This is a genomic window from Desulfobacula sp., assembly GCF_030145145.1.
Classification (GTDB): Bacteria; Desulfobacterota; Desulfobacteria; order Desulfobacterales; family Desulfobacteraceae; genus Desulfobacula.
Window position 1 is genome coordinate 1 of record NZ_JAQYWD010000002.1, and the last position, 193210, is coordinate 193210.

144 protein-coding genes and 1 pseudogene are annotated in these 193210 nt (G+C 46.8%); 53 read left to right on the forward strand and 92 right to left on the reverse strand.

The features are described 5' to 3' along the window. Positions 1-266: hypothetical protein (locus Q1Q15_RS01065; RefSeq protein ID WP_300455410.1), on the forward strand; the 266-nt coding region annotated here is incomplete at its 5' end. Between the two features lie 613 nt (positions 267-879). On the opposite strand, the gene Q1Q15_RS01070 is transcribed toward Q1Q15_RS01065, so the two are convergent. The 5 genes from Q1Q15_RS01070 to Q1Q15_RS01090 form a co-directional block, all read right to left on the reverse strand. Further along, positions 880-5232: a DUF1566 domain-containing protein gene (locus Q1Q15_RS01070; protein ID WP_300455412.1), complete on the reverse strand. Its 4353-nt coding sequence runs from the start codon at positions 5230-5232 to the stop codon at positions 880-882. Positions 5233-5697: 465 nt separating this feature from the next. Next, positions 5698-6219 carry a hypothetical protein gene (locus tag Q1Q15_RS01075; RefSeq protein WP_300455414.1) on the reverse strand — a complete coding sequence of 174 codons (522 nt, stop codon included), beginning with the start codon at positions 6217-6219 and terminating at the stop codon, positions 5698-5700. A gap of 286 nt (positions 6220-6505) precedes the next feature. Next, positions 6506-6940, reverse strand: coding sequence for a site-specific integrase (locus tag Q1Q15_RS01080; RefSeq protein ID WP_300455416.1), 435 nt, complete (start codon positions 6938-6940; stop codon positions 6506-6508). A gap of 211 nt (positions 6941-7151) precedes the next feature. Then, a complete protein-coding gene (locus Q1Q15_RS01085) occupies positions 7152-7409 on the reverse strand; it encodes a hypothetical protein (protein ID WP_300455417.1) in 258 nt (85 codons plus the stop codon). A 319-nt stretch (positions 7410-7728) separates the two neighbouring features. Then, the gene (locus Q1Q15_RS01090; RefSeq protein ID WP_300455419.1) at positions 7729-12537 is read right to left on the reverse strand and encodes a CARDB domain-containing protein; all 4809 of its coding nucleotides are present in this window, start codon (positions 12535-12537) and stop codon (positions 7729-7731) included. A gap of 639 nt (positions 12538-13176) precedes the next feature. Between Q1Q15_RS01090 and Q1Q15_RS01095 the strand changes: the two genes are divergently transcribed. The 6 genes from Q1Q15_RS01095 (at position 13177) to Q1Q15_RS01120 (ending at position 15634) form a co-directional block, all read left to right on the forward strand. Further along, positions 13177-13320 (forward strand): hypothetical protein, encoded by a 144-nt coding sequence (locus Q1Q15_RS01095; RefSeq protein ID WP_300455421.1) that lies wholly within the window; start codon positions 13177-13179, stop codon positions 13318-13320. 84 nt (positions 13321-13404) lie between these two features. Beyond that, positions 13405-13548: a hypothetical protein gene (locus Q1Q15_RS01100; protein WP_300455424.1), complete on the forward strand. Its 144-nt coding sequence runs from the start codon at positions 13405-13407 to the stop codon at positions 13546-13548. Positions 13549-13631: 83 nt separating this feature from the next. Further along, positions 13632-13838, forward strand: a complete 207-nt coding sequence (locus tag Q1Q15_RS01105; protein WP_300455427.1) for a hypothetical protein — start codon at positions 13632-13634, stop codon at positions 13836-13838. A gap of 553 nt (positions 13839-14391) precedes the next feature. Beyond that, a complete protein-coding gene (locus Q1Q15_RS01110; protein ID WP_300455430.1) occupies positions 14392-14697 on the forward strand; it encodes a hypothetical protein in 306 nt (101 codons plus the stop codon). A gap of 25 nt (positions 14698-14722) precedes the next feature. Then, on the forward strand, positions 14723-15232 hold the full coding sequence (locus Q1Q15_RS01115) for a TrmH family RNA methyltransferase (protein WP_300455433.1): 510 nt from the start codon (positions 14723-14725) through the stop codon (positions 15230-15232). A gap of 3 nt (positions 15233-15235) precedes the next feature. Then, positions 15236-15634 carry an ACT domain-containing protein gene (locus Q1Q15_RS01120; protein WP_300455436.1) on the forward strand — a complete coding sequence of 133 codons (399 nt, stop codon included), beginning with the start codon at positions 15236-15238 and terminating at the stop codon, positions 15632-15634. 110 nt (positions 15635-15744) lie between these two features. Here Q1Q15_RS01120 and Q1Q15_RS01125 read toward each other — a convergent pair whose 3' ends face one another. After that, positions 15745-15960 (reverse strand): hypothetical protein, encoded by a 216-nt coding sequence (locus Q1Q15_RS01125; protein WP_300455438.1) that lies wholly within the window; start codon positions 15958-15960, stop codon positions 15745-15747. A 657-nt stretch (positions 15961-16617) separates the two neighbouring features. Here Q1Q15_RS01125 and Q1Q15_RS01130 point away from each other — a divergent pair. The 8 genes from Q1Q15_RS01130 to Q1Q15_RS01165 all read left to right on the forward strand — a co-directional run bounded on the left by Q1Q15_RS01130 (position 16618) and on the right by Q1Q15_RS01165 (position 23707). Further along, a complete protein-coding gene (locus tag Q1Q15_RS01130) occupies positions 16618-17103 on the forward strand; it encodes an N-acetyltransferase (protein ID WP_300455440.1) in 486 nt (161 codons plus the stop codon). 364 nt (positions 17104-17467) lie between these two features. After that, entirely contained in the window at positions 17468-18469 is a 1002-nt protein-coding gene (dctP, locus tag Q1Q15_RS01135; protein WP_300455443.1) for a TRAP transporter substrate-binding protein DctP, read from the forward strand. A gap of 234 nt (positions 18470-18703) precedes the next feature. Continuing rightward, positions 18704-19210 (forward strand): TRAP transporter small permease, encoded by a 507-nt coding sequence (locus Q1Q15_RS01140; protein WP_300455446.1) that lies wholly within the window; start codon positions 18704-18706, stop codon positions 19208-19210. A 49-nt stretch (positions 19211-19259) separates the two neighbouring features. Continuing rightward, complete coding sequence (locus Q1Q15_RS01145; RefSeq protein ID WP_300455448.1) at positions 19260-20570, forward strand: TRAP transporter large permease; 1311 nt, start codon at positions 19260-19262, stop codon at positions 20568-20570. 161 nt (positions 20571-20731) lie between these two features. After that, the gene (locus Q1Q15_RS01150; RefSeq protein ID WP_300455450.1) at positions 20732-21292 is read left to right on the forward strand and encodes a 2-oxoacid:acceptor oxidoreductase family protein; all 561 of its coding nucleotides are present in this window, start codon (positions 20732-20734) and stop codon (positions 21290-21292) included. Beyond that, positions 21280-21594, forward strand: a complete 315-nt coding sequence (locus Q1Q15_RS01155; protein ID WP_300455451.1) for a 4Fe-4S binding protein — start codon at positions 21280-21282, stop codon at positions 21592-21594. Before Q1Q15_RS01150 ends, Q1Q15_RS01155 begins: the two co-directional genes overlap by 13 nt. Next, positions 21575-22768, forward strand: coding sequence for a pyruvate synthase subunit PorA (locus tag Q1Q15_RS01160; protein ID WP_300455453.1), 1194 nt, complete (start codon positions 21575-21577; stop codon positions 22766-22768). The genes Q1Q15_RS01155 and Q1Q15_RS01160 overlap by 20 nt, the downstream gene beginning before the upstream one ends. Positions 22769-22786: 18 nt before the next feature. Continuing rightward, positions 22787-23707, forward strand: coding sequence for a thiamine pyrophosphate-dependent enzyme (locus tag Q1Q15_RS01165; protein WP_300455454.1), 921 nt, complete (start codon positions 22787-22789; stop codon positions 23705-23707). Between the two features lie 117 nt (positions 23708-23824). Here Q1Q15_RS01165 and Q1Q15_RS01170 read toward each other — a convergent pair whose 3' ends face one another. From Q1Q15_RS01170 to Q1Q15_RS01180, 3 genes are all read right to left on the reverse strand, one after another. Next, entirely contained in the window at positions 23825-24502 is a 678-nt protein-coding gene (locus tag Q1Q15_RS01170) for a GntR family transcriptional regulator (protein ID WP_300455457.1), read from the reverse strand. A 225-nt stretch (positions 24503-24727) separates the two neighbouring features. Next, on the reverse strand, positions 24728-25579 hold the full coding sequence (gene dapF / locus Q1Q15_RS01175) for a diaminopimelate epimerase (RefSeq protein ID WP_300455459.1): 852 nt from the start codon (positions 25577-25579) through the stop codon (positions 24728-24730). A gap of 23 nt (positions 25580-25602) precedes the next feature. Further along, positions 25603-26724: a ribonuclease D gene (locus Q1Q15_RS01180; RefSeq protein WP_300455462.1), complete on the reverse strand. Its 1122-nt coding sequence runs from the start codon at positions 26722-26724 to the stop codon at positions 25603-25605. Positions 26725-26809: 85 nt separating this feature from the next. On the opposite strand from Q1Q15_RS01180, the gene thrS reads away from it, so the two are divergent. The 3 genes from thrS to Q1Q15_RS25420 all read left to right on the forward strand — a co-directional run bounded on the left by thrS (position 26810) and on the right by Q1Q15_RS25420 (position 31246). Further along, entirely contained in the window at positions 26810-28723 is a 1914-nt protein-coding gene (thrS, locus tag Q1Q15_RS01185; RefSeq protein WP_300455464.1) for a threonine--tRNA ligase, read from the forward strand. Continuing rightward, positions 28707-29138 carry a VanZ family protein gene (locus tag Q1Q15_RS01190; RefSeq protein WP_300455466.1) on the forward strand — a complete coding sequence of 144 codons (432 nt, stop codon included), beginning with the start codon at positions 28707-28709 and terminating at the stop codon, positions 29136-29138. Before thrS ends, Q1Q15_RS01190 begins: the two co-directional genes overlap by 17 nt. Positions 29139-30688: 1550 nt before the next feature. Next, complete coding sequence (locus Q1Q15_RS25420; RefSeq protein ID WP_363320848.1) at positions 30689-31246, forward strand: LOG family protein; 558 nt, start codon at positions 30689-30691, stop codon at positions 31244-31246. Between the two features lie 52 nt (positions 31247-31298). On the opposite strand, the gene Q1Q15_RS01200 is transcribed toward Q1Q15_RS25420, so the two are convergent. After that, a complete protein-coding gene (locus Q1Q15_RS01200; protein ID WP_300455471.1) occupies positions 31299-32102 on the reverse strand; it encodes an alpha/beta hydrolase-fold protein in 804 nt (267 codons plus the stop codon). Positions 32103-32466: 364 nt separating this feature from the next. Here Q1Q15_RS01200 and Q1Q15_RS01205 point away from each other — a divergent pair, with 364 nt between their 5' ends. Continuing rightward, the gene (locus tag Q1Q15_RS01205; protein ID WP_300455474.1) at positions 32467-34167 is read left to right on the forward strand and encodes a PP2C family protein-serine/threonine phosphatase; all 1701 of its coding nucleotides are present in this window, start codon (positions 32467-32469) and stop codon (positions 34165-34167) included. A 153-nt stretch (positions 34168-34320) separates the two neighbouring features. Here Q1Q15_RS01205 and Q1Q15_RS01210 read toward each other — a convergent pair whose 3' ends face one another. Beyond that, on the reverse strand, positions 34321-35586 hold the full coding sequence (locus tag Q1Q15_RS01210; RefSeq protein ID WP_300455477.1) for an FAD-dependent oxidoreductase: 1266 nt from the start codon (positions 35584-35586) through the stop codon (positions 34321-34323). Positions 35587-35666: 80 nt separating this feature from the next. Further along, the gene (locus Q1Q15_RS01215) at positions 35667-36161 is read right to left on the reverse strand and encodes a 4Fe-4S dicluster domain-containing protein (RefSeq protein WP_300455480.1); all 495 of its coding nucleotides are present in this window, start codon (positions 36159-36161) and stop codon (positions 35667-35669) included. Between the two features lie 431 nt (positions 36162-36592). Here Q1Q15_RS01215 and Q1Q15_RS01220 point away from each other — a divergent pair, with 431 nt between their 5' ends. Then, positions 36593-37537 (forward strand): MBL fold metallo-hydrolase, encoded by a 945-nt coding sequence (locus tag Q1Q15_RS01220; protein WP_300455483.1) that lies wholly within the window; start codon positions 36593-36595, stop codon positions 37535-37537. 14 nt (positions 37538-37551) lie between these two features. Here Q1Q15_RS01220 and Q1Q15_RS01225 read toward each other — a convergent pair whose 3' ends face one another. Next, the gene (locus Q1Q15_RS01225; protein ID WP_300455486.1) at positions 37552-38211 is read right to left on the reverse strand and encodes a hypothetical protein; all 660 of its coding nucleotides are present in this window, start codon (positions 38209-38211) and stop codon (positions 37552-37554) included. Positions 38212-38714: 503 nt separating this feature from the next. On the opposite strand from Q1Q15_RS01225, the gene Q1Q15_RS01230 reads away from it, so the two are divergent. From Q1Q15_RS01230 to Q1Q15_RS01290, 13 genes are all read left to right on the forward strand, one after another. Beyond that, positions 38715-39575, forward strand: coding sequence for a DMT family transporter (locus tag Q1Q15_RS01230; protein ID WP_300455489.1), 861 nt, complete (start codon positions 38715-38717; stop codon positions 39573-39575). Between the two features lie 149 nt (positions 39576-39724). After that, positions 39725-41011 (forward strand): paraquat-inducible protein A, encoded by a 1287-nt coding sequence (locus tag Q1Q15_RS01235; RefSeq protein WP_300455492.1) that lies wholly within the window; start codon positions 39725-39727, stop codon positions 41009-41011. Beyond that, entirely contained in the window at positions 41008-42705 is a 1698-nt protein-coding gene (locus Q1Q15_RS01240) for an MlaD family protein (protein WP_300455495.1), read from the forward strand. Before Q1Q15_RS01235 ends, Q1Q15_RS01240 begins: the two co-directional genes overlap by 4 nt. Then, positions 42705-43352: a PqiC family protein gene (locus Q1Q15_RS01245; RefSeq protein ID WP_300455498.1), complete on the forward strand. Its 648-nt coding sequence runs from the start codon at positions 42705-42707 to the stop codon at positions 43350-43352. Before Q1Q15_RS01240 ends, Q1Q15_RS01245 begins: the two co-directional genes overlap by 1 nt. Beyond that, the gene (locus Q1Q15_RS01250) at positions 43349-44293 is read left to right on the forward strand and encodes an outer membrane lipoprotein-sorting protein (RefSeq protein ID WP_300455501.1); all 945 of its coding nucleotides are present in this window, start codon (positions 43349-43351) and stop codon (positions 44291-44293) included. Before Q1Q15_RS01245 ends, Q1Q15_RS01250 begins: the two co-directional genes overlap by 4 nt. 2 nt (positions 44294-44295) lie before the next feature. Continuing rightward, positions 44296-47049: an MMPL family transporter gene (locus Q1Q15_RS01255; RefSeq protein ID WP_300455504.1), complete on the forward strand. Its 2754-nt coding sequence runs from the start codon at positions 44296-44298 to the stop codon at positions 47047-47049. A gap of 1 nt (position 47050) precedes the next feature. Beyond that, positions 47051-48631, forward strand: a complete 1581-nt coding sequence (locus tag Q1Q15_RS01260; protein WP_300455507.1) for a GAF domain-containing sensor histidine kinase — start codon at positions 47051-47053, stop codon at positions 48629-48631. A gap of 116 nt (positions 48632-48747) precedes the next feature. Then, entirely contained in the window at positions 48748-51792 is a 3045-nt protein-coding gene (locus Q1Q15_RS01265) for a hypothetical protein (protein ID WP_300455510.1), read from the forward strand. A gap of 5 nt (positions 51793-51797) precedes the next feature. After that, positions 51798-52487, forward strand: coding sequence for a ferritin family protein (locus Q1Q15_RS01270; protein ID WP_300455513.1), 690 nt, complete (start codon positions 51798-51800; stop codon positions 52485-52487). Next, the gene (locus Q1Q15_RS01275; RefSeq protein ID WP_300455516.1) at positions 52484-55075 is read left to right on the forward strand and encodes an amino acid permease; all 2592 of its coding nucleotides are present in this window, start codon (positions 52484-52486) and stop codon (positions 55073-55075) included. Before Q1Q15_RS01270 ends, Q1Q15_RS01275 begins: the two co-directional genes overlap by 4 nt. A gap of 106 nt (positions 55076-55181) precedes the next feature. Continuing rightward, complete coding sequence (locus Q1Q15_RS01280; protein ID WP_300455519.1) at positions 55182-55835, forward strand: lysoplasmalogenase; 654 nt, start codon at positions 55182-55184, stop codon at positions 55833-55835. 101 nt (positions 55836-55936) lie between these two features. Next, complete coding sequence (locus tag Q1Q15_RS01285) at positions 55937-56416, forward strand: PaaI family thioesterase (RefSeq protein ID WP_300455522.1); 480 nt, start codon at positions 55937-55939, stop codon at positions 56414-56416. 28 nt (positions 56417-56444) lie between these two features. Next, entirely contained in the window at positions 56445-56798 is a 354-nt protein-coding gene (locus Q1Q15_RS01290; RefSeq protein WP_300455524.1) for a cytoplasmic protein, read from the forward strand. A 233-nt stretch (positions 56799-57031) separates the two neighbouring features. On the opposite strand, the gene Q1Q15_RS01295 is transcribed toward Q1Q15_RS01290, so the two are convergent. Beyond that, positions 57032-57514: an adenosine-specific kinase gene (locus Q1Q15_RS01295; protein ID WP_300455526.1), complete on the reverse strand. Its 483-nt coding sequence runs from the start codon at positions 57512-57514 to the stop codon at positions 57032-57034. 237 nt (positions 57515-57751) lie between these two features. Between Q1Q15_RS01295 and Q1Q15_RS01300 the strand changes: the two genes are divergently transcribed. Together Q1Q15_RS01300 and Q1Q15_RS01305 are read left to right on the forward strand one after the other, a co-directional pair. Next, entirely contained in the window at positions 57752-58402 is a 651-nt protein-coding gene (locus tag Q1Q15_RS01300) for a lysophospholipid acyltransferase family protein (RefSeq protein ID WP_300455530.1), read from the forward strand. Positions 58403-58800: 398 nt separating this feature from the next. Next, entirely contained in the window at positions 58801-60549 is a 1749-nt protein-coding gene (locus Q1Q15_RS01305) for a DEAD/DEAH box helicase (RefSeq protein ID WP_300455532.1), read from the forward strand. 227 nt (positions 60550-60776) lie between these two features. On the opposite strand, the gene Q1Q15_RS01310 is transcribed toward Q1Q15_RS01305, so the two are convergent. From Q1Q15_RS01310 to Q1Q15_RS01345, 8 genes are all read right to left on the reverse strand, one after another. After that, entirely contained in the window at positions 60777-61337 is a 561-nt protein-coding gene (locus tag Q1Q15_RS01310; RefSeq protein ID WP_300455535.1) for a lipid-binding SYLF domain-containing protein, read from the reverse strand. A gap of 167 nt (positions 61338-61504) precedes the next feature. Next, on the reverse strand, positions 61505-62266 hold the full coding sequence (locus Q1Q15_RS01315) for a hypothetical protein (protein ID WP_300455538.1): 762 nt from the start codon (positions 62264-62266) through the stop codon (positions 61505-61507). A gap of 171 nt (positions 62267-62437) precedes the next feature. Then, on the reverse strand, positions 62438-63277 hold the full coding sequence (locus tag Q1Q15_RS01320; protein WP_300455541.1) for a hypothetical protein: 840 nt from the start codon (positions 63275-63277) through the stop codon (positions 62438-62440). A gap of 108 nt (positions 63278-63385) precedes the next feature. Further along, positions 63386-64585: an OmpA family protein gene (locus Q1Q15_RS01325; RefSeq protein WP_300455544.1), complete on the reverse strand. Its 1200-nt coding sequence runs from the start codon at positions 64583-64585 to the stop codon at positions 63386-63388. 222 nt (positions 64586-64807) lie between these two features. Further along, positions 64808-64933, reverse strand: a complete 126-nt coding sequence (locus Q1Q15_RS01330) for a hypothetical protein (RefSeq protein ID WP_300455547.1) — start codon at positions 64931-64933, stop codon at positions 64808-64810. Between the two features lie 51 nt (positions 64934-64984). Then, complete coding sequence (locus Q1Q15_RS01335) at positions 64985-66049, reverse strand: AI-2E family transporter (RefSeq protein ID WP_300455550.1); 1065 nt, start codon at positions 66047-66049, stop codon at positions 64985-64987. A gap of 114 nt (positions 66050-66163) precedes the next feature. Next, a complete protein-coding gene (locus tag Q1Q15_RS01340; RefSeq protein ID WP_300455553.1) occupies positions 66164-66472 on the reverse strand; it encodes a hypothetical protein in 309 nt (102 codons plus the stop codon). A 65-nt stretch (positions 66473-66537) separates the two neighbouring features. Continuing rightward, positions 66538-67419 (reverse strand): YihY/virulence factor BrkB family protein, encoded by an 882-nt coding sequence (locus Q1Q15_RS01345; protein WP_300455556.1) that lies wholly within the window; start codon positions 67417-67419, stop codon positions 66538-66540. Here Q1Q15_RS01345 and Q1Q15_RS01350 point away from each other — a divergent pair. Continuing rightward, positions 67399-67797, forward strand: a complete 399-nt coding sequence (locus Q1Q15_RS01350; RefSeq protein ID WP_300455558.1) for a hypothetical protein — start codon at positions 67399-67401, stop codon at positions 67795-67797. The genes Q1Q15_RS01345 and Q1Q15_RS01350 overlap by 21 nt on opposite strands. Positions 67798-67989: 192 nt before the next feature. Here the strand turns inward: Q1Q15_RS01350 and Q1Q15_RS01355 are convergent, their stop codons facing one another. From Q1Q15_RS01355 to Q1Q15_RS01415, 13 genes are all read right to left on the reverse strand, one after another. Then, positions 67990-68796, reverse strand: a complete 807-nt coding sequence (locus Q1Q15_RS01355) for a VOC family protein (protein WP_300455560.1) — start codon at positions 68794-68796, stop codon at positions 67990-67992. 225 nt (positions 68797-69021) lie between these two features. Beyond that, positions 69022-70530, reverse strand: a complete 1509-nt coding sequence (locus Q1Q15_RS01360; protein WP_300455563.1) for a DUF1254 domain-containing protein — start codon at positions 70528-70530, stop codon at positions 69022-69024. Between the two features lie 70 nt (positions 70531-70600). Next, positions 70601-72145 carry a DUF1254 domain-containing protein gene (locus Q1Q15_RS01365; protein ID WP_300455566.1) on the reverse strand — a complete coding sequence of 515 codons (1545 nt, stop codon included), beginning with the start codon at positions 72143-72145 and terminating at the stop codon, positions 70601-70603. Between the two features lie 71 nt (positions 72146-72216). After that, positions 72217-73776, reverse strand: a complete 1560-nt coding sequence (locus Q1Q15_RS01370) for a DUF1254 domain-containing protein (protein ID WP_300455569.1) — start codon at positions 73774-73776, stop codon at positions 72217-72219. Positions 73777-73958: 182 nt separating this feature from the next. Further along, on the reverse strand, positions 73959-75503 hold the full coding sequence (locus tag Q1Q15_RS01375; RefSeq protein ID WP_300455572.1) for a DUF1254 domain-containing protein: 1545 nt from the start codon (positions 75501-75503) through the stop codon (positions 73959-73961). Positions 75504-75671: 168 nt separating this feature from the next. Beyond that, a complete protein-coding gene (locus Q1Q15_RS01380; RefSeq protein WP_300455575.1) occupies positions 75672-77225 on the reverse strand; it encodes a DUF1254 domain-containing protein in 1554 nt (517 codons plus the stop codon). 235 nt (positions 77226-77460) lie between these two features. Then, entirely contained in the window at positions 77461-78816 is a 1356-nt protein-coding gene (locus Q1Q15_RS01385; protein ID WP_300455578.1) for a carbohydrate porin, read from the reverse strand. A 229-nt stretch (positions 78817-79045) separates the two neighbouring features. Beyond that, positions 79046-80581: a DUF1254 domain-containing protein gene (locus Q1Q15_RS01390; RefSeq protein WP_300455581.1), complete on the reverse strand. Its 1536-nt coding sequence runs from the start codon at positions 80579-80581 to the stop codon at positions 79046-79048. Positions 80582-80681: 100 nt separating this feature from the next. Then, entirely contained in the window at positions 80682-82208 is a 1527-nt protein-coding gene (locus Q1Q15_RS01395) for a DUF1254 domain-containing protein (protein ID WP_300455584.1), read from the reverse strand. Between the two features lie 197 nt (positions 82209-82405). Beyond that, on the reverse strand, positions 82406-83929 hold the full coding sequence (locus Q1Q15_RS01400) for an arylsulfatase (RefSeq protein WP_300455587.1): 1524 nt from the start codon (positions 83927-83929) through the stop codon (positions 82406-82408). Between the two features lie 77 nt (positions 83930-84006). Then, positions 84007-85521 (reverse strand): arylsulfatase, encoded by a 1515-nt coding sequence (locus Q1Q15_RS01405; protein ID WP_300455590.1) that lies wholly within the window; start codon positions 85519-85521, stop codon positions 84007-84009. Positions 85522-85640: 119 nt separating this feature from the next. After that, the gene (locus Q1Q15_RS01410) at positions 85641-87146 is read right to left on the reverse strand and encodes a sulfatase-like hydrolase/transferase (protein ID WP_300455593.1); all 1506 of its coding nucleotides are present in this window, start codon (positions 87144-87146) and stop codon (positions 85641-85643) included. A gap of 194 nt (positions 87147-87340) precedes the next feature. Continuing rightward, the gene (locus Q1Q15_RS01415; RefSeq protein WP_300455595.1) at positions 87341-87946 is read right to left on the reverse strand and encodes a sulfatase-like hydrolase/transferase; all 606 of its coding nucleotides are present in this window, start codon (positions 87944-87946) and stop codon (positions 87341-87343) included. 63 nt (positions 87947-88009) lie between these two features. Here Q1Q15_RS01415 and Q1Q15_RS01420 point away from each other — a divergent pair, with 63 nt between their 5' ends. Next, positions 88010-89044 carry an IS630 family transposase gene (locus Q1Q15_RS01420; protein ID WP_300455598.1) on the forward strand — a complete coding sequence of 345 codons (1035 nt, stop codon included), beginning with the start codon at positions 88010-88012 and terminating at the stop codon, positions 89042-89044. On the opposite strand, the gene Q1Q15_RS01425 is transcribed toward Q1Q15_RS01420, so the two are convergent. From Q1Q15_RS01425 to Q1Q15_RS01500, 17 genes are all read right to left on the reverse strand, one after another. Further along, entirely contained in the window at positions 89032-89970 is a 939-nt protein-coding gene (locus Q1Q15_RS01425) for a sulfatase-like hydrolase/transferase (protein ID WP_300455601.1), read from the reverse strand. The genes Q1Q15_RS01420 and Q1Q15_RS01425 overlap by 13 nt on opposite strands. Then, positions 89954-90730, reverse strand: coding sequence for a trigger factor (locus tag Q1Q15_RS01430; protein ID WP_300455604.1), 777 nt, complete (start codon positions 90728-90730; stop codon positions 89954-89956). Before Q1Q15_RS01430 ends, Q1Q15_RS01425 begins: the two co-directional genes overlap by 17 nt. Then, positions 90727-92037: an anaerobic sulfatase maturase gene (locus Q1Q15_RS01435; RefSeq protein WP_300455607.1), complete on the reverse strand. Its 1311-nt coding sequence runs from the start codon at positions 92035-92037 to the stop codon at positions 90727-90729. Before Q1Q15_RS01435 ends, Q1Q15_RS01430 begins: the two co-directional genes overlap by 4 nt. A 77-nt stretch (positions 92038-92114) precedes the next feature. Beyond that, entirely contained in the window at positions 92115-92570 is a 456-nt protein-coding gene (locus Q1Q15_RS01440; RefSeq protein ID WP_300455610.1) for a hypothetical protein, read from the reverse strand. A 250-nt stretch (positions 92571-92820) separates the two neighbouring features. Continuing rightward, positions 92821-94356, reverse strand: coding sequence for a DUF1254 domain-containing protein (locus Q1Q15_RS01445; protein WP_300455613.1), 1536 nt, complete (start codon positions 94354-94356; stop codon positions 92821-92823). 66 nt (positions 94357-94422) lie between these two features. Next, positions 94423-95934 (reverse strand): DUF1254 domain-containing protein, encoded by a 1512-nt coding sequence (locus Q1Q15_RS01450; protein WP_300455616.1) that lies wholly within the window; start codon positions 95932-95934, stop codon positions 94423-94425. Further along, on the reverse strand, positions 95924-96256 hold the full coding sequence (locus Q1Q15_RS01455) for a hypothetical protein (RefSeq protein ID WP_300455619.1): 333 nt from the start codon (positions 96254-96256) through the stop codon (positions 95924-95926). Before Q1Q15_RS01455 ends, Q1Q15_RS01450 begins: the two co-directional genes overlap by 11 nt. A gap of 171 nt (positions 96257-96427) precedes the next feature. Then, entirely contained in the window at positions 96428-96694 is a 267-nt protein-coding gene (locus tag Q1Q15_RS25425; protein ID WP_363320845.1) for a LuxR C-terminal-related transcriptional regulator, read from the reverse strand. Further along, positions 96609-98762, reverse strand: a complete 2154-nt coding sequence (locus Q1Q15_RS01460; protein ID WP_300455622.1) for a hypothetical protein — start codon at positions 98760-98762, stop codon at positions 96609-96611. Before Q1Q15_RS01460 ends, Q1Q15_RS25425 begins: the two co-directional genes overlap by 86 nt. Before the next feature lie 1102 nt (positions 98763-99864). Beyond that, positions 99865-100446: a mobile mystery protein B gene (locus Q1Q15_RS01465; protein WP_300455625.1), complete on the reverse strand. Its 582-nt coding sequence runs from the start codon at positions 100444-100446 to the stop codon at positions 99865-99867. Beyond that, positions 100446-100922, reverse strand: coding sequence for a mobile mystery protein A (locus tag Q1Q15_RS01470; RefSeq protein WP_300455627.1), 477 nt, complete (start codon positions 100920-100922; stop codon positions 100446-100448). The genes Q1Q15_RS01465 and Q1Q15_RS01470 overlap by 1 nt, the downstream gene beginning before the upstream one ends. 343 nt (positions 100923-101265) lie before the next feature. Further along, entirely contained in the window at positions 101266-101643 is a 378-nt protein-coding gene (locus Q1Q15_RS01475; protein ID WP_300455630.1) for a DUF1214 domain-containing protein, read from the reverse strand. A gap of 68 nt (positions 101644-101711) precedes the next feature. After that, the gene (locus Q1Q15_RS01480) at positions 101712-103271 is read right to left on the reverse strand and encodes a DUF1254 domain-containing protein (RefSeq protein WP_300455633.1); all 1560 of its coding nucleotides are present in this window, start codon (positions 103269-103271) and stop codon (positions 101712-101714) included. Positions 103272-103304: 33 nt separating this feature from the next. Next, complete coding sequence (locus Q1Q15_RS01485; RefSeq protein ID WP_300455636.1) at positions 103305-103559, reverse strand: hypothetical protein; 255 nt, start codon at positions 103557-103559, stop codon at positions 103305-103307. Between the two features lie 130 nt (positions 103560-103689). Next, complete coding sequence (locus tag Q1Q15_RS01490; RefSeq protein ID WP_300455639.1) at positions 103690-104313, reverse strand: LuxR C-terminal-related transcriptional regulator; 624 nt, start codon at positions 104311-104313, stop codon at positions 103690-103692. 29 nt (positions 104314-104342) lie between these two features. Continuing rightward, on the reverse strand, positions 104343-105203 hold the full coding sequence (locus Q1Q15_RS01495; RefSeq protein WP_300455642.1) for a hypothetical protein: 861 nt from the start codon (positions 105201-105203) through the stop codon (positions 104343-104345). Positions 105204-105302: 99 nt separating this feature from the next. After that, positions 105303-106418, reverse strand: a complete 1116-nt coding sequence (locus tag Q1Q15_RS01500) for an AI-2E family transporter (protein WP_300455645.1) — start codon at positions 106416-106418, stop codon at positions 105303-105305. 715 nt (positions 106419-107133) lie between these two features. Here Q1Q15_RS01500 and Q1Q15_RS01505 point away from each other — a divergent pair. The 3 genes from Q1Q15_RS01505 to Q1Q15_RS01515 all read left to right on the forward strand — a co-directional run bounded on the left by Q1Q15_RS01505 (position 107134) and on the right by Q1Q15_RS01515 (position 111113). Then, positions 107134-107385: a type II toxin-antitoxin system prevent-host-death family antitoxin gene (locus tag Q1Q15_RS01505; protein WP_300455648.1), complete on the forward strand. Its 252-nt coding sequence runs from the start codon at positions 107134-107136 to the stop codon at positions 107383-107385. Further along, positions 107382-107636, forward strand: coding sequence for a Txe/YoeB family addiction module toxin (locus Q1Q15_RS01510; protein WP_300455651.1), 255 nt, complete (start codon positions 107382-107384; stop codon positions 107634-107636). The genes Q1Q15_RS01505 and Q1Q15_RS01510 overlap by 4 nt, the downstream gene beginning before the upstream one ends. 465 nt (positions 107637-108101) lie before the next feature. Beyond that, positions 108102-111113, forward strand: coding sequence for a PAS domain S-box protein (locus Q1Q15_RS01515; protein ID WP_300455654.1), 3012 nt, complete (start codon positions 108102-108104; stop codon positions 111111-111113). Here Q1Q15_RS01515 and Q1Q15_RS01520 read toward each other — a convergent pair. From Q1Q15_RS01520 to Q1Q15_RS01600, 17 genes are all read right to left on the reverse strand, one after another. Beyond that, positions 111106-113412, reverse strand: coding sequence for a mechanosensitive ion channel family protein (locus Q1Q15_RS01520; protein ID WP_300455657.1), 2307 nt, complete (start codon positions 113410-113412; stop codon positions 111106-111108). The genes Q1Q15_RS01515 and Q1Q15_RS01520 overlap by 8 nt on opposite strands. Positions 113413-113432: 20 nt before the next feature. Then, positions 113433-115697, reverse strand: coding sequence for a patatin-like phospholipase family protein (locus Q1Q15_RS01525; RefSeq protein WP_300455660.1), 2265 nt, complete (start codon positions 115695-115697; stop codon positions 113433-113435). Positions 115698-115700: 3 nt separating this feature from the next. Next, entirely contained in the window at positions 115701-115934 is a 234-nt protein-coding gene (locus Q1Q15_RS01530) for a hypothetical protein (RefSeq protein ID WP_300455663.1), read from the reverse strand. Continuing rightward, positions 115927-117387: an alpha/beta fold hydrolase gene (locus Q1Q15_RS01535; protein WP_300455666.1), complete on the reverse strand. Its 1461-nt coding sequence runs from the start codon at positions 117385-117387 to the stop codon at positions 115927-115929. Before Q1Q15_RS01535 ends, Q1Q15_RS01530 begins: the two co-directional genes overlap by 8 nt. Beyond that, positions 117387-117797 carry a hypothetical protein gene (locus Q1Q15_RS01540; protein ID WP_300455669.1) on the reverse strand — a complete coding sequence of 137 codons (411 nt, stop codon included), beginning with the start codon at positions 117795-117797 and terminating at the stop codon, positions 117387-117389. Before Q1Q15_RS01540 ends, Q1Q15_RS01535 begins: the two co-directional genes overlap by 1 nt. 52 nt (positions 117798-117849) lie before the next feature. After that, on the reverse strand, positions 117850-118323 hold the full coding sequence (locus Q1Q15_RS01545; RefSeq protein WP_300455671.1) for a YMGG-like glycine zipper-containing protein: 474 nt from the start codon (positions 118321-118323) through the stop codon (positions 117850-117852). 60 nt (positions 118324-118383) lie between these two features. Further along, positions 118384-119196, reverse strand: a complete 813-nt coding sequence (locus Q1Q15_RS01550; RefSeq protein WP_300455673.1) for a VacJ family lipoprotein — start codon at positions 119194-119196, stop codon at positions 118384-118386. 18 nt (positions 119197-119214) lie between these two features. Continuing rightward, positions 119215-120495, reverse strand: coding sequence for a hypothetical protein (locus Q1Q15_RS01555; protein ID WP_300455675.1), 1281 nt, complete (start codon positions 120493-120495; stop codon positions 119215-119217). 229 nt (positions 120496-120724) lie between these two features. Then, a complete protein-coding gene (locus tag Q1Q15_RS01560; protein ID WP_300455677.1) occupies positions 120725-121675 on the reverse strand; it encodes a hypothetical protein in 951 nt (316 codons plus the stop codon). A 61-nt stretch (positions 121676-121736) separates the two neighbouring features. After that, positions 121737-122000, reverse strand: a complete 264-nt coding sequence (locus tag Q1Q15_RS01565) for a hypothetical protein (protein ID WP_300455679.1) — start codon at positions 121998-122000, stop codon at positions 121737-121739. A gap of 258 nt (positions 122001-122258) precedes the next feature. After that, a complete protein-coding gene (locus Q1Q15_RS01570) occupies positions 122259-125087 on the reverse strand; it encodes an AsmA family protein (RefSeq protein WP_300455681.1) in 2829 nt (942 codons plus the stop codon). Further along, complete coding sequence (locus Q1Q15_RS01575; protein WP_300455683.1) at positions 125084-127513, reverse strand: mechanosensitive ion channel domain-containing protein; 2430 nt, start codon at positions 127511-127513, stop codon at positions 125084-125086. Before Q1Q15_RS01575 ends, Q1Q15_RS01570 begins: the two co-directional genes overlap by 4 nt. 42 nt (positions 127514-127555) lie before the next feature. Continuing rightward, positions 127556-128110, reverse strand: coding sequence for a lipid-binding SYLF domain-containing protein (locus tag Q1Q15_RS01580; RefSeq protein WP_300455685.1), 555 nt, complete (start codon positions 128108-128110; stop codon positions 127556-127558). 17 nt (positions 128111-128127) lie between these two features. Next, positions 128128-128613, reverse strand: coding sequence for a hypothetical protein (locus tag Q1Q15_RS01585; RefSeq protein ID WP_300455688.1), 486 nt, complete (start codon positions 128611-128613; stop codon positions 128128-128130). Between the two features lie 217 nt (positions 128614-128830). Next, positions 128831-129109: a hypothetical protein gene (locus Q1Q15_RS01590; RefSeq protein ID WP_300455691.1), complete on the reverse strand. Its 279-nt coding sequence runs from the start codon at positions 129107-129109 to the stop codon at positions 128831-128833. Continuing rightward, positions 129106-129915, reverse strand: a complete 810-nt coding sequence (locus Q1Q15_RS01595) for a DUF2092 domain-containing protein (protein WP_300455694.1) — start codon at positions 129913-129915, stop codon at positions 129106-129108. Before Q1Q15_RS01595 ends, Q1Q15_RS01590 begins: the two co-directional genes overlap by 4 nt. A 473-nt stretch (positions 129916-130388) precedes the next feature. Continuing rightward, the gene (locus Q1Q15_RS01600) at positions 130389-133577 is read right to left on the reverse strand and encodes a response regulator (protein WP_300455697.1); all 3189 of its coding nucleotides are present in this window, start codon (positions 133575-133577) and stop codon (positions 130389-130391) included. Between the two features lie 52 nt (positions 133578-133629). On the opposite strand from Q1Q15_RS01600, the gene Q1Q15_RS01605 reads away from it, so the two are divergent. Then, entirely contained in the window at positions 133630-133953 is a 324-nt protein-coding gene (locus Q1Q15_RS01605) for a hypothetical protein (RefSeq protein ID WP_300455701.1), read from the forward strand. A gap of 405 nt (positions 133954-134358) precedes the next feature. Here Q1Q15_RS01605 and Q1Q15_RS01610 read toward each other — a convergent pair whose 3' ends face one another. Continuing rightward, complete coding sequence (locus Q1Q15_RS01610) at positions 134359-134490, reverse strand: hypothetical protein (protein WP_300455704.1); 132 nt, start codon at positions 134488-134490, stop codon at positions 134359-134361. A gap of 1 nt (position 134491) precedes the next feature. Further along, positions 134492-135673 carry a response regulator gene (locus Q1Q15_RS01615; protein ID WP_300455707.1) on the reverse strand — a complete coding sequence of 394 codons (1182 nt, stop codon included), beginning with the start codon at positions 135671-135673 and terminating at the stop codon, positions 134492-134494. Positions 135674-136632: 959 nt separating this feature from the next. On the opposite strand from Q1Q15_RS01615, the gene Q1Q15_RS01620 reads away from it, so the two are divergent. The 4 genes from Q1Q15_RS01620 to Q1Q15_RS01635 all read left to right on the forward strand — a co-directional run bounded on the left by Q1Q15_RS01620 (position 136633) and on the right by Q1Q15_RS01635 (position 142370). Next, positions 136633-140568: a hybrid sensor histidine kinase/response regulator gene (locus Q1Q15_RS01620; RefSeq protein ID WP_300455709.1), complete on the forward strand. Its 3936-nt coding sequence runs from the start codon at positions 136633-136635 to the stop codon at positions 140566-140568. 19 nt (positions 140569-140587) lie between these two features. After that, positions 140588-140746 (forward strand): hypothetical protein, encoded by a 159-nt coding sequence (locus Q1Q15_RS01625; protein WP_300455712.1) that lies wholly within the window; start codon positions 140588-140590, stop codon positions 140744-140746. A 563-nt stretch (positions 140747-141309) separates the two neighbouring features. After that, the gene (locus Q1Q15_RS01630) at positions 141310-141651 is read left to right on the forward strand and encodes a hypothetical protein (RefSeq protein WP_300455715.1); all 342 of its coding nucleotides are present in this window, start codon (positions 141310-141312) and stop codon (positions 141649-141651) included. A gap of 290 nt (positions 141652-141941) precedes the next feature. After that, the gene (locus Q1Q15_RS01635) at positions 141942-142370 is read left to right on the forward strand and encodes an addiction module antidote protein (protein ID WP_300455718.1); all 429 of its coding nucleotides are present in this window, start codon (positions 141942-141944) and stop codon (positions 142368-142370) included. A gap of 915 nt (positions 142371-143285) precedes the next feature. Here the strand turns inward: Q1Q15_RS01635 and Q1Q15_RS01640 are convergent. Then, positions 143286-155048: a type I polyketide synthase gene (locus Q1Q15_RS01640; protein WP_300455720.1), complete on the reverse strand. Its 11763-nt coding sequence runs from the start codon at positions 155046-155048 to the stop codon at positions 143286-143288. A gap of 247 nt (positions 155049-155295) precedes the next feature. On the opposite strand from Q1Q15_RS01640, the gene Q1Q15_RS01645 reads away from it, so the two are divergent. Further along, on the forward strand, positions 155296-156780 hold the full coding sequence (locus Q1Q15_RS01645) for a sigma 54-interacting transcriptional regulator (RefSeq protein ID WP_300455723.1): 1485 nt from the start codon (positions 155296-155298) through the stop codon (positions 156778-156780). Positions 156781-156788: 8 nt separating this feature from the next. Next, complete coding sequence (locus Q1Q15_RS01650) at positions 156789-157676, forward strand: acyltransferase (RefSeq protein WP_300455726.1); 888 nt, start codon at positions 156789-156791, stop codon at positions 157674-157676. 15 nt (positions 157677-157691) lie between these two features. Here Q1Q15_RS01650 and Q1Q15_RS01655 read toward each other — a convergent pair whose 3' ends face one another. From Q1Q15_RS01655 to Q1Q15_RS01675, 5 genes are all read right to left on the reverse strand, one after another. Further along, positions 157692-159647: a FapA family protein gene (locus Q1Q15_RS01655; RefSeq protein ID WP_300455729.1), complete on the reverse strand. Its 1956-nt coding sequence runs from the start codon at positions 159645-159647 to the stop codon at positions 157692-157694. Between the two features lie 24 nt (positions 159648-159671). Further along, the gene (gene ispH, locus Q1Q15_RS01660) at positions 159672-161384 is read right to left on the reverse strand and encodes a 4-hydroxy-3-methylbut-2-enyl diphosphate reductase (RefSeq protein ID WP_300455732.1); all 1713 of its coding nucleotides are present in this window, start codon (positions 161382-161384) and stop codon (positions 159672-159674) included. Then, positions 161381-162250: a ParB/RepB/Spo0J family partition protein gene (locus Q1Q15_RS01665; RefSeq protein ID WP_300455735.1), complete on the reverse strand. Its 870-nt coding sequence runs from the start codon at positions 162248-162250 to the stop codon at positions 161381-161383. The genes ispH and Q1Q15_RS01665 overlap by 4 nt, the downstream gene beginning before the upstream one ends. Continuing rightward, a complete protein-coding gene (locus Q1Q15_RS01670; protein ID WP_300455737.1) occupies positions 162247-163005 on the reverse strand; it encodes an AAA family ATPase in 759 nt (252 codons plus the stop codon). Before Q1Q15_RS01670 ends, Q1Q15_RS01665 begins: the two co-directional genes overlap by 4 nt. A 157-nt stretch (positions 163006-163162) precedes the next feature. Then, complete coding sequence (locus Q1Q15_RS01675; protein ID WP_300455740.1) at positions 163163-164482, reverse strand: (Fe-S)-binding protein; 1320 nt, start codon at positions 164480-164482, stop codon at positions 163163-163165. A gap of 349 nt (positions 164483-164831) precedes the next feature. Here Q1Q15_RS01675 and hrpA point away from each other — a divergent pair, with 349 nt between their 5' ends. Next, a complete protein-coding gene (gene hrpA, locus Q1Q15_RS01680; RefSeq protein ID WP_300455743.1) occupies positions 164832-168869 on the forward strand; it encodes an ATP-dependent RNA helicase HrpA in 4038 nt (1345 codons plus the stop codon). Here hrpA and Q1Q15_RS01685 read toward each other — a convergent pair. Then, entirely contained in the window at positions 168843-170264 is a 1422-nt protein-coding gene (locus Q1Q15_RS01685; RefSeq protein ID WP_300455746.1) for an ATP-binding cassette domain-containing protein, read from the reverse strand. The two genes, hrpA and Q1Q15_RS01685, sit on opposite strands and share 27 nt — an antisense overlap. Before the next feature lie 54 nt (positions 170265-170318). Continuing rightward, positions 170319-171278, reverse strand: coding sequence for a 3',5'-cyclic-nucleotide phosphodiesterase (locus Q1Q15_RS01690; protein ID WP_300455749.1), 960 nt, complete (start codon positions 171276-171278; stop codon positions 170319-170321). Between the two features lie 395 nt (positions 171279-171673). Here Q1Q15_RS01690 and Q1Q15_RS01695 point away from each other — a divergent pair, with 395 nt between their 5' ends. Together Q1Q15_RS01695 and Q1Q15_RS01700 are read left to right on the forward strand one after the other, a co-directional pair. Continuing rightward, complete coding sequence (locus Q1Q15_RS01695; protein ID WP_300455752.1) at positions 171674-172138, forward strand: DUF1456 family protein; 465 nt, start codon at positions 171674-171676, stop codon at positions 172136-172138. Positions 172139-172301: 163 nt separating this feature from the next. Then, positions 172302-172589, forward strand: coding sequence for a hypothetical protein (locus tag Q1Q15_RS01700; protein WP_300455755.1), 288 nt, complete (start codon positions 172302-172304; stop codon positions 172587-172589). A gap of 29 nt (positions 172590-172618) precedes the next feature. Here the strand turns inward: Q1Q15_RS01700 and Q1Q15_RS01705 are convergent, their stop codons facing one another. From Q1Q15_RS01705 to Q1Q15_RS01755, 11 genes and pseudogenes are all read right to left on the reverse strand, one after another. Next, entirely contained in the window at positions 172619-172810 is a 192-nt protein-coding gene (locus Q1Q15_RS01705) for a hypothetical protein (RefSeq protein WP_300455758.1), read from the reverse strand. Positions 172811-173013: 203 nt separating this feature from the next. Continuing rightward, positions 173014-173859, reverse strand: coding sequence for a sodium:proton exchanger (locus Q1Q15_RS01710; protein ID WP_300455761.1), 846 nt, complete (start codon positions 173857-173859; stop codon positions 173014-173016). Between the two features lie 206 nt (positions 173860-174065). Continuing rightward, a pseudogene (locus Q1Q15_RS01715) lies at positions 174066-174278 on the reverse strand (YkvA family protein); the annotation flags it as partial. A gap of 204 nt (positions 174279-174482) precedes the next feature. After that, the gene (locus tag Q1Q15_RS01720) at positions 174483-174932 is read right to left on the reverse strand and encodes a response regulator (protein WP_300455764.1); all 450 of its coding nucleotides are present in this window, start codon (positions 174930-174932) and stop codon (positions 174483-174485) included. Positions 174933-174993: 61 nt separating this feature from the next. Further along, entirely contained in the window at positions 174994-176709 is a 1716-nt protein-coding gene (locus tag Q1Q15_RS01725; protein ID WP_300455767.1) for a PAS domain-containing sensor histidine kinase, read from the reverse strand. Positions 176710-176960: 251 nt separating this feature from the next. Beyond that, positions 176961-179324 (reverse strand): histone deacetylase, encoded by a 2364-nt coding sequence (locus Q1Q15_RS01730; RefSeq protein ID WP_300455769.1) that lies wholly within the window; start codon positions 179322-179324, stop codon positions 176961-176963. 52 nt (positions 179325-179376) lie between these two features. Next, positions 179377-181059 (reverse strand): sensor histidine kinase, encoded by a 1683-nt coding sequence (locus tag Q1Q15_RS01735; protein ID WP_300455771.1) that lies wholly within the window; start codon positions 181057-181059, stop codon positions 179377-179379. Positions 181060-181184: 125 nt separating this feature from the next. Beyond that, complete coding sequence (locus Q1Q15_RS01740) at positions 181185-181664, reverse strand: hypothetical protein (RefSeq protein WP_300455773.1); 480 nt, start codon at positions 181662-181664, stop codon at positions 181185-181187. 177 nt (positions 181665-181841) lie between these two features. Further along, positions 181842-182882: a sulfite exporter TauE/SafE family protein gene (locus Q1Q15_RS01745; RefSeq protein WP_300455776.1), complete on the reverse strand. Its 1041-nt coding sequence runs from the start codon at positions 182880-182882 to the stop codon at positions 181842-181844. 370 nt (positions 182883-183252) lie between these two features. Next, the gene (locus tag Q1Q15_RS01750) at positions 183253-184659 is read right to left on the reverse strand and encodes a sigma-54 dependent transcriptional regulator (protein WP_300455779.1); all 1407 of its coding nucleotides are present in this window, start codon (positions 184657-184659) and stop codon (positions 183253-183255) included. 9 nt (positions 184660-184668) lie between these two features. Then, positions 184669-186846: an ATP-binding protein gene (locus Q1Q15_RS01755; RefSeq protein ID WP_300455781.1), complete on the reverse strand. Its 2178-nt coding sequence runs from the start codon at positions 186844-186846 to the stop codon at positions 184669-184671. 340 nt (positions 186847-187186) lie between these two features. On the opposite strand from Q1Q15_RS01755, the gene Q1Q15_RS01760 reads away from it, so the two are divergent. Together Q1Q15_RS01760 and Q1Q15_RS01765 are read left to right on the forward strand one after the other, a co-directional pair. Beyond that, on the forward strand, positions 187187-187885 hold the full coding sequence (locus Q1Q15_RS01760) for a cytochrome c biogenesis protein CcdA (protein WP_300455783.1): 699 nt from the start codon (positions 187187-187189) through the stop codon (positions 187883-187885). A gap of 19 nt (positions 187886-187904) precedes the next feature. After that, positions 187905-189086 (forward strand): MFS transporter, encoded by a 1182-nt coding sequence (locus Q1Q15_RS01765; protein ID WP_300455785.1) that lies wholly within the window; start codon positions 187905-187907, stop codon positions 189084-189086. A gap of 25 nt (positions 189087-189111) precedes the next feature. Here the strand turns inward: Q1Q15_RS01765 and Q1Q15_RS01770 are convergent, their stop codons facing one another. Next, positions 189112-190020, reverse strand: coding sequence for a PHP domain-containing protein (locus Q1Q15_RS01770; protein ID WP_300455788.1), 909 nt, complete (start codon positions 190018-190020; stop codon positions 189112-189114). Positions 190021-190201: 181 nt separating this feature from the next. Between Q1Q15_RS01770 and Q1Q15_RS01775 the strand changes: the two genes are divergently transcribed. After that, the gene (locus Q1Q15_RS01775) at positions 190202-192172 is read left to right on the forward strand and encodes a phosphoenolpyruvate carboxykinase (GTP) (RefSeq protein ID WP_300455791.1); all 1971 of its coding nucleotides are present in this window, start codon (positions 190202-190204) and stop codon (positions 192170-192172) included. A gap of 106 nt (positions 192173-192278) precedes the next feature. Here Q1Q15_RS01775 and Q1Q15_RS01780 read toward each other — a convergent pair whose 3' ends face one another. After that, entirely contained in the window at positions 192279-192986 is a 708-nt protein-coding gene (locus Q1Q15_RS01780) for an FKBP-type peptidyl-prolyl cis-trans isomerase (protein WP_300455794.1), read from the reverse strand. Between the last annotated feature and the right edge of the window lie 224 nt (positions 192987-193210).

Consider the following 193210-nt stretch of genomic DNA (forward strand, 5'->3'; position numbering starts at 1 on the left):
GCTGGTTGAGCTTGATGGATGTGAAATTCGTACAGCCCAGATTATACATATTAAGGGTGAAACACGAACAACACCGGTATATAATAACCCAAAAAAGACAAAAAAAAATAAAGTGGCGTGATGTTAGATTAGGCTTTGTACGGCCATTAGATTCAAAATTCAAAATTTTTGCCGGGAAAATGGGTTCATATAAAAGTGTTGTCGACCAGATGTATAGTGCTGCTGTTTTAGCTGGTATGTCACCAAAGACTGATATGGTGGGATGAATTTTGGGATCATCGAACTGAGCAGATACTGGCTGCTTGATTACTACAACAGGGATGATTTACACCCATTTTCCCCTAACATAAAGAAATGAAAATGTCTCGTGTTTTTTGATTTTTATCAACTATTACAACAGTCTTGATCTATACCCCTTTTTATGGGGTCATCAGTTTTGGAATAACAGGTTTGATTTTCCAATAGTATCCAGCTTACAATAAGCAAATCCAAAGAAAATAAATTTTGAAAAATTCCTGGAGAAGAAAAAAACTGGCAACCTAATTATTAACAGTCCTCAGTTTTTCTGAGTCGCAGTCCCATACCACATATTGTGGGTGGGACAAATTATTATTTGCTACCAGTGGGTAATCTTATTACATTGAACACTTTCCAACCCCCGATTAACAATATTGGTTTGTGGTATGCCCAGCAAAGGGAAATTTATTATAGAGAGTAGAATTTGAAAGAATGGGTTTGATTAAGATTGTCAGAAATTAAAGTTGAATTTTAACTTTGAACATTTGCTGCTTGCTCCAACATGTTGTTACCTATTGAGATTTATAAGTCAAAAACCAAGGTGTTACTCCAAGCATAAACCATGCCCCAAGCGCGATGAAACTATGGCATTTCCCTGATATTGGATAATATCTGCAAGTCATAGATTATATTTTCAGGTCCAATAACACCATCCATGTTCACATCTGTCTTCGTATACACGGTTGCTTCAGACGGCACTGTGGACAAGAGCTGAATGCCAAGGCGTACATCCTTCTGCGATATCTGGGAGTCAAAATTGATATCACCTTTCAGATCAAGATATGTCTGGAAAAAAACTTGTGTGGTTAATCCTCCTTCATTTCCCTGTTGGTCATAGCCCAAGACAGATACATATGCACGACCGCCTTCAGGGGAAAACTTGAGCCAATTAGAATATTCCACATCAGCATACAGATTCAATGAAAAACTATTTTCCCCAATGAAGACTTTATACCCTTTTGTATCAATATCGACTGCAGGGTTCCATTTTAATATTATATTGTTGTTTTCTCTTATCAGAAAAGGGGTACCTGAGATTCTCGGTCCGGCGGTATCTGTTATCGAGACATCATAGACTGGGGTGCAAGTCTCATTACCGGACATATCAAATGCTTTTATTTGATAGCTGATACCAAGATCGGTTACATATTCTGATGGAACTGTCCCGGTATAGGCTGCCGCATCCTGAGAATAGATCATTGGAAGAATCGTGAAGGCAGAATCAATCTGTGCTGGCTTGTAATATATAAAGACATTTGAAATCCCTGTGTCATTGATGATACTTGCATGAATGTGCAACCCTGATTCCGTGTCTGCCTGGGTGACGGGGGTATGAATAATTTCTGGTTTGATATCATTTGTGGAGAATTGAAAATCAAAGGCATCTGTATTGCCTACAAAATCACCGACAGAAAAATGGACATGGTGTTCTCCATTTATCAGCGCTTGGGTTATGTCACATGTAAACAGACCGGATGTGATGTCAAAGTGGTTTTCATAATTGTCTTTGTCTATCCATTCAACATTATCAATGGTAAGCAAAACAGTATCCGGGTCAATGCCACTGAGCGTATCTGAAAGCAAAAAAGACAGCTTGGGGGTCGCAGTTCGGTTGGACAATTTAAAATCCCTTGCTACTGGAGGCGATTCATCAATCGCAAGGACATACTGCCCCGGCATGTCAATATTTGCGGTTATTGTCCGGGCGTTCGTGTTTATATCTCCGCCAATCAGATCATAGTAACCGGTTTGGCCATTCCATCTAAATATTTTTAATTTGGTTCGATCATTGACCTGAAAACCTGCTTCGATCAACATCGCATCATAATATTCAATTGACAGTTCAAGGGGATTTGAAAACTGACTGACTGGTTGATCATGATTGTCTTTAACATTAATGATATAAACATGGCCCAGGGTTGAGGCAAGGAATTCGTCATTGTCCGAAAGAACGTTTCTGGAGACTGTTTTTATGGCTGAAATCCGGTATGTTTTTCTGAATGGATTAATGGAAGACAGATACACTGTAGTCCCTGTGACGAATTGATCTGCTTCCCCTTTAATAGTGGCAGCAGTTTCACCGATATTTTTGGCTGTTTCAACCACGATAGCCGTTCCCGCTTCAACAACAATACCAATGGTATCAAGAAATTCTTTTATCGGAACAGATAAGGCATTGGCATATTCTTCAAGAACCGAGTTGATACCCCGGACATAATCTGTAATGAAATTATCTTTTTTATAGATCTCCAGAAGGATAGGGCTGCCGGCATTCGGAAGTACAATACCTCGGTTTGCCTGGTATTCAAGCTCAGACAGGATATCCAGTTTGAGATTAAGGCCCAGTTTTAATCCAAGACTGAGAGAAATATCAAAGGGAATGGACACAAGGTTTGTTTCTTTTTTAATGTTTTCGCAGCGGACAACCCTTGTATCAATATTCCTCATAGCATTCTGGATCTGCGTATAAACCTTGGGATTGAAATGAACGCTGCCGTTATTGAGGATGTTTCTAATGGTATCAGATTTTCTCGAAATTTCATCCAACACGTTCTCGGTGTCTGCAATATATTCCAGGTAATCTTCTTGAACGGGTGTGTTGAGCCCAAAGAGCGCAGCATTTCCGCCTTCCCGATCCGTAAGACAGCGATATTTAAAACTCTTATTTTGATCTGGTAATACAGTAAATTCAATCCGTTGTTCACCCTCCAGTAATTTAATATCAGGGTTAAACGCTGCAATATCAAATTCAAAGGAAGGGAACAGTATCCCTTCTGTAGCCTGGTCGTGCGTTTGATTAAATCCTGCGTGAAAGGTTAAAAGGTCAATATTATAAATTATTTTCTGAGTCGAGGCAAATCTGCCATCAAAACCTTGCTGCACATCTTTTTCAAACACATAATCGCCATCAATTAACGACGTCTTTACTTCCACTGAGCCTCCCGATGATTCATTCCTGCTTTTCGGCTCCAGGGGATTTGCAATGGTTGCGGTTAAGCCCACGGAACCACCCCCACCCATTGAAAATGTATGACCGATACCAGATTCGTACTGATCCACATCTGAGACCTGCTGGATCAACATGTATAATAACCTATCCAGCATGATATGATGATTGGGATTGGCTGCAACCATATTTTCGAAAAATGCAACAGCCGATACAAAAAGTTGTTGATTGTATGTTTCATTGTCCTGATTATAAAAATCCGGAAAATCATAGTACACAGCCTTGGCTTCTGATATTTCTCCGTTAAACTCGGGTCCTATGTTAACCTGGGGGCTGGTTTTATCCTTCCAGGCATCCCCGAATAATCCGGCAGAGGCGTTAAGGCCAAGTTCTTCACCTATTCTGTTTTCAACGGTGAGGTCGGTTTGGCTACCCGTCGTATCAAGGGAAATGACCGTTGATATATTCACCCCACCATATATGGATGCCTCGGCTGTTTTCAATTCCACCGGACCCAATTCGAATCCCGGCCCACCGAAACCCTTTTCAAGTCCGATTCCAAACAGGACTTTATGGCGTTCTGAAAATTTTCTGGTTTCCACTATCACGCTGAATTCAGATAAATTTTGAACTGGAAAATCAAGGTCTTCTCCAATATTATCCGTGACAATTAATTCAAATTTAGTGTCGCTGGTCACACCGGTGGTGATTATCCTGATAAACCCGTTCTGATCCGTTACAGAATCATAAACCCTTTCTGATCCTCTGAATCTATAATAAAGTCTTTTCCGGGAAACCGGTGTATTATCCGTTTTTAAAATCCGGTACCATCGCACGGCCCTGCCACCAGTCATGACGGTTGATGGGATGCTCTCGTTTTCAGGATACCAGGGGAAAAATGAACACTCTTCTGTCAAATCCTCAAAAACTTCAGCCCGACCACCGCGAACGGCGCGAACCTGGCCCAATTGAAATTTCCCCATCGTTTTGACGATTCCAAAAAATGGATCCACACTCCAGGCTCCGTTAGTACCAAGTGGCACGGTGGTTGATGTCCATTCCTCAAAATCCCAGACAGGATAAAAAACACGATCTACCACAGGGGTTGTTGAATAATCAGCCACCAGGGACTGCAGCTCATTTCTATTGGGCATCCGCCAGTCATCATACCCGGCAAAAGAAAGATTTTCACAATAATCAATCGCCGTGTCCCAATTGATAAAGCCCGCATGACTTTTTTGTTTTTGCCACATCAGGCCGGTGCTGGTGTCGGTTGCCGTACCGTCCTCATTGTCAATAAATGTGGGCCCATTTGTTTTTGGGCCCCGCACGGCACGCACATAAATACTGTGGCCCTTATTGTTGGTGGCAGAATAACCGGTAGTCTCGCCTAAGCGAAAATGCACATTCCAGGCTCGGTCTGACACACTATGCGGGGACGAGGTGGTATCAGACCAGTAAAGGGCCGATTGCGTGTTTGGAAAAAATGCGGTGTTAATCACCGGATCAAATTTATCATTATTCACAATACCGGAAAGTTCACCGATCATTGGCATCCGCCAGTCATTGAACCCTCCAAAATTTATAGCGTTCAGGATATTGATATAATCAGCGGTGTCTGTATTGTCCCCACAGGTTCCGGACCCGTCACTTCTGTCACACCAGGTGTATGTATTGTCAGCATCATTGGGATTATTGTAGTTGGTCACATTATCTTTATCCTGCTTTACCTCCCAGATCAGCCCAGTCACATTATCTCGAGTCATGACCCAGCCATCAAATACCGTGGTGGTATCCTGCAGTTCAATTCCGCCGTGCCCAAGCTTGGTATAAGACTGGGGCAGGTTATTATAATCTGAATCTTCACCAAACTGGTCAGTATAGGAAATCATCTGCCCTGTATCAGGCCATCTTTCAAACGCGTGAAGAACAAACGGAAGCATAAAAAGAAAATTGAAGACTAAAACGAATCGGACTATGTTTTTCATACAAATGATCCTTTAATTAGTACTCAATTGATTTGGTTTTTAATCATAATTTTCTCTTTCAGTAGAATTCAAAATAGCGTTTATCACGTAATTCATCCCTTGTTGTGCAAGTATGATGAATCGTGGTGCTGACCGGCACAACAACCGCGAACAATTTTGAAGAACAATTAAATTATTGATTGTCTGTATATTTTTCAATATATTTAGCAAAAAACATACCATATAAACTTGAGGGATATGCGGTTAGATTAATATAAAATATAGAATTCAAGAATTTGTATCAATAAATTTTATAACTGTAAAGGCATTTCAATCTATCAACTTTTGTGGAGATATAATTTAATTAGGAAGGAGCTACCGGAATGTTCTTTATTGGAGACTAAGATAAATTTGTTGTTTCATCGATGAAACGCTTTTTCTGACATGCCAAATCGTCTTTGCCCGGCTGTTAACAGCACTGACTTGTTAGATTTTCATTGGAGTTGATGCCACTTGCAAGTAAAAGCCTTCTCTGTTCTCTTCCAGACTGTAATTAACAATAAATCGGTTGTCGGTTGAGAAATAGTTCTGCTTTCGTTCATACATCATATCAAATATGCTATGGAATTCTGAGCTAAGTATTTGATCACCCTTTGCCATATCATCTAAGGCTGGACTTATTGTTTCCAAACCTTTTTGCTTTGCTAATAAAGATGCATTCCATAAAGTGATCAACATCCTAATTGCTTTCTCTTCATCAACAGTCCCGTCAGCTGCATCTATCAGTGGTTCTGCGAATTCAAGAACAACTTCGGACAGTTTTCTTGCTGAAGCAGAGAAGTAATCTTTATTCTTGGGTTTCAGTAACCATTTTTGTTGACTGTATCGCTTACTGGCTTCTTTACACTCTGATTTTTTACAGAACTTTTGTCTTTTTAAATTGCAGGGATCCGGCTTGAATAAATCATTACAATTTTTGCACCTGCATCTTCGTATTTTTCTTTTCATAGACCTGGTACCTCCTCCGGTCTATTATCGGCTTAAACGAAAAGGAGGGCGGGGTATTATTTTTCAAATAAGGGGCGGGGTCTGCGGGATCAGGCGGGGTAAACTCGCAACAAAAAAAACTCGTTGCATAATTGGAGATATTCAGAAACAGTGTTCAAAGCCTTTATCTCAAAAAAGCAAACCCCAAGAAAACACCTTGGGGTTATGACAAATCCTTTTTACCAACCGGATGCATTGTTCATAAGATTGTGCAACATTTCAGCGGTTGGATGCAGATATCTGGAGCTTATTGTTTTTTGCGTGTCGCCCAATAAACGGGCAACATGGTCAAGATCCATCCTAAAATTATAGCGCAAATTAGTTGCCACATAATGACGAATAATGTATGAGGCCCCCGCCCATCACCTTTTGTTTTAAGGCCAAGATCTTTAAGCATGCTGTCAATAATTTTGTAAATCATGTTTTTTCCCGGGAAGACCTTTTTAAATGAATCTTTCTCAGGATTAGGAAAAGATGTTTCCAGATGCTTGCCTAAATAAATGGCTGTTTCAGGAGTGAAAAAAACTGGTCTTGGTGTAGTTTTTGACCAAGATAAAAGAATGGCTTTTTCTTTGAGTTTTATATCACAAACACAGATATTGGCAATTTCATTGATTCTTGCCCCGGTTTCACACATTAATCGAACAAGCAGATGATTCCGGATATGATTGATCTTAAACATAAAAGTTTTGTAATGGTTAAATACGACTGAGTCGTATGAGCTGACACTTTTTTGTGCTGAAGGAACTCACCAAAACTGTCCATATAATTTAATAGAAATTCAGGAAATAAGAAGAATATTAAAAAGGGAAAGGCAGACCCATTTTTCTATGGGGATTTATACCCTTTTGTGTAATTTTACCCAGTATTTATATCAACCTTCCTATTCTGTATCATTCTTCGGGTTCATCAGGAAGTCGTTTTAAATTCTTCAAATATCTATCCAGATTAAATTCCTTCTGATGTTTCATAATATCAAAAACCTCAACACAGATAGCTTGAGCAATAAGTAACTTTGAATCGTCTTCCGAGATTCCTTCAGCAATCAACCGATCTAATGTTTCCTTTGTTTCTGGAGGATCATTATCAGCCAGTTGATTCTCTAACGTTTCCAAAAATGCTGCTTTCAGATGTGGGTTATAATCTTCCATATTCCCCCTATTTTGTATCCTGGGTAATTACCGATAATTTTAAGAATAGATAGCTAATGATTATAAGATTTCATCCAAGGTGTCAAATTATGTTCAGAATGGATGATTATATATTAAAAAACACTGTGGGGTAATGCTCCAAATGAAACTTATCAGAAAATAAAGTTTAATGCTGTGCTGACCGGCACCAGTATTGCTGTGCAGACCTACTGTGATTTTTCGAACTTCAACCCGCATCTGCATGACATCGTTTCGGATGGTTGTTCCCTTGATGATGGCAATTTCAGTCTTTTATCATGGTAAGCCCCCGCTACCTCTACTACCTCAGGTTTGAGGATTTCTGCTGGACATATATGGTGTCCCGGGCATCAATTTTTTCGGTATTGTCCACATCAGCATCTGAATAGACGGTTTGGCTTTTGCCTGAAAGAAGATGAAGGGACAAAATGGCGTCATCCATATCCACATCCCCGTCTCCATCCATGTCTCCTGGTTCGATCCGTTGCCCCCCGTAAAGGGGAATCTCGGTTATCATAGGCAGATCCGGGACTGGATTTGAAACGCTCAGGAATGCCGACTGGATACCCAGGGCCACCGGTGTAAAGCTGACATCCATGGTGCAGGTTTCTGCGTTGAGAAGCGTTTTGCCGGAACAGGCATCATTGAGTAGGTCGAACTCCTCTTTGTTGGCTCCGCTTATGGTCACTGTGCCAAGGGTGATCTGTGTGTTGACCGGGTTGGTAAAGACAAACTGCTGCACAACCGAGGTTGTGCCAAGGGGTATGTCCTCAAAATCATGAACAGTGGGGGATACGCCCAGCGGCTGGAAAAGGGTTGAGGCCTCATTGTTTGTTTCATCAGATTCTATGATCAGATTGTTGGGATCCACCTGAATGCTGATATCGTTCTGCCAACCTGCAAACGTGGTTCCGATGAGGAGGGTGTGGGTTATTTCCGCCTGCCGCAGGGGTAATAATCCAGGTATGGTGATGGTACCAAGCTCCTGGCCTCCGGCTTGAAAGGCGATGGGGATGTTGTTTACGGGTATGGCGGCATTGTTGCGGATAACGGCAATCAGGTCTAAAGAGCCGTCAGACTGATTGTCGATTTTTATTTGGACGGCTTCAATATCGGGTTTGATCACGGCAAAAGATGCCTGGTTGTTGGTGGAATCGGTCTCCACAAGGGTAGATGCCGGCGCTGCCACTGCAAAAACCATGGTACTGTCAAAGGGATCGGGAAGGGTCCATTCCTGCCGGGCCGTTCCAATGGTGCCGGCTTTCAGTGTGGCGGGAAGAACATCGGCCTGACCGATCAAGGTGCCGCCCTGGGACGGATCCCCATGATAAAAGGTCACTGTATTGTTGTTCAGGGGCAGATCTCCCTTGTTTTCGATGCGGGCTTCAAGGGTGACAAGGGCTCCGGGAGCGGGAACACCGTCCTGAACAGACAGGTTCTCGCTTGAAACTGCAAGGTCTGTGGCAAGGGTATAGGTTAAATGATACAGATCTGAGGGGATAAAGCCGGCTGTGGCACCAGCCGTATTCTCTTTGGTAAAGACCAGGTGAAAGGTGCCATCTCCGGCAAACTGGCCATTGACAAACCGCTCCATTTCAGAATCACGGCTGATACGAAGGTCCTGGCTCCACACATCCTGGCCTGGGTCGTAAACCGCATAAAAGGTGTCTGTTCCCTGTTCATCCAGGCCCTGCCAGAAGACCAGCAGACGGTTGTCCTTGTCCCGGGCAAGTTTCATGTCCGTAAACGCTGCAGCCGTGGCATCGGCCCGGATAAGGTCATGGGTGCCTGTGGCAAGGTCGGTCAACCGCACCAGGGAGCCTGCTTTAACCCAGACCAGCTCGATCCTGCCATCGGTCCGGTATATGGCCTGGGGGCTGACATCTGCCTCCTGGTCATTGGTCAGACGCAGGGGATCTGTCCAGGAGCTGCCGTCATAGGTCAGATAGAAGATCTCTTCGTCCTCAGCCGTTGCCATGTTGCCATCCATCTCCTTCATATAGGCTAAAAACGCCTTTGTGCCATCATAATAGGCCAGAGAAAACTTGAAACTGTCTTCAAACTGTGCTGGAATGGATTTGACAGCGCCAAAGCCGCCCTGGTTCCATAATGCATACTGGATCGAGGTGGGATTTGTCACATCACCGATGATATCATTGCCCTGGTTGCTCTGCCACATCAGCATGAGGCTGCCGTCTGATCCGGTCGTGAGCACCGGACTGTGGTCGAGCCAGGCATTGTCCGTAAGCTGTGCCGGTGCACTCCAGGTTTTGGCAGAAGGATCATAAACCGCATAAACGATTTCCATGGCCTTTGCCATGTCATCGATCTGGGTGCCGGTAAAACCGATTTCCTTGATCCGTTCCCAGACACAGACGAGGTTGCCCTGGCCGTCAAAGGCAATTGCCGGGGCAAATTCAGCCCGGGTGTCGTTGATGATGGGCGCAGGGATACTGAACCCTGAGCCGCTGTTGTAGGAAAAATAGATCTCAGTGGCCTGGAGAGTGGGGTCGGCCGGATCAAAATATACAAAGGCAATGGCCGTATGACCCCCATGGGTTGCCACCACGGGCTCGGAGTAGGGATAGATATTGGTGATCAGTTTGGCAGGATCACCGATCTGACCGGCCGTTGTCCGAACTTCCAGGGAGCTTCTGGACCCGCTGGCGCTTGCTGTAAAACTGCTGTAGGGCGGATGATTTAGAAAATTCCGGGAGATTGGCTGGAAATCGGCCAGGGACAGAACAGCCCTGTCTGTAACGCTTGCCGGGGTGGTGTCACTGGGGTAAACAAATGAATGGTCTGCTGTTAATTCCTTTGAAAACAGCCATATGGCCAGGGCCATTTTAGCGGACAGTTCTGCTTCGATTTTTTTCATATACCCCGGGTTTGCCGGGAACTGCCAATAGGCCTTGTTGGTCCCGCCGCCGGAAAGCTCAGCCTTTATTTTACTGGCCCCCATGGACAATCCCAGTTCAATACCGTTGCTGATAATGCCTTCCGACTGCTTAAATCCGATTTTCCCGGTGGTGTTGACCAGTTCAAGATCAATATCATACCCTGATTTGATCTTTCCTTCGATCTTGGCCAGGCTGTTAAACCATGCAATGACCTTACCCACGCCAAACCCCAGGTTGACGGCATTTTCCAGGGCCGGTATCAGGGTAACGGGTCCCACCTCTTTTTTCACGGTGCCTTCCAGGCCCAAGATCAGGCTTGAGCCCTTCCACTCCAGCCCTTTTCCCTGCTCATACTGCAGTTTGCCCTTGCCGCCAAGCTTTCCCTGCAACTCCTGCCCGGCAGCCTCAAATCCCGTTGTCCCACCGCTGATAACGCTGCCGGACCCGTCTGTTTTGGCTTCAATCTCTAAAAATGCCTGGGTGGGCGGTATCCCGAAATTTTTGCCCCCCACAAGGGGAAACAGGCTCCACAGATTCCAGAACGAGCCTAAGGTTTCCGGATTGATCTGAATCGCCACAGGCTTTTCCGGCCACTGCTTTTTCAAATTATAGGTGATCAAATTGTCTTCGATTTTTAGATCGCCGAATTTACCGAATGCGGCTGACCATGCCGGCAGAGGAATCACAATGGGATGAAGCCGTTCCGTTTTCGACCGGATGCCGGTCTTGGAAACGGCTATGATCTGTAGGTTGTTTGTCAGGTATCGAAGCCCTGCATTAAAGTCCAGTCCCATGTTGAAACTTTTGGTGATCTCGCTGCCGGCTGCTGCAACCTCAGACACCTTGCCGTTCACAGCAAACTTGACAACACCCGGGGTCTCACCGTTCCAGTTCACCAGGACCTTGTATTCATTGGTCAGGGGCACCCCTTCCAGGAAAAAATTGCCGTACTTTGACTCCACGGCCGTGATGGCCGGACGGGCGCCAGCCTTTATCAAGGATGCATTCAGCCGTTTATACTGGATGTTTTTCAGGTTCACTGTTCCGGACCGGCTGTAATATCCAGTTTTGCCCACGGTGATCTTGTATGCAGCATCACCAGGAAGTGTAAACTTGTAAAATCCCTTACTGTCCGAAGTGGTGGATCCCCCTCCCTCGGCTGAAATAACCGCACCGGATATGGGATCATTGGTCTGACGGTCGGTCACTCTTCCCCTCACCTCTTTTTGAACCTGGGCATTTTGGGAATCAATTTCAGGGTAGGGATTGGGTTCAGGGATTTCCAGGGATTCGCAATTGCCATAGACGGTTTTAACATATCGAATCCGTTCCTGATCAAAGGGTCCCAGAGAATCCGGATCAATATAATTGGTGCCCAGATTCAATTTCTCCCAGTCACCGCATCTTTGGTTATTGGTATATCGGCCCTCCTCAAGCCTGAGGCCCGAATATGCGCCGTACATCCAGTCCGTGTAGGATATGTATGGTCCGTGCATGGCCCCGTAACGCCACTGGACAATTTCCAGCAGAAGCCCTTCAACCGGGGTCCAACCCAGATCATAGGGGTCTGTTCCATCGGTCCAAATTTTTTGCGTGCCGTGAATCAGGCCATTCTGATAGGGCGTTTCCCTTATCAGCGTACCGCTTTGAGTCCACTGCCGTTTATAATTGTTTTTAATTCCTTTCCAATACTCGGTCTGGGTTTCCAAAATCCCGTTTGAATGATATGTTCGGCTGATGCCATCTTCTACCCCATACACCCAGTTATCTTCGCTTTGTTTTATGCCGTCCGGATAATAGCGAAGCCGTTTTCCATGCAGCATGTAACTGCCACCAGGGGATGATCCATTATAGTAGGCAATAACCGTTACATGATCATATGCGGGATAATCCCCCCACTCGGTTACTTTAATCGTGTAGGTCCCCTCTTCCTTTACTGCCTCCTCAAGCTTCCGCAGTTTATGATCTGTGCTGGAATATGACCAGTCTGTCCAGGAGACAAGCTCACCATGGGAATAGATTTCTTCAGACTTTTTATACCAGGTTTGGGAACTTGAAATCAGGTAGTATGTGATATCAGAGCCATGTTTAACCTCTACGTTCTGGTCATCCAGATAGTACTCATATGTCTGTTTGACATCATACCAGGGTGGATAAGGCTCCACCGTCTTTGTCAATACATCCTGGGCAGCAGCAAAACCCGTTGCCATAAAAATCCAAATGAACACGCAAATAATCTGGACAGAATATCGAGACCGCATACAATCACCCTTTAGTTTTTTTATTCCCCAAAGTAAAAGGAAGTTACCCCATGCTTTAAAAAATTCTATTCTGTAGCCCCATATCAATATCTCTGAAGCCTGTAAAGGCATTTCAAACAATTCAACTTTGGTAAAAATATAATTTAATTAGGAAGAATATGCCAAAAGGTTCTTTATTGGAGTTATAGAGCTGAATATAAAAACAGGTTTTTATTAAACAAAAAAAATACACGGTCCCATTCTGATGTGGGGCGGACTATTATTAATAGTCCGGGGGGTTTTTTGAATCTTGTAAAGCCATGACTGTAGCCAGAAGTAAACTCTTTGGCCTTACCTCTATGGTATAGAGGGTGTTCAAAAATCTTGTCAAGATTTGAACTGGTGTTGATGCTCTATCTTATGGCAGTTATGGTAACGCTATCATAGAGTCCAGGCACTTTGTGCTGATCTGGGTTCTCTCGTATAATTTAATGACAGTTATTGTATATCATTAAATACTTATTAGCCCTCTATTGACATTTTGTTTTGCATGACTAACTTTTTGTTAAATGAAATACAAAGTTAATCCAAATACGAAGAGGTGCCAAAATGACAAATCCTATAATTGAAAATTATATAGAAAGTGACAATGAGAGAACTCAGGAACATGTAGACACCCGGCAGAATAATTTTGAATGTGAGAATCCTGATGAACGTCTGGGATGTGATCTCGGAATCGATGTCGCAGGATGAGTTACAGTTCTAAATTAGAAGGCAGAGTCTTGGAGAGAAAGAGTTTTAGAAAAAAATTGATATAAAAAATATAGAGGTGACAAAATGACTGAAAATAGAATTGAGAGTTACGTTGAAAGTGACGAAGAAAGTAATGAAGGACATGTGGACACCCGAAACAGCAACTTTGAATGTGAGAATCCCGACACACACTTGGGGTGTGATCCTGGAATTGATGTGGCTGGATAACATACAGTTCGGATGAAAATTTAAAGCAGAGCCTCTTTGAGGTTCTGCCATTTTTTATAAGTGTTTAAAATAAGGAGACCGTCATGAAAGCAACCGAATGTGTCCCTCAGAAGATATCCAAATTTATGCTGGGTTCATTCCTGCTGGCTGCAGCCTCAGGCCTAATTATTATAGGGATCACCCTGCTACCTGTTTTCGGATTTATACTGGCAGTACCTGTCATAGCACTGGCAATTTATGTTTTCCGGCTTCATTTAAGTGACCAGTGTGAGATTGATTTTCCAGAATAATAACATTTTCGCTAAAAGATAGAATAACGGGGTTTTTGAAAAAATGTTTCAAGAACCCTGTTGTTTATAAGTAAATTGCTTGATGCAGTTTAGGCTCTCCATATTGAAAATAGGACAGGTTTCACATATTGTGGTTGTAGGTTTTGCGAAAAATTCCCGGATTCACAGGGAAAGTCTGGGGAAGTCGTTTCCCCGAAAAAAAGGACCTGACGGACAAGTAGTCCTCGCGGCCAAAATTTCAGGCTGGCAAAATCAAAGCCATTCATGTAAAAGTTGCTGAAACCCCTCATGATGATATTTGTAGGGAAAAGGAAAATAGTCTTGATTAAACAAAGGGACTTGTAATAGCGCATAGGTGGATTGAGTCGGTTCTAATCCTTGGGGCCATCTGGGGAAATGATACTGGATGGTGGTGGTCAGATCGGCGAGAAAGAGATTCTTGACACCGGTTGGGGCAAAAGATTTATCTTTCTGCTTGCAATCAGAGCATCTGTCAGGATAATTTGGCCTTACATTTCCTCTCATTAAACCAGTCCGAAAGAAAGAGGCGGCCATGGAATATAAATTTTGGAGCAAAATGGGGGTCTTTCAGGCAGAGCAAAAAAAAGGCTTCTTAGAACAGATAGAGAACGCTTTAAAAAAAGATGTTAAAGGGGGGAAACTACTTCCTTTTGCAAGACAATATCCAGCTGCGTTGATCCGATTGGACGAAGGGCGTTTGATCGGAGATCCTAAATACAAAGGATCATTATTTGATGCACAATCCGGTTTCATCGTCATGTTTTCTATCCATGAGGACCTAAGTTTGACAATCTCAACAACTATTTCAATAAAACCACAGCCGAACCTCCCTGATTGATTTCTTGATATTGTTATAGTCGAATATGAAAACCAAATTCTGTACAATTCTGAACGCCCTTAAGAGCCCTCAAAATGTTGGCATGATTTTGAGAAGTCATGTGGCTTATGGTGGCTCAGAACTGATATTCACTGGTATAGATCATCCATGGAAGTTTAAAAAAGGGAGCCAGGCCTTTTCCAGAAAATTAGAAAATCAGTGCAACATTCTTCACATACCTGATCAGTATGACGTCTTGGGATGGTGCGGAGAAAACAACTATACGTCTATCGCAATTGAGATTGCGGAAAATACATGTTTTCTGGATGAATTTTCATTCCCAAATTATTCAGCTATCATTGTCGGAAATGAAGAGCACGGTCTTGATGATAAATTCATGGAAAAGTGTGACCATACTGTAACGATAAAACAAATTGGCCGGGTTGGAAGTTTGAACGTTGCTGTTTCAGCTTCGACAGCAATGTATGAGTTCAACCGTAATACCACTCGTATGAATGAAATAGTGGGGACTGAATATCAAACAAGGAAAATATAAAATATGGCAGGAATAGTTGAACTAGATGAGTTGCTAAAATCCATGTCACCAGAAATTCAAAGCGGTGAATATGTATTCTGCTCCGTTGATGGGGACTACGCAGACTATGCCCATCTATATCCCCTGGCCACCTTCATGGAATCAGAAGGATTAACCATAGTAGTGCCGGTCGAAGCCGCAGAAAAAGCCCAACTTGCCTATGAAAGTAGATTTAAGCAAATTACATTGACTGTTCATTCGAACCTGGATGCGGTCGGTTTGACGGCAGCTGTTGCAACAAAACTGGCATCTTACGGCATCAGTGCCAACGTGGTGGCTGCCTATTATCATGATCATATATTTGTGCCGGCAGAAAAAGCGGAGGAAGCTGTTTCGGCGCTACGGGGGTTCAGTGCGGGATAATTTGTAAAAGCCCCGGCCTTTGATTCTCGGTGACAGACTTTGTTTGGACACGGTGGACGATGGTTTTTGCAAAACTTTTCAGCCATGCAACTTCACCCGGGCTCGGGCTTTTACTTTCGATCTTTTATGAATTTCAGGACCAGCAACATCAAAGGGAACAGGTGAAACAGCAAATCAAAAATATCAATGGGTCTGGTGAGGGTACCATTTGTCAGCATAATGATTTTTTCAATCACATGTGACATTGGCCTCATCGGAACTGCCAGCATCATGATGGTAAAAACGATCAGTATCGAGTATGGTATTTTATCCAAGAATTTAAGCATAAAATGACGGTATCATGTATTGTTGTTATTTCAAACCGTAGGAGCATTGATCATGGAAAATTCATTTGGACCTGAATATGCATCTCGCAACGGTTTCAAGAATAAATTACTTTAAGTCCTTGGTCGTCCGAACATGATATACCTATGCTGTTTTTGAGATTTTTTTGCAGGGTTGAATTTTTTAGGCATTGTGCACCTTCAGGCAAAGTAGATATTCAGCCGATATTGCATCAATTTCGATTTTCAAAATCGATCATATTTTTGGGCGATAGCCACAAGGGAAATGAGTAATGCCAGGCTCAGTACTAATGTTATTTATGTTGCGAGTCAACCCCGGGCTTGAAAGCGAGCACTATTGGCAAGAGTCATCGGTCTTCTAAAAAGTATTTTACCTTATGTCCTGACCAACCAATCCACAAAAGGCTACCACTGACATCCCGGCTAAAAAAGCCTATTCCTTTAATTTCAAAGAAACACAGCCTTTTTGTTATGCTTCCAGGCAAAGACACGTTTTTACAACTTGTGATTCTCACGATGGCATTATATAATATCCTATTTACACGTCTGGTCATGGAATAGTGATAAAAAGCAACATAAAAAAACCTGACCCCGTCCATTAAAGCTGAAGATCGAAAGTTGAGGAGTGGTGATACCCCCATGAAAATACGCAAACTCACAACTGAAAACTATCCAAAAGTTTCCGCATTGCTGCAGCAGGCATTCCCCGACAGCCGTTATGAAGTCCAATTGGTTGAAAGTTTCCACAAGAACGGCACACCCGTGCATGAATGGGTGTGTCTCCATACCAACAGGGTCATCGCCTATATTGCTTTTTCAAATGCCTATGACGGCCCAGACGTCTGCGGTCTGCATTTGGCACCGCTGGCCGTTACACCGGCATTCCAGAACCAGGGGATCGGCTCGGAGTTACTCCGCTTTGCCCTGAGGCAGACGGCCATCAAAGAAAACACCCTTTTCGTTTTAGGGAATCCCGAATTTTATCAAAAATTTGGGTTTGTTCCTTGTGCCGGACCCATTTGCCCCTTTGATAAAAACAATGCCCATTTTCTGAGTCTGGGCAATACCCCATCCCGCAAGTTTACGGTGGGGTATGAACCCGAATTCAGCAAGGGGAAAAAGTAATTCCCTTCGGCAGAAAACAGTTAAAGAAAGCCGAGGCCTTATACCTCACCACCCAAAAAAGCATATGGAACCAATGACGATTCTTCAATGAGCAATGCCTTGAGCAATCATATTTCGGTCACGACGATATATCATCCATCGCTGAAAACGCTTCCAGTAAAAAAAAATTTGACAGAAATATAAACTATCGGTACATTGGGGTACCGTATGCACATATTGAAATATAAACGTCACTTTGTTTAAAATTTAAATGGTCACTTATTACAAAGGAGGTGTTGCATTAGAAATCGATAGCATCAAGCCCTATGGATAAGAAGCATGTTCGATTCATAACAATCAGCTATATACAACAAAAGGAAAATACATGATGAAAAGAAAATTCACCAGAAAACTGATCTCACTAGTCTCATTTTTTATTTGTTTTAGCCTTGCCGGTCAAGCATATGCTGAAAAATATGTCATAAAAGCGATCAGTGCCTGGCCGTCAAATGCCGCTGAAGTGGCATCAGATTATCTTCCATTTATAGAAGCGGCAAATAAATATCTATCAGAAAAATATCCGGGCGAGTTAAAAATACAATATTTAGGCGGCCCCGAAGTCATTCCCTCAAGAGACCAGCCTGAGGCAATCAGATTGGGAACCGCTGATATGATGTTCGGTACTGCGGCTTATTATGCTGGCATTGCACCTGCAGCCAATGCCGGAAAACTGTCTCACTTGAACTCCGTTGAAGAAAAAAACATAGGTGCGGACGCTATCTTCGATAAAATTCACCGGGACAAGCTCAATGCTGCCTATCTGGGCAGACTGGGCAGCGAAGTTCAGTTCCAGTTATACACGGTTAAACGTGTTGAAAACATGGAAGATTTAAAAGGGCTTAGAATCCGGACTTCTGCGATGTATATCGATTTTATCAAAGCACTGGGAGGGGTTCCCATTCAAATCAAACCGGGCGATGTCTACCAGGCCCTGGAAAGAAAAGTGGTAGATGGATTCATGTGGCCCCTTTACAGTATCAGACCCTGGGGCTGGCAAGAAGTCGCCAAATATGTTGTCGGACCTTCTTTTTACAAAGTCTGTCATCCGATACTGGTCAATACCAAAAAATGGGCCGGCCTTCCGGAGCACTTACAATCGGCTGTAATGGAAGTATTGACGAAACAAGCGGCCATTGTTGATGCTCAATCCGTTGAAAACATGAAAAATGAACCCGGAATTCTTGAAAAGGCCGGCCTGGAAGTGATCAGGTTTTCCCCTGAAGATGAGAAAAAATATCTAGAAATGGCCTATAGTGAAGGATGGAAAGGTCAGTTGAACATGGAATCCGAGTTTACCGCTCAATTACAAAAGCTGTTGACAAAATAAGGAACTCCCCTGATGCCGGCTGTTTTCCAGGCGGCATCAGTACACCCTTTTTATTTTTTTACAGACTCGACTTTCGGTCTTCAGCGTTAATGGACAGGGTCCGTCTTTTTTTATGACGCTTTTTATCCCTATTTCATGACCAGACGGGTAAACAATCCCATAAAAAAAGCCTGACCCCAAGCATAAATGGCCAACCCCGAAAGTTGCGTTACATGGCCATGATCGAGGATTAAAATGAAAACGGAAAAACATTCGGCAGGCAAAAATCCATTTGACAAATTATTGGATGGTATGGCGTTTCTGGCAGGCATAATGATGCTGTTTATCACCCTAATGGTAACATATGCGGCAGTGTTAAGGTATATGCAGGTTAGACCACCTCTCTGGGTACTTCAATACACAGAATATGGGCTGTTGTGGATTACTTTTCTGGGTGCTGCCTGGCTTCAACGAATGGATGGCCATATCCGGATAGACACGGTGATCACAAACCTCCCTCAAACGATTCGATCGAAACTGGAAATTATAAACACCATCATGGGGTGCCTGGTTACGTTGACTATCTTTTATTTTTCGTTCCGTCATACGATTGACCTGTTTCAGCGCAATATCATGGAAATCAGCGCCACCAATGTTTCAAAATACTTGATTTTCTGTATCATTCCATTCGGCAGTCTGGTTCTATTCCTTCAGTTCATACGGGATACCTGGCATAAAATCAGCCAGGAAATGACAAAATAAAAACACGATTTAAAATTTAATGGATTATTTAATAAAGAGATAAAATTATATGGAAACCTGGAGTGTTCTTTTACTATTGATTGGCGGACTTTTGATCTTTCTATCCATGGGATTTCCAATCGCTTTTTCATTTTTCCTGATCAATATTATCGGCGCATATGTTGTCATGGGAGGAATAAATGGGGTGAACCTTGCTGTCCAGCAGATTTATTCTTCTCTGGTAAGCTTTTCAATCGCGCCTGTCCCGCTGTTTTTGTTTATGGGGGAATTGTTATTGCATTCCGGTTTGGCCAAGAACACGCTAAACGTAATAGACAAGTGGATCGGCAGACTCCCCGGCCGACTGAGCCTATCCGTGATCACAGGCGGAACATTGTTCTCAACCCTGAGCGGGTCAACCATTGCCAACACGGCCATGCTGGGGGAAATCATGGTGCCGGAGATGAAATTACGGGGATATAAAGACCCCATGATATTGGGTCCTATCACTGGCGTTGGTGGTCTGGCCATGCTCATACCCCCCAGCTCCCTGGCCATCGTATATGCCAGTCTGGCGCAAATTTCCGTTGGAAAAGTATTGATGGCCGGTGCTTTACCGGGACTGGTGCTGGCGATACTCTATTGCACATACGTAATCGGTCGATGTCGGATATGGCCTGAGATTGCACCTGTTTATGATATAGGGCATATTCCCCTGTCTGAAAAGATAGGGGATTTTATAAAATATCTGCTGCCCCTATGCTTGATATTCGTCCTGGTTCTCGGTGTTATTTTTTTAGGCGTGGCTACCCCCACAGAAGCGTCTGCCACAGGTGTGGTCGGAACCATCCTGTTAACCATGTTCTATGGCAAATTTAACCTGTCACTATTAAAAAAATCCTTGGCCGGTACCCTGCATGTGACCGTGATGGTTTTTATGATTATCGCTGCATCTAAGACATATAGTGCCATCCTGGCGTATTCCGGCATCACCACCCATCTGGTCGGCATTGTCTCAAATATCGAAATGAATCGATATATTGTGCTGATCATTATGATGTTGATCGTCTTATTATTAGGTACCTTTATGGAACAGGTCTCCATGATGATGATCACTATTCCGATCTATATGCCCGTCATTGCCGTGCTTGGATTTGATCCCATATGGTTCGCTATTCTGATGCTGTTAAACCTTGAAATGGCCATGTCCACGCCTCCTTTCGGTATTCTTTTGTTTGTCATGAAAGGCGTGGCGCCCGAGGGTACAAAGATGAACTCGATTATCGCTGCAGCACTCCCCTTTCTCATCTGTGATTTAATCCTGATGATTATATTGATTGTTTTCCCAAAAATTGTGACGCTGGTGCCGTCTCTTATGTAGCCTGAAGTCTGTTTTCAATTTCACCCGTATCTTGAAAACGTCCGATATGAATGCACCCGGTCAACGTCATATTGGACTCAATTATTTTTTTTAACCTATCGTGACAAAAAATATTTTTTTAAATGGATGGTCAATTCCCTGATAATCTGGAAGGAGAATACATGTCTGCAAAGGAAATAAGATTACATGGCCGTGGCGGCCAGGGCGCTGTGATGGCGGCAAAGATGCTCGCGTCGGCTTTCGCCATTGAGGGGAAGGCGGTGGCAACCTTTCCAATGTATGGATTTGAGCGACGCGGTATGCCGGTCATTGCATTTACCCGTTTCGACACTGAACAGATTCTGGAAAAGACCCAGATCTACACGCCGGATTTGCTCATGGTCATCGACCCCACCCTGCTCAGTCTGCCAACCCTGTTTGATGGGTTAAAGCCGGGGGGGGTATTGATTCTCAACCGTGACAAACCCCTGGCGGACCATCCCAGTGAAAACTTAGAGAAAGTAGGTGTGGTCAATGCCACCCATATTGCCTTGTGTGAAATTGGCAGGGACATCCCCAACACCTGCCTGCTCGGCGCACTGGTCAAAACCACGGGCTGGCTGAATCTGACGTCGCTCTTGACCGCACTGGGAGAATATTTAGACGGTTCAATGCTTGAAAAAAACATTCGGAATGCCACCCGAGGATACAATGAGACGGAGGTACAAACATGGGATTTATAAAAGAAAATGAAAAATGTCTTTGTGAAACCGAAGCCTGCTGGTCATATTCAGACAAGCTGCTGCTATGCCTGGATACAAGCAGCTGGCGGACGCAGCGGCCGGTTGTCGACTATGAAACGTGCAATTGTTGCGGCCTTTGCTTTGTCTTTTGTCCGCCGCAATGCATCACTGAAGATGGTGAGAAATTCACACCCAACCTCGACTTTTGCAAAGGATGCGGTGTGTGTGCCAAAGAATGCCCCAAAGGGGCCATCAAAATGATCTCTGAAGGAGAATATGCAGATGAATGCCCTAGCAGATAAACACGTAAAAGTGATAACCGGAAATGCTGCAGCAGCTCACGGAGCAAGGTTATGCCGACCGGATGTGGTGGCTGCGTACCCGATTACCCCCCAGTCTGAAGTGGTCGAACAGCTGGCAAAGTGGCACGCAGACGGGAGTATTGATTGTGAATATGTAACCGTTGAAGGTGAAAATTCAGCTCAAAATGTCGTTTGCGGTGCTTCCATGGCCGGCAGCCGTGCCTACACGGCAACATCCTCTTATGGACTGGTCTACATGTACGATGCCATGCTCAACACCGCCGGTTACCGTGCACCCGTGGTAATGGTAAATGTCAACCGGGAACCACCGGGGATTCATGCGGTCTGCTCCGGTCAGCAGGACATGATTTGTGTTCGCGATTCAGGATGGGTGCAACTGATTGCCGAAAATTGTCAGGAGATTCTGGACCTCTCGATTCAGGCCTTCCGACTGGCCGAGGACCATGGCATTCAATTGCCCGTGATCCTCAATTATGACGGTTACTACCTCTCTTACCTTGCTGAAGCCGTAAACATTCCCTCGGTTGCTGAGGTGGACGACTATCTGTCCATACTTAAAACCCAGCCGAAAAGGCCCACATTGATTCCCGGGCAAGGCATTGGCTGCGGCAGTCACGGTATTGGCCCAGGCTTTGTTGAGGCGCGTAAAAAACACATGGATGCCCTGGACCGGGTTTATCAAATGGTTGATGATATTGACGCGGAATTTGATCAGGCTTTTGGTCGCGGCTATGGTGGACAGCTCGAGGCGTACCGGTGTGAAGATGCAGATATCATTCTGGTGACGTCCGGCAGTGCCGTGGGAACCGCCCGCACCGTTGTAAATGCCAGGAGGGAAGCCGGAATAAAAGTGGGCCTGGTGAAAATCCGGCTGTTTAGACCATGGCCCATCCAGCGGCTGGCCCGGGTACTCAAAGGTAAAAAAGCCATTGGCATTCTGGACCGGAGTCTTTGTTTCGGCTGGGGATGTGGTCCGCTCCACATGGAGACAAAAGCCATCATACCGACCATCGGTGAGTTTATACCCATGTTGGGGTTCATCGATGGACTGGCCAATATGGACATTACCAAAGAGCATATCGACAAGATGATTGATGATATTTATAGTGCATCCAAAGGAAACTCCTATCAGGAAGTCACCTGGTTGCCATAGCATGAGTGAGGGTAGAAAATGGCTGCAAAGATAAAAAAACTGCCGAAAGTGTGTGATTATTTCCAAAACGAGGACCAATTTTCCAGTGGCGTGGCGTATTGTGCCGGGTGTACCCTTGAGCTGCATGCAAGGATGGTCTCTAAAATAATGGGCAAAGAGACCGTCATTGTCGGTACACCATCTTGTTCAGCGCCGGTTCTCAACGGTCAGAACGCAGCGGCCTGGCATAAGATGGGTCATTACGCCTGTACCATGACCGGTGTGGCATCCAGTGCAACAGGATTGACCCGGGCCTACCAGAAAGCCGGCACCGATGCCACGGTGGTCTGTTTTACCGGAGATGGGTGTGCCCAGGATATTGGTTTTCAGACCCTGAGCGGTGCGGCTGAGCGTAATGAGAAAATGGTCTACATTTGTTATGACAATGAAGGATACATGAACACCGGTATCCAGCGCAGCAGTGCAACACCCTATAGTGTTGCGACCAGCACGACACCGGTTGGAAAAGCCCGAAAAGGGAAAGAAACAGGATCAAAGAACTTACCGCTCATAATGAGTCTGCATGACATTCCCTACGTGGCCACAGCCACGTTGAGTCATTTGGAAGACTATGCCAAAAAACTGACCAAAGCCAAGGAAAAATCCAAAGAAGGATTTGCCTATGTGCATGTTTTCTGTCCTTGCCTGGTGGGATGGAAGATCCCCATGGACAGCTCCATTCAGGTATGCCGAGCTGCGGTACGCACCAATTTTTTTCCCCTTTGGGAATGTGAAGACGGTAAATACAAAATAACAAAAGAAATCAACAAACCAAAGCCCATTGCTGATTTAACCCAATTAATGGGGAAATACAACCATATGGATGAACAGATGCTGGCGAATTTTCAACAAATTGTAGACAGACGGTTTAACGTCTTACAAACATTATGCAGTATATAACCCCTTGTCACCTGGCCGGGCGTCTCTTGTTATGCCCACCAGGGCATGGGGGTGAGTAAAAAATAGACAAGGACGTCCGGATGGATCCAGGGAGGACCTATCTGACAGCTGCGCTGATCACGGATGATTGAAAACTTTATTCATGATATCGAGTTTGACCCACTCAAGATGGTTACGAACAGCCACCGCTGCTGCTTGCTTGTTTTTTGATTTTATACTCTCTAAAATAACCTGGTGCCCTTCAATCGCTCTAATGGCTGTTTCAGCATTGTACAAGGTCTTCATACGATACCGAAGCATATACCCCCGGAGCAGCTGACAGAATTCAAACAGTCGTTTATTTCCGCTTGCACGGTTTAAAATTTCGTGAAACTTTAAATCATCATCGACAAACCTCTCAGGATTTCCATTTGACACGCCTGCTCTTGCCTTGTTTAAATTTTCTTCCAGGGCTTTGAGTTCTTTGGGCGTTATGCGGTCAATCGCCCACTGGGCAGCAAGGGTCTCATTTACGATTCGGATTTCACACAATTCCTCTATTTCATCTTTATCCAAGGTTAATACCCGATACCCCACTCGTGGAATCACTTCGAGAAGGCCTTCTCTCTCGAGCATATGAAGGGCTTCCCGGACCGGCGTGCGGGATGTATTGATTTCCCGGGCAATTCGAGCCTCTACAATTCTTTCTCCAGGTGCAATTTGCCCGCTGAGGACGCTATTCCGGACAGTGGTACACACTTTTTCTCGAATTGAGACGGGTTGGGGAAGATTGATGTTAATTTTCTTTCTTGGCATGGACGTTATCCTAAAACAGGCATCAAATTAATTAAGCGTTTGATTGAATATCCTTTTTATTTCCACTAAGTGCATACGGTACCCCAATGTATCTATCCCGTTTCTTTATGTCAAATCTTTTTTCCGGGTTAAATACGCCTTTGGATGTGTCAAGCGAACCATTGGTCAGGTTACATTATTTCTTCAAGGACAGTTTATTGTGTACTCAACTTTCGGTCTTCAGCGTTACATCCTGATCCGGCCCTCAAATACCAGGGTGGCCGGACCGGTCTTAAAAACATGGCGGGTTTCTTTGTCCCAGTGGATATCCAGATCGCCGCCATCCAAGTGAACAACGGCGGTATCCCGGGCCCTGCCCGTCAGGTGGGCCGCGACAAGAGCGGCACAGGCCCCGGTGCCGCAAGCCAGGGTGGGACCGGCACCCCTTTCCCAGACCTTCATTTTTAATTCCCTGTCATTTACCACTTCAATAAATTCAACATTGGTCTTTTCAGGAAATCGTTCATGGGTTTCAATGGAGGGACCGATCCGTTGGATATCCACTTTTTCAACATCCGCCACAAATATAACGGCATGGGGATTTCCCATGAATAGGGCTGTAATGCAATAGGTCTCGTCCCCCACCACCAGATTTTCTTCAACAGCCTGCTCATTCGGGCTTTCAAAAGGAATATCCCGGCAGGCGAGAAGCGGTTCGCCCATATCCACCCGTACGGACACAACCCGGCCCTGATCATCCACCATCACCTCGGGAATGACGGTTCCCGCAGTTGTATCCACCCTTAGCTTTTTTTGGGAAATGATCTTTTTTTCATACAAAATTTTGGCAAAACACCGCATGCCGTTGCCGCACATCTGGGCCTTGGATCCATCGGAATTATAGATCCTGAATTTAATATCATGGTCCATGGCATCCAGTATCAGGATAATCCCGTCTGCCCCAATGCCGAAATGCCTTGAGCAAAGCCTTTTTGCCAATGCAGGATAGGGTTCATGCCGCCCGATGTCACCATTTCTGTCGTCCAGAACAATAAAATCATTGCCCAGACCTTCCATTTTAACAAAATCAAGTTCCATATGCTTCTGTCTCCTGAATTGCCCTATCCAAGGGTTGAAATAATCGTGTCACCCATTGCTTCCACCTGCCAGTGTCTCACCGGCTCAATGGTTAAAAGATCTTCCAGGGTGGCCGGATTTTTAAATGCGATCAAGCCCATCACCGCGTTATTCAATAAAAACCCCGGTTCAATCCCCATGGATTGGCTGAGCCGCTCTCTCATTTTTTTCAGCCGGTCGATCCGATCCTGAACACGGTTGTCTTTCCGGGGTCTCCGGGTTTTCGGATATGCGGGCAAGGCCTTATGGTCCAGTTTCATGGCCCTGACAACAGCATCCACACATAGGTGTCCATACATGCCAGCCTGTTTTTTACTCAAGGCCCGCATCCCAACTATCTGATCGATGGTCACGGGTTTTTCGCAGGCCATGGTCATCAAAGAAGGGTTGGATATGATTTTAAACAGGGGTTGATCTTTTTTTTCAGCAATGGAAAGCCGCATCAGCAATAGATTTTCAAGGACGGCCAGGCTCCTGTTATCAATTTTGCCCGCACCTTTAAACTTTTTAAACAGGGGCAAGGCATGATTATTTTCATACCGGACCTTTGCCTGTATTTCAAACTCTTCTCTGGCCCAGGAGAGACGTCCTTTTTCTGCAAGCCGCCCTTGGATAATCTTCTGCAGCTCTACCAGATGGGCCACATCCCCCACGGAATATTCAATCATCTCCGGTTTGAGCGGCCGTCTTGCCCAATCGACTTTCTGAAATTTTTTATCGACATCCACGTTAAAATTTCTTTTTAACAGGGCGGCAAGTCCCCGTTCTTTAATCCCCAGGAACCGGCAGGCAATTTCCGTATCAAACAAATTGTTCACCTGTACCTGATAATCCCTGTCAAGACTTCTGACATCAAAATCAGCCCCGTGAAACACCTTGATCACCGCTTTATTTTCAAGCACCCTTAAAAAGGAAGATGCCTCCTTTATCTTAAACGGATCAATTAAAAAAGCTTCCTTTGCCGACGCAATCTGGATCAGACAAATTTTTTCCTTAAAACAATGCATGGAATCCGCTTCCAGATCCACTGCAATTGTTTTTTCCTTTAACAGATCATCACAGACTTTTTTAAGTTCTGTTTCTGATTCAATAAACTTGTAATTCAAAATATTTTCCCTTGATTGTTTACCCTACTTCTTCTAAAATTCATGTTTTACATTTAACAGAAAACAAAACACAATGGAAAACAAGATGATTAACATAACATTTCCAGACAATAGTATAAAGAGCTTTGAAAATATACCCACAGGAATGGATATTGCCAAAAGTATTTCAGAAGGATTTGCCAGAAATTGTGTGGCAATGAAAATCAATGACCTGCTTCTGGATTTAAGTGGACAGATCAAAGAAGATACGGCCATCAGCTTTATTACGGCCAATGACGAAGAAGGGCTCGATATCCTGAGGCACTCTTCCGCCCATGTCATGGCTGAAGCCGTGTTAAACATTTATGCGGATGCCCGACTGACCATTGGGCCGGTTGTGGAAGACGGATTTTATTATGACATCGACATGGCTCCGATATCAACAGATGACCTGGGTACCATTGAAGCTGAAATGAAAAAAATTATCAAGGCCAAAAACACGTTCCAACGGAAAGTGGTGTCAAAAGAAGAGGCCCTGGATATATTTAAAGACAACCCCTTTAAACTCGAAATCATCAATGAACTTGACGAAACCCAGGAAATCTCCCTGTACCAGAATGGCAAATTCATTGACCTTTGCCGCGGTCCCCACATCCCCCACACCGGCATGATCAAGGGATTCAAACTGTTGAAAATCTCCGGTGCCTATTGGAGAGCAGACCAGACAAGGGAGCAGCTCCAGCGGCTTTACGGCATTTCGTTTTTTGACAAAAAAAAACTCAACCAGTACATCCACATGATTGAAGAAGCCCGAAAACGGGATCACAGGAAGCTGGGCACCCGCCTGGACCTCTACTCTTTTCATGACGAAGCCGCGGGCATGCCCTTTTTTCATGCAAAGGGCATGGACATATGGAATGCCCTCCTGGACTACTGGCGGGAGGAACACAAGACTGCCGGGTATGTGGAGACGAAAACCCCTGTCATGCTCAACCGGAAACTCTGGGAACAAAGCGGTCACTGGGAAAATTACCGGGAAAACATGTACACATCGGTCATTGACGATGAAGAATATGCCATCAAGCCCATGAACTGCCCCGGCGGTATGCTGCTGTACAAAACAAAATCATACTCCTACCGGGATCTGCCCTTAAGAGCCGGTGAAGTCGGCCTGGTTCACCGGCATGAACTTTCCGGTGCCCTGTCAGGTCTGTTCCGGGTCCGGGCCTTTCACCAGGATGATGCCCATATTTTCATGACACCGGATCAAATCGACAATGAAGTCCTGGGGGTACTGAAACTGGCCCAGAGAATCTACAGCCGGTTCGGCCTGAAATTTCACCTGGAACTCTCCACCCGGCCCAAGAAATCCATTGGCTCTGATGACCAATGGAAAGAAGCTACAAACGGCCTGAAAGCCGCCCTGGAACTCTACGGTCAGGCCTATGCCATCAATGAAGGCGATGGCGCATTTTACGGCCCCAAAATTGACATCCATATCAAGGATGCCCTGGGAAGAACCTGGCAATGCGGCACGGTTCAATTGGACATGGCCCTGCCGGAAAGGTTTGATTTGACCTACAAAGGCCAGGACAATGAAAAGCACCGGCCCATCATGATCCACCGCGTCATTTACGGTTCTCTGGAAAGATTTTTCGGTATCCTGGTGGAACATTTTGCCGGCAAGTTCCCCTTATGGCTGGCACCGGTTCAGGCGATCCTGCTGCCCATCAACCAGGATTTGACGAACTATGCGGAAACCGTCAAAACCGAACTTGAGACCTTTCAAATCCGTTGCGAGGTGGACAAGCGAAGCGAGACCCTGAAGAAGAAAATCAGGGATGCCCAGCTCAATTACATCCCGTTGATCATCACCATAGGGGACAAAGAAAAGGAAACCCAGACCCTTTCTGTCAGGACCCTTGATGGAAAGGTCAGAATGGGTATCTCTACGTTTGATTTCATCGCACCGGTATCGAATCATATTAAAGAGAGACTCCTGGATGAGGCCATTTTCTAAGCACCTGCGCCTGATCTTTTTTTACAGACTGCCGGTAATCGCCTTGTGTGCCTTGATTTACTGGCAGTCTTCTTCTCCCGGCATGATCTCCGGGTCTCTGTTCCCCCATGCGGACAAAGTGCTTCATTTTGGTGCCTATGCCGTTCTGGCCGTTCTTTTTGCCAGAAGTTTGAAACAGGAGAAACCCTTCTGGTCCCCCTTAACACTCAAACTCATTGTCATTTTTTTTGCCGCATTGTACGGATTATCCGATGAGATCCACCAGGCCTTTGTTCCATCAAGAGAAATGTCTGGCTATGATTTCCTTGCGGATTGCGCCGGAAGCCTGGCCGGCTGCCTCGTTTATCTGCATTTTTTCCCCGTAAAAAGCAATACTGCTTTTTCATCTAAAGAAGGAGAGGGGTTTTCCTCATGACAATTGCACAGATCATCAGTTCCGATGGCTATATTCACTCGATCCGGGGGGAAGAAAACAACACCGATATCGTGAAAGCGCAATTTTATTTTCCCCATGTATCGGACTATATCCAGGGCGCCATCCGGGAAAAGAAACCCTTTATCTTTTCTGCCAGAAGCGGAAATGCCCAGATCGGTATTAAAATGGATCGCATTTCCCCTGATGAAGCGCCTGTTTTAGATGGGGCCAGGGTCTTCCTTGAAGGCCAAATCCAAAATTTAAATCCATTGCTGGACAATGCCTTGGATTTATTTCAAAAAGGGGATGAAATCGGGAGGATCGCCATTTTAGATCCCGAACTCAGGGTCAACGATGTCCGCCATTATTTACACAAAAGACTGTTCGTGGGCAGAAAGGTGGCCAAAGGGTATTATGACGGATTTGAGATCCATGAAGAAACAGACCCTTATTCAGGTAAAACCTGTGACTATATATCGGTTGAGCTGGAGCCCTACCAATACGTATTTGAACCGGAAGCCATGAATCTATCCAGCATCAATTCGGTCATTAAAAAGGGGCGCAGCGCCTTAAGCAAGATCCGGTCAAGAATCCAGATAGACCTGAAAAAAAAACACCTGAAGAAAAAAGCGCTTTTTATTGGTGCGATTAAAATTTCCTTAGGTGATATTATTGGTGTTGTGGATACGATTGTGGAACCTGAAGGCACCAACATCGACCATCTGCCGGCCAGGATACTGGATCCGTTCCGAACCTTTCGCGACCGGCAGGTGGAATTGTATAATTTTGGAGACCAGGACATTTCACTGGCAAAAATCAAGGTGAGAATCCGGTTTTATCGGACGAATAATCCATTAACCGTTCCCTTGGAAAAAACAAAGATAAAGAACGGATACCGCCTTTATGATTTATTAACCACCTCTGAAATCCACACCCTGTTTCAATCCATTGAAAAAGAGTCACTGGGAATGATTTTGAATAAAGGAAATTTTATCCAGATTCCCCGGGCCATCGACTCAACAGGAGAAGCACAGCTCGAAATCATTAAACATTGTATTTTCGAAAGTACGTTCCGCAAGCCCCGACACCCCCGTTCGGCAGACATGGAATGCGGGTATCAAAAGACGCTGGAAAAGCTGTCCGCTTTAGGCGGTGTAAACAGCCGGATTTTTATTGGGCATGATTTCCCCTCCCCTGAAGTCATTGATGCCTTGAGAAGAAGCGGCCTGCGAACTTTTTTGATTGCCACCCATACGCCGTCGTTCGAAGATGATTACGTTAAAAAAATGATCGCCCTGACCCATACACAGCGATCGGGATGCGAATTTTTAAGATATGATTCCGGAATCGATAAACTCTACACGTTTTACCATGGCAGTTTTATGGAACCGGATGATAAAAGCCGCTTTGATAAGGTTCGGTACTGGTTTGCTTTTTACGGTTCCCATACCAAGGATGCCGACAACCGGTTAACCATTGACCTGCTCAAACGGCTTGCCGCAGCATTTGGAAATGAAATGGGCATCGTTCATGGCGGCGGGCCCGGCCTGATGAAGGAATCCAACGACATTGCCAGACAATATAATATTATGAGCATTGGGGTGGCCATTGATCTGGAAGGAGAACACCAGCAGTCGCTGACCACCTGTGACGGCTTGATCAAATACAAGGAAGGCCTTCGCCTGGCCAGGCAGGACCATATTCAAAAACTGAGCAATTTGCCGATTATCAATACCGGTGGATATGGGAGTGCTGAAGAATTGTTTATTTCCATCACCTCCATGAAACTGCATGAAAATCCGTTAACCCCTGTCATTCTTCTGGATCCCAATGGATTATGGGAACATGCCCGACAACAGATCATCAAAATTTCCCAAAAAAATTATGGCCCCGTATTTACCCCCCACCTGATTAAATCCTGCCGGAATGCCCAGGAAGCCATGGATGAACTGTCACTGTTTTTAACCCATCCCGACATGTGGTATAAAAACAACAACATTCCCCGAAAAAACATTGAGCAAGCCCGGCAGAAATCCATACGAATCCGCAAGAAACTGCTGCGCCAAGATGTCATTGAGGTATTTGACACACCCATGGTTCCATTTTAAGGGAATCTTCAAACCGGTGACACCCGCCTGATCCCGTTTGGTGATGCCGGCATCACATGTCCGTGCCGGATCCGTATGATACCGGCTCTCTTATCCATCTCAACAGCCTGGTACCTGCCTTTTCAAGCATGCATTGCACATCATGATCACAACCGGTTTTGATAAAACACGCATCGGCTATGGGAATTTTTAAACCGTCCATGTGGTGGCGGAAGCCATCATTAAAGCTTGCCAAAACCCCTGTCAATATAAAAAAATCAACCCTGCCGCGAACCTTGTCCGCATTTTTTTGTGCCAGTTCATAAACACTGTTCGCATTGAAATACGGCTCGTTTTCATGAAAATTATCACAAAAAATATCACTGCGAAACTGCTTGAAGGTTTTTAACGTATGAATGGCGCCATCCATGCTGATGCACATGCCAAAATATTCCGGCAGCTTCATGGCATATCGTATCGCACCGTAGCCCCCCATGGAAAATCCGGCAATAATTCGCTTCTCCCGGTCGGGTATCACTGGATAGGTCTTTTCAATATAGGGGATCAACTCCTTGATCAGGTTGGTTTCAGCCGGTTTTTTACCATCGATGCTGTCCATCCACATGGAATTGGTATACCCGTCGGGCGTCACGATGATCATGGGATCGGCCCTGCCTTTCTCAACGGCTTTTTCCATGTACCCTGCCACAGTGGCAATATTGGCAGTATAGTCCTCATTCAGGCCGTGAAGATAATACATCACAGGAAATTTTCGCCCAGGCGCCTGATGATATTCCCGGGGCAGATAGAGGCCAAACCAAATCTCTTTATGGGTCAATGGGCCCCGAATGGCCGTAAATTCAATATGTCCGTTCATAAAAAACGCCTTCCCCCTCTAAATATACAAATCAGATCCTTACCAGTGCCACCCCCTTTTAGTACCCCTTAAAACCAAATTCAAGTCTTTTAACCTGCTTTTTATATGGAAATGCGACTGCAGAGCCCCCGACGGGCGATGGGATCGGCCCGTCGGGGGCGGCATAATACCATTTTCGTTATTCGTTGTGCCCGCCAGGGCATGGCCGTTATTTAAAACAGCCATCAAATTGACGACCGTATATACGGAGAATACCATTGCGGTTGCGGCAAAAACCCGATACAAAGAAAAGGAGAATCATCCCAAATGTTTCATGACAGCTTCACCCCTGGTGAACATGTATTTGATGTTACAGTGGAGGACCATGATAAAAGCCGAAAAGTCCATGGATATTGAGTGGGTAAGGGTCGGGACCTACCTGAACAGGATGCCCGGTTTCGTCAGCATCCTGGCTAATTTTTGCGGGGCATTGTCTGCCACCCTTTATTTTACGTTTTTTGATCGGATTTCCGTTGTCAATGTCAACTTTCAAAAGGACTTTCTGATTCCGGTGATTAATTTTGTTTTTCTGATTTTTATCGGATCCGTTGTCTTCAGAAGATGGTTCCGGCCGCTTAAAAAATTCATCCAGCTCAAATCAACTGGTCAGCCTTCAGATCCAGGTCTTTTTGAAACGGCCCAGAAAAAAATTCTAAACCTGCCATATACAGCTGCAATGGCGTCATTGTTCAACTGGGGACTGGCAGCCATTGTTATGAGCAGCGTGGTGGTCTTCCAGGATGGATTTCCGGAACTGACAATGGAACTGTGGTTGACTGTTTTCCGGGTATTTGCAGGGATTATTTTCTGTGGCATTGCCACCTGTGCCATGGTTTTTTTTCTTATGGAAAATTTGTGTCAAAAAGTTATCCCTAATTTTTTCCCCGCGGGTGATCTTGTCAGCATAAAAGGGGTATTCCGGCTGAATTTGCGGAGGAGGATAATGGTAACCTTTGTTTTTGCCTCTTTTATCCCCATGACAGACCTTGCGCTGCTGTCATATTCAAAGGCAAAAGAAATGACGGGAACAGACCCTGAAACCGTTCTTTCCAGCCTGGGACTGTTAATCCTATTTGTCTTGTTTGTGGACCTTTCCCTGGCGTTTATCCTTTCACATCTGCTGTCACGGATCATTGTCAAACCGGTAACGGAAATGAAGAATGCCATGGAACTGGTTGAAAAAGGAAATTTAACCACATCCGTAACCGTATCTGATAACAATGAACTGGGCATACTGGCCCATCATTTTAATCAAATGACAGAGGGCTTAAGGGATCGATACCAGATAAGGCAATCCCTTTCCCTGGCACGGGATGTCCAGCAGGATTTACTGCCGGGAGCAGCCCCTGAAATTGAAGGGTTGGATATTGCCGGTAAGATTGTATACAGTGATGAAACCGGGGGCGATTATTATGATTATATTTATCCAAACAACCCAAAGGATAAAAAAATCGGCATTGTTATCGGCGATGTGTCTGAACATGGCATTTCATCCGCCCTTCTGATGGCATCAACCCGGGCGTTTATACGCCAGCGGGTTGCGCTTCCGGGAAGTCTTGCCCGTGTGGTGACGGACGTGAATTTTCAGTTCAGCAGGGATGTTGAAAACTCAGGACGGTTTATGACCCTTTTTTTCTTGTCCGTAGCGTATGGAAAAAATACCCTGGAATGGGTTCGTGCCGGCCATGAACCCGCCATCTTCTATGACCCATTGACCCATTCCTTTGAAACGTTACAGGGAAAAGGCATCGCACTGGGGATTGACGGGGCTTTTGAGTACAAAAAATATAAAAAAACCGGTTTTGATGCCGGTCAGATGGTTGTCCTGGTGACCGATGGATTATGGGAGGCAAAAAACAAGAACGGAGCGATGTTTGGGAAAATGCGGATCCAGCAAATCATTGAACACAACAAAGAGAAACGGGCAGAAGAGATACTGGACCGTCTGATGAACAGCGTTGAAGCGTTTACCGGCAACAAAATCCCTGAAGATGATATCACCCTGGTCATTGTGAAAAGAAAATAATGCCGGTGACAGGCGATGGATGACACGGCCGTATCAAATAACCCCGCGCCACAATGTCACTGAATATCACAAAACGCAACCCGGTGGTTCCGTTACAAAAAGAACCACCGGGTTGCGCCGTGTGATATGGTAGAAGTTTCTATATCCACCCGATTAAGCGCCAAATCCGAATATATGACCCAGTCGCATCTGGGAAAATTTACCTGGATTTTTTGTTTTGGAAATACTGTTCCATTTGCTCCGGATCAGTTTGATATCATCCTTTCGCCACATGGCCGATATCAACAATCCAATGGTATCGGCATATTTGCCGATGGCCTGTCCACCGATCACCTTGCCGTCCAGCAAAATCACCCGCAAATAATCTGCCCCGTTTTCCTTTTCAATAACCTCGGACTCCCCTAAAAGGCATTCGGTTCCCCGGATGGTTTTGCCAAATGTAGCCGCATGGGTCTTGAAAAAGTGGGCCCGGGCAAAGGCATGGGCACCCAGGTATTGGGTCTTTTCGCCCAAAATATTTTTGGCAACAATCTGTCCCTGTTCAATGGCGTTGTGTTTCAGCTGAAACATGGCGGCCTCACCCGTGCATGCATCAACGGTTTCAACACAGTCACCGCAGGCATATATATCCGGAACACTGGTTTCCATCTTCTGGTTGACCTGGATGCCGCGACCGGTTTCAATGCCGGCGGTCCTGGCCAGGGCCGTTCCGGGAACCACCCCGGTGGCCACCACAACCGTGTCGCATTCAATCTCTTGTTTATCGGTTACAACACTGGTCACCACATCGGTCCCTTTAATCCGGAGAACCTTTTCACTGGTGCAAACATGAATGCCATATCCTTCCATGGCCGCTGCAAGCTTTTTGCCGGCAGGCTCGTCAAACAGGGTCGGCAAAATCCAGTCGAACAATTCGATGATATAAACCTCGTACCCTTTTTTCTTTAATGCTTCTGCCGCTTCGATCCCAATGGCTCCGGAACCGATAACCACAGCACAGCTTCCCGTGTGCGAACGAAGTTTTTCAGTTTCAATCAACTGCTTGCAGCTGAAGATCCCCTTTTTATCTATCCCCTCAATAGGCGGAATAAACAGATCTCCACCGTGGGCCAACACCAGTTTATCGTAGTCGATTTCCAGTCCTTTATCTGTGGTAACACGCTTTGCCTCAGGGTCAATGGAAACAACTTTGTTATCAAAAACAAGCGTGATATTATGCTGTTCATAGTCTTCCATTTTTTTCCTGAAAACATTCTTTTTTTCAACCTCACCACCAAGGAAATACGGCAGCGAGCAAGGATCATATTCCGGAACGCCCTCAGCAGAAATAATACAGATTTCGTGTTCCTGATTCTGTTGGCTCAGTGTAAAAGCCACTTGATTGCCGGCAATTCCATTCCCAATAATTAAAACTTTCATGGCACCTGCTTATTTACATGTTAAAATGGTTCTGGGTTGTCTGTCTTTGTTCCACTGCCAAAATGATCCAGCAGCCGTCATCAGGCATGCATCCGTTTATACCGCCCTGCCTGGTTCCTGGCGGTTTCTATTGTCAGCGAATCTTTATCGCTCAGTGTTAATGCCCCTTCCTGACAGGCGATGACGCACCATGGACCCGCTTTATCCTCTGCACACATATCACAGGTCAGGGTCTGGCCCGTTTCAGGATGGACTTCCGGACTGCCCACCGGACAGATATAAACACAGGCGTGGCAACCGATACAGAGCGACACATTCGTTACAACCGATCCGTTTGATATCCGCATCCTGGCATTTACAGGGCAGACTTTAATGCAGGGTGCGTTTTCACATGCCATGCAGACTTCAGGGACATTCACTTCCTGGGGTTTGTATTGGTGGATTTTAATTCTGGAAAGATGGGGATTGAGCATGCCATGGATTCCATGGTGTTTTATTGCGCATGCCATCGTGCACAGATGGCATGCAGTGCATTTTGTTGGATCGATCCTTAATTGCTCGCGTTTTGTTTTCATATGGTAACTTTCCTCATAGAATAAAATCAATTCAGTGTTTTTGCATCATCCTGACCCATTTTTGCTCATTTTGGATCAATTTTAAAATTCATTATACAGAACTTAAATTGTCTTATTGTATACCCTCCATTTTTCATTTCGTCAAGCCAAAATTTTGTATAACATTCTTTTTTTTACCGATACACAATAAATTAAGCTATTATCACTATTCTATCGCATTACCAAGAAATTCACTATAGTGAACATTTGAAGCCAAAATAATTTCCCCACCCCGATCCCCTGCCGGAACAAGAAAAAACCGTTAAAACAGTTCCCGTCAACGTTCACAAAACCACCGCCTAGGCGGTTTCAAACAATTGGCGTGGTTCAGGCATCCGTTAAAAATGACCAATACATTTGACCCCGGCCGGAAAACCGACTAAGGTATCAAAATGATCATTAAAGAAACAGGAAAAATCAGTGATGGCCTCTACGTTATCGGTTCCCCGGCCGCACCGGTCTATCTTTTAGACGGCCCTGCACCGGTTATTTTTGATGGCGGGTTCACTGCCCTTTCCCTTCAGTATGAAACCGGGATCAAGGCCGTTTTGGGAACCCGCAAGCCTGAATATCTTTTTTTAACCCACTCCCACTTCGATCACGTCGGCGCTGTCAGCCATTTTAAGGCCATCTGGCCCGGGCTTCGAATCGGCGGGTCTGGAAGTTGCCGGGAAATCCTGTCAAAACAAAGCGCCATTCAATTGATAAAAAGATTAAGCTGTGAAGGCACCAGAAATTTTAAACGGATGAATGTCCATCCCCTTGATGAGACACCATTTAAACCCTTTGATTTTGATATCCTGATCACACCGGACCAGACAATCAAACTGTCTGACAACCTCACGGTAATGGCTGTTCATACACCCGGCCATACCTGGGATTTTATGAGTTATTGGGTGCCTGAAAAAAAAATCCTTATCGCCTCAGAAGCAGTGGCCATCTATGAGAATGATGGATACATACAACCCGAATTTTTAGTGGATTTCGATGCCTATCGCGACTCCTTAAAAAAAATTCAAACCCTGGATGCGACAGTCCTGTGCGCCGGCCACCATGCCGTTTTTACGAACAGCGATGTCATGGACCATATAACGGCTTCCCTTGAGGCTGCGCATACGTATCTTATGACCACAGAAAGGTTCCTTGTCCAGGAAAAAGGAGATATTGATCAAACGGTTTTCAGGGTCAAGGCTGCAGAATGGGATAACCGGTCCTGGCCGAAACAGCCTGAATCTGCCTACCTTTTAAACACCCGGCAACGGGTGAAAACAATATGGAAACGGATGAAGATAAACCCAGAAAAAGATATCACTGCAGATATCCATATCCGTGAATGACCCCCCTGGCAGGGCTAAAAATCCCATGAAAAAAGAAGGTTAATGGCCCCGGCATTCAATCCGGTATCGCCATCATCTCCCGTTTTAAACGGGTCGGAAAGATGTTCCACCGAATACCCCAGCCGTATATCCGGCCCATTTTTTCCATTTTCCCGGAAACTGTAATGGAACCCCAGGCTGCAGGTAACAATCGAATAAAAATTGGCACCAGACAAATCCGGCATGTTTCCCGAGTCAAACAGATAGGCAACCCCGCTGCCCAGCTTAAAATAGAGATATTTGTTATGGATATCCAATAACAATCGCCACTCCAGGGTATCGGTTTCATTAAAATTATCGGTTTTTATATACCCTGGCCCCAGTAAGGTTTCCAGGGATAGCCAGGGTTTGAGGTTTTTTCCTAAAAAATAACTGATATTATACCACTCGTATTCGTCCGCCGGATCCGGCCCGATATTGGTCCAGTTACTGCGCCCATAGAATCCGGTGATCCCCTGGTAATCCACCCATTCACAGGCTCGACAGGAACCGCAATCAATCAATACCATTCCCAATAGGATAACACCCAAAAGGGCAGAGGCTGCTGTCACTTTTTTTCGGATGGAAGTCTCCGGCCCCGGATCATTTTGGGAACCGTCTGCTGGCGGATAAACCGTTTTGAGCATCAAATACATGAAGTTGTTTCTCCATTAAAATTAAAGTTATCATACCCTTATACCCTTGCCCATAATATGGTTCAAGATTTTATAACTCAACTTTCGGAATTGGCCATTTCTGCCTGGGGTCAGGCTTTCTTTATGGCACTTTTTACCCGTATAGTCATGAAATAATGACAAAAAGTGCCATAAAGAAAGCCTGACCCCGTCCATTAAAGCTGAAGACCGAAAGTTGAGTTTTATAATTAATAAAATCGGTTAAAAAATACAAGGCGAATCAAAAAAACCCCCGCCATTTTCATCATCAAACTCACCTATGGCTGGAGAATGGTGAGGCTGGGGTTATTGACACTCTGGCCGGCCTGGGTCCGTAAGGGAAAAAGATCCTTCCCAGGATATGAATCCAATGATTGACAAAACAGCATGGATAATACTACTGTAACCCCCAAACAGTCTCAATAACACAACGTTCGGTCTTTCGCTTTGAAACTTGAGCTCAAAAAGATGAAAAGGGATGACACATGATTTCCTGGTATTTTTCCGCTTTAGCTGCCCTGGTGTTGATGGGAATTCAGCGTTTCTTTTATAAGGTTGCAGCAGAAAAAAAATATCCCACCGAATGGGTCACCTTTTCATTTATGGCCACTGTCACGGTGTTGAGCGCCGGGCTCTACTTTTACCAGCAGCGCCAGGAACCCGATATCGCTTACCTGTTGGCCGTATCCTTTGTCAACAGTGCCGCTTTTCTTGTGGCCACCGTGTCCCACATCGAAGCGCTCAAATATATCCCTGCAAACATTGCCTACAGCATCATCCGGCTAAACGTGGTCCTGGTGGCTGTTTTTTCCATTTTCTATTTCAAGGAACACATTTCCCTGTTCCAGGGGCTGGGACTGGTGGCGGCGGTTGCCGCCATGATCGCACTGACAACACAGATGGGAGCGGACACCACAAAACCAAAACAGCGGCGGCGGGGAACCGTGTTTATCTTACTGGCATTGCTGGGGGGGGCTACGGCAAGCGTTTCATCCAAATTTGCAGCCATGCACGGGGACAATCTGGCATTTATGGCCCTGTCCTATCTCATGGGAATGATCGGGTCTCTGGGCATCACCAGAGCCTTGTCCTATGATACGGCAAAGGAGAACCGGCTGCCGGCACTGGGCCTTGGCATTGTCATGGGCGGATTTAATTTTGCGGGATTTTATGCGTTTTTGTATGCCCTGGAACGGGGTCCCCTGTCGCTCATTGCCTCCATTGTGGGAATGCATTTCGTAATCGCCATTGTCCTGTCTGCCATTATTTACCGTGAAAAAATAAAACCGGTTGGATTCCTGGGAATTCTTCTGACGATCATGTCCATTATTTTGATTCGACTTTGATGACCCCATCCATTAAAGCTGAAGACCGAAAGTTGAGTAATTTTATTAAACCCTATTTTATATTTGAAGTCATGACAACCTTATGTTAATCAAAGCCTTAAGTAGAGTATCGTTTGCACCATACAAGATAAAAAATAATAATTGTTGAAATGACAATAAAAGACAATAAAAAATATTCCAGTCCATCTCACCTTGTGGAAGGCGGGTGTATTGCCTGCCATGACTGCGATTTTCTGCACCGTGTCATCCGTGTTCCCGGTGGTGGGAAAGCCCTTTGCAGTCGATGTGGTGCAGTTCTGTACCGCCATATTCCCCGTACCATTGAAAAGGCACTGGCATTGAACCTGGCCGCGCTCATGCTCCTCATCATGACCAATGTATTTCCCTTCATGTCCCTGAAACTGAGTGGCCGCATTGAAGAAACCCTTTTTATCTCAGGGGTTTTTGCACTTTACCGTCAGGGCATGGGCGAAGTGGCTGTTCTGGTGTTTCTGACAAGCATACTCTTTCCCTTCATGACCATCGCAGGGATGCTCTATCTTCTTTTTCCCATGACATTCGGATACCGGCCCTGGAAAACAGGCCGGGTTTATCGCATGGTCAAGGCCGTAACCCCCTGGAGCCTTACCGCAGTCTTTATGCTGGGGGTTCTGATTGCGTTTGTCAAATTGCTCGATCTTGCCACCATCATTCCAGGCATATCCCTGTATTCATTCCTGGGGCTCATGGTGGTTTTGACAGCGGCCCAGGCCAATCTGGATACGTGTGTGGTCTGGCCGCCAATGCAGTTTGCCCCTGGGGGAAAAAAATCCGGCGCCACTGCAGCAGAACAGGGCCTGATCGCCTGTCATACCTGTGCGCTTCTCGTTCCGGAAACCCACCTCAGCGGTTACGGGCAGAACGACTGTCCCCGGTGCGGGACCCCGCTGCACAGCCGTAAAATCAACAGCCTTAACCGAACCTGGGCCCTTATCGCTGCCGCGTCCCTGTTGTTTATCCCGGCCAACATCTACCCGGTGATGACGGTCATTCAGTTGGGCCGGGAATATCCGAATACCATTCTCAGCGGCGTGATTCATCTGATTGAAGGGGGGATGTGGATACTGGCCTTTATCATTTTTTTTGCCAGCATCATGGTCCCGGTCCTGAAACTGATCGTGTTGTCCTTTCTGTTGATTACCGTTAAAAAGAAATCCTTGTGGCGTTCCCGGGATCGAACCCTTCTCTTTCGTGTCACTGAAATCGTGGGTGCATGGTCCATGGTAGACATTTATGTTGTTGCCATTTTGACCGGATTGGTGAACTTCGGCACCCTGTCGACCATCCAGCCCGGTATAGGCGTTGCCTTTTTCGGCGCTGTGGTGGTCATGACACTTTTCGCAGCCCATAGCTTCGACCCCAGACTGATCTGGGATAATATGAAAGGGGTGAAATGAAGGAGTTGCATACAGAACCCGTCACACCGGCGACAGCACCGGTACCGGTTATTAAAAACAGGTCCTGGCCTTCTGTGGTGTGGTTGATCCCCTTGATCACTGCTCTTATCGGGGGGTGGCTCATCGTCAAGACAATTTCGGAAAAGGGCCCCCAAATCGAAATCACCTTTAAAACCGCCGAAGGAATCGAGGCCGGCAAGACCAAAATCAAGTACAAGGAAATTGAAATTGGCATGGTGGAATCGGTGCATTTCAGCAAAGATTTTTCCCATATCATTCTCAAGGCCGACATGGAAAAGGGGTCAGCCCCATTCCTTCGGCGGGGGACCCATTTCTGGGTGGTCAAGCCCCGCCTCAGCCTGCGGGGAGCAACCGGCCTGAACACCCTGCTGTCAGGGAGTTATATTGAAATCGAACCGGGTCAAGGGGCATTTCAGAAACACTTTGAAGGGCTTGATAAGCCACCCGTGGTCAAGGCAGATGTGGATGGAACAAAAATCATGATCCTTGCCGAGAAACTCAATTCCATCGACACAGGGTCTCCCATCTACTATCAGGGAATTCTGGCCGGTGAGATCCTCGGGTGGGAACTGGGGAACGATCGAAAAAGTATTTTCATCCATGCCTTTGTCAAGGCGCCCTATAACCGGCTTGTCAAAAGTAACACCCGTTTCTGGAATATCAGTGGAATGGATGTCTCCATCGGATCAGAGGGCATCAGTGTGCGAACGGAATCCCTCCAATCTCTTCTCTATGGCGGCATTGCGTTTGAGACCCCGGATACGCTGGAACAGGTGAAAGAAAACGTGGACGGGTTGGTGTTCACCCTCCATGACGATTACCAGAGCATCCAGGAAGAGTCGTTTATTAAAAAAATTACGTTTATTCTCTTCTTTGAGGGCTCTGTCCGGGGGCTTAGCGTCGGCGCACCGGTGGAGTTCAAAGGGATCAAGATCGGTATGGTAAAGGACGTTCGCCTGGAATTCAACGGGGACGATGCCTCCTTCAGGATTCCTGTTCTCATCGAGATAGAACCCGGGCGGGTCATCTCACAAAATGAAGGGGACAACGCAACGTTGTTTCAGACCTTAAACCTTCTGGTGGACCGGGGTCTGCGCGCCAGGTTGCAGACCGGCAGTTTACTGACCGGACAATTGTATGTTGATCTGGGCATGCATCCAGACACACCCGTCCGGATGGTAAATGCAGGCACACCCTACCCGGAATTGCCCACCATTCCGGCCAATCTGGAACAAATGACCACATCCGTGAAAAATATCCTTGCCAGGATGGAAAAGTTAAACATCGATAAAATTGGTTCAGAGCTCTTAAAGACCCTTCAAGGGGCAAATCAACTGATCAACAAACCCGAACTGGCCGACGCGGTGGAGGATTTCCAGGCATCATTGCAGTTGTTAAAAAATGTCCTTCATAAATTGGATCAACACGTGGAGCCGCTTACGATGAATTTGGAAACTGCCATTGGGGCCGGCCATGAAGCCCTTCAAAAAGCACAGGTCACATTGGGCCTGGTGGATGAAGTGCTCAAACCCGGATCTCCGCTTCAGTTCAGGTTTATTGAATTGACGTCGGAACTGGCTGAGATGGCCCGTTCCATACGTACCCTGGTGGATATGTTCGAACGCCATCCCAACGCCATTCTTTTCGGCAAGACTGTTCCAGGAGGAAAATAATGCGACAGCCATTTTTAAACCGCCAACGGGTTCTGGTTTTTGCCCTGATGCTTACGGGGAGCCTCTTATCCGGTTGTATCAAGGCCACCCCCATCCCCACCCGGTTCTATGTCCTGACCCCCATTGACCATGGGGGAAGCCTTGTCAGCAAAACAGAACAAAAAAAGCCCTTGTCCGTGGAAATTACGTCCCTTCGCCTACCCCAGTACCTGGAAAAGCCCCAGATCGTCACCCGGAGCAGCGAGAACCGCCTGGAACTGGCGGAATACCATCAGTGGGGGGGAAATCTCCGAAAAAATATGATTCGGGTTCTCGCCCAAAACCTTTCCCTGCTTCTGGCCACCTCTGATATCTCCATGGCCCCTTTTCGACCCCCGACCCCCCCCAATGTGGGTGTTGAACTGGAAGTGATGCAATTTGAAAGAAATGCCGGTGGCCAGGTGCGGCTTTCCGTTCAATGGCGTTTGCTAGATGGTAAAGACAACCAAACCCTGAAGATCCAAATGACAGATATTGTAAGCCCTGTGGTCCATACTGTAACGAATTTCGAGGACACGGTTTCTGTCATGAGCACCCTTTTGGGTGAATTAAGCCACATCATCAGCACTGAAATCTTACACCTTGCTGCCCAGGGTCCGGCCCCATGAAAGGGGCAGAATACAAATCCAGGACAGGGACAACGGTATTCAACAGACTGTTGACCCTGATGCTGTGTTTCTTTTCACTGGCTTCAGCCCCCTGCCTGGCAGACATCGGGACGGATAAGGCAATGACCGGCAGGGGTATCATGGATGAGGTTTTCAACCGCCACGAACTGTTTCCCTACGCCTACGAAGAACAGACCATTATTTTGACAGACAATGCGGATTACCAGGATGTCAGGAAGGTTCGACGCTTCTCAAGGATAGAACGAGACAACACCCTCAAATATCTGTTGATCTTTGATTACCCGGCCGAGATCCGGGGGGTTGCGTTGCGCGTGATTCGTCAACACAAGGGGCCTGTAACCTGCGGGATTTATCTGCCCGCTGTTGGAGAAGAGTTCAATGCCAACGAAGGATATGGCCGAGGCAGCCATGTGTTGGGAACTGATTTTGCCTTAGAAGATCTGACGGAATTATTATCAGATTTTCAGTATGTCCGGATGCCGGATCAAACCATGGCCAAAATTGTCTATTTTGTTGTTGACGCCTTTCCCCGGAAGGATACCATCAAACTCAACAAGGTCAGCTATAAGCACCGCCACTTTATTCGACAAGACAATTTTTTCATTATCCGCACCGATTATTTCGACTACCACGGGCATTTTTTCAAACGCCTGACCCGACATGATCTAAAAAATGTGAGCGGAAATATGTGGCGCGCCAATATGATCCTCATGGACAACCAGAGGGAGCAGCACAAAACCTTGATAAAAATCGACCGACGAATTTTTTCCCAGGATTATGTGCCTCCGGAAATATTCACCACGGCCTGGCTCCAGGCGAACAAACACATCCAGGGCACAACAGATCATCTTTCCCGGGAAATATTGAGATTTTCCAGGGAATATCAAGGGAATACAACCGATGACACAATAGGGGATTGATCATGTTTTTCCGATTTTTCATGCTGGGTGCGAATCACCGCTTTATCACGTTTCTATTTCTGGTGCTCATCACTGTTCTTACGGGGTTAGGTCTGCCCCGTCTCCAGGTGAACACCAGCTTTCAAAACCTGATACCGGATACACATCCGGACAAACCAATCTATGACCGCATTGCCCTGGAATTCGGTTCAGACAACCACACCATCGTATACGTAAGGGATGAAAATCTCTGGTCTGAAGAAAAAGTGGCCGCCCTGGGCGAACTGCATCACGCCCTTGAGGGACTCGATTTTGTCAATCAGGTGGAAGACCTGTTCACGTTACGGAGTATCCGGGGGTCTGAGGGGAAAATCAATTCACGGGTCATTTTGACCCAGACCCCCAAAGATCAGGCCGCCATTGATCAGGCCCGGGCGGATGCACTGTATAATCCCCTCATTGTTGGTAACATCCTCTCCCGGGACGGGACAGTGACAGCATTGCTGGTTTCCCTGCACCAAAACGACATCGATAAACGATCCGACCGTCAGATAAACCAGGCACTGGAACAGGCCATCACTCCCGCCCGGAACGTTTTCCAGGCGGTTTTTCAAGTGGGTCCACCCCGGATACACGCGGAGCTCAAAGCCATTCTCCTGGATGATCTCAAGCTACTGGCACCCTTGTCGGCAATGGTCCTGGTCGTTGCGATTCTCTTCTTCCTTCGCAGTGGACTTGCCGCACTGGTGCCGCTGCTTACGTCAGGCCTGAGCATCCTTTGGACGTTCGGGATGATGGGATGGACAAACATTCCCCTTAACATTCTAAGCGCCATGTTACCCTCCCTCATCGTGGTCATCGGATCAACCGAGGACACCCACATGATATCCGCTTATTTTCAGGGGGTCTCCCAGGCGGATAAGAACCACCGCAGATTTGCCACCCAGTTTATGATGAAACATCTTGGTGTACCGATTCTGCTTACCGTCCTCACCACTGCTCTGGGATTTGCGAGCAACACCTTCAGCAGCATGCGGATTATTCAAACCTTTGCCGTGGCATCAACGTTTGCCATACTGGCAAACGGTGTGATAACGTTCCTGTTTGTCCCCATGAGCCTGTCCCTTATAGGCCCCACCCGCACCCGGATTTTCCGGAACAAGGATCAGGTGGTCGGTCTGCCGGGGATGTTCGTTCGATTGTTCGGGTTTAGCAAACGCTGCTTCCCCCGGTCTATTTTACTCGCAACGGCAATCCTTTGCGCTTTTTTTGTTTACCAATGCGCCAAGCTGTACGTCACCAATGACCCCTTGTCCTATTTCCAGAAGGACCAGCCCCTGGTTCAGGACACCCAGCGAATCCACAGGGACCTCGCCGGCATGAAGACCTTTTTTATCACCCTGGCATCTGACAAGGAAAAGGCCTTTCAAGAGCCCAGGAACCTTGAACGGCTGGTCACCATCCAGACCTTTCTGAAAAAACAGGAAATCTTCGATGGCAGTATCTCCCTGGCCGATCATCTGTCCCTTGTCAACCGTGAATTTCACAGGGGTGACCCCACCTACTTCAAAATTCCAGACCGGCGTAACCTGGTGGCCCAATACCTGATGTTTTTTCACCGCCGGGACCTGGAAAGATACGTGAGCCATGATTTTCGCCGGGCAACCATTGTCGTTCGTCACAATGTCAGCGATTCCAGCATTCTGAATCAATATATCCGTGAACTCAAGGAAGTGGTGGCAACCGCTGCCGGGGAACAAATGACGGCATACGTTGTCGGTGAAAACCTGATGATCAACGCGGCCGCCGAAAATCTCATGATTGCCCAGGTCAAATCCCTGGGCATTCTGCTCTGCGTTATTTTCTTGATCACTTCCATCATGTTTACCTCTTTCAAAGGCGGAATCATTTCCCTTATCCCCAACCTGATCCCGATTATTCTCATGTTCGGCACAATGGGGCTTTTAAAAATCCCCCTGAATCCGGGAACTGCCATGGTAGCGGTTATTGCCATTGGCATTGCGGTTGACGGGACCCTCCACCTGTTCTTCCGCTACAATGAATTGTGCCGGCGGACCTCGGATTACGAAGGGGCAGTGTATACCGCGGTTCAAGAAGAGGCCACCCCCATGGTCACCACCAGCCTGTCTCTGGCATTGGGATTCGGTATCCTTCTTTTTTCCAATTTCACTATCATAGCCCAGTTTGGTGCCTTATCAGCTGCCACCATGCTTTTTTCTCTCTTTGCCAACCTGTTGATCACCCCCCTCATCATGTCACGGGTTCGTCTGGTGGGGATTTATCAGATCTTAACGTTGAAGCTGCACAAGGCGATCCTTGAAACGAGCCCGCTGTTTCAGGGCATGACCAACTACCAGATCCGTAAGGCGATTCTGATATCTGAATTGAACGAATTCGAACCGGGGGAGGTGCTGATCCAGCAGGGGACTGTCGGCCGGAGCATGTATCTTATCCTGTCCGGCAAGGTTGATGTCGTCAGGCAGACAGAGGGCATAAAAAAAAGCGTTGCAACCCTGACCCCAGGCCAGGTGTTTGGAGAAATCGGTTACATCAAAGAAATCCAGCGAACGGCCGATGTCCGGGCATTGACCCATGTGGAGATGCTGAGATTCGATTACCGGAAACTTGAAAAAGACCTGAAATTTTTCCCCTACATCGTGGCCAAGCTCAACTTTAATATCAGCTGCATCCTGGGAGAACGACTGGCCGATGCGTATGATGTGATGGACAAACACCCCCCCCTATTGGATAAATAAAATGGCTGAAAAACTCACCTATAAAGAATTGGTGCAACGGGTTGAGGCATTGGAACAACAACTCTTTGTCCTCAATCAAAAAGAAGTCTCCTTAAGGGAATCAGAAAGAAAAATCGCCAAGAACAATGAGGCCATCCTCAGGATCAGTATGGCCCTGCCGGAATATCCCGACCTGGAGGATCTCCTGGACTATATCAGCAGTGAGATCAAACGGCTGTTAGATGCCCAGGGTGCCCTTGTCATATTATTGGATGAAGAAAAAAAAACATTCTTTTTTCTAGGGGCCGCCTATGATGATACGGCCACAAAAAAGCGGGTAAAAAGAATCCGGTTTCCCATCAAAGACCTGGCCTCGGGCAATGTGATCAAGACGGGTGAACCGATTATCGTGAATGACAGCTCCAGGGATGTGGATCTATACCCGGAAAGGGACAAGAAATTCGGGTTTCATTTCCGAAACTACGTGTTGGTGCCGTTAAAAAGCAGTGATCGCATGATAGGGGTTTTGGCAGCCTTTAATAAAACCAGGGGAGGCTTTGAACAATCCGATGTTGAATTGTTGGGAATGATCGCAGGAACAGTCTCTCTTTCCATTGAAAACGCCCGTTTCTCTGAAGAGTTAAAAACAGCCTACAGAGAATTGACAAGTCTGGATCGGGCAAAAGACAAGGCCATCAATCATCTGTCCCATGAATTGAAAACCCCCGTCTCTATCTTCAGTGGGACATTGAGTGTCCTGGCAAAAAAACTGGAAGCCCTGCCTGAAAAAACCTGGAAACAGAGCATGAACAGAGCCCAACGGAATTTAGGCCGTGTTCGGCAAATTCAGGACGAAGTCAATGACATCATACAGGGAAAACAAGACAAAACCTATCATTTTTTTTCCTTTATCGTGGATCAATGTTCCGACCTGCTGTCCACCATCATTGAAGATGAAATGGGGGAGACCCCGGTGATTGAAATTGTCAGGAACCGCATCAAAGAGATATTCGACACCCGGGAGATGGTTCCGGAGAAAATCCTTCTGGATGACTATGTCAAAGAAAGACTTGAGACGCTGGCACCCTTGTTTATTCACCGTCAGGTGGAAATCAATCCCCATCTTCACTCGACCCTTTCCCTGTATATCCCAAAGGACCCGTTGCAAAAAATCGTTGACGGGTTAATCCGGAACGCCGTTGAAAACACCCCTGACCATGGGAAGATAGACGTCATCGTCCGGAACCATGAGGAAGAGGGGGTGGAACTGGTGGTGATGGATTATGGTGTCGGCATCACACCCGACCATCAAAAAAGAATTTTTGAAGGCTTTTTCACAACCCAGGACACAGCAAACTATTCGTCCAAAAACCCTTTTGATTTTAATGCCGGGGGCAGAGGGGCAGACCTGCTGCGCATGAAAATATTTTCAGAAAGGTATCATTTTAAAATCCATATGACCTCTAGCCGGTGCCGATTTATCCCGGATAAAAAGGACCTCTGCCCGGGGGATATCCATGCATGCCCCTTCTGTAAAAACAAAGAAGCGTGTCATCATTCAGGCGGGTCCAGTTTTTCATTGATTTTCCCGGCCATCAGTTGAATAGATCCCATTGGCGTGGTATAGGATAACCTTTGCCGGAATCATTAGTTTAAAGGACTCAACTTTCGGACGTTCGCCTAAATGACCAACTCCGAAACTTGAGTTAAAGGACGCTCTTGAACAGGTTTAAGCTAAAATATTTGTTTTTTGACAAACGGGACCATGACCTGATCCGGATTGTCAATTCTGTTTACGATGCCAAAAAAACCCTGGGCTATACACGAAAACTGTATTATCCCTTTTTCCATCCCCTGGGGATAAAAGAACTGGCTGAATCCAAAGGCCTTCGGACAGCCTATGCCATTGTCAATCTGCTTGAATCAATGGAACGGGGGGAAATACAAAATCGCCTCCAGGCGCTCCAGGCCTTAAAAGATGAAATCCTCAACACGGCTGATGGGCCCATGCCTAAAAATACGGCCAGGATTCTTCTCCAGATCATGAAAGAACTGGTCAGGGCAAAAGGAGAGTATTCGCTTCAGCTTCAACTGGCGCATAATTTCCGTATGGCAGCCTTTGGTAAACCCAGGGTGATCAGAAAACTGCTGAAGCACTATCATCTGCTGGAAATGCCCGAAGAATGGAATCAGATCACCTTTGACGACCATGTTCACGATGTCAATACCTCGGGCCGGAAATCCCCCACACATCTTATCATGGATGCATGGATAAAGGGGATCCGGCGGTTAAGGGTGATCTATTATCATTGTATTGAGCCCCGGTTTGCAGCTGAACTGATCGAAGCCGCCAGGATCATGGAAATTGACCTTCGAATCGGCATTGAATTCTGGGCCAGATTCCGGGATCGGTTCATCTCCTTGATCTGGGTATCCCGGGGGCTGCCGGATGCTGAAGCGTTCCTGTGTTTCCTTGCTGATCCCACTGTGGGAACCTTTATGGAACAGGGAAAGGCTGTTCTCAAATTTCAGGAAAAATATGTATTGCGCCTCCTGGCGATTTTCAATGGACAGTATCTGGATGATATATGCCAAACCCTGGATATTGAAATGAAACGGCTCTGTCCTGAAGCATTTTTACGGTTTGCATCTCCTGGATTACCTTCTGTCCCGCACCTTGGCGAATATATCCATGGTTTAGCCGTCAAGGCAATGAAACATCGAATTGAACAACTGAATCAGACATTCAGCGTTGCTGATGCTACGGAACAGCAGAGAATAACAACTCTGGTTGAAAAAATGGATCAGTTTAGTACAAAGGATGTGATTGATCAATATTTAAGCCCCTCACAATATCCTGAGATACCGCATCCTTTTGCGATCAATGATGATCCCGATGTTCCTGACAGACTCAAATTGAATTTTAAAGACCTGCTTTTAAAAATTGAGCAGCTGCATTGCGATTTCAGGATTACGCTTAAACTGACCAACCTGAAACCCGAAGATGTTCTTGAAATTCTTTATGAGGGAAACGGGTTGATCACCCGGCTTGAAATTATCAATTTAAAAGAGTTTATTTCCGGAGAAACCCGCCTTATTTTTTCCGTCAACGCGCTTCAGGAAGCCGTTAATGTCGGAAGTTTATTAAAATTAAAACGGGTGGTCCGGCACATCATTTTATCCGTAGAACAGTCCGGATATGCAGACAAACCGGATCGGTTGAAAAAACTGGTGAATATCCTCCACGATATTGATGCCCTGAAAAACATGTACACGGTCCAGCCGCTCAAATCAAGGATAGGGAGTGATTCCACCGGGAAATCACACCAGGCGTATGGCATGGGGTTTGGTATTATCAACACCCTGTCCTATGGGGCCATCAAAGAAATCAAGAAAAATATCAGTGACCGGTTAATCCTTCCTGTTAATATGAATGTGAGTCAGCGGATCACCACCTTTTCAGAAAATGATATAAAACCGGTCTTCAGATACCTCATGAAAGCGTTAAGATGGTTGCCCGGCATTGACCTGCTCACGCCGGTAAAAAAGAAGGAATGGGTGTTTGAGTCCTTTTTCCTGAACATGAAAAGAAAGGGCAATATTGTTACGCTGGGGGGAACCCAGAAGGAAGGCAGAAATAATCTGGGACTTGAAATGCCGGATGCCCAGAAAAACCGTACGGCAAATTCATGGAAAAATCTCAATACAAAACTGAAAAACTGCATCAAAATATTCATCGGGTTTGTCCCGGCATTTATCTGTTTTTCCCTCACCAAAGACTGGTGGTTTCTGGCCTATTTTGGTGCCTTTATCTGGTTTGGCATCACTGGTTTCAGGGTCATTTTAGAGTCGGTTCTCGGGGGCGGCGGTATCAAGAGATCCTCCCTGCTCAAATGGAATGATTATATCAGTTGGGAACGATTGACAGACGCGTTATTATATACCGGCTTTTCTGTGCCGCTCCTGGATTATGTGATTAAAACCCTTCTCCTGGATAAAACCCTTGGCATCAATATGACGACCAGCCCCCTGACCCTGTATTCGGTCATGGCCCTTGCCAACGGGATTTATCTATCCTCTCACAATGCCTTTCGAGGTCTCCCCAAAGGGATGATAACGGGTAATTTTTTCCGGAGTATCCTCTCCATTCCGGTTGCCATTCTTTTCAACACCTTGATTGGCGGGATATTAAGTTTTTTCAATATTCCAGGGATTGATGCGGTGCTTCAAAAATGGGCGGCCATCATTTCAAAAGCTGCTTCCGATACCGTGGCAGGACTCATTGAGGGCACCGTAGACCGGTTCCATAATCTGGATCTTCGAAAAAGAGATATCCGAAAGAAACTTTCAGATCTGTTTAAAATCTACACCCGGCTGGAACTTCTTTTTCCTGAAACCGAAGAACTCAAGATTCTTGAAAACCCCAAACTCCTTTTTAGAAACAGGAACTCTGAAGTAAAAGATCTGGCTGTGATGCTCATTATCAATTCCCTTGACCTGTTCTATTTCTGGATGTACCTGCCAAGGGCAAGAATGACCATGCTGGACATGGTATCTCGACTGACGCCGGAAGAAAAAACCATTTTCCTGCAATCCCAGAAAATGCTAAAACAGGAACAGCATATCAGCAGGCTGTTTGTGAACGGGATTCTCGGGAAAAATTTTTCCCGGCCCTTATCTTTTTACCTGACCACCTATCAAGCCTATTTATCCGGTATCGAAAAAATACATCAGATGAACACTCCCTATTCAAAGGAGGGATAGAAATAATGATATCAAGAAGACAACTCTTATATTATTCTGCTTTGATGTCTTTGGGGTCTCTTGTAAAACCCCTTAATGGATTTGTAACTGCAGATAAACGAAAGACAGCGTCTCAATTCCCATTGACGCTGGCAATACTTAAGACCGCCTACGGCTCAGAACTGACAGCCGCTCATCATTATAACGGGTACTGCCAAAAAGCCCTTGCCCAGACCTATCCGAATATTGCCTATCTTTTTTCTGCCTTATCTGTTTCTGAAAAAATCCATGCTGACAACTTCCACACATTAATCCTGTCATTAGGGTCAGCCGTAGAAGCCGAAAACAGTCCCGTTTCCATCAGTGACACCAAGGCAAATCTGAATATGGCCGCAACAAAAGAACTGGAAAAAATAACCAAATTTTATCCGGACATTTTGAAAGACCTGTCCTCTGAATCACATGATCAAGCCGTAATCAATTGCATGTATTCCTGGAAATCCCATCAGCAGCACAAGCAAATGATACTGGATATCAAAAAATATTCCGGGATATTTTTCAATCCCCTGGCCAAAAAGATTGAAAGCATGAATCCCGAGTATTATGTGTGCAACATTTGTGGTGCAACAAGGGATGAAGAGCCAAAAAACCCTTGTGACATCTGTAATCGTCCCTTGTATCATTACCAGAAACTTGAAAGGCCCCGTATGCTATGAACACCCCATTTCAGCCTCCGGAGACCGGCATCACAGAACAGGAAAGTGGCGACACGGTAAACAGCGGGAAGCTGGGCACTTTTGCCGGCGTTTTTACCCCCAGTGTGCTTACGATTCTGGGCATTATTTTATTTCTGCGCCTGGGATATGTGGTGGGCAGTGCCGGCCTGGCTCAGGCACTGATCATCATTGCCCTGGCCAATACCATTTCAATACTGACCAGCATCAGCCTGTCTGCCGTGGCCACGAATCTCAAGGTCAAAGGGGGGGGGGACTATTACCTGATTTCCCGGACCCTGGGGATGGAATTCGGGGGATCCATCGGCCTTGTGCTGTTCCTGGCTCAATCTGTTTCTATTGCTTTTTATTGCATTGGGTTTGCCGAAGCAGTGGCGGCTTTTTCTCCGGAGTCCACGGCACTGACCACCCGCTTGATTGCATTGGGTGCGGTTTCCTTCCTGTTTGTGTTTGCCTGGCTGGGCTCAGACTGGGCCACCAAATTTCAATTTATTGTCATGGCCCTGCTGGTGGCCGCCCTGGCATCGTTCTGCTGGGGTGGTTTCATTCACTGGGACTCCGCATTGCTGTCAGCGAACTGGATCAATGACGAAAACTCGGTTCCTTTCTGGATTCTGTTTGCTATTTTCTTTCCAGCCGTTACCGGATTCACCCAGGGGGTCAGCATGTCCGGGGATCTGGCAGATCCGGGCAAAAGTCTTCCCCGGGGGACCTTTCTTGCCGTAGGGGTTTCCATCATCGTCTATTTTGCCTCCGCCCTGATCTTTTCCGCTGCCCTGCCCAATGCGGAACTTGCCGCCAATTATGGCGCCATGAAGTCTGTTGCCAGATTTGGGTTTCTCATTGATGCCGGTGTCGTGGCCGCCACCCTGTCGTCGGCCATGGCCTCTTTTATGGGCGCCCCGCGAATTCTCCAGTCTCTTTCCGCTGACCGGGTATTCTCTTTGCTGAATCCGTTTGCCAAAGGATATGGTCCTTCCAACAATCCAAGGCGCGGTGTTTTGCTTTCTGCGGCCATTGCCGTTGCCGTCATTGCCCTGGGTCAACTGAATCTGGTGGCCCGGGTGGTATCCATGTTTTTTCTGATCTCCTATGGATTACTCAATTATGCGACTTTTTTCGAAGCCCGAACTGCCAGCCCGTCGTTTCGACCCCGGTTTAAATGGTTTTCCCCCCACTTGAGCCTGGCCGGATGCCTGATTTGCGCCGCTGTCATGCTGGCCATTGATCCCCGGAGCGGGGCCGCCGCCATTGCCGTGTTATTTGCCATCCATCAATACCTCAAACGCACGGCCGGACCCGCCCGATGGGCGGACAGCTCCCGGGCCTATCACCTGCAGCAGGCGAGGAACCATCTGCTGACGGCAGACAAGGACCCGGCCCACGACAGGGATTGGCGACCCCGTCTCTTGATTTTCGATCATGGGAAGAACCGGCGTGACGCGTTGCTCACCTTTTCTTCATGGATTGAAGGCGGTTCAGGATTCGCCATTGCCCTGCAAGTGGCTGAAGGGAAAGGACCCATGGCCAGAAAACAGGGCAAAGAGATGCAAAAAGAACTGGCATCATTTATCATGGACAGGGAATTGCCGATTTACCCCCTCACCGTATGCGCCCCGGATTTTTCCGATGCATTGGGTGTCCTGATCCAGGGCACGGGCTTTGGCCCCATCATGCCGAATACCGCAGTTCTCAACTGGTTCGGAACCCCTGGTGATACCATTCCCAGCAGTAACCGGTACCAGTATATTCAGCATTTAAGGACGATATTTCGATTTGGGTGTAATATTGTTGTGCTGCATACAGACACGGATACCTGGAACCGCGTCCAGCAGCCTTCAAGTGAAGACCGCCACATCGATGTCTGGTGGCAAAACGATGCCACCAGCCGGCTGATGCTGCTCTTTGCCTATTTAATGACCCGGAAAGACCCGTGGCAAGAGGCCACCATTCGTGTTCTGACCCAGGGAACCGGGGACAATCTTGAGGATGAAAAAAAGACCTTGAGCTCCCTTCTTGAAGATGTGCGTATTGAAGCCGAGGCCATTATCGTTCCGTCGTTTGAACCGAAAATTGTTGCAGAAAATTCTAAAACCGCCGGCATCGTCTTTTTGCCGTTCACACTCAAAGCCAACCAATTAATGGGCCCTTCGGGAAAATCATTTGATCTTGCCTTCCCCCGATTACCTGTCTGCGCGCTGGTCCTCGCTGCCGAGGACATTGACCTGGATTCCGAACCCGAAGAAGGGGCAACCGCTATGATCGCAGCAGCTTCAGATGCCCTGGAAGCTGCCAGGAAAAAAGCAGAACGCGCTGAACAAGACGTCGCCACGGCCCGGGAAACAGTCGAAACCCTCCATCAAAAGCTTGCCAGACTTGAGAAGGGAGTGTCCAAGGCAATCCCGTTAGACACGCATAAAGAATTACAGCAACGAGTGGACACGGCAGAAGCAGATGCACAAAAAGCCTTTCGCCGGGCCGCCAAAGCCAAAGCAAAAGTAGAAGATGCTGAAAAAACAGCTGAAGCGGTTATCGACACGACGGAATCGAAGAAACCACCAGAAGTATAGTCCTTTTTCCATAAGAAGCGGGAAAATGAACCTCTTTGATAATTGTTTTTAAAATTTGTTTCAAGCAGGTATTATACCTTAATGAATGATAGGTGCCGGAGATAACATGATTGTTTTAATTTTATGTATGGCTGTTTTTTTCCTGACAGGCCTTATTCTGGCTGAAAAAAAAGAGAGCACTCTGGGAAAGCTGATCACCAAACTCCCTTTGTCCATTCTTTTTGTACTTGCCGCAATGATCTGTCAAAGACCGGATCCTGCTTACTATCGGCTTATTTTATCCGGCCTCTTAATGAGCCTGCTGGGGGATGTGCTGCTGGTGTTTTACCGGAGAGATCTGTTTCTGGCAGGCCTGGCTGCCTTTCTAATGGGACATATATTCTTTGCTTTGGCCCTGTTCAACCTGGGTAGAACCCCCTCCCCGGGATGGGGATTTCTGTGCAGTGTGATCACCATTGCCGGCCTGGGGGTGTTTGTATGGTTAAGGCCCCACCTGGGCACCATGAAAGGCCCGGTAATCGCCTATTTACTGGTCATTTCCTGCATGCTGGCGGGTGCGGGAAAGGTGCTGTTTGAACCGGCAGTGCCAAAACTGGGTAGAGGAATTATATTTGCCGGTGCCCTGCTGTTTTATTTCTCTGATGTGTTTGTGGCCCGGGATCGGTTAGTGGAAAAAGCCTTTGTCAATCGCCTGCTGGGCCTGCCAATCTATTATGCGGCCCAGTTTCTGCTGGCATTTTCCGTGGGGCTTGTGGGATAGTTGAGTTATTTATTGCAAAAACCTGGAAATCCAAAGATAATAGAATTCCTGCTCATTGAGCAGATGGCGAAACAACTTTTCAAAGGAGTAATATAGCAAAGATGACACAAAAAGCATTCCAGGATTATTATCCGGATGAATTCAGTCATTGTTACGGTTGCGGCAGACTGAATGAAAAGGGATTACAGATAAAAAGCTATTGGGAGGGAGAAGAGGCCGTGGCAAGATTCCTTCCGGGCGACCACCACACGGCCACTCCCGGCTTTGTATATGGCGGGATGATCGCGTCTTTGATCGACTGCCACAGCACCGGGACTGCGTCGGCCGCAGCGTATCGGAAAGAAGGACGGACCATGGATACCGATCCCCTTCGGTTTGTTACGGCCGCCTTGAAAGTGGACTATCTTGCGCCAACCCCGTTGGGGGTGGAACTTGAACTCCGCAGCAAAGTGATGGAAATCAAAGAAAAAAAAGTCGTGATTGAAACCAGGGTACTGGCAGACAATAAAACCTGTGCAACAGGGAATGTTGTGGCGGTCCGGATGCCGGAAACCATGATGACCAAAACAACCCAGCGCTGATTTAAGCCTAATATTAAGGAACATCAAAATGAACCAACAGAAAACAGCCATTTTTGCATTCCGGGGTGATCCCATGTGCTTTATCCACGTCCTTCTCAACGGGATTGACCTCTTTGAACGGGGCCAGGAAGGATTGATCATCCTGGAAGGGGAAGCCGTCACATTGATTCCCGAAATGGCCAAACCGGGACATGCCCTTTCAACCCTTTACCAGAAGGCAAAAAGCCTTGGTATAGTGCATGCCGCATGCAAGGCATGCGCCATCAAACTCAAAGTCGACAAAGAGATTGAAAAAGAAGGCATTCCATTCCTCGGTGACATGTCCGGTCATCCATCCATGGGAAGCTTTATGGAAAAGGGGTATCAAATCATCACGTTCTGATGCCTGGGGATCAATTTACATGGGGTCAGGCTTTTTTTATGGTGCTTTTATCGGGCTTGGTCCTAACTTCGCCCACTTGTCGTAATTGATGGTTCGATGGGGTCAGGCTTGTGTTATTGGAGGCTGAATCTTTTATCAGGCTCCATGCTTTTGATAACAGACTGTAATAGCAACGAAATTCAGCAAAAGCGTCAATAAGGCAAGCCTGACCCCATGCATACGAAAGTTAAGTTCTATAATTTATATCCGATCATTCGCAAAAAGCCTTTTCTTTTTTCAATATCGGCCTCGGTCTCAATACCCTTTGGCGAGAATCCGTCAATCACCCCGAGGATGCCCCTTCCCTGGTCTGTCTGGGCCACGATAACCTGTACCGGATTTGCTGTTGCACAGTGGATACTGGTCACCTCCGGCACCATTTTAATGGTGTTGAGGATATTAATGGGGAACATGTCTTTCATAAAAACGATAAAGGAATGGCCGGCAGCAAGTTCAAAGGCATTCTTTTTTGCCAGTTCGATCATGTCTTCATCTGTTCCACTGTATCGGACCAGACATTCTATGGATGCCTCACAGAATGCCACACCAAATTTTGCATTGGGCACGGTACAGATGATGGCCTCATAAATATCTTCAATGGTTTTGATAAAATGAGAATGGCCCAGAATAAAATTCAAGGCATCGGGATTTTCAATGGATATGGTTTTCAGTTCCATATTGACCTCCAAACGTTATATTAGGATATAGTTACATGAGATCAGGCTTTCTTTATGGCACTTTTTACCTGTCGGGTCATGAAATAATGATAAAAAGCATGGAGCCTGACCCCATCTATTAAAGCGAATGACCGAAAGTTGAGTTACTATAATCATACTTCAGATCGAAAAACAAGTTGCGTTATCCGGAGAACCTGCTAAATTGCTCGGAATTACAATGTTTTTAAGCGAGTCGTCATGTTTAAACGATTAAAGTTCCTTATTTATACCCGACCCTTTATTTTTTTTGCCTATTATCTTGTCCGGATTTACAGCCTGACCTTCCGCCTGCAGGTGATCAATGAAGAAAAATGGCAGGACCAGTTTAAACAGGGCAGGCCAATCCTTCTTTGTGCCTGGCACCAGCAGTTTTTCTCTGTGATCCGGCACTTCAAAACCTACTCAACATTCAATCCCGGCATCATGATCAGTCAAAGCCGTGATGGTGATCTGATTTCCGGTGTAGCCAGAAGAACCGGGTGGCATACCCCCCGGGGCTCCTCCTCAAGGGGAGGGAAAAACGCAATGAATGCCATGATCGAGCATTTGACAACCTACCGCCTGGGTGTCCATATCCTTGATGGCCCCAGAGGCCCCATGGGAAAGGTCAAAGCCGGGGTCATTAAAATGGCCCAGGCGACAGATGCCCTGGTGGTGCCGTTCTATATCCGGGCGGAACAGGCCTGGATGTTTAATTCCTGGGACAGATTTTTGCTTCCCAAACCCTTTTCAAAGGTCTTTTTAACCTTTGGAGATGCACTGCATTTTTCCCCGGACAACACCCTTAACGGGTTTGAAGAACAGCGACAGCTTCTGGAAACAACCATGCTGCCCGGTCTTATCCGTTAACCCACATCTCGGCCTGCCGACACAACGAATAACGAAAATGGTATTATGCCGCCCCCGAAGGGCGATCGGATCGGCCCCGGACCGTCGGCGGCCCATTTGCCCTACCGGTCTAAAGCGCAGGAACTGCGGGCAGGTGTGTCCTCAAACAGCCTGCGCTTCTTAACGCCCGGCAGGGCAAATGGGCTGATCGCCTTTGGGTCCGAACGGGCCGATCCGATCGCCCTTCGGGGGCTCTGCTGTCGCATTTTCATATAAAAAGAATCAAGCCAAGGCCGACAATGGCCTGGATAACATTAAAAAAACTATTTCTTGCATATTCAATTGATTTCATGTAATATTTAAATCTTTTGATTCCCATGGTCGGTAATTCCGGCCTTTTATTATTTTTAAGGAACCTTATGTCCCAGAAAAATCTACCCCTGACCGGGTTTGACGAAATGAACCTGACCCCACCTGTATTCGCAGTATTACAGGATGTGGGCTACACCACCCCCACACCGATCCAGGCCTTGACCATTCCTCATCTGATCCAAAACAAAGATGTCCTGGGCCAGGCCCGGACCGGCACCGGCAAGACCGCTGCCTTTGCACTCCCCCTGCTGTCCCGGATTGACCTTGCCAATAAACGGCCCCAGGTATTGGTGCTGACGCCCACCCGGGAACTGGCCATCCAGGTGGCGGATTCCTTTAAGACCTATGGCGCCAGGATGAAAGGGCTGAATGTATTGTCCGTCTATGGAGGCCAGAGTTATGGCATCCAGCTGAACCAGCTCAGGCGGGGCGTCCATGTCGTAGTGGGGACTCCCGGTCGACTCATGGATCATATGCGAAAAAAGACCGTGTCGTTTGAAAATCTTTTTTGTGTGATCCTGGATGAAGCTGATGAAATGCTTCACATGGGTTTTATTGATGATGTGGAATGGATTCTGGACAGAACGCCGGATACGTCACAAACGGCCCTTTTTTCAGCCACCATGCCCATGCCCATCCGAAAGATTGCTAAAAAATACCTGACAACCCCCGAAGAAATCCTTGTCCAATCCGATGCCACAGAGCTTCGCACCATCAAACAGCAATACTGGATGGTCAACGGCACTAAAAAAGCCCAGGCCCTGACCCGGTTTCTGGAAGCGACCGTTTTTGACGGGGTGATCGTGTTTGTTAAGACCAAAACCGAAACCCTTGAAGTGGCGAAAGTCCTTGAGGACAAAGGATTCAAAGCAGAGGCCCTGAACGGGGACCTTGCCCAAAATGCCAGAGAACGGACGGTCAACCGGCTGAAAAACAGCCATATCGATATCCTGGTGGCCACGGATGTGGCGGCGCGGGGCCTGGATGTAGACCGAATCTCCCATGTGATCAATTATGACATGCCCCCCAAGGTAGATCCCTATGTCCACAGAATCGGCAGAACCGGCAGGGCCGGTCGCACCGGCGAGGCCATCCTGTTCGTGGCCCGGAATGAGCGATGGATGCTGAGGGTTATTGAAAAGGCCACACGACAGAAACTCCAGGAAATCTTCCTGCCCTCCAACACGGCCATCAATAAAAAGCGAGTGGCCGACTTTAAACAGGCCATCACCCAGACCCTGGATTCAGAAGACCTGAGTGCTTTCGAAGAATTAATTGAGGGATATGCCCGGGAACACGACATCCCGGTGACCCAGGTGGCGGCTGCCCTTGCAAAATTATCCCACGGGAATACCCCCTTCTTTTTGCCGGCGGATAAGAATAAAAAAATCGCAAATGCCAAACCCATAAAAGAAAAGCAACTGAATAGAAAGCCCATGCCAGATAAAACGCATCTGTCTGAAAAAACCAGTGGGACTGGCAATATTGCCAAAAGAAAACCACCCAAACCGATGAAAACCCCTTCCTCGCCCAAAAAGGTGGGTGCTCCTCCCCTGGAAACCGGCATGGAACGGTATCGCATTGAGGTGGGCCGGAACCACGGGGTCCAGGCAGGCAATATTGTGGGGGCCATTTCAAATGAAGCCGGCCTTGACAGCAAACACATCGGCAACATTGACATTAATCAGGAATTTTCCTTTGTGGATCTCCCCTTTGGCATGCCCAACGAAATCTTCAAGCTGCTGAAAAAAACCTGGGTGCGGTCCCAGCAGATGGCAATTTCAAAGTGTGCCTGAAAAGAATCAACACCCGTTATCTCCAAATCCATGGGGTATGAATCGGGCCATATAAAATAAATTGGATCGCGTCTTTTTGAGACGGATCCAATTCAAACAGTCCGGTCCTCTGTCCTGGGAAAGTGGCTCCATAGAAGGGGTTCCAGCTCCTGGGCAAAGCCGGGTAGTGTCAGCCCCAGGCATAAAAACGCAATGAGAAATACCCCACAAATGGTTTTCAACAGTTATTATTCCGGATGGATTTGGGTGATTTTTGATCCTTGTACCCCAAGACCTGCCATCAACCCCTTCTGGTCAAAAAAGAAAACATAAATGTCATCTTTGGCCGTGGTGGTAGTCAGTGACCGGGCCAGGCCCTCATCCACAACAACAATGCTCGGACCGACACCGATCTCCCACCCAGAGCTGTTTTTAAGATACGCAAGGGCATCGTCCGTCATGAAAAACATGGCATATCCAAAGGATTGTGCGCCGGCCTGAAGCCCGTATGATGCTGCAACCGTATTATAATACCCCATTGTTTTGTTGCCTGCCCGAAGGGCTCCCTGACCATATTGAGCCCCAACAAGCAGACCGGCTTTGATCACATTTGGGAAAACCAGCATCCCTTTTGCCACCCTGGAAAGCTCCTTTGCCGCTGGAGATCCTTCATAAAGCTTTGCAATGGCTACATCGACTTCGCTGTCAATCACAGCAGCTGTTTCTGCAAATGCAACCCCCGTGGTAAAAAAAAGTGCTGCAATGGTAAGGATTGCGGCCAGAAAGCAAGTTGATTTTGATTTTTTCATTTTAATATCTCCTATTCTTGTTTCTTTGTATGAAAGTAGTGCGTTATGAGTTTTGAGTTGTGAGAAGTTATACCTCCCACAATACTCATACCTCACCTCTCATAACTTTCATGTTTTGTTGTGTCCGTCAGGACATGTGGGTTTATATAAAATAAAGGCCAGAATGATTACCAATTGTAAAGAATGGCCAGTCCAAAATATTGCTCATCAATGTCATAAAGATACCAGTCAGCGTTGCCGCGACTTTCTTCTTCAAATTCATTTGCCGCATATTTATAAAAAAGGGTGCTTGACCAGCCTTTATAAAATCGCCAGGTCACTCCGGTTTTAACGGTGTAACATCCTTCCGATCCGCCATATCCTGCATTAAGACTGGTATTCCAGGACCAGTTGGTATAAATCGGTACATCAAGAGAAAGACCGATAACGCCGTCTGTCCAATTATTATCAAGTTCTCTGCCTTGCTCGAAGGCACCAACATGAAGCGTTCTTTTCAACTCATGTTTGGTGTAACGCACCCCGCCCAGCAAATTGAGATTTAATCCGTTATTTTTATAGATGGGATATTCCGCTGTTAACTCAAATACCGTGACGTCAAAATCGACATGCCCCCAGATATTTGGATTATTTGTAAAGGCATCCCCTTCAAGATTGAGTTGAGCGAAGGAAAGTTGAAACATCCATTTGCCATCGGTGGCATAACTGCTAAATCCGAAGGCAGAGTCGATCAGATCAGACATGTCACTGGCATCCTCATCAAGATTTAGATCAACCGGACCACCTGCAAGCGTCGAATCCAATCCTATATCTCCTTCAATGGCCATCAAGGTCGGCCCCGTGCCCAATCCAAAATTCCATCCAGCATAAGCTGATGTGCTGATGGCACAAATAACGATAATCGTGATAAACCATAGATGTTTTACCTTCATTTTTCTCTCTCCTTTAAAATTTATTATCCCTTTTGTTGTGAAATTCTATACCCCGCGATCAGGTCGAACCGGCTGAATCGGTAGCCGACATCGCTGTAAACATTTACCGGGATGAAGCCCAGCGATTTCGTGCTGTTGAATATCTTTGGGCCAGTTACCCAGCCCGTATGTTTACCAGATGATCTTGTAGCCTGCCTCCATAGATCCATCTGTCGGCCGGTCTGAGCCAATGCCAATGGATGGACGCAGATAGACGCTGTGTCCTTTTGTGCCAAAGTAATTGTCAAGCATGGTTCCGACTTCGACATCGATCAGTATGAACTCAGTGTCGTTCTCATAGTCAATGACTGCCTGGGGATCAATCAGCGCCCACCTCTGTTTATCCTTTGATGTTTTTAGAATGAAAATGTCCATCAAACCCTGGTGAATATTACTTCGGCCATCATCCTCATCTACACTGAACTTATGTTGGTATGCTGGTGCGACCAGGTCAAACATGCCGCCAAAAGGCTTGAAGAAAACAGCAAATACCTGTGGGCCCAGTGAAGTTGCACCAAGGCCCAGGGCATCCTCGGATGCAGTATCAAAAAAGAATTCCATACCAAATGCTATGGCCATCTTATTGGCCATATTCAAATATGGCACTGTTAAAAATCGGATATCTGAATCTCCAAAACCAGAATCATCCAGATCATCCACACCATCGTTATTAATATCCGCTTCAAGTGCTACGCCCCGAATTCTGGCTCTAAACTGCCATTTCCCATCCAAAATAGGTGCTCTAAACTCCATTGTGGTGATGTTTTGATACCCGTCACCATCCGTGTTTAACCACTGATATTCATTGTAAATCCTTAAATCATAGGTAAAGTTAATGGGATTGGTCCCTGTCTTGTCTGATTTCATTGCATCTTGAGAGTTCTCTTCAGCATGGGCCTGAAAAGAAAAGATGATCAGACATGCCACCATTATCATTCCCAGTAAAAGCGGAAAATATTTGTTTGATTTCATGTGATGTTTCCTTTTTTAATTAGGGCAGGGAGCAAAGAAATTTTAAAATGCTCCCTGCCCTTAGGTTTTATCTGATTTAAGAAAAAGATTTCTTTTCCCAATCCCCTGTTATGGTTGAATTTCAACTCTTCTGTTTAAAGAGCGGCCCGATTCCGAATCATTGAGTGAAACAGGTCTTGTAAATCCAAACCCTTCAGTTGCAAGCCTGTCTGCGGCAATACCTTTTCCTACAAAGTAATCTTTAACCGCATTGGCCCTGTCAAGGGAAAGACCCATATTGTACTCGGAACTGCCGACATTGTCTGTATGGCCCTGGAGGGTAATATTCATTGAAGGATTCTTTTCAAGGACTGTGACAGCTTCGTTAAGCATTGGATAGGCTGCGGATTTAATATCTGATTTATCAAAATCAAAAAGAGCCGTATTACTGAATGCCCAGCAGCCGACAGTATTGACACTGGCACCTTCTGGTGTGTCTGGACATTGATCGCTCTTATCGTAAACACCGTCGTTATCACTGTCTTTTTCTGTAATTACCACCGGAGCAGCCTTAACCACAGGTGCTGGTTCGACAACCGGGGCAGGTTTTTCTGCAACAAAAACTTTTTCAACAAAAGCTGCCATGCCGGCACTGGTTAACAATTCACCGGCAGTTGAGTCAAATCCGCATTCTCCGATTTTTGCAAGCTCTTTTGCCCCGGCTACTACACTCTCAGGAGCGTCACCGACAAGAATGGGATAAAAACAGATAGAGGAACCATAGGCAGCGTTTAATACTTTTGCAGATGCCAATGGATCTCCTGGCAGATCAAGACCGTCACTGATGATAATAACGGCAGTCTCACCGGAAAGGTCCTTTAAATCAGTTCCTGCTGCCCCAAATGCTCTATACAGAGGACTGGTTCCGCCCGGTCTGGAGATTTTTCCAAAATTATCTTTCAGATTGTCAGAATTATATTTTTCCATTCCGTAAAAAAGCTGGGTATTCTTTTTTGATACACCTGGGTCGTGACCAAAGGATCTTACCCCTGCGACCTGTCCCAATTCAGGAACAGTTTCATTCAGTCGCAGTACCAGTTCCTGTGCAATTTTAAATTTGGATATTCCATAATACTCTTCATCCATGGAACTTGATGCATCAAAGATAATCAGGAAATTATCTACTTTTGATGAATACATGTCAGAATTATATTGTTTTGCTGAGAATGTAGGAATTGGTTTTACCTGTTTCTCAAACAATGAACATCCGGCAAGAAAACTGAATGCGATTACCAAAACCAAACTTTTAACCCCAAAGTTCTTAATCATTTTTTCTCCTTTTTTTTCGGCGAGACGAGTTCTAACCCACCCCGCCAGTGTGGTTAAAATTTTTACTTTCATAGCCGTTTCCTTTTTATTTGAGGTTAATGTGTTTGTTGTCTCCAAGTTATCGTTTCATTATGTTGTAGAAGGTCTGGGGCAAAAATAAAATCCCCCGAACAGGGGGAAAAATCATCCCCCACAATGGGGGATATTCATAATTAAAACAATCTATATAGTCAGGACCATCACCTGTAAAAAGTTGATCTCCAGGCGGATGCCGAGCACCACGGCATCGTCGTCGCTGTCCACATCTTTGCCGCTATATGTTTCTATCTGTGAGAGTACCGGATTCATGCGGACGTCATCCTGCTCACCTGAACGTGCCTCTGTAGACACTTGGTCCAACTATAGCCAATCGGCAAAGACGGTGCTGTAAATTGTCAGAACTGCCATAAATAATGCGGCCAGAATCGGTCCGAGCACCAATCCTGATGCGCCAAACAATGCTAACCCACCGAGCGTACTGAGCAGGATCAAAAGATCGGGCATTTGGGCATCTCGCCCAACAAGGACCGGCCTGAGAAAATTGTCTGCGGTACTGACAACCACTGCACACCAAATAAACAGACCTATCCCGGCAATTGAATTACCGATAATAAAAAGGTATAAAACAGCAGGAATCCAGACCAGCATTGCACCAATTCCGGGCAAGACGGAAAGAATTGCCATAACAGCACCCCAGAATACTGAGGCGCCAACACCCGCTACAGCGAAACCAATACTGCCAAGCATTCCCTGAATAATGCCAATAATGAGCGTACCTTTGACTGTGGCACGACTTACTGACAGGCCGACTTCTATCATTTTTTGCTTGTCGAGTTTCGTCAGGGGAACGTAGCTCAGAATCTTGTTCATCAGTGTTGGTCCTTTGATAAGAAAAAAATACATGGCATATAACATGACGAATAAGTTCAGAAAAAATACAGCAGCGCCTTCCGAAACCCTTGCCAGGTTCGAAGCAAAAATCATCCCGGTTTTCCCCGCTATTTCAGCAACCTTAGCTGAAATTTCCTCCGTATAGGGCGCTAGTTTATCAACAAAGGGTAGCCAGTCCGGCAATGTGGGATTATTTATGGTGGCGCTATCAACGTGCTTTTCGATCCAGGGCCTTACCATTTCCGTCACCCCGGTAGCTTGCTCAGCAACGAGGCCAAGCAGAAAAAGTAATGGCACGATAATGACCATGAGTGAAACAAGCAGTGTCAATATCGACGCCAATGCATTACGTCCGCCAGAAACCCTTTGAAACCAAAGGTACAAAGGATAAAGAATGCCACTGAAAACTGCGGCAAGCAGCAATGCCTCAAGAAAGCCGCCAATTAGAGCGATGAACCCCAGGCCGTAAGTGATGACCATTACCAGCACAAAACTTTTTTGAAATCGTTCTTTGTATGTAATTTGATCTTTCATCTATTTTCACCCCGGTATGAGACAATTATCTCAAATTATCGACAACGTCAGCAATAGCAAATACATCCTTTGCAACTGCTGACGTTGCAAATTTTCATAACAAAAACGTATGGTTTACTTTTTATCTTTGGTGAAATGTTTTTCCGCGCTCTCAAAGGCCATTTTCATGACGTCAATAGAGCTTTCCACCCCTGCTTTCACCTCTTCCCATGCGCCTTCAGAGCTTTGTTCAAACGCTTCTAATTTGACTTTTGCCTCATTTAATTCTTTGTCGAGTTTCTCGACATGGGGTTTTATTTTATCTTCTGTCTCTTTCATACCGAGGTGCATCTGCACCTTGGCCTCATCCATTTTTGTCTGCCAGGTTGCCAGCTCTTTTTCCAACTGTTCTTTAATCGTCTGTTTTTTAGCTTGTTCGCTCATAATAGTCTCCTTTTTGTTTTAAAATTCTTATTTCCTCTAATCAGCAAAACGCCATTACTGCCCGCTCAGTTAATTGCCACCTCATCGCTCACCATTTTTGCACGGACAAATGTAAACGTTGCGCCAAACAGAAAAATGGCTGATGCATAATATATCCAAAGCATCACCAGCAAGACATTGCCTGCAGCTTGATAAAGGTTGGCAACCGTGCGGCCGCCCAGGAAATACCCGATCAGGTATTCACCTGCTGCTACCAAAATAGCTGTCACCAGGGCACCTAACCAAATATCCTGCCATTGCAGCTTCGTGTTGGGTAAATATCTGAAAAGCAATGCAAACAATAAGGTGGTGAGAGCCAATTCAACAAAAAATGAATTAAAAAAAACCATATATATTGATATTCCACCAAGCCATATCACCGAATAATTACCGAACTTGGCGATCATCGTCTGCAGTCCCACCGAAACGAGCAAAAGAAATGAGAAGGCGATCATCAAACACAAACAGATACTTCGATCACGAAGCATCAGACCAATTCCGAAACCTTTCGCCTCAGCCGGCTGCACCTCAAAGATTCGATTCAGGCTGATTTCCACCGAGACCATTACCGTAGTGGCTGTGAATAGCAGCAACGCGATCCCCATTGCACTCGCCCACCAACTAGGCTCATGAATATTTATCTGTTCAGCCGTCGCTATCATTTGCTGTGCTCCCCCTCGGCCTACCAGGTCACCGATCTCAAGCGAGATCGCCTCACGCACCACAACTTCCTTATTAAAACGAGCCGCAATCCAAAGAATAATGAGTAACATCGATGGTAAAGAGAAAATCATATAAAAAGCAAGCGCCGCCGCCTGTGTCAGGACATCTTCCTTGAAAAATTTTACAATCGTTTTTCCTAGAACCTGCTTATAAAAATATAACCTATGGTGAATGCGCATCTTCATCAAATGGGACCTCTGACCATCACGGGTTTTAACCCGCCTCTTTATTTCTTTGTCGTGGGCAATTTACTTGACCAACTCATCGTTGGCATACAATTTTGCATCTCCACCTTTAGAGAGACCGCCACCATCATAATCAAATACCAGTTTCAGCGTGACCGGCCCGGCAGGCAACTTGCTTTCTGCCTGAATTGTGTAGCGTTCAAGGCCAAGGAAATGGCGGGGCGAGTTTTAACCGGCCCCGCCGATTTTATCAGAAAACTATTTTTCTCCATAGATCGCCTTTTTATCGGCGACGCCGGGACGGTCTCGGTCTCGGGCTCGGTCTCGGTCTGCTGGGAAGCTGTGACGGGCGGCCCATACTCGGCGGCCTGGGCTTAATGTGCCCGGGCTGAACAGGCCTGCGATCATAGTCGTGATGGACATGTACGTCTCTTCCCCAGTGAGGATAAGGGTCATGGTAACTCTGGTAATAGACATGACCGCCGCCCGAACTGGCACAACCACCTAAAAACAGCCCCGCGATGACAAACATAACTCCGGATATGACATTCATTGGTTTTCCCATGATGATTACTCCGCCGCCGTTGTTTTTGGCGACCATCGCTCGATAATTACTAACGCGCCTGACGGATCAGACAGCAATGACAGTCGATTGCCGTCGGCAGTTTGTCTGGGCTCAACCAAGATCTTCCCCCCCAGATTTTTTGCCTTCACGGCAATCTCATCGGTATCGGCGACCCGTACCACCGGCACCCAGCGCATCTCAAGTTTATCGTTCGCCGAGTAACGGATACCTGCCCGCCATTGCCCATCTTTCATCAGGATCAGATAGTCGGTTTTTTCACCGACAAAATGGTAGCCGGCAAGTTTTTGGTAAAACGCAATTGAGGCATCGACGTCATTGGACCAAAGTTCGTGCCAAAGCCACGACCCGATGACCGGTTCTTTATCCTCCGGATCCCCGCCCGAGGCGTGCAGCAACAGCAGCTGCGCACCCTGGGGATCTCTTACCAGAGCGGCCCGGCCGCGATTGCGCATGTCCATGGGTCCTTTAAGAACGATCCCCCCCTCTCTGTCGAACAGGGAAACCGCTTTGTCCACATCGGCAACCGAAAGCGTACAAAGCCAACGAGCCGCGCTTTTTACCTCGGAAACATCTTTAATTTGAGCCATGCCGCCAATGCTGAGGCCATTATTTTTGATCACCGTGTAGTCGCCAAGCTGCTCGAACGTCCAGCCGAAAAGGTGGCCATAGAAATCCTTAGCCACCGGAACATCATCGGTGAGCAGATCATTCCAGACGAATTTTCCCGAAAAATGTACCCCCGTGGGGGTATCGGTGACAGGGGTCAACGCTAACCCGGAAGTTTTGTTCATCCCCGCGCAACCCGTGAGCACAAATTGGATCAAAAAAAATATCACCGCAGCGTATAGCCCGTATCGAGGCAAATGGCTTCGCGGTCTGGGGGATGGTCGCGTCCTTATTCGTGCATTTAGATCCATCGTCGTCACCATTTCCTATGTTCTATTCTCCTTATTGAAATTCCCATAGGAGGCAGAACCTTTGGCGTTCCACCTCCTGCGGGAAAAAGATCCAGTCAATTACTTCACCAGCTCAATCTCACTTATTTTCCATTTCTGATCGTACCAAACCTGAGTTGGGCCATAAATTCTCCAAAGCACATGCCAGCTTCTTCCTGGTATGGTTTGTAACCAGTTCACCTTGCCTTCGGGTTTTTCAGGGCTGAAATAAATATCAAATGAACCGTCAGCATTTTGAATGACGGCTTTGTCCTTACTGGTTACGCCCGGGAAAGCCTGGTCGGTCTGCAATAGCGAACGGGTCTGCATATCATAGATGGTTACATCCCAAAAATTAGCTGCAGGAACGTCTGGCAGGATGTGCAGTTTATAGGTTTTGCTGCCATCAAATCGTCGACCTTGGGAATCACGAAGTCCTTCCAGATATTGAGAACCCGCACCTACCGGAGGTTTCACCATAGCTGGTGTAATTCCTGTGGCATAAAAATGGAACCGCTCACGCTCATTAATTAATCGAACACCATTACGCATAAATTCATGGCTCCCACCGGCAAAACCAGGTTCCCATGTTTTACTTCCGGGATATGCGGCAAAACTTTTATCACGGGCATTCCACTGTATAACTCTCTGTGTGGCATTACCCACATTTGCGGCATCATCAAGGATTTTTTTCATGCGTGCATCAGGCGCAAAAGGTTTTCCCTTTTCAATTCCAATTGAAGCAAGCATCCCTAATATTTCCGGACTAAAAGCCGAATTAGGCTCTTCCTGAACCACTTTATTAACTTCTGCAAAAAATTCACCGTTCGAAGCATGAAGGGTATTGATAAACTTGCCATTCAGGTCCACCCAATTAACCTCTTTTGGAGCATCTCCCAAAGGATAGAGGCGAAAATGATCCTTCATGTTTTTAACAATCGGTTCAGCTTTGAAATCGGTCATAAAACCACGTATTGCCAGCCAATGGCCATAGGTTTTGGATTGTTTAACAATGTATCCCTCGGGGATATCACCCTTGTAATCCGGTGGTAAAAGAAGATACTTACCGCCCTTACCTTTATCATCTCCTGCATTACCAAAATCACATAGATATCTGAACCAGAAATCATCAACAATTCCAAGCACATTGGGTGGTGTTTCCATCACCATGGGGCCATCTTTCAAATCGACCCACATAAAACCATAAATCACAGTCGTATTCCCTGTAAGAAGAAGCCCTCTTGGATCCAGGCGGCCATTCCAATAGATCATGGTTTCATTATCAGGACCAAAATCCCGAATACCTTTACGGAACCCTGACAGCGAAGCCGCAGGTGTCGTCATAATCATGACTTCAACGGCTCGGATAAAATCAAGATTGTCCCAAACCTTTTGGGCTGTTTCTTCCGTAGGAAAGCCGTCATTAAATTTCAGCGTGCCAATGCTTGTTTCCATCGTGTCCGGTGTAATGACATTCGCCGGAATCTTGGTGGTCATTTTGTATTTGGGTGGTGCAGCCCATGCCGCAGTTGTCAAGCTTGCCACCATCAGTCCTGTAATGGCCATGATGGCTAATGATTTTATTATCATGATTTTTTCTCCTTTTGTTTTCAGCGAGAAGAGTTCTAACCCTTCCAGCAGAGTATTTAACGCTTAAAATTTATTTCAACAATTCAAGATCATTCAAGACCCAGGTTTTGTTGATATATCCTTCCGTTGGGCCATAGAAGCGGAACACCAGGAAGAAACCCTTTTCAGGATTTGTAGGAACCCAGTTCTTTTCTTTTCCAGCAGGTGCTTTAGGACCGAAATAAACATCTACAGATCCATCAGCATTAACTACAGGCTTTTCACGACTGCCTATCGAAACGTTCTTGTTTTTCCCGGGATCCAGCAGGCTGCGGGTCGTGGGATTGTAAGCCGTTACCGCCCAGAAATTTTTAACTGGCGGTTTGGCTCCAACACGTAATTTATACGTTTTGCTACCATCAAGATACGCACCTTTATTATCACGAATGGAAGTAAGATATGCAGTACCCGCACCCGGCGTGGTAGAGATCAGGGCAGGAGAAACTACAATAGCGGCGTAATGCCACAAAGTGCGTGCATCAATATCTGCCACAGCATTACGTTCAAAAGTCGTATTGTGCAGGAACATTTTTTCCCAATGCCGTTTCGGCCAGTATCGGATCTCAGGATCGCGCGAGGCAAACACTATAGCGCGTGACATGGCTGCGCCCTGCTTAGCTCCCTGATCCAGAATACGCTTCATGCGCTCATCCGGATTAAATGGCTTTCCTTGAATAATGCCCAATGTCGCCAGGCGGCCCAACTGTTCAGCGCCAAATAATTCCTTGGGTTCGTATTGAATAATTTCATTCAGCATTTCAAACGCAGAACCATCTTCCGCAGCCAAGGAATTGAGACCGGTACCGGCAGTGTTATAGTAATTCGCCTGACGGGGGCCGGTTGCAAGTGGGTAGACTTTCAAGTTTTCTTTAAACCATTGGGTTGCCTCATCGCCTACACCAACATCACCCCAGGCGCGGAACATTGACCAAATTCGGTAGCTCGGTGACTTGACCACAAAATAGCCATCAGGCGTTTTGCCATCAAAACCGGGAGGCAGAAACAGGAACTTGCCGCCTTTACCCTTATCGGGCCCGACCACACCAATATCGGTCAGGAATTTAAAGGCTGCATCATTCACAGTGCCTAGCATACCCGGCGGTGCTTCTACCACTGTGGGGCCGTCTACCTTCAGGTCGAGTGAAGCAACCGCGTATACCGTGCTGTTGTTACCCGTCAGGTAAAGCTCAGTGGGTGTCAGCCCGGGGCTTGGGTGCACGCCTATATCGGATGAGGTTTTAAATCCGAAATCCCGGATCTGACCCTTGATGATGCCGTGCACAGACAGGGCGGGCATAAAGTCCATATAGGCTTGCGTGGCACGCTGCAAGTCCATCTCATGGTAAATCTTTTGAGTCGTTTCTTCGGTGGGATAGGCCTCGAGATCAAACTTCAAAGTGCCGAAATTCGTCTTGATCGTATCCGGCGCAGGTTTGAAATCTTTGTTGGTTTGTTTCTTGCCGGCATTGTTAAACAGGTTTTGCGTCTGCGCTGCCGTCTCAGCGTGAACCGGTACCGTAAGACTGGTTGCCATTAGTCCGGCAATGGCAAGCATCAATAATGATTTCATTTTCATGAATACGTCTCCAGTTTTGTTTTGGCGAGGCGAGTTCTAACCCGCCCCGCCGCCTATTTATCTTGAACGTATTATTTCACTAACTCCAGCTCGCTGGGGCGCCAGGTCTTGTCCAGCCAGGGCTCTAGTGGGCCGTACATACGTAATAGAATGAACCAACTCTTTCCTGGAATAGTCTGAATCCAGTTGCTCTCCTTGCCTGCCGGTGCTTTTGGAGCAAAGTAGATATCATAGGAACCATCTTTGTTGGCTTTGACCTCTCCGCTTAAACTATTTAGCCCGGCAAAGGGTTGATCGCTCTGAAGCATGCTGCGCGTCTGGGGATCATAAATTGTCACTGACCAATTGTCTTTTACCGGAACATTGGGCGGCAGGTTGAGTTTGTAGGTTTTTGCGCCATCCAAAGGCTGGTGTTTCGAATCTAACCCGGCAATACCGTAGTCCGAACCAACACCCGGTTTAATCCCTGCCATAGCCGGAGTGACGCAGACAGCGTTGTAATGCATCCAAAGTCGAGCATCTATGCGACGGATTCCATCTTTTAAGAAGAAGGCATCTTTTTCGGGAAACGCCATGACCCACTCACTGTCTGTCTCTGGATAGAAATAATGTCCGGGATCACGGGGATACACGGTATTGGCGCGTGCGTAGGCATTACCGATATCAACGGCTTCGGTGAGCAATTTTTCCATACGCGCATCCGGATTAAAGGGTTTGCCTTTAATGATTCCAAAAGTGGCAATCATTCCACGCATCTCAGGGTCGATAAAATCAATGGGTTCTTTTTGGATGATTTCATTGAGCCGTTCAAAATAGGTAAAATCATTGGGCGGAATCGTATTGTAATATACACCCGACATGTTTTTGAACTGCATCTTCGGCGGATTGTCTTTTTTTGCCAGCGGATAGACTTTCAGGTTGTTCTTGACGTTATCGGCAGCCTTTTTGACATCAGCTGGGTCGGTCACATTCCTGACATAACCGCGCATGAAGTTCCACACCACATAGCTCGTGGATTTAACGACAAAATACCCATCTGGAACATCCCCTTCATAACCAGGAGGCAGCACCAGGTATTTTCCGCCCTTGCCCTTATCGGGACCAGCTGCGCCCATATCGCTGAGATAGCGCATATTGCCATCATCAAGAATGCCCAGTTGATCCGGCGGAACTTCAATTACAGTTGGGCCGTCTTTTTCAAGGTCGAGAAAGCTCCAGTTATAGAGCGATGTGTTGTTATAGGTCAGCACCTGCGACTTTGAATCTCCCATCTGCTCCCAAAGCACAACCTGATGAGCGTCCCCCATACCCACGTCTTTACTGCCCTGGCGCAGGCTGTAGGTGGACACCGCCGGCATCATAGATATATAGATTTGCACAGCCCGGGCACGATCTACATAATCGTACACGGCATCTCTTGTCTTAAGCGTTGGGATCCCATCAAAGAATTCCAGAGTCCCTATGGCCGATTCAACCGTTGCTGGTGTGGTGATGTTTTCCGGAAGCGGTGTCGTCATTTTCATTTCAGGCTGTTGGGTGATCATTTTCGGTGATGCGGCCCATGCTGCCGTTGTCAGGCTGGTTGCCATTACTCCGGCAAGAAGCAAGCTAGCGAATTGCTTTCTTTTCATAATCATCTCCTATCAATTCTCTATGTTGTTTTCGGGCAGACCGTCATGCAGACGGCCTGCCCCAAAAGATTAACTAAGGATCGGTTCCAAAATTAGGTGAACTTTTGTTTTCAGAAACCCCAGTCTTTTAAGGGGTTTTGAAAACAATTTAAATCACTTTATTTTGTAACGATTCCTAATAACTATTGAACCAACTCCAATTCACTAGGTCGCCAGGTTTGATCTAACCATGATTGCAATGGACCATACATTCGTAATGCAACGAACCAACTTTTACCCGGAATAGTTTGCAACCAATTACTTTCCAGTCCCTGCAGTGGCTTTGGAGAAAAATACACATCAATTGAACCATCAGCATTCTTTTTCATTCCTTTCTTATAACTATCCAAAGTCGGAAACTGCTGGTCGGTCTGCAATTGACAACGGGTCTGGGTATCATACATGGTTAAAGCCCAGAAATCTTTCACCGGAATATTTGCAGGCATGTTCAGTTTATAGGTTTTGGAGCCATCTAGTGCCTGACCCTTGGAATCAACCATACCCATTGAATAGTCGGATCCTTTTCCAGCCGATTTGCTCGACATGGCAGGAGACACACATATATAGCCGAAATGATAAAACACGCGGCCATCGAGAACACGAGCACCCTCATCCATATAAACAGTGCTACCACCAATAATTGGTTGACACCAACCACTGTCTTTGCCATAGGTATAGAGACCTGGATTACGTGGCGAGAAACTTATGGCACGTGCTGCTGTATTACCTATGGCCGCTGCATCTACCAGAATATCAGTCATTCTTTCATCCGTAGGAAAGTCTTTGCCCTTAACAATACCAATGGAAGCCAATTGGCCAGTGATCTCAGCACCAAGAAAGCCTGCCGGTTCTTCCTGAAGAATAGCATGAACATTTTGGAAAAAAGAAAAATCATTCGGAAGAACGGTTTGGATCTCTTTACCCGTGCCATTGATAAATTCCATTTTTGCCGGATTATCCTTTTTAGCAAGTGGATACACTTTCAGATTGTCCCTGATATTCTTTGAAGCTGCTTCAATACCCTTATCAAGGTAACCCCGCATAAATAGCCAGGCTCCATAGGTCTTTGACTGAACAACATGAAAACCCGGAGGTACAGTACCTTTATAATCTGGTGGCAATATCAGGAAGCGGCCTCCTCGCCCCTGGTCCGGACCTGCCATACCTAAATCCGTCATATAAAGGAAGGCCATGTCATCTAATATACCCAGCATACGAGGAGGTAGGTCAACTACCAATGGACCGTCCTTTAAGTCTAACCAACCCATAGCATACATGGTAGAAGTATTTGCTGTTAACCACAGCGCTTTTGAATCCAGTAAGTTATCATATATCACTATCTTATTGTATGCATCGATACCAAATTCTTTCATCCCTTCGCGTATTGAATACATCGACATGGCCGGAATGCAGTTAAGGAAAGACTCCACAGCACGTGAACGATCGAGATAATCATAAACATTATTAACCGATGCTTCATCAGGAACCCCATCAAAGAATTTCATAGTTCCAATGGTGGTCTCCAATTTATCCGGAGCCATGATGCTTGCCGGAATAGGACTTGTCATTTTCATGACAGGCTCTTGCGTGATCATTTTTATTTTTTCTGCTTGGGCTAGGTCAACAGATGTAAAAATAGCCATCACCATTAAACACAGCGCTGATGTTAATAATTTGTTCGTTTTCATTTTCTTCTCCTTTTTCTCTTAAAGGACAGGTGAAATATTCACCTGCCCCAAAATATTAACTAAGGATCGGCTCCAAAATTAGGTGAACTTTTGTTTTCAGAAACCCCAGTCTTTTAAGGGGTTTTGAAAACAATTTAGATCACTTTATTTTGTAACGATTCCTAATAACTATTGAACCAACTCCACATTATTTGGAATCCACGTCTTGTCATTGAACGCGTTAAGTGGGCCGTAGTAGCGCATGTAGACAAAGAATCCCTGGTTTGGAACAACTTCTACCCAGTTTTGTTTTGCAATACCTTTTGGCTGCTTAACGGAAAAATAAATATCGATAGAACCATCTTTATTTACAACAGGAGCCGGTGTTTGCTGACTACTAATACTTGGATAAGGCTGAGTTTGAACTACAGCGCGAGTATATGTATCGTAAACGGTCACTGACCAGAAAAGCTTTACCGGAACCTTGGGGGGTACATTGAGTTTGTATGTTTTATTGCCGTCAAAGAAATTACCGTCTTTATCTTTGTATGTGGTTTGATACCTTGAGCCAAGACCTTCAGGCATCTGCGCTGCCATAGCCGGCGTAATCCCATCAGCGGTAAAATGAAACGTCGTACGCGCCTCAAGATTTATATAATCGTCCTGATAAAAAGTTGAGTTATTGGTGATATAGGGACTTTCCCATTCTCTACCGGGATACACTTTCGCGTTTTCGACTCGCGAATTAAACGCAATTACGCGGGACATGGCCACGCCTTCTTTAGCAGCCTGGTCCAGAATCTTCTTCATGCGGGCGTCGGGGTTGAACGGTTTGCCTTTGATGATGCCAATGGACGCCAGACGACCCAGCTTCTCTTTGCCAAAGGCTTCGGCCGGCTCGTAGTTGATGATGTCATGCATCCATTCGAACGCGCTGGCATCTTCGGGAACCAAGGTATTGATCGGCAACCCTGACACATTGGTAAACTTGCCTTTGCTCGGTCCGGTTTTCAATGGATAGACCTTGGCGTTCTTGCGAAAGAATTCCATGGCTTTTTCACCGGTTCCGACCACTGCCGCGTTGGCGCGAACAAAGGAAAAGAGACGATAGGTGGGCGATTTAAAGACAAAATAGCCCTCCGGCACATCGCCTTTGTAACCCGGAGGAAGAATCAGGTATTTTCCTCCCTTACCTTTGTCCATGCCGGTGGGGCCGATATCGAAAGCAAACAGGAAGTTTGCGTCGTCTACAGGTCCCATCAATCCGGCGGGCGCCTCAAAAACCGTAGGGCCATCCACTTTAAGGTCAAACACGATCATGGCATAGATACTCTCCGTATTACCGGTCAGCCACATTGCCTTGGAATCCAGGCGGTCGGCAGTCACCGAGATATCCGAGCTGTTCTTTGCCCCGTAATCCCGTGCCGTTCCGATCATCATTCCGCGCATGGACAGGGCGGGATACATATCGAGGTACAACTGCGTTGCACGCTGCAGATCAAGCTCGCCGTAAACCTTTTGCACCGTTTTCTCAGTCGGGTAGCCACCGGGGAATTCCAGCTTCCCGAACCGGGTCTCCATCTTATCGGGTGCCGGTTTGAAATCCTTTGCAGATTGTGGGGCTTGAGCGCCCGCCTGCGCAAAAATGCTCTTTCCCTGCTCTGCTTGAACCGGAACAGCCAAAACTGCCGTCAGCAAACCTGCCATAGCCAGTGTAATGAATGCTGTCACTTTCATCATCATTTCTCCTCCTGTATTTTTATTTGAGTTTAATATGTTTATTGCCCCAAGTTTATTGTTTAATAATGTTGTAGGAGATCTGAAACAAAAAAAAAATCCCCCGAACAGGGGGAAAATTGATCCCCCACAGTGGGGGATATTTTTTTTTGCCATCGGGTTTGACATCTTCTATGACAGTCTATAGGTGCTATCCGGCCCTTGACCCGGTCGCCACGGTTTGTTGACATGGGGGTTCGGTTTAGAAACGAATTTGCAGGCAAGCCCCCAGGATCGTCGCCGTGTCTATGTCCGGCAGGGCCGAGTCTGCCACTTGCGCGTCCAGATTCAAGTGCAGCGCCGGGGTGAGTTCGATGTTGTAGAAGAGTTCCACCACACTGGACGTATCGTCAATTCCGAGGGCATTTAAAAAACGAGCAGATTGAAAACTATTGTAACTGAAACCGAGCCCCATGCTGTCATTGTCACGTCCGGGGATCAGCCCTTTGGCATTGACACCGGCGCTGATGATATAGTCGAATGGGTTGGTATCCTTGTCGGCAAACTGGACACGGAAAAAGACACCCACACCCTGCAAATCCTGGCGTCCATTGGTGCTGTCGACAGGTTGTGAGGCGTCCCCTTCCACCCACAGGTATTGCCAGAAATCGGCAGAAAAAAACCAGGTGGAATCCTTGGTGCTGGGTGTCAGCTGTCCTTGATCAATGTTGATACGACCGTTTATTTCATTGAAGTTACCATCCCAGCCATACCCGTACATGAGGCCGAAACCACCGGGCAGACTGCTGATCTGGTATTGATTTGAGAGTGAAAGCAAGCCGAACATGGCGTCGTCGAAGTTGTCGAAGCCGGAGCTGTTCGAAGTATCTGTGCTCGTAGCAACCATGCCGGTGATCGTCATATTCGGATTGGGCATATACAGTGCGACACCCCCAAGAATGCTGTAGGGAATGATGAGCGCTGGAGACACGGGCATGTTCAGATTCATGTTCCACCACTGGCTTCTGCCGCGACCACCGGCAAACTCGTTGGCGGAGTCATAGGTGTCATACTTACCGAAGCCCAGGGCAAACGTATCGCTGAGAAACTGGGTGTAATTGATCACGGGGAGCCAGAGGCCAACATCGTCATCCAAGGTCGAAGTCGTGGGATGTGTCGCATCCGTATTGACCGGGATAAGGGAACCGCTGATGCTGTTGACCGAGTCCCCGTAGCGCGACACGGCGCGGATCTGTAGCAGGCCGCCGGGAATAAGGCCCATGCGGTCAAAATCCACATTGATGTTATAGTCTATCGTACCACCATATTCGGAGTCGGTGTCTATCCCTCCGTCCGTGACAGCCTGGAAATACTGATTGTAATCAAGATTAAAGGTAACGCCTTTTTTGGCCCATTCGGTCCGTTTGCCGCCGAAATCACCCAGCAGGTAAGACCGTTTGGCAAAATCACCGGAATAGTCAGGCAGCGGCAGGATGCCGCTGCTCTTTGCCTGGGCTTCGTCTGCCAGTGCAGACGGTACTGTGAAGAGCAGTGCGCTCACCACAAGGAACAGTACCACTACTGCGTTTTTTGCGAGTGTAAATCTATTGGTTAACATTGTTTAGACTCTCCTTTTTCATTACGCCCTCTGTCCTCAGCAAGTCTGCAAGCCGAGCCGAAGGAATCTCCGGCGCGGCTTGCACGGCTCGGGTTGCTATAATGTTTATTTCCACTAAATACCCCAGTACGCTTTCGGCAAGGAACATCTCCTTCAATTGAATCGTTCTTGATCGAAAGATCCGATCACGGAACAGGCATTTAGGTCAATTTTTTATCCCGAACCGGGGTTACTTAACTAGTTTAAAATCACCTGGTTTCCATATTTTGTCGAACCATTCTTGTTCTGGACCGTATAAGCGTAAAAGTACGTTAAAGCCTTTGTTAGGAACAGTTTGTACCCAGTTTTTTTCTTGTCCTTTAGGGGCTTCAGGTCCGAAGAAAATAGTGACACTGCCATCTTCAGACTTTTTCATGCCTGCTAATTTAGAGTCTACGCCGCCTGTTTTCTGATCCGTTTCTAAAATAGAGCGTGTTTGGTTGTCGTAAACCATGAATGACCAAAAATCACGGGCAGGAACAGGCCCTGGTAATGTAACGCTATAATTCATACCACCATCAAGCATTTTACCGCTTTCATCCATTGAGCCAATTTCATAAACTGATCCTTTACCTACAGTAGGCTTGACCATAAAGGGGGTAACGCCGGTTGCAAAAAGGTGGAAGCCAACACGATCATCTATTAGTCTAGCGCCAGTTTTAGACAAAAATTGATAGCTGCCACTTGAAAGCGGTGAAAACCATTTACGATCAGGATAAAAATAAACATCTGGGTTACGAGGTTTAAACATTACCCCCTTGTAAGCTGCATTGCCTAAGCTTGCTGCTTCAGTCAATATTTTTTGCATACGTGCATCGGGTTTAAATTCTTTACCTTTTTCAATACCAATTGCTTTTGCTAAACCTAATAGCTCTGGGTCACCCGAATTTGCAGGCTCATACTGAATCACTTCATTAAGTTCGTCATATATTGATGAGTCTGTTGAATGAAGCGTACTGTATTTTTTACCTGATATATTCATAAATTCAACTGGTTGTGGGTTATCAGCTTCTGCAAGTGGGTAAATTTTAATCCCCTTTTTAAATTTAGATAAGGTTTCTTCAAGTGATTCATTAGGCAACTGGAATGGGCGTGTTAGCATCCACTGACGGTATGTATTGGTTTTTAATACAATATAACCTTTTGGAATTTTCCCTTTGTAATCTTTACCTGCAACAAGATATTTTCCGCCTTTACCACCGTCTTGGGCGTTACCTAAACCAATATCACCCACATACAAAAAATAGGCATTGTCTAAAATTGAAATTACCGGTGAACCTACTTCAATCACAACAGGTCCATTTTTTACATTGATTTCTGCATGAGCATAAGGAGTAGTTGTATTAGGTGTTAACCACAATGACCTTGCGTCGATTAATTGCTCAGTAAGGGCAACAGTTTTATTGGGTATAACGCCTATATCACGATGACCTTTTAACATGGCATGCATGGCTACTGTTGGTACAGCTGATCCAAATAACTCAAAAGCTCTAGCAGTATCCATAAAGTCATTCGCTTTAATGAACGTTTCATCCGTTGGAAAACCGTCTTTATAAGTTAATTCACCTGCGTATTTTGTCATGACTGAATCTGGGGTTAACAAATTAGCGCTAATGTCCGCTTTGTATTTAGGGACATATTCATTGGCTTTAGCAGCAGTTGAGCTACAACTCATCAGTGCCAGAGTTAAACTCGCTGCAATAAGACTTTTACTTACGTTAATCATAATTAGATCCTTTTTAATTTTAATTTAATTGGGCGCCTGATCTTGTCAAACCAGGTCTGCTCAGGCCCCTATGCTTATTAATTTGTAATACGTGGCGATCCTACTTGATCAGGACGACATCATCCGGCTTCCAACTCTTGTCGTTGTAGGCCTTGAGCGGTCCATAGATCCTGAAAACCGGGAACCAGCCTTTGCCGGGGACGGTCTCGAGCCAGAACTTCTCTTTGCCTTTCGGTGGTTTCGGACCAAAGTAAATGTCGATGGACCCATCCGGGTTGGTCCCCGGCAGAGCCTGGCTGCCAATCGACGGGAACTCTTTACTGGTCTGCAACTGCGAACGGGTTGCGGGCTCGTAAATGGTCACCGACCAGAAGTCTTTGACCGGCACATTGGGCGGTATGTGCAGCTTGTAGTTCTTGCTGCCATCGAGGTACTTGCCATCGGCGTCTTTATAGACGAAAAGATACTTCGAACCCACGCCTTCCGGCATCACTGCGGCCATGGCAGGGGTATTTACGATGCACCCGTAGTGATAGAGCGAGCGTGCATCAAGGTTTCGGTACCCTCTCTTCACGAAGGCCGCGCTGCCGCCAATGAACACGGTTTCCCACCGCCGATCCGGGTAGACCTTGGCTTCAGGGTCGCGGGAGTCGAACGCATTTGTCCGCCCCATGGCTGCAGCGAGTTTGGCGGCCTGTTCAAGGATGCGCTGCATGCGCGCATCCGGATTGAAGGGTTTTCCTTTTTCGATGCCCAGTGCGGCCAGGCGTCCCAGTAGTTCCTTGTTGATGAAATCTACTGGTTCGTGCTCGATGATTTCGTGGAGCCATTGGAACGCTTCGATACCTTCCGGTGCCAGACTGTTGAGCGGCAGGCCGGTGACGTTGGTATAGCGCCCCTTCCGGCCGGGTTGGTCGAGAGGATAGACTTTAAGCTGCCTGTAGTAATTCATGGCCTTGTCGCCCTCACCAGGGTTGGCACGCATCAATCCCCACAGCCGGTAAGAGGTCGATCTCACCACGAGATATCCTTCAGGGACGGTTCCGTCGTAGCCGGGAGGCAGTAGCAGGTACTTGCCGCCCTTCCCCTTGTCTGGGCCGGTCGCACCGAAATCGACGACAAACCGGAAGTAGGCATCATCCAGAGGGCCCATCACCCCGGGCGGCACCTCGATCACCAATGGTCCGTCCTTTTTCAGGTCGATCGTGAGCATCGCGTAGATACTGTCAACGTTGCCCGTCAACCACAGCGGCTCGGAGTTCATCCGGTCAGCAAAGACCAACACTTCCGACGAACTGCGCGCGCCGTAGTCACGCACCTGAGCCTTCAGGATTCCGTGCATCGAAAGCGCCGGGATTAAGTCATAATAGGCCTGCGTGGCTCGCTGCAGATCCATTTGGTCCCAGACCCTCTGCGCAGTCTCCTTGGTGGGGTAACCACCGCCGGTAAATTTCAACGTGCCGAAATCGGTCTTGATCTGTGCCGGCGCCGGTTTGAAGTCCTTGGACGTTTGTTTCGCTTCAGCGGCGCCCAGCTCGAAGATGGTCTTATCCTTGGCCATGGCTGGATTTACAAGAGCCAGAACTGATCCGAGCAATACCACCATACTAAGTAATTTCTTCTTCATATCTTTTCTCCTTCTGTCCTCCTTGGTCGAACTCACATTACGCATCCGGTGAATACCAGATCGGGCTCTTATAAGCCCGTTCCAGCCCCATCGCCTTGAGGATGTTTAACATTATCAAGACTCCAAAATCTTTTTTAGTCATGGATGCTGCGCCAAGGATAATCCCTGGCGCAGCATACAATGCTTTTTTGCCCCCGTTACTTCGCAAATTTTGTCATGCTGAAGGCCGGAGGATTAGGATACTTCTTCAGTGACTTCTGGTATTCGCCCACAATCTTCATATACGGTCCGAGCACAAAGGCAGAGACTGCAGTCTGGTTCCATTGTTCCCGTGGATCACGGGCAATGTTGTAGACAGAAGGATACCCCATCCCCTCGGCACGATAGCCGCCCACGCCCATCAGGGACGGGTTGCCAGCAGATGCAATGAATTGCTTTGGATAAATACGCCACTGCTTCCAGCGCACTGCAGCAACCTCGCCTTCCATGAACGTGATCAGGCTTTCGCGCGCTGACTGCTTATTTTTACCTAGGAAGAAATCACCCTGATCGACGCCATCAATGGCACGGTCAGTGGGTACTTTGGCCCCGATAATGTTGGCCAATGTAGGGTAGAAATCGTGGATAGCTACCATCTCGTTGCTCTTTGCCGGTTTGATCTTACCCGGCCATTTGATCATGCCCGGAACGCGCAGTGAACCCTCAAGTGCATCGCCAACCTCTCCACGGAACGGTCCGGCTGAACTGCCCAAGAAATCGTTGTTAGACCCCTGGGTTGTAGCTGGCCCATTGTCGGAAAGCCATATGACGATGGTGTTGTCTTCAATGCCGGCCTCCTTTATGGCGTCAAGCACCTGTCCTGTACGGTAGTCAAGTTCCATCACAGCATCACCAAAAAGCCCGGCACTCGATTTCCCCTCAAAGTCGGGATGAGGCAAGGCCGGATAATGCACATGAGACCATCCCACATAAAGAAAGAATGGTTCCTTTTCTTTTGCCTGTTCTTTGATGTACTTCACGGAGGCTTGCGCTATGTCACCTTCGATATGACGCCTGTATTCAAGATCGTAGGGACGGACCTTTTTCAACACATCCTTCCCGGGTTCTGATTCCCAGATAGCGGTTTGCGATTTGGCAATTGCTTCTTCCGAAAAACCGCTTCTACGCATACCATCCGGATACAATACACCGTCGGTGGTTTGTAAAATCCCAACATGCCATTCATCAAAGCCCTGGTGAATGGGCAGACTTTGCTTTTCTTCACCCAGATGCCATTTACCCGTCATGGCAGTGGCGTAGCCTTTTGATTTGAACAGTTCGGCAAGCGTCACCTCACTATCCTGAAGTGTGCTAGGTGTACCGGCAATAATAATACTTCCCAATCCTGCACGTTGAGAATATCTGCCTGTCAGCAAAGCAGCACGGGACGGTGTACAGCCCTGCTCCACGAAAAACTGAGTGAGCATCATCCCTTCGCTTGCCAGCTGGTCGATGCGCGGCGTCGGCATGCCCCGAAGTTCACCACCGCTGCCGTAGCAGCCTAAGTCACCGTATCCCATGTTGTCTGACAGCATCAGCACGACGTTGGGCTTATCGGCCTTTTTAGAAGCGGCCGCCGCGTCCTGTGGTGTTGCAGCAACGGCAATGGTTACCCCCGCAAGTACGCAGCCTAACGCTGCCCACTTACGCGCCTTTCTTGCAAGATTAGATTTCTGCTTCATATTTACCTTCTTTTTAAAATGTTTATTTCCGTTAAATACCCAAGTACACTCTCGGCAAGGAGCATATCCTTCAGGCGCTATTTCTTTGCCGGCATATACGGATCAGGCGTTCCCGCCTTGATGGGTGGTTCTTCGGCGAGCGACTTCTTATGCTCTACCAGAATCGGCCCAAGCCCCCAACGTGACCAAAATCTACCTGCCAATTCTCCAGTCGTTGGATATAGTTCTTTAGGGTCATCATAGAGGTTGTAAAAGTGAGGGAACGGGAACACGTTCAGTTTCCCATTACCCAGACCTCCTTCAAACTCCATGAACAGCATCTTATAGTTATTCCACTTCACGCCGTGAATAGCTTCACCGACATAGATCACAAAGCCGTCTCGACCGGACTGTTCTTGTTTCCCCAGGAAGAAATCCGTCATGTCCTTACTGTCGATGACACGATCTGTCGGCACCTTACCGCCAGTAATGTTTGCCAATGTAGCGTACAAATCAAACTGGTGAACGATCTCGTTGGAGACCTTGCCTGCCGGAACTTTTCCAGGCCAGCGCACAATAAACGGCACCCGTAAGGACCCTTCCTTACCTGTGAAATAGGAACCACTCCATGGGCCACTCCATCCCTGGTGATCGGGGGTCATCTCACCGCCGTTATCCGAGGTAAAAATGAAAATAGTATTGTCGGCAATACCCAACTCATCCACCTTATCCAGTAATTCACCGGTATAGGCATCGATCTGCATGAGCACATCGCCCCATTTGCCATTGCCACTCTTGCCTTTAAACTCCTTACTCGGCAACACCGGCATATGCGTCTGGGTGTAGGGCAGATACACGAAGAACGGTTTGCCGGCTTTGGCCTGGCGTGTCATGAAGTCTTTGGCATGGTCGGTGGCTTCACGGTCGATCTCGAGTCTTGCCGGCACATCGTAGACCTTCACCACCTTTGCTGGTGAGCCTTTTCTGGCCGAATAAACATGCTCTTGCTTGATCATCGGATTTTTGCCGGTCTCCTCCGCTAATTTCCGATACTTCTGGAACCCTTCATCCGCTACCCAAAGGCTCTCGTCGGTCGAATTGGGGATGCCATACCACTCATCGAAACCCTGATTGGTGGGATAGCGTCCTTCCGCCTGGCCGAGATGCCACTTGCCGAACATGGCGGTGGCATAACCCACATCGCCCAACATCTCAGGCATGGTGTATTCCCACTGGGTCAAACCATAATCCGCGGTTTCGAGCGGTACAGAACCGTTCCCCGTGCGTATGGCATAGCGGCCTGTCATCAGCGCCGCACGACTGGGCGTGCACTGCGCCTCGACATTGTAATTCAACAACCGCATCCCTTCACTGGCCAACTTGTCGATGCGCGGCGTGGCACCACCCCGGAGAATACCTCCGCCGTAAACACCCAGTTCGCCGTAGCCGAAGTTGTCCATGTTGATCAGTACGATGTTGGGTTTGTCGGCTGTTTTAGAAGCTGCCGCCGCGTCCTGTGGTGTTGCAGCAACGGCAAGGGTTACTCCCGCAAGTACGCAGCCCACAGCGGCCCACTTGCACGCCTTTTTTGCAAAATTTGATTTGTTCTTCATGATTTTCTCCATTGTTAAATGTTCAAATCTGTAAGCCGCACCAACATCATGCCTTCGGCAAAGCCGGAGGCATGATGTTATCCAGGCGCCTGCTTTAACAATCTATATCCCGAGGTTCATCAGGGATTCAGGCTCGCCGAGCCTGGATTTGGATATTTCTCCAGTGTTTTCTTGTATTCCCCGATTGCCTTCATGTAATGAGGGAAGATCCACCCACCCAATGCCAACATGTTATTTTCTTCGCGGGGATCTTGCTCAATGTTGAAGGTGGCAGGCAGGCTGTTTCCCTCTATCCTGCCGCCGCCAGTTCCTGGCATTGACGGATTTCCTGGGCCGCTCACAAACTGATTGGGATACAAGCGGAACTGACGCCAGCGGACCGCAACAATCTCGTCCCCGATAAAGGTGAGAAAAGCCTCGCGATTGGAGTTATCCTGCTTGCCGAGGAGGAAGTCCGTCTGATCGATGCCATCGATGGGACGATCTTTCGGAACCTCTGCACCAATGATATTTGCAAAGGTTGGAAAGAAGTCGTGAATCGCGAACATACCATTATTTTTCCCCACCGGGATTTTGCCCGGCCACTTGATCATGCCCGGTGTCCGTATCGAACCTTCTCGTCCATCACCCAACTCGCCGCTGTACATACCGTTGGAACCACCGCGGAACTCGGCCGGTCCGCCGAGAGGTGTTGCACCGTTGTCAGAGATATAGATCACGATGGTGTTGTCTTCGATGCCGGACTTCTGGATTGCATCCAGGATTTCGCCCACCGCGTGATCGTGTTGCAGCAGCGCATCTGCGTAGGGTCCGTTTTCCGACTTACCAGAGAACTCTGGTGAGGTCACATTCGGATAGTGCGTCTGGGTCAAACCGACTAAAAGAAAAAAGGGCTCTTTGGTCGCGGCATGTGTATTGATAATTTTCACTGACGCCTTGGCAATATCATCCTCGACAATATGTTTGTATTCAACATCGTATTCTCGGACTCTCTTCAATCCATCTTTTGTCGTGCCATCCCAGATTCCGGGTGCCTTTTTTTGGATGGTTTCCTCAGAGAAACCGAGGCGTTCCATTTGCGGTCGGTACAAGGTCGAATCGCTGGTTTCGATGACCCCCACCCGATACTCGTCAAAACCCTGTCGTACTGGCCAGCTTTGCTCCTCCGAGCCCAGATGCCATTTTCCAACGTATCCCGTCGCATAGCCCACGCTCTTGAAAATTTCGGCCATGGTAATTTCCTCAGCCTGCAGGGTATTGGGCGTACCTCCGATAATGATCGTGCCCAAACCGCAACGTGGTGAATAGCGCCCGGTCAACAGACCCGCGCGTGACGGCGTGCAGCCCGGTTCCACCAGAAACTGGGTAAAGGTCATACCTTTGGCCCCAATGCTATCGATATTCGGTGTAGCAGCTCCCCGGATCGCTCCGCCCTGAAAGGCGCCGATATCCCCGTAGCCGACGTTGTCAGACAGCATCAACACGACGTTGGGTTTTTCGGCCTTTTTAGAAGCGGCCGCCGCGTCCTGTGGTGTTGCAGCAACGGCAAGGGTTACCCCCGCAAGCACGCAACCGACAGCGGCCCACTTGCACGCCTTTCTTGCAAAATTAGATTTGTTCTTCATAATTTTCTCCTTTTGGGTTTATTTCCATTAAATACCCCAGTGCACTTTCGGCAATGAGCATCTCCTTCAGGCGCTGCAGCCCATCGCTTTGAGGATGTTTGACATTATTAAGACTCCAATTTTTTTTTAGTCATGTATACTGCGCCAAGGATAATTCCTGGCGCAGCACGCAATGTTTTTTTGCCCCCGTTTGTTTATTCAAAGTTCGTTAGAGAAACTCCCTTTGGATTCGGGTATTTCTTCAATGATTTATAATACTCCCCAATGGCTTTCATATAAAATCTAAATGTCCAAGCTTTGGTAGCAATTAAATTATCTTCTTCTCGTGGATCGTTCTCTATATTATAAATAGAAGGCATACTGTTCATCTCCATACGACCCCCTGCAACGCCAGGTCGGGCAGGATTTCCTCCAGACATTACAAAATCATTTGGGTAAATACGGAATTGTTTCCAACGAAATGCTGCTACTTCATTTTCAATAAAAGTGATGAAAGATTCGCGATTAGATTTTTCTTGTTTTCCCATAAAGAAATCGCTTTGATCAACACCATCATAAGCACGGTCTGTAGGTAATTTTACACCAATTATACTTGCTATCGTAGGTAAAAAATCATGGATAGCCACCATACCATTGTTTTTCCCCGGAGCAATTTTTCCAGGCCATTTAATCATACCTGGTACACGGATAGAACCTTCTCTTCCATCTCCAAGTTCTCCACTGAAAGGTCCGTTATTTCCTCCACGATATTCCGGTGGCCCAGCTACTGGTGTAGAACCATTGTCAGAAATCCAGATCACAATGGTATTAACCCGGCAATAAAATACTCGCAATTTATTTCTTAATGTGATATACTCTTCTTCATGGAAAAACGTGACGCAAGAAAACTAAGTACACAGGCCCAGCAGGAACTCCGGGAGATGGCAATCCGTCTCAAGGAATCAGGAAAAACATACAAAGTGATTGCTGAGATTGTTCATGTCCAGCCAACAACGATCTGCGCATGGTATAAAGCTTATCAAAGAGGCGGCAAAAAGGCCGTCAAAATTAAAAAACGGGGCAGACCTTCCGGTACCTGTAGGACGTTAACCGCCGCCCAGGAACATGAAATCCAAAAGGCAATCGTTGACAAATGCCCTGATCAATTAAAATTTCCCTTTGCACTATGGACGCGTATTGCCGTTCAGCAACTCATAAAGGAACTTTTTTCAATTAAAATGCCCATCCGGACAGTGGGTGAATACTTAAAGCGATGGAATTACACCCCGCAAAAACCCTTACGCAAAGCTTATAAACAAAATCCAAAGGCCGTATCAGCTTGGTTGAACGAAGAATATCCGGCCATTGCAATAAAATCCAAAAAAGAAAAGGCTGAGATTCACTGGGGTGATGAGACAGGTCTTTGTAATGACAGCTATCATGGAAGAAGCTACGCCCCTCGAGGGGAAACGCCAGCTATTAAAATACATCCAAGATGTCAGCGTGTAAATTTAATCTCAACAGTGACCAACCAGGGCAAGGTTCGGTTTATGATCTACAAAGACAAAATGAATTCCCAAACATTGATTCGATTTATGAAGCGGCTTATCAAAGACTCTGAACGAAAGATACTGTTAATATTGGATAATCTGAGGGTTCATCACAGCCACATGGTTAAGGACTGGTTAGAAGATCATAAAACCGAAATAGAGATTTTCTTTTTGCCATCCTATTCCCCGGAACTGAACCCGGATGAGTATCTAAATTGTGATTTAAAAATCGGTGTTCATAGCAAAGTTCCTGCCAGGACAAAAGAACAATTAGCAAAGAAGACCTTGTCCCATTTGCGGAAGTTGCAAAAGATGCCCCGGAGGGTGAAAAATTACTTCAAGCATAAGAAAATTTCCTATGCCGCTTGATTATTGTATTTAATTGCCGGAGTAATATTTTCCTCAATACCAGCATTTTTAATAGCATTCAGCACCTGGCCTGTGCAATGGTCTAGTTCCATAATGGAATCACCATAAGCGCCAACTCTCGACTTCCCGGTAAATTCCGGTGCTGTCAGGTTTGGGTAATGCGAGTGTGTCCAACCTACCATCATAAAAAATGGCTTTTTGGCCTTTGCCTGACGCTTGATGAATTCGACAGAAGCATCGGCAATGTCTCCTTCCACCTGATGACGGTATTCTACTGTATATTCTCTTACTGCTGTCAAGTTTCCAGTGGCATCTGATTCAAAAATACGAGGCACCACGCTTTCAATAAATTCTTCTGACATCCCCGTACGTTCCATGCTTTCTCTATAAAGCGTACCATCCGATGTTTCAATGACACCTACATGATATTCGTCAAATCCCTGACGGGTTGGCCAACTTTGTTCTTCCATACCTAAATGCCATTTCCCGGTATAAGCAGTTGCATAATCTTTTTCTTTAAACAATTCGGCTATAGTAACCTCTTCTGCAGTAAGTGTATTAGGAGTACCACCGATAATAACTGTATTCAGACCAACACGTGTCGAATAGCGTCCTGTTAATAATCCTGCCCGTGATGGGGTACAAGCAGGCTCCACGAAAAATTGGGTTAACTGCATGCCTTCGCTTGCAAGTTTGTCGATGTTGGGAGTAGGCATCCCACGTACTTCACCTCCGCCAAAAGCACCAATATCACCCCAACCTACATTGTCAGACAGCATCAGCACGACGTTGGGCTTGTCCGCTTTTTGCGTGGCTGCCGCCGCGTCCTGTGGTGTTGCAGCAACGGCAAGGGTTACCCCCGCAAGTACGCAACCGACAGCAGCCCACTTGCACGCCTTTCTTGCAAAATTAGATTTGTTCTTCATAATTTTCTCCTTTTGGGTTTATTTCCATTAAATACCCCAGTGCACTTTCGGCAATGAGCATCTCCTTCAGGCGCTGCAGCCCATCGCCTTGGGCCAGCTCCGCCTCCAATTCTTTGATTGTGGCACCAAATTCTTCAGCTTTTTCGGCAATACGGTTGTCCACATCCCTCTGGTCCACTTCGATGCCTTCCTGCTTCGCGATCTGCTTGAGGATCAGCATCAGCCGAATCCGGTCGTGTGCTGCATGCCAGGCAGTGCTTTCGAGGTCGACACCTTCTTCACCATCGACGGCAAGCTCATCCTTCACGAATCCGTCCGGTATATCAAAACTTACCCGTTCCAGAAGTTTGAGGGAAATTTGATCACGGGGATCCTTATCCGACTCGCCGTTGAGAAGTGTATTCAAATCAGGCAGGTCAAACTCGGGCATTGGGTAAAACCGAACCATGGCGCTGAAGTCCCTGCCTTTGTTGCACTCGATCTTTTCGACTTCGGCCTGACCCAGGACCTGAATCCCTGCCTCCTTCACAGCCTCTCGGCCAAACCGCTGGGCAACCTGCCGGGTCAGCTGCTCGCTGATCTCTTTTTCAAACCGTTTTTCAATCACACGCTGCGGCACCTTCCCCGGCCGAAAACCAGGAAGTTGTGCCCTTCGATAGCCCGCCAGAATATCTTTATAATCATCAGCCAGTTCCGACCAGTCGGCACTGATCGCAAGGCAATGAAGGCCGTCATCGCTTGTATGCTGCTGCCACTTCATCGCTGTTTCTCCGGCTGCCAATGGTCCGCGGCCAGGGTATGGACATCCTTGGCCACTGTTTCCCCCAGACCGCGCACAATCCGTTGCACGGGCTGGTCGATGTGAGAAAAAAAATGTTTCCAGCCGCTGCACAGATAATTCAAGCCGGGCTCGCCCCCGGGGGTTTTAATGAAACGGTCCTTTGGGCACCCCCCGAAACAGGCAAACTCGTATTCACAGGTGCGGCAGTATTTCGGCAGCAACCCCTCTTTCATTTTTCCGAATCGCTCCTGCTGTTCGGAAAACGCCATCTGGGAAAGCGGTCTATCCTGAATGTTGCCGACCCGGTACTCCGGGTACACAAAATGGTCACAGGCATAAACCGAGCCGTCGCGCTCAAGGGCAAGCCCTTTGCCGCACATGGGGCTCTGGAAGCAGAGCGGCGAGGTGTGGCCCATCCAGGTCTCCACGGCCGCCTCAAAATAGTTCACATAGATGCTGCCAAGATCCTTCTTGAGCCATTCGTCAAAGACGCGACAGAGGAAATTACCCCAGTCATCCGGATCAACACACCACGCTTCCACGGCCGATCCCTGGGAACCCGGTTTTGCCCGGGGCGAGCCCAGCATGGGCATGGAATCCAAGCCCCATCTTAACGGGGCTGTCTGCTGGAAACCGAGCGGCTCGACAATGGGGATAAACTGCATTCTCTTTGAACCCACTTTGTCCCTCAGAAACCGGTACACGTCGACCGGAGATTTTGCAGTGACCCGATTGACGCAGCTCAAGGTTGCAAAATTGACCTTGTGCTTTTTCAGCAGTTTTACTGAACGCATGACGCGGTCAAAGCTGCCCTGGCCTGATTTATCCTTGCGGTAGCGGTCATGCAGATGTTTGGGCCCGTCAATGGAAAGCCCGACCAGGAAGTTGTTCTCATGGAGAAACTCGCACCAGGCATCATCCAGGAGCATTCCGTTGGTCTGCAGATCGTTCTCACAGCGGACATGGGCCGGGCAGTATGTCTTCTCCAATGCCACAACTTTTTTGAAAAAATCGAGCCCGAGCAGGGTCGGCTCTCCTCCCTGCCAGGAAAAAACCACTTCCTTATAATTGTGGGATTCAAAATACTGCCGGATGAACGATTCAAGTATCTCATCGGTCATTTTCCAATTTTCAGGTTTTCCCAGCAGTTCCTGCTTGGAGAGATAATAACAATAGTCGCAATCCAGGTTGCAAAGCGCACCCGTTGGTTTCACCATCACGTGCATGCGCTGTACAGGCTGACCACGAAACAAATGACTGACCTGCATTTTTGAGTTCTCTATCATATCAATAATTTCCATTCGTTGAGACTGCAATTGGTTTATTTTTCACTCTTGAAATCTTGTTTTCTCCCATCGTTATGTTAATTCTGACCTTTGGGTATTCTTAAGAATCTGATGCTGTAGCGTTCCTTTGTCACAGCCAGAAAATAGGTTCCGTCCAATACATCTTTTTGCTCTGCGTACACCAGGGTATATGTTGATCCCGGATAATTGGTATCACGCAGTTCGACAAAGAGCTGAAGACGATCCTCCTCAATGGTCCACTTTGCGACAGACACATTAATCTTTTTGGGATTATAATAGGATGCCTTTAAGCTCCCGTCGGGTTTGACATCTTTTATGACAAGTTTATATCCGCCATCCGATCGAACCCAATTTCCTTCAAGATGCAGGGCTTGGGCAAATCCACTGTTCTGTTTGACATCCTGCGCTGATTCAGCAAAAACACTATCAACCCATCCGAATAAGGAAATAACACAAGCCAACACACTGAGAAATATAGATACAATAATTGATTTTCTTTTTAGATTTTTCATCATTTCTCCTTTATGATCACCAGCGGACCGTTGAATAACTTCATGACACCAAAAGCTGGCAGCTCTATTTTTTGTTTATAGTATCGGTTTTTGCTGAAAAAAAAATCCCCCATGGAGAGGGAAAGTTATCCCCCGTTGTGGGGGATGTTGTCGAATACGATAGGGTTTTTGATGTAAAGGCTTAATACTCTGACACGCAAGTGCTTCCGGAAACATCTGTAATTTAGCAGATGTTTCCGGGCCATTTAATTTATTTCATCAACTCAAAATCATTCAGTGTCCATGTCTTTTCTATGTATCCTTTGAGGGGACCATAAAAACGGAAGACCACAAAGAAGCCTTTCTTGGGATCGGTTTTTATGAAATTTTTCTCCATCCCCTTGGGTGCTTTTTGGCCGAAGTAAATATCCACGGAACCATCCGGGTTGGTATCCACCCCTCGGGTACTGCTGACGGTGATGTTGCCACCGGAATCCAGCAGACTGCGGCTCATGGGATCATAAGCAGTGACCGCCCAGAAGCGTTTGACCGGAGGATTGGCCGGCACGGTGAGTCGATAGGTATTGTCCCCGAGAAGGTAGTCGCCCTCCTTGTCACGGAAACTGGTCAGGTAGGCAGTGCCCACGCCGGCAGTTGTAGAAAGAAGGTTCGGCGATACACAAATGGCCTGGTAATGCCAGAGGGTACGGGCATCAATGTCGCTATGGCCGTTGTTAACAAATTCAGTATTGCGAACGAACATCTTTTCCCAGTGTCGGTTGGACCAGTAGTTGATCTCCTTATCACGGGAAGCATAAACAATGGCCCGGGACATGGCAACGCCCTGCTTGGCTGCCTGGTCGAGTATTCCGGTCATACGGGCATCTGGATTGAAAGGCTTGCCTTTTTCAAGGCCCAGGGATGCCAGACGACCCAGTTGCTCGGCGCTGAACAACTCTGCTGGTTCATACTGAATGATCTCATTGAGCATGGTAAAGGCGGATGCATCTTCCGGAAAAAGTGTGTTAGCGCCCATACCGGAACCATTGACGACCGTGGTGTCCCGGGGACCGCTTTCCAGCGGATAAACTTTTAGCCGTTCCTTGAACCAGTTCACTGCCTGGTCGCCGTTGCCGACTTCGCCGAAGCCACGCATCATGGCCCAGATCCGGTAACCAGCGGAATGAATCACGAAGTAGCCCTGGGGGACCTTGCCTTTGTACCCTGGGGGCAGAAACAGGTACTTGCCGCCTTTACCCTTGTCAGGTCCGGTGGGACCGAAGTCGGTGAGGTATTTGAAAACAGCATCATTGGCATTTCCATACATGCCGGCTGGAATCTCCATGACGGTGGCCCCGTCAACCTTCAGGTCAAGGGTGGCAAAAGCGTAGACCGTCACGTCATTACCGGTCAGGTAATTTTCACTCGGCTTCATGAAGTCGGCCATCACTGCGAAATCGGAACTGGATTTGAACTTGAAGTCACGAACCTGGGATTTTACAATGCCATAGAGCGAGAGCGATGGCAGGAAATCCATGTAGGCCTGGGTGGCCCGCTGAAGATCCAGCTCATCGTAGATCCGCTGGGTTGAGGCCTCGTCGGGAAAAGCGCCGCCTTCAAACTTCAGTGTGCCAAAGTTTGTCTTAATCTTGTCAGGGGCCGGTTTAAAATCTTTGGCAGTTTGTTTCTGACCTGCGGCCTTGAACAGGTTTCTCGTTTCTGCTTCGGACTCAGCATACACGGGTGCTGCCATGCTGACTGTCAAAAGTCCTGTCATGATCAGATTAATGAGTAATTTTGTTTTCATTTTCATATTTTCCTTTTATCTATTCGATTTTCTCAAAGTCGTTCATCTACACTTCTTGCTCAATAGCTACTCGACCAATTCAATCTCACTCGGTCGCCAGGTCTTGTCAAACCAGGCCTGTTCTGGGCCGTATAGGCGGAACAGCATGTGCCAGCCCATGCCGGGAACGGTCTGAACCCAGTTACTCTTTTTGCCCTTTGGTGCTTTGGGACCAAAGTAAACGTCGTATGAACCGTCGGCATTTTTCTGCACTTTCCCTTCAGCACTGGTGATTTCAGGGAAGCGCTGGTCGGTCTGCAACATGGAACGTGTCTGCACGTTGTAGAGCGTAAACGCCCAGAATTGGTTTGCCGGCACGTTGGGAGGCAGGTGCACCTTGTACGTCTTGCTTCCGTCAAGCCGACGCCCCTTTGAATCACGCATCCCTGCGATATACTGTGTTCCGCTGCCTACCTTTGGTGTGACCATGGCCGGGGTGATGCCGGTGGCATACATATGGAACCTGGTACGGGCATCCAGCAGGCGTGCGCCATTTCGGGTAAACGTATGACTTCCTCCGATCCAGGGGTGTTCCCATCCACTGCCGGGATAGACCTTTGCTTCAGCATCACGGTTCCGATACAGCACAACCCGGGCCGCTGCCGAACCGACATCTGCCGCTTCTTTTAAAATTTTCTGCATTCGGGCATCGGGATTGAACGGCTTGCCTTTTTCGATGCCGATGGAGGCCAGCATGCCGAGAATTTCAGGACTTTGGGATTCGCTCGGCTCTTCCTGAACCACCTTGTTAATTTCATCGAAGTAGCTGACATCCGAAGCATGGATGGTATTCAGGAATTTCATCGAAATGTCGTGATACTTCACCTTCGAAGCGCTGTCTGATTTGCCCAGCGGGTATAGCTTAAAGTGATCTTTAATGCTTTGTAATCCGGGAGCCGCGTCCCCATCTTGAAGGAACCCGCGAATCAGCAGCCAGTTTCCATACGTCTGGGATTGGGTTACATGATATCCGTCCGGAGCCTCGCCTTTATAGCCTGGAGGCAGAATCACGTATTTCCCGCCTTTGCCCTTGTCAGGGCCGGCCAGTCCGAAGTCCGTTACATAGCGGAACCAGAAATCATCAATCAGACCCAGCACATTCGGCGGCGCTTCCATGACCATCGGTCCTTCTTTCAAATCCAGCCAGAGAAACAGATAGATCACCGTGGTATTTGGTGTCAGCAACTGCACCTTGGAGTCCATACGCGGCCAGATGATCGCAGTCTGGTTGTCCGGCCCATATTGTCTGATCCCGTTACGAAACCCGGTAAGTGAGCCTGCCGGTGTGGTCATCATGACACTTTCAACGGCACGCTGAAAATCAAGCTGATCGTAGATCTTCTGCGCAGTCTCTTCAGTTGGGAAACCATCCTCAAAGGTTAAGGTACCCAATCGGGTTTCCACCTTGTCCGCAATCGTGATCGATGCGGGGATTTTGGTGGTCATTTTCATTTTTGGTGGGGCCGCAGACAGGGATCCCGCAAGGATCAGGACCATGCATAGAACAAGTGCACTTGATATAAACTGTTTAGGTTTCATTTTTATCCTCCATTTTTTTAGGGTTTGCTCTTTGTGATTCTTTATGATTTAAATCTGCTTCACTCTTTTCAGAAATATTCTCAATCAGCAGAATCGGAAAGTGCATCTCAGCCAGGCCATTCAGCACTCCCATCAGTTCGGATTGATCCATGAGGCGCCCGGTCAGGCATGTGACCACAGATTGATCCGTTCTCCTCCGGTACGTTATCCGCATGCCGGCAAAGCAGTCGGACCAGCTTTCCTCCAGCAGTCCCTCGATTTCCATTCGATAGAATGCCTGGGACCACGGCCGTAAATATTGTCCGTCTTTTGTATCCGGCATTGCTTAGTACCTTTTTTTATTTTGAGAGATAATTTCAGTCCGTATTCGACTTTAGTATATTTACAATGGGGGCAATACGCATCCATCCAAATGGCGTAAAAATGGCGAATACAGATCTTTTTTTCGGAAATAATAAGGTCGGTGAAAGGTTTCCAGGGATGGGTGTCTACCTCATTTTAAAGGTAAAATCCCTAATTTGGTGGCCTTTAGCACGGCTTCCCTACGTTTGAAGACCTGGAGTTTCTGGTAGATGCTTCTCAGGTGGGATTTCACCGTTACCGAAGATATAGATAAATGTTCGGCAATTTCCTTGTTTTGCAGGCGTTGGGAGAGCAATTCCAGTACATCGAGCTCACGATGGGTCAGTGGCTCCACCAGCGGTTGTGATGGCGGGGACTTCCAGCCACATAAACAGCCCGGCCGGTGCGGTATTTTCATCGGCGATCCGTGCCCATTCGAGTGCCGCTGTCACATCCTTGCGCAACAATGCGACTCGCGCCCGGCAGGAATGGGCGATACCCATATATTGAGCATCGCCAAGATCCATGGCAAATGTTTCCAGCAGGGTCAGGGATAGGGATGCTGCATCATGCTGTTTAAGGAGTTGCTGTGTCAGTGCCAGCCCGGCAATGGAATCGACTGCTGCACGGGCATGCATAATATATCGCTGTTGCACTACCCAGGTGAAGGACTCCAACGCCGGCGCCAGCTCATTTGCCTGAAAGTGGGTGCAAGCCCTCATATAAGCGCTCCAGGTATCGGTGTAAATGATATTGCTGTGGGCAGCGACCCTGTGCAGCCGCTTTGCCTCCACCCGGCCGCGAAGCAGATCACCTGAAAGATAGTATACAAAGTAGAGCCCAGCCACCAGGCGCGAAAGATAGATGCCTTCCAGGTTCCCTGTTTCACTAATGCGGGCATCCAGACCATTGATTGCCTTTTCAGTGTTTCCTTCCATACACAGGGCAAGGTGGTACTGCAGCTCCAGCAGCCCCCTCACCAGACCCTGCTGCTCTGGCAGGTGTATCCGCGCTCCCTCGAAACACTTGAGGCTCAAGGACCCTTCTCCCGACCAGTAGTGGAGTTCCCCCTGCAACAGGGACAATTCTCCCAACAGGGAAGGATCGGTACTTTCCGGGTTCACAAGGGAGGTTACCTTTTCAACGATCAGGGCAAGCCGTTCAAACTGAAACCGCTCGTAGGCACTCCATGCATCTGCCAGCAGAAGAGCAGGTCTGGTCTCACGAACCGCTTTTGGAATCATCCTAAACCCTTTTTCCAGGACATACCACTTGTCATCGTTCAGCAGATTTCCCCGGTATTTCTCCACGAGATCTGCGGCTTTCTCGTCATGTCCGCCCCGTATCGCATATACCAGCGCTTCCTCCAGAAGTCCCTGGGACTCGAACCAGTCGCCAGCCCGGCCATGGAGCTCAGCTATCTTCTCACTAATCCTATCTCCATGGAATTGCCGTTGCAGAAGTTGTTGAAACAGATGGTGGTACCTGAACCACTGATTTTCGGTATCCAGGGGAATAACAAAGAGGTTGTTTTTCTGCAGCCAGCCAATCACTTCTCTGCCATCCATGCCGACCTCGGCCAATAAATGATCTCCCTTGCACAGGGCATCGCACAAGGGAGCGCAGAATCGATCAAGAATTGAAATGGCCATTAAGAACCGTCCTAGACCGGCCGGCTGTTGATCCAGCACCTCACTGACAAGGTAATCAACCACGTAACGAGTGGTGCCCTTTAGGTCCAGCAGTTTTTGTCCGGGATTCTCCTGCCCTTGGATCGCCAGGACCGCCAGGTGCAGCCCGGTCACCCAGCCTTCGGTCTTTTTGGCCAGTGCCTTGGTAATCTCTTTTTCAATTTTATATTCTGTCGCAGCCTGTAAATATCGAACGATCTCATCCTCAGAGAATCGCAAATCCCGCATTCGCAGTTCGGTGAGCATTCCCCTGGCGCGCAGGGATGAAATGGGTAAAACCGGATCTCTTCGGCCGACCAGAACCAACTGCATTGATGGCGGTGGATGGTGTATTAACAGACCGATAAACGCATTGACCGCTTTATTCGTTATATGATGGATATCATCCAGCACAACAATAAATTCCTGATCGATCTGCTCTATTTCATTGACCAGGGTCGTTGATAGAAGGGTCTCCGGAGGCAGATTCCGCACATTAATCAGGGCCATGGTTTCCTTGACAGCATGGGGAAACATCGTCTGTATTGCGGCGAGAAGATAGGCAAGGAACTGGTGCAGATCATCATCATTTTTGTCCAGGGACAACCATGCATTTTGTTTTCCGCACCCTTCGAGCCAGTAACTGACCACCGTACTTTTTCCATACCCCGCCGGTGCTGAAACCAATACCAGGGGCCGGTCAGGGTGTTTACCCAGGCGCTCCAGCAGTTCAAGCCGGGGCACATGATTGACGGGTATCGGAGGCCGGTAAAGTTTAGTGCGTAGCAGTGGTATATTTGAAGATTCAGTTTCCATATCTCAACACCAGGCTCACTGATTTGTGCCTGCTCTTGCCCAGTCGCTCCAACAACTTTGACCGATGCGCAATTGGGGGCCGATGCAGTTTGGTGCGAAGTAAAATTATGTTGCCTGATTCAGAAACCATGCTTTGACTCTTAATTATTCTAAAAAAAGGTTAACCTTTTGGCTTTATTTTGTGTTTATATTATAGGTTTTTGGGTAAAAAAAAATCCCCCATGGAGAGGGAAAGTTATCCCCCGTTGTGGGGGATAAAATGAATAGAATCAAAAACCCTCTCGAACACGGAAGGCCTGATTAAATGTTTTGGTCTTTAGCGTCGATGGTGTGAGAGACGGTGTGGGAGCATAGAACGCTGCCAGATTAATTCTTTAAAAAGCCCTGATCATTATCATAATGGTCAGGGCTTTTTGCGTTGGTGGGGACTTGTTCAGACCCTTGTCAGATTTGGGTGCTTATTAATATACCCAGGAGGGGTCAGACTTGCGTTATTGACGCTTTTGCTGAATTTCTTTGCTATTACAGTCTGTTATCAAAAGCATGGCGCCTGATAAAAGATTCAGCCTCCAATAACACAAGCCTGACCCCGTCGAACCATCAATTACGACAAGTGGGCGAAATTAGGACCAAGCCCCTTTTGAGGAAATAGGTATCCTTGTCAGCGTATCCCATGACCCATTCACTGTCTGTATCTTTGTATATGCGTGCGCCGGGATCACGCGGATAAACCTTCAGGTTATTCTTTATGTTTGCAGCGGCATCCTCGACATTGGTTCTTATGTAACCCCGCATGAAATTCCATACTGCGGTGGTCCCCAAAAAACGAACAATGTGCTAAGTGTAAATTTACAAGGTAAATATGCCATGGCTATGGTAGTTTTACAAGGGTGTTTTGTCCGTGTCGGTCACATAAATCTCATCCAGTAGCATTTGAGCAAGATTACAAAAAAAATGAAATGGAAATTAACCAACGTTTTTTAAAATTGGGAAAATACTAATTTTCATGATCAATAACTGTAGCTATAGACAGGGATTTATTCTTTAACAAGAATAAACCTTAACGTTGCATAAAAATTTTGATAATGGATTGTCTTGATGATTAGGATCTAACAAATTCAAGCAACAGAGAATAATCATGCTCATCTGCCATTTTTAAAGCTGTAATATATTCTTCTCTGGTTTTATTGTGATTAGCAAGACTCTCTCCACCCCAGGAGAAAACTTCTGTGGCGAATAATTTTTCAAGAATTAAATCTGCCATAAGTCGTGCATGTCTACCATTTCCGTTTGAAAATGGATGTATGAAGACTAACCTGTGATGAAATCTGGCTGCGAATTCATCTGGAGGATAAGTATTATACTCTATCCACGCATGAGAATCATCACACAAGGTTTGTAATTCCACTTCAATTTGAATATGTGGGATTCCCAGATTTTTTTTGGATTTTCTAAATTTACCTGCCCATTTCCAGACATTAGAAAACATTTGTTTGTGAAGTTTACAAATAAATTTGATATTTAAAATGTCATTCGTTCTTAAATTGTCACTCCAAATGATCGCTTGGTTGATATTTTCCATTTCTAAAAAATCGAGTTCACCACGGGTTGTAATATGTGTCGGCAAAAGCCCTTTGAGTTCGTCATAATCGAGAGGGGTAGCACCGTCAGCATGGTCAATCATTATTTATCCTTCTCCCACAACAGAGAAGGGGAATCAATTATTTCTTCCACCATATTATTAAACGCTTTTTTAGCATTTTTAGATGAAAGTCCTTGAGCTTCTAAATTCATAGTGTGCATAAGCCTGTTCATACGTTTTTGAGAAATAATTGAGGCTTGTTTTCTGACAGTATCGTCTAAGCTTGTTCGAGGTACAAACCCATAAACAAAAACACAATCAAGCTTATCTGCAACTCGATTCATAGTTTTAAGGGTAAGGCTTCCAGTAATCTCATCCTGTTCTATTCGAGGGATTCTAGATTTGCTGACTCCAAGCCGGTCAGCAAATTGTCGCATATTCATTCCCAAAGCATCACGGATGGCACGAATCCATCCATTCATCGGCCTGTTTACCGAGGCGATAGTTGAAAACCGATTCAAGGTGTCATCCAATTGTTCTCGAATTATTTTTTTTTGTTTTTTTCTCATTTCGTTCATAATTATATATGCATTTAGCAAACCTTAGTACACATATATATAATCAAAATGAAGTTGTCAAGCTATATATATATGTACGGAATATTTTGATTATTATACATATATATGCATGCTATATAATTTCTTTGGTTTTCTGATACCACGGAATTAATAGCAGTGTTTCGCCAGGGATGAGTCTACCGCCGAAATCACCCAGCAGGTAGGAACGTTTGGCAAAATCACCGGAATAGTCAGGCAGCGGCAGGATGCCTCCGGCAAAGCCGGAGGCATGATGTTATCCAGGCGCCTGTTTTAAAAATCTATAACCCGATGTTCGTCACATCTCCTTTATTAATTGTAAGAATTATTTTGCTTTTTCAACATCAGGTATTACCCAACTTCTATCCATAAATGCTTTTTTTGGAGAATACAAACGTAGCATAGCAAAGAATGCTCTTCCCGGTTCTGTAGGTATCCAGTTTTTCTTCTTGTATGCATATTGCCATTGTGCAAAAGACATCAATGGAATAGACCAGATGTAAGCCTGACAAGCTCGTTGGAAATCCATTTCGTTAAATAATTTGGCGATGGTTCTATCCGTAGGATATCCATTTTCAAAAGAGTGAGTGAATTCAAGATCACCAATGCGTGTGTTCACTTGCTCTTGGGCTTGCATTGGAATAGCAATTCCACTAATAAACAAGCCTGTAAATAAAATAATCAGTAATTTTTGCAGTTTCATTCTTCTTCTCCATTTTTTTTGACGAGGCCAATTCTGACCGGCCTCTCCGTATATTTGTTTTTATCTAATTACTTCACCAACTCCAGTTCACTCGGACGCCAGGTCTGGTCCAGCCAGGGCTCAAGCGGGCCGTAGAGGCGCAAGATGATGAACCAGCTTTTTCCGGGGATCGTCTGAATCCAGTTCTTTTCCCATCCTTTTGGCGCTTCCGCAGCGAAGTAGATGTCAATGGATCCGTCTTTATTTTTCTTAGGGCCTTCGCCATAGCTGTCAATGCTGGCAAACTGCTGGTCGGTCTGTAGCATGGAACGGGTTTGTGTGTCATAAATAGTAACTGACCAGTTATCTTTTACCGGAACATTTGGAGGCAAATGTAATTTGTAAGTTTTTGAACCATCCAAAGGATTGTGATCGCCATCCATATCGGCAATACCATAATCAGAACCCAAACCTGGTTTGGTAACTGCCATAGAAGGCGTTACACAAATGGCATTGTAATGCAACCATAAACGGGCATCGTAACGACGTGCTCCATCTTTATTAAAGTAAGTATCCTTATCGGCATAGCCCATCACCCATTCGCTGTCGGTGTCTTTGTAAATGTAAGCCCCTGGGTCGCGAGGCCAAGTTGTGTTCGCACGTGAATATGCATTCCCAAGTTTTACGGCCTCGGTAAGAATACGACGCATACGTTGATCTGGGTTAAACACTTTCCCTTTTACAATACCTAGAGAAGCAATTAAACCCCTTGTTTCCGGATTAAGAAAATCCAAAGGCTCTTCCTGGATAATTTCATCAAGACTTTCATAGAAACTAAAATCGTTTGGCGGTATGGTGTTGTAGCCTTCCACACCTGACATGTTTCTGAATTCCATTTTTGGTGGATTGTCTTTCATTGCCAAAGGATATACCTTTAGACTATTCTTTATATTTTCAGCAGCATCTTTTACACTTGTTCTTACATAACCTCGCATAAAATTCCACACTGTATAGGTTTTTGAATGATATACATGATAACCTTCAGGAATATCTCCTTTATAACCTGGAGGTAGTAAAAGGTACTTTCCACCTTTCCCTTTATCCGGACCAGCCATACCGATATCACCAACCCAACGCATATACATATCATCCCACATGCCCAGTACGTCGGCCGGCACCTCGATCACAGTCGGGCCGTCCTTCTTCAGGTCGAAGAAGCCAAGCGTATAAAGCGCAGTGCCATTAGGCGTTAACCAACGGGTTTTCGAGTCCATTAATTCTTCCCATATGAGAATTTGATTCGATGTTTCTGCTCCAAATTCGTGTTGCGCCCTACGTAAGCTAAACATCGAAACAGCTGGAATCATATTCACATAAACCTGCACTGCACGGGCCTGATCCATATAGTCGAATATTTTTTCTTTGGTGTCGCCCACAGGAACACCGTCAAAAAATTCCAGCGTGCCGATCGTCGTCTCCACTTTATCCGGCGTGGCGATCTGATTCGGAGTGTCGGTGGTCATTTTATAGGTCGGAAGTTTTACCTCCGCATGTGCGGTCAATACTCCGGTACCGGCCAGCATCGCGACTGCGAGGCATGTGGTCAAGAGACCGGCCACGGACAGGGATTTCAATGTTTTTTGCTTCATGATATGACTCCTTTCTATAATAAAAATTAATTTTCAGTCGATACACTCAACTGATAAAATCGACAGCTGCATTTCTGACAAACTGTTCAACACACCCATCAGTTCAGATTGGTCCGCGATACGACCTGACAGGCATGTGACGGTTGACAGATCTTTCTTCCCTTTGGACGTAATCTGCATGCCATAAAAAATTTCAGCACACCCCTCTGGCACCAAACCCTGGATGTGGATCCGATAATGGGCAGGTGACCAGGGACGAAGGGATTTTCTTTTTGTTGTTCTTTGCATGGTTGTTTTAAAACTATCCATAATAATAAATGTTGATAATTCTAATTGTTGATCAAGGATATCGCTTTGTGACAGAAAAGGCATCATCCCAAAAGGATGATAAATGGACGATGGCAAATAAGCGGTTGCTTTATCGTTTGACCAGCAGGCCTGACTGTTCAGCCCTTAAGACTGCTTGACGGCGATTGCGGACAACCAGTTTTTCATATATGTGCCGCAGATGCGTTTTGACCGTGGCCATTGAAACACAGAGATTTTCGGCAATTTCCTTGTTCTGCAGGCGTTCAGCCAAAAGTTCTAACACATCAAGTTCACGGTTGGTAAGCGATTCAAAGGAAATCGTGTTGAGTTTGGATACTGGAGAATGGATCGGGTTTTTGGGGTCAATGTTAAGATTCTGGAAGACTTCAAGAAGGGTGTTGACATAGTCTATCTGGACGTTTTGCTGCTTTAAGCGGATTAAAAGATCGCCCATAACAGGAACCAGTTCAATAAATGGACGTACCCACCCGCCGGGAGCGGCAAGATCCAATGCTTTTTTCAAGGATTTGTCTGCATCATTGAGCCGATTGTGTCTGTAAAAAATAACCGCCTGCAACACAAACAAGTCGATCAGGTGGAATGTGTTATGGATATCCTTCGTCAATTTCACAAAACTTTCGATCTTTTGGATCGCTTCCTCGGATCCTTGTGCCACAAGCAGACGGCAATGCGTAATCTGTGGGGCCTCTAAAAAAAGAAAAGCGGTGGCCATGGTGGCTTGGTACGATGGCGATCTGCTTTTTACCTGCTATGTGATGTGCCAGTCCGAAATATATCGCGGATGTCAACGGGTTGATGATCCAGCACTTCGTTGATCAGGTATTCCACCAAGTAGTGCGTGGTCCCTTCCAGTTTTAACAACTTTCGGGCCGGATTTTTCTGCCCTTGCATAGCCAGGGCCACCAGATGTAATCCGGTTACCCAGCCTTCCGTTTTTTTTGCAAGGGCTGCAATGGTTGTTGGTTCAATTTCGTGAGCTGTGGCTGCCTGTAAAAATATTATGGACTCATCCATGGAAAAGCGTAGATCCCTCATGCGCAGTTCAGCCAATTTTCCTCTGGCACGCAGCGTTGCCACCGCTATGAGTGGATCCCGTCGCCCCACCAGAATCAAGTGCATGTATCGGGGCGGATATCTCAACACCCGGTTCAAAAAATCATGGACAATTTTGTCGTGGATGTGGTGGATATCATCCAGAACAATATTAAAATCAGTGTCGATCAAATCAAGTTCATTGACCAGTGTTGTTACCAAAACATCTTGTGGTGGAAGGAGTGTTGAATCAATCAGGGTTTGTGTTTTACAGGCGGCATGGGGGTGGATTGTCTGTATGGCTGCAATAAAATAAGACAAAAACCGTCGAAGGTCGTTGTCATCCTGGTCTATGGACAACCAGGCACCAGGGATTTTACACACTTCAAGCCAGCGGCTGACCAGCATGCTTTTTCCGTATCCTGCTGGAGCAGAAATCAGGTTCACTGATTTATGCCTGCTCTTGTCCAGTCTCTCCAGCAACTTTGACCGATGCACATGATTATGGGTTACTGGGGGCCGATGCAGTTTGGTGCGAAGTAAAATTATGCTGCCTGATTCAGAATCCATGCGTTGACCCTTAATTATTAAGTGTCCATGTCTTTTCTATGTATCCTTGTCATCCAAGGTCGAAATTGATTAACATTATTTTAATTTTCCTTATTCTTGTCATTCCTTAAAGGTGTTGACAGATATTTCCGAATGCTGATTTTCAGTATTACCGACCCAGTCCATAAAAATCCGGTAGCCCACCGCCAGCACGACTGCACCGATAAACATGCCGATGATACCGCCGGATACCATGCCACCCATGGCGCCAATAAGAATAACCGGCATGGGGGCTTCTACCCCGCGACCCAACAGGAGTGGCTTGAGCACATTGTCGGCAAGGCCGGCAATTAGCAGATAAATGGTGAAAAGGATATTGCTCGCGGTAGAAGCGTCACCCGACCACCACAGATAGGCAATGGCGGGCAGTGAAATGATGGCGGCAGGCAGCTGCAGAATCCCAAAGATCAGAGAAATCAGCGCCAACACACCGGGTACTGGAATGCCCGCCATGATAAAGCCTATACCCAGCAATAATGCCTGTATGAATGCCACACCGATAACGCCGCCGGCCACCGAACGAACCGTTGCAGTGGAGAGCGTTTGTAATCGCGGGCCTGTCCCGGGACCGGTCAGGCGAAGGAAAATGCGCTGAATGGCCTGGCTGCCGGATTCCCCATAGGCCATCATAATCCCGGCAATGATCAGGGCGCCGGCGAATAAAAATATGGCACCGGTTGTATTGGCTGCCGCTGATAAAACACGTTTGGATATTTTCTTGAGCGGTTCCTGATAATCCTTTAAAAAGGCCGGCAGGTTAACCGCCGCCAGATCCCAGGCGCGATAGACCCGTTTGCCCACCAGCGGCCAGTCCGCCACTTTAGGATCAGGTCGTTCAATGGTGATGGTGTTATTCTCGAATGCAGTATATGCCTGATGCACATGCTTTACTAATGAACCGCCAAGCATGATTGTGGGACCACCGATCAACAGGAAAACGGCAAGCACCAGAAGTACGGAAGACCGGCCCTGTTTCCCGTTGAACCATTTTGCCATGCGCTGATGCAACGGATAAAGGGCAATGGCCAAAATCAATGCCCACACCACTATATTTGCAAAAGGGGCAAAAATGCGCATGCACATGATCAATAGAAAGGCGATCAGGCCAATGCGGATTGCGGCGTCCGTGAAATCCTTTGACAGCAGTTTTTGAATGGGCGACTCATCTGTTTGCATGGGGGATAACTCCTATTGTTTTTTGACCGGTTTTCAGGTGTCAGTGACGGTTGAACACTGACTCCTGATAAAATGATGAACTATTTGACCATTTCAGGATCACCCGGCATACATCCTTGTCCGGGGTTAATATGTTTGTTGTCCAGAGCTTATTTTCAATTATGTTGTAAACTGCCTGGGGCAAAAAAAAAATCCCCCGAACAGGGGGAAATTTGATCCCCCGCTATGGGGGATATTCTTTTAAACTTTTGAATGTTACGACAAAACAGTGAGGCTATAAATTATCCTTTATTAAAAACAAATAAGCGTTTATATTTTCCTTTATCAAGGTATAATACCTGCGTAAAACAAATTTAAAAAACAATTATCAAAGATTTCCATTCAGGTATTTCTGTATACTGTGGTGGGATATAAACCGCATCGGTTTTCCGTTAATGTTCTTATGCGGAAATATAATCTATTTATTTTCCTTATGTAATTTGTTTCAGAAAATTATTTAAAAAATTTTCCGCAATGGAGGGTATTCTTTATTTAGCACCAGAGTGACCCAATAATCTTTTTCAATATAGATTTCTGGAATGCCCCCTGGCATACTTGTACGATTTAATTACCGGCCCGGCTTTTGGGGTCCGGTGGATTTTCATGTTGGAGCAGAAAAATCTGCTTGACAATCCACCTTCCATATGTACAATATGTTGTACAGGAGGTACAAAAAATGGAAGCTATTACATATACAGCAGCAAGGCAAAACCTTGCGAAAACAATGGAAAAAGTTTGTAGAGACCACGCCCCGATGATTGTAACACGAAAATCATCGGGTTCTGTAGTCATCATGTCACTTGAGGACTTTGAAGCCCTTGAAGAGACAGCCTACCTATTACGCTCCCCGAAAAACACAAGACGTCTGATTGAGTCGATTGTTCAACTTGAAAATGGCAAAGGAAATGAAAAGGAGCTTTTAGAGTGAAGCTCATTTTCTCAGACCATGCCTGGGACGATTACCTCTATTGGCAAAAAACTGATAAAAAAATTCTTCGCCGTATCAACACCCTCATTAAGGAAACAAAACGTAATCCTTTTGAGGGTGTCGGAAAACCTGAACCATTGAAACATGCCCTATCAGGATACTGGTCCAGGCGGATAAATGACGAACATAGATTCGTTTATAAAGTTTCAGAAGATGCGATTCTTATTGCACAACTGAGATATCACTACTGACCCTTCTTTCTGCCCCAACGCCCACAACAATACCCAGGAGGGGTCAGGCTTGCGTTATTGACGCTTTTACTGAATTTCTTTGCTATTACAGTATGTTATCAAAAGCACAATAACACAAGCCTGACCCCATCGAACCATGACCCCATCGAACCATCAATTACGACAAGTGGGCGAAGTTAGGACCAAGCCCAAATTATCTTTTCTTGACAAAAAGCGGTTCACTGTCTTACAGATATCAGACAGGTTGCTAAGATATGGACCCTTTTGAATTTGAATCCATTTTTTATGAAAAAATAACGGAGAGACAGGCCAATTAAAGCCGCGACTCAAAACATGGTGAAAACCGGTTTTTATAAATGGGGTTGGCTGCCATTTACAGCCGTTTGTTTGTTGTTTTTATTTCTCTCTATGGCCAAGGCTCAGGATTCCGGGCAGAAATCCATTCAGGGTCAAGGCCCTGTCTCAGTGTCCCTTACCGATGCAGAGAAAGAATGGCTGGAAGGGCATTCTGATGAAAAATTTGTTTTTACCAGGAACAACCCCCCGGCCCTTCTTGTTGATGAAGACGGGTCAATGTCCGGAATTTTAAACGATATTCTGGATGTTCTGAATGTGAAGCTGGGAACTAATTTTGGCATCATCATAATCAACGACCATGCCAAAGTCACAGAAATGCTTCAGACCCATCAAGTGGCCGGTGCACTTGCCATTGCCCAGGGCATGGGAGGCTATTACAAGGTCCTGGAATCTCAACCCGTTTATACGACCTACCCGGTTGTCTTTGCCCGTGCCGAAACATCTGTAAAACCGGACAGTCTGGAAGAGATTGAAGGAAAAACCATTTCTGTATCTCAAAGCTCGGGCTGGGCAAAAAAATTACTGGAGCTGTTCAAAGATCGTGTTGACATTATCGAGACCGTTACGCCATTGGAAGCCTTGCAATTGCTGTACAAAGGCAAGGTGGATTATATGATCGGCACGTCCACGCATACCTATTTTATTTCGGCCCATCAGCTTATCGGGCTGCACCCGGCACACATCCTGACGGATCAGCCGGTTCGTGCGGTGATGGGTGTCCGGGATGACTGGCCCATATTGGCCGGGATTATCGACAAGGGGCTGGCATCTATTTCGAAAAAAGAGATGACTGCCATCTATAATCAATGGGCTCAGCTTCCCAAACAACAAAAAACAATAGAATTGACGAAAGAAGAACAGTCCTGGCTTTCAACAAAACACAAGGTGAGAGTTTCTTCCGGGAACTTCCCTCCTTTTGTTATCAATCAAGGAAAAAAGGTTTCCGGAATTGTAATTGATTATCTCAACCTGGTTGCACAAAGAACCGGCATTATCTTTGATTATATCGATCCAGGGATACCCTTTGCAGAACGACTTGAGGAAATAAAGTCACTCAACGGTCCGGTGGACCTGATCCCCTGCATGATGAAGACCCCGGAGCGGGAAACGTATATGTCCTTCTCCAAAGCATATTTTGATACCCCCAGGATGATTTTTACCCAAAAAGAAATGGGTGTGGCCAGCGGGTTAGCTGACTTTGCCGAAAAAAAAATAGCGGTGGTCAGGCAAACGGTTGTGCAGCAGGAAATTGAAGGCAAGTATCCGGGGATTCAACTGCTGCTGTATAATTCGGACCTGGATGCCATGAAGGCTGTTTCAAAAGGAAAAGTAGACGGGTATGTGGGCAACATGGTGTTGGCATCCTACCTGATCCTTCAGCACGGCCTGGTCAACCTGGCCATTGCCGCACCCACTGATCTTGAAAATCACATTTTTTCCTTTGGCAGCCGCAGAGACTGGCCGCAGCTCAGCCGTATCCTGGACAAGGGCATGGACAGCATCACGCCCGAGGAAAAAATGGCCATACGGGGCAAATATCTTTCTGTGCGGTATGAACACGGCATCCGGTCCGCTGATGTGGTCCGGTGGATTCTGATGTTTACAGGCGCTGGAATTGCCATTGTGCTGATGTTTTTTGTGTGGAACAGGACCCTGAAAAAACAGGTGCGGGAACGGACTACCAAATTAAGCTACCATGCCACGCTCCTGGAAAATGTTTCAGATGCAGTGATTTCCACTGATTTGGATTTCAGAATCATCAGCTGGAATAGTGCCGCTTATCAAATTTACGGGTGGAAAGCCCAAGAGGTTATTGGAAAGACATTACAAGAAGTGTTTCAGATGGAACACGCCCACATCAAAAAACAAGAAATGCTCGCCACTGTCCGTGACACCGGCAAATGGCAGGGTGAACTCAGACAGACGATAAAAAATGGCGCAACAATAGATATTCATGCAACCGTCTCCAGGGTCTTTGACGATAAGGGCAAGACCATGGGTTTTGTCGGTGTCAATCGTGACATCACAGGACAAAAAAGGTCGCAGAGACGGCTTGTGGAAAGTGAAACACGGTTTCGCGCCACCTTTGAGCAGGCGGCTGTCGGCATTGCCCATGTGGGGGCTGAAGGTGTTTTTTTGCGTGTTAATCAGAAATTTTGTGACATCATCGGGTATTCCCACGAGGAAACACTGGCATTGACATTCCAGGAGATCACGCATCCTGACGATCTTGACACAGATCTTGCTCACGTGGATCAGCTGTTAAAAGGAGAGGAGGATGTCTATTCCATGGAAAAAAGATACCTCCGCAAGCAGGGTGAAGTCTTCTGGGTGTACCTGACCGTTTCTCTGGTGCGGGATGATGCGGGAGCCCCCCTGTTTTTTGTTTCCGTTATAAAAGATATTTCTGCCCGGAAAAATCTTCAGGAAGAACTAACCATTTATCAGACAAGACTCAAGGCCCTGGCCTCAAAATTGACCCTTCTTGAAGAAAAGGAAAGAAAACGAATTTCCATGGAACTGCACGATCATATTGGTCAGACCCTTGCTTTTTGCCGCATCCAGGTTGCAAAAGCAACGAAATACGCCCCCCGGCAGGGTGAGCAGGCAGCCATACTGGCTGAATTGTCACAATCCCTGCTTGACACCATACGGGATACAAAAGATCTGGTTTTTGACTTAAGTTCTCCTTTGCTCAATGAACTGGGTCTTGCTGAGGCAATTGCCCATTTTCTCAAAAATCAGGTCCACAAAAAACATGGCATAAAAACAGAGTTTATCGATGATAAAAAAACCGCCTTGATGAATAGTGATTTAAGCGCCATCCTGTTTCGAAATGTCCGTGAACTGATCACCAACACGATCAAACATGCCCGGGCAACAACCGTAATCGTTTCCATGGGATATCATGGAAACGAACTGAAACTGTCCGTGAGTGACGATGGTATCGGGTTTGATCCTGATGAAAAATTTATTCCTGCCAACGCCGATTCCAGATTTGGATTGTTCAGCATCAAGGAACGGATTGAGGATTTTGGCGGATCTTTTAAGATAATTTCTTCCCCGGGCAAGGGATGTCAATCAATAATGATGGTACCGTTCATAAACCAGTCTAATTAGTGGCTTTTTCTGCTTTTTGAGCTTCTTCTTCCGCCATGACAGCGGCTGCTGCCGCACCAGCCTCAATTATTTTTTGATTTTCCGGCCCAGACACTTGTGACGCCTCCGGTGGGATGTATACCGTGACATTTTTGTGGGCAAACTCAATGCCTTCGCTCTTAAATGCTTCCTGGAGAAGGCGATACACCTCTTTTCGAATGGCAAACTGGTTACCGGGTATGGTTTTATATTTTACCCGCATGACCATGGCAGAATCATCCATCTGGCGGACACCCTGGGATTTTATTTTACCCAACAGTTTGGGGCCCAGGTCCTCATTTTCAGAAATGGGCAGATACACCTTTTTTTTAATTATCTTGCGAACTTTTTCCACATCAGTGTCATAGCGAACCCGGAAGTCAAGTTTGGTGATGATATAATCCCGGCTGTAATTTTTAATCGTGCTGACATCCCCAAAGGGAAGCGTAAATACCATTCCCCTTGGATGACGAAGCTTCAAGGATCTCAGGGAGATATGTTCCACCATGCCCTTGCTGTCACCGATTTCAATATAATCGCCTAGACGGAAGGCATCGTCTAATAAAAAGAAAATGCCGGAGATAATGTCCTTCACCAATGTCTGGGCGCCAAAACCGATGGCCAGTCCCAGAACACCGGCACCGGCAATCAGCGGGCCGATGTTCACACCCAGTTCGGCAAGAATAATCATTACAACGATAACCAGCAGGAACACCAGTAAAAATTTTCGCGACAGCATCAATAAGGTACCGATACGTGATCCGCCGGCACCGCCTTCCTCATGTTCTTCTTCGTCGTCATCGGGCATTTCAAGGCGGAGCCTGCGTTGTATGGCTGCATTAATAAATTCCCAGAGAACAAAACCGAGCAGCACTACGATCAGGATATCGAATACAGCATTTGCAACCGCTTTACCAATGGGAAGTTCAATGCCCCAGATATTTAATGCCCATATAATGAAAATAAACGCCAGGGCGACTCGAAGGCTAGAAACGATGCTGTCCCTCAGCCGGTTGAATTCAACCGGTGGAAATATCTGTTTTTCCAGGGGTGCATCTGATGCTTCGCTATTAACGGTATCATGGGTTTCTTCTTCACTACCAGTGGGGTCTGCCGTTTTGGAAATAACACCCAATAGAATGCTTAAAATTTGGTTTAAAAACCAGTCAAAAAGAAAATATAATGGAATCAGCAGCAGTATCTTGATCCCCGAATACCCAACGGAATTACCCAAAACCTGGTTGCCCATAGATAGCAGGAGAAATAAAACAACAAAAAAAACAGCAAAATGATGCCATTTACCCATGAGTTTTGCCCATAAGGACTCGGCCGGGAATTTGGCCGACAACGCATCCGCCACTTCCCGTCGCTTTTGAAGTATCATGACAATCAACATGACCGTCAATAAAACCGAAACCATAGCGACTGATTTAATGTGGTCCAGTTCGCTTGCCCCGGCTAATCGGATGATGCCACAGGTCAATAATCCGAAACTGGCCACCATGGATATGGCAGCAATCCATCGGTAAAGATATTGGGCCGTAGGGGTTGTCATTGGCAAAAATCGTGAACCAGGGTTTTTCGGCGCCAGAAAAAACTGGCCCAGGATCAAAATGATTCGTACAGCGACAATGGCAGACAAGTATGCGGCAACCAGTATACGATGCCCAGGGGTGGGCTCGGCAAAAAAATAAAAGCACAGTATCACAGCCGCAATAAAGATAAGGATGGATATCCCATCAATGATGGTCCGGAGAAGCAGCCTGCCGATTTTACCCCGCAATGCAACAGGCGCGACCAATGCCAAGCGGCCCCTGAAGGAAGCGCTATACCATCTAAATAACATCTCAATACCGAATGCAGCCAAGAATATCGCCGCCATCACTAATATCATGCGCACGGGTCCTGAATCGGATTTACCGTTTCCCAGGTAGGTAAGAAACGCCTGTCTTTGCCGGGATTCTAATTTTTCACCCGATCTTAAAAAGTCCATCCTTTCCTGAACCAAACTCACCTTATTTTTAACGGTTTCAATAAATCCGGCAAGCCTTCCCATATCCTCTGATGCCGGCAATGAGGCTGCATCATGAACCGCTTCTTTTTTCAGGGTCACGATGAGCAAATGCCGCGCTTGCTCATCACTCATCTCGGCCACAATGGCTTCTGCTGACCGACTGGTGGCCATGGGTGTTTTTTCCGGCTGGGCCGGGGATGCCGAAATATTTTTTGTGGTAAGGCTGACCGCCAGGATAACCATGACTACTCGGATAAAATATTTCAAATCAGTTTCCTCCTTCCATCCTAAAATAATTTACCCAGATAAAAGTAAAAGCTGTCGTGGTTGCTTTCTGCCTTGCCATAGCCGATGTATACAGGTCCTAAAAAGGTATCAACTCCCAAAAATATACTGCCGGCAAAAATAAGATCATCAAATGCCATATCCGATTTTTTTTCCCAGACGTTTCCGGATTCCACGGACATGCCGATGTAGGTTGGCAAGAGATTAAAATCACTGATCTGCCGCATATAGATCAACCGCAACAAGCCCATTTGCTGACCACTCAACTCATCATCATTAAATCCTGACAGATTAAAAAGCCCTCCCAATTCAAATCTGTTCTGAAGCGGTGCATCATCATCCATTGTGGCATGTATCTTTGTTCCCACCAGCACTGTATTCTTTTCCCAGCTCATTGCCACATTTGCTTCCATGCCCATTTGATCAAATTCACTGTCCGCGCCTAAACTTTCTTCAGACTTGACATACTCCACAAAACCGTAATACCCCTCCCGGGGGAAATTAAAGTTATCCAGTTTATCCGCAGAGAGTTTTGCGTATACCTCCCCCCGGTCAAAATCATAGTCCGGCCACGCCGGCTGACCCACATTAATTTCAGCATCACCTGTCAGCCGCCGGATGCCGATACGGGCCTCACCCCAGGTACCGAATTCTCTGCCAAGGGCAAGATCCCCCCCATACTGGGTCACCCGATACTCAGCCAGTTTATCGCCGTCACCGGAGTACAGGTTTACGGTTTTTTTATGATAGGCCAGTCGCGGATGAATAAAATAGCGGGAATTATAACTCAGCGGCTGGTATATCTCGGTGGCCACGCCCGGCGACCGGCCCAGTTGAATGGCACTTCGCCACTCACCATTAAGCCGGTTGATCGCCGTACGGGTATAGGCAAACTCAGAATTATAAAAGTTGTCGCCATCCTGATTCCCGGCCAGGGAGAGTCCGGCCTGGATGTAGTTGGGACCCCAGGAACGCTCTTTGACATGGATTAAAAGGCCGGTTTGTCCATTTTCTTCGACAATTTCATAATAAATATTTTCAAACAACTCCAAACCATAAATATTGCCGATATCTTTATCTAATTGTGCCACATCCAAAGGCGCATCCTTTTTGACCTGCAGGCGGGCAAAGATCACTTCATCACTGAGCCTTGACTGATTGTCAAGCCGGATAAAGCCAATCACAGGGGAGTCAGATTTTCTTTTTGACAACCTGCCCTGCTGGGATGAACGGTAATCTGCATATACAGTTTCTGATACCGATAATCTTGACAGCGTCTGTTTGTGTTTTTCTGCAGCTGCCAGGCCGATGGGAATGGCTTCATCTGCCCGATCAAATGATGAATTGGTAATATCGCCAAGATCCGGCACAATCAATATATCCTTATCTGTCAGTGTGGCAATTTGTTCTTCTGTATTGCTTCTTGTCAGGATCCCGGTTAATTGTCCGGTAATGGCAATGGTTGAATTTAACTGGTCTCTGTTTTTCAAAGGGGTACTGATATCTATGGCAATGACAATATCGGCACCCATAGCTCGAACAACATCCACCGGAAGGTTGTTGCTCACCCCACCATCAACAAGGAGTCGACCATCTATTTCCGCAGCGGAAAAGATAGCCGGGATCGACATGCTGGCCCGCATGGACTGGGCCAGATTTCCGGCGGACATTACCACCGGTTTCCCTGTGGCAATGTCTGTTGCCACTGCCCGAAAGGGGATCCTGAAATCATCAAAATCCTTCACCTGCGCGATCGGCATCACCAGTTTTTCCAGAAGAAGGTCCACTCGCTGTCCCTGGCGAAGCCCTAAAGGCAGTTTTATCTCCAAATCGTCACTAAGCCCGGGTTTACTCTGTACCAGATAATTTTTGTCATCGGTTTTGCGACGAAAGGATCTGTTTTCTCTGGGGATGTTGTCCTTTAGCGCATCGGCCCAATCCACCCGGGTGACCACTGCTTCAATTTCAGCGGGCGTCATCCCGGAAGCATAGAGCCCGCCGACAATGGATCCCATACTGGTCCCGGCCAGGCAGTCAATGGGGATCCGCATCTGTTCAAGCACCTTGAGCACCCCGATGTGGGCTGCGCCCCTAGCACCGCCGCCGCTGAGCACAAGACCGATCTTCGGGCGATGGCTTTTTACCGTATCCGATGCGTGGACAAGACCGGCTGAGCCTACCAGATAAACAAAGACCAAACAACTGATAAGCCCTATACTGCGCAGCCCCCAAAGACGATTTGTTTTTATAGGATCATCAACAATCATAGCTCAGTTTTCCCCTTTATCTGTGGTCCATTTAATACAGAAGCGGGGCTTGGTCCTAACTTCGCCCACTTGTCGTAATTGATGGTTCGACGGGGTCAGGCTTGTGTTATTGTGCTTTTGATAACAGACTGTAATAGCAAAGAAATTCAGCAAAAGCGTCAATAACGCAAGCCTGACCCCTCCTGGGTATTGGCCGAAACGATGATCAAGCCCCAGAAGCGATTTTGTATTATTCATCAGCAGCTGCCCCTATAAATTGTAATATGCGATTCTCCATATGGGCATAAAAAGGATTGTGCCTCAGGCGTATCATATTTTGTTCCGGAATAACAAACACTTTTTTTTCCCCCCTCACATGGATATTCCCAAGCCTGACGGGACCGGTCTCACCCATGGGGGAATCCCCGTATATCGGATCATCCGGGGAGAAAGGCAGGGCCACATGGGCCAGGGAATAAATCCCGGCCGGCCAGGAAAAGGGAAGTTGTTTCCATGTTGTTGCGGTCTTCCCGGCTTGTCGAAGCACCCGTCGGAGATCATTCTGGGTCTGTGTCATATTGGTCAGCAGCTCGACCTTGAATGGAAGGGTCTGTTGTTCAAGGAGACTCGCTTTGAAACGTTTCCCGGCATCCTTCTTTATCACCCCCTGGGCCATGGTCTGTTGATTGACATCAAATACAACAAGGGTATTTTTTTCCGATGGCAGATAGATCAAAAATTTATCCGCCACCGCATCGGCCTGGATGGTTGCGTCTACAATGGATTGAAAAGCGATAACCCTTGGAAATGATGCAAGCCTGTTGGCTGACGCCATTTTTTTGATCCGCTCCTGAACATGCATCGCCAGTCGATAGACCTGCTCACCGGCATTCACCGGGAATGAGTTGTATTTATAGGGATCATACTCCGGAGAGACCGATTCCCAGGCCATTTTCCCCAGCCCGGGTAATCGAGAAAGCCCCAGCTGAAATTTTGCCAGCCGGGCAATCGGCTGCAATCCCATTGCCGGAGAAAGCAGAATCAACCCATTGGTTCCGGGAATGTTCTCACCATCAATGGCACTCAAGGCATATTCCACTGCCAGGGGTGCCCCGGTGGAATAGCCCATCAGGTAAAACGGCAGCTTGCTCCCGATACGATCCGCAACATGCCGGGCACCCATACGGACGGCGGCGGCCCAGTCCTCCCAGTGGATATCCAGTAACTCGGCTGGAATGGTCCCATGTCCGGGAAGGCGAAGTCCCACAACCCAGAACCCCTGGGCCTGGAATTTTTGGGCAAGGGATCGAACACTGTAGGGTGAATCTGTCAGCCCATGCAGCATGAGAACACCGCCTCGGGGAGAATCAACGGGCAGTTCAAAGGTCCTGTTCCAATTGACGGAAAACCCCAAGGGATCTGAACGGCTTCCGGTTCTGTACCGGTCAAAATCAGATCCCTTTGCGGCTGAAGGCTTGTAAACTTTCTCACGAAGCACCTTGAACAGGCGGTCCTCCAGTTTAAGGTAGTCATCAAAATCAGAAATCTCCCCCATTCGAGAGGCGCGAAACTCCTGGCCAAGATCAATAACATGCCAGGGTTCGCTGACATACCGGGTGCCCAAAAAAACATAGGTCCCCACCCCGCCTAAAAATAAACACACAAGGCCGGAAATAATAAATAAAACAAGGTGTTTGATAACTCTTTTCATCAGGGCAGAACCGTACAGGCGCCGAACAGCAGGAAGCCATAATCTTCTCCGGAAACAGAAGCCGACATTTTGCCCGTTTCACTGGTTACCATCATACTCCATACCCTTTGATTTTCAGCACCCTGTAAAATCAATTGGCTGTCCGCCATTTCAACCCTCTTGATGGCGCTTGTTTTTGAATCCGGGGTATTGAATTCTCTCAGGACTTTCTCCTTAACATCAACTTCAATAAAGGTGGGTAGATTGACTGCTTCAGGTAAAATTTCCTGGCAGTCACCTTGTGAGTCGCACTCAATGATTTTCGTTATGGCGCATAAACAAGGGGAGGAACCGTCAATGGCACCTGCACAGGCAACACAGGGAAACACAAAAGCCGCCGCCAGAAATACTATAATCAAATAGTTACGCATGATTTTCTCCTTTTTTTGTCGTTAAATGAGCGAACCTATTCATTTGACCCTGCTATTTCACAGAGTAGCCGCGGCCTTCAAGACACCCCTGGTAGGCACGATTAAAATCGCTGCGATGCTGGTTATAATTCGCTGACTGATTCTGTTGAACCGCTTGCTGCTGGGCAGCCTCATCCCGCTGCCGCATCCCCCCCAGCAAGCCGCCGGATACCGCGCCAATGGCCGCCCCTTTTCCGGCATCGCCGGCAATGGCCCCAACAGCAACCCCCAGCAATGCGCCCCGTCCTGCGCCCCGGACGGCGCCACCAGATTGAGCCTGGGCCTGCTGGGGAGGCGCTGCCATCGCAGGGTCAAAACCGGTCTGCTGTTTGGCCCACAACAGGCAATCGCTCTTATCTTTATCTGTCTGCTGCTGGCTCTGTCCTTTTGCCGGATACACGAATAATTCAGCGCAGAAAGCAGTGCCTGTCATCAAGATCAACGCCATACAAATACCCGTGCTGATTAATGTCCATTTTTTTTTCATATCCCCTCCTCTTTTAAAATAAACTCAGCGGTTATACCTTTGTTTGTTTTTTGCGCATGGCTAGTCTGCCGGTTTTCCGAATACATTGCCGACATCAAGCTTTCGCTTTGACAGGTAGAGGAACCGGATGAGTTCATACTCAAATGGAGACCCTGCCTCATAGTAGCGAAAACTTTGGAGGTGCCTTGCGTCAATGGCTTCTAAAGCAGAGATACCCAATAAAATCGAGTCTTCGTCATCGACATTCTCCATGGGGTCGATCCAGTCATACACGGCCGCACGAGCTGCCGAATCCCCGATAAGCCCGATGGTATCCCGCAGACTCGAAGGCCCGAAGATGGGCAGCACCAGATAAGGACCGGCTCCTAAACCATAAACCCCCAGTGTCTGGCCGAAATCCTCGTTCTGGCGGGGAAGACCCATCTTTGTGGCCGGGTCAAAAAGCCCGCCAATGCCGATGGTGGTATTCACAATAAATCTTCCCAGGGTTTTGACGGATGCCCCCCCCTTAAACTGCAGGATGGAATTTGTCAGATTTTTAAATTCTCCAACGTTCTTAAAAAAGTTTGAAACGCAGTCTTCTAAAAAGTTTGGCATGATAAATTCATAGCCACTGACAACCGGCAGGAAGACATACTTGTCAAATCCGTAATTAAAGTTGTACATGCTCCGATTAAACCCCTCCCAGGGGTCATAGGCATCTGCTATGGCATACTCGATATCGGGATTCATATCACTGAGCTGGTGTTTTGCCGGTGTGACAGGCAATTGCGGGTCTATTTTTTTTGGTGCACTGGCACAGCTTGTGAAAATAAAAACGACCGCCACCATCATGACTATTTTACCGAAACTTTTAAGTAATTTTTTTAACATGATCTATATCCTTTAAAATTAATTGCTGAAAAAATTGATCATATAGGCGACGTTGTCTTTGTGGTCTATGTTGCCGCAATGTCCCCCCCGGGGATAAATCTTCGCCCTGGCCTGAAAAATTTGTTTTAAATAATCCACCTCTCCCGGTGCCAAAATCAGATCATCTGAATTGGTGAGCAACCCGATTTTCCCGGCAGATTTCAGGTAGTCTTCAATGGCCACAAGGCTTGTTCCACTGATCAACTCCGCCTTTGTCAGGCCCGGGTCAGCAGCGCTGAAATAGGGGAAAAACAGGTTGTCAACATAATCAACAAAACTTTGTCGACCCGTGACCTTACTATAAGCGGTCAGGGAATCCGTGCTGGATAATTTAAGATTTTTCGGCACGATATACCCTGCATGATTCAGGACATCGGAACTGAACAGCATATTGGAAGAAGAAATTCGGAAAGACAGGCCGATGATGGCAGCCATCCCCGTCTCAGACGGATTGTTTTCATTGTATATGGCGTAGAGGAAATCATCTTGAAAGTCCAGGGCCGCATGGGCCTCATAAAATTCAGTAAAGCGGGTCATGGCTTTTCCAAAATACTCAGCAAAATTATCAATTCCACCGGGGATATTGTTCTCCAGCATGCCGTCGAGGATAACCACGGAGTTGAAAAGGCTGACAGGCGGGTTGATCATCAACACTTTTTTAAAATTAAACAGTCCTTTTTCTTCATCCAGTTTCGAGACATAAGCGGACTCGGCTGCTCCCAGGCTATATCCGGTGAGATAAAACTCCGAGACCTTGATTTTTTTACGGGCCTGCTGCCAGGCCAAATCCATGACGCGGTATAAATCAATGGCATCCTCCACGGAGTTCCCCGGCATTTGACTGGTTGACGCATTCACCATAAAATTGGGATGGGTGGGAGATGGCAGGCAGATGACATGAAGCCCGGCTCCCCAGAAAGCACTTTGAAGCATTTTCATTTTTGACGAATTGTAACCGGCTCCGGTGCCGGCAATGATAAAGATCAGCGGTGCTTCTTTTTTCTGATAGGCCAGAGAATAACGCAATTTATCCTGATACCAGAACACATCGGGAGTTTTTCGATCCGGAAATACCGTCATTTTTAACTGTTTGACCTTGATGTTTTCCGGAAGCGATGCCTTGAAAGCATTTGGTGTGCCAATAATCGTAGCCGCATAGGCGTCTTCCAGGGGGTAGTCATAACTTTTTTCTGCACCTGCACTACCGGCAAAGACCAGTAAGCTGCAGAAACCTGCAAGAAATAATTTCAGGGTGTTCATCTATTGTCTCCTTTTCTGTGCATTATTAAACTATTTGTTTTTCAAACCGCTCACTTTTCAATTAATATTCACGATCACGAATTGGTTTCCTTCTGGTTGATAATAGGTTCCGCCACACTGATGCAGTGCCACTCCGTTAATCATAACCGTTCGGCATCCTCCCGGTAAGGCAGCAACATAAACGGCAGTCCTACGAATGGTCACTAGGGTTGTTATCATTGGCAATTCCCTACTCATCTGTTTCAAGGGAGATTATGGGCTGTAACCGCTCGTTCTCATAGGGCAGGCATACTTTTTTTTCAACCGATGGTATCGTGGTCATGGGCTCATTCACCCCCCGGTCTTTATATCCGGCCACAATGACACCATGGACAATTGTAAGGTCATTGGGAAAAATACGATCGCCAAGCAACACGGTATTTGTGCTCCGGTATTGCCCGCCTGTATTAATGGCAGCCGTGACATAATAAAACGTTCCGCTCCCGCCCGGGTTATGAACAAGGATGAGCCCAGCATCTTCATCACCATCCCCGTCAAGATCTCCTTTCACAGGCGGGTTAAATATCCTTGTCACCATCTTGACGGCCGAACCGGGAACGACAGATGATTCGGAATAGCCATTGTGCAAAGACACTTTCCGGCCTTCTATGATGTAAGTTGCATTCAAAGGATCTGCCGACAGATCAACGCCAGGCTCAATAATAGGAATTTTCTCGTTACCCATCAAAAGATTGCGGACCCCGGCAGCAGGAATGACAGCCAGGGCCATGGCCACCCGGTCTTCAATCGGCAGTGCTGACATTGTTTCCCTGACCAGCACCTGTGCGTCGCCATCCTTGAGCAAAACCGCTGCAATACCGATGCGGTTAAAGAACACGACATTCCGTGCAAAGAGAACCAGATGATGCTTAAAATCAATTTCCGGCGGTTTATCCCCGGGCTTAAATACCTGCCAGACAGCAGTGAGGTCTGTTGCATGATTGATGTATCCGATTCGCCATGATTGCATACCCACGGGCAGCCGATGGATTTCGGAAACCGGGTAATCTCCCTGCCAATCCTGGAGAATGGCAATATTCTGTGGTTCATGACCGGCCGCAAAAGGCTCAGTTATTCCCCCAAAGGCAAAAAACACGATAAACCCAACGACAAAATATTTAAGTTTTCCTGTGGATATCATTTTACAATTATCTCATCCTCCTTGATGGTTGTGATGCGCTGCAAGGCATCCCTTATGCGCATTATTCTTCTTCCAGCACAAGTTCCAATGACAATATCGGCATGCGAAGTTCGTAAAGACCATTCAGCACCCCGATTAACTCGGACTGATCTTTCACCTGTCCCACAAGCGTGGTTACCGGATCTTGATACACCTGGATATTCATTGTGATCTGCATGCCGGCCAGGCGGTCAGACCAGATTTCCTCCAGGCACCCCTGGATCTTGATGCGATAGGTGACCGCTGAATCAATGGTGAGGCGCTTTCGCTGCAGTTTATCTGTCATAACTGTCAACTCCTTTCAAGATCGTAAATATCTTAGACATAGCATCACTCTTTCAATTTAATTGTGAAAACTATAGAATATAAAAATCCTTTTTTATTAAGACCTTTGTAGCCTGTTTTAATGGGAAAAAAAATCCCCCGGGAAGAGTGAAAATTCATCCCCCATTATGGGGGATAGGGAAACCGTTCAATACGTGAGTAATATCTTCAAATATTATATTGCTTATCGGTTTATTTTTGATAGGAGAGACAAACCGCTTTACTCTTTAAAGGGTTGATTTTCTGCTGCCGGCTTCATCTCCTGTTCATGTTTTTTTTCATATTCAGAACAGGGTGAGGTTGTGCTTCCTCTGCTAATAGTGCTCTTTAAAAAATCAAAGGCAACCCAGCCCGCAAACACATAGGGGCCAAAAAACAAACTACCATAGGTCGCTGCGGCTGATTTCCAGGGCAGCACCTTTACGGATGGATTGGTTAAAGGACCGGTCACTTTCACCGGCTCTGCCTTCAGGATCAGGCTCGACTTTTTTTTGGGTAAAAAAACATAGTCAATCTGTTCTTGAGATAGATCAATGGTCCCTTCTCCGGCAACGGTAATGTCCCGGGCATCAATGATAAAGGCATTCGTGGTGATAACACCCCTGGTGATGCTATAATCGGCTACCCCACAATCAATGTCGACATATTTCTGGCCTGTTGCCTTACCGATGGTCCAGCCAATAAGGTCGGTAAAAAGCATATCAAGCGGTTCTTTTCTCATCTTGCCATTCTTGAGGATCACGTAGATATCGCCTTCCATGTTGGCGACCAGGTCATACTCGCTTTTCCCAAATGAGGTGATCTCCATATCAATGTCCAGTTCCGCATCAAAGTCGTTTTTGATATTTGGCTGCTGAATCGAAAGTGTGAGCCAGGGATTGATATCTTTACCCGAAGCCTTGACACTTATCCTCAGATCCTTTTCCAGTTCAAGACGCATATCAAGTGTAATTTCCCCTTTCGGGTACGCCAGTCTGGCCGATTCAATGGACAGTCGGCCGGATTCCAGCGCAACCCTGAACTGGGCGGATTCAAGGGTCATTTGCTGTTTGTCAAAGGACGCGATATCGACAAAAAGATCCACATCCGCTTTTTTCAGCCAGTCAACCGTCAGGGGTTCCCGGGAAAAGAACGAACCTGTTTTTGCCGGCCCATCTTTGCCGGCCTTGTTTTCCTTTTCAATCAGATCGGGAATGAATACATTGTGTGCCTTTATTTTACCGCTGATAAAGGGTGTTCCCCGGCGGGAAACAATGCTGGTGACCGCATTCATCCGGGTTTCACCCGCGGTCATTTGTGTATCGCATTGGATTCCTTTCCCTTTTTTCGAAATCGCGCTGTCCAGTTTAACCGGACCCAGTTCAGGCAATTCTTTACCAAGGGCCTTCCCCAATGTCAGAGTATTCCGGCTCTCCAATCGGACAGCGAGGTCAATGCGTTCTATGGGATCGGCCTGATCCCATTTGCCAAACAACACCCGGCCGGTTGCGCCGATTTGCACTCCATTTTTTTTCCCGGCAGACAGATCAATTTTATTCAATTGCAATGCCTGGGTATCCCCTTCAATTCTGTACCTTATATCCAATGGCCCATCCATGGATGAATCAATGGGCAGGTCAATGCCAAGTCTTTCCCCCATGACCGATGTTTTTACGGATGTCATGATCACTTCCAGATCATAGCCGGTATTGGAAATATCCGGATCAAAGGGGAAACCGGCAATGCGACCATTCAGGTCAACGGTTATCCCCTTGGCATCTTTTGTCTGGACAACAATGTTTTCAAGGGAAGGTATTCCTCGCTTGGACCGGATGTCTGCCTGTCCCTGAACCCTGCCGAACTCCGGGATTGTATCAAAAAAAAGTGCCCGGGCCGATCGCGTGCTGGGAGCGGTAAACTCTAACTTGAGGGCCATATTTTCAGTCTGCAGACCAGTGGTATCATATGCCAGATCCAATTGGCCGGTCACATTCAGATCAAGATCATTCACTGTTTTCCCATTCAGGCGGCACTCCCGGATGCCCAGATGGGGGTATGCGCCGGATATTCGTGTGGAAAGGGTCATGCGCTTCAGCGGATCCAGGGTTTCCGGTAAGGCAGCAGTCAGCCAGGTTGGATTTTCAAGCCGGCCGTTCACCGTCAGGTCAAACCCGGTAAGTGCAGGGAGGTTTTCAATTCGGCCCTTCAGGTCAACTTGGATCCCCTTGGCGTCCTTTGTCCGGACGACAATGTTTTCAAGAGAAGGAACGCCTTTCTCTGACCGAATGTCTGCTCGGCCTTGAATACTGACGGATTTCGGGAGGGCCAAGATTTGTTTCAGGTCAGGTATTTTTCCCTGCACGTCGGCCTCTATGGTTGGCGGCGATGATCGAAAATCCATCAGCCCCTCCGAGGACAGGTGAAAAAAAGGCGCTGCTACTGCCAGGAAAAACGGGAGGCGCTGCTGCTCCAGCAGGGTCTGTATCCGGGGAAGGGTCGCAACGACATCAAGCAGGTTGTCCCCAAACCGGGTTTTCAGATTGCAGATTAATTTGTCGGTATCCGGGTCAACCGTGACCGTCAATTGTTCGATGTCCATTGCCGGAAGGTTGATTCGTTCATTGGCACGAACAATGGTTATCTGTGAAATCCGGATGTCGTGCAATACAGGTCTGAGAGGGAAGGATCGGGGCAAATTAAATGTACCGGCACCATCCGTCGCTTTTATTTCCACCCGGGTATCCCCTAACACCAGTTTAGGGATTTCCAATCTCCCCTTCAGTATCCCCGGCAGGCTGATCTGAAGTTGAAACAAACTGCTGTCAATCTGCAGATGGGTACTGGTATCCTCTATCTTCAGATCGTGAATCGTGATCATCGGAGACAGGGTTCGGGTCATGGCGGCATTTTTACCATAGGAAATCCGGGTTCCGGTGGCGGATTCAATCTGCTGGGTGATCAATGCCATCACGGTTGTATTATCAAGCAGCAGAAAGGTCCCGGTCACTCCCAAAGCCAGGCAAACAAAAATCAACAATATGCCGGCGAGCATTCGTTTTATCATTTTCATTCACCCTCTTTTGTCTCATACAAATGAACGTCTCTCTGGGGAAAGGGGATTTCAATTCCAGCCAGCTTAAACTCGCTGTTAATATCCTGGTTGAGTTCGCTGAGAACGGTTAGTCTCTCATTGAATTCAGGAATCCAGACCCGAAGTTCAAAATCCAGTGAACTTTCTCCAAAAGAAAGGAATAGAGCCCTTGGGGAAGGCTTTGATAAAACCATGGGACTCTCATCCGCACAACTCATTAATATTTCCAATACTTTTGTTATGTCGGTTCCATAGGCAACCCCCACAGGAATTTTTACCCGGGTAAGCCGTTCTGCAAGGGTCCAATTGGTCACCTGGCCCGTCACCAGGTCGGAATTTGGAATCACGATCTCAGCGTTATCAAAGGTTTGTACCACCGTAGCCCGCAGCCCCAGTTTTTTTATCTCGCCGGCTTCATTGTTCACCTGGATGATGTCCCCGACCTTTATGGGACGTTCAAACAATAAAATCAGACCGCTGGCCAAATTATTAACAATGGCCTGGAGTCCGAAACCAACACCAATCCCCAGGGCACCGCCTAGAATGGTCAAGTTTGTCAACTGAACCCCCAATACATGGAGCACCAGAATCAACCCAATGGCAAGCATCGCATAATTCACCAGGCGCACAATGGAAAACTGAACCCCCATCGCTGCATTATACCGGGGAAGCACCTCCTGAAGCAAAAGGCCTTGAATTGCTTTTGAAAACAGGGAAACCAAATAGATGGTTATGGCTGCATCAACAATCATACCCGGTGAAACCGCCCAGAAGCCGGCAGCAAGTTGAAATGACTGAAAGCCCTTCATTGCAGCCTCTTTGGTGGGATAAACCCCCAAGGTCTGCAGAGCAAGGATAAAGAGTATAAACGAATAGAATAGCATGATGACAGGCGTTAACTGGCTGACAATGACAACTGAATTTTTTCGTGCCACAGCCAGGGGGGTTGTTTGAAGTAAGAGTTCCAGCAGGGTTTTTGTGGCGAGCAATAACATCCAGAAAACAACCGTATAAATCGAGATATCCAGCAGTGAATTGAAAGAATATAACGCAAGGTCTTGAAATCCAAAAAGTTCCAGCACGAGAATGCCAAAAAGTATAAGTGATACGAAACGCAGGCCCAACAACCCGAAAAAAGATATTTTCTGTCTTGACAGGTACCAGCTCTGCCCCAGGCAAAAAATCAGTATCAAGGCGGTGGCAAAAAAAGTATACAGATAAAAAACAGACTGGGGAAGATTCAATAATTTAAAAAATTCAATCGCCATAATCGCCATAATGATTTGGAAAACAAATCTTTTTTTCCAGAATACGTCAAGCAGGACTCTGGACAACCGGACAATTGAAACAAGAATAATGATCCGCTTCATTGTTTCCCAACCCTGAAACAGTGGCACCGCATCCTCATTAAAAAAATCGATAAGGGTCAAACCGGCCAAACACAAAAAAATGGCCGATGCCACAGGCCGCTGGGTGAAAGAATACCCGTCGGCAGATGCCTGCATTATTTTTTTGCTGCGATGAATGAGGATTGAAAGGATAAAAACAGCCAGGCAAAGGACAAGAATAAAATTAAATTGGTCGGCAAACAGCTGCTTTTGTATCCCTGCTGCAGCAATAGCATTTTTCCATATTGTTTCCAATAATTGTTTGTTCATCTGGGAGTAGAACTCAACAGAAAAGATAGAAACAACTTTACCACCGTTCTTCCGAAACGGTTGAATGCGTTTTGTCATATCTAAGGTCAAAGAATGGATTTTGACCTCAAGATCAACAGATTTTTTGTGTGCTGCCAAAGCAGGGTTTAATTTTTTTAAAATGTGTTCCAGGGCCAGATCCACCTTCCTCTGATGGGTTATGATATCCTCTTGAAGCAGTTGAAAAGACAGGTTTTGCTTTGCAATCTTAACCCAGGTATCCAGTACCGCCTTTTTTTGTACCCATTCCGTGTTTAAGGTGGAAAGATTTTCAATGCGCTTTAAAACAGGGGTGCTGACCCTTTCTATGCGGTACCCGAGTTTGTATGCCTTTCTTTTAATCAGTTCCAATTGATCATAATTAATTTCCCCATCGGACGATGCTGCTGAAACTTGACGGGACAGCACCTGCATCTGATTGGATATGTCAGAGATCTCCTTTTGAAACCGGGAGAGGATAACTGGCGCATCTATCTGGCCTTCAAGTTCAACAAACCGCATGGACAGATCCGTGACATAGGAAAGAAAGTCAACTATATTCTTTGGCGGCGGGAGTTTTTCAGGTGTGGGGGTTTCTGTTTTTGAAGCTGAAACGGCGGACCCATTTCCCTCTTCAGCTCCCTTTGCCAGGGGCACCAGCATGAAGAGCAACAGGAACAAAATCCCTGCATATCTCATCACTACTTTGCAGTTACAAGCGATAGTCAATGATCCCCCAACATGGGGGAGGGACGTCCCTCCCCATGATTGTTAATCTGTTTTTGTAATTTTGGTACCCTGGAGACCCAGTCCGCCCATCAATCCTTTTTGATCAAAAAAGAAGGCATAGATTTCCGACTGGGCAGTAGTTGTTGTCATGGATTTGGAGGCACCGACATCCACCACAACGATGGTGGGACCTACACCCAGCTCCCACCCATCACTCTTGTCAAGATAGGTCAGGGCGGAATCCGTCATCAGAAACAGGGCATATCCATATTTCTGGAGGCCGGCCTGAAGACCGTAGGACACCTGGATGGTGTTGTAATTACCGGTAAGTTTTCCATTTTTGAGCAGTCCGCCATCACCATATTGTCCTCCCACAATAAAGCCCCCTTTGACAATGCTTGGAAACACAAGGATGCCTTTTGCCTTTTCCGCCAATGATTTGGCAGTTTCGGATTTGGCATAGAGTGTTTCCAGGGCCGCATTGATTTCAGCCTCACCTACACCTGCAAGGGCGGGTTTGGTAAGGCCCGGGATGAATATTGTGGTCGTAACGAATGCAAGAACAAGGGCAAGTTTTATCCAATTAATGTATCTCATGTTATTAATCTCCATATTTAAGGGTTATATTGGATGAGGGGAATCTGGGCGGCAAGATCGTACATCAGCGCCGCATTGATCTTGTTCTCAATCTGATAATACCGGACAACTTTGACATTGGGCAGCGCTTTTTGAAACTCAGGAAGAAAGGCCAGTCTAAGCTTCGGTCCCACAGCCTCAATGGCGATCAGCTCATCCAGTATCTGTTTCGCCGTATCATTATCCATTTCGCCATAGGCCTCTGCATAGGCAGAGATTAACCCCAGGGTCCTTGCCCGGAGCAGGAATAATTCATCCTGGTATCTGGCATATACCGGCCAGAACAACTGGGCTTCCGCCTCGGTCAGTTTCATGTTTTCCGCGACAAACAATTGTTTGTCTGCACGGATTTTTTCAACCACAAACTGCATGGTCTGGGCCGGTTTTTCCTGGGCAGATGCCAAAACAGGCCATACCATCACCAGCAGCATTAAAACGAGGGCCAGTCTAATTTTTTGTGTCATTCTTTTATCTCCTTTTTGCGATAAGGCTCTGCAGGACATCCTTATAACCATCCTGCAGAGCAGGTTTAACTTTCCGGCTTATTTTCTGTGATCCTTCTGCAAATACAGATACCCCAATCATACAGATTCCTCTTTTTCAAATGTTCATGATTCTACTCCTTTTAAAATAAATTGGTTTACTTGTTATATAATTTCACCTGTATCACTAAAAAAAAGATTAAAACAGCGCCACATCCGCCAGAGGTACCGTCTTGCTGCAGACCACTTCCCCGGGGCCGGGAAGTTTGCAATTATAAACCCCTACCGCACACCGCCGCACGGTGCGCCGGGCCACCCCGGCAACACTGACCGGGGTTAACGGACGTCCGACCCTGGCTTCAGCAGTGGGAATCAAATCCTGAGTGCCGGGCATGGAAAGATGCCGGCCAATCTCAGATCCAAACATCCCGATGACCCCAAATATTAAAACCATAACAACTATCTTCAATGTGTTCATTTTGTCTCTCCTTTCATGAAATGATCCGGCAAGTCATCTGTGCCCTTGAGATCCTTGAGTGCGACTTTATCGGCCTTGGTTGGGTTTTTGAAATGAAAATCAGTTGCTGCCACATCGCCTCCGGTCTTCCAGTCCCTGATCTGAATGGTGTATTGCGGCCCACTGCTAATAAGTTTTGAGGTGATGACATATCGGCAGGGATAGGGGCGGTCTCCCTGGGCAATCCAGATCTGCCAATCAACATCCTTTGTTCGAAAGGCAAGGAAATCGCATTCAATGCCACCGACCACACCACTGCCAAGATCCTTTACATCAATGACACCATACATCAGGTCATCGTAGGCATTCGCCAACAACAAATCTGCGGCAGGCAAAGGCCTGTTGTACGTATCCTTTAATTCGTCCACCAGGTGATTGATGGTGCCGGTCACCTCCACCTGGGTATAGAGGTTGAGGTTCTTGCCCAGCAGGGTCAGGGTTTTCCCGTCAAAGGACAGTTCAACATCTGCAAACCCGCCGGAACGAGTGACACGGATCTTGTCAGGCCGGTTTAGAATAACTGTGCCGGAACTTGCCAGGGCAAGTTTCTGATCATCTTTTGTAACAACCTCAAGGGTGGCATCGAATCCAAATGAAAGGGATTTCTGGGCCGCCATGTAATCGGACATGGCCTTGAGTATCCTTTTGGCATCTGCCTCATCAGCGTAACCCCCCGGGGACGTTACCGATAAAAGGATCAGGGACATTACCACGACAGCCATATACCGCACAAACGTCTTCATTACATTGGGACTTGTTTTGTTCATTTGAACGTATCTCCTTTTTTTATTTGTGGATAGTATCATTACCGTCCCGAATTTTGAGTGAATATCACCACTTTTTTCAGGAATTCTCTTTGTGTAACTCAGTTATAAAATGTTTGACCCTAAAAAAAAATCCCCCAAAGAGTGTGAAAATGATCCCCCATAATGGGGGATGCGACACTCCCTAATACTTGATCCGGTTCCTTTTTTCATACCCTTTTCTTGACAATCAGAGACGTCCTATCCTGCAGATAACGGGCATATTGTTAATATACGAGATCATTTTGGACCCGTTTCATTTGTAATGATCCGGCCCTGATCGTTGAGACCGATGGCTCGGTGTCTGGAATTTTAATTGAGGTGTTTAGCGGATCTTTTCAGATTGTTTCTACTCCGGGAAAGGGAACTACTGCCATAATGACTGTCCCGTTGATACGGCCGATGACGGAGACACGGGAACAAGACTTTGCTTAACTTTATTGGTGGGCAACCAGACCCAGTTTTTGGGCTTTGGAAACCGCATTTCGTCGGCTGTCTACCCCAAGCTTTTCATAAATTTTTTTCAGATGTGTTTTAACGGTTTCCGGTGAAATGTACAGTTTTTCTGCAATTTCTTTGTTGTAAAGGTGTTGTGCCAACAGGGTCAAAATCTCCAGTTCACGCTTGGTCAATGGGTCTTCCAGGGTATGGGAAGATTCCGGTATAGCCGATACCGGTGTCCAACCTTCCGGGCCGGTCATCGGCGTTACAGCGCCGGGCCCGTCAGCGCTGAAAAAAGCCAGCAGGTTCCCAATGAAGTCCATGGAAACCTGTCTTACCTGCAGCTGCTTGAGCATGTCCGCCATGGGCGGACCGGGTTCAACAAACGGCCGAATCATATTGCCGGGCATAGCCAGGGTCACTGCCGCCTCCAGGATTGTGAGTGCTTCGTCCACAAGGCCCTGGTGATGATGGGCCAGGGACTGAAGGACCATGATCTCCACCATCTGACAGGTGTTCTGCCATGCGGTTGTTTTCTGGTGAAGGTCCTCAAGTTTTTCCAGGGCTTGTTCCAGGCTCGCCTGGGATCCAATGGCGATGAGTACCCGGCATTCTGTGATGACGGGGATCTCCAAAAAGAAAAGCATCATTTGATTGCCCGCCGTTTGATTCACCCTCCCCTGCCAGCGGGCGGCTGAACCGAGATCCCCCCGCAGCAGGGCGAGCCGGGCACTGCAGGAATGAGCTATCTCAACATTTCCCGGATCCTTGGTCCGTTGTGCATGCGCTTGTGCCTGTTTCATGGTCTCATCGGCTTCAGCCGGTTGCCCCATGAGCTGATGGATCATCGCCAGTCCCGTCATGTCGTCCACGGTAGCCCTGTGGTGTTTAATGTATGGATGCTTTACCGCCTGGCTGAAATAGTGTTGCGCTGCTTCCAGGTCGAACATCTGTAAAGAGGCGTTCCCCAGTACATGCATGGCCCATGCCTCGGCAAAGGCGAGGTGGTTTGACCGGCTGAGCGCCATCAGTTTCAGACCTTCGGCAAAGGCCTGTCTCCACTCGCCATCCAGCATATGGATAGCGCACAGGCCAATCCTCAATCGGGATAACACCATTCCCTGGTGCAGGTCTTTTTGGAAAATTCCTTGATTCAGTCGTTGGACGGCATCCTCTTTTTGCCCATTAAGGTGCAGTGCCAGGCAGGCCCAGCATTCAACCTGGGCCCTGAATACGACTAAAGGCGATTGGGAAAGCTGTTTCGCGGCGTTGTTAAACAATTCTGAACTTTGCTCTGCCTTGCCGTTAAAATAGCAGACAATGCCCTGGAAAAAACAGATCTCGGCCAGCACGTCAGGTTCTGTTAATACTTCGTCAACAAGGATTTCGACCCGTTGGAGGATGGTGGTGATCTCCCCCAACCGTGCTAACTTCAGCAATATCCATGCCTGGCCCAGCAGGAGTTCGCATCGTTCCTGTTTAATCTCATGGGGTAATCGATCCAGCCATGTTCCAAGCATCTGCCATTGATCAGCCGCCAGAACGGCCCACCGGTTTTGTTCAACAATTCGAGCGACTGCCGGCACATCCCCGGCGGCCAGCGCATGGGTGATCGCCTCATCCGGCAAACCTTCTTTCGCAAACCACTCTGCTGCATGGCCATGGAGCGCTGCAATTTCATCGGAATTTTGATAGCGCTTTAAATAGTGTTGCAGAAATTGCTGAAACAGACGGTGGTAGCGGAACCAAAAATTGTCTGTGTCTTGGTTGAGAATGAACATATTTTCTTTTTTCAATAGATCAATAAAGGCCCATGAATCCAATTCATCCCTGTTTGATTGCCCCCCCCTGCCGAGCACGGCATCACACAAAGGGGCACAAAACCGATCCAGTATGGCGATTTTTAAAAGACACTCCCGAATTTGTTTAGGCTGAGAGGAAAAAACCTCATGGAAAAGGTATTCCATAACGTATTCAGGACTGCCATTCAATTTAGAAACAATGGTATTAAAATCCTTCTCATGTTTCATGGAAAGAGCTGCCAGCCGCAAACCGGTAATCCAACCCTCTGTTCTTTTTATCAATTCATCAATGATAGGGTCCTCTAACGGTTCCTCGGTAATCAATCGCATATACGCGACTATTTCTTCTCGTGTAAACCGCAGGTCATGAAGACGGATTTCTTGAAGCTGTCCCTGGGCGCGAAACTTTGCCAGGGGCAAGAACGGATCAGACCGGCCGACAAGGATCAGGTGCAGCGATTGTGGCGGGTAGTGCAATAGTTCTGTTATCAGGTCGTGAATTTTCTTTTCCCGGATGAGATGAAAATCATCCAGCACCAGGATAAACGCCTGTTCAATCAGATTCAATTCATTGGCAAGCCTTCCGGCCAGGACATGAATGGGTGGCAGGGCAGCGGCGTTGAGGATCTCTCTGAATTGAGACAAGGCCGTGGGAAAAAGTGTCTGCACTGCATACACAAGATAGGTCAAAAACCGCTGCAGATCATTGTCATCCTCGTCCAGGGATATCCATGAATTCGGCCAGTCATGGGTCTCAAGCCAGTATCCGACCAGGGTGCTCTTGCCATAGCCGGCCGGTGCCGTGACATTCTGAAGGGGAAGATGCCGGTTTTTTTCAAACAATTCCACTAACTGCGGACGCGGAACATGATCCTCAGGCCTAAAAGGGGAATGCAGCTTTGTTTCAATAATTTCAACAGGATTTTCCTGAAAAGAGGGCTCTCGGGAAATGCCTTGCCGGAATTGCGAGATAACAAGGTCTGTAATCACGGGGCTCAAATACGATTCTCCTCCCATAACGGCCCGAATTCCCTTTACCAGTTCTTCCGGTACACTCTCTTTGACAATATACCCCACTGCCCCGGCTTGAAGCATCCCTTCCACAAATTCATTTTCAGAGTGAATGGACAAGGCGATCACTTTTGTATTGGGATAATCCGACAGGATCTGTTTTGTGGTATCAATACCGTTGAGCCCCGGCATGGTGATATCCATGACAACGATTTCCGGTGACAACACCTGGATCAAGTCCAGCGCTGTCTGGCCATCGCCTGCCTCACCGACCACCGTCATATCTGTTTCATCTTCCAATAAGGAGCGAAGTCCTTTAAGAAAAATCGGATGGTCATCTACTAAAAGAATGGATGTTTTTAAATTATGCACTGTCTTCACTTTTTAGAAAATTACAACTCCAAGGCTCCAAAAGGCTATATGATTGGAAAAAATAAGTAAAGCAATTTTTTATCGCCCGGCCGTCACCAGCATGGTTCGAAGGGGTCAGGAATGGTCAAGCGTTGCTTTTCCCCACCTGATTTCTGCCCTTGAAAAGGGTGTTGATATCTTATCAAAACAACCTATTGAGATGGCACTGCATGTCGGCGATATCGGGGAAAGCCGAGAACCGGAAAAAACCTATGTCCATCACTTTAATACCGCAACCAGGATAATGGACAAAATGGGTGTTCCCTGGTTTCTTACTTTTTGGTATCCATCACAATTTTGCTTTTTGGATACTCAAGACAGGGATAATCATACTTGACTGTTGGTTTTTAAAAACTTGGGTTTCAATCAGTGTTGACTATGAATACAAAACAACGCCCTCGAATTCTGAATCACACTAAGAACTGAAAAAAGAAGTCAACTCTTTTTGTTTAAGGGCATACAGCGACTGTAGATAGACACTATAATCGCTCTGAATATTTGGATTTTTTCAGGCGAAAATAGATTTTTTGATTTCCAGAATGCTCAAACTTACAAAGGATAATCTTGATAATTTCAAACCCGGTAAAGGTCATGAATTGGGATACTAATCACAACTCCAGCCTGGTACAAAATTGATATTCGGAACTTAAACATTTGATGAAGACCAGATAATCCTCGCATACCATATGTTGTGGTTTGAAAACCTTCTTTAGAATCGACTCTTACACGTTAAAAGGCTTGCCTATATCCTGAAGCATTCCTTCCCACTTCCTGCCTCGCCAATAACCCTCATATCGGCTTCATCCTCCAATAAAGAACCGAGCCCTTTAAGGAAAATCGGATGGTCATCCACCAAAAGGATGGCAGTTTTCATGTTAAGCACCTTCCTCAATAGTATCGTTACCAAGGGGAACAGACAAAATGGCCTGACATCCATTACCAGGTTTGGAAAAAATCTTCAGGGAGCCTCCGAAATCGGCCATCCGTTCCCTGATGCTGAACAGACCGAATCGGGTTCCATCCGTCACAGCAGTGTCATTTAGGTCAGGTTTAAATCCAACACCATCATCCTGAACACTAATCGTTAATGCCTCCGGCAGCCTTTCCAGCATCACAACCACGTTGGAGGCCTGGGCATGTCTGATAACGTTGGACAGGAGCTCCCGGACGTTGCGGAACAAAATAGCTCTCAAATCATCGCTGATCACTGCCTTTTTACCATCATCAATAAACTTTATTCGGATATCATGCTGTTTGTCAACCCGTTTTTCAAGCCAGTTGGATAGTGCTGCTGTCAACCCGAGTTCATTCAACAAAGGAGAACTCAGATCAAATATCAGTCCTTTTGTGCCCTGTATGGTGGTTAGAAGCGTTTTAGACAGTTCATCCAAAAGATCTGCCAGCTTTCCCTCAGGCGCAAGCTTCCTGGCTCTTGCAACCTGGATGCGTGAAAAGGCAAGGGTCTGGCCTATGTGGTCATGGAGATCGTTGGCAATGCGCCTTCTTTCCTTTTCTTCGGCCAGGGTCAGCTGGGAGGCAAGTGCCTTTAGTCTCTGCTGATAATTTTTCAGTTCCTTCTCCGCCTGTTTTCTTACCTGGATCTCGCTTTGCAATTCAGCCGTGCGCTCGGCAACCTGCTCTTCCAGGTGCAGCTGCATGCTGCGAAGGCTCATGTGGGTTCTGACCCGGGCCAGGACTTCCATTTCCTGAAACGGCTTGGATATAAAATCCACCCCTCCGGCTTCAAATCCTTGAACCCTGTCCTGGGTATCTTGCAATGCACTCACAAAGATAATGGGGATGCCCCTTGTCCGTTCATCCTGTTTCAACTGCCGGCAAACCTCGAATCCATCCATCTCCGGCATTCTGACATCAAGCAGTATCAGGCCCGGCGGTTTAGCCAGCGCTGATTCAATGGCCAGCTGCGGTCTTTCCGCCGGACGAACCCGATAGCCCTCACTGCCGAGCAGTTCGTTCAGCAGCTGCAAATTAGGTATTTCATCATCAACAATAAGGATGTCGTCATCATATATCTTCGAAGTGTGTTTCGAAATCATCTGCTTATCCTACCCCCCTTTCATTTGCGGTCCGCAAAAGGTCTCTAATCTGACCTATTTGATAATTATCTATGCGTTTCTGTAAGCCTTTTGCAATTTGCTTACTCGATTTGGTGAAAAAGCCAGCTTACCAGTTTGCTTTAAAAAAAATGAATCAAGCTTCGGATTAAGGATGCGGGACTCATCTATGAATTTCATACTGATAATGCGATCAATAATCAAGTTGAATTTCCGATCAGGAGAGAAACATCCTAAAAATATGTTTAAGGGTAATTTCCCTCAAGCTGCAATCACCTTTATTGTCAATATATTTTGAGAATTGAGCGTGGGCTATTCTGGAACGGAAAGTCCTGTTGGGCTGCCAGAGTGTAGTTTTTTAACGTAATGACTGAACTCGTTCAGGAACAACCCAATGCTGCAAGCGATCCTGAGATTATCGGTTTGATTGCTTACATTGTCATCACTCCGGCCATGGTCAAAAATAATGGTGGATAGGTTCCCATTATCAGCAGTGTCATTTCGACATTCAGAAAGAATACAGGCGGATCCTATGGCATTTGTTTCGGACTAACTCCTCCGAAGGGCAAGGATTGAAACTGGAAACAGCCCAAATTCTTCGCCGGTACCATTAAAGGTTTTGCAAAAATAAGGATTCTGATATAACGTTTTCAGCATTAACCACCCGGTGAAAAGGATGTTTAAATAACAGTTGAATGTTAGCGTTGAAACTCTTGAGTAGCTTTTGCTGATTGGTGCCGGGCGCGGAATCATTCGGGGCAGGTTACAAACTGAATCCATAGTGTATTCATATGCTGCTCGATTCGTTCATACAGGTATGGGAGAATTATAAAATGAGTCGTATCATACAATGCAGATTCAGCACCTTTCTGGCAGTGATGTTGATGCTATTATGCTGGAGGGTTTGCCTGTCTGCACAACAGGCAGGAGGCCAGGCTTATATGCAAAAAAGCCGATTTCTCAGGTTTGATCATATTGGTTCCAAAGAAGGGCTTTCAAGCGATGCTGTCTGGGATATCGTCCAGGATCCCGACGGCATAATATGGGTCAGTACTTATGCCGGGTTGAACCGTTATGATGGGTCGAGTTTCAAGGTTTACCAGCACGAGCCAGGAAATCCTTACAGTCTGCCTTATGACGCTGTGCGCGAACTGTTTGTTGACCATAAAGGCGCCCTTTGGGTTGGGACCTGGCAGAAAGGGGTCCAGGAATTTGACAGGAAGACGGAACGGTTCATCCGCCACGAGCCAGACCCGAATGATCCGTACAGCCTCAGTCATGGTAAAATCAGGGCAATCTATGAAGACCGTTCCGGAGAACTCTGGATCGGCACCATGGGGGGGCTGAACCGGTATGATCGCGAAACTGGACACTTCATCCGCTACCTGCATGATCCGGATGATCCTGATACTATAGGCAGCAATATTGTCTGGTCCATCACTGAAGACTCTGCCGGTGCCTTGTGGATCGGCACCGGGAACGGTCTTGATCGCCTGGACCGTGAGACAGGACAGTTTAAGCACTTCCGGCATGATCCGGACGATCCCTACAGCCTGAGTCACAATTCTGTTAGATCGGTTATTGAAGATAAAGAAGGAACGCTCTGGGCCGGCACCATGGGGGGGCTGAACCGGTATGATCACAAAACCGGACACTTCATCCGCTACCGGCATGATCCTGCAGTACCGGATTCACTAAGCCACAACGTGATTTTCATGGTTTACGAAGACAACACCGGCAACCTGTGGGTAGGAACCTGGGGCGGGGGACTTGAGCGGTTTGACAGGGAACACCAGGTGTTTGTTCACTGCAAAAAAACTCCAGGTGATCCCTATGGCATCAGTTCTAACAATATTTTCAATATATATGAAGACCGGGAGGGGACGTATTGGATTTCCACGGAGGACGGCGGTATCAATACCATCAATTCCGGTGACAAACCATTTCGCCATTATCGCGCCATTCCCGGCAACCCGGACAGCCTGAGTTCCAACGGTGTGCGTTCCTTATATGTGGATGGGGCCGGCATGGTATGGGTGGGAACCACCAGCGGAGGGCTTGACCGGTTCAACCCTGTTAAAGAAACCTTTACCCACTTTCAAAATGATCCAGGAAATCCTGACAGCTTAAGCGGCAACTCAATTATGGCCATTGTTGAAGACAGAGACAACATCCTCTGGTCAGGCGGGTATGGAACCGGCTTGAATCGATTCGACCGGAATACCGGGAAGTTTCAACATTACCGGCATGATACCTCCGCCCCGGATAGTCTCAGCAATGACTCGGTTACCGCCATCAGAGAGGACAGGTCCGGTATGCTCTGGGTAGGCACCTGGGGAGGCGGGCTGAATGCGTTTGACAGAAAAACAGGGCGGTTTAAACATTACCTCCATGACCCGGACAATAAAGCTTCCCTTGATAATAATCAGATATTTTCACTTTATGAAGACCGTGCAGGAGCCTTCTGGGTCGGAACCATGGGAGGGCTGAACAGATATGATCCAGCAACGGATGCCTTTATCCGCTATACCAATGACCCGTCCGATTCCAATAGCATCGGAGGTAAGGTTGTGACCGCATTCTGTGAAGACAGTGAAGGACGGTTCTGGATCGGCCTGGGCGGGGGACTTGATCTGTTCGACCGTTCCAGTGGAACCTTCACCCACCACACCGACAAGGATGGCCTGCCGTCAGCGGTCACTTTCGGACTTCTCGATGATGATCTGGGAAACCTCTGGATCAGTACCGTCAAAGGGTTATCAAAATTTAATCCAACAACAAAAATATTCAGGAATTATTTTGAGCGGGACGGTCTTCAAAGCAATGCCTTTTCAAATTTTTCCGCCTATGCCAAAAGTCCCTCCGGCCGGTTGTATTTTGGAGGAACCAACGGCATCACAGCCTTTTACCCCGATCATATCTTGGATAACCCGGTCATTCCTCCGGTGGTGATTACTGATTTTCTAGTGGCAAACAAACCGGTTGCCATCGGTGAGGATTCGATTCTCAGGCAATCAATCCTTGAAACCGATTCTCTGGTACTCTCCTACCGTGAAAACGTGTTCTCTTTCGAGTTTGCGGCATTGAATTATCGGTCTCCGGAACAGAACCGCTACAGATACAGGATGGAGGATTTTGAAGATCAATGGAATGAGACAGGCAGCAAACGTAGGTTTGCCACGTACACAAACCTGGATCCAGGCAGGTATGTGTTCCGGGTGCTTGCTTCAAATAATGACGGCAAATGGAACGAGAAAGGAGCCTCGATAAGGATCAGGATCACACCGCCGTGGTGGGAGGAGATGTGGTTTCGAATCAGCGCGGTTGTCATGATGATCGGGTTTATCATCGCCGGTTTCCGATGGCGGGTGAGAGCTGTTGAAGCAAGGAATATTCAACTTGAAGCCCAGGTGAAAGAGAGGACCCGGGACCTGACAATTGCCAAAATATCCGCGGATGAGGCCCGGTCGGCAGCTGAAAAAGCTAATCAGGCCAAAAGCCTTTTTCTTGCCAGTATGTCCCACGAGCTTCGTACTCCCCTTAATGCCATTCTCGGTTTTTCCTCCATGCTTGGTCATGATGCCGGCGCCACACCTGGACAGATAGAAAAATTGACAATAATCAATCGAAGCGGCGAACACCTCCTGACAATGATCAATGATGTGTTAAGCCTGTCCAGCATTGAAGCAGGGCGTATTGAAGTAAAAAATGAAGCCTTTGATCTTTGCCAGATGATGACCGATGTTGCCCTCATGTTCCGGCCCGGGGCCGAAGAGAAAGGGCTCAGTTTTGCCATGGAATTGAAAGACGATCTTATACCATGGATCATGGGGGATTCTGGCAAGTTGCGGCAGATCCTGATCAACCTGACGGGTAATGCCATCAGGTATGTTGAAACAGGTAACGTGTGGCTGCGGGCGGAGACCCGGCCATTGGAAAACAGCTCGTCCATGGTTAACCTGCTGCTTCAGGTGGAAGACACGGGGCCGGGCATGTCGGAAGAACAGGCGGCCAGAGTGTTTGACGCTTTTGTCCGGGGGGACATCAGCAGTGTTGACAAGCCCGGCACAGGGCTGGGTTTGACCATTTCAAAACAACTGGCAGAGATGATGAACGGAGAAATTTCTCTTGACAGCCGACCGGGCCTGGGCTCGTTGTTCGAGGTGAGAATCCCTGTCAGTCCAGCTGAACCCTTGACGGTGACGATTCCTGATGCCCAAACGCTGAAGGTTATTGGCCTCAAGGATGATCAGCCCAAATGGCGTGTCCTGGTGGTGGATGACAATTACGAAAACAGATTCCTGCTTACCAGCCTGCTTGAACAGGCAGGCTTCATTGTGAAGGAGGCCAATAACGGGCATGAGGCTGTCGGTCTGTTTAAGGATTGGCATCCCCATCTTATCCTGATGGATATACGTATGCCGGTAATGGACGGGTATTCAGCAAGCCGGGCCATCCGGGAATTGCCCGAAGGAGACGACGTAAAAATTATTGCCGTAACTGCCAGTTCGTTTGAGGAACAGCGCAACGAGGTTCTGGCGGGTGGATGTGATGATCTTGTTCGTAAACCCTTTAGTTCCCAAGAGATCTATGATGCCATTGCAGGACTGTTACACCTTGAATACTGTTATGAACAGGAGATGGAAAACCTGCTGCCCGGAAAGGACCAGAAGTTAGATGCCGACATGCTTTCGATATTGCCTAAAACCTTGTTGAAAGAACTTGACCAGGCTGTATTAGCACTGGACAGGGAGGCGGTTTTTGGTGTTATCCAGAAGATAGCCGTCCGGTCTCCGGATATAGCAGCCGGGCTTAAACCGTTGGTAGAGAATTATCAACTGGGCAGGATCCAGGATCTTCTCAAGGCAGTGAAATAAAGAAGGAACATCTATCCATATGGATTCGGCAGACAATTTTAAGGCAGATGGCAGGGAGATTCTCATCATTGATGATGAAATACTCAATCTTCGGCTCCTGGGTGAACTGCTGTCCAGGGAGGGGTTCAAAGTCCGATCGGCAGAACGGCCTGGAATGGCCATAAAATCAAAGAAATAGGGTAACACTTCCAAGTTAGAAAACAGTTTTAATTAATGGAGTGTTACCATGACCGACCGTAAAAAATTAATAAGAAGAAAGCGCAAAAAAAATTACTGATTTTATACGGTTTCCTCCTAAGCACTGATGGTATACATGGTCGCTGGCCATGAACTCAAAACAGACAGGACTGGAATAAGAAGTGCTTGGTGATCCGCCTTGGGGTCCGGTTGAGCTTTATAACGTGTAGCCGTCTCTTTTTAAAAATTCTTCCAGGCACAAGATGTTGTACCCATATTATTTTTCTTCCCAGATTCAAAATTCCATTATATGGGCTGGAACAAAATCAAATTTCAAAATCTTCCATTACAGCATATTGGAGTTTTGATTTTAAAGAGATTCATTTTATTTCATTATACTCCCATGAAACCCTCCATGCTGATCCCCGCTGGGGAAATATTTTCATGGCACGCATATCAGACCATCAATTTCAATGGCTTGAGCAGGACTTGGAAAAGAATAAAACCGCCCGGGCAATTATCGTGTTCACCCATCAGCCCCTATGGTATAACTGAAGTGGTTGGATGAGAGTTCACCAGCTGTTAAAGGACTATCCGGTCCGCAGCGTTATCGCAGGTCACTTTCACTATGATCAATCTGAAGCAGCACTGGATGGGATCAAGTATGTCATTGTCGGTGCCACGGGCGGGAGCGTTAAACAGGCAAGCCGGGATGCAGGAAATGCCTGGCATGTAACCGTTATGACAATCCACGATCAAACCATAGATATCAAACTGCCGGCCTTGGATGATTCAAAACCACTGCAGTTAACCCCACGGATTGATATGGACCGCATACAGGCCATCGAAACAATGATGGGCAGCCTATCCTGTCATCACCGATTCCTTACCACTGCCGGGAGATAAACTGAACCTGAATATAAAAATATTTTTCCAGGGTAAATCAGGCCGGTTATTTGTCACAAAGGATATATCCACACAAATAAAAAACTGTGGTAAATAAATCAATCATCCCCCGGACTCCGACATCAAGCAACTCTTTATAACAACTCATGGAGAGGAATTACGAGTTCTGTATATCGACCTTAAACTTTAGAAATGGTCAATGCTTGATCGACAGACCCCCGTCCGTTCATCAATGGGCGAAAGAAAAATCAGTCTTGACATTTTGTAGTTTAAAAGCTACTTTAAGTTTAATGAAAACCACTGAAAGATTCATACAAGAATACATCACCCGGGAAGGCACAAACCCTTTCAGAGAATGGTTTGATTCCCTGAAAGATGTTCGTACCAGGGCAAAGATGGATGTAAGGATAGGGAGAAAAATGATGGCCACTGTAAATTATCAAGAAGGGCTTTTAAAAAGGTTACAGGACCCTGAATATGCCTCTGAATACCTGAATGAAGCATTAAAAGAAGGGTCCCAGGAAATGTTCATGTTGGCGCTCCGTGATGTGGCAAAAGCCAAAGGGATTTCACAAGTCGCCAAGGAAACAAATCTTAACCGGGAAACTATGTATCGGATGTTGTCTGAAAAAGGAAATCCAAATCTTTCAAGCCTGAATAAATTACTGAATACCCTGGGGCTTACATTGAGTATTGGGCGAAAAGAAAGCGCCGCATAAAGGGCCAAATTCCCTTGACCAATTCTTCCGGCGAATTCTCCGATATAACCCACCGCCCCGGCCTGGACTTCCAGGCAGGAGCGGTGAGAGATTTTCTAACGGACCGTTGACCCCTCTTTTTCATCTGAATGTGGTTCGACCCCTCCTGGGTATTGGCCGAAACGATGATCAGCACCCACAATTGTATCCCATCGTATCTGATCAGAACGTTACCAGACCGTCTTGGTAACGTTCTCCTGTCAATTTTCCGATCTGTGAATTTTGTGGTAGAAAAACCAGAAAAAACCTGTATTACTCAACTTTCGGGGTTGGCCATTTTTACATGGGGTCAGGCTTTCTTTATGGCACTTTTTACCCGTCTGGTTATGAAATAGTGATAAAAAGCACAATAAAAAAAGCCTGACCCCGTCCATTAAAGCTAAAGTCAGAAAGTTGAGATACTTACAAGAAAAGGACTTGCTTTCGTATGATTTAGAATTCAAGCACTTCAAAGAAATCTATATCGATCTGTCCGATACAGAAATAGCAACATCTTTAGGTAAGGGAATGGGAATATTTGATGATTTGTCTGAGCAGTTTCTGAAAACTAACATTGCCTTTGAGCGTGGTAAGACTAATCTTTCTTACTTTTTGTATCTAAGACATTCAACTTTTAATCATTGAATTCATTGAAAATTAGTAGAAACCATTTCAAAATAAGAAATACGTATTTTGAATATTAATTTTCCTATTTTTATTTTAGAAGTTATAGAATATTTATGACTGAGAGTATCTTAAAAATAGTGATCCCAATCCAGGTTATTACCGTGTAGACCAGCCAATAATTCCAAGATGGATGAAACAGCTTCAGGAGGAATAAAGCGATTTTTTAACCGCCCCGGCCCGGACTTTCAGGCAGGGGCGGTGTAAGGGGTTTTAACGGATCGTTGCGCCTTGTTTTTCATCTAACCGTGTAAACTCAACCCGGTCAATGATCTGGTCGGCGGGATCCAGACGGTTGAGCTTGATCATTTCAAAGCTGTCCACCGCAACGAACAGGTTGCCGTTTTTATCCACCAGTTTCAGGTCATAGGTGTTGGTTTCCTCACCCGACGTCATCTTTTCGGTGATACAAAAGTATTTCGTCTGTCGTTCAACCTCCCTGTAAACTTTAAAGGACTTTATTTTATACGGCAGGACTGTTCTTGAAGAGGTAAAGAACTCAAGCAGACCACCGGTCTGGAACATGGCATCCACCAGTATGGGGGACGTCACAAAATGGGGATTTTTCACCCCCTTGAAAAATTCTTTCAGACTATTGTCCGCCACTGTTGTAATCAATGTATTCCCATCAAAAGAATTGATGTCCGTGATGGTGTTGAAAAGGCCAAACATGAACAATCGCTTGGGGTTGTATACCAGGGTCTCAAACTCTCCTTTCCAGGCGACAGGACTAAATGGCGGCAGTTTGATCTTTTTGGCCTTTAACGGCTTTTCCGCAAACCGGCAGGTGCCTTCATAATGCAGTTTCGGGTCCCCCAGGACAAGTCCTTTAGGATTTTTGAACAAAGAGGTGATCCGACAATTGAACAGTCCCTCTGACGACCGGTTACCTGAAATCAGGAGTTCTTTGGGCCGCCCTTTTAAGAGCTTGATTCCGTAAGGAATATGAAGGTCGGTTAATTCAACAAGATGCGGTTTATCGTCGGACAGAGATCTTGCCACCTCTGCCATGGTTTCAATCCCTGTGGCACCAAGGAACAGCGGCACATCGTCCATGGTGTGATCATGAAGGAAAAGGTCCCTTTCAATATCCAGCACCCGGGAATACGTCATGCCGGTAGCGGTTTTTTCCACCGGGGTATCCAGAAACGGAAACGGCACATCTTCCGGGTCGCCCAGAAGGCCATCCCTGTCAAAAGAATAATCAAGGCCGGAAAATACCATTTCAGACTCTGTTTTATCTAAAAGATCGGCCATGAAAAACTTGACCCCTTGTTCCATGGGCAGAAACTGGATGCCCCTTTCCTCCAGCACCCGCTTTACGGTTGGATTGGTTGCCATACCCACCCCGCCCCAGGCGGTCCAGGCATACACCTTATAGGTTCTTTCCGGGTGCAGCTGTTTCTGGCGGAATAAGGTCTTCCCAAGGAAATCATTGGCCGAGGTATAATCCACCTGGCCTTCGTTTCCAAAACGGGCCGTAACCGATGAAAACGTAAAAAAGTATTTGTACGTCCGGTCTTTAAAGGCCTGGAGAAGATTTGTCATGCCTTTGACCTTGACATCCACCACCAATTCAAAGGACCAGAGCTCTTTTTTAGGAATAAACTGGCTCATCTCCATGCCCGCAGCATGGAAGATGCCATCAATTTTGTCATACTTATCCACCACCGCCTTTACTGCCGCAGCATCGGTGACATCCACACAATTGTATGCCACACTGACCCCTTGTGACTGAAGATATTCAATGTTGTCAATGGACAGCCGAACCCGCATCAGCCGGTCCAGGGCCCGTTTAATTTCAACGGGTTTCACGCCGGGCATATCCTCTCTGAGCAGGGCCATGAGTTCTGCCGGGGTAGAGGCTTTGTCCAGGTATTTTGCATCTGTGCTGTAAATGTCATTGATATCCAGGATAATCAGGTTGGTCTTATACTTTTCCACCACTTGTTTTATAATCTCATAGGTGATTCCCCCGGCACCGCCCGTCACCAGCATGGTCTCGTTCTCAGAAATGACCTGTTGGGTTTTATCGGCAATGGACGGCTTCATGGAAAGGACATAGCGTTTTTTATTCTTGTACCCCACTTCTACCCGTGTATCTTCGGACAAGAGTTCATTCAAAAAAAGATCTGTTATCCGACTGATGTTCTTTTTGGGGTGTTTGTAGGAAAAATCCACCACCTTGACCAGGGTATCCGGCAATTCCTTGTTCGCGGTCTTCATAAGACCTGCAAGACCGGCAAACAGGGGATGGATATCACCGCAACCTTTCCCGTACGGAAATACAACCGAATCAAAGCTAAGGGTTCCCAGAACCGTGCCTTTTTGTTCAAAGGTTTCAAACAGGCTCTTAATCATCACAAAAAAAGATTTAATGGTGGTATTAAGGGCATCATCTATCTTGCCTTCCGGGTCTTGATTAAAATAGAAATCAAGGGGTGCCAGATGGATAAACCCGTTGATATCGGGGAAGGCTGCTTTAAACTCTTCCACCCGTTTTTCCGTGGCTTTCACATCCGTCAGGTCAAAGATAAAATCCGCATCTTTGCTGCCAATGGTAATAACGTCACCGTTTTTCTGTTTTATTTTCTGGATCACCGCCTTGGCAAACCCATGGCTGTCAAGGGAGACAATGATTTTTTTCCCCTTAAAATCCTTTTTGGACAATTCCAGGACCTGGGATTCCCTGGCTCTCACAATCAATCGCTTAATCGGGGATGTTGGATCGGGAAACTCATTGGTCGCATTTGGCAACATGACCCTGTCCGTTGCCCGGGAAAGCGCCTGGCTTGCCTGGGCAGCCTTCGGGGCTGTCTGGGGTGCAGGTGCTGCACCTGCCCGGGTCTTAATATAATCCGACAATTTGGCAATGGTGTTCAATTCCCGAAGTTTCAGGTCATCCGGCACGGAAAACCCAAAATGAGAGGAAACCTTGGCAAAAATTTCCACCTGTTTCACGGTGTCTATTCCAAGGTCTGCTTCAAGATCCAGGCCCTCTTCCAGCATGTCAACCGTGTATCCGGTCTGGGCGGCAATCACCGATTTAACCATGGCGATAACATCCTCGTCCTGGGCCGGCGCATCAACCGGCACAGAGACCGTTTCCAGTGGTTCGGCCGGGGGGGGTGTCTCATGGGATCCACCGACCCTGGACTGGACATACTCACCCAGTCGGGCAATGGTATTCAGGTCCCGGAGTTTTAAATCATCGGGTACGGAAAACCCAAAATGGGCGGAGATCTTAGCAAAAATTTCCACCTGTTTCACGGTATCGATCCCAAGGTCGGCTTCAAGATCCAGATCCGCGTCCAGCATGTCCGCCGTGTATCCGGTCTGATCGGCAATCACCTGGGTGATCATGGCCACGGCATTGGACGGAACACCTGGTCGGGCCGGTTGGGGGTCTGGTTGACCCGCATCCTTTGCCGGTGGTGACGCTGCCATTTCTGCAGCATGGATGTCCAGTCTTGTGGTAACATACTCTTCCAGCCGGGCAATGGTATTCAGATCCCGGAGTTTTAAATCATCGGGTACGGAAAACCCAAACAGAGCGGAAATCTTTCCAAATATTTCCACCTGCTTGACCGTATCTATCCCGAGATCCGCTTCAAGATCCAGATCCTCTTCCAGCATGTCAATGGCATAGCCGGTCTGATCGGCGATCACCTGTGTGATCATGGCCATGGCATTGGAGGGGACAGTCGCTTTCTGTGTTGCTTGAACGTCTGGTTGAACCGCATCCGGTATCGACCCTGCGGTTTCTGCAGCAGAGATATCCAGTCTTGTCGTAACATACGCTCCCAGCCGGGCAATGGTATTCAAATCCCGGAGTTTCAGATCGTCCGGTACGGAAAATCCAAACCGGGAGGCAATATTTCCAAAAATCTCCACCTGTTTCACCGTATCAATCCCGAGATCCGCTTCAAGATCCAGATCGTCTTCCAGCATATCAGCGGCATATCCGGTCTGATCGGCAATAATGGTTTTGATGGTTTCCAGGGCACCGGCACCGGCCAACATCCCGGGATGCGCTTCAACGGGCGCTGTTTCTGCCGGTACCACAGTTTCCGGTACAACCGGCACAACCGATGGCATGGCCGGGACAACCGGGACTGCAGGGATCTCCAGGGGCTCGGTTTTCCGGGTGACCGCGGGCAATGCTTCTCCGCCGGCCACGGCACACAGGGTATTGTCAATGATCTTAATTTCAGGGTTTGCAGATCCGGTGATGTGCTGTAACCAGTTTTGGTATTTCACATTGCCGTCAACCCGATTTTCCTCCACCCGTTTAACAAACATGAACGCAAAATGGGAACCAAATCCAGCTGCCAGATGAAGACCATATTCACAATTTATTTTTTCCTGACCTGAAAAATTGAGGCGCTTGAAATGGTCGGGAATTTTTTTCAAGTTGGCAATGGGCGGGGCCTTTCTTTTCTGAAGGGCTTTGATCAACACCACATCTTCTATGGCAGCCCCCAGGGTATGGCCGGTAAACCCCTTGGTATTGGAGATGCAGATGCTGTTCAGGTGATCGGCAAAGGTACTCTCCAGGGCCGTGACTTCCGCGTCAGCGCTACCACCCCTGGCCGGGGTATAGGTTTCATGGGACATGAACAAAAGCTTGTCTGCATAGTCCTCTTTTTGAATGTCGTTCTGGGTTTCCACTTTTGTGACAAATTTTTTCATCTCCCGGGACATATGGGGCACATCAATATTATAGGTGTGAAAAGCAGAATTGGCGATATGGGTGCCAAGGATCTCACACTGACCATTCATCCCCCTTTGCCGTGCACAGGTTTCGCTTTCAATGACAAGGCCCACGGCACCGGACCCCAGGATGGTGCCGTTCCGGTCTTCGTCAAAGGGTTTGGCCGCTTCTGACACCCGTTTTTTAATGGTGGCGGCGCCCAGTGCCAGAAATCCGGAGCCCACCCACTGGTTCTGGGCCGGGGACGTGGCATTTTCACCGCCCACCACAAGGACTCTCTTGCATCGGCCAACCCTGATCCAGTCTTCGGCAATGCCAATAGCAAGGGTGGTGGAGGCACAGGCTGAACTGACAAGGGTGTTGGGGCCCTTGGCCTTGATAATCTGGGCCAGATGGGCAGACCCCAGGGGACAGGCATTGGCCAGGAAATTCCGGTCAAACTTATAGGTTTCAAACTCCGACCGTTTTCTTGACTTTGACTTGAAAAACCATTCTGTCAGCTGTTCTTTAATTTCCAGGTCTTTTATTTTCTCCATGAGAAAATAATAAATGGTTTCAAACTCTTCATAGGGCTTGAGAAAAAACTTTTCATAAAAATATTTCTCAAGTTCCAGCATCAGGGTTTCGCCGTTGGGCCACAGGGAGGTAATGATCACCCCTGTTTCTTCCTGCATCTCCTGGGGCAGGGCAAACCCATCGGGAATCATGGTCTTTCCGTCTTTCACCGATTTATACTGCATCACCAGGGGGATATTGGCATCTTTTAATGCTTCAATTCCCGCGGCAATCCCCATGGCCATGGTGATATCGTATTGTTCCTTGATGCCGTATTCATCGGTCAGGTCAAAATACCCCAACTGGCCGGCCAGATGGATAACATCTTCGGCTTTAGTGATCTGGACAAACCGGGCATTCCCATCGGGCTGTTTGTAAAGCTTGGTGATATTTTTATCGATCAGTCGATCCTGGGCTTCCACGGTCAGTGCATCGATAAAATTATCCCCATTTAAAATAGCATCAAAATTATCCGCAGCAAACACCCGCCTGGCTTTGCCCGGAAGTCCGACGGAAACCCCTGAAATCAATATTTTGTTGGTATTGAAATGATATCTTTCAATGGCATCAATGGCACTTTCTCTTTTCTGGCGCTGATATTCCTTGTAAAGGATCTGGTCCACCAGTTGCTGGTTATTTTGCTTAAAGGATTCAAAATCCTGGGACATCTCGATTTTGGGCAATGCCTTGGGTAAAAGCTCCCGGGTCTCCGGTGCCACCATGGCAGGGCTCACAGGCACCGGCTTTGCCTCAAAAATACTATTGCAGTCTGCCAGATATTTTCGGCACGCTTCAAAGGACTTTACCTCTCCTGACTTTGCATCCACGGATACGGCGGTGCCATACTCGCCGATATTGATATTTTTCAACAGATTTACCAGCAGCCGGGACGGACCGATTTCAATAAAATGGGTCCTGCCGGACACATATACATTTTCTATGGATTTTATAAATTCCACTGGAGAAATAATCTGTTTTGCCAGCAGGTCTTTGACCTCTTCCGGTCTTTCAGGATACGGTCTTGCATGGGTATTGGAAATGATACTGCCAAACCGGGTGTCATTAAAGGTAATGGTTTCCAGATAGGCCCTCAACTGATTCGAAGCATCCTGCAAAAGCGGGGTATGGAAGGCCCCAGTGAGATTTAATTTTTTATAGAACACCTGCTGTTCCGTCAAAAAAGCGCAGAATTTATCAATGGCCTCAGCCGTCCCGGAAACGGCTGTCTGTTTTTCGCTGTTTTTATTGGTGATATAAATGTTGGCGACAAAGGATTTTCTGATCATCTGCTCTGTCTCCCGTTCATTTTTAAATACCACCATAATTTTTCCCGAAACCTTTACCGTGGAATCATACATGAGGTCCGATCGTTTGATGATCAACCGCATGGTATCTTCAAACGAGAGCATGCCGCTGCAGAACAACGCGGTATATTCTCCCACGCTGTGGCCGATGAAATAATCCGGCGAAAACCCTTCTTGTGTCAACCGGCTGTAAATAGCAGCGGAAGAGAGGAAAACGGCCGGTTGGGTATTCTGTGTTGAGTTGATGGCCTCATCGGTTCCAAACATCATGTCCAGCAGAGAATATCCCCTTTGTTCGACAAAGATCTTTTCGCCTTTTTCCATGACGGTTCGAATGTGGGCATCCCGTTCAAACAGCGCTTTCATCATATGGCTTCGCTGGGCACCCTGGCCGGACAGCAGGGCCACCATTCTCAGTTTTTTGCCCCTTTCATCCGCAGAGTAAGCATGGTCGATCAATACAATATCATCCCCGGCAGCGGCCTGGAATTCAACATCTATTGCCGGTTCTTCTTTGTCAAGCACCGCCGGCAGGGTACTCATGATCATATGACAGTGATTCCCGCCAATCCCGTTGACATTGGCCGCAAACCGGAAGGACTGTCCTTTGGGCCTGACCGTAATCCGGTCGGCAGGGGTTAAAATTTTACTGTCATTTAAAGTAGAATGGTCGGGGTTATAATTAAAATCCGGCAGCATTTTCCCGTTTTGGTTCATGAGCATCAGTTTTGCCATGGCCACTGCCGGATTGGCTGCCTTGAAATATCCAAACTGGGGTTTAACATTTCCACACTGCATCTCATGGTCAAAGCAATTTTCAATCACCTGCTTTTCAACCATATCTCCAAAAATATTGGAAAATGCAAACAGGTCCAGATGATTGATATCCTGTTTCCTGATGCCACTCTTATAATAGGTTTCGTTAATGGTGGAGACAAAGGTCTGTTCCGAAGGGGACAGCAGATGATCCGGTACGCTTGAGCGCACGGAACACGCGTTGATCTCGCCCAGGATCTCCAGATCATACTCTTTGGCCTTTTTATAGGTGGTCATCAAATGAATGGCAGCACCCTCTCCCATAACATACCCGTCCGCCCGGGAATCATAAAAATTACACTCCCCTTCCGACAGCAGGCCGATGCGTTTAAACGCCATGAGAACTGCCGGATACAGGTTGCAGTCAACCCCGCCGGCCAGGACAAAATCAAGATCTTTGTGCTTTAAATTCCGTGCTGCATTTCGCATGGCAATGGAAGCCGATGCACAGGATGCATCAATGACGTAATTGGCGCCGTTCAACCCGAAATAATTGGTAATCCTGCCGGAAATAATATTGGACAACAGCCCGGGGGTTGTATCTTCATTGTTTTCGGGTATGGTATTCCGGATCGCTGCCACCACCTGTTCTGACAGCCGCGTGAGCGTATCAGTATCCATATCTGGACACGTTTTTATGATATTGCCGATAAATTGTTTTCGGACCCGGATAATATTTTTGCTCTGGCGCTCGCCGGCAATGGTCCCCAGGATGACCCCCACCTTGTTGCCGGCACTCAGTTGTGCCAGGAGGCCGGAACTTTCCAGGGCCTCATTGGCTGCCTCCAGCCCGAAAAGCTGACCCCTCTCAATGGATTTAACCATCATGGGGGGCATTCGATATTTCAGGTTATTGAATTTATAGTCTTTGACAATACCGGCGTTTACTTTGGGAAGCCAGTAAGGGGAAGTTTTATCAGCCTTTGCATAGGCATCATTGTCAAAATGAGACAACGGAATGCCGGACAATTGTTTTTTTCCGGATTGAAGCTTCTCCCAGAACTCTTTTGTGTTTTTTGCCCCGGGAAGAAACACCCCGAGACCTGCCACCACAATTCGGTCATCATTAAAATCATACGCCGGATCCGTAAAAATATCCCGGGGAACCGGGCTGTAATGCGGTGTCATCTGCTCAACCACAATGTGATAATTAATACCGCCAAACCCGTAAGAAGAGACGGCCGCTTTCCTGGAAGTGTTGGTTTCCTGGGTCCACTGAGTTGGCTCTTTTATAATAAACAGGGAAGACCCGTTTAAATCGTGATTTTTCGAAAGGGTTTCAAACTGGCCATTGGGCGGCAGTATGCCTTTCTTCACCGTCAATAATGCCTTTAATAATCCTGCTGATCCGGCACACCCTAACAGATGTCCGATCTGGGATTTGATGGAAGAGATGCCGGCCGAGGCATTTTTATAGATTAAATTCAAGGTCTCCAGTTCTGCCTGATCACCAATGGTGGTGGCGGTGCCATGGGCTTCAATAAATCCGATATCTTCAGGACGGATGTCGGGCCGGATATTTTCAAAACAGCGCTGGACACTTAATACCTGACCTGTGGGATTGGGTGCGGCAATGGCTTTGCCCTTGCCGTCGGAACTTGACCCAATGGCATTGATGACCCCCAGGATACGGTTCTTATCCCTGATGGCATCTTTCATTCTTTTTAATACAAAAACAACGGATCCCTCCCCCAGGATAAACCCGTCCGCCCGCTGATCAAACGGGTATGAACCGGTTGCCGACAAGGTCCCCATTTTTGCAAACCCGATAAAGGATTCCGGTGCCAGGTGGGTATTGACCCCCCCCACAATGACCTGATCATGTTCACCGGACAAAAGTTCGTCAGTGGCCGCGTCAAGGGCTGTCACTGAAGACGCACAGGCTGCATCAACAATGTAATTTGCCCCCCTCACACCCAAATGGCGGGCAATCCTTGAGGCTTCAATGTTCAGCAGGATACCATGTACCGGATCATATCCGGGATTTTCACCTTCCAGACCTTCCAGCAGGACCTGTTTGACGGTGGCTTGTTCTTCATCACTCAAGGTCTGATATTCATCTGTTTTTTCCATCATGGAAACCAGTTGCGGATACCAGTACTTGAGCTGAATGTCATTGCCCAGTTCATTGGAAAGGCAGGTGGCAATAATCACCGCTGTTCTTGACGGATCATCACAGATCAGGTGATCATTTTCCCCTAAGAGTCCGGCATTTTCAACGGCTTTGTAGGCGGTCTGTAACACCATTTTCTGGCTCCGGGAAAGTCTTTTTTCCTTGCCCTGGGCATACCCGAACCGTTCCCAGTCAAACTCAAACTGATCCACATGACCTGAAAGGGTGGTGTAGGTCTTATCCTCTGCACTCCTGTCAGGGTCATAATACAGATCATGATCAAATCTCGATTTTGGCATGGGGCTGATGGAATAGCGTTTATCCAGAATATTTTCCCACAACCGGTCCGGATCATCGGCATCCGGAAGTGTACAGCCCATGCCCACCACGGCAATTTCATCATTAATTTTGTTTTTCGAGCTTGAAAAAATCTCAAGGAAATTAAGATTTTTATAAAGGATTGATTTGGCTTCAAAATATTTGTCATGGATCTGTTGTATGGTAACAGACCGGTCAAAAAAAGCCAGACTGTCCCCCACCAGGAAATTTCCCTTTTCCTTGTGTTCTTCATCTTCAAACCAGGTGTAATGCTCGGGTCCCGGGTTTTTAAAATCCGGGAGAAATCCTTTGGCCCCGATGAGCAGGGAGCCGATATTTTTCTTTTCAAAGGCTCGTTTTCTGTTCTCAAGCGTTTCCTTGTTTTTCATCATTTCAGCTTCAGTTTCAAGCATCATCCTGGCAAACTCGGTGGGCGCGGTCCGGGATGCCAATCCCAAACTTTTGCCGATCACCATGGTCTCATTTTCCTGGATAATAATGTCCCGGTATTGAGATGTCATACATTGGGTGTCCACGATTTCATCGGTAAACAGATAAACGGTTCCCACCTGCAACCCAATTTTGGCCCCTTTTGCGGCCAGGAAAGCGGTCAGTCCTGAGATAAAAAACGAGGCAAAACAGGTGGAAATCCCCCCGGCAAAGACCAGGTAGATATCTGACAGGTCATACTTTTTATTGATTAAGCTGGCAATGGCCGCCTCCCACAACACCATGCTGGAAAGCGTGCCCACATGGCCACCGGCTTCCCCGCCTTCAAAGATAAACCGTTTGCAACCGCTCTTCAGGGCATTTTCCATCATGGATACCGATGGCGTATGCAGATAGGTTTTGGTCCCTGCCCGCTCAAGATCTGCGGCCTGGGAAGGCATCCCGCCGGCAAAAAGGGCATAGGGGATTTTATATTTTTTTACCATGTCCAGGTGTTTTTCCACCATGGGATTAAAGGCTTCAATGCCCACAAGCCCTGCCCCGAAAATTTCCAGTTCCTGGGCCCCTTTTTTTAACATGGCATCGGCCAGATTTTCAGGAAGGCTTCCCACTGCAAAAAACGGCAAGGCCCCCTGTTCAAAAACCTTTTTCGCGAAATCAGCATTATCGGATATATTGGCCATGGGTCCCTGAATCAAAGGGAATCGGGTTCCCTGGTCCCGGGCAAAGGCAGAGTCCGGTTTTACCGGATCAAATGTGTCAATATCATTTAAATTTTCACCAATGGTTTTGAATAAACCGGCGATAATATCCCCCAGGCAGGTCGAGTCTTTTACAAAATCCTTTGCAAACATCCCATCCTGACCCAGATAAAAGAGCGACTGAATAAACGGGACATCGTCCCTGTCAAAGGCGGTCATATGATCGGCAATGGACTGATACACCGCTTGTTTTCCTTGGGGATCATCACCAAATTCAACGGCCTCAAGTTTCAGGTCTTTAACGATCTTCGTCCCCAGTTTTGCAAACACCCGGTAGATATCCCTGTTATTATAGGAAATCTCTGTGGAATCACTTTCATCCACCATGGCCAGGAGTTTTTTAAAATTATCCGATACCGGCGCTTCATCTGTCATGAGGAACTGACTGTCCATGACAAGACCTGACACACCGGCTGCAAACATACCAGTCGCCGTATATTTGCCGACTCCCCCGTGGATGAACAACGGAAGGTCACTGTTTTCCAAGTACCATTGCATCAGGATAAAAGAGGAATATCTTGATACCTTTCCACCGGCTTCGTTGCCTTTCAGGATCAAGGCATGGGGGGAAGCCTCTTTTATCCGGTCATTGATATTGATATCTTTGATCTCAAGAACAATTTTAGTATCGGCAAAATTGCTGACATCGGCAGGTGAGTCCTCTTTTGAAAGGGGAAAAATCAATAGATCAAGGTTCATCATCTGCAATTGCTTTATTTTCTCGACAAGGGCTGTATCATGGGTTGATAGTCGAATACCAAAACTGAATGTTTCTCTGGCGAGCAACCTGGCCTTTTGAAGGATGTCGTCGGGGGATATGAATTCCGTATCAAATACCGGAAGAGCGCCAGCGTTGTAAATATCGTTAAAATACTTTACATCAAATACCTTCACCGGCGTATAAACCATTAAAGGCAGTCTTGAGTTGAGTATTCTTCTAATCATAAGTGTTTCTCCATCATTTGTTTATGTTTTATTTCCACAGCACAACCATGGAAATTCACGTTATCCGCTTATATCTATCAAGTATCGTGCCAAAAGGGTTAGAATTTCGTAACTATTCAAAATTATGTCTATTTTTTAATATGATCCGGATTTTAAGTCCTCTCATACTGATTTTTTTCTTGCATTTTATGCATACTCCTTGTACAAAATTGTACATGATTAGATTTGTTATCGGATGGGAAAAAAAATGAAACCAGCCACGCTCAATTCCGAAGAGTACCCGTTTTTCAAAACCGTTTATAATGCCGCGTTTGCCAATCCCTTCAGTGAGTTAAGAGAAACACTGGACCTTAAAATTGCCGGCCTTTTCCCTTCGGCTTCCCGGCGGGAAAGCATTGACCAGTGCATCAATGAAGTGAATCTCCGGATAAAAAAGCTTGAACACCAGGGCCGCGCCAATATCAATGCCTTTCATGGACAGGACAGGGACATCATCACCATTGTCTTCCTCTTTGATATCTTTCACAAATTCAGGGATGATTTTGATCAGCTGATCAAGGATCAAATCAAGGCTGAAGACACATTAATCAAGGTTCCCTTTGCCCCAAAAGCCATCCACATGCTCCAGGCAAAGGGGTTTGACGACAAGCGTATCTCCCACTATTTTGCCCTTTCCTATCAACTCAGACGGGCCTTTTACTTTATTTCCAACTCCCTGGTGGGCGACAGCCCGTGCATGAAAAAGCTTAAAAAACATTTGTGGTACAATGTTTTTACTTACAATATGGAACTTTACAGCAAATTTTTATGGAACAAAATGGAGGACTTTTCCACCCTTTTGCTGGGGGAAACCGGCACGGGAAAAGGCACGGCTGCTAAAGCCATTGGCAGAAGCGGATATATTCCCTTTGATGAAAAAAAGCAATGCTTTACCCAGAGCTTCACCCGGGCGTTTTCGTCCCTGAACCTTTCCCAGTATCCTGAGACCCTCCTGGAATCTGAATTGTTCGGCCACACAAAAGGGGCGTTCACAGGCGCAATGGAGGATTACCAGGGGGTGTTTGACCGGTGCAGTCCCCATGGGTCCATTCTTTTGGATGAAATCGGTGAAATCCCCAACCATGTGCAGATCAAACTATTAAGAATCCTTCAGGAAAGAAGTTTTTCTCCTGTGGGAACCCACGAGACATCAAGATTCAATGGTCGGGTCATCGCCGCCACCAACCGGCCGAAAAAAGACATCCTCAGCGGCAAGGTCTTCAGAGATGATTTCTATTACCGGCTGTGCTCCGATATCATTGAAGTGCCCCCCCTTAGCATCCGGATCAAAGAGAAACCATCTGAACTGGATGACCTCCTGGATTTTACCATTCAGAGGATGACAGGCACCCGTTCTGAAAAATTAACGTCTAAAGTCAAAAGAATTATTGACCGACAGCTTGGAAAACATTATCAATGGCCAGGAAATGTCCGGGAACTTGAACAATGCGTAAGGAGCGTTTTATTGCGGCGGGACTATAAAGGCAAACAGACAGATACGGTGGAAAGCGGTTCCCTTTCCCAGGAATTGACCCAGGGGATCTTGAACCGGAACATATTGGTTTCCTCTCTGATATCCGGTTATTGCAAGGTCCTGTACGACAAATTCGGCACCTATGAAAAGGTTGCAAAACTGACAGGACTGGATAGAAGGACCATAAAAAAACATATTATGAATTTCAAACGAGACTGAAAAAAGTTATGCTCTATTTTTTACCCCATCCCCTCAAAGGCATATTATCGATTGTGCTCTATGCACTGAACACCATCTGCCTGACCCTCCCGTTGATTCTCTTTTCTTTTTTCAAATTTATCGTACCGGTTCAGTCGTTTATTGTGATTCTTGATAAACTCCTCATCGCCATTGCCACCCTCTGGATAGGCATCAATTCATTCAATTCAAAGTTGTTCTGTAAAATAGACTGGGATATCAGGGGGCTTGAAAAATTAAAAGAAAAAGAATGGTACCTGGTTTTGTCCAATCACCAGTCCTGGGTGGACATTCTGGTGCTGCAGACAACCTTGAACCAAAAAATCCCCATGCTCAAATTTTTCTTAAAACAGGAACTGATCTGGGTCCCTTTTTTAGGCCTTGCCTGGTGGGCACTGGATTTTCCGTTTATGAAACGGTATTCAAAAAAACAATTAATCGAAAAACCCCATCTAAAGGGCAAGGATATTGCGAACACCAAAAAGGCCTGTGAAAAGTTTAAACACACCCCCATCTCCATTATAAATTTTGTTGAAGGGACTCGATTCACGCCCCAAAAAAAAATGTCCCAGAACAATCATTTCAAGTATCTCCTGAGTCCAAAAGCCGGCGGTATCGCCTTTGTCTTGAATTCCATGGGCGATTATTTTCATAACATCATTGATATCACCATTGTGTATCCGGATAAAATCCCCACATTCTGGGAGTATATTTCAGGAAGGGTTCATAAAATTATCATTGACTTTGACGTCATCCCCTTAACCGATTCTCTGATTGGAGATTATTCAAATGACCCTGAATATAAGGATCATTTTTTCAAATGGCTGAACAGGCTATGGCAAAAGAAAGATGAAAAAATAAATGCCTTGAAATCTTAAAAAAACACCCTTTTTTTAACGATTTTCCACCTCCAGCCGGTATACAGCAGCCGGTGTTCCATCACCGTCAGAACCCAGCACTTCCTTGATCTTTGCATGGCGTATCAATCGGTCCACCCGCATTTCACTGTGTTCACCAGCAATATGGGTTCCCGGCAGAATGGCCCCGGCAACCACAACGACAGGGTTACCCGGATTATCGCTGGCCCAGGCAATAAGATGGGTTTTCTCGTCAAGAAACGTCCCGAGTCTTTTTTTTAATATGTCTATTTCTCTGTCTGTTTTTTTCAGTTTCGCTTCAATTTGTTCGCCCTTATCAAAACAGGCTTCCAGCAACGCTTCTGCCTTTTGAGCCGTTCGTTTCAAGTTTTTGAGGCGGGAAAGATCTGCGATTTGTTTTTGAAGCACCTGATCAGTGGCCGTTAACCTTTCTTTGTTTGCCTGATGGCGGCCCATCTGGCCGTTCAACGCATCAACCCGGGCCCTGTTTTTTGCCAATTCTTTTTCTACAAATACGTCATGTCCCACTTTTATCACACAGGGATCGGCCTTCTCAGTGCCGATATGACAGGCTTTAACCCCCATTTTGGCAGTGATTCTTGACGATATAAGCGTTCCCGCTTCAACCAGGCAGCTCCCGGAACAGTCCACATCCGTATCAACAATTTCTCGTTCAATGATCACATTCCCCATACAGACCACTTCCGAGTTATGGATAAATGCTGCAGTGACATTCCCCCGGGAATAAATCTTGGCACCCTCAACACCGCCGGCAATGGTCACATTTCCCTCTGCCGTTATCTGGCCCCCTTCCAGGGCCATGGCAGTAATGTCATTGCCGGTTACCTTACAACCGGATGTAATCCGTCCATTAATCTGCACATTCCCATCATAATCAAGATGACCGGTTTCATCATCCCCATCACCGTCAATAAAATAGGACTCAACCATACGGATCTGACCGGACAGGCTGTATTTCGGGGATCCTCTTACCGTGGAAAGAACTTTAAATCCGTCCTCTGAAAGCGTTGTTCCTTTTCCAAGTTTTAACACCATGTCCCTTCCCGGTGTGGTTTCAATTTCTTCACCAAAAACCGTATACCCGGTTCGCGGTGCAATCATGGGAATTTTTTCTGCCAGCACGGTCCCTTTCTCAAGATAGGGGATGTCACCCCGTTCCTTAAACCCACTGACACCTTCCGCCTTTGTCAGATCGCCGGCTTTCACGTAATCGGTATTAAAAAAAAACTCCAGGCGTGCCCCTTTCCCCTTAACGGGGGGAACCCCGTTTGCAACCCTGAAATATTTTGTTTTAAATCCGGTGGAAAAAATAAATCCCTGGATCTGTTCATCCTTGACCAATCCCTTTACAATCCCTTTTTCTGACAGGGCTTCCTTTATTTGAGCCGGCGTAATGGTCGGGTCAAACACATCTGTTTTTATCAAAAACGCTGCCATGAAATCTTCAGAAACTTTAAGGTTGATCCCCTGGACAAGGGTTTCAGGATGGCTCAGGAATTCGTTTTTTTCTTCAGGTCTGGTATTGGGTTCCGCCTGGAGCCTTTTTTGTGATCTGAGGATATCATCGCGCTGATTTGTGGTCAACATACCCGCCTCAATCAGCAGATCCCCAATCAGGCGGAATTTTTTTTTGTTTATTATATCGTTTTTCTGTTCTTCCAGGACCAGCTTTAAAACACTTCGATTGATAAGCCCTTTTTGAATCGCAATCGCACCAAACTTGAATTCCTTCTTCCGCAACTCAATGGCTTTTGCAGCCCGGAAAAGTCTTTCCATATTTTGAACGGAAATCAGTTCATTGGATAAAAAATAGGTTTTTAAATCGCCCGTCAGGTCCTTTGCACCGGAACACCTGGATACGCCCGTTTGAAGATTTTCCTCGGTAATGAGACCATGTTTAACCGCCAGAATACCGATTAAGGGAATGTGTAATTTGCCATCGTTTCCCATTGCCCTCCTCTCTTCGTAACCATCTTAAATTACGGCGGATAATAATCCAGTGGCCACGAATAAACCCTCCATAATAAATTCTCGATGCGGACCTGATATATGACGATTATGTTTAAAAAACCGTATTAACAGCAGCATGCCAAGGGGCATCAAAGCCAGCAGAACGGCTCGATTTACCAGCAACTCGGTAAAAGATACCACCATGAGGATACCCATATCCACAATCAGCACGGACTTGATCAGCGCAAAGCTCCGTTTTTCGCCTAAAAGAATGGGAAGGGTTTCTTTTCCGGTAATCCTGTCTCCCTGAATGGCAATGATATCAAAAAAAGCCGTCCGCGCAAAGACCAGGCCCACGGCAAACAAAAAAACCACTGCAACCGACCGCCAATCCGTGTAATTTGACACGGCCGGTAACAGACTGGTGACGATTCCCCAGGCCATAACAATTAAAATGGTTTTTGAACCGGGAATATCTTTTATTCGGGCCTTTTGTCGTTTATTGAACCGCAACGGAATCAGTTGCAGGTTATAGGACAAACCCAAAAGACTCATGACCAGCAGAATCATAAAAGAGACGGCCCCGGTGATAAAACTCAAGTAAAGGCCGGCTGCCCCGGACAACACCGCCAGAAGCCACAGAGACCGTCGATTGTTTTCATAAAAGACGGCCCTTTGGGGCTGGTTGTAGGTATCAGACTTGACAGTGAACAAATGATTCAGTATCTGCATGGAAAGAACATACAACATGGCGATCAGCGCATGATGCGAATCCTGGGCAATTCCCTGGAGCCGGGAACACGCGTATGTAAGGAACCCGGCACCTGCTGCTGCCATTATATTGGTCTTCAGCAGAAAATCACGAATTGAAAACAACCCTGTTTTGACAGGATGTTGCCGTTGCAGGTGGTTCGCCACGGCTTCATAGGCCTCATTAATGATCCAGTTGGGCGTTGAGGCACCAGCGGTAATCGCAACAGATCCGGCTGACGACAACCGTCCATAATCAATCTGGGAAACTTCCTCAATATGGACAACCGGTTTTCCTGTCCGGGTCGCGATCTGTGCCAGCCGTTTTGTATTTCCGCTCTGCTTTCCGCCCACAACAATCACGGCATCATTTTCCCGGGCAAGCTTACGGATTTCAGCCTGACGTTTTTCAGTGGATCCGCAAATGGTATCAAATACGCTATAATGGGGGGCCTGGGTTTCACACCACGCCTTTATATCCTTATAAACAGCGGTGTTCTGAGTGGTTTGCGCCACCACGACAGCAGCATCAAACCGGGGCAGTTCCCGCAGTTGATCCACGGAGGAGATCACATGTCCCCGGCCCTTTGCATATCCTGAAAGGCCCACAACTTCCGGGTGTTTCTCATCCCCGACAATCAGGGTGACATACCCTTTTTGGGCATATTTGTGAATAATGGCCTGGACCTTTATCACCCGGGGGCACGTGGCATTAATAACGGTAAACCCAAGATCTTTAAGCGATTGTTCATCCTCCGGAGGTACCCCGTGAGCCCGGATCAAAACAATGCCGCTCCCCTTTGAGGGCAGTTGATCCATCCTGAAAATCTGTTTTTCTTCGAGCATTTTCAGCACCTGGGGATTATGGATCAACGGACCATAGGTATAAATGGGTTCCCGGGACTGGTTTGACGCATCCAACACCATATCCACAGCCCGCCGGACCCCCATACAGAATCCAGCGGTTTTCGCCACAACAATTTTCATGACACCTGGGTCAGCAGATCAACCAGACGCTGGAAATCTGCGTTGGATTTAAAATTGATTTCTATTTTGCCTTTATCCCCGTTCTTTTGAATCCTGACTTTGGATTGGATATGATGAGAGAGGCGCGAACAGGTTTCATCAAGGAATTGTTTTTCCACGGTGGATATTTTTTTCTTCAATTTTTGCGGTTCTCGTTTAGCCATGTTAACCAGTCGTTCCGTTTCCCTTACCGACAACTCTTTTTCCAGGACTGTTTTGAACAGGTGAAGCTGATTTTCTTCTGAAGCAACCCCTAACAAGGCCCTGGCATGTCCCATGGATATTTTTTCCGCAATTAAGCTGTTTTTTATCTCCTGGGGAAGGCTTCTGAGGCGCAACAGGTTGGCAATGGTAGGGCGACTTTTTCCTATTTTCTGGGCAACCTTTTCCTGGGTATAATGAAATTCGTTAATAAGCCGGTGATACGCTTCTGCCTCTTCAAGGACGTTTAAATTTTCCCGTTGAATATTTTCAATAATGGAAACTTCCAACACCTGCTCATCGGTCAGGTTTTTAACAAACACCGGCACATGGGTCAACTTGGCTTCCCGGGCTGCACGGAGTCTTCTTTCCCCTGCTATCAACTCATATGCATCATCAATTTTTCGGACCAGCAGGGGCTGCAAAATCCCCTGTTGTGCAATGGAGTCCGTTAACTTGTCCAGTTCTTCCCGGCTGAATGCCGTCCTGGGTTGATACCGGTTCGGTGCAATCTGGTCAATGGAACACATCAAAAAATCAGGACAGCTCTCAAGCGTATCAAAAACCGGAATCAAGGCGGAAATACCACGACCCAATCCGGTATTTTTCTTTTTCTTTTTTGTCATCTTTTTAGAAGTTCCCTTGCTAAAGCCATATAGCTTTTTGATCCTTGTGAGTGTTTGTCATATAACATAACCGGCAATCCATAACTGGGCGCTTCTCCAAGCTTTACATTCCTGGGTATTTTTGTTTTAAAAACCATGTCCTTGAAATATTTTCTCGCGTCTTCAACCACCTGCTGGGCAAGATTGGTGCGTTTGTCATACAGGGTCAACAGAATCCCCTTTATTTTCAACCCGGGATTCAAAGAAGACTTCACCCGTTTTATGGTATCCAGCAGTTGCCCCAGGCCCTCAAGGGCATAAAATTCACTTTGAAGCGTTATCAAAACAGCGTCTGAAGCTGTAAAAGCGTTCAATGTCAACAAACTTAACGCCGGTGGGCAATCAATAATAATATAGTCAAACGTTTCCTTTATCGGTTCCAGAAGCGCTTCCAGTTTTCGTTCCCTGTCCCGGACAGACACCATCTCAATTTCAAACCCGATAAGATCGCTATTGGCGGGAATCATCATCAGCCGGGGTAACACTGTGGGACAAATAATGTCATTGATATCAGCCTCGCCTATAAGTCCCTGATACAGGGCATCTTCCAGGGAGGGCTTGTCAATACCCATACCGGTCGTTGCATTTGCCTGGGAATCACAATCAATCATCAATGTTTTTTTTCCCAGTATGGCCAGGGCGGCGGATAGATTAACAGCGGTGGTTGTTTTGCCAACGCCCCCTTTCTGATTTGCTATGCTGATAATCTGGCTCATAATTAAAAATCCTTATCACAATTACCTTTCTTAGGCAATCGGTTAAAAAGTCAAACTGCCATTGCTTAAAAAAAAACAACCCCCCACAAAAAAAGCCTTGTACGGCAAATCATCTGCCGTACAAGACTTTATCTGATCTTAAAATTTAACGAATGACTTACATGGCCGATTCAGGATGGAAGACATCCACTTCTTTCAAGTCTTCACCCAGGTATTCTCTTTCATTGGGGCCCAGTATACCCAGAGAAAGGTTTAAGAGGGTCCATAAATGAACGGTCTGCCATGCATGATCATTGACTTCCGACAGGTCATGCACCTGAGCATGACAATTATGGCAGGGGGTGATGCAATAAGGTGCTTTGGTTGTCAGGATCTGGTTGGCCTTGGTCTGCCCATAGGCCCGTCTTTGCTCCTGGAAACCGGACTGGAGGAAACCACCGCCACCACCGCAGCAAAAGTTGTTGGATTTGTTGGGGGTCATGTCGATGAAATTTTCCTCGCCCACAACTGCTTTAACGACATATCTTAATTCCTCTGCAACCGGGTCTCCAAAAGATTTTCTGACCAGCTGGCAGGGGTCCTGAACCGTGAACTTGATTTTTCGGTCCTTGTTCCAGTCGGAAGAGGGCTTAAGCTTTCCGTCCCTGATCCATTCGGCATAGAGTTGAATGATACTTTTAATTTCAAAGTTATAAGGGATATTAAATTTTTGCAGTCCAGCCCGGACTGCGAAGAGTTCGTGCCCTCACTCGGTGTTGAGCCAGACTTTACAGCCCAGGTCCTCCACTGCTTTTACTTTTGTCCGGACAATCTTTTCCCAATTTTCATTATCTGCAGAAAAAAGGCAATAATTCTCTGCTGCCCATCCTTTTGTACCATAGGTCCAATCAGCCCCTGCAAGGTGCATTATTTTCCATAACGGCACCATTTCATCGGGTTCTGTTACCGGTTCCCTGGAGTTCTGGTTTAAAAAGTAGTAAGCCCCTTCCCGGTTGACATCGGCTTTCATGTCAGCGAATTCAGGCTGTGCTTCCTGATATTCTTCGAGTACATCCTCCACAACAAACTGGAAATCTTCTTCATTGGCTCCCATGGCGGAACAGGTGTCGTTTTTTAATGCCATGTCACAAGAGCTTGTAATCCCCTTGGGTTTTTTCTCCTTGGGCCATTGCGCCCTTGCATTGAAAACCAGCTGGGGAATATTAATCTGCATCGGGCACACATACATGCACCGTGTACACATTGAGCACATCCATACCCAGTTCGTATTCAATATTTCTTCATCCATTCCAAGGGCTGCCATTCTTAAAAACTTTCTTGGATCCATGCCTTCGAGGCCGGTTGCCGGACAACCGGATGCACATGCACCGCATGTCAGGCATGCATTCAGGTTTCCGCCATCCGGCAGAAGTTTCATTACCTTGTCTTTAAAGGCGCTCTTTCTTGCACCTCCAATCTTAATAGCTGTATCTCCCATGCTATCGTTCTCCCCTAATTTATTCAAATTTAAAGTCTTGTATTTGTACTACAATATGTTCCCCCAATTTTTGGAACGATTTTTATCATCTTTTATTCCATAATTTATGTCAACCTTAATTTTTTATGATCAGCAATTTTCATTATAAAATGCAATCGTCCCCGGACAATGGGTCAGGCTTGCGTTATTGACACTTTTGCCGACTTTTGCCCTTAATTGTTCAGGTTTTGGTCAAAAGCACAATAACACAAGCCTGACCCGGTTTAGTTATAATCATAATGAGAATTGCTGTTTTATGATCCGTTCAAAACGTTGACTTTTTTGAACTTTACCTTACTATTCAAAGGCAATGAACGACCTGAAAAAAATAGAGCAGATGTGCGTTGATGTGATGTTAAAAGACAAACATGCCATCTTAAAAGAACTGCGATCCCTGAAAAAACGCACCCCCGATACCGCTCAAGGAATTGAAACCCGTACCCGTAGGATAAAGCAGCTTTTAAAAAAAACAGATCGTTCCATAAAAGAATGCCAGACAAGGGCTTTAAACAAACCATCCCATATCACTTCCCATCCCGATCTGCCCATCACCCATAAAAAAAATGACATCATCCAGGCCATAAAAAAAAATGCCGTGGTGATTATATCCGGGGAAACCGGGTCCGGGAAAACCACTCAAATTCCCAAATTCTGCCTTGACGCCGGCCAGGGCATCAAAGGACTCATCGGCTGCACGCAACCCCGGCGCATCGCCGCCATCAATGTGGCCCGACGGATTGCCGAAGAACTCCAGGAAACCATCGGCCAATCCGTGGGATACAAAATCAGGTTTGACGATAAAACCCAGCCCCGGGCCTATATCAAAATGATGACCGATGGGATCCTGCTGGCGGAAACCCAGACCGACCGGTTCCTGAATGCCTATGACACCCTGATTGTGGATGAGGCCCATGAAAGAAGCCTGAACATTGACTTTACCCTGGGTATTTTAAGACGTCTTGTCCGGCAGAGAACGGATCTGAAGCTGATTATCACATCCGCCACCATTGATACGGAAAAATTCTCAAAAGCCTTTGACAATGCGCCCATCATTGAAGTATCCGGTCGAATGTATCCGGTGGAAACCGTATACCGGCCCATTCTGGATAAAGACGGTGAACAGCAGACCATTGAAGACCAGGGATATGTTGAAGCCGCAGCAGATGCCGTCCATCTTTTGCTCGCTCAATCCAGATCCGGTGATATCCTGGTATTTATGCCCACAGAGCAGGATATCGGCGACACCATGGAATTGATCCGGGGAAAACGACATCCCGGGGTCACGGTCCTGCCTCTTTTTGCAAGGCTTTCAGCACAAGAGCAGTCCAAAATTTTCTCACGGCAGCCGGGAAGAAAGATTATTATTGCCACCAATGTGGCGGAAACCTCCCTGACCATACCCGGTATCAAATATGTCATCGACACCGGTTTAGCAAGGATTCTCAGCTATTCTCCCCGGACAAGGACAACGGCACTTCCCGTCAGCCCCATTTCCCAGTCTTCCGCTAACCAGCGCCTGGGTCGGTGCGGCCGGGTTGAAAACGGGGTCTGCATCCGGCTGTTTGATGAAGAAGATTTCAGGGCAAGACCTTTTTTTACCGCCCCTGAAATCCTGAGAAGCAATCTTGCCGAAGTTATATTAAGGATGGTCTCCCTGAAATTGGGAGATGTTTCAACCTTTCCGTTCATTGATGCCCCGGCCCTTAAAAGTATTAAGGATGGGTTTGACACCCTGATTGAACTGGGGGCCATCAAAGAAAGGAAAACCCGAAACCAACAAGCAAAAAAAAAAGCGTATGACCTCACCCCTATTGGCCGGGTCATGGCCAAACTGCCGGTTGACCCCAAACTCTCCAGAATTTTGATAGCAGCTGATGCCAACGGATGCCTGGCAGAAGCCGCCATCATAACCACGGCCCTCGCCATTGCAGACCCAAGACAGAGACCTGCGGAAAAAACCCAGGCAGCAGATCAAAAGCATGCCCTGTTCAAAGATCCGGGTTCAGATTTTATTACCCTCTTAAATATCTGGAATGCGGTGAAAGCCGCTGAAAAAAGGCTAAGCTCCCGATCGAAACTCAAACGATACTGCCAGGACCATTACCTGTCTTTCAAACGCCTGAGGGAATGGAATGACATCCACAGACAGATCATCAGAATCCTGAAAGAAAATGATATCCGGGGAGAAAAAAAGATCTCTTTTCCCCTGGGGACCCAGGGGATGAAAGCCAAAGAATTTGACATTGGCGGGCCGTTGTATATTGCCCTGCACAAAGCCATTTTATCAGGGTATCTTGCCAATATTGCCCATAAAAAAGAAAAAAACATCTTCACTGCTGCAAAAGGACAACAGGCAATGATATTCCCAGGGTCTGGTCTGTTTAACACTGCGGGCGACTGGATTGTTGCGGCAGAATTTGTCAGGACCAGTCAGTTGTTTGCAAGATCTGTCGCCACCATTGACCCCCTGTGGTTGGAACCCATTGGAAAAAACCTGTGCACGTATACCTATTCTGATCCGCACTGGGCCAAGAAACAGGGGGCTGTCATGGCAAAAGAACAGGTGTCACTGTTCGGGCTTTTGATTGTCTCTGACCGAAACATTGCCTACGGCAAAATAAATCCGGAAGAAGCAGGAGAAATATTTGTCCGCCATGCCCTGGTCCAGGGGGAAATCCATCAAAAATTCGACTTCATGACCCATAACCGGCAATTAATTGATGAACTTGAAACCCTTGAACATAAAACCCGGAAAAAGGATATCCTGATATCTGAAGATGATATGTACCTTTTTTACCAGTCCCGGCTTCCCCAACCGTTTTATGATATCCGAACCTTTTCCAGGTTTGTGCGAGACCAGGAAAATAAAACTTTTTTAAAAATGACACTGGCGGATCTTCAACGATCAACCATTGATGAAAATGAACTCTCCTTGTTTCCGGATGCCCTGACAATGGCACACGGTCAGTTCAGGCTCGACTATGAATTTAACCCGGGCGCTCAAACAGACGGGGTTACCATAAGCGTTCCTGCTGATTCTGCATCACTGGTATCGAAAAACAGTTTGGACAGACTGGTTCCCGGATTGTTTGAAGAAAAAATAGGGGCTTTAATAAAAGCCCTTCCTAAAAAATTTCGGGTACAACTGATGCCGGTATCTGAAAAGGCCGATATCATTGCCAGGGAAATGCCCAGAGAAGATGCCCCCTTATATTCCCTGCTGTCTGCGTTTATTCGAAACCGGTTTAACCTTGTGATCCCGGCCACCCTGTGGTCAGACAAAGACCTGCCGGACCATTTAAAAATGAGAATCTCCATCCGGGATGAACAAGGAAAAGAAATTAAAGCCCTGCGGGACAAATCCGTGTTAAATGAGTTTTCCGCCACATTGGCCCCTCAAACGGGCAATGCGTTTGATAGGGCTAAGAAAAAATATGAGACATCCCCTGTAAAAGAATGGAATTTTGACGATCTTGAAGACTCAATTATCATCCACCAGGATAAGGCGTTCACGCAAAAAGGCTATCCCGGACTTAAACTTGAAGTTGATACCGGCCCCAAAAAAAACAACCCGGTGTTATCCCTAAGGCTTTTCAAGTCAGCCCAGGCAGCCCAAGAGGCCCATTGCCAAGGAATAAAACACCTCTTCCAGCTCTGCTTTCCGGAAGATTTCAAATCCTTGAAAAAAGACATCACCACCGCTGCCGGCATCAAACAGATGGCACCGTTTTTTAACGGCCCCACAAAATTTCAGCAGTCCTTGTTCAATAGGATCACCACCACCTTGTTTGCAAAAAATATCCGGACAAAAAAAGCCTTTGAAAGCCATGCTCAAAAAGAATTAAAATCACTTTACCCTGCCGGACAGCAATTTATCAGCGACATTTTAGTCCTTGGGAAGGAATATCAGTCCTGTTTTAACCTGATTCAAAAACTATCCTTTCAGCACCAGAAAAAGGAAAAATTGTTCGATATATTAACCGCGCTTTTCAAAGACCTGAAAAACCTTGTCCCGGAAAATTTTATAGATCTTTATACCATGGAAAGAATCCGCCACCTTCACCGGTATGTGGCCTGTATCCGGATCAGGGCTCAAAGATCCGTTGACAACCCCCTGAAGCAAGAAAAAAAAGCGGGGCAGTTGACCGGTTACACCCATCACCTGAATCGGTTATTATCCTCACTTTCCCAAGACTCTTCGCCGGAAAAAGCCCAGCAGGTTGAACACTTTTTCTGGCTTCTGGAAGAATATAAAATATCGTTGTTTGCCCAGGAGTTAAAAACAATCGTACCCATTTCTGCCAAAAAGCTGGATAAATTTTTAATAAAGCTCTCCACAATGATCTGATACACAATAGTCTCCCATCTGGAGATGCTGCCCGAAAAAATCCCGGAATTCATCCCTGCGATGACTGACATAAAGAAGCGTGCTGATTTTTTCTCTGGCCACGTCTTCCAGAAAATCAAGGACTGCCATCCGGTTCAGTTCGTCCATCCCCTGGGTGGGTTCATCCAGGACCAGCAGCCGGGGAAGTTTGATCAAGGCCCGGGCAATGAGTACCAGCCGCTGATCAGCATAACTCAGATCCCGGAACGGCAGGCCTGCCTTTTCCGGCATTCCCAGCCGCTCAAGCCATGCCATTGCCTGGTGTTCCTGCTGCCGGGTGTAGGGCCGGTACACCCCGATGGAATCAAACAGGCCGGAAATGATACAGCTGATGGTATTACCGGGCACATAATAATTTCTTTGCAACTCTGAACTGACGATACCCATGTGTTTTTTTAACTCCCAGACAGATTCACCACTGCCCCGCTGGATACCAAAAATTCTCAAATCATTCTGATAGCAGGCGGGATGGTCGCCGGTAATCATCTGGAGCAGGGTTGATTTACCACTGCCATTGGGGCCTGTGATCAGGGTATGATCTCCCTGAAGGAGGGTCAGGGTCAGCCCCTGAAAAATCTTTTGCCCGCCATATCCGGCCGCACCCTGGTTCAGACAGACCAACTCCGTTTGTTCGGGTTTTACCGGTTCTGGTATCTGGCCCCCCGGCAATCGTCTTGCAGAGACCTGAAAGTCAGCAGACGCTTTGTGCCATTCCTTTTCAAGGGACATCATCACCGCTTCCCGGGGCCCCTGAAGCGTCAGCCGTCCCTTGACCATTACCCCTGCATGGGTGCACCAGGACGGGATGTCCTCCTGGTTATGAACAAATAGCACCAGCAGAACCTTCTGCCGGTGCAGGTGGCACAGGGCCGTATCCAGTTCTTTGCGGCTTTGGGGGTCCAATCCCTCATAGGGGGCCTGAATAGCAAGGCCGGACATGCCGTTTGTGATCTGTGACAAGAGCAACAGTTTCCTGGCCTGGCCCGTACTGAGCTGGCGATACCCTTTGTCCAGGCAGGGGGTCATGGCAAAGGCCTCAATCAAACTGGAATGATGGTCAATATCCCGTAAAAAAGACCGGGCCGGCGTCCCCGGATCAATCCTGTCCAGAAAATCGGTATCATCCGCCCTGAGTTCCGCTTCATAAAGTGCCTGCTGTTCTTTAAAGGAGATGACCCCAAAATTTTCCGGTCGTTCCAGCTGATCTGCAGTGATATCCGTGCCTTCTCCGGAAACAAGCCGGAAAAACGCTTCTATTCCGGAACGATTGGCCCCCAAAATGCACCAGGCTTGACTGCCAAGGGCAATAAACCGGTCAATATAAAGGGTGTTTGATCTGGCATTAATTATTTTCATGGGGCTTATTCAAGCAGGTTCCAAACGCGTATGCAAGAAAAAAGACCCGACTTTCTAAAACTCAATCCGGTCTCCCTGCCGGGGAAGGATGAAGCGAATCCCCAGGTCATTTTGCCGGTGGAGTTGCGCTTTGATGATCTCCCGGACGGGTTTTCCCCCGGTTAAAACCTCATCCGGCTTGATGTGCCCGATAACGACATTTAAACCATTTAATGCCTGGGATATGTTTTTGGGATCAACCTTGCTTGCCAGTTTATGAAATGCCCTCATGATCCAGGCAGGCGTTAAATGCCCGAACAACTGGTCATCCGGATGCTCATCCCGGTAAGAGGCTTCCATATAGATCACCCGAAGCTGATTTGTTCTGATCAGGGGCGCAATTTTTTCCCATACCGCCTCTGTGGTGGGGCGTTTTTCTATTTCATCCGGTCCGGTATCTCCCATGTATAGGGCATAATACCCATCCGATTCCAGCAGAAAAGCCGCGGAATCCGAAGACCGGTCATGGGACAGCGGGAAAGCAGTTACCGTCATTGCCGTATTTTCAATGGGTGTTCGTTCACCTTCTTCCAGTCGGATATAATGGTATGTCCCTATACAGGGCGCCGCTCCTTCATTGGCCATATTGGGCCAAGCCCGCCAATTAAAAATCGAATCCCGCAAATCGTCAATGGTCATTGACAGGCTTATGACCGGTTTGGGCATGTCATTCGGTGAAATGCTTGCCAGTCCGTGGACATGATCAAGATAACAATGTGTAATCAAATAGGCTTTGATATGGTGAAACAAAATGACCTGTTCAAGGGTCGATTCCGGATAAGACGATACATCAATATGATTGAAGACCCCTTTTTGAACGGCATACCGAAGCCCTGACAGCAGGGTACCGGCATCCAGACAGATAAAATCTGTTGAATTGAAAGGCGCCAGCAAATGACAATTCAGGTTGCTCTCATTCAACCCCCCCTCAACGCCAAGGCAAATCCAGGTGAATTTGGGTTCTATCCGCTTCATTTTTTCTGCTCCTTTCTTTGAAATGTCACACCCCCCGATCTCAACTCACTCACTCAACTTTTTTACATGGAGTCTGGCTTTCTTTATGGCACTTTTTACCTGTCTGGTCATGAAATAATGATAAAACGCATGGCGCCTGATAAAAGATTCAGCCGCCAATAAAAAAAGCCTGACCCCGTCCATTAAAACCAATGACTGAACGTTGAATCACCAACTATATCCCCCCGGGGCATATGATGTCAACCATACGAATTAATGAACAATTTTAAGGTGCTGGGCCCAGGACGGGCCTTGACTTATAGAAGGGGAAGGTATAGGCTCACCAATACCAATGAGTTCTGTAACCCGGCAAGCAGTGCCTGTGACACGACTTTAGTTTAGACAAGGAAACTCTGATGACCCATAACGATGTCTTACGCCGTATCCGCTATACTTTCGACTTTAATGACACCAAAATGATGGCAATATTTGGTTCAGGGGGTCTTCCGGTAACACGGGAACAAATCAGCGACTGGATGAAGAAAGACGATGATCCGGCGTTCCATAAACTCACCGACACCCAGCTGGCCATTTTTCTGAATGGGTTTATCAATGATCAGCGTGGCAGAAAAGAAGGACCACCGCATGAACCAGAGACGCATTTAACGAATAATATCATTTTCAAAAAACTGAAAATAGCGTTAAATCTTAAAGCCGAGGATGTTTTGAAACTTTTGGACCGGGCTGATCTGACCATGAGCAAACACGAATTAAGTGCCTTCTTCCGTAAGCCGGGTCATAAAAATTACCGGGACTGTCAAGATCAGATCCTGCGTAAATTTCTAACCGGTATGCAGCTTACATATCGGCCTGACATTTAATTAAATTCTTCTTGCATTTGCAATAAAAACTGGTATGATTTTAAGAAGATGGTGAATAACGTTGGAAAACAGAACCTTAGACTGAGGCACAACAAAAATTCTCCTTCAATGAAATGGGTCTTTGTTATCGGGATGAGGGAGCAGGCCTCGAGAGTACGGTATCATGGGTCACAAGACAGACAATTTCAATCAGGCAGATCTGCAAGATCGACGCAGAAATCAGGACCGGCGAGCCCATAACGACCGCCGGTCCAAAACAGAAAGACGGTATGATTTCCGCGACAACCCCAATGGCCAGCGCAAATCCATCCGCATCTGGTTGCGGTCCATCATAAAGTCACGACTGGGTGTGGACAGACGAAAGAATAACAGAAGATACGCTGACAGGAGACGAAGGCACAAAAGTGACATTCTTACCCAGGAAGAAATAACGGATCTTCTCTCCTTGTAAACGGCCTCATCTTCCTGTTCAGGCAACCGCTAAGGGAAAAAAACGGAGGCGGTTATCAATTGCCGGGGTTCATTGGCGATCGTCTTTGCTGCCAGCAGTTCAGTATAGTCATTCAAAACACGGTTTACAAGGGACGTCAGGTTAACCGGTTTTCTGACAAGCGTTTCCTGTTGCTCCATCGGGAACAGAATCCAATAGCCGGAAGATAGCAGAACAATCATGAAGAAACCGTGAAGATGAAGATTTTTTTTAATGAACGAATTTAGGTAGCTGTAGAGGCGGCTCAGGATTTATATGGGGTCAGGCTTGTGTTATTGTGCTTTTGATAACAGACTGTAATAGCGAAGAAATTCAGCAAAAGCGTCAATAACGCAAGCCTGACCCCGTCGATTAAAGCTAACGTCCGAAAGTTAAGATTTCAATTTCATGCCGCCGTCATGAAGAAATAAGTGGCAACACCCGCGATGGCCAGCCAGATATTCGTTATATTGCTCACGGTAATATTCAATATGGCGGCCAGGTATTTTTTACGATTCAACAGCGCCAGACAACTTTTAAACTCCGGCCAGCTGGAAAGTGTCGCCAGGACAAAGAATCCGATCACCCCTTTTGGCGCATGGCTTTGCTCTGAGGCAAAACTCACAACCGGGTCAAGGAAATACCCGGCGGCAATTAACACAACAATCGCCGGGAAGATGCTCCATTTAGCAATCACTTCTTCCTCCATGGACGCTTCAGAGTCTTCCGGTGGTCGTTTAACAAACAATACCCCGGACACAACAAGGGCTGTCACCACCCAATAGATATGATACGCAATTGGAATAGTGTAAAAACTGACGGCCATGCCGGCCGTCAGCACGATACAGGTTAAACTATACCGCCAGTTTGTTCCAAGGGTTTTCAAAAATACGCGACAAATCAGTGCTGCCGCTATTAACAGGATCGGGTTCATAAAATTCGACCCCAAAGGCGTGCTGGCGGCAAACAGGACATCCCCCACTACCAGGCCGACGATTAAACAGACAAGCTCCGGCCCATTGGTAATGAAACCGGTGATCGTGCCAAGACCCTTTACCTCCTTCAGGGTCTCGATGATGACCTCAATGGATAACCCGATCAAAATCATCACCAGCACCACCCCTCCAGCTGCTATAAATGAGTGGTTGAAGTCTCCATCAAACAGCAACGAACAACCACAGAAAAAGATAACCACCAAAATCCAACATATCATATCAAGCCGACCGACAGAATTCACAAGGAATTGTTTCATGGTCTTCCTCCAAATTTTTCTACAACATAATTACTCAACAGTGTAACTTCCTGCAATGGCATAAAAATTTATTCCAAAAATACCGGATTTTGCCCATATTGATAGTATATAACAAAAGCGGTTAACAGGACTATCCATATCGATATAAACCCCACGGCAAAAAACCAGTTTTTTTTAAGTCGCAGGGGTTGATTTTCTGCTTTTTTTCTTGATTCTTCCATAATTTCATGTGGAATTAATTTAATTGAAAGCATTATTAATGCCGGAAGAATTAAAAGGTCATCCACATAGCCCAAAACCGGAATAAAATCAGGAATAAGATCAATTGGACTTAATGCATATCCGAGAGTAAACAAAATAATCATTTTGGGTAATACCGTAATTTTCGGATGTTGATGTGCATAATAAATCGCAATCATTTCTTTTTTAAGGTTTTTTACTATTATTTTTAATTTTTCTATTGTTTTCAAAAAAATCTCCGGTTTATAACAAGAGCCAGGCCTTCCAATCGCCAAAGGATGGAAACCGGCCGCCCCTTGTTGACAAAATGCTAAGGCGGCTCGGTTTGTGACCCTTTATCTGGAAAGGGTCTTATTGGATCCCATCATCTCATGCCATAAAGGTCAGACGAACAGTTTAAAAACCGCAGACGGAGACTCTACGACTTTCTTTAGTTTTTCCTCCATATCTTTTTTCCAGGCATCATCTTTTTTTCTCCAGGCACCCTCGATTTTTTCAACAAGTTCATCAATTTCACAGGGTTTTGTGAGAAAATCATATGCACCCAGGCGGATGGCTTCTACGGCAGAGTCAATGGAACCGTGGCCGGTAAGCAGAAGTGTTTCCGTGATAATACCCAGTTCCTTGATCTGCTTCAAGGTGGCAATGCCATTCATTCCGGGCATTTTCAGATCAAGGACAACAACATCATACTTCTCTTGTTCAAGTGCTTTTATGGCACTTTCTCCGTTGTAAACGGCAGTGACCTTGTAGCTCCTGTTTTGGAGCAGTTTGGTCATGTTGTTGCAAAATATTTCTTCATCGTCTACCAGTAAAATTTTACTTCCTATCATAATTTTTCCTCCTTATAAAGGGTTTCGAATTTGTTCATACTTCCTGCATATAACATCACTGTCATCCTTGCATATTAAGATCTTCGGGCGGTTTGAGCGGAAAGGTCAGGGTAAAGCACGTTCCCTTGCCCATCTCACTTTCAACATGGATATAGCCGCCCAGCTGCTTTACGATACTGTAACAGATAGAGAGTCCCAGACCTGTGCCCCGTCCCGGAGATTTTTTCGTGAAGAACGGATCGAAAATCCTCCCAATGTCCTGGTGGCTTATGCCGCTGCCTGTATCCGCCACGGTAATGACGATGCCGTTTTTGTCCTTTGCAAGGCCAGTGGTGAGGGTTATGACACCGTAACCATTGTCTTCATGGGCCTCTATGGCATTGTTGATAAAGTTCAGAAACACCTGCTGGAGCTGTGAGGGATCAGACAGGATGGTCGGAAGACTGTCGTCCAGTATGGGCGTGAATTTTATACCGTCCGATTTGGCTTCCCGCTCCATCAGATCAATCACTTCTTTTAAGAATACATTGATATCCACTGTCTCCATGACAGAGTGGGTTCTTCGAGCGAACTTCAGAAGGTTTCGGGTAATATGTTTGCACCGGAGGACCTGTTTGTCTATCTGGTCAAGGGAATCAACAAATTGTTCTCCAAAGGCCTGGTCTGTTATGGGTGTTCTTTTTTTCGAATCCAGAAGCAGTTGAATTTCGGTCATGATAATGGCCAGGGGATTGTTTATTTCATGGGCAACCCCTGCAGACAGTTCTCCTATGGATGCCAGTTTCCCCGCCTGGATGAGCTGCTCATTCATCTGTTCCACCTCGCGGTCTCCTCGTTTAATAACCGAAACCATGTGCCGGGTGATGAGCACAGTGACAATTAAGATTATCAGCGCACTCAAATGAAGGGAGACCAGTGTGGCCCTGTTGGCATAGCGGACCTCTTCAAAAAACTCGTTTTCATTAACTCTCACCACCAAAAGCCACCTGGGATCTTTTAACCAGGTTTCGCAGACAATTTGTCTTACCTTTCTGTCCGTATGATTTGCTTCAAGAAATCTGAATGTCACATCCCCATGAAGTTTACTTTCAAATCCCGGAGCCAGTGTCATAATTTCTCCGCCGGAACTGGGACTGGTCTGGTAAATGCCTTTGCTGTTCAGGATGTAAACTTGTCCGGTTTTACCGATCCTTACATTTTCCACCAGGGAACGAAAACATTCGGTGTTGACAGTGGCTCTCAGTATCCAGCGCCGTCCATTTTCATGTTTTAAAACGGCCATTACAAAATGGGGTTCTTTCCGGAACCCCATAAACATATCACTGGTATAACTTCCCCTTTCCATCACTTCTTTGAACCAGAATGTGTCGATGTAATTTTTGTCCATCAGGTCATAAGGCCCTACATAAGCCATATGATCTCCATTTTCATCAATGATCCCGATATCGGTCAGCGTCCAGGAATCACGATTGAGACTCTTTAAAATATGGTTCAGTTGATCCTTTGCCTTCAGGGAAGCAATCGTGTGCGTCCGGGCAATAAAGTCGAGCCTGGTTTTGTTTTCCTTTAGAAAGATTTCAATAATTTTCCGATGGTAGTCGACTCTGGTCTCAAGGGTTTTCTCCATCCGTTCCCTGGCAAACCGGGAATAGCGGATATTGATGACCCATCCGGCAAGGAGAAGGGGAACAAGAGAACAGATCATAGTGAGTAAAATGAACCTGCGAAAGAGATGGGAATACTGTATATTTTTCTTATTTTCAATGCGTTTATCCATTCAGCCTCCTTGCCTGTGCAGTTTTTGGATGTGGGGTATCCCCGCTTGCTTTCTCCATCACGTAACCGCTTTTAATTGATTAGATTATCAATAAATGTGCCAAAGGGTTTTGTTCCTGGGATGTCCACATAACATATTGAAATTTTATAATTTATTTCAATACAACAAAAACTACAGACCCGGACGTTTGAACAGATTGTCATCGGACAGGAGACAGGGGGTGGAAAGTGTCATGTGACAGTCTGATCCGTTTACGGAAGGACTTCCCAATATTTTTTATGAATGTTAATGACCTTCTTGAGGTTGGACAGCCGGCTGAGATCGCTTTTACGGATGCGGTCTATTTTATCTTCGCTTTCTTTTGATACATTGCAGATTTCTTTCATGACGGTTAGGCCACATTCCCTTATACCCTCTAGGCTATATCCCCCTTCCATGACAAAGGCGATCTTTCCTCCGGCAGAATGCGCTGCAATTTCAAGGAGGAGCGCGGTTATCCGTGCGTATCCGCTGGGTGTCACTTTCATTCCTGCCAGGCGGTCATGGATGTAGAGGTCAAAGCCGAAAGAAACCAGTATCATTTCAGGTTGGTACGCCTGGGCAACCGGCCCTGCGACAAAATACAGGGCCCTTCCGATGTCCCTTGCCCGGCCGCCTTTTTCCAGGGGGATATTGATGGTGAACCCTTCGCCCTTTCCGATTCCCGTCTCTTCAATCTTTCCTGTTCCGGGAAAGGATCCTGACTCATGGATAGAGACAAAAAGGACTTCGTCGGTATCATAAAACACTTCCTGGGTACCGTTGCCGTGGTGTACGTCAATATCAATGATCATCAGCCGAGAAACCTTGTACCTGTGTTTCAGGTACTTTGCCCCCAGGGCAATGTTGTTGAAAATGCAAAATCCCATGCCGTTGGCGGGTTTTGCATGATGGCCCGGCGGCCTTATAAATGCAAAGCCCCTGGACGACCGACCTGACCGTATCCCGTCAAGCAGAGAGAAAAGGCCGCCCACCGCCAGCCTGGCCGTTGACCAGGACCCTTCTGTGGTCTGGGTGTCCACATCAAAAGAAGACAGACCTTTCCCGGCTGTTTTCTCTACTTTCTTAACATACTCAAGGGTGTGCACCCATGTCAGTTCATTTTTTTCAGCAAAACGGGAGGGGATCTTGACCCATTTTCCATCCAGACATCTGTTTTTCAATACCGCCTCCACAGCTTTTATACGCCTGTAATTTTCAAGATGGGTAACCCCCATAAGATGCTTCCAGGATCTTCTATCGATGACCACGGCTACAGGCAGGGTGAGCGCCGTTTGCCTCGGATCCGTTTCCATTCGGCCAAAGGCTTTTGCAAGGGCAAGCAGCATTTCTCCCTCGGGAATACGGTTTTTGTTTTTAAGGAGTGTGCCCATGGTTGCCCGGGCCAGAAGGTTGGAACTGGCAGGATGAAGCGCGATTTTGATGAACTCCAGGGCTCTCTTTCTCTGTCCGTTTAAATCTTTCCGGCGTTTGAGACTTCTTATCCGTCCGGGAATTCTTTTGCACAGATGACTGATGACCGAGGGATACGTCTTATTTGAAAACACTGCCATTGCTGCAATGGTTGTTAAAAGGCTCCCCTCGGGAGATTTGAGTATATACTTGTACGGACCCCGGGTGTGGAATCCAATGGATACGTAAAATCCTTCAGCTTGAATTTCCGATTCAAGAAAAATCTCTTTTACATCATGGAAATAGCTTTTCCAGAGCATCCAGACGCCTGCCATGATAAACGTTCCAGCGCCTTTGACAGGGTGAGAATCGCTTTGAAAAGAGGTATTGTTGCGGGTTGCAATATATTTTACTTCAATTCCCCTGTAAAACAATTTTCTGATTATTTCCAGGAAAACCAATCCCTGTAACTCCCCTTTCACAATACAGGCAAACAGCAGGTTGTCCGTACCCGAAACCAGACAGTTTAAGAGGAAGCGGATGTGAAAAAATTCCAGATTCAGTCGGGCCGCCTGCATCAGGCTTTCCCGGGAAAAGGAAAACCGCATAAAGGCAGCTCGTGTATAGTCGCTTATGATCCCCTGGAACAATATCCGGGGATCGTCCTCAGACACCTTGACATCGGTTTGACCGGATCCATCGTTTCTTATGTCTGACAGCCGTTTGAGTCGTTGCCGCAGGAAATTAACCGCCCAGGAGTCATTGGCCTGACCCTTTTTTTGAACTGTTGTTGCGATCTGCTGTTCAAGCTGTGCTTCAGCCACATCGATTTCATAATCGATCATCAGCGAAAGACCGGCTGTATCGGTTTTTGAAGCCAGTTTTCCCGGGGATGTGAAAGGTTCCCTATGAATCAGGCTGCGCTTTTGTGCCATTTCTCCATACTGAATCAGCAGGGCCTGCTCAAGGGGGGGCGTGCCGCTGTTAAAGAACTGGACCTTGTTGACAAAGGCTTGGGTGTTGCCAAAAAGAAAGTATAACCGATTATCTTCCCCAGCGTCTGATGCCGGCGGTACATCGATCCGCCCCTTTCCCAGCATGGCATTCAGCGTATAGGCGATTTCAGGTTTTCTTCTGCCGATGGCATCTATGGCCTGTTTTATATTTTCCCGTGTCAGCATCATCAAGCGAATAGGCCTTGAAATTAATATTTTGTTAACTGCATGAGACGTCTCATCAATTTGGAATCACACCCTTCGCATCTGGATACTCCCAGACAAATCCCCCCGGCACCTGGACCTCAAACACGGCACCATGTTCTTCCCCGTTTCTGACAGATATTCTCCCGCCTATTCTTTCCATGATGTCCCGGCTAATGGACAGGCCGAATCCAGAATCCCCCCGATCCGTCGAATACTGGGGCTCAAAAAGGTATTCCATATCTGCCTTCCCCAGACCAGGTCCGTCATCTGAGATTAAAATCATCACGCCATTTTCCTTCATGGATGTGGATACGAAGATAGACCCATTCGCACTGACAGCTGAAGCAGCGTTCACCAGAAGGGTCAACAAAACCTGGCAAAGGGCATTTCCATCACTTCTGACCGTGGGAAATCCCGCTTGGAAATCGGTAATGACACCTATATTTTTTTCAATCAGGGCCGTTCTCAAAAAAACGATGATATGGTCTAACATCATGTGGATGTCCACCGCCATGATCACCGGATCTTCCGGTCCGGCAAACCGGATAAAGCTATCGATAAGGTTTCTGCCCCTTATTGCTTCGGAAAAAATCTGTTCTGCCATTAAATCGGTTTCACAGACGTCTGCCAGCCCGATCTGCTCTTTCATCAGCGTACCCGTAACGTGAATATTTGACAGAATATCGGTCAGGTCACTGAATACACCCTTTGACAATTTCATTAGGGATGCCAGAAAGGCTGCTCTCCTCAGTCTGAGGTCCAGGCGGCGGTTGTTCTTTCTTTTTTCTTCCAGCATCGACACCAGACTGTCTGTAGTAAAAAGGATGGAAAGTATGATGACAAATCCCCCCAACAGAATAACAAACAGGCCCATATTTCTCACTCGTCTTGAATCTTCAAAAAGATCCCTCGTGTCAATACTCACGACGGAGAGCCAGGAAACCGTCTCAAGCCAGGTCGTTAATGTAAGGGTCGTGCCTTTTTCTTCAACCTGCACCCCTTTAAAGCGGCCAGGGGGTAGAACCTGGGATTTCATCATCAGCTCGCCACCCTTTCTCGCATTTGTCTGAAAGTCTCCTTTGCTGTTAATCAGATAGGCATCGGCTTTCGTGTTTCCAGCCAACTGGGTGACGATATTATCAAACAGACTTGACATGACAGTGGCTCTTAAGATCCAGAGGGTCTTCCCCTCATTGCGCTTCACCGCTATGATAAAGTGAGGAACATTTCTGAAACCGGTAAAAACATCGCTGACAGACACACCGTCATCCATAACGGCTTTAAACCAGACGGTATTCCGATAATTTTTAGCCTTGAGATCGTAGGGCCCTGTATAGGCAAGGTGCTCACCGTCCGCCCCTATGACACCAAGGTCCTGGAAACAGGGCAGTTCGCGTTGCAGCGAGGAAAGGACCTGTTCAATTGCACCGGGTGACATCATTTTTGACAGGCCATTGTTTTCCGAGATGAGTTTCAGGTCCATTATCCGTTCCGTCAAAAACGAATCAATGTCTCGCTTATGGGAAACAGCCTCTGCCTGAAGTGCTTCCATTGTTTTATGTTTAATTGTGCGGGCCAGGTAAACATACATGCCGCCGCCGATTATGGCAAGAGGCAGGAAAGCGGAAGCAATGAGAATGGCGACCACCTTTTTCCATACCTTGCGGTAGTAAGGAAAGTCTCGTGTTGCCGATATGGTAAAAGATCTGTCAGGCATGCCCTGCACCTCCTGCACCACTATAATACCAGTTTAAAATATCAGGTTTAACCGTCCTGTAAAACCTTATTATAAGAAATTTCTTTGACCCCCTGTAACCCAGGTGAAGCCAACAACCGAATCGGCTATGCGCCATACAGGATAATGACACAGAACAGCAGCGCTGTCACCCATACCGTGTGGCTGACCGAACCCTTTTTGACGGGACGAAAACCGGCATTAAAACAGGTGTGCCCATTGACACATGTATACCTGACACCTCCCTTTTTTTTGTCGGTGCCTGTTTTTATTTTTCGGGTCAACGCGCCGCAGATATGACCCTCCTTGTTTTTGTGGTTGCAGGTCAGCCGTGACCCCATCATCAGACTGACCAGGTTGTACAGATGGTTCCATGTCATTGCAATGATGAAAAAAGACAGGAAAAACATCAGTGCGTGGGCTTTTGTGACCCCTATACCTGCCAGGGAGGCACCTATTTTTCCGGGTGAAAGCGGCCCTTCCACATTGCCAAAAAGTCCCAGATAATATAAAAAAAAGGATACCCCCATTACCATCATACTCATACCAAAACATTGCGTCCGTTTTCGGATGTAGTCGTTGTTCATGTCTCATCTCCTTTAACAAAAAGCTTGGGTTATCGTCAGTTGGTTCCGATTGCTCATGTCATGGTCGTTATGCCATATTAACCGTTTGATTTTCCTCCCTCCCCGTTACCGGGAAGGGAGTTGTCTGCCGTATGATATGAGACCTCTATAGACTCCCATATCCTTATCGGACGGCCATCAACCAGCCAGTTTCTTGTAGATGCTGGGGCCTATCTTGTAGAAACAGATGGCAGCGACAATACAGCAGTAGGCCGGTACCACTATTTTCCATAGTTTTTCCGGAAAAACCCTTGTCATATAAGGCGCTGCAATGGCAGAAAACATGGTTGCGATCATAAAGGACGGCAGCATGATATAGTCTATCTGAACCCCACTTGTCAGAAGGGCCAGCCATACAATAATGGCAAAGGTACTGACGGTTCCTTCACAGATGGCCGTTACCGCCAGCATACTTTTTACCGGTACGCCTGATAAAAGCCCGCCAATGGTTACAACCGGGCCGTATCCGCCGCCGCCCACACCCTTGTTGAACCCTGCCAGGGCAGCAAACCCGAACATTTTACCGGGTTTGTAGGGCCTGTCTTTTCCAGCACTCCAGAGCGAAACTGCCCCCATCATAACGAGAAGAATTGCCACATAGAGTTTAATCCAGACTTTATCAATGGGAAAAAATTTATAAATACCGATGATGGAACATGATACGGCGATACACCCTGTTATCGCGATGATAATCCATAATTTCACCGTTTCAGACATGGGACTGAATTTCCACTCCACATTTTCAAATTCCCGGTGAAGAAAGGCCCCCACAAGACCTGCCATCCCCTGTTGAATCATAACCGCAGGTACGATCTGTTTGGGATCGAATCCCAGCACAAGGAGGATGGGTGTCAGGGCCGTTCCAAATCCCATGCCTGCGGATGCATCCATGAATTCGAAAAATGCTGCCAAACCGACCACGCTCCATATAATGCACCAATCATTTCCCTGGAGCCCGCTGGCAAGTGTCCAGTCTGACTGTATCCTTACCGTCGCTTCAAAGGGATTTCCCGCAAGCCAGACACCCAGCAGGAAAACCAGGAAAAACACAAACACACCTCCCAGGGCCGCTCTTATATGACGCCACTCAGGGATAAATCGCTCTGCAATGCTTGCTTTTTCTTTTTCCAGGTCCTGGGCCACTTCAAAACCGGTTATTTTCTGTTTTGCATCTTCCATATTGTTTCTCCTTTATCTATACGTAAACCTTTTGTGAGACTCTCGACCGCTTGTTTCCTTGTCAGCCGTCTTTTGTATAAACAGGGCATTACAAAAAACATACCATGATAGGACACAACCCAAACTTTTGCCTAACCTGCTGATTATAAATATAAAATATCCTAAAAAATCTGCCGGTAGCCAGGGGATGGCCATCGGTAAAACCTGGGAGTGGACAATTGCAAATCTCAGTTGTCTCTTTCTGGTTGACAGCTTTTTTATGCGCTGCCTTAACCCTGGGACAAAAAAAAAGCAGCGGGCATCAAACTGCCACCTGCTTCTCCTAAAATTGAACGGGCCGGTTATCACATCTGCACAAAAGCCCTGCCTGTCAAGGGGTATTTTTTTTCTCCCTGAATTCATTGGCCGCTATGGCAGACTCTTTCATCAGCCGATGGAGGTATTGTCTTTGTATCCCTGCGATTTCAGCCGCCTTGCTGATGTTTCCGTTACTTTCCGTTAACAGGGCCATGATATAGTGTTCATGAAAAAGCCGGATGTTTTCTTCTTTGGCATCCTTGAAATTCAGCATGGTACTTCCCCTGTTCAACTCGGGCAGGGCCCTTCCCTCCGGGTTGGAAAGGCCCAGATCGGATAGGGTCAGTGTATCACCGGTACAAAAGATCACTCCCCGTTCAATGATATTTTCAAGTTCCCGTACATTGCCGGGGAATGGTCTTGCTGTAAGTGCCTGCAGAGCTGATGGTACGATCCGCTTCACCTCCTTTCTGTTCAACAAACCATATTTATGAAGAAAGTGATGGCTGAGAAGCGGAATATCCTCGGGCCTGTCCCTTAGGGGCGGTATTTCCAAACGGATAACGTTCAGGCGATAAAACAGATCCTCCCGGAATGTATTGTCCCGGATGGCCTGCTCAAGATTTTTATTTGTGGCGGCAATGAACCTGAGGTCGGCTTTTTTGGTTATAACGCTCCCTACAGGTCTGTATTCTCCCTCTTGAAGCAACCTGAGAATGCTGGTCTGGAGCCCGGGTTTCAGGTCTCCGATTTCATCGAGGAAAAGTGTACCGCCGTCTGCTGCTTCAACCAGTCCCTTCTTGTCTGTGGTTGCACCTGTAAATGCGCCCTTCACATGTCCGAATAATTCGCTTTCGATCATATTCTCCAGAATTGCCGTACAGTTCACAGTAACCATTTTTTTTGACCTTCTATTGCTGTTTTGATGGACAGCCCTGGCCACAAGCTCTTTACCCGTTCCGGTGGGACCGGTTATAAGGACGGTTCCAGATGTGGGCGCTGCCTTACGGATACGATCAAAAACGCTTGCCATGGCAGTCGTTGATCCGATGATGGAAAGATCATTCTTCTTTTCCAGTGCCTTTCGCAGGCGCCTGTTCTCCCGGAAGACTCTCTGGCATTTCATGACCCGATCAAGGGTTACCAGAAGCCTTTCCCTGCGGAAAGGCTTTGTCAGGTAGTCATCAGCACCTTTTTGTGTGGCTTCCACCGCAGTCTCTATGGTGGCATATGCGGTGAGGATAATGACCGATACATCGGACCGGAGCGCCTTGACCTTTTCCATCAGGTTGATCCCTGACATGCCGGGCATTTTCAGGTCTGTCATGACAAGGTCGAACTCCTCTGCCCTAAAGATTTCAAGCGCCCTCACAGGATTGCTTTCCGTAACCGCTTTATAATGGGTATCTTCCGAAATAATCCTGTCAAGAAGTGTCAGCATGTCCCGTTCATCATCAACGATCAAAATACGTCCGTTCATCCATCCTCCTCAAGATATTGCCATCAGTTTGACGGTAAAAATTGTACCGCCGCATGCCGTATCCGCCGGAACAGGCTTCCGAGTTTCACATTCCATGATCCCACCTAAACCGGTGATGATGCCATAACTTACAAAAAGTCCCAGCCCTGTTCCCTTTCCATCGGGCTTTGTGGTGAAAAACGGCTCGAAGATATGGGCAATGTCCTTGTCTTCTATGGCGACACCGTCATCCTGGAACTGCACAGCGACCATGTGAAGATGGGTATCCATAAATGTACGGATCGCCAACCCTCCGCCTTGGGGCATGGCATCAGCCGCGTTGTTGATCAGATTGAGAAAAACCTGCTGAAGCTTCCGGGAATCCCCTTTTACCATGGGAATTGTGTCCGGAAATTCCGTGGACAAAGAGATGCCTTCTTTGTCAAAGCGGTGCTTCACTATCCTGATGGCATCTTCAAGACAGCGATTCAGATCCGTTTGTCGGTCATTGTGGTCTTCTCCCGTGCGGACAAAACCAAGCAGATTCTCAACGATCTCTTTGCAATGAAGCCCCTGACGTTCGATTATTTTGAGGTCTCTATAATCCTGGGAAAATTTGTCTTTTTTTCGCAGCATAAGGTCACTGAAGCCCAGGATAACCCCAAGTGGATTGTTAATTTCATGGGCAATCCCTGCGGCCAACACCCCCAGAGAGGCCAGTTTTTCAGTGTGTATCAGGTGGCGCTCAAGCTTTTTGTCTTCTGTTATATCCCTTGCAATGCACAGCACGGATGTGACATCTGAAGTTTCACTCCGCACGGGTACCATGTTGGCATCAACGACGATCTGCACACCGTCGAGGTCAAGTCTAAATTCCTTTCTAATGCTTTTGCCCCTTTCAAAAACATCACGGATAAGGGGCTGCAGGCTATTGCTCATTTTTTTGGGGAATAGGGATGACAGTCCCTTTCCCATATAATCTTCAGCCCGGCATTTAAAAAAAATTGACGTAAAGCTGTTCATGGATTGAAATTTACCATAGGGATCAACGGTGAAGATAAAGTCTTCAGCGCTTTCCACGAGGGATCGGTATTTTGCCTCGGATTTTACGACCGCCTCGGTTTGCCTGTTGACTTCATTTTCCATATGCCGAGACCATTTCATTTCGAAAAACAGAATAATTGAAGCCCCGGCTATAATGGTGAATATCACGACCAGTTGCATGAAGAACTGGTGCATGTATTTTCCCTTTACCGCTTCCTCTATTTCAAAAACAGGCGCGACAACCGCTATGGACCACTGCTGGGGCAGGACGTTTGAAATCGTCACAGAGGTGTATGCGATCAGCTTTTCCATCCTGCCGACCAGCCCCCTGTGCCATCCTGAAATATACCATCCCGTCCCTTCCCGGCCTTTGAGCATCTCTTGTCTTTGTATCTTGTTTATCTCCACAAAAGAGATGTCCTGATATTTTTCTTTTCTTGCAAAAAAAGCATTCTTGCCGACAAATGAGATGTCCGGATGAAAAAGAAAGCGGCCCGCACCATCGATGATCCATGCATACCCTGTCTGACCTGACTTGATGTTTTTAAGGTAGGGACCCAGAAGCCAGGAGACATTGACATGACAACCAAGGAGTCGTGATCCGCTGTGGCCAACGGGTAATGCCAGTATGATAAAAATTCCAGCAGGTGTGATTTGCAATTTTGAAACGGTTACTTGCTTTATTTTTCCACTATCAAGATCAAGGGAAGGGGACAAACCCGCTTCAATTGGAGAACGGGCAATCTCCTTGTGAAAGGGGTAACCGGTGTAAATGATGCCGGCATCCCTGTCGTGAAATTCAATTTTACTGATCCCGGATTCAATGACGTGGGCCAGGGTTGACTGTATTTCCCTTTCAGGGTCTTCATTTCTTTCAAGTTCGTTGGAAAGATTTTCCATCTCTCTTATTAAAAAGGAAAATTCCCTTTCAATAAAATTTTTGACATTGTGCGCAATCACCATCTGCTCTTCATTGAATTGCCTGCGGACGATTTTGCTCATCTCCCGGATAGACCATTGTGACATCACCGCACTTGCCGCCACAAAGATTAGCGCTGTAAGGGCCACAATCATTACACTGTTTTTTTCTGTTCCCGGTCGCTTGTATCGTTGGGAAAGGGTGGGGTCTAACTTCCAGATGCTGCCTGTATTTAATATTTCCAAAACCAATGGTTTCCCGTATTTATTGTAAGCCCTGAGGTTCACAAATGTTATCTGATAGCCGTGTTCAAACCCTTTCTTGCCGCTTATCACGCAATATCTTCAGCAACAATTGTACCACTGCATCCAAACGAAAACATTGTGCAATTTTTGAATGAAAATAGAATATTTACAGTCAGATACATTAAATATTAACCCTATGGATTCTCCGGTGAAGATGGAAAACTCTTTTACACCTTGTAAATATTATGAACGATTAAATAATGATGACCTGTCTTGATAAACAATAAAAAATGAATAGGTTAAAGCAGTATGAAATGAATTAAAAAATAAGGATACCATCATGTTTGCTGAAAATATAACCTACCCGGCCGCTCTTTTTGCAGGACTGCTCTCGTTTTTTTCTCCGTGTATTCTGCCATTGATACCGGCATATTTTTCTTTTATGACCGGGCTATCCCTTGATGAATTGACGGAAAACAAAAAGGAAACCCGACAGAAAGTGATGGTATCCACCCTGTTTTACGTGGCCGGTTTTTCGTTTATCTTTATTCTTTTTGGTGCTTCCGCATCTTTTATGGGGGGACTTGCCTCACAATACTCCTGGGTCATCAGATATCTGGGCGGCGGGATTATTCTTGTTTTCGGACTTCATCTGCTGGGAATTATCAATATCAAAGGATTCAATTTTGAAAAGAAAATCCATGTCAAGGAAAAACCATTGCACCTGATGGGCACCTTTGTCATCGGCATGGCCTTTGGCGCCGGCTGGAGCCCCTGTATCGGCCCCATTCTGGGAACAATTTTAATTGTTGCCGGAAATCAGAACACGGTTCTTGAAGGAATTTTCCTTTTAGCGGTCTATTCTGCCGGCCTGGCCATTCCGTTTTTTATCCTGTCCTTTTTCATCAACTCCATTCTTGATATCATGAAACGGGCCACAAAATTTATCGGGGTGGTCAATAAAATTTCCGGACTTCTACTGATTGCCATCGGCCTTTTACTGATATTTGACAAATTCAGACTTCTTGCCACCCTGTAAGGCACTTAGTGAACCGTCAATGACTCCCCATCCAAAAAAATTTACCGGATTTATCACCATCACCACCTTTACCAAACTGTTATTTAATATTGCCCGAAGATTGATTTATCCGTTTGCCCCCGAGTTTGCCCGGGGGCTCAATGTCGACCTGTCTGCCATCACCTCTGTTATTGCCGTCAACCAGGCCACCTCTTTATTGGGGCCTGTGGGCGCCGGTTTTGCCGACAGGTATGGCTATCGACTGTTAATGCTGCTGTCAGTGGGGATACTGACCATTGGATCCTTTGCCGTGGGATTGATCCCGGTTTATTCCGTATTGGTGATCTGCCTTTTCCTTGCAGGGCTGGCCAAAAGCATATTTGACCCCAGCCTCCAGGCCTTTATCAGCGATTTTGTTCCCTTTGAAAAAAGAGGAAAAATTATCGGGATTACCGAACTTTCCTGGGCGGGAACAACGCTAATCGGCATCCCTTTGTCGGGGATGGTTATCCAGCGATTTTCCTGGCAGACCCCTTTTTTCATTCTTGGCGGGTTCAGCCTTGTCTGCTTTTTCATTATATTAAACATCATGCCGAAGGATAAAAACCGTTCCAGATCCATTAAACGCAAAACACCGATGATGTCAAACTGGAAAACCATTATTAAAAACCGAAAAGTCCTGGGGATTTTGTCGTTTGTCTTTTTCATGTCCCTGGCCAATGACAACCTTTTTGTCATTTATGGCGCCTGGCTGGAGCAGTCCTACAGCCTTTCCCTGGCTGCCATTGGTTTCGGGACGGTTTTCATAGGGCTCTCGGAAATTCTGGGCGAAGGGTGTACGGTTTTCTTCGCCGACAGGATCGGATTAAAAAAATCCATTCTCATCGGGGTATCTCTGTGTGCCGGGGCTTATTTTCTTTTACCCCTCCTGAATATCGGGTTAAGTTATGTTCTGGCAGGGCTTTTCCTGGTTTTTTTCTTCTTTGAATTCACCATTGTCACGTCCATGAGCCTGTCAACGGAACTGGTTCCGGAATTAAGGGCGTCCACCATGTCCGCGTTCTTTGCCATTGCCGGCATCGGAAGGGTTGCAGGTGCTTTTCTGGGCGGTATCATCTGGTCAAATTTCGGGCTCCTGTCCATCTGCCTGATATCCGGATGCTGCACCCTTACTGCCCTGATCTCCCTTCTCATTGGGTTTTACCAGTCAAGCGCCCATTGAGGCGAGACACGGTTGTGTCTTGTGCTCATGTCAATGCCGCTTTAAACAAGACAAATTCCGACTGGGAAAGACCTTCCAAACCGAATGGACGATCTGTTCCTCCATGGCAATCAGATCCGCCGGTCACCACCAGATGATGTTGTTTTGCCCAGGATTTCATCAGGTCCTGGTGTGCCCGGGTGTGACCGGGATAATGGACTTCCAGTCCCCGAATCCCTGCCGCAATAAACTCGGGTAGCATTCGCTGGACGATTTCCAGGGGGGGCAGCACCTCTTTATAATGGCCATCACCCGGGAATGATCCGGCTGCCGGATGGGCCAGGGCTGCAAAAATATTTTTTTCCCGGATAATGGCCATGGCCTGTTCCAGTTCAATGCCGGAGGGCAGATAGGCGGGACTGTCATTTCCAATGATGGACGTGAGCATCTTTGCATCTGCAATGCCAAATTTTTCCTTTAAGACAAGGGCAAAATGACGTCGTGTGGCATTATGGCTTACCCCAGAGATATCCTCATACGCCAAATTTCTTTTCAATAAAGCCATGTTTTGGCCCGGGCCAAAGACGTTGTTGATTTCATCAACCCTTGCCCTTACCAGTTTTTCTCCCCTTCCCTGGGCCAGAATGGTTTTAACCGCATCTACAAATTCAGGGTCCTTCAGTCTGGTTGACGGAAAATAGCACAACAGATGCAATGTCCCTGTGAAATACGACCGTTTAAACCGAACCGAAACCTCCACCCCCGGAATTACCTCGATATCGTATTTCTTTCCTGCAGCCACTGCGGTTTTCAATCCATTTAATGTGTCATGGTCGGTAATCCCAATTGCCTTTATTCCCAGGTCTTTTGCCTGTTTAACCATCTGGTCGGGTGTATAATCGCCATCAGATGCTGTGGTATGATTGTGTAAATCCGCAAATATTTTTTGATCCATCGATTTTTTTCCTAATTCTATTTGTCATAGTTTTGCCATCCACCTGTTTTTATACTGGTTATCATAAAAACACAATCCAAGTTTTTTTGAAAAAAAATAAGATAATATTTGTTTTTTACAAATTTAATGGTAGAACGAAAAAAACACTTATAACACTATGCTATTAGAGAAAGGGATTTAAATGCCGAATATCGAAAAAAATATAGATATTATCAATGAACTTGGACGAGTGGATTCCAAGGAAACTGCCAGAGATATATTCAGACGCTATATGGATGATGAACATCTGGCTCGCATTTCTAAGATCACACACCCTGAAATTATAAAGAGAATTGCCAATGCCATCGTTCTTTGCAATCCTGGTGCTGTTTTTGTCAATACCGGATCTTCAGCGGACAGAGCATTCATCAAACATCTTGCCCTTGAAAAAAAAGAGGAACAATCCCTTGCCATGGATGGGCATACCATTCACTTTGACCTGGCTGCCGAACAGGGCCGAATCATTGACAGGACCTATTATATCGCAAACCCTGAAGACCTTGTCAGTTCCCTTGCCAACCGGATGGACAGGCCGACTGCCCTGGAACAAGTCCGGTCCAATATGGTGGATATCATGAAAGATATGACCATGATCATTGGATTTTACATGCGGGGTCCTGTGGGATCTCCCGTATCAAATCCAGCCCTGGAAATAACCAGTTCCACCTATGTCGCCCACAGTGCGGAACTGCTTTACAGGAACGCCTATGCAGATTTTGACAAAGAAGTGGACGCCCGGGGTCATTTCTTTACAAATGTTCACAGCGAAGGCCTGAACAGGACCGAAGACCTTCCCGATGCAAGGGTTTTCATGGACCGGAAATTCAAGACAACCTATAGTTGGAAATGTACCTATGCCGGAAACACCCTGCTGCTTAAAAAAGGAAATCACCGATTTGCCGTGGACAAGGCCGTATATGAAAATCCCGGGCAGGAATTGTCCGAGCACATGTTTATCACGGGCATCCATGGCCCCCATAATCGCGTCACCTGGTTTGCCGGGGCCGCCCCCAGCGGATGTGGAAAAACCACCACGGCCATGGCAGGAAATGTCTTTATCGGCGATGATCTAGCCCAGATGTGGATTGCAGATGACGGCAGTATCCGGTCCGTCAACCCGGAATGCGGCATTTTCGGCATTGTGGAAGATGTCAATCTCGAGGGCGACCCCCTGTTGATGAAAGTCTTAAGACAGCCCGGGCACGAAGTGATCTGGTCCAATGTACTGATCGATGAAAACAAGGTGCCCCACTGGGTGGGCAACAATGAACCCCATCCGGACAAAGGGGTCAATTTCCAGGGGGACTGGTATGACGGCAAAACCGATGACAACGGCAAACCCATTCCATTGTCCCATCCCAATTCCCGTTGCACCTTGAGATCCGAATCCCTTGACAATTACTCGCCGGAAGCAGAAAATCCCGAAGGTGCCCTGACAAGAGTCTTTACCTACAGTGGACGGGATGCCGACACCATGCCACCGGTCTGGGTAGCCAAAAATTCCGATGCCGGGGTTGTCATCGGTGCCTGTATTGTTTCGGCAGCCACGGCAACCGAAGTCGGGGCAACCGGCGTTAAACGATCTCCCTGGGCCAATGCAGCCTTCATTCCGGGTTCTTTAGGAGAGTACATGGATGCCCAGTTCAAATTCTTTGGGAATGATAAAATCAAAAAAGAGCATGAACCTGTGATGGCAGGCTTGAATTACTTTTTGACGGACCAGGCCCGGGGGGGAGATTCGCCAAAACTTATTGGTGAAAAAAGAGATGTAAAAGTATGGCTTTCCTGGCTCGAGCGATATGCCCATAATGAAATAGACTACCTCTCAACCCCCATTGGAAATCTTCCGAAGTATGAGGATTTGACCGTATTATTCAAACAGATTATCGATAAAGACTATACAAAAGAACTCTATACAAAACAATTTTCTTTATATCTGGATCATATCCTCAAACGGGTGGAACTCCAGCAGAAAGCCTATGCCAAAGAAAACGGGGTCCCTCAAACCCTGTTTGATATTCTGGCCGAACAGGAACAGGCGCTTTCAGCATTAAGGGAAGCCCATGGCAGTATTGTATCCCCGGACATATTCACCGTAGAGGGACAGATTTAAAATCTGTCCCTGTTTAAATTGGTGAGGGACAGATTTAAAATCTGTCCCTCACCAATCCTGAAAAGAAATTAAAGCCCGGCAACCCGTTTTTTGATATCGTCATCCATTATTCCACAATGCCCAGGAGTTCGACTTCAAAAATCAGGGTTGATCCTGGCTTAATAACCGACCCTGCGCCTCTGTCCCCATATGCCAGCTCCGGAGGAATAACCAGTTCCCACTTTGAACCCACGTTCATCATCTGCAAGGCATCAATCCATCCCTGAATCACACCGCCAACCTGAAATGTTGCCGGCGCGCCCCTTTCATAGGAAGAATCAAAGACCGTACCGTCTAGGAGGGTGCCTCGATAATGACACTCCACCGTATCCGTTGCTTTGGGCACGGGACCGTCTCCTTGTGAGAGGACTCGATACTGAAGCCCGGACGACAGGGTTATCACGCCTTTTTTTTGCTTGTTTTCCGCTAAAAAACTGGCGCCGTTGGCCCGGTTTTCCTTGGATTCTTTGTTCATTTGGGCGATCTGCTTCTGTCTTGCCATTTGCTGAAAGGAAACCAACAATTCTTTTAGTTTGTCTTGTGTTACTTTAAGATCCTTGGATTGTCTGTCCCGGGCACCCCTGATGAAAAATTCCGAATCAAGGTCGATGTTGTCTTTTAATTTATCCACAATATCATATCCAAGGGCATAACTGATCTGCTTTTCAAGATCTGCTTTTTCAATGGATGGTTCTTTGTTGTCATCTGCGAAAGCACTACCGGTAAAAAACACCAAAAGGGTCAACATCAAAAAATATCTTGTATGAGCTTGCATTAACGTCTCCTAAATTTCTCAAGGGTTAAATGATAGTACGTATCATAATATGAGTAGCAAAAAGACCTGAATTTTGCAATGATCATACGATTTTAAAACAGGGCCAACGCAAGTAAATATTATAAGGTCCCTATGGTCTTGGTAACTGGCAATGGTCAGCCGAACATGACTTCCTCCAGATATTTCGGGTCTAAAGCTGCATTCAATCTTTTCGTTTTTACACT

What these genes read in the sequence shown, in the direction of transcription:
- Q1Q15_RS01070 (WP_300455412.1), bottom strand. Translation starts at nt 5,232, where the DNA reads ATGAAAAACATAGTCCGATTCGTTTTAGTCTTCAATTTTCTTTTTATG.
- Q1Q15_RS01075 (WP_300455414.1), bottom strand. Translation starts at nt 6,219, where the DNA reads ATGAAAAGAAAAATACGAAGATGCAGGTGCAAAAATTGTAATGATTTA.
- Q1Q15_RS01080 (WP_300455416.1), bottom strand. Translation starts at nt 6,940, where the DNA reads ATGTTTAAGATCAATCATATCCGGAATCATCTGCTTGTTCGATTAATG.
- Q1Q15_RS01085 (WP_300455417.1), bottom strand. Translation starts at nt 7,409, where the DNA reads ATGGAAGATTATAACCCACATCTGAAAGCAGCATTTTTGGAAACGTTA.
- Q1Q15_RS01090 (WP_300455419.1), bottom strand. Translation starts at nt 12,537, where the DNA reads ATGGCAACGGGTTTTGCTGCTGCCCAGGATGTATTGACAAAGACGGTG.
- Q1Q15_RS01095 (WP_300455421.1), top strand. Translation starts at nt 13,177, where the DNA reads ATGACAAATCCTATAATTGAAAATTATATAGAAAGTGACAATGAGAGA.
- Q1Q15_RS01100 (WP_300455424.1), top strand. Translation starts at nt 13,405, where the DNA reads ATGACTGAAAATAGAATTGAGAGTTACGTTGAAAGTGACGAAGAAAGT.
- Q1Q15_RS01105 (WP_300455427.1), top strand. Translation starts at nt 13,632, where the DNA reads ATGAAAGCAACCGAATGTGTCCCTCAGAAGATATCCAAATTTATGCTG.
- Q1Q15_RS01110 (WP_300455430.1), top strand. Translation starts at nt 14,392, where the DNA reads ATGGAATATAAATTTTGGAGCAAAATGGGGGTCTTTCAGGCAGAGCAA.
- Q1Q15_RS01115 (WP_300455433.1), top strand. Translation starts at nt 14,723, where the DNA reads ATGAAAACCAAATTCTGTACAATTCTGAACGCCCTTAAGAGCCCTCAA.
- Q1Q15_RS01120 (WP_300455436.1), top strand. Translation starts at nt 15,236, where the DNA reads ATGGCAGGAATAGTTGAACTAGATGAGTTGCTAAAATCCATGTCACCA.
- Q1Q15_RS01125 (WP_300455438.1), bottom strand. Translation starts at nt 15,960, where the DNA reads ATGCTTAAATTCTTGGATAAAATACCATACTCGATACTGATCGTTTTT.
- Q1Q15_RS01130 (WP_300455440.1), top strand. Translation starts at nt 16,618, where the DNA reads ATGAAAATACGCAAACTCACAACTGAAAACTATCCAAAAGTTTCCGCA.
- dctP (WP_300455443.1), top strand. Translation starts at nt 17,468, where the DNA reads ATGATGAAAAGAAAATTCACCAGAAAACTGATCTCACTAGTCTCATTT.
- Q1Q15_RS01140 (WP_300455446.1), top strand. Translation starts at nt 18,704, where the DNA reads ATGAAAACGGAAAAACATTCGGCAGGCAAAAATCCATTTGACAAATTA.
- Q1Q15_RS01145 (WP_300455448.1), top strand. Translation starts at nt 19,260, where the DNA reads ATGGAAACCTGGAGTGTTCTTTTACTATTGATTGGCGGACTTTTGATC.
- Q1Q15_RS01150 (WP_300455450.1), top strand. Translation starts at nt 20,732, where the DNA reads ATGTCTGCAAAGGAAATAAGATTACATGGCCGTGGCGGCCAGGGCGCT.
- Q1Q15_RS01155 (WP_300455451.1), top strand. Translation starts at nt 21,280, where the DNA reads ATGGGATTTATAAAAGAAAATGAAAAATGTCTTTGTGAAACCGAAGCC.
- Q1Q15_RS01160 (WP_300455453.1), top strand. Translation starts at nt 21,575, where the DNA reads ATGAATGCCCTAGCAGATAAACACGTAAAAGTGATAACCGGAAATGCT.
- Q1Q15_RS01165 (WP_300455454.1), top strand. Translation starts at nt 22,787, where the DNA reads ATGGCTGCAAAGATAAAAAAACTGCCGAAAGTGTGTGATTATTTCCAA.
- Q1Q15_RS01170 (WP_300455457.1), bottom strand. Translation starts at nt 24,502, where the DNA reads ATGCCAAGAAAGAAAATTAACATCAATCTTCCCCAACCCGTCTCAATT.
- dapF (WP_300455459.1), bottom strand. Translation starts at nt 25,579, where the DNA reads ATGGAACTTGATTTTGTTAAAATGGAAGGTCTGGGCAATGATTTTATT.
- thrS (WP_300455464.1), top strand. Translation starts at nt 26,810, where the DNA reads ATGATTAACATAACATTTCCAGACAATAGTATAAAGAGCTTTGAAAAT.
- Q1Q15_RS01190 (WP_300455466.1), top strand. Translation starts at nt 28,707, where the DNA reads ATGAGGCCATTTTCTAAGCACCTGCGCCTGATCTTTTTTTACAGACTG.
- Q1Q15_RS25420 (WP_363320848.1), top strand. Translation starts at nt 30,689, where the DNA reads ATGAAGGAATCCAACGACATTGCCAGACAATATAATATTATGAGCATT.
- Q1Q15_RS01200 (WP_300455471.1), bottom strand. Translation starts at nt 32,102, where the DNA reads ATGAACGGACATATTGAATTTACGGCCATTCGGGGCCCATTGACCCAT.
- Q1Q15_RS01205 (WP_300455474.1), top strand. Translation starts at nt 32,467, where the DNA reads ATGATAAAAGCCGAAAAGTCCATGGATATTGAGTGGGTAAGGGTCGGG.
- Q1Q15_RS01210 (WP_300455477.1), bottom strand. Translation starts at nt 35,586, where the DNA reads ATGAAAGTTTTAATTATTGGGAATGGAATTGCCGGCAATCAAGTGGCT.
- Q1Q15_RS01215 (WP_300455480.1), bottom strand. Translation starts at nt 36,161, where the DNA reads ATGAAAACAAAACGCGAGCAATTAAGGATCGATCCAACAAAATGCACT.
- Q1Q15_RS01220 (WP_300455483.1), top strand. Translation starts at nt 36,593, where the DNA reads ATGATCATTAAAGAAACAGGAAAAATCAGTGATGGCCTCTACGTTATC.
- Q1Q15_RS01225 (WP_300455486.1), bottom strand. Translation starts at nt 38,211, where the DNA reads ATGTATTTGATGCTCAAAACGGTTTATCCGCCAGCAGACGGTTCCCAA.
- Q1Q15_RS01230 (WP_300455489.1), top strand. Translation starts at nt 38,715, where the DNA reads ATGATTTCCTGGTATTTTTCCGCTTTAGCTGCCCTGGTGTTGATGGGA.
- Q1Q15_RS01235 (WP_300455492.1), top strand. Translation starts at nt 39,725, where the DNA reads ATGACAATAAAAGACAATAAAAAATATTCCAGTCCATCTCACCTTGTG.
- Q1Q15_RS01240 (WP_300455495.1), top strand. Translation starts at nt 41,008, where the DNA reads ATGAAGGAGTTGCATACAGAACCCGTCACACCGGCGACAGCACCGGTA.
- Q1Q15_RS01245 (WP_300455498.1), top strand. Translation starts at nt 42,705, where the DNA reads ATGCGACAGCCATTTTTAAACCGCCAACGGGTTCTGGTTTTTGCCCTG.
- Q1Q15_RS01250 (WP_300455501.1), top strand. Translation starts at nt 43,349, where the DNA reads ATGAAAGGGGCAGAATACAAATCCAGGACAGGGACAACGGTATTCAAC.
- Q1Q15_RS01255 (WP_300455504.1), top strand. Translation starts at nt 44,296, where the DNA reads ATGTTTTTCCGATTTTTCATGCTGGGTGCGAATCACCGCTTTATCACG.
- Q1Q15_RS01260 (WP_300455507.1), top strand. Translation starts at nt 47,051, where the DNA reads ATGGCTGAAAAACTCACCTATAAAGAATTGGTGCAACGGGTTGAGGCA.
- Q1Q15_RS01270 (WP_300455513.1), top strand. Translation starts at nt 51,798, where the DNA reads ATGATATCAAGAAGACAACTCTTATATTATTCTGCTTTGATGTCTTTG.
- Q1Q15_RS01275 (WP_300455516.1), top strand. Translation starts at nt 52,484, where the DNA reads ATGAACACCCCATTTCAGCCTCCGGAGACCGGCATCACAGAACAGGAA.
- Q1Q15_RS01280 (WP_300455519.1), top strand. Translation starts at nt 55,182, where the DNA reads ATGATTGTTTTAATTTTATGTATGGCTGTTTTTTTCCTGACAGGCCTT.
- Q1Q15_RS01285 (WP_300455522.1), top strand. Translation starts at nt 55,937, where the DNA reads ATGACACAAAAAGCATTCCAGGATTATTATCCGGATGAATTCAGTCAT.
- Q1Q15_RS01290 (WP_300455524.1), top strand. Translation starts at nt 56,445, where the DNA reads ATGAACCAACAGAAAACAGCCATTTTTGCATTCCGGGGTGATCCCATG.
- Q1Q15_RS01295 (WP_300455526.1), bottom strand. Translation starts at nt 57,514, where the DNA reads ATGGAACTGAAAACCATATCCATTGAAAATCCCGATGCCTTGAATTTT.
- Q1Q15_RS01300 (WP_300455530.1), top strand. Translation starts at nt 57,752, where the DNA reads ATGTTTAAACGATTAAAGTTCCTTATTTATACCCGACCCTTTATTTTT.
- Q1Q15_RS01305 (WP_300455532.1), top strand. Translation starts at nt 58,801, where the DNA reads ATGTCCCAGAAAAATCTACCCCTGACCGGGTTTGACGAAATGAACCTG.
- Q1Q15_RS01310 (WP_300455535.1), bottom strand. Translation starts at nt 61,337, where the DNA reads ATGAAAAAATCAAAATCAACTTGCTTTCTGGCCGCAATCCTTACCATT.
- Q1Q15_RS01315 (WP_300455538.1), bottom strand. Translation starts at nt 62,266, where the DNA reads ATGAAGGTAAAACATCTATGGTTTATCACGATTATCGTTATTTGTGCC.
- Q1Q15_RS01320 (WP_300455541.1), bottom strand. Translation starts at nt 63,277, where the DNA reads ATGAAATCAAACAAATATTTTCCGCTTTTACTGGGAATGATAATGGTG.
- Q1Q15_RS01325 (WP_300455544.1), bottom strand. Translation starts at nt 64,585, where the DNA reads ATGATTAAGAACTTTGGGGTTAAAAGTTTGGTTTTGGTAATCGCATTC.
- Q1Q15_RS01330 (WP_300455547.1), bottom strand. Translation starts at nt 64,933, where the DNA reads ATGAATCCGGTACTCTCACAGATAGAAACATATAGCGGCAAAGATGTG.
- Q1Q15_RS01335 (WP_300455550.1), bottom strand. Translation starts at nt 66,049, where the DNA reads ATGAAAGATCAAATTACATACAAAGAACGATTTCAAAAAAGTTTTGTG.
- Q1Q15_RS01340 (WP_300455553.1), bottom strand. Translation starts at nt 66,472, where the DNA reads ATGAGCGAACAAGCTAAAAAACAGACGATTAAAGAACAGTTGGAAAAA.
- Q1Q15_RS01350 (WP_300455558.1), top strand. Translation starts at nt 67,399, where the DNA reads ATGGTGAATGCGCATCTTCATCAAATGGGACCTCTGACCATCACGGGT.
- Q1Q15_RS01345 (WP_300455556.1), bottom strand. Translation starts at nt 67,419, where the DNA reads ATGAAGATGCGCATTCACCATAGGTTATATTTTTATAAGCAGGTTCTA.
- Q1Q15_RS01355 (WP_300455560.1), bottom strand. Translation starts at nt 68,796, where the DNA reads ATGAACAAAACTTCCGGGTTAGCGTTGACCCCTGTCACCGATACCCCC.
- Q1Q15_RS01360 (WP_300455563.1), bottom strand. Translation starts at nt 70,530, where the DNA reads ATGATAATAAAATCATTAGCCATCATGGCCATTACAGGACTGATGGTG.
- Q1Q15_RS01365 (WP_300455566.1), bottom strand. Translation starts at nt 72,145, where the DNA reads ATGAAAATGAAATCATTATTGATGCTTGCCATTGCCGGACTAATGGCA.
- Q1Q15_RS01370 (WP_300455569.1), bottom strand. Translation starts at nt 73,776, where the DNA reads ATGAAAAGAAAGCAATTCGCTAGCTTGCTTCTTGCCGGAGTAATGGCA.
- Q1Q15_RS01375 (WP_300455572.1), bottom strand. Translation starts at nt 75,503, where the DNA reads ATGAAAACGAACAAATTATTAACATCAGCGCTGTGTTTAATGGTGATG.
- Q1Q15_RS01380 (WP_300455575.1), bottom strand. Translation starts at nt 77,225, where the DNA reads ATGATGATGAAAGTGACAGCATTCATTACACTGGCTATGGCAGGTTTG.
- Q1Q15_RS01385 (WP_300455578.1), bottom strand. Translation starts at nt 78,816, where the DNA reads ATGTTAACCAATAGATTTACACTCGCAAAAAACGCAGTAGTGGTACTG.
- Q1Q15_RS01390 (WP_300455581.1), bottom strand. Translation starts at nt 80,581, where the DNA reads ATGATTAACGTAAGTAAAAGTCTTATTGCAGCGAGTTTAACTCTGGCA.
- Q1Q15_RS01395 (WP_300455584.1), bottom strand. Translation starts at nt 82,208, where the DNA reads ATGAAGAAGAAATTACTTAGTATGGTGGTATTGCTCGGATCAGTTCTG.
- Q1Q15_RS01400 (WP_300455587.1), bottom strand. Translation starts at nt 83,929, where the DNA reads ATGAAGCAGAAATCTAATCTTGCAAGAAAGGCGCGTAAGTGGGCAGCG.
- Q1Q15_RS01405 (WP_300455590.1), bottom strand. Translation starts at nt 85,521, where the DNA reads ATGAAGAACAAATCAAATTTTGCAAAAAAGGCGTGCAAGTGGGCCGCT.
- Q1Q15_RS01410 (WP_300455593.1), bottom strand. Translation starts at nt 87,146, where the DNA reads ATGAAGAACAAATCTAATTTTGCAAGAAAGGCGTGCAAGTGGGCCGCT.
- Q1Q15_RS01420 (WP_300455598.1), top strand. Translation starts at nt 88,010, where the DNA reads ATGGAAAAACGTGACGCAAGAAAACTAAGTACACAGGCCCAGCAGGAA.
- Q1Q15_RS01425 (WP_300455601.1), bottom strand. Translation starts at nt 89,970, where the DNA reads ATGAAGAACAAATCTAATTTTGCAAGAAAGGCGTGCAAGTGGGCTGCT.
- Q1Q15_RS01430 (WP_300455604.1), bottom strand. Translation starts at nt 90,730, where the DNA reads ATGAAGTGGCAGCAGCATACAAGCGATGACGGCCTTCATTGCCTTGCG.
- Q1Q15_RS01435 (WP_300455607.1), bottom strand. Translation starts at nt 92,037, where the DNA reads ATGATAGAGAACTCAAAAATGCAGGTCAGTCATTTGTTTCGTGGTCAG.
- Q1Q15_RS01440 (WP_300455610.1), bottom strand. Translation starts at nt 92,570, where the DNA reads ATGAAAAATCTAAAAAGAAAATCAATTATTGTATCTATATTTCTCAGT.
- Q1Q15_RS01445 (WP_300455613.1), bottom strand. Translation starts at nt 94,356, where the DNA reads ATGAAAACAAAATTACTCATTAATCTGATCATGACAGGACTTTTGACA.
- Q1Q15_RS01450 (WP_300455616.1), bottom strand. Translation starts at nt 95,934, where the DNA reads ATGAAACCTAAACAGTTTATATCAAGTGCACTTGTTCTATGCATGGTC.
- Q1Q15_RS01455 (WP_300455619.1), bottom strand. Translation starts at nt 96,256, where the DNA reads ATGCCGGATACAAAAGACGGACAATATTTACGGCCGTGGTCCCAGGCA.
- Q1Q15_RS25425 (WP_363320845.1), bottom strand. Translation starts at nt 96,694, where the DNA reads ATGAAAATACCGCACCGGCCGGGCTGTTTATGTGGCTGGAAGTCCCCG.
- Q1Q15_RS01460 (WP_300455622.1), bottom strand. Translation starts at nt 98,762, where the DNA reads ATGGAAACTGAATCTTCAAATATACCACTGCTACGCACTAAACTTTAC.
- Q1Q15_RS01465 (WP_300455625.1), bottom strand. Translation starts at nt 100,446, where the DNA reads ATGATTGACCATGCTGACGGTGCTACCCCTCTCGATTATGACGAACTC.
- Q1Q15_RS01470 (WP_300455627.1), bottom strand. Translation starts at nt 100,922, where the DNA reads ATGAACGAAATGAGAAAAAAACAAAAAAAAATAATTCGAGAACAATTG.
- Q1Q15_RS01475 (WP_300455630.1), bottom strand. Translation starts at nt 101,643, where the DNA reads ATGAAACTGCAAAAATTACTGATTATTTTATTTACAGGCTTGTTTATT.
- Q1Q15_RS01480 (WP_300455633.1), bottom strand. Translation starts at nt 103,271, where the DNA reads ATGAAGCAAAAAACATTGAAATCCCTGTCCGTGGCCGGTCTCTTGACC.
- Q1Q15_RS01485 (WP_300455636.1), bottom strand. Translation starts at nt 103,559, where the DNA reads ATGCAAAGAACAACAAAAAGAAAATCCCTTCGTCCCTGGTCACCTGCC.
- Q1Q15_RS01490 (WP_300455639.1), bottom strand. Translation starts at nt 104,313, where the DNA reads ATGGCCACCGCTTTTCTTTTTTTAGAGGCCCCACAGATTACGCATTGC.
- Q1Q15_RS01495 (WP_300455642.1), bottom strand. Translation starts at nt 105,203, where the DNA reads ATGGATTCTGAATCAGGCAGCATAATTTTACTTCGCACCAAACTGCAT.
- Q1Q15_RS01500 (WP_300455645.1), bottom strand. Translation starts at nt 106,418, where the DNA reads ATGCAAACAGATGAGTCGCCCATTCAAAAACTGCTGTCAAAGGATTTC.
- Q1Q15_RS01505 (WP_300455648.1), top strand. Translation starts at nt 107,134, where the DNA reads ATGGAAGCTATTACATATACAGCAGCAAGGCAAAACCTTGCGAAAACA.
- Q1Q15_RS01525 (WP_300455660.1), bottom strand. Translation starts at nt 115,697, where the DNA reads ATGATTGTTGATGATCCTATAAAAACAAATCGTCTTTGGGGGCTGCGC.
- Q1Q15_RS01530 (WP_300455663.1), bottom strand. Translation starts at nt 115,934, where the DNA reads ATGAATAATACAAAATCGCTTCTGGGGCTTGATCATCGTTTCGGCCAA.
- Q1Q15_RS01535 (WP_300455666.1), bottom strand. Translation starts at nt 117,387, where the DNA reads ATGAAAAGAGTTATCAAACACCTTGTTTTATTTATTATTTCCGGCCTT.
- Q1Q15_RS01540 (WP_300455669.1), bottom strand. Translation starts at nt 117,797, where the DNA reads ATGCGTAACTATTTGATTATAGTATTTCTGGCGGCGGCTTTTGTGTTT.
- Q1Q15_RS01545 (WP_300455671.1), bottom strand. Translation starts at nt 118,323, where the DNA reads ATGAAAAAAAAATGGACATTAATCAGCACGGGTATTTGTATGGCGTTG.
- Q1Q15_RS01550 (WP_300455673.1), bottom strand. Translation starts at nt 119,196, where the DNA reads ATGTTAAAAAAATTACTTAAAAGTTTCGGTAAAATAGTCATGATGGTG.
- Q1Q15_RS01555 (WP_300455675.1), bottom strand. Translation starts at nt 120,495, where the DNA reads ATGAACACCCTGAAATTATTTCTTGCAGGTTTCTGCAGCTTACTGGTC.
- Q1Q15_RS01560 (WP_300455677.1), bottom strand. Translation starts at nt 121,675, where the DNA reads ATGATATCCACAGGAAAACTTAAATATTTTGTCGTTGGGTTTATCGTG.
- Q1Q15_RS01565 (WP_300455679.1), bottom strand. Translation starts at nt 122,000, where the DNA reads ATGACAGATAAACTGCAGCGAAAGCGCCTCACCATTGATTCAGCGGTC.
- Q1Q15_RS01570 (WP_300455681.1), bottom strand. Translation starts at nt 125,087, where the DNA reads ATGAAAATGATAAAACGAATGCTCGCCGGCATATTGTTGATTTTTGTT.
- Q1Q15_RS01580 (WP_300455685.1), bottom strand. Translation starts at nt 128,110, where the DNA reads ATGAGATACATTAATTGGATAAAACTTGCCCTTGTTCTTGCATTCGTT.
- Q1Q15_RS01585 (WP_300455688.1), bottom strand. Translation starts at nt 128,613, where the DNA reads ATGACACAAAAAATTAGACTGGCCCTCGTTTTAATGCTGCTGGTGATG.
- Q1Q15_RS01590 (WP_300455691.1), bottom strand. Translation starts at nt 129,109, where the DNA reads ATGAACACATTGAAGATAGTTGTTATGGTTTTAATATTTGGGGTCATC.
- Q1Q15_RS01595 (WP_300455694.1), bottom strand. Translation starts at nt 129,915, where the DNA reads ATGAACAAAACAAGTCCCAATGTAATGAAGACGTTTGTGCGGTATATG.
- Q1Q15_RS01610 (WP_300455704.1), bottom strand. Translation starts at nt 134,490, where the DNA reads ATGAAAACTGCCATCCTTTTGGTGGATGACCATCCGATTTTCCTTAAA.
- Q1Q15_RS01615 (WP_300455707.1), bottom strand. Translation starts at nt 135,673, where the DNA reads ATGATTTCGAAACACACTTCGAAGATATATGATGACGACATCCTTATT.
- Q1Q15_RS01620 (WP_300455709.1), top strand. Translation starts at nt 136,633, where the DNA reads ATGCAAAAAAGCCGATTTCTCAGGTTTGATCATATTGGTTCCAAAGAA.
- Q1Q15_RS01625 (WP_300455712.1), top strand. Translation starts at nt 140,588, where the DNA reads ATGGATTCGGCAGACAATTTTAAGGCAGATGGCAGGGAGATTCTCATC.
- Q1Q15_RS01630 (WP_300455715.1), top strand. Translation starts at nt 141,310, where the DNA reads ATGAGAGTTCACCAGCTGTTAAAGGACTATCCGGTCCGCAGCGTTATC.
- Q1Q15_RS01635 (WP_300455718.1), top strand. Translation starts at nt 141,942, where the DNA reads ATGAAAACCACTGAAAGATTCATACAAGAATACATCACCCGGGAAGGC.
- Q1Q15_RS01640 (WP_300455720.1), bottom strand. Translation starts at nt 155,048, where the DNA reads ATGATTAGAAGAATACTCAACTCAAGACTGCCTTTAATGGTTTATACG.
- Q1Q15_RS01645 (WP_300455723.1), top strand. Translation starts at nt 155,296, where the DNA reads ATGAAACCAGCCACGCTCAATTCCGAAGAGTACCCGTTTTTCAAAACC.
- Q1Q15_RS01650 (WP_300455726.1), top strand. Translation starts at nt 156,789, where the DNA reads ATGCTCTATTTTTTACCCCATCCCCTCAAAGGCATATTATCGATTGTG.
- Q1Q15_RS01655 (WP_300455729.1), bottom strand. Translation starts at nt 159,647, where the DNA reads ATGGGAAACGATGGCAAATTACACATTCCCTTAATCGGTATTCTGGCG.
- ispH (WP_300455732.1), bottom strand. Translation starts at nt 161,384, where the DNA reads ATGAAAATTGTTGTGGCGAAAACCGCTGGATTCTGTATGGGGGTCCGG.
- Q1Q15_RS01665 (WP_300455735.1), bottom strand. Translation starts at nt 162,250, where the DNA reads ATGACAAAAAAGAAAAAGAAAAATACCGGATTGGGTCGTGGTATTTCC.
- Q1Q15_RS01670 (WP_300455737.1), bottom strand. Translation starts at nt 163,005, where the DNA reads ATGAGCCAGATTATCAGCATAGCAAATCAGAAAGGGGGCGTTGGCAAA.
- hrpA (WP_300455743.1), top strand. Translation starts at nt 164,832, where the DNA reads ATGAACGACCTGAAAAAAATAGAGCAGATGTGCGTTGATGTGATGTTA.
- Q1Q15_RS01685 (WP_300455746.1), bottom strand. Translation starts at nt 170,264, where the DNA reads ATGAAAATAATTAATGCCAGATCAAACACCCTTTATATTGACCGGTTT.
- Q1Q15_RS01690 (WP_300455749.1), bottom strand. Translation starts at nt 171,278, where the DNA reads ATGAAGCGGATAGAACCCAAATTCACCTGGATTTGCCTTGGCGTTGAG.
- Q1Q15_RS01695 (WP_300455752.1), top strand. Translation starts at nt 171,674, where the DNA reads ATGACCCATAACGATGTCTTACGCCGTATCCGCTATACTTTCGACTTT.
- Q1Q15_RS01700 (WP_300455755.1), top strand. Translation starts at nt 172,302, where the DNA reads ATGGGTCACAAGACAGACAATTTCAATCAGGCAGATCTGCAAGATCGA.
- Q1Q15_RS01705 (WP_300455758.1), bottom strand. Translation starts at nt 172,810, where the DNA reads ATGATTGTTCTGCTATCTTCCGGCTATTGGATTCTGTTCCCGATGGAG.
- Q1Q15_RS01710 (WP_300455761.1), bottom strand. Translation starts at nt 173,859, where the DNA reads ATGAAACAATTCCTTGTGAATTCTGTCGGTCGGCTTGATATGATATGT.
- Q1Q15_RS01720 (WP_300455764.1), bottom strand. Translation starts at nt 174,932, where the DNA reads ATGATAGGAAGTAAAATTTTACTGGTAGACGATGAAGAAATATTTTGC.
- Q1Q15_RS01725 (WP_300455767.1), bottom strand. Translation starts at nt 176,709, where the DNA reads ATGGATAAACGCATTGAAAATAAGAAAAATATACAGTATTCCCATCTC.
- Q1Q15_RS01730 (WP_300455769.1), bottom strand. Translation starts at nt 179,324, where the DNA reads ATGATGCTGACACGGGAAAATATAAAACAGGCCATAGATGCCATCGGC.
- Q1Q15_RS01735 (WP_300455771.1), bottom strand. Translation starts at nt 181,059, where the DNA reads ATGCCTGACAGATCTTTTACCATATCGGCAACACGAGACTTTCCTTAC.
- Q1Q15_RS01740 (WP_300455773.1), bottom strand. Translation starts at nt 181,664, where the DNA reads ATGAACAACGACTACATCCGAAAACGGACGCAATGTTTTGGTATGAGT.
- Q1Q15_RS01745 (WP_300455776.1), bottom strand. Translation starts at nt 182,882, where the DNA reads ATGGAAGATGCAAAACAGAAAATAACCGGTTTTGAAGTGGCCCAGGAC.
- Q1Q15_RS01750 (WP_300455779.1), bottom strand. Translation starts at nt 184,659, where the DNA reads ATGAACGGACGTATTTTGATCGTTGATGATGAACGGGACATGCTGACA.
- Q1Q15_RS01760 (WP_300455783.1), top strand. Translation starts at nt 187,187, where the DNA reads ATGTTTGCTGAAAATATAACCTACCCGGCCGCTCTTTTTGCAGGACTG.
- Q1Q15_RS01765 (WP_300455785.1), top strand. Translation starts at nt 187,905, where the DNA reads ATGACTCCCCATCCAAAAAAATTTACCGGATTTATCACCATCACCACC.
- Q1Q15_RS01770 (WP_300455788.1), bottom strand. Translation starts at nt 190,020, where the DNA reads ATGGATCAAAAAATATTTGCGGATTTACACAATCATACCACAGCATCT.
- Q1Q15_RS01775 (WP_300455791.1), top strand. Translation starts at nt 190,202, where the DNA reads ATGCCGAATATCGAAAAAAATATAGATATTATCAATGAACTTGGACGA.
- Q1Q15_RS01780 (WP_300455794.1), bottom strand. Translation starts at nt 192,986, where the DNA reads ATGCAAGCTCATACAAGATATTTTTTGATGTTGACCCTTTTGGTGTTT.